Source organism: Arthrobacter sp. D1-29 (genome assembly GCF_054130585.1).
On record NZ_CP096383.1, the window covers coordinates 1,306,867 to 1,537,552 of the forward strand.

Below are 230,686 nucleotides of genomic sequence, written 5' to 3' on the forward strand. Positions count from 1 at the left end.
CCGCGATGGCCTTCACGGTGACTTCCGACGGCGTGCCAGAATTCGCGGTGAACACCCACGTGTCCTTGTCCGCGCGGCGGCTGTAAAACGGTGCCATGCTGACGGTCGGCTGGGGTGCGGGGGAGAACTCGGTGACCACCGTCTTTGACGGTGCCGGCCCGGCCGTGGGCTCCGGCTGGGAGCATCCGGTCTTATCGCACAGGCTCACCTGATCGACGGCCGCGACATTTCCCTCGATATTCACAGTGACGCTGCTGACGTAGCCGATGGCGGGGCACGCCAAAGGTGTGCAGCCCGTGGCCGGCACAACCCCGATCGCAGCGGCCGCCAGCACACCCAGGATCCCCCAACCTGATTTCATGATGCGAGTCTACGCCGCCGGAGGATAGGGGCTCGCAACTCCCGGGCCGCTCCGCTCTGGCAGAATGGCCACCATGCAAACAGCCGGTACCGTCCCCGCCTTTGACCTCCGGATCAGCATCGAGGATACCCGGCCCCTGGTGTGGCGCAGGCTGAAGGTGCCGGCCACGCTGACGGTGGAGGAGTTCCACTTGGCCGTGCAGGCCGCCTTCGGCTGGGAAAACCGCCACCTCTACGCTGTCCGCTTCGTGGACCGGACCGGGAAGCTGCGGGTCATTGTCGGTCCCGACGACGAATCGGAAGACCTGGACGCGGAGCCGCCCTCCGGCGTCGTCCTTTCCGATCTTCTGGCTGCCGGCAAGCCGGGAACCACGTTTGAATACGAATATGACTTCGGCGACGGCTGGACACATCACGTTCAGCTGCTGGGTTCCGCCGAGCTGCCGGCCGGGGAGATTGTTTGCGTAGACGGCGCCAACCGGGGACCGGTGGAGGATTCCGGCGGCCCCCACGGCTATGGACGGCTGCTGGAGATCCTGGCCGACCGGGCGCATCCGGAATACGAAGAGGCTTCTTACTGGACCTTCATGATGACTGGGCAGTACCGGCCGTCCTTTGACGCCACCACGTTCAGCCTGGCTACTGCCAACCGCAAGCTGCGGCTGCTGAGTCTCCAATGGTGGCCGCGAATCCGTACGGACGAGGAACGTGACGCCGTGATCCGGCCTGTCCGCTGGCTCCTCGAAATTGCTGCAGGCGATGGAGTGGAACTGACGAAGGACGGTTACCTGAAACCAGCCATGGTCCAGCGCGCACTGGATGAGCTCGGCTGGCGTGATTCCGTGATGGGCAAGGGGAACCGCGAGGCCAACGCGCTGCCCGTCCGGGAGCTCCGGGAGCACCTCCTCGCCTGGAAGCTGCTGCGTAAATTCAAGGGAGGGCTGGTTCTCACCCCTCGTGGAAAACGCGGGCTGGAGCGACCGGGGGATCTGTGGGACTACGTGGTTGATGCGGTGGCACTGCCGGAACACGATGCGGTTCGCCTTGTCACACGGCTGTACACGGAGTGGCATCTCAGCGGCGTTGCTCCGCCGAAGACCCGCCGTACCGAGGTCATCCACGCTGCGATGGAGAGCGTGGGGTTTGTGACCCGGTCCGGGCACCGCATCCCCGAGGACTGGGTCAGCGACATCAACCGGGTAGTCATGTGGAACTTCAAATGCCTGCATCTCATGGCGCCCAAGGAGCGCTACGGTGACAGGTCACTGCTTACCGACGGCGGCGTGAAGTTCCTGCTGAACGTCCGGGAGGTTGACGGGCTGTTTTCGGGTGGCCGGAAACAGTGAGCAGGGCCGGTCTTTGGCCGGCCCTGCTTTTTGTTAACCCACTGCTACTTGTCCGGGCTGGGATCGCGGACGTCCTTCTCGCCGATGTCGGCGGCGCCCAGGGCAGCGGCGGCCGGAGAGTGGACGGGTTCATGTTCGCGGACCCTGATCTCCGGATGGTGCAGGTCCAGGGCTGGGCGCTCCGAGCGGATGCGCGGCAATGACGTGAAGTTGTGGCGCGGCGGCGGGCAGGACGTGGCCCACTCCAGCGAAGCGCCGAAGCCCCACGGATCGTCCACGGTGACCTTCTCGCCGGCCCGCCACGTGACGTAGACGTTCCAGAGGAACGGGATCATGGACGCGCCCAGTAGGTAGGAACTGATGGTGGAGAACTGGTTCATCCACATGAAGTTGTCCTCCACCAGGTAGTCCGCGTACCGGCGGGGCATGCCCACGGCGCCGAGCCAGTGCTGGATCAGGAAGGTGCCGTGGAAGCCCAGGAACAGCATCCAGAAGTGGATCTTGCCCAGGCGCTCGTTGAGCATGGTGCCGGTGAACTTTGGCCACCAGAAGTAGAAGCCGGCGAACATCGCGAACACCACGGTCCCGAACACCACGTAGTGGAAGTGCGCCACCACAAAGTAGGAGTCGGACACGTGGAAGTCCAGCGGCGGCGACGCCAGGATGATGCCGGTCAGGCCGCCGAACAGGAAGGTCACCAGGAAGCCCAGGCTCCAAAGCATGGGCGTCTCAAAGGTCAGCGAGCCGCCCCACATGGTGCCGATCCAGTTGAAGAACTTCACCCCGGTGGGCACCGCGATCAGCATGGTCATGAAGGCGAAGAACGGCAGCAGCACGGAGCCGGTCACGTACATGTGGTGCGCCCACACGGTGACGGACAGGGCGGCGATGGCGATGGTGGCGTAGACCAGGCCCTTGTAACCGAAGACCGGCTTGCGGCTGAAGACCGGGAAAATCTCGGACACGATGCCGAAGAACGGCAGCGCGATGATGTACACCTCGGGGTGGCCGAAGAACCAGAACAGGTGCTGCCAGAGGACGGCACCGCCGTTGTTCGGGTCGTAGATGTGGGCGCCGAACCGCCGGTCAGCGCCGAGGCCGAACAGGGCTGCGGCCAGCGGCGGGAAGGCCATGATCACCAGGATGGACGTGACCAGGGCGTTCCAGGTGAAGATGGGCATCCGCCACATGGTCATGCCAGGAGCGCGCATGCAGACGATCGTGGTGATGAAGTTGACAGCACCCAGGATGGTGCCGAAGCCGGACAGCGCCAGGCCGAACACCCACAGGTCGCCGCCGACGCCGGGGCTGAACGTTGTATTGTTCAGCGGCGCGTAGGCGAACCAGCCAAAGGACGCCGCGCCCTGGGGCGTGATGAAACCGGAGACGGCGATGGTTGAGCCGAAGAGGAAGAACCAGAATGCCAGGGCGTTCAACCTGGGGAACGCGACGTCCGGGGCGCCGATCTGCAGCGGCATGATGACGTTCGTGAACCCGGCAAACAGCGGGGTGGCGAACATGAGCAGCATCATGGTGCCGTGCATCGTAAACAGCTGGTTGTACTGCTCCTTGGTCTGCAGGATCTGCATGCCGGGTTCATAGAGCTCGGCCCTGATGAGCAGGGCCATCACCCCGGCCATCATAAAGAACACAAAGGACGAGATCAGGTACATGTACCCGATGACTTTGTGGTCGGTGGAGGTAAGCCACGTGACGACGAGACTGCCTTTGCGCCGCGGTACAACCGCGGGCGATGCCGTGGCGGCTACCCCTTCAGATGATTGTCCTGTGATGGCCAATTTTTCACCTCGTCCGGACGGTGCCAACGGGCCCGTGTGCATGAGCCCCCTCATCAGGCCGGAATGACATTCCGAGGTCCTGATTTCCTTCAGGTTACCCATGAATGCCGCTCTGGGAAAGGGTTTCAGGGGCGCACACGGAAGGGTTCTTAGGGCAGCCCCATCGCGTTCCGCACTTCGTCCAGGATGTGGTGCATGGCGGTCTCGGCGGTGGTCGCATCACCGCGGGCGACGGCGGCGGCAACGTCCTCGTGCGCCTGAAGGGCTTCGTCCCTAGGCCTGAACGGCATCAGGCCCTGCTTGGTCCGGCTGGTCAGGACCTCGGCCACCATCCCTTCCAGGGCAGTGAACATCTCATTGCCGCAGCTCTGCAGCAGCAGGCAGTGGAATTCGATATCGGCGGCCAGGAACGCCTCCAGTTCCCCGGCTTCACCCAGCCGCCTCAGCTCGGCGGCGAGGGCAATCAGCTTGGCACGCTCGGCTGCGCTGGCACGGCGGGCGGCCCCGGCCGCGGCGATGGGTTCGACGGCGATCCGCAGCTCGGTGAGGCTGCTGTACTGTTCCGCGCGGCTGTCGGAGGCAAGGCGCCAGCGCACCAGCTTGGGGTCAAAAACATTCCACAGCGCCCGTTCCTGCACCACAATGCCAACCCGGCGCCGCGAGTAGACGAGGTTCATCGACTCCAAAACCTTCATCGTGTCCCGCGCGACGGTCCGCGAGACCCCGTACTCCTGCTGAAGCGTGTCCAGGGTGAGGCGGCTGCCCGGCGGGAGGATGCCGGAGGCGATGGCAACGCCCACCGCCTCAAGAACGCGTCCCTGCATCGCGGGGGAAGCCCCGCCGTCGTCCGCTTCATCTGCGGGCCCAACTGTCGCCGTCGACATTTTTGTTGCCTCCATCTGCGCGCAAGGCGCCCTCCCATCCTAGCGAAAACGACGAAAAGGTATGACTTGTGACACTGAAAGATAGTATCTGTGTCGATAAATGGTGATACCTTATCTCCAGTGCCTTCCCGTGCTTTTCCAGACGGCAGTGCACATGAGCTTCTTCACTAAGCCAAAGACGTCTTCTTCGGAGGTAAACATGCAGTATCCAGCCACGCACCTGGTGGTGATGGGGGTGGCCGGTTCCGGCAAGTCCACCATCGCGGCGGCCCTTTCCCAGCAACTGGGCTGGGCCTGCGCCGAGGCGGACGAATTCCACCCGCAGGCCAACATCAACAAGATGAGCCAGGGGATTCCCCTGCAGGATGAGGACCGCTGGCCGTGGCTGCAGGAGATCCGTGACTGGATGACAGCCCAGGCTCAAAGCGGCCAGTCCACCGTGCTTACCTGTTCGGCCCTCAGGCAGAGTTACCGGCAACTGCTCTCCGAGGCTGAAGGCCGGGTCCTGTTCCTGCACCTGCACGGTGAAGCCGACCTGATTGGCCAGCGGATGCAGGGCCGGGAAGGGCACTTCATGCCGCCCACGCTCCTGCCCAGCCAGCTGGCCACGCTGGAACCGCTCAGCCCGGAGGAGCTTGCCCAGGGAAGCCTCCGCCTGGACATTTCCAACTCGCCGGAAGAGCTCGTCCGGGCCATCCTCGCCGCGCTCAAGCTCCCGGCCGCCTGACCAGCCTCTTTCCCGCAGCCAGTTTTATCCCCATTTTTTGTTTCAAAGGAGAACCATGACCATCGAAGGTTGGACCCAAACGATGGGCGCAGGCCCCCTGCTGCTCATCGCGGCGGCCGCAATAGGCGTCCTGCTGTTCCTGATCATCAAGCTGCGCATGCATGCCCTGATCGCCCTGATCGTGGTCAGCCTCGCCACCGCTTTCGCCACCGGAATCCCCGCGAACCAGGTGGTGCCGGTGCTGATCAACGGCTTTGGCACCACCCTGGGAACCGTGGCGCTCCTGGTGGGCCTGGGCGCCATGCTGGGCCGCATCGTGGAGACCAGCGGCGGGGCCAAGGTTTTGGCCGATTACCTGATCGGCGTCTTCGGTGAAAAGCGGGCCCCGTTCGCCCTGGGCCTCGCCTCGCTGATCTTCGGCTTCCCCATCTTCTTCGACGCCGGCCTGGTGGTGATGCTGCCCGTGGTCTTCGCCGTGGCCCACCGCCTGGGCGGGGGAGTGCTGCGGTTCGGCCTTCCCGCAGCCGGCGCCTTCTCCGTGATGCACATCTTCCTGCCGCCGCACCCGGGACCCGTCTCCGCGGCCGCCTTCTTCGACGCGAACATCGGCCTGGTCATGATCGCCGGCCTGATCGTCGCCATCCCCACCTGGTATGTGACCGCCTACCTCTACGGCCTGTACACCGGCAAGAAGCTGGTCCTTCCCGTGCCGGAAATCCTGGGCCATGCCAGTGCCGAAGCCGAATCACACCCGCCGCGCTTCCGCACCATCATCGGCCTGCTACTCCTGCCGCTGGTCTTGATCTTCATCAACACGGGCCTGAACACCCTTGCCTCCTCCGGCGTGCTGAGCGAAGGCGTCAGGAACGAGCAGTGGTTCCAGGTCCTGCGCACCATCGGCGAAACCCCGGTGGCGCTGCTGATCGCGGTCCTGGTGGCCATGTACGTCCTCGGTGCGCGGCGCGGAACCGCGAACGGTGCACTGGAGAAGCTGCTTGAATCTTCACTGGGCCCGGTCTGTTCCGTCATCCTCATCACCGGCGCCGGCGGCATGTTCGGCGGCGTCCTCCGGGCCTCCGGCATCGGCGACGCACTGGCCGACGTGCTGGGCAACCTGGGCATCCCGCTGATCCTGGCCGGCTTCCTGATCTCGGCCATCCTGCGCATCGCCCAGGGTTCCGCCACCGTGGCCCTGACCACCACCGCCGGGCTCATCGCCCCGGCGGTGGCGGCGGCGGGACTCACCGGTATGCAGGTTGCAGCCCTTGTGATCGCCGTGGCAGCCGGTTCCGTGGTGGTCTCGCACGTCAACGATTCCGGCTTCTGGCTCGTGGGACGTTTCTTCGGCATGGACGTCAAGACCACGCTGAAGACTTGGACTGTGATGGAAACCCTGATCGGTGTGATGGGCTTCGGTATCGCCGCCGTGATCTTCCTGCTGGCCGGGGTGGCGGGTTAGCGACTTCCCTGCACTTTCGCAACTAATACGAAAGTGGAGGGTGGTCAGGCTGCGGTGACCGGGGTGACCGTGACGTCGTAGCCGAGGCTGTTGAGTTGTTTGATGGCGTTGTTCCTGGCTCGGGTCGGGTTGAGTCTGGTGTAGTGGTCGGCGCCGGGGTCGGTGTAGCACTCGCCGTTGGTGAGCATGTGCCAGGTTGCGGTGAGGATGGAATGCGCGACGGCGACGATGGCTTTGTTGCGGCCGCTTCGGACCGTGATGCGGTGGTATTTCGCGGCGAGGTAAGTGTTTTTGGATTGTGCCGCTGCCATGGCCGCGGTGCCCAAAGCCGCTTTGAGGTATTTGTTGCCGGGAAGGATGTGCGCTGATTTTATCCGACCGGCGGATTCGTGGGCGCTGGGGCAGACGCCGGTCCAGGATGCGAGCCGGCCAGGGGTTTCAAAGACTGTCATGTCCGCGCCGGTTTCGGCGATGATTACCTCGGCGACTCGGTGGGAGACTCCGGGGATGGTGGCCAGGGCTTCCCTGGCGTCACGAAAGGGCTCCATCGCCTCCTCGATCCGTGCCGTGAGTGCCTGGATGGTTCGGTTGTGGGCATCGATCTGGTCCAGGTGGAGCCGGGCCATGAACGCGTGGTGGGGTTTGAACCTGCCGGTGAGTGCATCAACGAGGGCGGGGATTTTCGAGCGCATCGTTCCACGGGCCATGCCGGCCAGGACCTCCGGGTTCCGTTCTCCGCTGATGAGGGCTTCGAGCATGTCCCGGGAAGAGACCCCGGTCAGGTCAGAGACCACCGAGGAGAGCTTGATCCCGGAGCTCTCCAGGAACTTCTCGAGCCGCTGGATTTCCCGGGCGCGGTCCCGGGTCGCGAGGGCACGGGCCCGGGTGAGGTCCCGCAGTTCACGGATCGGTTCTGGTGGCACGAAGGAGGCGCGCAGCAGCCCATGGGTTGCCAGTTGGGCCAGCCAGGCAGCGTCTGAGACGTCGGTTTTGCGGCCGGGGATGTTTCGGGCAGCTTTGGCATTGACGAGCATCACTGGCAATGTCTCTTCGAGCAGGTAAAAGAAGGGTTTCCAGTAATCACTGGTCGCTTCCATCGCCACAACGGTGACGTGCTCGTGTTCCAGGAACTCGCGCAGCTCAAGGATCGATTGCGTGGTCGCGCCCCAGGTCGTGACCTTTGACGTGTAGGTCCCGGCCCGAGTCCCGGGCACCCGCACGCAGACTTTTGCGTCGCGTTTTGAGATGTCCATCCCCGCGGCGCGTTCGTGAATAATGTCCATTCCGGCTTCCCTCCATCACTGCTTGGCGGTTATGACAGTGTCTGTCTCGGGGAGGACAGGGAAATCATTCAGGAATCTAATACCCGTGCTTGAAAGCAACAATCCACGGTTCCCGTGGAAGTCCTCCACACCACGCTAGGTAACGGGCTCAGGGCACCAAGTTGGGCCGGCGTTCACCGAGACGGACACCACTATGATCTGCCCGCCACCCCTGAGGTGACCAGAGCCCGGGGTGAGCCTGCCGCATACTTTCCTCACACCACGGTGCGTCAGCGACGCTCATCCGCTAGGTAGCGCCAAGTGTCGTTTTGAACCCTCAATACGACAGTTGGCGCTACTTACTTGGGGACGGGCGCCGCTGAGCCCCGCCCCGGTTTCTGGAGTCTGATTACTTGCGGGGCGCGTGGGCCTTGGGTTCCTCGGGCGGGAGGTCCGCCACGTACTCGAACGCCTTTTCAATCCAGGCACGTACCCGGGCGTCGTCGCCGTCGCCTTCGGCGTTCCACACCTCCGGCAGCCCGACGTAGCCGCCCATGGGACGTTCCACCGGCCCGAACGGCACGGTCCGCTCGGTGCTTTCAAGCTCCGTGCGGTCTTCGCTGGAGAGCCTGACGCCGATGGTGGGGCCGAACAGTCCTGCAAACATGTTGCCGTTCACGAAGGCGCCGAGGTTGCCGAACATCGGTTTGACCACCACGTCCGGCCTGTCCGGCACCACAGACCGGAAGCGCTCCTTGTCAGCCTCTGAAGGTTTGGGCATCTCCATGGTGGTCTCCTCCGGTTGCAGACGGCATGCGGATCTGAGTGCAGGATATGCCCGCGGCGCCCTGCGGTACAGGCCAGTCTTTCCGAATTGTTCTCCACGGTGAGCTGCAAATCTCAGGCGTCCTTGTCCGAGCGTTTCGCGGCTGTTCGGGTTGCGGCCAGGACGTCCTGAAGTGTCAGCAACGCTTCCTCGAACCGCTGTTCCCCTGCGTACGTGCCCCAGAGCTGCTCAATTTCCTTGACCTTGTTTGATGCCTCGCGCAGAAGCTGGAGTCCACGGGAGGTGGGGAAGATCAGTTTTGCCCTGGCATCGGCCGGATCAGGCCGGCGCTCCAGATACCCCATCTCCTGCATCTCATTGACCAGTTCGGACGTCGCGGCCAGGCTGAGCTGGGCGCGTGCGGCCAAGGCTGTCAGGCGTATTCCCTTGGTCCCAACGTTCCCTGTGATCTGCAGATGGGCGGGACGCAGGTCGCCGTAGCCATGGGATTCCGCCTCTGCCAGAAGCTCGCGACGGAACTCCGCCAGCAGGCGGACCAACAGCTGGCCCACGGGAAGCCTGGGCGGTTTTGAATCTCTTGACTGCTCCATCTCCACGGAGGAAACTTTATCCCATAAGCTTCGGATTCCGAAGTAAATCACAACAGATGCTTTGGAGGATGAGATGCATCTGAACATTTCCCCGACGATGATCCAAACCACGCTTGGTCCCCTCATGGTCCGCCGCAAAGGGGCCGGCCAGCCGGCGCTTTTATGGCACAGCCTGTTTGTTGATTCCAGCACTTTTGCCAACGTCGTGGACCGCTTGGGTCAGGAACGGGAACTCATTCTGGTGGACGGTCCCGGACACGGTGGCAGCCCCGGGCCCCGGCGCCCCTACTCCCTGGTGGAGTGTGCCGTTGCTGCAAACCAAATCCTGGATGCCTTGGGCGTCTCGGGCCCTGTTGACTGGGTGGGTAACGCCTGGGGAGGGCATGTGGGAATCGTCTTCGCTGATACATTCCCCGCCCGCTGCCGGACTCTCACCACAATCGGCTCACCCCCTTATCCGCTCACCCGATCCGAACGCCTGCAGACGCTCCCTCTGGTATCCGCGTACCGGCTCCTTGGCCCGGCTCTGTTCGCAGGTGCCATCGTGGATGCGCTGGCAGGCAAAGGCGCGGCGAAGTCAGAACCGCAGGCCGCAGCCGCAGTTGCAGAGGCCTTCCGGAGAGGAGGCAAGCGCGACAAATATTGGGCCATGCAATCGGTTATGCTGCGGCGGCCGGACCTTCGCCCTGTCCTGGCCCGGCTGCAGGTCCCCACGCTGGTGCTGGTAGGCCGGAACGATCCCATGAACGACGCTGTGGAGGCAGAGCGTGCGGCCCGAAGTGTGCGCGACGGACGTTTCGCAGTGGTCACCGGCTCCGGTCGCGTTGCCCCGCTCCTGATCGCACCGGACGAAGTCACGCAGCACATCCTGTCGTTCTGGTCAGACAGCCGGAATCAGCAGGCGGCAGCCTGAACCCCTGGCCAACACCGAGGTTGGAGCCCCGCCCGGCCCATCGTAGCCGGCCCCGTCATGGAAAGGTCCCCACTCCTAGTTTCTGGAGGGGGACCTTTTCGCGGCGTCAGTGCTCGTCGTAATGGCCTTCATGTTCGGCGTGGCGGTGACCGTCGTGGATGTAGTCGATGTGGTCGCCATGCTGGGCCGTTTCATGGCTGCAGTCCGGGCCGCCATGCTGGTGCTGGGCCGGCGTGTGCTCGGCCGGATCGTCGTGCTCGTCGTAATGGCCTTCGTGTTCCGCGTGGCGGTGGCCATCGTGGATGTAGTCAACGTGGTCGCCGTGCTGGACGGTGACATGGGTGCAGTCGTCTCCGCCGTGCTGGTGGTCCGTGAGGGTGTGTTCAGCGTGGATTTCCTGAGTCATCTTTGCTCTCCTTCAGTTGGTGAAAACTTCCTGCTGTGACTGCTTCTGCGGGACCTTGGATGACCATTCCCGCGTGTACGCCATCGTTCCACCGGCATCTGACTTTGGCTAGGGCCGATAGGCCAGGAATGAGTCCTCTGCCAAAAGCGGCCCGTGAGTCGTAGACTCCTGCCAACCGCTGTCCCCGCAGTCCTGATAGTGGAGGCCTCTGATGAACACTTCGGCTGGTTCACGGTTGCAGCGTCTGCTCGGCCACGGCCACGGACTCCTGTGGGCAATGGTGGCCGGAGGTCTTCTCTGGACGGTTCACGGATACTTCCGCTTTCTGACACCGCAGGGGCCGGACGCCGTCTGGCGGGAGGATCTGGGGTATTCGCAGATCCTGAGCACCACCCTTTTTCTGCTGTACAGCCTGCCGGGCGTACTGGCCCTCCTGCTGACTTCCTGGGCCGCCCTCTCATTCCTGCCAACCCTGGCCACCGGACGCGCAGGGCTGAGGCGCGCGGCCAGGATATTTGCGTTGCTGGCGTTTATTTTCGGACTGGTGGCCGCCGTTGGCCAGGTGATTCTGATCCTTTCCCCGACAATCGCCGGGATCAGTTTTGGGGTTCCTGCGCTGGGGCTGGCCCTGTTCCTTGGGGGGTTTGCTGCCGGCAGGAAGGGCGCGGACGGCAACGGACAACGGAGATTCGTTGGGCTTTGGATGATGCTGTTAGGCGGCGTCGGAATGCTCACCCTGCCAGTGCCACTGCTGGTGTACGCGCTGGCGCTGCTGCCTCTTGCCCTCGGGACCGCCGTGTTTGCTCTGTTCGGCGCGGGCTGGATTGCACTGGCTTTCACCCTCCGCACGGAAACGGCCACGGCCGCCCAAACCCTTTAGCATCACTGCTACTACGGCTGAGCTAATCCCGCAGAACGCACCCAGCGCGGGAACAGGCTCCGCCCCGCCGTCGTTGTGCCCAACGGCAGCCCATCCGAAACTTTCGGATCGATCCCCAACCAAAGGACACCCCTTGACTCCTCGCACCATCGTGATCACCGGCGCCAGCGACGGCATCGGCGCAGCAGCCGCACGATCGCTGGCGGAGGCAGGGGAGCGGGTTGTCGTCGTCGGCCGTTCCGCTGAAAAGACGCGTGCCGTCGCCAAGGAGCTCAACGCCGACTACTTCGTCACTGACTTCGCCGACCTGGCGCAGGTACGTACCCTCGCTGCCCAGCTGAGGGAAAACTACCCGCGGATCGACGTCCTGGCCAACAACGCCGGCGGCATCATGGGAAAGCGCACCCTCACCGTGGACGGCCACGAATCCACCTTCCAGATCAACCACCTGGCCCCCTTCCTCCTCACCAACGGGCTGATGGACGTGCTGACCGCCAGCAGCGCCAAGGTCATCAACACCTCCAGTGCCGCCAACGGCTTCGGCAAACTGGATCTCTTTGACCTCACCTCGGAGCACGGCTACTCCACCAACCGCGCCTACGGCACCGGAAAACTGGCCAACATCCTGTTCACCAGCGAACTGCACCGCCGTTTCGGCGAAAAGGGAATCACGACGGCGGCATTCCACCCTGGTGTGGTCCGCACCAACTTTGCCGCGGAGTCCAGCAGCCCCTGGCGGCACGCCTACAAGACGCTCCTGAACAGGTTCATGCTCTCGCCGGAGCAGGGTGCGGACACCCTGCTGTGGCTCATCAACGGCACCCCGGGGACCGACTGGATCTCCGGTGCCTACTACTATAAGCGCGCCCTGGCCAAGGCGAACGCACAGGCCTACGACGCCAATCTGGCCCGTGAATTCTGGGACCGGAGCGCAGAGTTGATTACGGCCTGAACACAATCTTCCAGCAACCTTGGACGGCCACCGAGTAGGTCCTACCCTAGAGATCGTAAGCATGCTTTCTATTGGTAGGGGTGGTTTTTATGCATAAGGCCTCAGCGATCGGCCTGGCGGCAGCAAGTGTCCTGGCGTTGGCATCATGTACGGGGGGAGATGCGGGGCAGGAGCCCTCACCCACTGCCACCACCGCCACTTCGGAGGCCAAGGCCTATACCGAAGACGAACTGCGCGACCTGATCTCCGGAATGCAGGATGCCGAGGGCAACGAACTGAAACTCTATTCCAAGGAGCAGGTGGACCAGGGCGGCAATATCGCCCAGAGGCTGATGAGCACGGCGACGGTGGAGCCCGAGGACTGCAAGGCGATCGCCACCGCAGGGCTCCTGGACGAGGTGGAGAACGGCGAGGTGGCCATTGCGATCTCCGAGAGTGCCCAGCCGCGCACCCTGTCCGCGCAATCCAGCAGCAGTGGGCCGGCCGGCGTCGAACTGCTCCGCGACGTGAGGGACAAACTGGGCCAGTGCTCCACGTTCACGATCGAGATTCTGGGGCAACGCTATGAGGTGTCCAGCGAAAGCCTGGAGGCTGAGACCGATGGCGAGGAGACCTTTGCCACCGTGAGCACGCGGGATGGGAACACCGGTCAAATGCTCATGCAGGTTTCCGCGGCGGAGGGGCGCTTGCTGGTGGTTGCCACCAAGGCGGGAGCTGACCTGAGGGATCCTGACCGGGAGGAACTCGAGGGCCTGGTGAACCAAGTGCTGGCCAAGACCGACGGAGACGGGACGGCCACGGCGTCGCCCACGAGGACCCCGACGGGGACGACTAGCCCAACCACAACCGCCACGACTACTGTCACGGTGTCGCCCACGGAGACGGAAGGGGACACCAGCCCTTCGCCAACAGGAACAGCAAGCCCCACGGCTACGCGCTAGGAACCTCCCCGGCAGGTTTAGTCCGCTACGGCCGGCAGGCTATTCGCCCAGCAGCCCGTAGGTGCTGATGACATTGCCTTTGCTGGTCCGGTACTGGTCCTGCAGGCTCAGCCTGGTGATGGGGTCGTCGGTCTCGAACAGACGGCGGCCCCTGCCGGCCACCACGGGGTGGGTCATCAGGGTCAGGGAGTCCAGCAGCCCGGCGAACAGGAGCTGGCGCACCACGGAAATGCTGCCGCAGATGGCGATCTCGCCGCCGTCGCGTTCCTTCAGCCCGGCCACAAACTCCTCCAGCGGGCCCTCGATGAGGTGCGAGTTCTCCCACTCCAGCGGTTCGCTCAGGCTGCGCGAGGCGACGAACTTCTCCACAGGGTTGATGAAGCCGGCGAAATCCTCGTCCACTGATGCCGTGGGCCAATAGCCTGCCCACTCCTGATAGCTGACGCGGCCCAGCACCACCGTGTCCACACTCTTGATCATGCGGTCCAGCCCCATGCCCAGTTCGTCGTCAAAGCTGTCGAACTGCCAAAGATAGGGGTCTGACACCACTCCATCCACGGAGTGGAATAGGCCGGCGGTAACTTTGCGCATAAGGACCTCCAAGATGATGCCAACAGTGCGGCCCGCGGGCCTCGGGACAGGTCCCACCGTATTCGGCTGACGGACGATGGGGAAGACTTGATTCTTCTTCAGCCGCCGTTCGGAAATGCGTAACTCTTGTGCGTCTGGGGCTGCGTCGCCTGCATAAATCCGGGCTCGAAGCTTTCCCTGAGACCCAAAAGTTACGCATTCCCGGAGCACTTGCAGGGTAAGTATTGGGCAAGCCCCGGCCAGCGAAAGTTGCCGCCATAGTTAGGTTCGTCACGCGCGCCTGCGTGTTGCACGATTCCTGCCATCCCCAGCCCCATACTGGTGTTGAGCGGCCACTCGCCGGCCCCGGACAGACAGGAGGAAGTGCATGGAAACCCTGAAGAAAATCGTGAGCAACCAGTATTTCCCCGCAGCCGCCGTCCTGACGGCTGTGGTGCTTTTCTGGGCTGTGGGCATGGTGGGCGGCTTGTCCATGCTCAACGATAAGAACGCGCCGATGGCCACGCTCACGTGGATGCTGTTCGTCTACATGGCAGCAGTCCTCACCCCGGTCGCCGGCGTCATGGCCGCCATGGACCTGGTTCGCCGCTACAGGCTGAACCGCCAGACGCGCGGGAGTCAGTTCGCCGAGCTGGAGCAGGCCGAGGTACAGCAGGCTGAGCTAGAGCAGCCTGAGGTACAGCAGGCGGAGATCCTGCAGCCCGAGATCCTACAGCCCGAGGTACAGCAGCCTGAGGTTCAACACGCACCGGCCCGAAAGCAAGAAACCCCGTCAGTGAGCAAAAGGCCCGGCTGGAAACAGGCTGCCTGACCGCCTCGCCTGAAAGTTACAGCGCCAGTTCCACCCGGTTCCGTCCGGCAGCCTTGGCAGCATAAAGCGCCAAGTCAGCCTCGCCCAGCAACTGCTGGGCGTCCACCCGGTGCTGCGCATTGAAGGCGGCAATCCCCGCGCTGAGCGTCAGCAGCCCTGCGGGATCACCCTCGTGCGGGATGGCCAGTTCCCGGATGCTGTGGAGCGCCCGTTCAATTACTGCCCGGGCACCCAGCTGCGTCTGGTTCGGCAGGACCATTAAGAACTCTTCGCCGCCGAACCGGTACACGCCGTCGCTTTTCCGGGCATGGCTGACCAGTGCCGCAGCCACCGCCCGCAGCGCGAGGTCACCAGCCTGATGGCCGTAGATGTCGTTATAGCTCTTGAAGTTGTCCACATCGCACATGGCCAGGGAATACTCTTCGGCGTACCGGTGGCTGCGTGCGTGCAGCTGCTCCAGGTCCTCGGACAGTTTCAGCCGGTTGTGCAGGCCGGTGAGCGGATCGGTGCGCGCTTCCTGCGAGAGGACCTTCCGGTAATGGGCCAGATCGGCATGGAGCGTGGTGACCCGCAGCGCCACCAGCAGGCGGGCGTGCAGCACAAAAGGATCCAACGGCTTGGTGACGTAGTCATCAGCACCCGCCTCAAGCCCGGCCAGCACGTCATCCCGGGATCCCTGGGAGGTCAGCATCACGATGTAGGTGTAGAGATCGGACTCCCGCGCCCGGATGGCCCGGCACAGCGCCAGGCCATCCATCCCGGGCATCATCCAGTCGGTGACCACAACATCTGGCTGGTGCCGCAGGTAAAGCTTCCACGCCTCGTCGCCGTCCGCCGCCGCAAGGCAGTCATGGCCGGAACGCTCGACGGCGGCCCTTGCCACCATGAGCGAGCCAGGATCGTCGTCGGCAACCAGGACTTTCACTGCGTAACGACCAGCGCTTCGTCGAGGGCGGTGCCCACCAGGACGAGTTCCCGTTCCAGCCGCCGGATCACTTGCGCACCGCCGTCGTGGTTTCCGCTTCGTCCCATTCCTTCCAGCTCCTGGCAGAGATCGGCGACGGCGGTGGCACCGATGTTGGCGGCAGCCCCCTTGAGCGTGTGGGCGGCCAGCTGCAAAGCGGGCCCGCCGCCGTCGTCCACCGCCTGCTGCAAGGCCGCGAGCCTTGCCGGGACATCCCGGCGGAACGCCTCCGCTGCCGCGGGCAGCAGACCAAACCCGTCTGCGGGGCCCAGCTCCCGCAGGATGGCCAGCCGTTCGGGATCCACCGACGGCGGCCGCTCAACGTCATTCCCAGGCTCCGGGATCCAGCGGGCCAACGTTGCCTCCAGCTCAGCGGCCACCACCGGCTTGGAGAGGTAATCGTCCATGCCCGCCGCCAGGCACCGTTCGCGGTCGCCGTCGAGTGCTCCGGCTGTCATGGCGATGATGGGGAGGCGGCTGTGCTTCCCGCTGCGGCCGCGGATGATCCGGGTGGCCTCGAAGCCGTCCATCACCGGCATATGGCAATCCATCAGGACAGCCGAGTAGTTGGTGGAGGCAGTGGCGGCCACGGCCTCGGCGCCGTCGGCCACCACGTCCACGTCATAGCCGAACCGGGTGACCGTCGCCCGGGCCACCAGCTGGTTTACCTCGTTATCCTCCACCACCAGGACGCGGCCCCGGGACGGCCCCGCGGGTGCCGCCTGAGGTTGGGCAGGAGGGGCGGCGGGTGCGGGTGTCATCTCCCGGGCGGACATCAGCCGGACCAGCCGGTTGTAGAACTCGGAGCTGCGTACCGGCTTCATCAGCCATTCACGGACTCCGGCGTCGGCTACTTCCGCCGCATCCACCTGCATGGTGGAGGTCAGCAGAATCATTTCAAGCCTGGCCAACAGGGGGTCGGCCGTGATCTCGCGTGCAAGTTCGAGGCCGTCCATGTCCGGCATGCAAAGGTCAAGCACGGCGATGTCGAATGGCTCCCCGGCGGAGGCCGCCTCCCGCGCCCGGGCCAGGGCGGACTGCGCATCCGGCACCGCCTCCGGTTCCAGGCGCCAGCCGCGCAGCTGGGATTCCAGCACCAGCCTGTTGGTGGCGTTGTCATCCACCACCAGCACCCTCAGCCCGTTGAGGAAGCCCGTGGCGGGGGCCGGAGCACTGGAGCCCGGTGCCACCGGCAGCGGAATGCGGAACCAGAACGTGCTGCCTTCCTCCAGCTGGCTCTTGAGCCCAATTTCCCCGCCCATTGCCTCCGTCAGCCGGCTGCAGATGGCCAGCCCCAGCCCCGTGCCACCGTAACGGCGGGTAGTGGAGGCATCGGCCTGCGAAAACGATTCGAAGAGCCGGGCATGGTCCGCCGGATCAATGCCGATGCCGGTATCCCGGACGTCGAAGCGCACCATTGCCGTGCTGTCCTCCTGGATCTCGGCGCGTACGCGGATGGACACCTCGCCGGACGCGGTGAACTTCACGGCGTTGGAGGCCAGGTTCAGGAGGATTTGGCGGATCCGGCCGGAATCGCCGGAGAGAAGGGCAGGAACGTCCGGATCGCAGTAGGCAATCAGTTCCAGCTGCTTCGCCTGTGCAGTCTCGGCCAACAGCCCTGCCACTTCCTCCACCAGGATCCGCGGATCGAAGGGCCGCACATCCAGGTCCACCTTGCCGGCTTCCAGCTTGGAGAAGTCCAGGATGTCGTTGATGAGCGCCAGGAGTGCCTCACCCGCGCCCTTGACGCCCTGGGCATACTGCCGCTGCGTTTCATCCAGTGGCGTTTCCAGAAGCAGGGCCGTCAGCCCCACCACGCCGTTCATCGGAGTGCGGATCTCGTGGCTCATGGTGGCAAGGAACTCGGACTTCAGCCGGCTGGATTCCAGGGCTGCCGCCTGTGCAGCCTGAAGCTCCCGTTCTGCCGCCCGGCGCTGGGTAATATCGCGGGCGATGGTGGCAACGCCGTGCAGCTCCCCGTTTTCGCGGATCGGGGAGACGGTCAGGGACACCGGAATGACGGTTCCGTCTTTCCTTAGGTGCTCGGTTTCGTAGCTCATGGCGTCCTTGCCGTCATAGAGCCGCGCGAACGCCTCCATGTCCCGTTCCTTGTTTTCGGGCGTCAGGAGGAAGATGGCGTCGCGGCCGATCACCTCTTCTGCCATATAGCCGTACTGCTTTTCAGCGCCTGGGTTCCAGCTGGTAACGATGCCTTCGCTGGTGGTTCCCAGGATGGCGTCTGTGGAGGAGTTGACGATTGCTCCCAGTCCCTCCAGCTCATGCGTACGTGCGGTGACCTCCTGCTCCAGGCCGGTGGTCAGCCTGATGTTCTCTATGATGATCAGCACCTGCCGTACCACCACGGCTACCAGGGTTATCCTCGCCACCACCAGCAGGAATGTATCCACCTCATGAATGTGCGGGGCAGCAAACATCACCAGCGCGATCAGGAGCGGGGCGTAGGGGAGAAGCTCCAAAGCCAGGGCGTACGTCTTGCGGTCCGGAGCCGGATTCTCACTAAAAGGAATTAAGGGTGCCAGGGCGATCAGGAGGAATGCTGAGATCCATCCGATGGCCAACGGCGAACCTGTGACCCCGCTGACCCCTTCAAACGTGAGCCGGACATAGATGCTGTCTGTCACGGTCAGGACCAGGAGACCGCCGCCAAAGCACAGCCAGGGGAGCCGCTCGCCGGGCTGCCGGCGCATGACAAGTACCAGCACCAGCGACGTGATGACCACGTCGACAACCGGATATCCCAGGCCTGTCAGCCGGGTCAGAAGGTCTGCATGCTCGGTGCTGAACGCTGGCCCCAGCGCCGTGTGCCAGCTGACCACCAGGACGGATCCCGCGATGACGGCGGCATCCAGGACAGTCCTGAACAGGGCAACCCTGCTGCCGCTCCGCCGCTTGAACGCAAAAAGTGCGGCGGCGGCCGGGATTGAGTAGGCCAGGAAGCCTGCGTCAGCAAGGGATGGGAAGGGGTAGACGTGGTTGTAGGCCAGCCCGTAATACGTCCACACCGCCATGCCTGCTGCCCAAATGAAGGCTGCCAGGGCCATGAAGCCCCAGGCGCGGGCGTTGGGTCCACCCCGCAGCGCCGCGCGTGCGCAGCTGGCACCAGCCAGCAACGCTGCCAGCAGGATGGCGAAATCGCCGGCCACCAGAGCCGTTGTTGTGCCGCTGTTGGCGGCGAAATACAGGCCAAGCGCGGCAACCACCACAAGAGCCAGCAGGATCAGCCGCCCCAGCGGGGCCTTGCTGCTGACTATGGTGGGCCGCTGCTCCACGAGACCAGTTTGAGACACGCGGATCCCTCCCCCTAAGTGCGCCGTCCGCCCGACCCTTAATGCCTGTTGAGCAGGGTCCGGCGTCACCTGAGACCTGGTGTAGACGCAAGGCTATGATATCCCTGACACCTCAAGTGGGCTGCGTGCTGCACTACCGGTTTCTAAGGGTTTCGAGCGCTTCTTTCGCGTGCCGCAACGCGATGTCCAGCCGTTCGCCCGGCTCGGGGTGGGAGAACAGGTAACCCTGCAGGGAGTCGCAATCCAGCGCGATCAGGTAGTCGGCCTGCTGGGGCGTCTCAATACCTTCTGCTGTGACCGTCAGGCCCAGGCTGTGAGCCATATTGATCATGGAGCTGAGGATAGGCAGGCGCTCGGCCCCGGACCGGATCATGGACACAAAAGTCTTGTCGATCTTTACCGTATCCACCGGCAGGTCCTGCAGCCGCCCCAGCGAGGAGTAACCGGTGCCAAAGTCATCCAGCGCCACCCGGGCGCCGGCGTCGCGCAGCCTTCCAAGCTGGCCGATCACATGCTGGTCGGCGTCGAAAAATACGCTTTCGGTAACCTCCATGACCAGCTGGAAAGCGGCTACGTCGCTGGCCTCGGCGAGATCAAGGACACGGTCTGCAAAGTCCAGTTCCTGCAACTGGACCCCCGAAACGTTCACCGCAAGCGAACGTGACGGATCTTCCCGCAGCCAGGGCGCCAGCCGGACCAGGCTCTGCGACAGCACCTCCAGCCCGATCTGGTTGATCAGGCCACTCCGCTCCGCCATCGGAATAAAGACGGTGGGCGGGATACGCTCGCCTCCACGGTCCCACCGGGCCAGCGCCTCGAACTTGACCACCTGGCCCCTGCGGGGAGACGAGATGGGCTGGAAATCAACGGAAATCTCGCCTTTTGTGAGCGCCGACTGCAGGGCAGCCTGCATGTCCGTCCGCTGCACCAGTGCCGTCATCATGTCCGGCTGGAACCGCAGGAACCGGTTTTTTCCCGCTGCCTTAGCCGCATACATGGCGATGTCTGCCTCGCGGAGCAGGCCGGAGGGACCGATTGCTTCCCTTCCGACGGACGCGACACCCAGGCTCAGGCAGGGACGCAGCATGGTGTCGTGAATCTGCATTGGCACGTTCAGGCACCGAACAATGCAGGCCGCTGTGGCTTCGACATCCTGACAGGCGGTCAGCAGCACCACGAACTCATCGCCGCCGAGCCGGGCCACAACATCGGCATTGGGGACGCAACCGGTGAGGCGGCGCGCCACCTCCACCAGCATGTCATCGCCCGCCTGATGGCCCAGAATGTCGTTGACTTCCTTGAAATCATCAAGGTCCAGCAGCAGGACATCCACTGACTTGAGCCGTGGCTCGCTGAGTGCTGCCTCCAAGGCGTTATTGAACACCGCCCGGTTAGCGAGGCCTGTCAACGGATCCTGGAAAGCCATCGCCTTCAGCTGTTCCGCCTGCGCTGCCATTTCCTGCATGGCCCGCTGTGCCTGCTCCTGCGCCTGCCTCCGCGGGGTCACATCCCGGAAGCTCCAGACGCGGCCTACGATGCGGTCTCCCACTTTCTGTGGACGTGAATACCTCTCAAAGGTCCGGCCATCCCGGAAGTCCAGCATGTCATTGCTTTCAGCGGCAGGGTCCTCCTGCAGCTCCGCCACCCTGGCCATAAAGGCTTCCGGGTGGGTGACCTGCGCCAGGATGAGCCGCATGATGGGCTCGGCCGAGTCACCGTCCAACAGCTCCGGGGGGATATCCCACATTTTGAGGAACTGCTCGTTGAGCCCGGCGAGCTTGCCTTCCGAGCTGACCACCAGGATGCCGTCTGCCGTGGACTCAAGGGTTGCTGTCAACAGGGACATGGCTTTGCGCAGGTCGGCGTCGGCCGCCCTCCGGTGGGCGGTGCTTCGGACGGAAACCAGGAGCTGGGTCCCCTCATCGGCCTCCACTATCGCCCCGGCCATCTCGGCGGAGAAGCTGTACCCGCTGCTGTGTACGCCGTGCACTTCCCGCGGTGCTATATCTTTTCCGGGCTGCTCCTGGAGCTGTTGGAAGAGCTTGACGAGTTCGCCCTGGGACCCCGCCAGGAGCAGTTTCCGGTGGTCAGTTCCAAGGAGCTCATCCCGGCTCAACCCAAAGAGCCGTGCGGCCGATTCGTTGGCGAGGCTGATGGTGCCGTCGGGCGCCAAGGCAATGAGTCCGTCAGGGTTGGCGTCCAGGAGGCTGCCGAAAGTTCCTCTTTCAGGCTTTCCCCTATGACGCACTGATTCCGGCATGACACACCACCCCCACGCACATCATAAAGTCCGTGGAGCCGATAACAAGGGTGACGGCAGGAAACAATTTCCATTCGCGGCCTGAAATTTCGGCCGGCAGCACGAAGGCGCCGTCGTCCGTTTCCGGACGACGGCGCCTTGGCTGGTGTTACGTGTGTGTGTCGTACTTTGGTGTCTTTGCGTTGGTTACACGCGGCTTCTGCCTCGGTTCGCCACTGCACCGTAGATCAGCAGGACAATGATGGAGCCCAGGATTGCCAGCAGCCAGGTCCGGAGGTCAAAGAATTCGGCAAGTCCGCCGCCGAAGATGAGGGAGCCGATCCAGCCGCCAAGAATAGCGCCCACGACGCCCAGGACGAGCGTGATCAGCCAGCCTCCTCCTTGCCTTCCGGGCAGGATGGCCTTGGCGATAGCTCCAGCGATCAAGCCCAAAATGAGAAACCCGAGAATTCCCATGGTCACACTTCCTTGTCGATAATTGTTGCCGACGCCTCACCCCGGTCATCCAATTCAATCAGCGTACTTACTATTCTGCAAGGATTCGGGATATCAAAAGGTGGCAATAGTTGTTTTTGTGACTGAAATATGTGGTTTTTGCGGTCCCAGCGCGGGCTCGACGGTTACCCCGTTCGTCCCCAGCCCCCGTACTGTCCAGCCCTCGGCCTGCCAGGCAGCAGCATCCAGCACGTTCCGTGCATCCAGAACTACCCGCCGTCGGACAATTCCGCCAGCAACCGCAGGGGCGAGCAGCCGGTATTCGTCCCACTCGGTCAGGAGCAGCACCAGTTCCGCTCCCTGCAGGGCCTTCTTGGTGGAGGTCTCAAAGCGAAGCCGCGGATAACGCATCCACGCGTGGTTCACGGCCTTGGGGTCCGTGACCGTGACATGCGCCCCTGCCTCCGCCAGGCGGGAGGCAACATCAAGGGCTGGGGAATCGCGGATGTCGTCCGTGTCCGGCTTGAAGGACGCGCCAAGCACAGTGACCGAGCGGCCCGCCAGTTCACCGCAGAGCTCCTTGGCCAGGGCAACCGTCCTGGTCCGCTGCCCCAGGTTGATGGCATCCACCAGGCCCATCCAGTCATCCACTGAGCGGACGCCTAAACCGGCGGCCTGTGCCCGGAAGCTGCGGATGTCCTTGGGCAGGCACCCGCCGCCGAAACCCAGCCCCGCATGCAGATAGCGGCTGCCGATCCGCGGGTCCATGCCCATGGCCTCACCCAGTTCGGCGACGTCCGCACCCGATGCGTCACACAGTTCCGAGATCGCGTTGATGAAGCTGACTTTCGTTGCCAGGTACGCGTTGGCGGCAGACTTGATCAGCTCGGCCGTGGCAAAGCTGCACACCACCCGTGGGATGCCTGCGTTCAGCAGCGGCTCGTAGACTGCATCCAGTACTGCGGTGACTGCGAGGGGCGCTCCTGTGGAAGGGTTGAACGCCATGGCCCGGCCGCCTTCCACGCCGTACACCAGCCGGTCCGGGACTAGGGAATCCTTGACGGCTGTGCCCTGCCTCAGGAACTCGGGGTTCCACCCCACCAGCACGTCAGGGCGCCTGGCCAGGATTCCGTGGAGCATGTCCACAGTGCCCACCGGCACCGTGGATTTCCCGACGACGGCGGCGCCCCTCGCCAGGTGCGGGAGCAGCGCTTCCGTGGCGGAGACCAGATAGGTGAGGTCGGCGCCGTCGGACGTCTTTGACTGCGGCGTTCCCACACAGAGGAAATGGACCTGCGCTCCGGCTGCGGCGGAGAAGTCGGTGGAGAAGGTCAGGCGCCCGGTGGTGCGCCCGTCCTGCAGGAGCTCATCCAGCCCGGGCTCATAAAACGGGGCCGCGCCGCGGCCGAGGTGCTCCACCTTGGCGGCGTCCACGTCAATGCCGGCGACCGTGTGCCCCATTGATGCCAGCGTGGCAGCGTGGACTGCCCCCAGGTAGCCACAGCCAATGACTGAGATCTTCACAGCGTTGCCCCCTTCCTGCCGGCCGGCGCCACCGGCGAGCCGGCGATTGCGGCCTGGTAATGTGCCACCAGCTCGGCGCTGAGGGCCGGCCAGGTGCGGTTCTGTACCGAGGCGTGGGCTGCTGCCGCAAACGCACGGCGCTTGGCGTCGTCGCCCATCAGGTCCGTGACGTGCGCCCGCAACCCGGCCAGATGACCGGGTTCGTAGAGCCAGCCCGTGCGGGAATTCTCCACCAGGTCCAAAGGCCCGCCCCTGCCCGTAGCCACCACTGGAACACCGGATGCCATTGCTTCCTGGATGGTCTGGCAGAACGTTTCGAATTCGCCGGGGTGGACAAAAAGATCGAACGAAGCAACTGCCCGGGCGAGTTCCTCCCCGCCCAGGAATCCGGCGAAGACCGCCTCCGGCAGGGCCTCCCGCAGGGCGGCCCGCTGTGGCCCGTCACCCACAATCACCAGCCTGGTGTTGGGGACATCTGCCAATATGGCGAGGTCCTCCACCTGCTTTTCGACAGCCAGGCGGCCAACATAGCCGATGATCCGTTCGCCGCCGGGTGCCACGGAAGCCCGCCAGCCGTCGTCGCGCTTTCCGGGTGAAAACCGGACGGTATCCACACCCCGCCGCCACATGGCCACCCGCGGAATGCCACGCCCGCGCAACTGATTCAGCGCGAACGTGGAGGGGGCCAAGGTCCGGGTGGCCAGCAGGTGGATGTTCTCCACGCGGTTCCACGCCCAGTTCTCCAGGAACGGAACACCATACCGTGCCGCGTAGCTGGGGACCTCGGTCTGGTAGATGGCGATCGTGGGGATGCCCAGCTGGTGTGCGGCCTGGACTGCGCGCCAGCCCAGGACAAACGGCGAGGCCAGGTGAACAATATCGGGTGCGAAATCGGCAAGGATTCGCTTGACCCGATACACACCCCCCATCGCTACGCGCACCTTGGTGTATCCGGCGAGGGGCATGGAAGGCAGCCGGTGCACCTGCGCGCCGTACACCTCTTCAGGTCCTGCAGCCCCCGTTGGCTCCTGGGTCGAGGGGGCAATCACCAGGACTTCATCGCCCCGGTCCCGCAGATGCTCCAGCACCCGCAGGATGGAGTGCGTTACCCCGTTCATCGACGGCAGGAATGATTCAGCGACAATTGCGATCCTCACCCCTCCACGGTGGGCGCCCGGGCTGACGACGGGGGGTCGCAGGGGTAGAGGGCAGGGAAAGGTTGGGTTAACAGATCAGCGCGTGGCTGGATGGGGCGGCCCCCAGCACCGCCCCATCCAACTCCCCGGCCTTAGCCGAGCTTGCGCACGGGGTCGGGCCAGTTGCCCACGGTCGACATGACGGTGGCGCGGTTGATCACGGCAGTGTTGATGGACATGAGGTTTCTCCTGACTGAACGTGGTGTCCGGGCGCCGGTGGCGCGCGGTGGTCATGTTCTGCCGAAAAAGGGCAGAGCTGACCCGTTCAGTCGGGTGAAGACCCGGGATCGAAGGAAGGGGCGGCCGGCAGCGTCTGGGTGCCGGACAGGTGTGGTCCATAAGCCAATGGCCGAAGGACGTGCCAGGATCCGCCCAGGTCTGCAGGGCTTGATGAGCCTCCGGCTGACCCGGAGCCGGCCGTAGCTGCGCCATTCGCGAGCGCCGGAGGGTCCAGCCTGCCGGTATTGCCGGTGCCGTCCCCTGGGCCGGAGGGGTTTGCCGTTGCCGCACGGCGCGTGGCTGACCCGGCGAAGTCCTGGGCTGCGGTGAAGCCGAACCGCAGCGTGTTCGACTGCGCCGTTACGTCCGTCTCTTCGGCGGGTGCAGTAGCAGTGCTGGCCGGAGTCAAACCAGCCCCGGCGGCCACTTGTGCAACGGCGTCGGACGACGGGAGGTTGGCGGCGGGTGTCGCCCCGGAGCCAGGTGCCGGCGTCGTCAGCGGGGGCAGGCCGGGCAGTTGCGGCGGGACGGGGACGGGCAGCAGGTCCGGCAGCGGTAAGGGCAGCGGTAAGGGCGCGGGCAGGGGTTCCGGCAGCAGCGGCGGCAACTGGTCAGGCAACGGCAGGATGTCGGGGAGGGGAAGCGGGAGGGGCGCCTGCACCAAGGGGAGGTCGGGCAGCCTGGGTACCAAGCCGGTGACTGTTGCGGTTGTGCCTGCGACCACAGGCACAACCGGGGCGGCCAATGTATTGACGGCACCTGTTGCCGAATCCGTCAGGGAACCCGCCCCGGCTACTGCGGTATCACCTGCGCTGACGACGACGGGAGGTGCCGGAAGCGGCTGGGTCAGGACAGACTCCGAAAGGTTGCCGAGTTCGCCGCCGTCCGGAACCAGACTGGAGGCAGTGGCGGTCCCGGCTCCCCACGCGAGCCAGGCCAGCGCTGTCAGGAGTGCCAGCAGGACGGAACGGATGGCCGAGCGCCAACGAGTCCGTGGTATCGCCCCCATCCGATCCACCCCCTCGCCGATGGGCACCAGCGTACGCCCAGTGCTGCCGTTCGTCGAGGTCTTTTTCGCGGCTCCTCATGTGCTCATAAAAAAGGGGAGCAGAAAATGCCAAGTACACTTCCCTTTAAGTACTAAGCATGCTTACCGTATAGGGGCAGCCATAGCGGAACCTCAAGAAGATGGGGTGGACGCCACGAGGCCCGGAGACTCTCCCAAGCTCCAGGCGGTACGGCAGATCCACCGCAAGCGCGCAATCCCAGCACATCCAAAAGGAGACGTCATGCTCACGAGGGAAAACATTGAAAACCTCCTGAATAGGGGAGGGAACGTAGTGGCATCGGACGGCGACAAGATCGGTTCGATCGGCCAGCTCTACGCTGATGACGACACGGGCGAGCCCACCTGGGTCACCGTGAAGACCGGGCTGTTTGGAACGTCCCAGTCGTTTGTTCCGGTTGAAGGCGCCCGGATCGACGGCGACGACCTGGTGGTTCCGTACACCAAGGACCACGTCAAGGACGCTCCGCGGGTGGACGCGGACGGACACCTGGAGCCAGACGAGGAAGACCGGCTGTACGACCACTACGAACGGGGCGGCCGGACCTACTCCGAAGCCCGCACCGACGCCGGCATGACGGACACGGATTACCGCGGCGACGCCGACCTCAACGCCGGCGATGCCGCCGGAACCGTGGGCCGCGACACCTCCGGCCCCACCACCGATGACGCCATGACCCGCTCGGAGGAACGCCTGAACGTGGGTACCGAAAAGCAGGCCACAGGGCGGGCAAGGCTACGCAAGTACGTCACCACCGAGAACGTCACCCACACCGTTCCCGTGCAGCGCGAGGAAGTCCGCATCGAGCGCGAACCCATCACCGATGAGAACCGCGGAGCAGCGATGTCGGGCCCTGACCTCAGCGATGAAGAGCACGAAGTGACCCTTCACGAAGAGCGCCCCGTGGTGGACAAGGAAACCGTGCCGGTGGAGCGCGTCCGCCTGGACAAAGACACCGTGAAGGACGACGTCACCGTCAACGAAGAGGTCCGCAAGGAACGCATCGAGGCCGACGGCATCGACGATACCCGCCGCTAGCGCGACGCGGAGCAGGCCGGCGCACCGTTCGCGGTTCGCCAAGAACGACGCCGGGTCCCACTTTCGGGGCCCGGCGTCGCTTGCGCGGTCCTACTTCTCCGGTCCCAGGATCTCCTTGGCGGCACGCTCGGCTTCGAGTTCGGTGTCGGACACGGTGGTTCCGCGCAGGAACCCGGCGGCGGCGATCACCCGCCTTAGCTCCCCTTCGGTCCTGGGAGTGCTCACTCCGTGGTGGGCCATGGCGTGGCAATTGGCGCACAGCGGAACAAGGTCCGTGACGGGATCAAGTTGGTAGCCATCGCCGAGTTCAGACACCGGCACCACATGGTGGACCTGGATGAAGTCCCGGCCAATCTCGCCGTAGGTCACTTCAAACGAGAACCCGCAGGTGGCACAGTTGGTGCCGCGATGGGCGATGCAGGCCCGCCGGGCTTCTGGGTCGCGTTCGTACCGGTTCACCTGCGCCCAGCTGACGGCGCCTCCCGGATACGTGCCGGGCACCGGATGCGTGGGGTCTGGCGCCGGCGCCGGCCCAAAGGCTCCCCAGAGGGCCCGGATGTTCGCTTCCTCAGAGGGGTGGACGGTGAGGCCCGAACGGTTGGCCACACTCCAGGGGACGGCAGGCGTGGCCTGCATGAGGACGTCGGACGCTATGTGGTCACCCAGCGGCAGAAGGGCGTCGAAGCCGACCTGCACATGCATGATGGGCGTTTCGCCGCCTGGCGCCGAGACAACCGCGCCGTGACCCATGAGCCCCGGCCCGCGTCTTCCCTGCAGAACCAGCCACACGTCTGTGCCGGCCGGGAGGTTTCTGCGCTTTCCAGGGTTCCAGGAGTGGATGTACAGCCCCGCGGCGGCCACCTCTTCGAGGACTGCCGGGTAGTTCCAGTCGTTCCAGCGGTCCGGGTTCCAGCCGAGGATGATGGCGGTCATGGGCCCATTGTTGCACCGGTTCCGTTCCCGCCGGCGCTCGCGGTGACGACTCGCTGTGAACCCCGGACCCCGAGTGGCCCGGGCACAAAGAAAGCCGGTGCAGCTGCTCGCGGGACCGCGCCAACTGCACCAGCCAGTAGGACGAATATTCAGAACTTTATGGATCATTCTTCATTCGCGGCTCCTATTTTCCCGGGTGTGTTGTCCGGGTTTATCTCCTCTCGCCGGCCATGTTCCGTGAAAACAGCCAGCCAGCAGCAATCATCAGTACACCCAGCACCAGATGGGTCCAGTTGTCCGTCATGTTCAGCGACAGGAAATTGGCCGCCGAATCAACACCGACACTTAGCCCGAAAATGGCGAGGACGATGTACAGCGCGCCGGCGCCATAGAGGAAGTTTCGTGCGCCATGTTCGGTGCGGGACATTGCCCAGCCGGTTGCGCCGATGGCCAGCTGCACAATGTTGAGCAGCATGGACACCTGGAACAGGCCAAGGAGCATGGCGTGTGAATCAGGCCCAAGGAACATCAATTCGCTGTACCGGGTGGTGACGCCGGGGATAAAGCCCAGGATACCCACCAACAACAAGAGAATACCTACACCCATGCCGGCGTTCTGGACGTCTGAACGTCCAAAATGGACACCGTGTGCATGTGGGGATGCGGTAGTCATTTTTCTGCCTCCAACCACTGATTGCGGACATTCCAATTTTACGGCTGACCTGTGGAAAAAGCGCCGAAAACCGGGGCCCTGGGGACTTCTGAAACGACGGCGGCTGCCCCGCCGCCGTCGTCGGCTGCTCAGCGGGAACACCGCTGAACAGGGACCCGCGCAGGATGGTTTGCGCGCACCTGGAACCGGGCACGGATGATGATCAGCGCCGGGGAATGCCTACTGGGGTGAGCCCCGTCTCCTGCATGGATTGAGCCTGTCGCACACGGGGGAGCAGCCCCGGCCGTGACACCATGGAACACGATGAAACTGCGCGCTGATCAGACCGGAGACCGTGGCATTCCCATGCCTTTATGGCTGCAGGGGGCGCTGGAAACGGCGCAGGCCGCCATCATTTCCGCGCTGGTGGTTGTGGCTCCCGTCGTGGCGGTATGGGCGACGGCGGGGTTCCAGAACTCGGCTTTCCACGTCCTGGCCCGCCTCGCCGGGCAGGCCTGGCTGCTGATCCACGGAGTGCCCCTGGAACTGGTGGCTTTGGATTCCGGCCCTGCTGCCGATGCCCGTTCAGGCACCTTGTCGCTGATTCCCCTGGGGCTCACCCTGATCCCGTTCCTGCTCGCGTGGCGTGCCGGGCGCAGGCTGGCGAGGGCCTCCTACACGGACCAGCTGTGGCAGGCGCTCCTGGGATCGTGGGTGGTCTATGCGGCATTTGGCGGCGCCACCGGCTTCATATGCCGCACCCCGGACGTTGTGATCAATCTCTGGTACGCCATGCTGATCCCGCTCATCCCTTTTGCGTTGGGCATGGTGATCGGGGCCAGGCGCGAAGCAGGCTCGTGGAGCAGGCTCATCGGCGTGGACGCCGTCGCCTGGATCTCGCGGACCAGCCAGCACTCCCGCTGGGCAGGGTCCTACTTTGCCTCGGTAGCCAAGGCGGGCTTTGTGGCTGCCATGGCTGCGCTGGCCCTGTCCTGCGTGCTTCTTGCCGCGGACCTATTCATCCACTGGAACCTGGTCATTGCCGTTTATGAAGCGCTCGACGCCGGTGCCATCGGCGGTGCGGTGCTCACCATTGCGCAGCTTGGCTTCCTCCCCAACCTTGCAGTCTTTGCGCTCGCCTGGGTCTCCGGGTCCGGTTTCGCCATGGGCGTGGGATCACAGGTGGGACCCCTTGCCACCGCTGCCGGGCCGCTGCCATCCATCCCGGTGTTTGCGGCCATCCCGTCGGGGGCCCTGGACTACGGCTTTGTCGCTTTGGTGGTCCCGGTGCTGGCCGGTGTGCTGGCAGGCTGGTGGTTCCTGCGGGAAGGTGAAAACCACTTCGACGAATGGCTCGCCATCAAGGTCCACGCCCGCTGGTTCACGGCAACGGTGTCCACCCTGGTACTCGGCGCACTCATCGGCCTGGCGTCCGGGCTGCTGGCCGCCGGGCTGGCCTGGCTGGCCCGCGGGTCCGGCGGAATCGGCCGCCTCACGGACATCGGACCCGACCCGTTCTTGATGGGAACCTGGCTGGCAGCCGAAGTGGGAATCGGCGTCGTCATCGGATACGCAGCGGGACCGTGGCTGGAACGCCGGCAGGTGGAAGAGGAAGAAGAAGCCGAACTGGTGCGGTAGCTGGGGCGCTGGGCCGCGGGCGCTAAATGCCGGGCCGGCTACATTCCGGGCAGGGAGTTCCGCAGCTCGACGACGCATCCGGAGAGTGCCTGGTCCGTGAGGGCACGCCGGGCGCACTCCTGGTAGTCACTGAACTGATTCGTGAAGGCTGCGATGCCAAGGACCATGAGTACCATCACCAGCGACAACACCAACCCGGCGACGGTGCCGAACAGTACCAGCTTGGATTCCTTGAGCTGCCCGGCGCGGATCAGCAGCACGATTCCCAGGACCAAGCTCGCCAACGTCAGGATGCCCGCGAGCCAGAAGTAGGTCAGGTCCAGCTGGATGACCAGGAGCGATCCCAGCACCGTGAAGATGAAGGTCCGGAAAAGGGTGTGGGTCTTGGCCAGCGAGGTCTTGGCGGCTTCGCTGAGCGGAGTCGCTGCCCGCTGTTGCCCAGCCGGGTCCGGAGTGTTGTTCATGTTTTCCAGCCTACGCGAGCGTGCCCATAAGCTAGTGCCATGCGCATCGTAGTCCTCGTCTCAGGTACCGGATCCAACCTCCAGGCCGTCATCGACGCCGTCAAGGCAGGGGACCTGGACGTGCAGATTGCCGCAGTGGGTGCGGACCGGGAGGGGACGTACGGCGTCGAGCGTTCCTCTGAAGCCGGGCTGGAGACGTTTGTGATCAACTTCAACTCCTTCCCAACCCGCGCTGAGTGGGATGCCGCATTGACGGCTAGGGTGGCTTCCTATGAACCCGACGTGGTGGTGTCCTCCGGCTTTATGCGGATCGTGAGCCCGGAGTTTATCGACGCCTTCAACGGCAAATACCTGAACACCCACCCCGCCCTGCTGCCCGCGTTCCCGGGCGCCCACGGGGTCCGCGACGCCATGGCCTACGGGGTGAAGGTGACCGGCTGCACCGTGCACTGGGCCGACGCCGGGGTGGACACCGGCCCCATCATCGCGCAGGAAGCCGTTGTCATCGAGGACGCCGACACCGAGGAGACCCTGCACGAACGCATCAAGGTGGTGGAGCGCCGCCTCCTGGTCTCCACGCTGGCCTCCCTCGCCGCCGCCCAACCCAACTAGCTCGCATTTAACGTCGTCATTCGCGCGTTTCACGACGTTATCTGCCAGCCACTTTCGTGGTAGTCCCGGATCTGTGGATAACTTCTGACATGCCTCTGGTTATTTGCAACCATGGGGCATGAGGAATCCGCGACCGCTGCCGCCTGAACTCGGAACCGGGCCGTTCACTGTCTATGAAGCGGCCGACGCCGGCGTTAGCCCAGGGCGTCTCCGATTTAGACTTCTTCGTGCTCCGAGCCGTGGTGTCCGTTTCCCCGCCGCGGCGGTAGCGACTGACGGGGCACCTATGTCCGTCCGTATACCGTGGTGACACCTTTTTCGGCCGCCTCTCACGCAACCGCCTTCAACTTGTGGGGCTTCCCTGGGTTTTTGCCTGGGAGCGATGACTCCACGATTCACATTTCACGTCCAGATACGATGGCCATTCCCCGGCGCAAGGGCGTCACGGGTCACGTGGGGCAATTCTTTGACGACGAGATCCTCGATCTGGGTGGTCTGCTGCTTACTTCTCCCACCAGGACCTGGCTGGACTGCGCGCGGAAGATGAGCATCGAAGATCTGACCGTTGTGGCTGATCACTTGTTGCGGATTCCGAGGCCTGACTTCGAGGACAGAACTGAGCCTTATGCCACACCTGAGGATCTTGCGGACATGCTTGACAGGCACAAAGGAACCCCGGGAATCCGCAAAGCACGTCTGGCGTTGGAACAGGCCCGTGTTGGATCGGACTCTGCACAAGAAACCAAACTGCGGCTGGCCCTGGAGTACGGCGGGTTGCCTGAGCCGAAGCTGAACGTGCCCACGGAGCTGGGTACGGGGATCGTGCGTCAACCTGACCTGGCCTATCCGGAGCAGAAGGTCGCTGTGGAGTATGACGGAGAAGGTCATTCCGATGCCGCGCAGATCGTCAGGGACATCGTGCGGGAGGAGGATTTCGCCCGAGGCGGCTGGGCGCTGGTGCGGATCTCTAAACGCCATATGCAGAATGACGCCCGCGCCGCCGTCGCCAAAGTCCGTATGGCAATGCTGAGCCGCGGCTGGAAGCCCAACTGACTCGCAGTAAACGTCGTGAAAACCGGTTTTGACGACTGTGGAGTCTCATGACTTATTAGACGCTTATGTCTCATGACTTCGGAGACACTCTGTCTCAGGACGTTGTAGACACTCGGGTTGGGGTTTTGCTTGTGTCGCATGAGCAAACCCCAACCCGATATCAGGATTCGCCATGCTGTGGCGACATGGCCCGAAGACGCTCCCCGTGGTGCCGTGACGGCGTTCTGCCGGAAGCACAACGTCTCGAGGGCGTGGTTCTATCGAGTCCGTGCGGCGGCCGGTGCGGTGGGGCCGGTGCAAGCGTTGGTGAAGAAATCCACGGTTCCGGGGACCTCGCCCACTGCCACCGAGCCTGGCATGATCGATCTCCTGCTTGCCACTCGGACTGATCTGGAGAAACAAGGTCTGGATCACGGCCCTTTGTCGGTCCTGTCTACGCTGTCCAGGCAGGGCTATCGTCCCCCGTCGCGGGCGACCGTGGCCAGGATCTTTGCCCGGTCCGGGGTAGTGGTGCCGGAGCCGCGGAAGAAGCCGCGCAGCGCCTACAAGCGATTCGTCTATCCGCAGCCGAACGCGTGCTGGCAGATCGACTCGACCGAGTGGGTCCTCGCCGACCGGACGAAAGTGGCAGTTTTCCAGCTCATAGACGATCATTCCCGGCTTGCTCTGGCATCTCTCGTGGCCCCGGGCGAAACCAGTGCCGCTGCGATCGCGGTCGTGACGCTGGCCATCCAAAGACATGGCGTGCCGCAGAAGTTCCTCTCCGACAATGGCGCAGCGCTGAACCCGACCCGCCGCGGACGCACCGGTGCGCTGGTCGAATTCCTCAAAGCCAAAGGCGTGGAGCCGATCACCGGTAAGCCCTACAAACCCACCACCCAGGGCAAGAACGAACGCTTCCACCAGACCCTGCACAAATACCTCCACCGTCAGCCGCCGGCCGCATCAATGACTCTCCTGCAAGCCCAAGTCGACGCTTTCGATCTGTACTACAACACCCAACGCGAACATCAGGGCCTGGCACCGGGAATGACCCCAAGCGAGGCCTGGCACGCCACTCCAAAAGCCCCGGCACCGGTTCCGCCAGATCAACCAACACCGGAATCAGAGCGACGCAGCCTTCGCCGAACGGTCCGGAAGGACGGCTGCATTACCGTCCTGGGCACCCATTTCATGATGGGCAAGGAACACATCGGACAAACCGTCCACGTCATCTACGACGCCGCCACCATCATGTTCTTCGGACCCCAAGGCACCGAAATCATCAGCCACGTCAGGCCACCCAAAGGCACGCCCTACGTCGGCAACGGCAAGCCCTCCGGCGTCGCCGCAGACCCTGTAGGAGCCCGCAAAAAGCGAACCCATTACCCACGCCGACGTCAGCAGCCAAACGCCACGCAACCATGAAGTGTCTTCGAAGTCCTGAGACATCAACTGTCTACGAGGTCATGAGACATGAACCGTCCACAAGGTCATGAGACATGGCAACCGGTTTTGACGACGTTAACTGCGAGTCAGTTGGGAGGGGAGGGAGGGGAGGGGGCTACTCGAGCCGGCGCTGCTTGGTCTCCGGGGAGAAGAACGCCATCCACAGCACCGCCACCAGGACCAGCCCGCCGGCCAGCGCGAAGGATGTGGCCAGCCCCAGTTCGGGCCAGAAAAAGGTGGCAAAGACCAGCGGCCCGAAGCCTGCCCCCAGCCGGGAGAACGTTGACGCCCAGCCGAAGCCGGTGCCGCGAAGTTCTGTGGGATAGAGCTCGGACACATAGGCGTAGAGCACGGGAATGGCCACCTGCACCACGAAACCGAAGACCAGCAGCCAGAACACCGCGGCCGTGGGGATGTCCACCACAAACGCAACGATCACCAGGGTCAGTGCGGACAGCGGACCGGTAATGGCCAGGATCCATTTGCGGCCCACCCGTTCCACTAGCAGGGCCGCCACAATCACGCCCAGGAGCCCGACGGCGGCCATTGAGGCTGTGGTCACAAACGCCTTGTACTCAGCGAAGCCGGCCCCAATGAGAATCCGCGGCATCCAGGTCAGCGACAGGTAGTAGACCAGCAGGATACTGAAAAACAGGGACCAGGCGGCCGCGGTGATCTTCCAGTTGAACTGCCACACAAGCCGCAGCTGCTGCCAAGCGCTGCCTGCCGACAGCCGCGGAACCTCCTGTGCATCGGGCAGGCTGTAAGCGCGCGGCTCCACTCCGGTCGCCGCAACGAGCGAATCAATAACCTTGGCTGCCTCTTCGCGCCGGCCCTTGCGGATGAGGAACAGCGGCGATTCGGGGACACTGCGGCGGACCCAGAACACCAACAGGGCGGGGAGCACCATCACCAGCATGGTCAGGCGCCAGTCGGCGAACGCAGCCACCAGTGCCGCTGAGACAAAGCCGCACAGCGCTGCCCCCACCGGCCACCAGCCGTCCATCGCGGTGAGGACCCTGCCGCGTTGCTTCCGGGGAGTGAATTCACCCACCAGGGCATAGTCCACGGGAATGCAGCCGCCCAGCCCGAAACCGGCCATAAACCGGAAGGCGCAGAACCAGATGAAGTCAGGCGAGAAGGCGCCCAGGACGGTGAAGAGCGAGAAGATGAGCAGCGTTGCCGTAAACGCCTTCTTGCGCCCGATGGTGTCCGCGATGGTTCCCCACACAAACGCACCAAGGGCCATGCCGATCAGGTTGGCCGTACCGATCCAGCCGGCCTCGCCCGGGGTCAGCGACCAGTGGCTGGAGAGCAGGGGGATCAGGATGCCGTTGAGGGTCACGTCCCAGGCGTCGAACATAAAGCCAAGGCCGCCAATCAGAAAGATCCTGCCCTGGACTTTCCATCGCCACGGCAGTTCCTGGACCACCTGTTCGCCGCTGGGCACAGTGGTGTATGTATTCATCTCGGCCTCCTGGGAAAACTCTAGCCGGGCCGGCGGACCTCCCACGCCCGCGCCGTCACAGTGCGGCAGGCAAACGGCGCAACCCCACTTCACGATAAACTGGCCGTATCCCCACCAACCGCGGCGTTGTTCCGCGAGATAAGACGGAGACTTTTGTGAGCTTCACGCAGCTTGACCGTGTTCCCATCCGCCGGGCCCTGATCTCGGTTTACGACAAGACCGGTCTGGAGGAGCTCGCCAAGGGCCTGCACGCAGCAGGCGTGAAGATCGTATCCACCGGCTCCACGGCCAAGAAGATCGCCGAGGCCGGAATCCCGGTCCAGGAAGTCGAGGAAGTCACCGGCTCCCCGGAAATGCTGGACGGCCGCGTCAAGACGCTGCACCCGCGCGTGCACGGCGGCATCCTCGCCGACCGCCGTGTCCCGGCACACATGGAAACCCTCGCCGGCATGGAGATCGAAACCTTCGACCTGGTGGTGGTGAACCTCTACCCGTTCGTGGAGACCGTCAAGTCAGGTGCCGCCCTGGACGACGTCGTCGAGCAGATCGACATCGGCGGCCCCGCCATGGTCCGTTCGGCCGCAAAGAACCACGCCGCCGTCACCATCGTTGTTGATCCGGGCTTCTACGGCGACGTCATCAATGCGGCCGCTGAAGGCGGCTTTGACCTTAAGACCCGACGCCGGCTGGCCGCCAAGGCGTTCGCCCACACCGCCACCTATGACAACGCCGTGGCCACATGGACTGCCAGCCAGTTCCTGGATGAAGACGGCGACGGCGTCATCGACTGGCCGGCCTACGCCGGCCTGGCACTGGAACGCTCCGAGGTCCTCCGGTACGGCGAAAACCCGCACCAGCAGGCGGCCCTCTACGTGGACAAGGCCGCCCCCGCCGGCATCGCGCAGGCAGACCAGCTCCACGGCAAAGCCATGAGCTACAACAACTTTGTTGACGCAGACGCCGCCCTCCGCGCAGCCTACGACTTCGCCGAGCCGACCGTCGCCGTTATCAAGCATGCCAACCCCTGCGGTGTGGCAGTGGGCTCAACCGGTGCCGAAGACCCGATCGCCGACGCGCACGCCAAAGCCCACGCCTGCGATCCCGTTTCGGCTTTTGGCGGCGTCATCGCAGCCAACCGGACGGTCACCGCCGGCATGGCAAACACCGTCAAAGACATCTTCACCGAAGTTGTCATCGCCCCCGGCTTCGAGCCGGAGGCCGTGGAGATCCTGTCCAAGAAGAAGAACATCCGCCTGCTCGCCCTGCCCGAGGGCTACGGCCGCTACCCGGCCGAAATCCGCCAGGTCTCCGGCGGAGTCCTCGTCCAGGTCACTGACAAGGTTGACGCCGACGGCGACAACCCCGCCAACTGGACCCTTGCTGCCGGCGAACCCGCCGACGAGAAGACCCTCGCCGATCTGGCTTTCGCCTGGACCGCCTGCCGCGCCGCCAAGTCAAACGCGATCCTGCTGGCCTCCGAAGGCGCAGCCGTCGGCATCGGCATGGGCCAGGTTAACCGCCTGGATTCCTGCAGGCTGGCCGTGGAACGGGCGAACACCCTGGGCGTGAACGTGAGCTCGGACGTTGAGGGGGCAGGCGGGGCCTCCAACACCCCGGCGGACGGTGCCCCTGAGCGCGCCCGCGGCGCGGTTGCCGCCTCCGACGCATTCTTCCCGTTCGCTGACGGCCTCCAGATCCTGATCGACGCCGGCGTGCGCGCCGTGGTGCAGCCGGGCGGTTCGGTCCGGGACGAGGAAGTAATAGCTGCGGCGAACGCGGCGGGCGTCACCATGTACTTCACCGGTGCCCGCCACTTCTTCCACTAGCCCCCCGGGTTCTAAGCTCCAGCCAGTTAAACGTCGACGGCGTCTGTCCCCCTGAGGGGAGAGACGCCGTCGGGCTTTAAGGGCTGCCTAGGAACCAGGTGTTTGAACGTCCGCGCCCCGCTGCTTGAGGCGCGGACCCTTCTCCGGAAGCCGGAGCTCCCGGGGCCTGGCACCAGCCATCTTCTGGTGCGTCCAGTACTCGAGGATCTCCCCCTGCGTCCTGGCCGATTGGCTGTGACTGACTGATTCCCCGCCGGGCGAGGTATCCCTAGGCTGTTTCTGCACTTGCATACGTCTGCTGGATAACGGAGCCCCAGTAGGGGCCGTACATAACGGGGGAGCGGCTGTAGCCGTAGCTGTTGATCGAGTTCTGAAGGCCTGTGGCGTCTGATCCGATGAACCAGGGGCCGCCAGATGAGCCGCCGGTCATGTCGCAGGAAATTCCCTGGGTGTTGAACTGGTTTTCGGTGTCGTCGAAGGCCGCGCCCGTGCAGCTTTTGAGGCTCGCGCCATTGAAAGGCTTTGCGGCAGGGTAGCCGTAGGCCTTGTAGGTAAGACCCCGTGCGGCGTTGAACTCGACTCCGGATTCCTGGACAACGTCTGCCAGGTACTGCCCGTTGAGCTGGTTCATCACTGCAAAGCCGGTGTCGTACTGGATGTCGCCGTTCGAGCTCCACTGGGTTGGCGTGTAAAGGTGGCGCGCGGTCCACTTCCCGTACGGTGACACGCCGTTCTCGTATTTCGGTGCAAACATGAAATTGGTGGCAAAGGCGCCAGGGCCCTCGTTGAGGCAGTGGCCTGCAGTGGCTACGGTGCTCCTGTTCGCGGAAACCACGGCGTTGCCGGAGCAGACATAGTTGGCTCCGCCAAGGGTGAAGAACACCTTGCCGATGTGGTCAACCGGGGCCTCGCTGACGGCTATGGTGGCTTTGCCTTGGGCCGGTTTCACCTTGGTGTTGGTGCCCTTCTCCACGGATGCTGCACTTGACGAATTGCCGCGTTCGAGTGCTTTCCCGGCCAGGACGTCACCGGGGATTGCGTTTTGCATGCGGTCACTGGTCCAGTACTCAGCCACTCCCGTGCTGTCCACCGTTGCGCTTGTCACGGAAGGGGCCTGCTTGTCCTCTGCGGCGGCAGGCACAGCCGTGGCTCCACTGGCGGCACCAAGTGCCAGCAGGGCGGCTGCAGAGAGGCTCAAAAGGCTGGTAGCCAGAGACCTGGTGCGTGTCATTCGTGTCCTGTCCAAACGGTGGGGGAGGGCTCCGGTGACGCCCGCCACGTGCACCATGAATTTATCCGGATATGACACTTTTGTAAATGGATTTTCCTCCTTTGTTGCACTGGTGGCAGGTCTCTGTTAAGCGATGTTCCTGGCCAAGGTTCGTTGAATCCGTTGGTGCACTGACGGCAGCATCAGGAGACAGTTGCGGCGGCGGGGCGGTGTCCCTTCTTGGCAAGCTGGATCTGTTCGTAGACGTGATGGCGCAATTCCGTAAACCTTGGCAATGCCCGCGTGTTGAGCTGGTCCCGCTCCTGGGGCAGGTTGATGACGATGTCCTCCTGGATCACGGTGGGAGAGCTGGAGAGGATAATAACGCGTTCGCCGAGATAGACGGATTCGTCGATGTCGTGGGTGACGAACAGGATAGTGACGCCGAGTTTCTTCCAGACGCTGCGGATGAGATCTTCGAGGTCAGCGCGGGTCTGGGCGTCCACCGCCGCGAACGGTTCGTCCATGAGGAGTACTTCGGGCTGGTAGGCGACGGCGCGGGCGATCGCCACACGCTGCTGCATGCCGCCGGAGAGTTGCCAGGGATAGGACTGGGGGACGTGAGCCAGCCCCACTGCTTCCAGGGCCTCGTCAACAATGCGGTCGCGCTCGGCCTTGGGAACACGCTGGTTTTTTAGCGGCAACTCCACGTTCTGCCGGACCCGCATCCAGGGGAAGAGGGAGCGGCCGTATTCCTGGAAGACCACCGCCATCTTCTTCGGCGGGCCGCTGACCCGCGTGCCGTTCAGGAGGACTTCACCCTCGGTGGGGACCATCAGCCCTGAGATGCATTTGAGCAGCGTGGTCTTGCCGGAGCCGGAGGGGCCCACCAGGCAGGCCAGCTCGCCCGGACGCAGGTCGAAGGTGAGGTTCCGGACCGCCTCGACGTCGCCGCCGTCGGTCTTGTAGACCTTCTTCAGACCCCGGACCGACAGTATGGGCTTGCCGTCTTGGCGGGGTGTGCCGGGTGCTTTGTTATCCAGCATTTTCTACCTCTTTCTGACCGTGGTACCAGCGCAATACGCGGCGCTCGCTCCACTGGAAGATGAATGACAGTGCCACGCCGATCAGGCCCAGGACGATGATGCCGGACCACATCTCGGGGATGGCGAAGGAGCGCTGGAACTGCACAATGGTGAAGCCCAGTCCGGAAGACGAGGCGAACATCTCCGAGATGACCATCAGGATCAGGCCAATGGACAGGCACTGACGGACCCCGGCCATGATCTGGGGGCTGGCCGAGGGGAGAACCAGGTACTGCAGGCGGGCCCAGCCCGTAATGCCGTACGTGTGGCTGGAATCGGAAAGCACCGAATCAACGGCACGGACGCCTTCGATGGTGTTCAGCAGCACCGGCCAGATGCAGCCGGAGATGATGACCACCACTTTCATCGAATCCGTGATTCCCATCAGCAACATGAGTACCGGCACCAGAACGGGCGGCGGGACGGCCCGGAAGAATTCCAGTGTCGGCTCCAGCAAGGACCGGAGCCATTTGACGGATCCGATCACCAGCCCGGCGGCGACGCCGATCAGGATTGCCGCAGTTACCCCGGTGATCAACCTGCCGAGGCTGGGGAGGACATCAGACAGGATCCGTTCGCCGAACCAGACCTCCACGAACGTATCAGCCAGGATCCCGGGCCTGGGAAAGAAAAAGTTGGGCCTCCCCAGTGTCAACGCCCACCAGAGGAAGATCAGCAGGAGCGGCAGCCCCACCATGTAGCCAAATGCCTTCAACCAGCTCATACGATCACCTCCGAACGGATTGACGAGTGCCAGGAAAGGGTCTTCTTTTCAATGAACCGCATCATCAGATTTATCAATACTCCGATCAGGCCCGTTGCCAGTACCAACGCGTACATGCCGGAGATGGCACCGCCGGATTGAGCCAAGGCGATTTCGCGGCCAAGTCCAGGGGAGCCGATGATCAATTCCGCGGTGATCGCCAGAATAAGCGCGACGGCGGCGGCCAGCCTGACCCCTGTCATCAGGTACGGCAAAGCGGTGGGGAACACCACATACCGGATCCGCGCCAAACGTCCCAGCCCGTAAGATTTGGCCGTGTTGTTGGCAACCATGTCGATGTCAGCCACCCCGTACAGGACCTGGATAAAGACCTGCCAGAAAGCCGCGTAGACGATCAGCATGAGTGAAGATTCGATTTTCACGCCGAACATCAGCACTGCCAGCGGGATCAGCGCCACCGATGGGATGGGCCGCAGGAATTCCACCGTGGAGTTCGTGGCCTTCCTCAGGAAGGCGGAAGATCCGATGAGAAAACCAAGTACGACGGCGGCAATGACGGCCATCAGCAGGCCTAGGAACCAGGCAAGCATGGTTTCACCCACGCTCACCCAGAAGGCCGTCAGCCCGAGGGCCCGCAAGAGTGCTGCAATCACCTCGCTTGCGGGCGGGAGGAAGCGCGGTTCAACGATCCCCAACCGCGGTATCAGCTCCCAGGTCAGCAGGAATCCGAGGATTCCCGCCAGACCCAGGAATTGCTGGACTGGCCACTTGGGCCGGGAGATCAGCGATCCCCGGCCCGCAGCGGCCACGCCGCTCTTGCCGTTCATTTTGCCTGACTTCGCTTACTTGGCGATCATGGCGTCGACGTCGGGCTCTTTAGTCACGTAGTTGTACTTGACCATGAGGGATCCAAGCTTGGAGAGTACCTCGGTGGGAACTTCGCCGTCGTACGATTCCATCTTCAGATTCTTGGCGACGGCGGGATCCATGTTCATAAACTTCGGGAGCACGGCACGGACATCGTCCGGATTCTGTTCAGCCTTCTCCAAGGTCTCCTCGATGGCTTCCCTGAACGCCTTGACCGTGTCCGCGTTCTGCTGGGCGAAGTTTCCGCTGGTGAAGCTCACCATGGTGGGCAGTCCCGGGATTGCTTCCTGGTTGGGGCTTCCGACCAGCACATTCTTGCTATCTGTAAGGGCTCTGGTCAGGAAAGGCTCCGGCAGCCAGATGGCGTCCACTGACCCTCGGTCAAGCTGGGCCTGCATGTCCGGGAACGGCATCTCAACAAACTTGATTTTGGCCGGATCCGCACCTGCTTTTGCAGCGCTCTCCATGATGGTCAGGTCACCCTGGGTTTTAAGTGTGTTGACCGCGACGGTCTTATCTTCCAGATCGCCGAAGGAACTGATTCCGGACGCCTTAGCGGCAACGACCCCATTGATGTCCTCACCCTCCGCCTTGGAGTTACTGAAGCCGGTGACAATCTTCATGTCCAGCCCCTTGTCGACGGCGAGCATCACGGAGAGTGGATTGCCAACAGAAAAGTTCATTGTTCCGGTGGATACCGCTGGAAGCATGGCTGCTCCACCTTGGCCGGTCTGGAGCTCAACTTTGAGACCGTGCTTTTCAAAGATCCCTTCATCAATGCCGTACTGAACAGCAACCGAGGGTGCGATCGAGAGCACGCCGACGGTGATGTTCTTGAGGTCGCCGCCCGCCGTTGCTCCGGGAGACGTGCCCTCCTGGCCGGTGACCGAACCGGAGCCACAGCCGGTGAGGGCAACGGCCATGAGGGCGCCGGCGGCGAGGATTTTAGCGAGGTGCCTTTTCATCATTTCAACTCTTCCTTGAGTTCCATCACTGGCGCGGCGGCGCTCTTGCGCCTGACGCTGGACATGTGACTCAGCACACGCCCGGATGTATCTATGTCAACTCTTATAATTGAGAAAGTCAATAGTTTTTTTTCTTCTTTATGTGCGGCATGATTGAGGGACGTCAACTTTAGGATTGATAAATGACCCAGCCTCGAATCATGGATCTTCTGCCGGCCGACGGCGTCGAACGGCTGTTGAATAGCCCGCTCGTCAGCGAGATTGAATTCCTGACTGCGCGGGCACGGGCGCGCGGAAGCGCGAAAGCGAATGCCCTCCTCGCACCGCTGGAGCTGAAGATCCGCTCGTACGCCGTGTTGTCGCTGGCGTGCAGTGGAGCAGCACCGTCACAGCGGGAACTCGCCGAATTCCTGCTGCTGGATCCGAGCCAAATTGTGGCGCTGGTGGACGGGCTGGAACAGCGGGGGCTGGTCAAGCGCGAAACGGATCCCCGGGACCGGCGCTCGAAAGTCATCAAGGGCACCGCGAAGGGGCAGCGTGTGCTGGACCAGGCGGCCGCGGCCACCCAGCAGGCAGAAGACCAGGCCATGGGGGACCTGACCACCGCTGAACGCGACCAACTGCGGGACCTGTTGCGCCGCATCGCCTTTTAGGCACAAAAATGATGCCGCCGGGCCGCGCCTGCCCGGGTATCGCATGGTAACGCAAGTGCTTTTGGCCACAGTGGTGGGCGCCATCCGCGCGTCCTCGGGTAAGTTTGGACGTGGTGAAATAAGACCGGATTCCTATCTAAGCCGACCTCCAGGGAGACGCCCGCGCATGTCCAAGATTATCTATACCCACACCGACGAAGCGCCGATGCTGGCTACCTACTCGTTCCTGCCCATCATCGAGGCGTTTGCTTCGACAGCAGGTGTGGAGGTGGAGACCCGCGACATCTCGCTCGCCGGCCGCATCATCGCCGTGTTCGGAGACTACCTCACCCCGGAGCAGCAGATCAGTGACGCCCTTGCTGAACTGGGCGAGCTGGCAAAGACGCCTGAAGCCAACATCATCAAGCTGCCCAACATCAGTGCTTCCATTCCCCAACTGAAGGCCGCCATTGCAGAGCTGCAGGGCCAGGGCTACGCGCTGCCGGACTACCCGGACAACCCCTCCTCGGACGAGGAAACCGCCGTCCGCTCGCGCTATGACAAGATCAAGGGTTCCGCTGTGAACCCCGTGCTGCGTGAAGGAAACTCGGACCGCCGCGCGCCCCTGTCCGTCAAGAACTATGCCCGCCAGAACCCGCACTCCATGGGCGCCTGGTCCCCGGATTCCAAGACCAACGTGGCCACCATGGGCAAAGACGACTTCCGCTCGAACGAGAAGTCCGTGGTCGTTGGCTCTGAAGACACCATCGCCATCCAGCTGGTCCGCGAAGACGGCTCGGTCAAGGTCCTGAAGAAGGCCTTCCCTGTGCTGGCCGGCGAAGTCATCGACGGCACCGTCATGCGCGCCGCCGCCCTGGACGAGTTCCTGGCCGCCCAGGTTGCCCGGGCCAAGGAGGAAGGCGTGCTGTTCTCGGCCCACCTCAAGGCGACCATGATGAAGGTTTCGGACCCCATCATCTTCGGCCATGTGGTGAAGGCGTACTTCTCCGAGCTGTTCGACACCTACGGCAAGCAGCTCGCAGCCGCCGGCGTTAGCCCGAACAACGGACTCGCTGCCATTCTCAGCGGCCTTGAGGACCTGCCCGAAGATGTCCGCGAAGGCGTTCAGGCCCTGATCAAGAAGGGCCTTGAAGATGGCCCGGCGCTGGCGATGGTGGATTCGGACAAGGGAATCACCAGCCTCAACGTCCCCAGCGACATCATCGTGGATGCCTCCATGCCCGCCATGATCCGCAGCTCCGGACACATGTGGGGACCTGACGGGAAGGAAGCCGATACCCTGGCCGTACTGCCGGACAGCTCCTACGCCGGCATCTACCAGGTGGTCATCGATGACTGCCGCGCCAACGGTGCTTATGACCCCACCACCATGGGCACGGTGCCGAACGTCGGCCTCATGGCACAGGCAGCAGAAGAATACGGCAGCCACGACAAGACCTTCGAGATCCAGGAAGCAGGGACCGTCCAGATCATTGACGGCTCCGGCAACGTCCTGATCGAACACCAGGTCACCGAAGGCGACATCTGGCGCGCCTGCCAGACCAAGGACCTTCCCATCCGTGACTGGGTCAAGCTGGCTGTCACCCGCGCCCGTGCCTCCCAGACGCCTGCCGTGTTCTGGCTGGACGAGGACCGCGCACACGATGCCAACCTCATCGCCAAGGTCAAGGAATACCTCAAGGATCACGACACCGAGGGCCTGCAGCTGGAGATCATGTCTCCGGAGAAGGCAATCGCCTTCACCCTGGACCGGCTCCGCAAGGGCGAGGACACCATCTCAGTCTCCGGCAACGTGCTGCGTGACTACCTCACGGACCTGTTCCCCATCCTGGAGCTGGGCACCAGCGCCAAGATGCTCTCAGTGGTTCCGCTGATGAACGGCGGCGGACTTTTCGAGACCGGTGCCGGCGGATCCGCGCCCAAGCACGTCCAGCAGCTGCTCAAGGAAAACCACTTGCGCTGGGACAGCCTGGGCGAATTCCTCGCCCTCGCAGTGAGCTTCGAGCACCTGGCTACCACCACCGGCAACGCCCGGGCACAGGTTCTTGCGGACACCCTGGACCGGGCCACCGGCACCTTCCTGCTGGAAAACAAGTCCCCGAGCCGCCGCGCCGGCGAGCTCGACAACCGGGGAAGTCACTACTACCTGGCCCGCTACTGGGCCGAGGAACTGGCCAAGCAGACCGAGGATGCCGAACTGGCAGCATCGTTCTCCGCAGTTGCAGAGGCGCTGACGTCCAACGAAGAGACCATCGTTGGTGAACTCGCGGCTGTCCAGGGTTCCCCGGTGGACATCGGAGGCTACTACCACCCGGACGACGCCAAGGCTTCGTCCGTCATGCGCCCCTCCGCCACGCTGAACAAGGTCATTGAAACCCTGAGCTAAGGCATCCCGGCCAGCCAAACAGCTGAGCCGGCATTGCGAGGCGGTGCCCATTCAGAATGAACGGGCGCCGCCTCTTGCATACGCTGGGAAGCTTTTACGGTACTGGCGAGGTTACGGCTTGAGGCACGGTGGGTTAAATCAGCGGCCGCAGGGCGCAACTGCGTCCGCAGGCGGAAGCGCCGCCGTCGTAGACCACAGCAGCTCCCATCTTCGCGTCAGTCGTCTTTGCCCTTGCCTTTTTCTTCGCCTTTGTCCTCGTTGCCCTTGCCGTTGTCCGCCGGGGCTGGTGCCGGGGACGCAGCTTCCTGGGCAGCTTTGGCAGCGGCTTCTGCTTCAGCCTTAGCCCGTTCTGCGGCTGCCGCCTCCTCAGCCGCTTTGGCTGCGGCCTCCTGGGCAGCGGCTTCAGCCGCAGCTGCCGCGGAAGCCAAATCGGCGCGGACTGCGGTAATGGCAGTCATAATGGTCCGTCTGCGGTCTTCTGAGACCTGCCCGCTTGTCACGGCGGCGGCTAGATCAGACTCCAACGTATCCAGCGTCTTCAGGGCAGTGGTATGGTCACTGGCTGCGGCAGCCTGCGTCAGACTCAGCACTCTCTCCTGGAGCGTCCGGGCTGCCTCGCGCTCGAGATCTGGATCCGCCGGACCACATCCGGCCAGGGCAGCGGTGAGCAGGAGGGCGGCGGCAATCGGAGCCGCGAGCCGGTGCCCCTGGCGCCACCGGCTCTTTTCAGAAAAGATCACGGTTCCACACTCTTCTGCAGTTCCTTGAGATGGTCACCCAAGGTGCCGCTGACTGTGGGGTAGGGGACGACGTCGGGCGTTGACTGCGTGGGCAGCAGGCTGGCGGTCACCGCGGCAACCGCTGCCACGGCAGCCAATACGAGCAGGACGGCCGCAATCCACAGACGTTTACCGCTGAGCCGCATCCCCGACCACAGCGGGTCCTTGCCTGCTGACCGGCGGCCCGAGGCTTGCTCGGCCGGTGCTGCGGACCTGGGCTGGCCGGCTGCTTCCGCCTCAGCGAAAGGTTCACCCGTGGATTCCGGGGAGATGGTGGGGTAACTGTGAGTTGGCGTGATGGATGGCGGCCTGAACGGCATGGCCGGCAGTACCAGGGTGGCTTCCGGCTCAAGTTCTCCGGGTGTGGACGCGGGCGACACGAGCGCCTGCCTGAGGACCCTCTCAATATCGGCGGCCGCGGGGCGTTCCATCGGTTCAATGGCCGTCATGGACCGCAGCAGGTCAGCCCATTCGCGTGGGAGGTCCTCCGGAATCTCCGGCGCGCGGTGCAGCCGGGCCACAGCCGATTCCACCGCATTGCCGGGAAACTCCACTGTGCCTTTGATGCATTCGAGGAGCACAAGGCCAAATGAGTAGATGTCGCTGGCAGGTGACAGCGGGGCGCCCATAGCCTGCTCGGGGCTGAGGTAGGCCGCCGTTCCCACCATGGTGCCGGTAGCCGTGAGGCGGGTCCCGTCCTCTATCCTGGCGATGCCGAAGTCCGTCAGTTTCGGACGCAGGGGTTCCCCGGGCCGGATCTGCACCAGCAGGATGTTGGCCGGTTTGATGTCGCGGTGGATGATGCCAAGGCCGTGAACGTAGGCCAGGGCGTCAGCAATCCCGGCACCAATGACGGCCAGTTCGTCCAGGGGGACCGTGCTGTGTCTGATGCGGCTTCTGAGGTCCTGGCCCTCAACCAGCTCCATGGTCAGGAACGGTCGGGGTTCATCTGGGATGCGGGTGTCGATTCCAGCGTCGAAAAGTGTCACCAGGCTGGGATGGTTGAGCGTTGCCAGCAGCTGGATTTCCGCTTCCTGGCGCTTGAGTTCTTCGGTGTCCGGAGCCTGCGGTGCAAAGAGCTTCAGGGCCACGTCACGGCCAAGGTTCTCATCCCGCGCACAGTACACGGAAGACATGCCGCCGCGGCCGATTACTTCGCCCAGTCGATAACGTCCGCCGACCACTTCATTCCTGATGGAGCTAGGCGAATCCGCCACCATGATCCGTCCCCCTCCTGGGTGCGCTGCGGCACTATCTTGCACTAAATTATACGGTCCGGCAGGCGCACTTGAGCCGGCGCTCCGAGGGTCTGAAACGCCGTGCTGATCATATGACTGAACAGCGCATTCCCGGCACACCGGCGGTCCGTCTGCAAGGCCAGGATAAAGCCTGGCAGACGGACCACCGGTCACAAGGACCTGTGCTGAATTATCGGCCTACGCGGGAGCCTCACCTCCTTTCCAAAATTCCGGTGCCGCTAAGGGCAGCGACGTTGAGAGCTCATTGCTGCCCATTCGGGCTCAGATGGAGCGCCTTGTTCAGGAGGTCTTGCGCCGCCAGAACATCAGCAGTCCTGCCACGAGGAGCAGCAGGGCCAAGGGGACCAGCGATGCATTAATACCCGTCTTGGCCAGTGTGTTGGAACCCTGAGCAGAAGTGGCTGTGGTTGCTCCTGCAGCTGCAACGGTTCCGGCCGAAACCGAACCTGCCGGGACAACCGTGATGCTGCCGGTACCGTTGCCGGTGCCCGTTCCGGTTGTGACGGTTCCGCCCGTTCCGGTTCCACTACCTGGTCCGTTTCCGCTACCAGGTCCGTTTCCGCTACCAGGTACGGTGGGATCGGTTCCGCCGGTGGATCCGGTCCCGGTGCCGGGAGTTCCGGTCCCCGGGGTACCCGTTCCCGGTGTGCCTGTACCCGGCGTACCCGTACCCGGTGTGCCTGTACCGTCGGTACCGCCGCCGATGATCACTGATCCACCAATACCGGTGGTGACATCATCCAACAGACCCACGGTGTCCAGTCCGAGGCCCAGGTCGATGGCTGCGCCCACGTCGGCGGTGGTGCCTGTGCCGTCTGTGACGTTTCCGAGGCCGATGGCGACGTCGGCGGCTGCTGCCACGTCGGCGGTGGCGTCGGTGACGTTCCCGAGGCCGAGGCCGAGGTCAACGGCTGCTGCCACGTCGGCGGTGGCGTCGGTGACGGTTCCGGTGGTGGTGTTTCCGAGGCCGAGGCCGAGGTCAACGGCTGCTGCCACGTCGGCGGTGGTGTCGGTGACGGTTCCGGTGGTGGCGTTTCCGAGGCCGATGGCGACGTCGGCGGCTGCTGCCACGTCGGCGGTGGCGTCGGTGACGGTTCCGGTGGTGGCGTTTCCGAGGCCGAGGCCGAGGTCAACGGCTGCTGCCACGTCGGCGGTGGTGTCGGTGACGGTTCCGGTGGTGGCGTTTCCGAGGCCGATGGCGACGTCGGCGGCTGCTGCCACGTCGGCGGTGGCGTCGGTGACGGTTCCGGTGGTGGCGTTTCCGAGGCCGAGGCCGAGGTCAACGGCTGCTGCCACGTCGGCGGTGGTGTCGGTGACGGTTCCGGTGGTGGCGTTTCCGAGGCCGAGGCCGAGGTCAACGGCTGCTGCCACGTCGGCGGTGGTGTCGGTGACGGTTCCGGTGGTGGCGTTTCCGAGGCCGATGGCGACGTCGGCGGCTGCTGCCACGTCGGCGGTGGTGTCGGTGACGGTTCCGGTGGTGGCGTTTCCGAGTCCGATGGCGACGTCGGCGGCTGCTGCCACGTCCGCTGTGGTGTCGGTGACGGTTCCGGTGGTGGCGTTTCCGAGGCCGATGGCGACGTCGGCGGCTGCTGCCACGTCCGCTGTGGTGTCGGTGACGGTTCCGGTGGTGGCGTTTCCGAGGCCGATGGCGACGTCGGCGGCCGCAGCGAGGGCGGTGTTGCCCTCGGTTCCGACGGCACCGCTGTTCACGGTCACGTCTACTGCAGCGGCGACATTCGCGCTTTCTGACGGCGTTGGACCACCCAGCAGGCCCAACGACGTCGGAGCAGCGGATGTCGCCGCTGAGACCTGGGCGGATGCGGTGAGGTCCGCTCCGCTTGTTGTGTCCGCAGCGCTGGCTGCGGTGGCGCCGAGGGCTAACAGCCCGCCGGCGAAGAGGGTGCTAAGCAGCCCTCTGCGAAGAATGCAATGCATGATGTTGTCTCCTGAGAAGTTGTTGTTGGGCGCTCGTGAGCCACCCAGATGGCCGTGTTCTGCTCGCGAAGGGGCAGAAAGGGCCGCAACTAGTCAGGAGAAGAGCCGGGGTCGAATGACACCGGCGAAGGGGCATGCTCAGAGAATCCGCTGATGGGGTACGCGCCACCGAGCGGAAGGTAAAGACCAAAGGCATCCACCCAGGCCGCCGAACCTGAGGCACCGGAGGCCGAGGAGCCACTCCCGACTCCCGACGACGGTCCTGCAGGCGCGAGGGCAGAGAGGGGCGATGGATCGCCGCTGCCTGGGACATCCGCCTGACTTGACTGGACGCCAGCGAGGGACGCCGATACGGCAGACATGCCAGCTAAGGGCTGTGACGATACTGGCCAGGCCAGAGCAGCGCCTCCGGCGTTGACGTCATCGGTACCCTCGACGGCGATAGATGCCGGGTTGGCCGCTGACGCGTCGCCAACTACGAGCTCGCCAGCGGGTACTTCCGCCCCAGCCAAGGAACCGATGGCTGGTACCTCCAGGGCGGGCAGCGAGACCGGCAGGGGATTCACGCCGCTCACAACATCCGCAACAGGCTGCAGCACCGGTTCAAGCACAGGCACTGCTTCACTGAGCGGCGGGGCGACAGCGTTCACCAGCCCGGCCGCGGCTTCATCCGCGACAGCGGCGACGGGAGCCGAGACTGTCGAAACAGTGCCTGTCGGCGCCAAACTGTTGACGACAGGCGCTGCCGCGACCAACTGATCGGCTGCACCCGCAACGCTTCCTAGCCCAGACTTCACAAGACCCGGGGAGACGGAAGCAGGAGCCGCGGCGTGCGCAGGCGCCGGCACTGCTGCCGCGGGTGCCGGGCTAACGGTTCCAGTGAGGGGTGCCGAAAGGGACGAAACAGAAGACGTCAGGCCGCCCAGCAAGGAACCTGGATCTGTTGCGGTGTCAGCCGTAGCGGCGGAAGTCGAAAAGGTCAGCCACGTGAGGGTAGCGGCGCCGGCCAGCAAAACCGGCCGGAGAACGCGCCATGGCGATAGAGCTTTAGCCATGCGTGACACCCCCCGTATCGTGGAAACCGACGATTTCTACAGCGTAAGACCGGGTTGTTGCGCAAGTCTAGAGAAAATGAAGTTAATCCCACCGAATTGACTAACATTGTCACGAGTTCATGGAGAACTTGAAGATCCTGTTATTTGCCTTGACAGCTTCTGCTCGGCATATTCACAGGGCTATTGGCGGGGTTCAAATGCATCATTGGGGTAACTGACGCCGAGTTGGGCACGTACTCCATCGAACAGGCGCATCGTATTCAGGGAGTCATCAAGGGGCATCACCGGACTTTCGGTCAGGCCCTGCTGGATACAGCGGGTCACCTCGCGGAGCTCGTAGGCATAGCCCAGCCCGACGACGTCGAACGCCTCGCTCCTGGGCGCTCCGCGTCCGATGCCGATCCGCAGTTCACGCGGATTGTTGATGGAACCAACGCTCTGAAGGTAGCCGAGGCTTCCGGCGACGGTGGCCGTGCGGGGGCCGTGAGCCAAAAGTGAGGACGTGAGCTGCACCTGGGCGCCGTGGTGGTACCCAAGGGTCAGCGCATTCTGTGCGTCCACGCCGTCGTCGTTGATAAAGCCCGTGGCACTGACCGTCTGCGGAAATCCCAAGGTTCCCAGGGCCCAGAGCAACGGGTACACCGAGATGTCCAGCAACGCGCCGCCACCGTCATGCCGGGACCAGAGCCTGGCGGTGGGCGAGTAGGGAGCGGGGAAGCCGAGATCGGCAGTGACCCAGTGGACGTCCCCCAGCTCGCCTGAAGCGGCTATCTCGAAGGCGCGCTGCATGCTCGGAAGGAAACGGCTCCAGACGGCCTCCATGAGGAAGAGTTTCTGCCTCCTGGCGACCTCGATCAGTTCGCTGGCCTCCCGGGCGTTGATGGTGAAGGCCTTTTCGCAGAGCACGTGTTTGCCGGCATGGAGCGCGGCCAGCACAATCCGGTGATGCTGGGCGTGCGGCGTGGCGACGTAGACCACGTCCACAGCGTCGTCGGCGAGGAGACGCTGGTAGCCGGGCACGCCGTCGTCGTCACCGTAAGCCCTGGCGAAACCGTAGGTTCCCGCAAAACCGTCCGCGGTGGCCTGGTCCCGGGAGCTCACGGCGTGCAGCTCAGCATCAGCCAGGAGCGAAAGATCCTGGGCAACGGCCCGGGCGATGGCCCCGGTGGCGATGACTCCCCACCGCAAAGGGGCTCCGGTGGCGGAACGCGGGTCCTGCTCGGGCTGGCTGGACAGCCACGGTGTGGCAATGGGCGCATTCATGACAGCCATCCTCTCATTCAGGTGAGTGAGGCTTTGGGAATTGCCTGCGAAAGCTGAGGGAGGGTTGGGAAAAGTATGCGAAAGCTGAGGGAGGGTTGGGGGTGACCTTCCAACCACCTGCCGCGGGCAAAACGCCCGCCTACGGGCTGTTTCGGGTCCATCTGCACCGGATCGCCGGAGCACGGCCGTGGCTAGGCTGGGACAAGCGGACGCTTTCCTGCGTCCGCCCCGAGGTCGTGAGGTGGTAAAGGTGCTGCTGGCGCTGATGCAGGCAAACTCTGCCGTACTGGACGTGGAGGCAAACTGTGCCGCCGTGGAAGCAGCGGCGCGGTCAGCGGCCGCGGCGGGGGCAGTGGTCCTGGTGACGCCTGAGCTGTTCCCTGTGGGCTACGCGCCGCGCAAACTCCGGGCCGGGCTGGACCCCGCCCGGCTGCCGGGTATCCGGGCCGGCCTTGCCGGCATTGCACGCCGGTGGGGGATCGGACTGGTCTACAGCCTCCCGGAAGTCACTGCCGGCGGTGCCTGGCACATCACATCCACGCTGCTGGATGCCGCGGGCAATGAGCTAATTCACTACGCCAAGGTGCATCTGTTTGGCGATGAGGAGCGCGCTGCGTTCAGTCCCGCAGGGGAGCGTCCCGCCGTCGTCGACTTCAACGGAATTCCGACCTCCATGGTGATTTGCTATGACGTGGAGTTCCCCGAAATCGTGCGGGCTGCAGCTGTCAGCGGCGCCGAGCTCCTCCTGGTTCCCACGGCCCTGGCCCACGGGTTTGAGGCGGTGCCCCAGGTGCTGCTGCGGGCCCGCGCGCTGGAAAGCCAGCTGACCATCGCCTACGCAAACCACTCCGGCATGGAGGACGGCTGCCTTTTCCTGGGCGGCAGCGTCATTGCCGGTCCGGACGGCGCGTTGCTGGCAGCTGCGGGCGAAGGAAGCCAGCTGCTCTTTGCGGAGGTTGGCCCGGACGCGGCCAGGCAGGCCCGGGCAGTGGTGCCCTACCTCGAGGAACGTCGGCCGGACCTCTACCGGTCCTGGGGGCTCTGAAGCCCTGCCTCCGGAGACCGGTCCGTTTCAGCGCCGTCGACGTATTGCAGGGCGATCCAGAGTTCGGCCCGTACCTGGGCCCGGCCCAGATCCATGTCCAGCACTTCGGCCAGGGCTGTGATCTGGCGGCGCACACTGTTCCGGTGCAGCCCCAGGACCTTAGCGGTGGCATCCCAGTTTCCGTTTTCACTCAGCCATGACTTCAGGAGCGCCAGCTGTGAACGCCGGCGCTCGGGCTCCTGATTGAGGACCGGTTCCAGGAGCCTGGCGGCAAGCATGCTGCCGGCCTCCCGGCCCAGGAGCCCGGTGACAGACCAGGTGACCTCGTCAACCCGGACGCTCTTGCCCGTGGACTGGACCCTGGAACGCAGTGCTGCCGCACGCTGGTAGGCCTCAGGGAGTCCGCTCAGCTCCGTCGGATCACCCACGACGAGCCGCCACCCCAGCCGCTCCACTTCCTGCAGCAGCGGTTCGTCCACCCTGAGCCTGGTGACTGCGGCAAACCCGTAATCGGTCAGCTCCACCATCTTGGTGTCGAACAGCCGGCGCCATTGAAGCAGCTCCCTGACGGGGCCGTCGGCGGGCGACTCCAGCTGCGCATCCGCCCGCACCCCTTGGACCACCCGGAGCTGGCCGGACCTGGTTCCGGATACGCTCTGTGCCAGCAGGTCCTTCAGCACGTTCAGCTGCCTGGTGCTGCCAGAGACCAGGCTTTCCGGATGAAGCAGCAGGGCCGTGGCCAGCTGGCTGGGAGCCAGCGACCCGCTGGTTCGCTGCCGGACCAGCAGTTCCAAGAGCCCCACCACGGACGACACAACACTGTGTTGCGCGGCGGTCAGCGGCTTGTCTGTGCCCAGGACAAGGCCACCCAGGGTGGCGTCCCTGGTGCTCCGCAGCGGGTGGCCGAAGACCTGTGCGGCGCCGGGGATGTCGAAGGATTCGGTTTCCACCCGCGGGCCCTTGCCTGCCAGCAATCGCTTGAGCATCGGCTGCAGGAGGGAGAGTTCGACGCCGGCACCCCCGGCTGTGCCGGTCGGAGTAGCGGGGGCCGTTTCCTTTGAGCCTGACGCTTCTTTGCCGCCGCCAGATTCCTTGCTTGCGGCATATTCCTTGCCTGCGGCCGTTCCGGCCGCCGCCGCCCTGGCTCGGACTCGCCCGTCGGCGCCGATCAGGAGCGCCCAGACCGGAACGCGCTGGGCCAGCGCGGACAGGAGTTCATGTTCGGGCCGAGCCGAAAGCACCGCCCGCATCAGCTGCCGGTTGGTGTCAGCGAGTTGCCGGAAGACCCTGGCGTTTCCGGACTCAAGCAGCTGGGAGAACTCCAGGCCAAGGGCAGCGAAAGGCAGGGAGCCGGGGATTTGAACAAGGGTGAGGCCATACTTCCGGCACGCTGCGGCGAGCGGCTCCGGAACGGCGTCGAAATACGGCTCAAGGCCAAATCCAAGGGCGGCAACACCGGCATCCACCAGCCGCCGGACATAGGCGTCTGCCAGCTCTTCCTTGGTTTCCCGGCTGTGCCCGTCGCCGCCGCTTTCGAGAAAGGGGAGTCCGGCTGTGAGGACGAACTCGCCGTCCAGCAGGTACGGCGTGGGGTCTTCCAGTTCACTCGGCTCCACCCACCGCAGCGGTGCCGAACTGTTTCCGGCGTCAACAATGACGGTGAGGTCCGCGGGAAGGGCGGCCAGGAACTGGCCCAGGGTGACGGCATCCAACCGTTCAGTGGGGGTGGACGGCAAAGGATCGGCACGGCCAGCGGAGCCCGGTCGAATCGGTTCAGAGGCCTTCGCCTGTGGTGCATTACGTCTCATGCCTGCCAACTATAGGTCACTTTGCACATCCCTGAGATACGGCTCACACCCCTACGCTGGACGAGGGAAACCGACAACTACTTCTGAATGGACGTCAACGATGACTGTGCCCACACTCTCCCGGCCGACGCCGGAACGTACAGCCGGCCGTCCCGGCCTGGGTGCGCAACTGCTGCGCCGCAAGCCGATCGGCCAGATGGTCACCGAAGCCGACGAAGGCCACAACGGCACCAAACTGGTGCGCAGCTTCGGTGTCTTCCAGCTGACCATGATCAGTGTCGGTGCCACGCTCGGGACCGGCATCCTGGTCATCCTGGGCGAATCGGTCCCGCTGGCCGGGCCGGCCATCTGGATTTCCTTTGCCATCGCCGGACTGGCCGCGCTGCTTTCCGCCGTGTCCTACGCCGAGATGGCCGGCCTGGTCCCGGTTGCCGGCTCCAGCTACTCCTACAGCTACGCCACCATGGGCGAGGGGATGGCCTGGATCTGTGGCTGGTGCCTGGTGCTGGAGTACGCGGTCTCGGTGGCAGCTGTTGCCGTTGGCGCCGGCCAGTACGTCAACGAGACGCTCGCGGTGTTTGGGCAGATACTTCCCGATGCCATTTCCCAGCCGCCCGGCGACGGCGGTGTGGTCAACATCCCGGCCATGGTCATTGTGGTGCTGGCCATGCTCCTGCTCGTGAAGGGCGCCAAGGAAAGCGCCTGGATCAACACCGCGATCGTGGTCATCAAGGTTGGCATCCTGGTCTTCTTCTGTGCCGTGGCGTTCACCGCCTTCAACGCCGGAAACTTCGAACCGCTCCTGCCCATGGGCGCTGCCGGCGTTTCCGCCGCGGCTTCCAGTGTCTTCTTCTCCTATATCGGCTTTGATGCCGCCTCCACCGCAGGCGAAGAAGCCCGCAACCCGAAAAGGGACCTGCCCCGCGCCATCATGCTCTCCATGGTGATCGTCACCACCATCTACGTCCTGGTGGCGGTAGCTGCCATCGGCGCGCGGCCCTGGGGCTGGTTCGACGGCACCGAAGCCGCGCTGGTTAAGATCCTCGAGGAAACCACGGGGCAGCCCTGGATCGCGCTGGTCTTTGCCGTGGGCGCCGTCCTGGCCATCGCCAGCATTGTGCTGACCGTTCTCTACGGCCAGACCCGCATCCTGCTCTCCATGTCCCGTGACGGCCTGATTCCTAAGATCTTCGGCCGCGTCTCCCGCCGCACCGGCACCCCCGTGGCCGGTACGCTGCTGGTGGGCATCGCCGTCGCGCTCACTGCCGGGCTTGTCCCGTTGGGTGCCCTGGCTGATGCCACCAGCATCGGCACGCTGTTCGCCTTCGCCCTGGTCAACGTGGCCGTGATCTACCTGCGCCGCACCCGCCCCGAACTTGAGCGCACGTTCCGCGTTCCGCTTTTCCCGCTGACCCCCATCCTGGGCGCCGCGATGTGCGGCTACCTCATGCTCAACCTTGGCGCGGACACCTGGCTGGTCTTCGGAGTCTGGATGCTGGTGGGCGTAGCCGCCTACTTCGGCTACGGACGCCGGAACTCCAGGGTGGCGGCAATGAGCCACGAGGAATACCGTGAGCTGAGCGCGCGGGAATCTTCACCACTGTCCACCACCGAACCGACGAAGGCAGAGATTTCATGACCATCGCCACCGAACTGCCGGCCTCCGACCCGTCAAGTACTTCTTCAGGACTGGCCACAGCCCCGGCGCCCGGCCCGGGCGAATATGGTGTCCCGGCAGCGCCCATCACCATGCTGAACCCGGACTTCCCTTTCAGCTACGACCACTACCTGGCGCATCCGGCCGGCCTCGGCACTGTTCCGCCCGGGCTCTACGGCACTGAGGTGGCAGTTGTCGGCGCCGGCCTGTCCGGCCTGGTGACCGCCTATGAGCTGATGAAACTGGGCCTGCGTCCCGTTGTGTATGAGGCAGACCAGATCGGCGGCCGGCTGCGTACCGCCAACTTCCCATCCGCCCCCGGGGTAGTGGCAGACCTCGGCGGGATGAGGTTTCCCGTGTCCGGAAAGGCCTTCTACCACTACGTGGACCTGCTGGGCCTGGACACCCAGGACTTCCCCAACCCGCTGGCGCCGGCAACATCCAGCACGGTGATTGAGCTGGCCGGCCGGAAACACTACGCCGAGACTGCCCGGGACCTGCCACCGTTTTTCCGCGAAGTGGCCGACGCGTGGAAGGCTGCCGTGAACGACGGCGCGAAGTTCAGCGAGATGCAGGAAGCCATCCGCGCACGCGACACTGCCCGGATCAAGGAGATCTGGAACGAACTCCTGCCCCTCATGGATGAACAGACCTTCTATGGATTCATCGCCGGCAGCGAGTCCTTCAAGGAAGCCGGCTTCGCGCACCGCGAGGCCTTTGGCCAGGTGGGCTTCGGTACCGGCGGCTGGGACACCGACTTCCCCAACTCCATCCTCGAAATCCTCCGGGTTGTCTATACCGACGCGGACGACCAGCACCGGCTCATCACCGGGGGAGCGCAAAGGCTTCCCGAGGCACTGTGGCACCACACGCCGTCGGGCATGGCGCACTGGCCGGACGGAACGTCCCTGGCGTCCCTCCATTCAGGCTCGCCCCGCGGCGCCGTCGGAAAAATCAGCCGCGACGCCGGCGGCGACCTTCGGATCCGTGAGCGCTGGGGCCGGGAAGCCACGTACCCGGCCGTGGTGACCACCTGCCAGTCCTGGCTGCTGTCCACGCGCATCCATACCGAGGAGGCGCTGTTCCCGGCGGAGCTCTGGACCGCCATGGAGCGCTCGCACTACATGCAGTCCTCCAAGACCTTTGTGATGGTGGACCGGCCCTTCTGGAAGGACATCGACCCGGAAACCGGGCGCGAGGTCCTGTCCATGACCCTCACCGACCGGCTCAACCGGGCCACGTACCTCCTGGACGACGGCCCTGACAAGCCTGCCGTGATCCTGCTCTCCTACACCTGGAACGATGACGCCCTCAAGTGGCTGGCGCTGGACGCCGACGAACGCGTGGAGCTGATGCTGCACTCGCTGGAGCAGATCTACCCGCGCGTGGACATTGCGAGCCATATCGTGGGCCAGCCCATTACCGTCTCGTGGGAGGCGGACCCCAACTTCATGGGCGCGTTCAAGGCAAACCTGCCCGGGCACTACCGCTACCAGCAGAGGCTGTTCAGCCACTTCAAGCAGGACAGGCTGCCGGAGAGCCAGCGCGGCATCTTCCTCGCCGGCGACGACGTGTCCTTCACGGCAGGCTGGGCGGAAGGCGCTGTCACCACCGGCCTGAATGCCGTGTGGGGAGTGGTGAACCACCTTGGCGGCTCATCCGCGCTGGGCAACCCCGGACCCGGCGAGCTCCTGGAAGCGATCGGCCCGATCAGCCTGGACTGACCTGTTTTACGGGGCGTGAAGCTCCCGGTGGGCGCGGGCCAGCTCCACGTAGCGGTCCGCGTTGGCCTTAACGCCCTCGAACTCCTCGTCGCTGAGTTCCCGCCGCACCTTGGCGGGGACTCCGGCCACGAGTGAGCGGGGCGGAACCACTGTCCCTTCCAGGACAACGGCGCCGGCCGCCACAAGCGAGCCGGCGCCAATGACGGCACCGTTCAGGACGGTGGCGCCCATGCCGATCAGGCAGTCGTCCTCCACGGTGCAGCCATGGACGACGGCGGCGTGGCCCACGCTGACCCGGGCGCCGACGCTGCAGGGGAAACCGGGGTCCGCATGGAGGACCACGTTGTCCTGCAGGTTGCTGCCCGCACCCACGCTGATTGCCGCGGTGTCAGCCCGGACCGACACGCCATAAAAGGCGCTGGAGTCCTGTGCGAGGCTGGCGTTGCCGATGATCGACGCCGTGGGGGCAACAAAGGCGGAGTCGTGGACGGCCGGAGTGTTCCCGGCAAAATCGTAAAGAGGAGCCATGCCCCCACCTTAGGACACCCCCTGGCCCAACTAAGTAGCGCTAACTGCCGTTTTGAGGGTCCATAAAGGCAGTTAGCGCTACTTAGTTGGGGAGGGAGGGGTGCGGAGGATGAGGAACTGGTAGTGCTGCGTCCACGCCCCTGCGCCGGGACCTGATTCCGGGCCTTCGCCCTCCGGCCAGGTGATAAATTCTTCGACCACGCCGTGCCGGCCAAAGACATCCCGTACCGTCCCGTCACTTCGCCGGCTGAAGAACCGGCGGGGTTCGGCGTCGTCGGCTGGGTTAAGCAGTTCCTCGTCACCTCCGGACCAGAGGCCGACGGCGATGGGCGAGCCGGGTGCCGAGACCCGCACCAGTTCCCGCAGGACGCCGTCAACATCGCTGGCGGGGATATGCACCAGTGTGCTCATGCACCACACCGCGGGGAAGGTGCTGTCCGGGAAGGGCAGCTGCCGCGCGCTCGCGACGGAGACGTCCAGGCCCTTCGCCCTGGCCAGCCGGACGTTTCCCTCGGCGAGGTCAACGCCCGTGTAGTGGATGCCGGCCTGGACAAACTTCAGGCCGTCAATGCCCGTGCCGCAACCGACGTCCAGGACATCGCGCCGGCCCTCGGCCTTGAGCATTGTGATAAACCGCTCGCGCTGTTCGGCCCTCCGCGGGTCCAGCGGATCGTCAGCGCCGGAAGCCGCGAGGCGGTTATAGAACTCGGCCAGGCGCTGCTCGCTGCCGGGTTCCTCCGTCCACGGATCCACAACGCTGTTCATGCTGTCAGTTGAAGACCACTGTGCGGTTGCCGTCCAGCAAGACCCTGTGCTCGGCATGCCATTGGACGGCCTGGGCCAGGGTGCGGCCCTCCACGTCACGGCCCATCTGCACGAACTGTTCGGGGGTGCGGGCGTGATCCACCCGGATCACTTCCTGCTCGATGATGGGTCCCTCGTCCAGGGCGGCGGTGACATAGTGCGCGGTGGCGCCGATCAGCTTCACGCCCCGGGCGTGGGCCTGGTGGTACGGCTTGGCGCCCTTGAAGGACGGCAGGAACGAGTGGTGGATGTTGATGGCTTTGCCGGTGAGTTCCGCGCAGAGTTCGTCGGAAATGATCTGCATGTAGCGGGCAAGGACCGTCAGCTGCACATCGTGTTCGGCCATGATGGCACGCAGCTTGTCTTCGGCCTGGGCCTTGGTGTCCGGCGTGACGGGGATGTAGTGAAAGGGAACACCATAGAACTCTGCCAGCCCGGCCAGGTCCTGGTGGTTGGAAACGATCGCCGGGATTTCGATAGGCAGCGTGCCTGAGCGCTGCTGGAACAGGATGTCGTTAAGGCAGTGCGCCGACGTGCTCGCCATCAGCAAGGTCCGCACCTTCTGGCCCACGGAGTTCAGGCTCCACTGCATCCCGAAGGACTGGGCCACCGGCTCAAGCGAGGCCTGAAGTTCAGGGCGGGAGGCCGACGTCGTGACTTCCACGCGCATGAAGAAGTTGCCTGTTGCGGGGCTTCCGTATTGCTGCGAATCCGTAATATTGCACCCCGCCACCAGCAGTGCGCCGGCCACTGCGTGGACAATTCCGGGGCGGTCCGGGCAGGAAAGGGTTACTACGTACGCTTGGTTCAGGTGCTCTTCACTCACGCGTACCAGCCTACCCGCGCCGGCCGGGCGTGTTTCGTGGCCGGCTTTGGTAGTCTGGTGGGGTCGCAACTGGCGTTGGGTGGCTAACCACCAGGGAGCGGCAATCACGAAGACCACGGATCGTACGCCTGGGCCGAGGGTCATGTTTTGCCGGACTTAGCTGCAGGCTCCTTGATGCAGCGCCTTCCTGCGCACTTGCACGCCCTGTCATCAAGGGGGTGCTGTGGTGCGCCAGCCGGTAGCCTGACCTTAGCAGTGCCCGTATCCCTAGCCAGGAGTTCTTCGTGACTACAACAGCCACCACAACAGCCGCAGTCAGCAACCAGTCGCTGGCCGAGCTCGATCCCGAAATCGCCGCAGTCCTCGACCAGGAACTGGGCCGTCAGCGCGGCACCCTGGAAATGATCGCGTCAGAAAACTTCGCCCCGCGGGCCGTGATGGAAGCCCAGGGCTCCGTCCTCACCAACAAGTACGCCGAGGGCTACCCGGGCCGCCGCTACTACGGTGGCTGCGAATATGTTGATGTTGCCGAGCAACTGGCCATTGATCGCGTCAAGGCCCTCTTCGGGGCCGAGTACGCCAACGTCCAGCCGCACTCCGGTGCCCAGGCCAACGCCGCGGCCCTCTCCGCCATGATCACCCCGGGCGACAAGATCCTTGGCCTGTCCCTGGCCCACGGCGGCCACCTGACCCACGGCATGAAGCTGAACTTCTCCGGCAAGCTCTACCAGGTGGCCGCCTATCAGGTTGAAGAAGACAACTTCCGGGTGGACATGGACAAGCTGCGCGAGCAGGCCATCGCCGAGAAGCCGCAGGTCATCATCGCCGGCTGGTCCGCCTACCCCCGCCACCTTGACTTCGCAGCCTTCCGCTCCATCGCCGATGAAGTGGGCGCGTTGCTCTGGACAGACATGGCGCACTTCGCCGGACTGGTGGCAGCAGGCCTGCACCCGAGCCCGGTGCCGCACTCCGACGTCGTCACCTCCACTGTGCACAAGACCCTCGCCGGCCCGCGTTCCGGTGTGATCCTGGCGAAGCAGGAGTGGGCCAAGAAGCTGAACTCCAACGTGTTCCCGGGCCAGCAGGGCGGCCCGCTGATGCACGTCATCGCCGCCAAGGCAGTGGCCTTCAAGATCGCCGGCACCACTGAATTCAAGGAACGCCAGGAGCGCGTCCTGGAAGGTGCCAAGATCATCGCCGACCGCCTCAACCAGGCCGACGTCGCCGAAGCCGGCGTCTCCGTCCTCACCGGCGGCACTGACGTGCACCTGGTCCTCGTTGACCTGCGCAACTCCCAGCTGGACGGCCAGCAGGCCGAGGACCTCCTGCACTCTGTGGGCATCACCGTCAACCGCAATGCCGTGCCGTTCGACCCCCGCCCGCCGATGGTCACCTCCGGCCTCCGCATCGGCACCCCCGCCCTGGCCACCCGCGGCTTCGGCGCCGAGGAGTTCACCGAAGTGGCGGACATTATCGCCACCGCACTGAAGACCGGTGCGGCGACGGACGTGGACGCACTCCAGGCCCGCGTGGACAAGCTCGCCGCAGACTTCCCGCTGTACCCGCAGCACGAGCAGTGGTAAACCCGTCCATGGCCCAGACCGCGAAGATCCTTGACGGCAAGGCAGCCGCTGCAGCCATCAAATCCGAGCTGGCTGACCGTGTGGCGGCTCTGAAGACCCGTGGCGTTACCCCTGGCATCGCCACGGTGCTCGTGGGCGCTGACCCTGCCTCGCAGCTGTATGTGTCCATGAAGCACAAGCAGTCTGTGGAAATCGGGATGAACTCGATCCAGCGGGAGCTTCCGGCAGATGCCACCCAGGCGCAGGTCGAGGCCCTCATTGATGATCTCAATGCGGACCCCGCCTGCCACGGTTACATCGTCCAGCTGCCGCTGCCCAAGCACCTGGACACCGACGCGATCCTTGAGCGCATTGACCCCGCCAAGGACGCCGACGGCCTGCATCCGACCAACCTTGGCCGGCTGGTGCTTAACGTCAACGGCGAGATCACCTCACCACTGCCGTGCACACCCCGCGGCGTCATCGAACTCCTGGAGCGCAACGGCTACAGCCTCGCGGGCAAGCATGTGGTGGTGGTGGGCCGTGGCGTCACGATCGGCCGGTCCATCGGTCTGCTGCTCACCCGGCGGGCCGTGAATGCCACCGTCACACTGACGCACACCGGCACCAAGAACCTCTCGGAACTGCTGCGGCAGGCGGACGTCATTGTGGGCGCGGCCGGTGCCAAGCACATCGTCAAGGCAGCGGACGTGAAGCCCGGCGCAGCGTTGCTTGACGTCGGTGTTACCCGCGAAACCGACCCCGAGACGGGCAAGAGCAAGGTCCAGGGCGACATCGATCCGGCTGCTGCTGAGGTGGCCGGGTGGATTTCGCCCAACCCCGGCGGCGTCGGGCCCATGACCGTGGCCCTGCTGATGACCAACGTGGTGGAAGCCGCGGAACGCCAATTGGCACAGGAAAGCGGCTCGGGCATCGCCTAGCAACGGCTGAGAACTGTAACGCCCGACGGCGGTACGCCACCTTCCACGGAAGGTGCGGTGCCGCCGTCGGGGCTTTAAACGCCCCTGCTCTGCTGGCCGGTTGCCTTAATCCGAAAAAATGCCGGTCGGTACGTGAACGTTCACTCAAACCCCTTCCGCATTCTAAGGTGCTCCACTAGTCTGCTGAGGTGCACAATGAAGCCATCCTCTCCTCCAATACGTCAGCCGGCCCCATGAAGCAGCAAGCGGTGATCGCAGCGGAAAACCTGAGGAAGACGTATGGGGACCTTGCCGCCGTCGACGACATTTCCTTCAGCGTCCAGGCGGGAGAATCCTTCGGGCTGCTGGGCCCCAATGGCGCGGGCAAATCCACCACCATGAAAATGATTGGCGGTGTCACGCAGCGCACCTCGGGGACGCTGAGCATCATGGGCCTGGATCCGGACAGCCACGGGCCGGAGGTGAGGGCACACCTCGGCGTGGTGCCGCAGCAGGACAACCTGGACGAGGAACTCAGGGTCCGGGATAACCTCCTGGTATACGGCCGCTACTTTGGCCTGCCCATGAGCTACCTGAAGCCCAAAGCCGACGAACTGCTGGAGTTTGCCCAGCTGACTGACAAGGCGAAGTCCAAGGTGGATGCGCTCTCCGGCGGTATGAAGCGGCGCCTTACCATCGCCCGCTCGCTGATCAATGAGCCGCGGATCCTGCTACTGGACGAACCCACCACGGGGCTGGATCCGCAGGCACGGCACATCCTGTGGGACCGGCTGTTCCGTCTCAAGGAGCAGGGCGTCACGCTGATCCTGACCACGCATTACATGGATGAGGCCGAGCAGCTCTGCGATCGGCTCATTGTGGTGGACAAGGGACGGATCATGGCTGAAGGCTCGCCTGCCCAGCTGATCCGGGAGCATTCCACCCGGGAGGTCCTGGAGCTGAGGTTCGGCTCCGAGCGCAACACCACCATTGGTCCGGAGCTGCAGGGGATCGGGGAACGCCTCGAGGCGCTGCCGGACAGGGTGCTGATCTACGCGCACGACGGCGAGGCAGCCCTTGAGCACGTGGCATCCCGTGGCCTGCGGCCACTGACATCGCTGGTGCGCAGGTCCTCGCTGGAGGACGTCTTCCTCCGGCTCACCGGGAGGAGCCTTGTTGAGTGAGGCGTCCGGCTCCACCGAAACTACCCGCCTGACCGCCCCCGCCCGGGCGCACAGCCCGGAGGTCTCCGCTGCCAAGGCCCGGAGGTGGGGTGCCTTCTACTTTGCCGAGCAGGTTATCCGGGTGTTGTGGGGGTATCGCTTCTCAGTCCTGATGTACAGCGTGGGCCAGCCGGTGGCCTACCTGTTCGCGATGGGCGTGGGCCTGGCAACCCTGGTGGAGGCCGAAAGCGAGGCTTTCGGCGGGGTCAGCTACCTGGCCTTCATTGCCCCGGCACTCCTGGTGTCCGCTGCCGTCGTGACGGCGGCCAACGAGTTCACCTTCCCGGTGATGGCCGGCTTCAAGTGGCGCCGGACCTATTACGGTCCGCACGCCTCGCCGCTGACACCGGAGCAGATCGCAGCCGGACACATCATTGCTGTGACGCTGCGTTTCTTGGTGCAGTCGGCCATCTATTTTGGTGCCGTGGCCCTGTTCGGAGCGTCCCCGAGCGGCTGGGGGTGGGTCAGCGTCGTGGTGGCAACTGTGGCCGGGCTGTCCTTCGGGCTGCCCCTCATGGCCTACTCGGCGTCCCTCAAAGAGGACAAAGGACAGTTCGCGCTGGTCATGCGGTTCATCGTGATGCCTTTGTTCCTGTTCTCGGGCACCTTCTTCCCGCTGGACACCCTGCCGCTGGCCGTCCGCTGGATCGGCTGGATCTCTCCCATCTGGCACGGCACCGAGCTGGGCCGGGTCTTCACGTACGGCTACCAGGAACCACCGCTGCTTACCGCCGTGCACGTGGTGGTACTGCTGGCGCTCGCCGTGCTGGGCTGGATCCTCACCAAGCAGCAGTTCATCAAAAGGATGGGCCAATGAGCGTCCTCACCGGTGGCCACAGCGTCACCGAAGACGCCCGCAACAGAAAGTTCGGGCCGCTGTACTCCCGCAACGCCAAGGCGGTGATCTCACGTGGCCTGATGGCCACCAAAAGCAGCAACTGGCTGGTGATGCTCTCCGGCTTCTTCGAGCCCGTTCTCTTCCTGATCTCCATGGGAGTCGGACTCGGACCCATCGTTGGGGCGGTGCAGGGGCCGGGCGGTGCAGAGATCAGCTACGCGGCTTACATCGCACCGGCACTGCTGGCTGTTTCCGCCATGAACGGAGCGGTCTACGACTCCACGTGGAACGTCTTCTTTAAGATGAACTTCGCCAAGCTGTACCAGGGGATGCTCTACACCTCCCTGGGGCCGCTGGACGTGGCCATGGGTGAGATCTTCCTGGCCCTCCTGCGCGGCGTCCTGTATGCCACGGGTTTCACCGCTGTACTGGGCATGATGGGCCTGATCACCACGCCCTGGGCCATCCTGATGATTCCGGCCTCGTTGCTGATCGCTTTTGGATTCGCCAGCATGGGCATGGGCATTACGAGCTTCCTGAAGACGTTCCAGCAGATGGACTGGATCAACTTCATCATGCTGCCCATGTTCCTGTTCAGCGCCACGTTCTATCCGCTCAGCGTCTACCCCCAGGCCATCCAGTGGCTCATCCAGGCCATGCCCCTCTGGCACGGCGTGGAGTTGCTGCGCCAGATCAGTGTGGGTATCTTCACGCCCGCCACGGCCATCCACATCGGCTACTACCTGGTGATGACGGCGCTGGGCATGCTGCTGACCACGGCCCGGCTGCGGAAACTGTTCCTCAAGTAACCACTCAGCCCAACTGGCTCGCACTTAACGCTCTCAAAACGCGTTGCCATGTCTCATGACCTTGTGGACGGTTCATGTCTCATGACCTCGTAGACAGTTGATGTCTCAGGACTTCGAAGACACTTCATGGTTGCGTGGCGTTTGGCTGCTGACGTCGGCGTGGGTAATGGGTTCGCTTTTTGCGGGCTCCTACAGGGTCTGCGGCGACGCCGGAGGGCTTGCCGTTGCCGACGTAGGGCGTGCCTTTGGGTGGCCTGACGTGGCTGATGATTTCGGTGCCTTGGGGTCCGAAGAACATGATGGTGGCGGCGTCGTAGATGACGTGGACGGTTTGTCCGATGTGTTCCTTGCCCATCATGAAATGGGTGCCCAGGACGGTAATGCAGCCGTCCTTCCGGACCGTTCGGCGAAGGCTGCGTCGCTCTGATTCCGGTGTTGGTTGATCTGGCGGAACCGGTGCCGGGGCTTTTGGAGTGGCGTGCCAGGCCTCGCTTGGGGTCATTCCCGGTGCCAGGCCCTGATGTTCGCGTTGGGTGTTGTAGTACAGATCGAAAGCGTCGACTTGGGCTTGCAGGAGAGTCATTGATGCGGCCGGCGGCTGACGGTGGAGGTATTTGTGCAGGGTCTGGTGGAAGCGTTCGTTCTTGCCCTGGGTGGTGGGTTTGTAGGGCTTACCGGTGATCGGCTCCACGCCTTTGGCTTTGAGGAATTCGACCAGCGCACCGGTGCGTCCGCGGCGGGTCGGGTTCAGCGCTGCGCCATTGTCGGAGAGGAACTTCTGCGGCACGCCATGTCTTTGGATGGCCAGCGTCACGACCGCGATCGCAGCGGCACTGGTTTCGCCCGGGGCCACGAGAGATGCCAGAGCAAGCCGGGAATGATCGTCTATGAGCTGGAAAACTGCCACTTTCGTCCGGTCGGCGAGGACCCACTCGGTCGAGTCGATCTGCCAGCACGCGTTCGGCTGCGGATAGACGAATCGCTTGTAGGCGCTGCGCGGCTTCTTCCGCGGCTCCGGCACCACTACCCCGGACCGGGCAAAGATCCTGGCCACGGTCGCCCGCGACGGGGGACGATAGCCCTGCCTGGACAGCGTAGACAGGACCGACAAAGGGCCGTGATCCAGACCTTGTTTCTCCAGATCAGTCCGAGTGGCAAGCAGGAGATCGATCATGCCAGGCTCGGTGGCAGTGGGCGAGGTCCCCGGAACCGTGGATTTCTTCACCAACGCTTGCACCGGCCCCACCGCACCGGCCGCCGCACGGACTCGATAGAACCACGCCCTCGAGACGTTGTGCTTCCGGCAGAACGCCGTCACGGCACCACGGGGAGCGTCTTCGGGCCATGTCGCCACAGCATGGCGAATCCTGATATCGGGTTGGGGTTTGCTCATGCGACACAAGCAAAACCCCAACCCGAGTGTCTACAACGTCCTGAGACAGAGTGTCTCCGAAGTCATGAGACATAAGCGTCTAATAAGTCATGAGACTCCACAGCTCTCAAAACGCGTTTTGGGAGCGTTAAGTGCCAGCCAGTTGGGAGGGGAGCGGGTTCGAGGGGCTGTTCGCCGGGGGTGGAAGGGTCCATGGCCCGCTGCGGCGTTTGAGACAATGGAGGCATGCGATCCCTGGGTACCCCTCACTCTGACTCCAACCCCGCCAAGGGCGGGTTCTCCCTGCTCCGAATCAGCGGCCCGGGAATGATGATCTTTGTCATCGCGTTCCTGGTGGCCGTGATCTTCGCGGCCAACCAGAACGACGTCGTGGGCTGGATCGTTGCCATCATCGCGCTGTTCTGGCTGCTTCTGGCCTGCTTTGTGGTCTTCAGCATCCAAAAGGCCGCCAAAAAGGCCGGTGCCAAGCTGGCTGAAGCCCAAAATGCGTTCAACAGCGCAACCGGGCGCGCGCCGTCGCCGTCCTCGGCTGACCATGGCGGCACCCGGGTGGTGGCGGAGCGGTCCGAAGCTGACGAAGTCCGCGACCTGAAGCTGGACCATTCGTTCAAGATCGTGCAGGTGCAGACCAGGGTGATTGAGCAGGAGCGGGCCAAGGGGGAGGCAGCCGACCAGGACACCATCCGCCGTGCCCTTGAAACCATTGAGATCACCGCCACGAACGCCCGCGACATGATCAGGTCCTCCGGCGGCACCGGGGACCCGGTCAGCGGAACCATCATCGACTAGAGTGGAGCGGGTGAGCTCGGCATTGAAGAAGGACCACCTTCGCATCGCATCTGTCAACGTTAACGGCCTTCGGGCTGCCTACAAGAACGGCATGGCGGCATGGCTTGAGCCGCGCGAGGTGGATATTCTGTGCCTCCAGGAAGTCCGGGCGCCGGACGCGATCGTGCGCCAGCTGCTCGGCGACGGCTGGCACATCCTGCACGCCGAAGCCGAAGCCAAGGGCCGCGCCGGTGTGGCCATTGCTTCCCGGGAGGAGCCGCTGGAGACCCGTAACGGCATCGGTGATGACTACTTCGCCACCGCGGGGCGCTGGGTGGAGGCTGATTTCCGGATTCCCGACGCCGGAGGGAACCCCGTGCAGCTGACTGTCGCCAGCGCCTATGTGCACTCGGGCGAAGTGGGAACGCCCAAGCAAGTGGACAAGTACCGCTTCCTGGATGCCATGAGCACGCGGCTGCCCGAACTGACCAAGCACAGCGACCACGCCCTGGTGGTGGGCGACCTCAACGTTGGCCACACCGAGCTGGACATCAGGAACTGGAAGGGCAACGTCAAGAAGGCCGGCTTCCTCCCTGACGAGCGGGCCTATTTTGACCGCTTCTTCGGCGACGAGATCGGCTGGAAGGACGTCCACAGGGGCCTCGCGGGGAGCGTAGACGGCCCGTACACCTGGTGGTCCCAGCGCGGGCAGGCGTTCGACAATGACACCGGTTGGCGCATCGACTACCACCTGGCCACACCCGAACTCGCGGCCGCCGCCTTCTCGGCAGTGGTGGACCGGGCCGCCTCGTGGGACACACGCTTCTCTGACCATGCACCGCTGGTAGTGGACTACCGGCTCTAGACCTAAGGCCTCCTAAGTATGACGACTTCCTCCACCGTGACCGGTCCTGCCTCGTCAGCGGATCCCGCTGCGGAATCGGGCGATACAGCCGCTGCCGCCTCAGTCCGCACGGATCAGGACTCAGCAGGCCCGCCGGCTGCAGGAGTCCGGCACCGTGTCCTTTCCGGCATGCAGCCTTCCGCTGACTCGCTGCACCTTGGCAACTACCTGGGCGCACTGGTGAACTGGGTGCGCATGCAGGACGAATACGATGCCATCTTCTTCATCCCGGACCTTCACGCCATTACAGTTCCGCAGGATCCGGCGGAACTGGCGCGGCGAACCCGCGTGACAGCCGCGCAGTACATTGCCGGCGGCGTGGATGTGGAGAAGTGCACTCTCTTTGTGCAGTCACAGGTGCCCGAACACGCGCAGCTGGCATGGGTCCTGAACTGCATCACCGGGTTCGGCGAGGCCTCCCGGATGACCCAGTTCAAGGACAAGGCGCAGAAGCAGGGCTCGGATTTCGCCAGCGTGGGGCTCTTCACCTACCCCGTCCTGCAGGCAGCCGACATCCTCCTGTACCAGCCGCAGGGCGTTCCCGTGGGTGAGGACCAGCGGCAGCACGTGGAGCTCAGCCGCGACCTGGCCACCCGATTCAACTCCCGCTTCGGCGAGACCTTCACCGTTCCGCAGCCGTTCATCCAGAAGGAATCGGCCAAGATCTACGACCTTCAGAACCCCACAGCCAAGATGTCCAAGTCAGCGGAGTCACCCGCGGGCCTCATCAATCTGCTGGACGAACCGAAGGTCACGGCCAAGAGAATCAAATCGGCTGTTACCGATGCCGAGACGGAAATCCGCTTTGACCGCGAGGCCAAGCCCGGCGTTTCCAACCTGTTGACCATCTTCTCCGGCGTCACGGGCCAGAGCGTGGAGCAACTTGTGTTGGCTTACCAGGGCAAAATGTACGGTCACCTCAAGACAGACCTGGCGGAAGCGGTAGTGGCGCACCTGTCACCTATCCGTGACCGCGCCAACCAGCTGCTTGCTGACCCCGCCGAGCTGGACCGGCTCCTGGCCCACGGCGCTGACAAGGCCCGGGAGATCGCATCGGCCACCCTGAGTGACGTCTATGCCAAGGTGGGTTTCCTGCCTTACGGCGGCGCACCAGGAGCCCGCTAACCCGATGCAGGCCTCCAGCAGTGTCAGTGAAGGAATGAGCGTAGGCGTCATTCTTGGATTCCCCCCTGCCATCGCCGAAGAACTCCAACGGTGGCGGGCCTCCTTCGGGGATCCCATGGCGGGGGTCATTCCTGCGCACATCACGCTGGTCACCACCACGCCCACCCTGGACTGGGAGGCAACGCATGCCCACGTCCGGGAGGTGGCGCGGCAGCAGGCTCCGTTTATGGTCACCATCGCCGGAACCGGATCCTTTCGGCCGGTGTCGCCCGTGGTCTTCCTCAACGTGGAAGAAGGTTTTGGCGCCTGCGTGGACCTGCACGAGAAACTCCAGACCGGTCCTCTTGAGCGGGACCTGCCCTTTTCATACCACCCGCATGTGACCATCGCCCACGATGTCGCTCCGGAAAGCCTCGATGAAGCCGAAACGGTGCTCAAGGACTACAGGGCAACCTTCCCCGTGGTTAGCATGGGACTTTACGAGCACGATGCCAACGGCATCTGGCAGCTACGGGAAGAGCTGGACTTTGGGACCGAAACCGACGACGACGCCCCCGCCTTCTCAGCCGACGCCATCGCTGACACCGACGGAGCCACCGCCCCCTACTGACCTTGCGCAGTTAAGGCTTGCGGCCATTCGGAAGAGAATGGAATGGGGAAAGGCCAGACGATCCAGCAAGGGTCCTGCCGCGAGCTTGCTGGCCATGATGCAGTGGTTGACGGCAAGGCTCAGCACCCTGCGGCCGGTCAGGGCATGGCAGCACTACAACCTCCAGCGCGGTCCGCTCCTGAGCGCAGGCATCGGTTTCAGGATGTTCTTCTCCATCACCGGCCTCCTGACCACGGGGTTCTCTGTTGCGGGGCTGGTGCTCCGGGGCCAGCCTGCGCTCCTGGACCAGGCCATCAGCACGGTTGCCCAGAGCGCGCCGGGGCTGCTCAAGGTGGGCGGCGGCGAGGGCCTGGTGGACCCGGCGGAGCTGCTGAATCCCGAGGGACTGGGCTGGGCGGCGGTGATCGCCGGTGTTGTCACGTTCGTCATCTCCCTCGGCTGGATCGACGGCATACGGGCAGGGCTCCGCGTGATCATGCAGCTCCCGCCCCCCAGGGCCAACCCCGTGCTGCTTAAGCTGCGCGACGCCGGAACGCTGCTGCTGCTGGGCGTCGCCGTGGTGATCAGCGCCGGAGCCTCCCTTGTGTTCGGCACTGCCGCAGGATGGGTGGCGGACTTCCTGCAGCTCGATCCGGTGCTGGCAGGACCCCTCACCACGTCAGTGAAGATCGGCGTACCGCTGGTCCTGAGCTGGGTCACCGCCTTCATTATGTTCCGCTTGGCTGCCAGCCTGAAGCTGTCCAGGCGGGCACTCCTGGAGGGGACAATCCTTGCCGCGGTGGGCACCACAGTGCTCCAGGTCTTCAGCACCGAACTGCTTGCCGGGGCTGGGCGGAATCCCATCCTGGCGCCGTTCGCCATCATCATTGGGCTGTTGATCTGGTTCAACCTGGTCAGCCAGGTTTACCTGGTTTCCGCAGGCTGGGCGGCGATCCGTGAAGAAGACCTCAGGAGAGTCCCCGCCGTGCATGAAAAGGTCCGCTGGGGGCCGCGTCAGGTCCAGCCTGGCAAGGTGCCCGTAGAGCATGCTGGAGCCGCAGCGGCTACTTCCCGGCGTCGAGGTATTGGTCGGCCCAGGCAGAAATGATCCTGGCGGCGCGGGCTGCCTGGCCCTTGCCCGTCAGCAGGTGGTCGCTGCCCTCGAGCGAAACGAAGTTCCGCGGATGACGGGCCGTCTGGAAGATGGTGCTGGCATTTTCGATTCCCACGGTGTTGTCGGTGGGGGAGTGCATCACCATCAGGGGCCTGTGGAGCTGACGGATGCAGTCCGTGAGGTCAGCGTTTTCCAGGTCCTCCACAAAGTGCTTGCGGATCTCCATCCGTTTGCCGCCCAGATCCACTTCGGCGCTGCCCTCGCTGAGGATCTTGTCCAGGGCGGCGTCAAAGACGTGCGCCACATGCTTGGGTGAGAAGGGTGCCGCGACTGTGGCAACGGCGTCGAGTTCGGGGATCAGGCGGGCGGCCGACAGCACGGCGGCCCCGCCGAAGGAGTGGCCCACCAGCAGGGAGATCTCCTTGCCCTGGTCACGCATGAATTCGGCGGCTTTGACCGTGTCGGCCACCTTGTGGCTAAAGGAGCCCTCGGACCAGAGGCCGGCGGAATCGCCCAATCCCAGGTTGTCGAAACGGAGCATGCCGATGCCGGTGTCAGCCAGCGCCTTGCACATCCGCGAGGCCGCGGGGCTGTCCTTGCCCAGCGTAAAACCGTGCGAGAAGACCCCCCAGCCCCTCACCGGGCCCTCTGGCACGTCCAGGATGCCGGACAGGAGCTCGCCCGTCGATCCTTCGAAACTGACTCGCTCGGAACGTGACATGACGCTCTCTTTCTGTCGTTGCGGATGCCCTATCAGTTGTGGTCCCTAAACGGGTGGTTTGGGGACCACAACTGATAGGGCATCTGGAGGTGCCTAACAGCTGATACGACGACGGCGCCATCACCTTGGGAGGTGACTGACGCCGTCGTATTTGTGCCTTAAGTAAACAGCAACTTAGATCTTGCGCGACAGGATTGCCTGCTTGACCTCGGCAATTGCCTGCGTGACCTGGATGCCACGGGGGCAGGCCTCGGAGCAGTTGAAGGTGGTGCGGCAGCGCCACACACCTTCCTTGTCGTTGAGGATCTCCAGGCGCATGTCGCCTGCGTCATCACGGGAATCGAAGATGAAGCGGTGGGCGTTGACGATCGCGGCAGGCCCAAAGTACTGGCCGTCGGTCCAGAACACGGGGCAGGAGGACGTGCACGCGGCGCAGAGGATGCACTTGGTGGTGTCGTCGAAGCGCTCCCGGTCCTCGGCCGACTGGAGGCGTTCCTTGGTGGGCTCGTGGCCCTTGTTGATCAGGAACGGCATCACTTCGCGGAAGGACTGGAAGAAGGGCTCCATGTCCACGATCAGGTCCTTCTCCACCGGGAGGCCCTTGATCGGCTCAACCGTGATGGGCTTGGACGTGTCCAGGTCCTTCAGGAGGGTCTTGCAGGCGAGGCGGTTGCGGCCGTTGATGCGCATGGCATCGGAGCCGCAGACGCCGTGGGCGCAGGAGCGGCGGAACGAGACACTGCCGTCGATCTCCCACTTGACCTTGTGCAGGGCGTCCAGGACCCGGTCCGTGCCGTACATCGTCAGCGTGAAGTCATCCCAGGTGGCGTCCTCGGAGACTTCGGGGTTGTAGCGGCGGACCCGCAGTGTGACGTCGAAAGTGGGGATTTCGCCGCCGCCTCCAACGTGGGCAGGCAGCTCAATCTTTGAGGCTGGCTCAGCAATTTCAGCTGACATCTTAGTACTTCCTCACCATCGGCTCGTAGCGGGTAAAGACAACCGGTTTGGTATCGAGCCGGATGCCCGCTGTTGTTTTTGCGGTTCCGTCCGTGCCCCCGGCCGGGGCAACGATGTCTTTGTACGCCATGGAGTGCTTCATGAATTTTTCGTCGTTGCGGTCCGGGAAGTCCTCGCGGAAATGGCCGCCGCGGGATTCTTCGCGGTGCAGGGCCGCCACGGTCATCACCTTGGCAAGCTCGAGCAGGAAGCCGAGCTCAACGGCTTCGAGCAGGTCCAGGTTAAAGCGCTTGCCCTTGTCCTGGACTGTGATGCGCCGGTACCGCTCCTCGAAGGAAGCGATGTCCTGCAGGACCTGGTTCAGCGTGTCTGCCGTGCGGAACACCTGCATGTTGGCGTCCATGGTGTCCTGGAGTTCCTTGCGGATCACCGCCACCTTCTCGTCGCCGTTGCCGTTGCGGGCGATGTTCAGCAGCTCGATCGTGTAGGCCTCCGGGTCTTCGGGAAGCTCCACGAAGTCTGCCGTCTTGGCGTATTCAGCCGCGGCAATGCCTGCACGTTTGCCGAACACGTTGATATCCAGGAGCGAGTTGGTGCCCAGGCGGTTTGAACCGTGGACAGAGACACAGGCAACCTCGCCCGCGGCGTACAGGCCCGGCACCACAGTGTCGTTGTCCTGGAGCACTTCGGTGGTGATGTTCGTGGGGATGCCGCCCATGGCATAGTGCGCGGTGGGGAACACCGGAACCGGCTCTGTGTAGGGCTCAACACCGAGGTAGGTGCGGGCGAACTCGGTGATGTCCGGAAGTTTGGCGTCGATGTGCGCCGGCTCCAGGTGGGTCAGGTCAAGAAGGACGTAGTCCTTGTTGGGGCCACAGCCGCGTCCTTCCCGGACTTCGTTGGCCATGGAACGGGCCACGATGTCACGGGGCGCGAGGTCCTTGATGGTGGGGGCGTAGCGCTCCATGAAGCGTTCACCCTCGGAGTTGCGCAGGATGGCGCCTTCGCCGCGGGCTGCCTCGGAAAGGAGGATGCCCAGGCCCGCGAGGCCTGTCGGGTGGAACTGGAAGAACTCCATGTCCTCCAGCGGGATGCCGCGGCGGAACGCGATGCCCATGCCGTCGCCGGTCAGGGTGTGGGCGTTCGAGGTGGTCTTGAAGACCTTGCCCGCGCCGCCGGAGGCGAACACCACGGACTTTGCCTGGAAGACGTGAAGCTCACCGGAAGCGAGGTCGTAGGACACGACGCCGGCAACGCGCTTCTGCTTGTACGGGGTTCCGTCCTCGCGGACTGCGTCTTCTTCGACGGTCAGGAGGTCAAGGACGTAGTACTCGTTGTAGAACTCCACGTTGTGCTTGACGCAGTTTTGATAGAGCGTCTGCAGGATCATGTGGCCTGTGCGGTCGGCGGCGTAGCATGCCCGGCGGACGGGGGCTTTACCGTGGTCGCGGGTGTGGCCGCCGAAACGGCGCTGGTCAATCCGTCCCTCAGGCGTGCGGTTGAACGGCAGGCCCATCTTCTCAAGGTCCAGGACGGCGTCGATGGCTTCCTTCGCCATGACTTCGGCGGCATCCTGGTCAACCAGGTAGTCGCCGCCCTTAATGGTGTCGAACGTGTGCCATTCCCAGTTGTCTTCCTCGACATTGGCAAGGGCTGCGCACATGCCACCCTGCGCCGCACCTGTGTGCGAGCGGGTGGGGTAGAGCTTGGTCAGTACTGCTGTGCGGGCGCGCTGACCGGATTCGATCGCGGCGCGCATGCCAGCGCCACCGGCACCGACGATGACGACGTCGTACTTATGGACCTGCATACCAGACGCTCTTTCTCTCAAAATTCGCTATAAAACTACGGGCGGGCGTTGCCTGCTCCGCAAAACTGGGCCCGCGGCGAGGCCGCGGGCTCCGGATAAAGCTGTTATGCAGCGGGGCAGAAGCCCCCGGGCAGCGGAACACCGTCCACCATGGGGCACGGGTTGAAGGTGAAGATCACCAGCGTGCCCAGGACGATGATGACGGTGGTGGCCGTGTAGAGGACGATCTTGAGCCAGAGACGGGTGGAGTCCTTCTCGGCGTAGTCGTTGATGATGGTGCGGACCCCGTTGGTGCCGTGCAGCATGGCGAGCCAGAGCATGGCCAAGTCCCAGACCTGCCAGAACGGGTCAGCCCACTTGCCGGCCACAAAGCCGAAGTCGATGGCGTGGATGCCTTCACCCACCATGAGGTTCACAAAGAGGTGGCCGAAAATCAGGACCACCAGCACCACACCGGACAAGCGCATGAACAGCCAGGCCAGCATCTCAAAGTTGCCCCTGGAGGCGCCTGTACGGCGGTACTGGGGGGCAATCTTTCCACCGCTGTCTTTTCCGCTTCGCGGGTTTTGAATCGTCGCAGTCATGTTAGTGGCCTCCGAAAGCGAGGGACAGGTGGCGGATGGAGAACGCCACCATGGTGACGGCCCAAAGCCCGAGAACGGCCCAGAGCATCTGGCGCTGGTATTTGGCGCCGTTCTTCCAGAAATCAACGGCAATGATGCGCAGGCCGTTAAAGGCGTGGAACACGATTGCTGCAACAAGACCCGTTTCGCCCAGGGCCATCAGGGGATTCTGGTACGTACCGATGACAGCGGTGTAGGCCTCAGGGGATACCCGGACCAGTGACGTGTCCAGCACATGGACCAACAAGAAGAAAAAGATCACAACACCGGTAATACGGTGTCCTACCCAGGACCACATGCCTTCACGGCCGCGGTACAAGGTGCCAGCTGGTTTTGTCGGCACTGAATAAACCTCCCTGCAACACAGCGGCGCTGGCATGAGATCCACGCGGGGGGAACGCCTGCTGCGAGAGCACTCGTAGCTCAGGCCTAAATCTAGGCTTCGCTCATAGCTTATTCAATTTAGGGGTTCCTTGGTGACCCGTCCTGACGCGGTTTTCCGCCCGTTTGAGACGAACGCCACATGAACCGGCGGTTCTGGGGTGCCCGGGCCGGGTTAAAAAGGGTTGTCCGGGCCGGTCCGCTAAAGTAGGCCGTGATGAATACAGACAAAGTGACAAGCCCGGCTTCACCCCTGAACCGTTTTATAGCGGTGATTCCGGCAGGCGGAGTGGGGACCCGCCTCTGGCCCCTGTCACGTGCAGCAGCCCCGAAGTTTCTCCACGACCTCACGGGTTCCGGCAGCACCCTGTTGCGCGCTACCTATGACCGGCTGGAGCCCCTTGCAGGGCGGCGTGTACTGGTTGTCACCGGCACCGCGCACCGGGCAGCGGTATGCCGTCAGCTGCCAGAGGTGCAGGACGCGGACCTTGTGCTCGAAAGCGAACCGAAGGACTCCGGCGCCGCCATCGGCCTGGCCGCGGCCATCCTCCACGAGCGGGATCCGGACACCATCATGGGTTCCTTCGCCGCCGACCATGTGATCAGCCCCGACCACCTCTTCCAAAGCGCGGTCCGCGAGGCGATCCACACAGCTGCCGCCGGCAAGATTGTCACCATCGGCATCAAGCCGACGCACCCGTCCACCGGCTTCGGCTATATCCGTGCCGGGCAGGAACTTCATATCGAAGGTGCCCCCAGCGCGCAGGCCGTGGTTGAGTTCGTGGAAAAACCGGACGAAGACGTTGCCCAGCAGTACGTGGACAGCGGCGAATACGTCTGGAACGCCGGCATGTTCGTGGCCCCCGTTGCCCTGATGCTCAAGCACCTTGAGGCCAACCAGCCGGAGCTCTTCAAGGGCCTCCAGGAGATCGCCCAGGCCTGGGACACCACCGAACGTGACGAAGTCACTGCACGGGTATGGCCTACCCTGCCCAAGATCGCTATCGACTATGCAGTTGCTGAACCTGCCGCCGCCGCTGGTGACGTTGCTGTTGTGCCGGGCACTTTTGGCTGGGACGACGTCGGGGATTTCGCCTCCGTGGGCCGGCTCAACAGTGCACGGGAAGTGGATGATGTTACGGTCATCGGTGAGGGCGCGCGCGTCTTCACCGAAAACGCCAGTGGCGTGGTGGTGTCGGATACCAAGCGCGTCATTGCGCTGATTGGTATTAAGGACGTGGTGATCGTGGATACCGGGGACGCCCTGCTGGTGACCACCAAGCAGCACGCCCAGCGCGTCAAGGGTGCCGTTGACGCGCTCAAGGCCAGCGGCGATACCGACGTTCTCTAGGTTCCCATGCCGCTAAACCGTAATGCGCAGGCCGTGATGACGCTATTCCGTGGACGCTCGCTAGAGTGAATCTGTGCGCAATTACACTACTGAAGCTGAACCCACCGCGTTGGTGGAGCCATGGCTGGAGCCGCTCCTCCCGGAACTGATCGATTTTCGCCGGGACCTGCACGCGCACCCCGAACTGTCTTTCAAGGAGTTCCGCACCACTGACAAGCTCGTGGAAAGGCTCGAAGCAGCGGGTCTGTTTCCCCGGCGGCTTGAAGGTACCGGACTCACGGTGGACGTGGGTGTGGGGCCCATCGCCACGGCCCTCCGCGGGGACATTGATGCCCTGCCCATCATCGAAGAGACCGGGCTTCCGTTCGCCTCGAAAAACCATGGTGTGACGCATGCCTGCGGCCACGACATCCACACCGCTGCGATGCTTGGTGTGGCGTTGGTCCTCCACGAGATGCACCAGGTGTCCCCCCTGGGCGGAACTGTGCGCATCATCTTCCAGCCCGCGGAAGAGACCATGCCCGGCGGAGCGCTGTCGTGCATTGAACAGGGCGTCCTGGATGGTGTGCCGCGTATCCTCGCGCTGCACTGTGATCCCAGGATCGACGTCGGACGCATCGGCACGCGCATCGGCGCCATTACATCTGCCTCAGACACCATCAAGATCGAACTTAGCGGCCGCGGCGGCCATACGTCCCGACCGCACCTCACGGAGGACCTGGTGTTCGCCCTCGCCCAGATCGCTGTTAATGTGCCGGCCGTGCTGTCACGCCGGGTTGACGTGCGCAGCGGCGTTTCCGTGGTGTGGGGACAGATCAACGCCGGCTCGGCCCCGAATGCAATCCCGGGTACGGGCTACATGTCCGGCACCATGCGCTGCCTGGACCGGGACGCCTGGCACGACGCCGGCGAGCTGCTGGATGAAGTAGTGCAGCAGGTGGCCGCGCCCTATGGCGTCGACGTCCACCTGGAACACACCAGGGGAGTGCCCCCCGTGGTGAACTCCGAGCATGAAACAGCGCTCATTGAAGCTGCGGCCAGGGCTGAAATCGGTGAGAGTGCAGTGACGCTGACACCGCAGTCCATGGGTGGCGAGGATTTTGCGTGGTTCCTGGCTGAACGTCCCGGCGCGATGATGCGCCTGGGCACCAAGACACCGGGCGGTGAAGAGTACGATCTGCACCGCGGCGATTACATCGTTGACGAACGCGCTTTGAGTTTCGGCATCCAGGTGCTCACCGCTGCGGCCCTCAGGACCATCCGCGACCTCTAACCCTCGCGCGAACGAACACTTAAGCCCCACAGCACCCAGCGCGAACGAACACTTAAGCCCCCTTCGAAGGGGCCCCAAGTGTTCGTTCGCGCTTCTCTTGGATCTATAAGTTGTGCACAACTGAATTGTGCACTATCGTTTTAGCCATGACTGAAGCTCCCCGCCTTGACCGCCAGGTGTGCTTTGCGCTGTACTCGGCGTCCCGCGCGGCCACCGCGGTATATCGGCCGGTGCTGGACGAACTGGGCCTCACCTACCCGCAGTACCTGGTGATGCTCGTTCTGTGGGAAAGCGAGCCGAGGGGCGTTAAGGAACTCGGCGAGGAGCTGGGCCTCGATTCCGGCACCCTCTCACCCCTGCTCAAGCGCCTCGAAGCACTTGGCTTGCTGGAGCGGCGGCGGTCGGGCGAGGACGAGCGCCGGGTTGCCATCCACCTGACTCCCGCCGGCCGGGCCCTCAGCACCAAGGCCACCGGGATTCCCCAGCACCTTGCCGACGCTGCAGGACTGTCCGCCAACGAGCTGGAGCAGCTTCGCGACACCCTGGACAGGCTCATCAAGGCACTCCACAACCCGCGCTGAATCACGTCCCGCAACAGCGGCGCCATCAGCCCATGAACTTTCACATTAATCCCAACAGGACGGACACCACCGTGAAGACCCTTTACACCGCCGAGGCACTTGCATCCGGCGAAGGCCGTGACGGCACTGCACGCACAAAGGATGGAAAGCTCGACGTCACCCTGGCCAGCCCCGTGGAACTCGGAGGAGATGGTGCGGGCACCAATCCTGAGCAGCTCTTCGCCGCGGGCTACGCAGCCTGCTTCCACTCCGCGCTCCGCCTCGTGGGGCGCAAGGAGCGTGCAGACCTCACTGATTCAGCCGTAGCTGCCCGCATCCACTTTGGTGCCCTTGAGGGTGGTGAAGGGTACGGCCTCGCGGCCGAGCTGGAGATCGCGGTCCCCGCGCTGGACCTTGCCACGGCCGAAGCGCTCGTTGCCAAGGCCCACCGCATCTGCCCCTACTCCAACGCGACGCGCGGCAACATGGCAGTGGACATCAAGATCCTGGAGTTCGCAGTATGAGCACCACTGAATGGATCGACGCCGTCGTGCCCACCTCAACCCGTGAGATCCATCTGGCGTCGCGGCCTTCCGGGCGGCCCACCCCGGAGAACTTCAGGCTGGCCGAATCAGCGCTGCCGGTGCTCCAGGACGGCCAGATCCTGGTCCGCAACCGCTACATCTCCGTTGACCCCTACATGCGCGGACGCATGAATGACGTTAAGTCCTACTCAGCGCCGTTTGCGCTGGATGCAGCGCTCGACGGCGGCGCGGTAGGCGAGGTGATCGCGTCCAGTTCTGACCTTCGCAAGGTGGGGGACGTCGTCGTCCATCAACTGGGTTGGCGCGAATATGCTGTCCTGGATGCCACCGCCACCACGGCGGCCCGGACGGACCTGGCTCCGGCATCGGCATTCCTGGGGGCGCTGGGCATGACCGGCCTGACGGCCTATGCCGGCCTGCTTAAGGTGGCCGAATTCAAGCCTGGCGATGTTGTGTTTGTGTCGGGCGCCGCCGGTGCCGTGGGCTCACTGGTTGGCCAGATCGCCAAGGCCATGGGCGCTTCCCGTGTCATCGGCAGCGCCGGCACTCCGGAGAAGGTGGCGCGGCTCCTGGACCTGGGCTTCGAAGTTGCCTTCAACTACCGGGACGCTCCGGTCCGGGAGCAGCTCATGGCGGCGGCAGGTGGTAACGGGATTGACGTCTACTTCGACAACGTCGGCGGTGAGCACCTGGAGGCTGCCCTGGCCGAGCTGAACGTTGGCGGACGGGTGGCCATGTGCGGTGCCATCTCGCAATACAACGCCACCGAGGCCACGCCTGCCCCAAGAAACCTCACGCTCGCGATCGGCAAGCAGTTGACCCTGCGGGGTTTCCTGGTGGGGGGCCAGCGTCAGCACGGTGCGGAGTTCGCCGAGAAGATGGCAGCCTGGCTGGCCGATGGTTCGGTCCGCTACGACGAGACAGTGGTGGATGGTTTGGAGAACGCGCCGCAGGCCTTTATTGACCTTCTTGACGGCGCCAATACGGGGAAGATGCTGGTCCGTCTCTAGTCCCCAAACCAGCGCGAACGGACACTTGCGGCCCCTGGAGAACTGGGGGCCTCAAGTGTTCGTTCGCGCTTAACGGGCGGCGTGCTACCTGGGATTAGTGGCAGACGAAGGCCGTAGCCTACTGGTTGGTAACAAAATCTCAACAATCTTCAGAATGGGCCCCAGATGTGTTATCTGACGTGTCGCAGGCCACTAAAGTAACTGATATCAGAGCGCTTCGGCGCAGTGCTGCGGATCGTCAGTGAAAACAGAATTTCAGGGTTGAAACAGACACTCATTGAATCCCCGTCGTAGCGCATCTCTCTTCATCCTGGAGGAATTTTGAAGACATCACTGCGTGCACACCTCAAGCGCGGTTCAGTGGCAGGCATGGCCACCATGAGTGCTACCGCACTCCTGCTGACCAGTTGCGGTGCGCCTCCCGAAGCCGGCAGCCCGACCGCAACGGCCATCGACTATACGGGCTGCATCGTCTCTGACTCAGGCGGATTCAACGACCAGTCATTCAACCAGTCCTCCTACGAGGGCCTGAAGAAGGCCGAAGCCGAGCTTGGCATCAAGGTCAACCAGGTTGAGTCCAAGACGAACAACGATTTTGAGCCCAACCTTCGTGCCATGGTTGCAGCCGGCTGCGACTTGACGGTGACCGTGGGGTTCCTTCTGGGCGACGCCACGAAGAAGCAGGCCGAGGCCAACCCCGACAGCAAATTCGCCATCATCGACTTTGGCTACGAGACTCCTATCGCCAACGTCAAGCCGATCATCTATGACACTGCCCAGGCGGCCTTCATGGCAGGTTATCTCGCTGCCGGCACCACCAAAACCGGAACCGTTGCCACCTTCGGCGGCATCGAGCTCCCCACGGTCACCATCTTTATGGACGGCTACGCGGACGGTGTGAAGTACTACAACGAAAAGAAGGGCAAGGACGTCAAGGTCCTTGGCTGGGACAAGGCCGCCCAGGATGGCAGCTTCACCGGCGACTTCGTCAGGCAGGACGTCGGAAAGCAGCTGACCCAGAACTTCCTGGACCAGGGTGCGGACATCGTGATGCCCGTCGCGGGCCCGGTGGCTGCGGGTGCCGGCGCAGCCCTCAAGGAAGCGAAGACGGCGGGCAAAGACGTCAAACTCATCTGGGTTGACTCCGACGGGTTCCTGACAGCACCGGAATACAAGGACATCATGTTGACCTCCGTCATGAAGCGGATGGGCGACGCCGTGGAGAACGTGGTGAAGGAAGACACCGACGGCAAGTTTTCCAACACCCCCTACGTCGGCACGCTGGCCAATGAAGGTGTGGGCCTGGCACCTTTCCATGACCTGGAATCGGCTGTCCCGGCTGAGCTGAAATCAGAGCTGGACCAGATCCAAAAGGACATCGTTGACGGCAAGCTGAAGGTCGAGTCGGCGGCAAGCCCCAAGGCCTAGACACCAAGTTATGCGCCACCACCGGCGGGTCAGTGACCTGCCGAGTGGTGGCGCTTTTCCTTGCGTTCGCTTTATTGGCGAGCCGCTCACCCCGGGACTGCAGGCACTAGGCTGGTGCTGCAGCCACTTATCCCGTCCGGTCTGTCAACGGACGCTTCGAGATTGGTCAGAGTTGTGAAACTTGAACTCAGAGGGATCACCAAACGCTTCGGCTCCCTGCTAGCGAACGATCACATCGATGTGGTGGTTGAACCCGGACAAATTCATTGTCTGCTGGGCGAGAACGGGGCCGGCAAATCCACCCTGATGAACGTGCTGTACGGACTGTACGAGCCCACCGAGGGCGAAATCCTCATTGATGACAAACCGGTGTCCTTCCGTGGCCCGGGTGATGCGATGGCCGCAGGAATCGGCATGGTGCACCAGCACTTTATGCTCGTCCCCGTGTTCACGGTGGCCGAGAACGTGGCCCTGGGAGCAGAATCCACGAAAGCCGGGGGCTTCCTGAACCTGGACGATACCCGGAGGAAGATCAAGGAAATTTCGGACCAGTACGGGTTCGACGTTGATCCAGACGCGCTGGTGGAGGATCTTCCGGTGGGTGTCCAGCAGCGTGTGGAGATCATCAAGGCACTGGTCCGGGATGCCAAAGTGCTGATCCTCGATGAACCCACTGCTGTGCTGACCCCTCAGGACACCGACGAACTTCTGGACATCATGCGGCAGCTCAAGGGCGGCGGCACGTCGATCGTTTTCATCTCCCACAAACTCCGCGAAGTGAAAGCGGTGGCGGACACCATCACGGTCATTCGGCGCGGCAAGGTGGTGGGTACTGCAAGCCCCACGGCGTCGACGGCGGAACTCGCCTCCATGATGGTGGGCCGTGCGGTCAGCCTCACGCTGGATAAGGCTCCTGCCAAAGCCCAGGAGAAGACCTTTCAGGTTAAGGACCTGACGGTTATCGCTCCCAGCGGGCACCATACGGTGGACGGGATCAGCTTTGACATTGCCAGGGGCGAGATCCTTGCCGTCGCCGGCGTTCAGGGCAACGGCCAGACCGAACTGACTGAGGCAATCCTCGGACTTCAGGACAGGGTCCATGGCTCCATCCTGCTCGACGGCGAAGAACTGGTTGGGCGCAGCGTCAAGGACATTTTGAACGCCGGCGTGGGTTTTGTGCCCGAGGACCGGTCTGTTGACGGGTTGATAGGCACCTTTTCAATCGCCGAAAACCTGATTCTGGACCGCTACGACCAGGCGCCGTTCGCGAAAGGCATAGGCATGAGTCCTGCGAAGGTCCTGGAGAACGCCAAAACCAGGATCGAAGAGTTCGATGTCCGGACGCCTTCCGGAACATTGGCCGCCGGCACCCTCTCCGGCGGCAACCAGCAGAAGGTGGTGATGGCACGCGAGCTGTCGCGGCCGCTGCGGCTTTTCATTGCCTCCCAGCCCACGCGCGGTGTCGACGTGGGCTCCATCGAGTTCCTGCACAAGCGGATTGTGGCTGAGCGTGACCACGGCACCCCCGTGATGATCGTCTCCACAGAACTGGACGAGGTCATGGAGCTCGCCGACCGCATCGCCGTCGTTTACAAGGGCAAGCTGGTGGGCATTGTCCCCGCAGGAACGGGGCGTGACGTCCTGGGCCTCATGATGGCGGGAATTTCACCCGAGGATGCGGCCCATGGTGACGCGGCCCATGGAGATGCTGCCCACGGAGACGCCGCCACCGGAGACACGGCCATCGGATATGCCACCCGTCCAGAGGCTGAACCATCCTCCGCCAAGCCGGCCGGGTCCTCCCGGACCACCACCTCCAGCGCCGAAGGAGGCGATCATGCCTGAAAAGCATCCCCACAAACACGTGGCCGACCACCATGGAAAGTCCTCCGAGCCCAATCCGGCGGCGGAGGAAACTGCCGCGGTGGTGTCACTGGACACTGCCGGCGGCGCCATGGAGCCCTCGGCTGTCCCGGCCACTGCGCAAAGCGGCCGGCTGCCGGGCGGCCCGGACACGCTGGTCCGGAAGATCTTTACCGGCAGCGGCATGGTTTCGGTGCTGGCGGTGCTGCTGGCCCTCATCATCGGCGGCCTGCTGATCGCCAGCACGGACAAGCAGGTGGGAGCAACCTCCACGTACCTGTTTGCCCGGCCCACTGACTTCCTGTCGGCGCTGTGGAGCGCGGCCACCCGCTCGTATGTGGCCCTGTTCCAAGGGTCCGTCTTCAATCCGGCTGCTTCCAGCTTCACCCTGCAGTTTGCGCCGCTCATGGAAACCCTGACCATAGCCACGCCTCTGATCACGGCAGGTCTTGGAGTGGCTTTGGCGTTTCGTGCAGGCCTTTTCAACATTGGTGCCCAGGGCCAGATCATCATGTCGGGCATCCTGGCCGCCTGGGTCGGTTTCGCCTTGCACCTCCCGGTGGGACTGCACCTGCTCCTCGTCCTGGTGGCGGGCATTGTCGGCGGTGCCCTCTGGGGCGGGCTGGTGGGCCTCCTCAAGGCCAGGACCGGAGCCCACGAGGTCATCCTCACCATTATGTTCAACTACATCGCGTTGTACTTCCTGGGGTACCTCCTGAACACTCCCGCGTTTCGACGGCCCGGAGAGTCAAACCCGATCTCGCCCATCCTTGACCCCAGCGCCGTGTATCCACAGATCCTGGGCACCCAATACCGCCTGCATCTCGGCTTTGTAGTGGCCATCGCGGCCACGTTCCTGGTCTGGTGGCTGCTGAACCGATCCACCGTCGGCTTCGAGTTCCGCGCCGTGGGCGCCAACCCGAAAGCTGCCATGACCGCGGGGATCAACGTCTCCCGGGCCACCATCCTGGTGATGGCCATGGCAGGTGCCCTTGCGGGCCTGTCCGGTGTTGCCCAGGTGGCGGGCACGGAGAAGGTCCTCACCGATGGCGTGGCCGCAACCTACGGTTTTGACGCCATCACTGTGGCGCTGCTGGGGCGCTCGACGCCGTGGGGAACCTTTGCGGCCGGCCTCCTCTTCGGAGCCTTCCGCGCCGGAGCCGTGCAGATGCAGATCCAGACCGGTACCCCCATCGACATTGTCCTGGTGGTCCAATCGCTCATTGTCCTCTTCATCGCGGCGCCGCCGCTGGTACGGGCGGTCTTCGGGCTGAACCCCCGCAGTAGGAAGCCCGCCGCGGGCCAGAAGGCCCGGCAGGCAGCAACAACCGGAGGTGCAGCATGAGCACAACAGCAACGTCGCCCCTCCCCGGAAAAGGGGAGCCGGGAGCACCGGAGCAGGAGACAGGACGCGTCGCAGCAACATCTGCCAAGCCGGTGACCTGGAGGACTCCCATCCTGCTGGCAGTGCTGGGGCTTGTCGCCCTGGTCTTCTTTGGCATCCTGGGGCCCAACCAGACGGCAAGCTTCGGCATCTCCACCAGCGGCGACTTCTTCCAGCTGCCGGCCCTGGCGGTCCCGGCGTTCCTGGGCGGCATTGTCCTGTCCGTCATCCTGCTGGGGATCGCGGCCTACGCGGTTTACCTCAAGACAAAGGACCAGCCAGCCCCCAGATGGGTGCCCATCGCCTTCATCGTGTTGTTTGTAGCAGCCTTCCTCATTTGGGTGGTAGGCGGTGCCCGCACGCCCAGCATTTCGCTGGCGGGGCTCATCGCAGGCTCAGTGACCCTCGCAGTTCCCCTGGTCTTTGGATCCCTGTCAGGCGTGTTGTGCGAGCGCGTGGGCGTGATCAACATCGCCATTGAGGGCCAACTCCTGGGCGGTGCCTTCACCGCGGCGATGGTTGCCACCATGACGGGCAGCCCGTTGGTCGGCCTGCTGGCGGCAGCGATCGCCGGCGCCCTCGTCTCCATGGTGCTGGCGCTGTTCAGCATCAAGTACCTGGTGAACCAGATCATCGTTGGCGTAGTGCTGAACGTGCTGGTCTCGGGAGTCACCGGCTTCCTCTACAGCACCGTGATGCTGGCAAACAAGGCACAATTCAATTCGCCGGGCCGGCTGCCGATCATTGACATCCCTGTGCTGTCCAGCATCCCCATCATCGGCCCTATTCTTTTCCGGCAGTCAGTGGTGGGCTACCTGATGTACATCGCTGTCATTGTGGTGTGGGTGGGCCTGTTCAAAACCAAGTGGGGACTTCGGGTGCGGGCTGTGGGCGAGCACCCCCAGGCCGCGGACACCATGGGCATCAAAGTAAATGCCTTGCGCTTCTGGAACGTCACGCTGGGCGGGGCCGTCGCCGGAATCGGCGGATCCTTCTTCACCCTGGTGGCCATCGACAGCTTTACCAAGGAAATTTCAGGTGGACGTGGCTTTATCGCCCTGGCCGCCCTGATCTTTGGACGCTGGAACCCCATCGGTGCATTCTTCGCGGCCCTGCTGTTTGGCTTCGCGGATAACCTGCAGAGCATCGTGACCATCATCGGGACGCCGGTACCCAGCCAGTTCATGGCCATGCTGCCGTACCTGGTGACGGTCCTTGCAGTGGCAGGGCTGGTGGGCCGGTCCCGGCCCCCGGCCGCCAGCGGCATCCCGTACGTCAAGGGCTGAACCACGTGGAGAACTACGGCCAGGGAGAAAAACTAAGCGCCGAAGACTGGCAGGCGCTGAAGGCAGCCGCCGTCGCCGCCATGCAGAACGCCTACGCGCCGTATTCAAGGTTTTCGGTGGGGGCGGCAGCCCTCACCGCGGACGGGCGGATCGTCAGCGGCTGCAACGTGGAGAACGCCAGCTATGGCCTGGGCCTGTGCGCTGAATGTGCACTGGTGGGCAATCTTCATATGACCGGCGGCGGTACGCTGCGGGCGTTCTACTGCGTCGACGCGGGCGGCAATGTGCTGATGCCGTGCGGCAGGTGCCGCCAGCTCCTCTATGAGTTCCGGGCGCCTGATATGGAGCTCATGACCACAGCCGGCATCAAGACCATGGACCAGGTGCTGCCCGATGCATTTGGCCCCCAACACCTGGAGGAGACCCGGTGAAAGCCGCCCCGAGACAGACTGAAGTTTTCGACGCCGTCGACATCATCCGCACCAAACGGGACAAGGGCGTTCTCAGTCCTGAACAGATCGACTGGACCATCGACGCCTACACCCGCGGTGTTATCGCGGACGAGCAAATGGCTGCGTTGAACATGGCCATCCTGCTCAACGGCATGGACCGGAGCGAGATATCGCGCTGGACCGCCGCCATGATCGCCTCGGGGGAGCGGATGGACTTCTCAAGCCTCCGAAAGCCCGACGGCGGCATCAAGGCAACCAGCGACAAGCACTCCACCGGGGGAGTGGGGGACAAGATCACACTTCCACTCGCTCCGCTCGTGGCCGTCTTCGGCGTCGCTGTTCCGCAGCTTTCCGGACGCGGGCTGGGCCACACCGGCGGCACCCTGGACAAGCTGGAATCCATTCCCGGCTGGCGCGCCGATCTTAGCAACGATGAAATACTGGCGCAGCTCCAGGATGTTGGAGCTGTCATCTGTGCTGCCGGCGCCGGGCTGGCGCCCGCAGACAAAAAGCTCTACGCACTCCGCGATGTCACCGGCACCGTGGAAGCCATCCCTCTCATCGCCTCGTCGATCATGAGTAAGAAAATCGCTGAAGGCACCGGTTCGCTGGTCCTTGATGTCAAGGTGGGCAGCGGCGCGTTCATGAAGGATGAAGCCCAGGCCCGGGAACTGGCTGAGACCATGGTTGCCCTGGGCCAGGACGCCGGTGTCAACACGGTAGCCCTGCTGACCAATATGAATACGCCCTTGGGGCTCACTGCAGGCAACGCCATTGAAGTCGAGGAATCCGTGGAAGTCCTGGCCGGCGGGGGCCCTGAAGACGTGGTGGAGCTGACGGTGCGGCTGGCCGAGGAGATGCTGGCGTGCGCCGGTGTCCATGATGCTGACGCACGGGCGGCCCTGAAGGACGGCCGGGCCATGGATGTGTGGAACCGGATGATCGGGGCACAGGGCGGTGACCCACGGGCCAAGCTGCCGGTGGCCAGGGAATCAGAAGTCATTTATGCGCCCGCTGACGGCGTGCTGGTGGAACTGGACGCGCTGGCGGTAGGCGTCGCGGCCTGGCGCCTCGGTGCCGGCCGTGCCCGCAAGGAAGACGCCGTCCAGGCGGGTGCCGGTGTCCGGATGCATGCAAAGCCAGGGGCGGTGGTCCGCGCGGGTGAACCGCTGATGACGCTGCTTACGGACACCCCGGAGAAGTTTGCACGAGCCAAGGAATCGCTGGAGCATGCTGTGGTGATCGCGCCTCCCGGGTCCCGGCCGGCCCAGCAGCTCATCATCGATCGAATAGCATAGCGACAATGCAGGCCATCAATGAATTCATCCTCGCTGCGGCCGGGCAGCCCTGGGTGCTCTTCCTTGTCCTCGCCTGTTGCCTGATTGACGGCTTCTTCCCTCCCATCCCCAGCGAGTCGGTGGTGGTGGGGCTTGCCGCTGTGGCCGCGACAGCTGACGTTCCCAACCCCTGGATGCTGATGCTTGTGGCTGCAGTGGGTGCCTTCTCCGGAGACAACATTGCGTACCTGATTGGGCGCACGGTGGGAACGCGCCGCTGGCGCTGGATGCGCGGTCCGCGGATGCAGAGTGCCTTCCGGTGGGCGGGCGTGGAACTGCGGAAGCGGCCGGCGTCGCTCATCCTGGTGGCCCGGTTCATCCCCATCGGCAGGGTTGCCGTCAATCTCACCGCCGGAGTAACCCACTACCCGCGGCCGCGCTTTATCGGGCTGACGGTCCTCTCCGCCACGTTGTGGGCCGCGTACTCAGTCGGGATAGGCCTGTTCTTTGGACAGTGGTTCGAGGACAACCATCTGCTTGGGGCGGTCATCGCCATCATTTGTGCAGTAGGGCTCGGAATCGTAGTGGACCTGGTCATCAACCGGCTGCGCGGGAAGGTCCCCGTAGTGGAGCGCATGAAAGAACCGGAGCCCTAGAATCCACCCGTGGGTGGATCCCGGTGGGCGGGGGAAATCAGCCCCCAGGACGACGACCCGCACCATTCCGCCGGGATAGCGTTGACTCAGTGTTCCACCGGCCGGGGCGTAGCGAACGACGCCCTGGCCGTGGGACACTGAATAGCGATTTACGTCACTTTTGGCAGCGTCATTTTTTTGGCAGCGTCATTTTCCTCTAGGAGCAAGACCCGCGTGGAGTTTTTGAATCAAATGCTCGAGCATGCGGCCGGGCAGCCCTGGATATATCCTCTGCTCCTGGTCTTCTTCTTCGTTGACGGGTTTGCCACCATATTGCCCAGCGAAACGGCCATTGTTGGCTTGTCGGCGCTGTTCCTTCATAGCGGGCAACCTAACCTATGGATCCTGGGTACCACCGCCCTCGTTGGCGCCATGGCGGGCGACAACATGGCGTATATGCTGGGCCGCAAGATCGGGTTGACGCGCTGGAAATGGATGCGTCGCCCCAAGGTTCAGAAGATGTTCGCCTGGGCCCAGTACGAGCTCGACAAGCGCGGCGCTGTGCTCATTTTTACCGCGCGATACATTCCCTGGGGCCGGGTTGCCGTGAACTATGTTGCAGGGCAGACCGGGTTCCGCCATCGCACGTTCTTCTGGCTGGATGCCTTCGCCTGCCTCACCTGGGTGGGTTATTCCATTGGCATAGGCCTGCTTGCTGGTCAATGGGTCCACCACAACCCCCTCCTTGGCGTGGGGATTGCCGTGGCGTTCGCGGTCCTCCTGGGCATCCTTATCGACCACCTCCTGCGCTGGTGGCACAAGCACCTCGCCCGCAACGATGCCAAGGTAGTGGACGAGTGGCTGGATGGCGGCCCGGCAGGTGCCTCCGCCGGCGTGACCGGAGCCTCCCCAATGCTCGCGGCCAGCGCTCTGGACGCCGAACCCGGGGGGAAGTAGCGGCTGGCTTTAGGCGCCTGCCGACCCTAAGGTTGGAACGTGACTGAGCCTATTGTTGACACTGCCCCTGCCCTTGATTTCGACCTGAAGAGCCTCCCGAAGGTTTCCCTCCATGACCACCTGGACGGGGGACTCCGTCCGGCCACCATCATTGAGCTGGCTGAGTCCGTTGGCCACACCCTTCCCTCCACCGATCCCGTGGCCCTGGGGGAGTGGTTCCGTGAGTCCGCCGACTCCGGTTCACTGGTCCGCTACCTGGAAACATTTGACCACACCGTCGCCGTGATGCAGACGAAGGAAGGCCTGTTCCGGGTAGCGAAGGAATTTGTGGAGGACCTCGCTGATGACGGCGTGGTCTACGGGGAAGTGCGCTGGGCACCCGAGCAGCACCTTCAGAACGGCCTCTCGTTGGATGAAGCGGTGGAGGCCGTCCAGGAAGGCCTGGAAGCCGGCGTGGATGCCGTGGCCGAAAGTGGACGGGAGATTCAGGTTGGCCAGCTGATCACGGCCATGCGGCACGCGGACCGCGGGCAGGAGATCGCTGAACTTGCCGTCCGGCACCGCAACAGGGGTGCTGTCGGCTTCGACATTGCCGGCGCGGAGGACGGCTTCCTGCCGGCCCGTTTCAAGGATGCGTTCACCTTCCTGGCACAGAACAACTTCCCAGCCACCGTCCATGCAGGCGAGGCCGCGGGCCTGGAGAGCATCCAGTCCGCCCTGGTGGACGGACGAGCCCTCCGCCTTGGCCACGGCGTCCGAATCGCCGAAGACATCATGGTGGAATTCGAGCATGACGATGACGCGTCCGGTACCGAGGATGCGGAGGACAGCATCGGTCTGGTCACCCTGGGCGACCTCTCAAGCTGGATCCGGGACCGCGGGATCGCCCTGGAGATCTGCCCCTCCTCAAACCTTCAGACCGGTGCCATCGCCGGCTTCGGTGAAGGCATCGAAAGCCACCCGCTGGACATGCTCTACCAGCTGGGCTTTAACGTCACCATCAACACGGACAACCGGCTGATGAGCGGCGTGACCCTGACCGATGAGTTTGAACTGCTCGTGGAGACCTTCGACTACGATCTCGATGACCTGCTCGAGCTGACGCTCAATGCCGCTGAAGCATCCTTCCTGCCCCTTGAAGAGAAGGAAGCCCTGGTGGAGTACATTAACGACGCCTACGCCAACCTTGGCTAGCGGATCCACCACCCCCGCCGGGCATTCACCAACGGCGGAACTCATCGCTATCATCGCTGCGCTCCGCGAGCACTGCCCGTGGATGGGAGCGCTTACCCACGCCTCATTGGTGGAATACCTCCTTGAGGAGGCCTACGAGGTAGCGGAAACCATCGAGACCGGAGCGGATGAAGCGGAACTCCAGGGCGAGCTGGGGGATGTACTCCTCCAGGTGGTGTTGCACTCCCGGCTCGCCGAGGAACGAGGAACCTTCACTTTCGACGACGTCGCCCGCGGTCTGAGCGCCAAGATGGTCAGGCGAAATCCCCACGTGTTCCGTCCGGACGGGTCACTGCAGGACAGCTTCCCCGCCACGGTGGAGGAGATCGTTCAGAAATGGGATGCGGTCAAGATATCAGAGCGCCCGGAACGAAAGCATCCTTTTGAAGGCATCCCGCAGGCGCTGCCCGCGCTGGCCCGGGCGCAAAAGTCCATGGACCGGGCCGAACGTGCCGGATTCGGCCTCCATCTTCCCCAGGCTGCCGCGCCGGACCCCGGCACTGAAGAGGAACTGGGCGACCTGCTGTTTGCGATCGTCCGCTCCGCCCGCGCCCAGGGATTTGATGCCGAGCGCGCCCTGCGCGGTGCCCTCCGCCGTTATCAGGAGGGTTTCCGTGAGCAGTAAAAGGGCAGCAAATGTGCAGCATGCCCTTTGGTCCGGCACCATGATGACGTCCGGGTGATGGATAGGTTTCCGTAACCCGCACCACTCTCGACTACGCTAGTCCTGACGAGGACGTCGAGTTTTCCGCTAGTTTTCCCGCTATCAGACTCCCAGTTAACGCCCATAAGGAGCATATTCATGGCGCTTATCGATGCCATCCACGCCCGCGAGATCCTCGATTCCCGTGGCAACCCGACCGTAGAAGTTGAAGTCCTGCTGTCCGATGGCCAGATCGGCCGCGCGGCAGTCCCCTCGGGCGCCTCCACCGGTGAGCACGAGGCCGTTGAGCTCCGCGACGGAGACAAGGGCCGCTACCTCGGCAAGGGTGTCCAGAAGGCCGTTGACGCGGTCATCGACCAGATCGCTCCGGCCCTGACAGGTTTCGACGCCACAGACCAGCGCAGCATCGACCAGGCAATGATCGACCTGGACGGAACGGCCAACAAGAGCAAGCTCGGAGCCAACGCCATCCTGGGTGTTTCCCTCGCCGTAGCCAACGCAGCCGCCGCTTCCGCTGACCTGCCGCTGTACAAGTACCTGGGCGGCCCGAACGCCCACGTGCTGCCCGTACCGCTGATGAACATCCTCAACGGCGGCTCGCACGCCGATTCCGACGTCGACATCCAGGAATTCATGGTTGTTCCGCTCGGCGCAGAAACCTTCTCCGAGGGACTTCGCTGGGGCGTTGAGGTTTACCACGCACTCAAGGCCGTGCTGCAGGAAAAGGGCCTCTCCACCGGCCTCGGCGACGAAGGCGGCTTCGCGCCGAACCTGCCGTCCAACCGTGCAGCCCTGGACCTGATCCAGGAAGCCATCAAGAACGCAGGCTACACCCCGGGCCAGGACATTGCCCTGGCACTGGACGTTGCCTCCTCGGAGTTCTTCACGGACGGCGCCTACCAGTTCGAAGGCAAGGCCCTCAGCTCCACCGAGATGAGCGCCTACTACGCCGAACTCGTTGCCGACTACCCGCTGGTATCCATCGAGGACCCGCTGGACGAGAACGACTGGGACGGCTGGAAGACCCTCACCGACAGCATCGGCGACAAGGTCCAGCTGGTGGGCGATGACCTGTTCGTCACCAACCCCTCCATCCTTCAGCGCGGCATCGAGACCAAGACCGCCAACTCGCTGCTGGTGAAGGTCAACCAGATCGGTTCCCTGACCGAAACGCTGGACGCCGTGAGCCTGGCCCAGCGCTCCGGTTACACCACCATCACCTCGCACCGTTCAGGTGAAACCGAAGACACCACCATCGCCGACATCTCCGTGGCAACCAACGCGGGGCAGATCAAGACAGGTGCCCCGGCCCGCTCCGAGCGTGTAGCCAAGTACAACCAGCTGCTTCGCATCGAAGAGGAACTCGACGACGCCGCACGCTACGCCGGACGCAGCGCCTTCCCGCGTTTCAAGGGCTAGTAGCCGCAATATCCTCTGACCGGTGGTTATGGTTGAAAGACCATAGCCACCGGTTTTTGTTTCAGCCTGGTTTTTGTTTCAGCCCAGACAGTTGCAGCCACAGGCAGGCCGCACGTTTCAGGAGTGTCATGGCTACGCGCCGTCCAAAAGTTCCCAAGGCCTCCGGGCCAGCGAAGGAAACAGCCGACACCGCTGACATCATCCGGGCCCAGTTCGGCGGTTCCACGGAGAATGCCGGCAATGCCCGGGCCTCACAGGACAGAACCGCACAGGACCGAGCTGCAAGGGACAGGACCGCAAAGGAGAGAGCGGCAGGTCCGGGGGCACCCTCGCTGAAGGGCGCCACACACGGCCGGCCCGGCAACTCCTCCCCAGGCAGCCAATCGAAGGACCAGGGCAAAGGGCGCGGTGCAGGCGGCGCATCCGCGTCAGGCGGCCATGCCAAGGGCAACCAGCCTGAGGACGAGGCTCAGCCGGTTCCTGCAAAGGCGTTTTCGGGGCGCATGCTTGCACTCGCCGTGGTCATGATCGCCATCACCATCATGCTGGCCCCCACCGTGAAGATTTTCTTTGATAAGCGGGCTGAAATCGCTGCGCTCAACGCCGATATCGCCGCAAGCCAGGCCGAACAGGCAGGCCTGCGCCAGCAGGTATCGCGCTGGCAGGACCCCAACTATGTGAAACAGCAGGCCCGCGACCGCATTAACATGGTAATGCCGGGTGAAACGAGCTACTGGGTGTTCGGCAGCGATCTGCCGGACGGACCAGGCAACAGCCAGACCGGTGCAGCAGCACAAGACCCCGCCGATCTGCCGTGGGTGGATTCCCTGTGGGAGTCCATCAGGCGTGCGGCCACAGACTGAACAGCTAGAGGAAGGATGGCCCGCGCCAGTGGGAGAACACACAACAGCGCCGGAGGACTCACGTCAGCCATCGGCACATGATCTTGAAGTACTGAGCCGGCAGCTGGGGCGGCCTGTCCGCGATGTGGTGGAAATCCCGGCCCGCTGCGTTTGCGGCAACCCGCTGGTGGCTGCCACGGCGCCCCGCCTCAGCAACGGCACCCCTTTTCCCACCACCTTCTACCTGACGCATCCGGTGATCACGTCGGCAGTTTCGCGCCTCGAGGCCGCCGGTCTCATGAACACCATGAATGAACGCCTCGCTGCCGACGAGCCCCTTGCCGCAGCCTACCGCTCAGCGCACGACGCCTACCTGGCCGCGCGTGCGGCGATTGGCGAGCGTTCGGGCATCGGCGCGGTCCCCGAAATCGACGGAATCTCCGCCGGTGGCATGCCCACCCGGGTCAAGTGCCTTCACGTCCTGGTGGGGCACTCCCTCGCCGCCGGAGCGGGAGTCAATCCCTTGGGGGATGAAGCCATCGCAGGCATCAGCGAATGGTGGACGACTGACCGCTGCTACTGCGACGGCGCCTGGGACACAGCGGGGGAGGCACCCTCGAGGGACCTAAGCCGCCATGGGCCCCAGGGCCTGCCGGAGATAGTTGGCCGGCCGGCTCCCCTCCGCAGGACCGCCGCCGGGGGCGACGTGGACGGCCAGGGGCACGCCGGGGCCGGCGAATGAGCCGCGTCGCCGCCATTGACTGCGGTACCAATTCCATCCGTCTGCTGATTGCGGACATTGACCGCAGCAATGGGACGGCCAAACTCACCGACGTGGTCCGTGAAATGCGGGTTGTGCGGCTCGGCCAGGGCGTGGATGCCACCGGCGAGCTCGCGCCGGAGGCGCTGGAGCGTACCTTCGCAGCCACGGCCGACTACGCCAAGATGATCCATGAACACGGTGCCGGAAAGGTGCGCTTTGTGGCGACGTCGGCCAGCAGGGACGCACGGAACCGCCAGGTCTTTGTGGACGGGATCCGCGGCCTGATTGGGGTTGAGCCCGAAGTGATCTCCGGTGGGGAGGAAGCGGCGCTGTCCTTCGCCGGGGCAGCCAGCGTCCTGCCGGTCCTTGACGGCCAGCACGTGCTGGTGGTTGACCTTGGCGGCGGGAGCACGGAATTTGTCCTCGGAACGGCGGACGGAGTCACGGCAGCCAAGTCCGTGGATATCGGCTGCGTGCGTTTGACTGAGCGGCACCTCCGCGATGACCCGCCGACGCCGGAACAGATTGCCGCTGCCGAGGCTGATGTGGACGCTGCCATTTCATTGGCGGGACTGGACGTTCCCCTCGAACGCGCCACCGCCGTCGTGGGGGTGGCCGGATCGATCACCACCATCACAGCCCACGCGCTGCGGCTTCCGGAGTATTCCCCTGAAGCGATCCACGGCACTGAACTGCCCCTGCAAATGATCCGGGGCGCAGCAAAAGACCTGCTGGAAATGTCCAGGACCGAACGCGCCCAGCTGCCGTACATGCATCCCGGCAGGGTGGATGTGATTGGGGCCGGCGGGCTGGTGTGGGCGCGTATCCTGGAACGCCTTAACGAGCTCACTGCAGGCCGGATCGTCACGGCCACCGCCAGCGAACACGACATTCTCGACGGCATTGCCCTGAGCATCAGCTAACCGACCATGGGACCCGACATGACCAGAGCAACAGCCCGGCTCCGCCGGACCGCCACCGCTCTTCTCGCAATGATGCTGGCCGGCGGCAGCGTGGCTGCCGGTCTTGCCGGAGCGCCCGCAGCGCACGCCGACTCATGGCGCGATAAACAGTACTGGCTGGCCGAGTCCGGGATCACGAAGGCCTGGGAGGTCTCCAAAGGCGCCGGCGTCAAGGTCGCTGTTATCGACAGCGGGGTGGACGCCCAGCATCCGGACCTCAAGGGCGCTGTGACGGGCGGCCGCGACGTTTCAGGTGCCGGAAGCCCGGACGGACAGAAGAGCATCGGCGGCAAGCCCGAACACGGCACCCTCGTGGCCACCATGCTGGCCGGCCGCGGACACCAGCCGGCAGCGTCCACAGCCTCACCCAGCCCGGGCACTTCCAGTACGGGCCCGGATGGGATCGTGGGCGTGGCACCGGAGGCGCAGATCCTGTCTGTCTCCACCTGGCTGGGTTCGCCCAACCCGGCAGGAAAAAGCGACCAGGACCAGATTCCTGAGGCTGTCCGCTGGGCAGTGGACAACGGCGCCAAAGTCATCAATATCTCACTGGGCAGCACCACGCCCCAGTGGCCGCAAAGCTGGGATGCAGCCTTCCTGTACGCCGAGCAGAAGGACGTGGTGATCGTTGCCGCCGCCGGAAACCGGGTGGGCGGCAACGTCCAGGTGGGCGCGCCCGCCACCATCCCTGGTGTGCTCACGGTGGCGGGACTGGACCGGAAGGGAGTGGCGAGCATTGACTCGTCGTCCCAGGGGATCAGTATCGGAGTGGCCGCTCCGGCGGAAAACCTGCTCGGAGGGCTGCCGGGCGGCGGGTACGCCGAGTGGGCCGGAACGTCCGGAGCCGCTCCCATCGTTGCCGGCGTTGCGGCCCTCATCCGCTCCAAATGGCCCGAGATGAGCGCCCGGCAGGTCATCAACAGGATCGTCAGTACCGCGAAGGACGCCGGTGCGCCGGGAAAGGATCCGCTCTACGGCTTTGGTGTGCTGAATGCCGAAGCGGCCTTGAAGGACGCGGTGCCCGAGGCTGCGGCCAATCCGCTGGGCTCCATCTCGGACTGGATCCGTGTGCACCGCCGGGGTGGAAACCTTGCCTCGCCCGCGCCGGCACCCACCTCCGGTGTTGCCAGCGCTGTCCCCACCCTTCCCGAACCGACTGTGCCCGCGGTGGAGGCTCCATCCCAGCGTGATTCCGCCCTTGGCGCCGCCGTCGTCATCGGCTTTGCCATCCTCTTCATAGCGATCATCGCGGCGGCAGTGTTCCAGCTGCGCCGCGCTGCCCGAAACCCTCGCCTGGCCCGGGAAGAACCGGATACAGGGGTCCTGGATTCCGTGGATTCCGGCGGAAAAGCTAGTTAGTGAAGATTTTCACAAAGTGCTGTACTCTTAAATCATGGCAACCACCCCAGAGCTCCAGGACCGTCCCCGGGTACTCGTCGTCGGCGGCGGATACGTCGGCCTGTACGTAGCACTCAAACTGCAGAAGAAGATCGCGAATGCCGGTGGCATCGTCACCCTCGTGGATCCACTGCCCTACATGACTTACCAGCCGTTCCTGCCCGAGGTTGCCGGTGGCAACATCGAGGCCCGCCATGCAGTGGTCTCCCACCGCCAGCACCTCAAGCAGACCGAACTGATCCAGGGCCGCGTGACGTCGATCGACCACGCCAACCGCACCGCCGTTGTGGCTCCCGCGGACGGCGGAGACAATTTCGAGGTTCCCTACTTCGACGTCGTCCTGGCCGCAGGCGCCATCACCCGCACGTTCCCCATCAAGGGCCTCGCGGACAAGGGCATCGGCCTGAAGACCATCGAGGAAGCCGTTGCGCTGCGCAACAAGGTCCTGGAGCGCATTGAGGTTGCCTCCACCATGACCGATCCCGCGGCCCGCGCCAAGGCACTCACCTTCGTGGTAGTCGGCGGCGGCTTCGCCGGCATTGAATGCATCACCGAGATGGAGGACCTGGCCCGCGCCGCGGTCCGCAACAACCCGCGGATCAAGCAGGAGGAAGTCCGCTTCGTCCTGGTTGAGGCAATGGGGCGGATCATGCCCGAGGTTACGGCCAAGCAGGCCGAATGGGTGGTGGAGCACCTCCGCAGCCGTGGCATCGAGGTCCTGCTGAACACCTCCCTGGACAACGCCGAAGGCTCCATCAAGCTCATCAACCTCCCGGACAAGACGCCGGCGCAGGACTTTGAAGCGGATACCCTGGTGTGGACTGCCGGCGTGCAGGCCAACCCCATGGTCCGCTCCACCGACTTCCCGGTCGAGCCGCGCGGCCGCGTCCGCACCCTTCCTGACATGCGCATTGGAGGGGACGAAGGAATCGTCGACAACGCCTGGGCTGCAGGCGATATCGCTGCCGTGCCGGACCTCACGGGCAGTGGCCTGCCGGACGGTACCTGCGTTCCGAACGCCCAGCACGCCCTTCGGCAGGCCAAGCGCCTCGCGAAGAATCTGTGGGCTTCCCGCTGGGACAAGCCGCTGAAGGACTACAAGCACAAGAACCTGGGTGCCGTGGCCGGCTTCGGCGAGTGGAAGGGTGTCGCGAATATCAACCTCGTCGGCAGCATCGGCCTCAAGGGCCCGCTGGCCTGGCTGGCACACCGCGGCTACCACGGCATGGCGATGCCCACGTTCGAGCGCAAGTTCCGCGTGATCTTTAACTGGATCATCAGCTTCTTCGCAGGTCGCGACACCACCCCGCTCATGGATCTGGACAACCCCCGCGGGGCCTTCATTGCAGCGGCCACCCCGGCTCCCAAGCCGGCGGCGGCACCGCCGGCCGGAAGCCCGGGTGCCGCTCCCGAGGCCGGCAAGCCCGGATCAACGGCCGCGGCGAGCTTTGATCCCAAACAGTCAGTAAGCGCGAACGCCAAGTAGCCTGCTTCCCTGGATCACGTCCTGGGAGACAGATGCAGCAACGCCCGACGGCGGCCGTCCCTTTCAGGGGGACCGCCGCCGTTGGTGTTTAAGCACCGTCGTTGTTTAAGCACCGTCGTTGCTTGAGCGCGGGAGCGCCGCCCGCCTTGTGGAAGCCCACTCCTTCTAGACTGGCACCATGACTGGCGAAAAGAACCTCCAGGCCCTGCTGGCAGCGATCCACCCCGTACTGCGCGAAGGTGAGTATGTCTACGTCCTCTGGCCCCATGGGAGGCCGCTGGCGGCGGGTATCCAGGCGGCAGTTCGTGAGGCTGAGGGCCTGACTGTGGTTCTTCCCCGTTCGGAAGCGGATGGCTTGGGCCTGCCTTACGACTTCGTGGCCGCCTGGATCACGTTGCAGATCCACGCTGAGCTGGAGGCCGTGGGCCTGACGGCGGCGGTGAGCAGGGCCCTGACGGATGCCAAGATCAACTGCAATGTGCTGGCGGGGTTCCACCATGACCATCTGCTGGTGCCTGCCGGGGAGGCTGCCCGTGCACTGGAGGTCTTGGCTGAGCTGTCGGCGGAAAACAGCCACCAGCCCAGACCCGAACTGGTGCTGCGCAATGAAACGGCCGACGACCGGGAAAAGATCCTGGCCCTGACGGCGGAGGCTTTTGCCATATCACCGGCAACAGGCCTGCCGGCCAAGGGAGAGCCGGTTGAAGTGGAGGTGCTCCGCCAGCTGTTCGTGTGCGAGGAGTACCTGCCGGAGTTCAGCATTGTGGCTCTCCTTGACGGCGAGGTGGTGGGCCACGTTATCAGTACCCGCGGCTGGGTGGGCGAGCATGAATTGCTGGGACTTGGGCCGATCGGCGTGACGCCGAGGCTCCAACGCCACGGCGTCGGAAGCGCGCTGATGAATGAAACCATTGCGCGCGCCAACGCCGCGGGGGAGAGCGGCATCGCACTGCTGGGGAGTACCGAGTACTACCCCCGCTTCGGCTTTGTGCCTGCCACGTCCCTTGGCGTGCTGCCTCCCGAAGAGGTTTGGGCCGACAGCTTCCAGCTCCTGCCGCTGGCGTTGTGGCCTGGAGGAGTTCACGGCACCTTCCGGTATGCCGCCCCTTTTGCGGGGTTGTGACGGGATATCATTGACCGGGCGCCCCAGTAGCCCAATTGGCAGAGGCAGCGGACTTAAAATCCGCGTGTTGCGAGTTCGAGTCTCGCCTGGGGCACAACGTTTCCTTTTTCCCGCCGGAGTACGCCGGCTTTGGCAGCCACCGCCGGTGCGTGAAGGGCATCTTGTCACTTAATTTCGCATATGCAACGACTGTTATAAGGATGTGACCTCAGTCACTTATGTTCCCGCCGGATATGGATTAGCTTGAAGTTAAGTCAGGAACACCTGACCATCCGCATCAAAGGCCGTTCGCACCTTTCGATCCAGGAGTTTGTCAATGATTTCACTCCCCCCTGCGTCGTCCCGTATCGCCAAGCTCACAGCGCTTAGCGTCGGCGTCGCTTTTCTGGCTACCGCTTGTGGTGGCACCACCACCCCAAGCGCGACGGAGACTACTACCGCGCCTTCAGGAGAAATCTCCTGCCCGGCAGGTGCCGGCGCCGGTGCCAGCACCTCAGCTGCGGCAGCTCCCACAGGAGCCGTTCCGCCGTCCAGCACCACCACGGACACGCCGTTGAAGCTCGGATCGCTGCTGCCCACAACTGGCAACCTGGCGTACCTGGGCCCACCCGAAATTGCTGGCGTTAACCTTGGCGTCAAAGAGGTCAACGATGCTGGCGGTGTTCTGGGCAAGCCGGTGGAAGTCACCCACCGCGACTCGGGCGACACGAAGACCGACATCGCCACGCAGTCCACCAGCGCCCTGCTGGGCCAGGGAGTCAGCGCGGTTATTGGCGCAGCTTCCTCTTCCGTTTCCAAGACCGTGATCAACCAGATTACCGGTGCAGGCGTCCTCCACTTCTCCCCGGCCAACACGTCGCCGGACTTCACCACTTGGGATGACAAGGGCCTCTACTGGCGTACTGCCCCCTCCGACGTGCTTCAGGGCAAGGTCTTGGGCAACTACATCGTTGCCTGTGGCGCCCAGACACTCGGCATGATGGTCCTGAATGACGCTTACGGAACAGGCCTGCAGAAGAACGTCAAGGAAGCTTTCGAAGCTGCCGGCGGGAAGGTCGTTGCCGAGCAGCTCTACAACACCGGTGACTCACAGTTCAGCAGCCAGGTTGACGCGATCGTAGCTGCCAAGCCTGATGCCATCGCCCTGATTACCTTTGACGAGGCAAAGAGCATCATTCCGCTCTTCACCGGCAAGGGCATCAAGCCCACCCAGATGTTCATGGTTGACGGCAACCTCTTTGACTACAGCAAGGATCTTTCGCCGGGAACACTGAAGGGAGCGCAGGGCACGAACCCAGGAACGTTCGCCAAGGAAGACTTCAAGCAAAAGCTCCTGGCGCTGGATCCCGCATTGGTGACCTATAACTACGCGGGTGAGTCCTACGACGCCGTGAACCTGATTGCACTCGCCTCGGAAGCAGCAAAGAGCACCAAGGGAACGGACATCGCGGCCAAGCTGAAGGAAGTTTCAGAGGGTGGCGAGAAATGCAACAACTTCGCTTCGTGCGTGACGTTGCTCCGGGACGGCAAGGATATCGACTACGACGGTCAGTCGGGTCCGATCACCTTCTCGGATGCCGGTGACCCCACGGAAGCGTATATCGGTATCTACGAATACGACGATTCGAACAAGCCGCAGCCTGTCAAGGAAGAATTCGGCAAGCTGTAAGGCATAACCAGCAAAGGCTCCCGTCCATGGACGGGAGCCTTTGTTGTGTCAGGACCTAAACCAGATGACAGACGAGGCGCCTGAGCCGCGTTAGCCTGCGCTGCATAAGACCGCCCTGCATTAGTTGCCCGTGGGGGCGTCCGATGGGGAAAGGAGGACGCTAAAAGGCCGCCACCGGCAGGTGACGGCCCTTCAACGACTTCCTACCTGAGCCCTATCCCGGGCCCTCCTCCACAGTGTCGGCCAAAGTCCCGAGGTAGAGTTGGATGACCTTAGGATCCTTCATGAGTTCCCGACCGGTGCCGGTGTACGCATCCTTGCCTTGGTCCAGGACGTAGCCACGGTCACAGATCTGAAGGCAGCGGCGCGCGTTCTGTTCCACCATGATGACCGAGACGCCGGCCCGGTTGATCTCATGCACGCGCAGGAAGGTTTCGTCCTGTTTGACGGGTGACAGGCCTGCGGATGGCTCATCGAGCAACAGGACAGCAGGCTCCATCATCAGAGCCCGCCCCATGGCCACCATCTGGCGTTCACCGCCGGACAGTGAGCCCGCACGCTGGGCCCGCCGCTTCCCAAGCTCCGGGAACAAGCTGGTGACAAAGTCAAACCTCTCGGCAAAGTCCTTGGGCCGCTGGAACATCCCCATCTGCATGTTTTCTTCGATGGTGAGGGTGGCAAACACGTTGTTGTTTTGGGGCACAAAGCCAACACCCTGGGTCACCAGCTTGTTGGCTTTGAGCCCGGTGATGTCCTTTCCGCGCACAACAACTGAGCCGGAATGTACTTTTACCAGGCCGAACATGGCTTTCAGCAAGGTGGACTTACCGGCGCCGTTGGGGCCGATGATACCGATCAGCTCGCCTTTCCTGGCTTCGATGCTGCAGCCATTGAGGATATTCACACCCGGCAGGTAGCCCGCCACCAGATCGGTGACCTTGACGACAACGCCATCCTCTGATCCTTGCTGGGCTACGGGGGCTGCGCTGGTGGCACTCATTCTTTGTCCTTGTCTTTGTAGCCAGGCTCCGCCAAACCGGACTCAGGGGAGTTGGGTTCATCGGCATCCGGCACCTGGAGGGTTTCCGGGCTGAGGTCGGGCTGCTCCAAGTCCGCGCCCCGGAGGCTCGGCGCCACTGCGTCAACAGCAATGATGCCCGCGTTCTCCGTACCCACGATCGATTCCTCGTCCGCTTCCAGGACTGCTTCCAGTTCCTTGATCCCTTCGGTGTCGCCAAGGTCGACATCGTGGTGAGCGCCCAGGTAGGCGTCAATGACGGCGGGGTTCTTCATCACCTCACCCGGGGGACCCTCTGCCACGATTTTTCCTTCGGCCATCACAACAACCCAGTCGGCAATATGCCTGACCATGTTCATGTCGTGCTCCACGAACAGGACGGTCATGCCTTCTGCCTTGAGGTTCTTAATGTGGTCCAGCAGGGACTGGGTCAGGGCCGGGTTGACACCGGCCATTGGCTCATCCAGCATCACGAGCTTCGGCCGGACCATCAGGGCCCGTGCCATTTCCAGGAGCTTGCGCTGGCCGCCAGACAGGGAAGCCGCGTAATCGTCCCTTTTGGCGTCGAGCTTGAATTTCTCCAGCAGGACCTCGGCCTGGGCCGTGATGTCCTTCTCGCGGCTGCCCCACATCCCTTTGAAAAGGGCCTTGGAGAGGCGTTCACCGGGCTGGTCGGAGCCGCCAAGGCGCATATTCTCCATAACGGTGAGCTTGCCCATGACCTTGGTGAGTTGGAAAGTGCGCACCATTCCCATCCGGGCAAGCTTGTACGAGGGCACACCCTGGATGTTATTTCCCTCAAATTTCCATTTTCCCGAGTTGGGCGTATCGAAGCCGGTCAGGAGGTTGAAGAGTGTGGTCTTTCCGGCTCCATTCGGGCCGATGAGGGCGGTGATCTTATGGCGCGGGATTTCGAGGTATTCGACGTCAACCGCGTTGATGCCACCGAAGCTCCGGGTGATGTTTTCGGCCACCACGATGGGGTCCGTCTTCTGGCATCCGGGAGCGGCCTCGCCAACGGCTATCGGACTGGTGTCCGTCATGTAGTCGACGCTGCTTTGTTTGCCTGTGTTGTCTATTGAATGCGCGCTTTGGTTCATGCGAACGCCAGCTCCTTCTTATTGCCGAAGACGCCTTGCGGCCTGAAGATCATCAGCAGCATCAGCGCCACCCCTACCAGTATGTAGCGCAGCTGGCCTGCCTGGACTGTCGTCAGCCAGGTCACTGCGCCGGACTCGATCAGGCCGTAGAGGATGCCCTGCGTAAGCGAAAGCACCACCCAGAAAATCATCGCACCGGCTACGGGTCCCAGCACAGTGGCCATGCCACCGAGGAGGAGGCACGTCCAGAGGAAAAAGGTCAGTTCGGTGCCATAGTTGGCCGGCTGCACGGCGCCGCGGGGAAGTGTGAACACCATGCCGGCCAGGGCACCGAGCACACCGCCGATCACCAGTGCCTGCATTTTGTAGGCGTAGACGTTCTTCCCCAGGGCGCGGACAGCATTCTCGTCTTCACGGATGCCCTTAAGCACCCGCCCCCAGGGGCTGCGCATCAGCAGCCAGATGACAACGCAACAAAGGATCACCAAGGCCCATGCCACGATCCGAATGAAGAAGTCCCGGTTATTCATGCCCAGATATGAGCCCTCAGGGAAAGGGTTCATGTCATAGAATCCGCCTTCGAAGGCGCCCAGGCCATCCGCTGACCCCGTGACTGCATCCAGCTGGTTGGTGGTGACGACGTACCGCACAATTTCGGCGGCGGCGATGGTGACGATGGCCAGGTAGTCGGCCCTGAGGCGAAGGGTGGGGATACCCAGCAGCAGGGCAAACAGGCAGGAACAGAGCACGGCAATTAGCAGTCCCACAAAGAACGGCACGCCGAAGGTCAGCGTGGAGATGGCAAAGCCATACGCACCCACTGCCATGAACCCGGCCTGACCGAAGTTCAGCAGGCCGGAGTAGCCGAAGTGAACGGCGAGACCCAAAGCGGCCAAAGCGTATGCCGCCGTCGTCGGAGTGAAAAGCTCACTGAGGGCGCTGGAAAGAATGAATCCGAAGTCCAAGGCTGTCTCCTAACCCACACGCTCGCGCCGGCCGAGGATACCCTGCGGACGGAACAAGAGGACGATGATCATGATGAAGAGGGCGCCCACGTATTTCAGGTCGGCAGCCAGTCCGAAGACCGTGGTTAGTTCGACGAAGATTCCGACGATGATGGATCCCACCAAGGCACCGAAGACGGTTCCCAGACCGCCCAGGGTGACTCCGGCGAAAATGAGAAGCAGGATCTGCGAGCCCATGTCGAAAGTGACGCCGGGACGGTAGTAGGCCCAGAGGATACCGCCCAGCGCAGCCAGCATTCCACCGGCGACCCAGACGATGCGGATGACGGAATCGACGTCAATGCCTGAAGCGGCCGCCAATGCCGGGTTGTCCGCCACCGCACGGGTGGCCTTTCCCAAACGCGTTTTGAGCAGGACGATGCCTATCAGGATTATGACAACGGCGCTGATGATGAGGGACCACAGGTTATTGGGCGAGATGGACACCGCGCCCAGCTGGATCTCGGGGGACTGGGCAAAGGGCAGCTGTTGGGTGGCGCCGCCAAAGTTGAACTGGATGACATAACGGACGGCCAAGGCAAGGCCGATGCTCACGATCATCATGGGGACAAGGCCTGTTCCGCGGCTGCGGAGCGGCCTCCAGAGGCCGGCGTCCTGAACGTAGCCGAACAGCCCGCCGAGCAGCAGTGCCAGGATTCCCGCGAGCCAGAAGGGCAGGTTCATGGCGCTGAGGCCAAACATCACGACGGCGCCCAGGGTCACCATTTCACCGTGGGCAAAGTTAGTGAGGCCAGTAGTGCCAAAAATCAGTGAGAGTCCTACCGAGGCCAGGGCCAACAGGAGCCCGAAGCTCAGGCCGGCAACCAAACGGTTGAGCAGGTTCTGGGCGAAGTTTTGCTCCTGGACCACGATTCCTTCACCAAAGGCGAAGATGACCGAAAGATTGGAGGTCTGGCTGAACGTTACGTTGCGGGGATTTTCCTGGCCTTCAGCCAGCTTGATGCCCTCCGGAAGCGTGGACTCGTCCAGCTCCACTTCGTAGGTTCCCTGAGTAGGTACGCCAATAGTCCAGGCGCCGTTGGCGGCGGACTTTGCTGTTCCAGTGAAATCGCCGCTTTTGGCGGTAATCGTGACATCTGCGATGGGTTTGCGCTCGTCATCCCGGAGGAAGCCGCTGATGCTGTTTTGGAACACCGTAGGTGACGGGGATGGTGTCGGTGACGGGGAAGTGGCCAGCGATGCCGGAGCAACGACGAGCAGGATTGCCAACACTGAGGCTGAGACAGCCCCCAGCATCTTCAGCATTCCGCCGCGCCGCTTCGGCGGCCGGCCTTTGGATGTACTTCTCAAATTGAAAAACCTCCACTTGGGGGGTGGGCTAGCTGCGCCTTTGCAACCGCTGCGAACGGCACGGGACTGACCGCCGTACTGCATCTCGAAAAACTGTTCCCTGCAAACGTTTGACTTGACAGAAAAGCAGTAGTTTCTGTGAGGTTGGTCACCGTGTGTGGCCTATGTTACAGCGCGTCAATGCCATTATTTGCCGCCGGGACGCGCCTTCTGGTCGCGATCGGGTAACAACTGTGTAGCGATAGCGAAGGCAAAAGTTAGACCTGCTAAAGAAACATTTGTTGATCCACGGTATTTCTTAACGATCGCGGCGATGTGCATGAGAAAGCGAAGAGCCCTGCACGTCACAGTTATGTTGCGGCACTTGGCCACGCGGAACTATCAGAGGCGTAAGCACGTGGAAATTGGTAACGTGAACCTTAAGTTCACTACCCATCACTTATTTGGAGGACACCCGCAATGGCACTTGGCGGAAACCCGATCTTCAACGGAAAGAATTTCCGTGGAGCCACCCAGGCACCGCCTGTCCCGCAGGCGCCTTTCGGCCAGGCTCCTTACGGCCAGCACCCTTATGGCCAGCAGCCCTATGGCCAGTACGGCCAGCAGGCTCCCGGCATGACCGCCGGTCCGCAGGGTGGCTGGGGGTCCCAGCCACAGAACATGACCAATGAGCAGCTGCAGCAGATGTACAACCAGCCGGCCGCCGGTCCGGCTGACATCGGCCGGATGACCTATGACGACGTCATCGTCAAGACGGCAGCGTGCCTGGCCGTTGTGGTGGCCGGTGCCGCCGTCACGCTTTTCGTTGGCTTGAGCCTGGCCTACATGCTGATGATTGTTGGCGCCCTGGGCGGCTTTGTACTTGCCCTGGTCAACACCTTCAAAAAGCAGCCGTCTCCCGCGCTGATCCTGGCGTACGCAGGCCTGGAGGGTCTGTTCCTTGGTGGCCTGACCCGCATCCTGGACGGCATGTTCCCGGGCGTCGGCCTGCAGGCCGTCATTGGCACGCTGTCCGTCTTTGCCGTCACCCTGGTGCTGTTCAAGAGCGGCAAGGTCCGGGCAACACCCAAGGCCATGCGCTTCTTCATGATCGCGCTCATCGGCTACGCCGTGTTCGCGCTGATCAATATGGCGCTGGTGTGGACGGGCACAGTTCAGGAGCCATTCGGCCTGCGGACCAGCTTCGAAATCTTTGGCATCCCGCTGGGAGTCTTCATTGGTGTGCTGGCGATCGGCCTGGCCGCTTTCGCCCTCATCATGGACTTCACCAGCATTGAGGCCGGAGTACGCAGCGGCGCCCCGCAGCGCTTCTCGTGGACTGCGGCATTTGGCCTGACGGTAACCCTGGTCTGGCTCTACGTAGAGATCATCCGCCTGCTGGCCATCCTGCGCGGCGACGAATAAACCAGGCGGACACACTGCTGCTGTAGTTCAACAGGAGCTGTAGTTCAACAGGAGTCTTAATTCAACAGGAGAGGCCCCATCATTTGATGGGGCCTCTCCTGCGTGTCCGGGGTTCCTAAGGAGCTGTGCCCTGGCTAGGGTTCCTGTCCTCTAAGAAATGCGCATGGCCCCCGCGGCCGGCGTCACGGTGAAGATATCCGGGGCTGTGAAACCGGCATCGGAGAAAGCCCGTTCGACGGCGTTGCGCACCTGCTGCTCAGAGCCCACCGGCGTGAGGGCGATGGCCGCCCCGCCGAAGCCGCCGCCGGTCATCCGGGCGCCGATGGCGCCATGCGTACGGGAGGTGTCAACGGCGAGGTCCAGTTCCGGGCAGGAGATCTCGAAGTCGTCCCGCATGGATACGTGGCTGGCATCCAGCAGCGCACCGATGGAGGCTGGGCCTTCACTGGCCAGCAGGTCCACAGTCTGGAGTACCCGGTCGTTTTCGGTGACCACGTGGCGGACGCGGCGGAAGGTCAGCTCGTCCAGGAGGCCGCTGGCTTCTTCGAGGTCGGCCACCTGTACATCGCGGAGGGCCTTGACGCCGAGGACCTCCGCGCCAAGTTCACAGGAAGCACGGCGGGATGCGTAGCCGCCGTCGGCGTGGGAATGGGACACCTTCGTGTCGATCACCAGCATCACAAGTCCTGCGGGCTCCGTCTCAAACGGCACCAGGCGCACGCTCTGGTCCCGGCAGTCGAGGAAAACTGCGTGGTCCTTTGATCCGCGCAGCGAGGCTGACTGGTCCATGATGCCGGTGGGGGCGCCCACAAAGTCGTTTTCCGCCTGCTGGGTGGCCAGAACCATCTCTTCCGCGGCCAGGCCGGATCCTGTCAGTTCATTCAGGGCGGACACGACGGCGCACTCGATCGCATGCGAAGAGGACAATCCGGCGCCCAGCGGAACATTCGAATCAAGGAGCAGGTCCAAGCCGGGTACCGCTATTCCACGCTGTTGCAGCGCCCACATCACCCCGAGCGGATACTTGGTCCAGCCCTTGGCCGCCGAGGAGTCCAGGGCTTGCACGTCAGTGGTGAACATGCCCTGGTCACCGTAGGTGGAGAGCAGCCGAACAGTGGAATCGGCACGGATACCAACGGCAACACGGGCCGTCTTGTCGATGGCGAACGGGAGCACAAAGCCCTCGTTGTAGTCGGTGTGCTCGCCGATCAGGTTCACCCGCCCCGGTGCCTGCCAGACGCCGTCGGGAAGCCTGCCGAATTCACGTTCAAACCGGCGGGTGAGTTCGGCCGTGCTGGGCGGAGCCGCTGGGGTGGTCAGCGGGTCTGGGGCGGTGCTCACGCGGAGGCTCCTTTGGTTGCGGCTGCCAGGCTGGGGGCAGGGGAGGGGATTGTAGGGGAGGGGTTGCTAGGGGTGGCTTCGGCAGGGAAGGGTGTGGAAGCGGGCACCTTAACGGCGCGGAGCCGCTCCGCCACACTTTCCGGGGTGGTGTCGTTGATGAAGGCGCCCATGGCCGCCTCGGAGCCGGCAAGGAACTTGAGTTTGTCCGCAGCCCGGCGCGGCGAGGTCAGTTGCAGGTGCAGATAGCTTGCCGGCCGCAGGACATCGTCAAGAGGGGCCTGGTGCCACGCCGAAATGTATGGCGTGGGTGTGGGATAGAGAGCGTCGAGTCGCTTGAGCAAGTCCAGGTAGACGTGGGCCAGTTCGTCCTTTTCCTCGCCGCTGAGGGCGGCGAGGTCCGGGACCTGGCGGTGGGGGACGAGGTGGATTTCCAGTGGCCAGCGCGCGGCGAACGGCACGTAGGCGCTGAAGTTCTCGCTTTCCATCACCATCCGTCTTCCGTCCTCCCGTTCGGCGCCCAACAGAGAGCCGGTGAGCGTCTTTTGCCCATCCGCCTGATCATAGAATTTACGTGCGGCCGCGCCCAGGACCCCCGCGCGCGGGGTGACGTAGGGGTACGCGTAGATCTGTCCATGGGGGTGGTGGAGGGTCACCCCAATGTCAGCTCCACGGTTCTCGAACGGAAAAACCTGCTTAATGCCGGACAGTGCGCTCAAGGCTTCCGTGCGGTGGGCCCAGGCCTCCACTACCGTCCGGGCCCGGGCCTCCGTCAGGCCGCTGAAGGATCCTGTGTGCTCGGGGGTGAAGGACACAACCTCACACCGCCCATAGGCGGGCCCTGTGGTTCCCCATGCCGGGTCGGCCGGCACCGGGCCCAGCGCGGGCCCGAGGGATGGGAATCTGTTCTCAAACACCACAACGTCGTAGTCCGGCGCAGGAATCTCCGAGGGGTTGTTCTGAGTGGTGGGGCAGATGGGGCACTGGTCTGCCGGAGGCAGGTGGGTCCGCGTCTGCCGGTGGGCAGCCACCGCAACCCATTCTCCTGTCAGCGCATCAAATCGGACCTCGCCGGGCTCGCCGCGTGCGGGCAGGTCACGGTGATCGGTGGTGGTTTCAGCCGTGCGGTATTGGGGGGTAGCCGCGTCGTCGAAATAGATCAGCTCCCGGCCGTCGGCAAGCGTGGTGCTGGTAATACCTGTCATGGCTTTTGTCCTTTGGATGCGGTTGGGGAAAGGTGTTCGGCCCCAAGGGGTGGAATGAGTGCGTCGTCTCCTTGCCTGTCCGGGCCTGGCTCGAGCCCAGCGATCCGGATGTCCGCCACTGCTTGGTGGAGGGCGGCGAGGGCGTCCCCGGCCGCCTCACTGATGCGGACGTCGGTAATGAGGGTGTGGATGGCGGACAAAGGGGAAACGCCGGCAAGGCCAACCAGCCCATATTTGGTGGCATCGGCCAACACGATGAGCTTCCTCGAAGCTGAGATCATGGCTGCGTTGAGCTCTGCCTCGAGCAGATTGGGGGACGTAATGCCGGCCTGGGGGTCCATGCCGTGTACTCCCATAAAACACAGGTCTGCTTCCAGCGTCCGGACAGCCTGGGCAGCCAGGGGGCCAACCAGGGCTTCCGAGGGGGTGCGTTCACCGCCCAGGATCAGGGTCCGGATATCGCTTCCGTCCTCTTCCGCGCCTGAAGCCAGCGAGCTGGCCACCATCAGGGAATTGGTGGCGACAGTCAGTCCCATGTTCCCCGGCAGGATCCTGGCCAGTTCGAAAGTAGTGGTGCCGCCAGAAATCAACAACGTCATACCGGGTTCGATGAGGCGAACTGCCTCCGCTGCAATGGCTGCCTTGGCGGCCAGTTCCCGGGTCGACTTGCTGGCAAAGGCTGGTTCCAGGGCACTGAAACTATCCGTGCGTGCGGCACCTCCATGGACCCGAAGCAGGAGTCCGCCGGCATCCAGGGCATCAATGTCCCGGCGGACGGTCATTTCGGAAACGTCCAGGAGTTCCGCCAGGGCGCCCACCCGAACGGTGCCGGCCGCCTCAAGCTCCTGGAGAATGAGGTGCTGCCGTTGTGCTGCCAGCATGGACCCTCCTGAGATATTTTTGCTGTTCCTCAATTGTGGCACATATAGCTCAGAAAAGAATAGATTCTAACAAAACATAACAAACCACCTCTCGTTGGCTGGACCGTCACAGCGCCTGTACCGTGGTGCCCATGATTCCCAGTTCAATCGAGGACGCCGGTTCTTCTGACGGATACCGGTCCTATGCCACGGGGCGGCAGTACGAGCTCCGGCGGGGAAGCGCCGTTGCCACTGTCACCGAGCTCGCCGCCGGCCTGCGCCTCTATAGCCGCGCAGGGGTGCTGCTCACCGAGACGTACGGAAATGCCGATATCCCGCCAGGGGCTGCGGGTATCACCCTTGCCCCGTGGGCTAACAGGGTGGAGGGCGGGGTTTGGTATCTCGACGGGGAAAAACAGCAGCTGGACATTACCGAGGTAAAGCGGAACAACGCCAGCCACGGGCTGCTGCGCAACGCCTCCTATGCGCTGGTTGATGAGTCGCAGTTCTCGGTGACGCTGGAGGCGACGATTTTCCCCCAGCATGGATATCCCTTCCTGCTGCGCCACCAGGTTCAGTACGCTCTTGCGGAGGACCTGGGCCTGGTGGTCAGGCAAACGCTCATCAACAGCTCCAAAGCGCCCGCTCCCTTTGTCCTTGGGGCGCATCCCTATCTGCGACTGGGAGACACCGACCCCGGTAACCTGCTGTTGACGGTTGGGGCCAGTACCCAGCTGGTAGCGGACGAGCGGCTGATCCCGCGCTCCTCGGAGCCAGTCAGCGGAGACACGGACCTGCGCCAGGGCCGTTCCGTGGGGGCGTTGGATATCGACGTCGCCCTGACGGACCTGGCGTTCGACGGCGGCGTGTCCCGCCACACGCTCAGCTCGCCGGACGGACGCAGCGTCTCGCTGTGGCAGGACGAAGCGTGCACATATGTCCATGTTTTTGTCACGGACCAATATCCGGGCCGGACGCGAGCGGTGGCCATTGAGCCCATGACCGGACCGGCCAACGCCTTCAACTCCGGTGACGGACTCAGGTGGCTGCCGCCGGGGGACAGCTTCACCATCTCCTGGGGCATCGATGCCACGCTGGGCGATGCGGGGTAGCGGTTTCCCATAAGGCCCAGGCTGGGGAAGTATTAGGTCTATGACGCCAGCCGAGGACGCCACTCCAACCAGCACGTCCGCCGTCGCTCCGCAGGGCAGGAGTGCGCTCAGGACAGAACAGGCCCCGCCAGTGCGGGTCCTGGCAGACCGGGAACTTGACCGGGACATCCCCTACGGGGTCCGTATTGCGGCAGCCTGGGCGTGGAGGCTTGGACTGATTCTTTTGGTGGGCGGAGCCCTGATCTGGCTGCTCAGCCGGATCAGTTTCCTGATCATCCCGGTCATGGTGGCTGCGCTGCTGGCGGGGCTGCTGAGCCCGGTGGTGGGGTGGCTGCGGAGGCGCCAACTGCCCAACGGCGCTGCCGTGGCAGTCACGGTCCTGGCGTTCCTTGGCCTTATCGTTGGATCCCTTGGCCTGGTGGGCAGGCAGCTCATCTCGGGATTCGGCGAGCTCTGGTCCGAAGCGCTGGCGGGCGTCAGGCAAATACAGGACTGGCTGGCCGAGGGCCCGCTGCACCTGACGGCGGACCAGATCGACCAATACCTCAGGGAAGCCACTGACGCACTCCAGGACAACAGCAGGAGCATCATCAGCGGCGCGTTGTCCTTTGGAAGCACCGCCGGGCATTTCGCCGCGGGCCTTGTTCTGGCGCTTTTCATCCTGATCTTCTTCCTGCTCGAAGGTGACAGGATCTGGGCCTTCCTGGTCCGGCTGCTCCCGAAGAAAGCGCGAGCCGCGACGTTCGGTGCCGGGCGCCGCGGATGGACTTCCATGGTCAACTACGCGCGGATCCAGATGTTCGTTGCCTTCGTGGACGCTGTGGGCATCGGCGTGGGCGCTGCCATCATCGGGGTGCCCCTTGCGCTGCCCCTGAGTGTGCTGGTGTTTATCGGATCATTCATCCCCGTAGTGGGTGCCCTGGTAACGGGTGCCATCGCCGTGCTGCTGGCCTTGGTGGCCAACGGGCCGGTCAACGCCCTCATCATGCTTGCGATCGTCCTGCTGGTACAGCAACTGGAGAGCCACATCCTTCAGCCCCTGGTGATGGGGAAGGCCGTGGCCCTGCATCCGGTGGCTGTCATCCTGTCCGTGGCAGCAGGGTCCTACCTGGCCGGAATCCCTGGTGCCCTTTTCTCGGTGCCCATTCTTGCTGTCGCAAACTCGGCGATTCGCTACATAGCCGGCAGAACGTGGGAACATGAACAAGTGCTGGCAACACCCGGAGGGGTGATGACAGTTGGCGCGGGGCATGACGACACCTTCAAGGACATCACCCTGCCACGCGTCAGGTCCAGGCGCGGCAAGGACGCCGCTGCCAGCACAGAAACACCCAATCCGCCTGCCCCGGCCGTACCAACAGGCCCTGGCACCGGAGCCGAAGCAGCCAAAGGAGAATAGTCCGTGAACATCCTTGATACCCTTCCCGTCACGCTGGACGATGTCCTGGAGGCGCAGAAGCTGCTCGAGGGGATTATTACGCGGACACCGGTGGAATCGTCCCGGGCCCTGGGCGGCATGGTGGGCGGAGACGTCTATTTCAAATGCGAAAACCTGCAACGGGCGGGCTCGTTCAAGGTCCGTGGAGCCTACGTGCGCATGGCCCGGCTCTCAGCGGAGGAAAAGAAGCGCGGAGTGGTTGCTGCGTCCGCAGGAAACCATGCCCAGGGCGTGGCCGTTGCTGCCAAAAGCCTTGGCATCAAGGCGCGTATCTACATGCCGATGGGTGTGGCGCTCCCCAAGCTGGCGGCCACCCGCAGCCATGGCGCCGAGGTGATCCTGCACGGGCACAACGTTGATGAGGCGCTCGCCGAGGCACAGCGCTACGCCAACGAGTCCGGAACAGTCTTTGTCCACCCCTTCGACAACGTGGACGTGGTATCAGGCCAAGGCACAGTCGGACTGGAGATCCTGGAACAGATCCCGGACGTGGACACCATTCTGATGGGCGTCGGCGGCGGCGGGCTCCTCGCCGGAGTCGCTGTCGCCGTCAAGGCGCGGGCCAAAGAACTGGGCCGGGAAATCCGTATCATCGGTGTCCAGGCAGAGAATGCCGCCGCGTATCCGCCGTCTCTTGCTGCAGATGCCCTGGTTCCGCTGAAGCGGGTGTCAACCATGGCGGACGGTATCGCCGTCGGACGTCCCGGGCAGTTGCCATTCAGCATCATCCGGGAACTGGTGGACGATGTGGTGACAGTCAGCGAGGATTCCCTCGCGCGGGCGCTGATTTTCCTGCTGGAACGGGCCAAACTGGTGGTTGAACCGGCTGGTGCCGTGGGAGTTGCTGCCCTGTTGGACGGCAAAATCGAAAATCCCGGCACAACGGCTGTCATTCTTTCCGGCGGGAACATTGATCCCATGCTGATGCTCAAAGTCATCCAGCGGGGCCTCTCAGCTGCGGGACGTTACATGACAGTGCGGATGATGCTCGATGACCGGCCGGGCTCGCTGGCCACGATCGCACGCATCATCGCGGAGAACGATGCCAACGTTACTGGCCTGGACCACACCCGGGTGGGGGGCTCCATCAGCATGGGAGACGTTTCCATCACCGTGAACCTCGAAACCAAGGGCCACGAGCACTGCGAACAGGTGCTCAGTGCCCTCCGCGCAGAGGGCTTTCAGCCCATAGTGGTGCACTAGGAGGGGCAATGTTCGGCGCTGCTGGAGACGGAGTTCCCAGGAACCGTGAGACCACTGCCTCCCGGGCCAAAGGCGGTCTGCTGGTGGTGGGCAGCTTCGCCCTGATCCTGATGGTGATTGAAGTGATCAACATGCTCACTTTACATGCGCTGAACAGGACCTTCGGGCTTCGGCCGCGGAGCCTGGACGGCCTGCTGGATATTTTCACTTTTCCATTGCTCCATGCCAGCTTGAACCACCTGCTTTCCAATACGCTGCCGCTGATCATTTTCGGCTTCCTGGTGTTCCTGTCCGGACTGCGTGTGTTCCTGACAGCGCTGGCATTCAGCTGGCTGGGGTCCGGCATAACGGTGTGGCTGATCGGTGACGGTGGCATTACGGTGGGATCCTCCGGCCTTGTGTTCGGGCTGTTCGCCTTTCTTCTGGTGCGCGGTTTCTTCAACCGCAGCTGGGGGCAGATCCTGCTTTCGATCGTGCTGTTTATGGCCTACGGCAGCATCCTGCTGGGCGCGCTTCCCATCGTGGCCGGGTACATTTCCTGGCAGGCACACCTGGGTGGCGCGGCCGGCGGCGTTATCGCCGCCATGCTGCTGCGTCCCCGCGGTTCCGGGACGCTTCAGCGATAGCCGCACCTCGGTGCTGCAGGACTTCGGTAGGCGCGCGGCAACGAAAACACCGGCCACCCTTGAGGGTGGCCGGTGTTTTCGTTGCGGCGGAAGAGCTAGGCGGCGTAGGGCTTGGCAGAGAGGATCTCCACCGTGATGTCCTTACCGTTCGGTGCCGTGTAGCTCAGTTTCTCGCCCTCTTTGTGGCCCACAATGGCGGCACCGAGTGGCGATTTTTCGCTGAACACGTCGAGGTCTGAATCACCGGCGATTTCACGGGATCCGAGCAGGAACGTCTCTTCGTCCCCGGCGATTTTTGCCACAACAATCATTCCCGGTTCCACGATCCCGTCGTCGGCGGGGGCTGCCCCCACATGGGCATCGCGCAGGAGTGCTGTCAGCTGGCGGATACGGGCTTCAATCTTGCCCTGCTCCTCCTTGGCAGCGTGGTATCCGCCGTTTTCCTTGAGGTCGCCCTCTTGGCGGGCTGCTTCAATCTTCTGGACAATCTCCGCCCGGCCTGCGCCGGAAAGGTGGTCCAGCTCTGCCTTCAGGCGGTCAAAAGCTTCCTGGGTAAGCCAGGCTGCAGGCGCGCTGTTGGTGGTAGACACGGACTTCTCCTCTTGGGTCATACAGCAAAAGACCCCGCCACGGTGGCCACTTGTGGAACTCAGTAACCAGCTCAGCGGGGTAAAGGTATTGCTCCATTGTAATCAATCCTGTGGAATAAACCCAACACCGAAGCGGCGCAGATCACATTTCCGGACTGCCGGACTCCGGAACCCAGCAGCTGTCCACCACGCCGGAGACAGAAAGGGATTCCGTTTTCAGGACCACCCGCTGGGAAATAGTCCGCCCGTTGTCCGCTGTCCCGTCCGGCTGGCCAGGCGGGATGTCAACCACTTTCCAGCCGACCACCGCGAACTTGGAGTCCAGGGCCTTGACCGCACATTTGACGGCTGTGCCAGGTTCCCGGGTCACCTGGAAATCCACTTCTGCCTGGGTGGCATCGGCAACGCTGAAGCCAATGTCCTTGAAGGTCACTCCCGACGTGGCGGAGGACGTCGAAACCCACGCCATAAAACCTATTCCCGCGGCCAGTGCTGTGATTCCGATGGCACGCTTGGCCCCGGTGGACAGAGGCGGCTTTTGGCTGCCATAACGATTGGTTAGGCTAGTGTCTGCCGGCGGGGGGAGGGCTGGCTGATCCTGGGAAGTCACCAGTTCAGTTTAGTGCGGATCCGGGTGTTGGTTCTCCGGCCGTGGTTTCCCGCCGCCTCTTACACACCCAGTCCACATATCTCCGGCCCGAGCGGCCGGAGCAGCAGCTTTAGAAGGAAAAGGAGCCGTCCCCGATGACAGCGTCCAGCACCACCTCGGCCCCGCTCCGGCTGCTCGCAGTCCATGCCCACCCCGACGACGAGTCAAGCAAGGGCGCGGCCACCATGGCCATGTACGCCGCCGCCGGCGTGGAAGTCATGGTGGCAACCTGTACCGACGGCTCGAGGGGGGATATCCAAAACCCGGCAGTGGACGGGGAGCCGCATCCCAAGCGGGACATGGCAGGCGCCAGGCGGCTTGAGATGGACAAAGCCGCCAAGGTCCTGGGTATTCGGCAGCAATGGCTTGGTTTTGTGGACTCCGGACTTCCCGAGGGCGATCCCCTCCCGCCCCTGCCGGCGGGATCTTTCGCCACCCAGCCCCTTCAACGCGCCGCCGCACCCCTGATACGGCTTGTCAGGCGGTTCAGGCCGCACGTCATGATCAGCTATGACGAAAATGGCGGCTATCCCCACCCTGACCACATCATGGCGCACAAGGTGGCTGTGGAAGCGTTCGAAGCGGCCGGCGACCCCAACCGCTACCAGGGAATCGGCGAGCCGTGGGAACCCAGCAAGCTTTACTACGACCGCGCCTTCAGCCCTGAGCGGTTCCGGGCCCTGCATTTTGCCCTGGAAGAGGCAGGGCTGCAGTCTCCGTATGCGGAGCGGCTGGCGGCCTGGCTGGAAACTGATGCGGAAGGCCACACGCCGCCGCCCGCCCCGCACCCCACCACAACCCAGATTGACTGCGGTGGCTACTTCGAAGCCCGCGACGACGCCCTCCGCGCACACCGCACGCAGGTGGATCCGCTGGGCTTCTTCTTCGCTGTCTCGGCTGAGATGCAGCGCCGCGCCTGGCCATGGGAGGACTACTCCCTGATCCAGTCACGGGTTCCGGCCCATTTGCCGGAAAAGGACCTCTTTGCGGGGCTAAGATAGAGACAGCAGGCAATTTCTATGCAATGTAGAAAATACTTAAGGGTAGAAAATACGCAAGAGTAGAAAACACGTGGAAGATTGGACCGGTGCCGCCAACGAACCCGGAATCCACGCCCCTGCTGCCATCGTTTCCACAGAAGGTTTGAACCGTGCAACACTTGCTCGTCGCCCTGGCCACCACTCCGACGCCCCTGCCCACGCCCACACTGCGTGAGGGCATCTCCGAGGACCAGATCACTCCGGGGCTGTGGGGCTTCATCATGACCGCCTTTTTTGTGCTGGCTACGACGTTGCTGATCGTTGATATGGTGCGGCGTATCCGCCGTGTCCGGTACCGGGCACAGGTGGAGGAGGAGCGCCTGGCGGCGGCTGCCGCGGCCGACGTCGAGGCAGAGGACACCGGCTCCTACGGCCGCACGCCTGACACCTACATTCCTGACACTTCCGAACCTGACACTTCCGAACCTGCCCACTCGGAGACAGTCCTTCCGGAGCCGAACGGCGATGCGGGACGCTCACAACGCTGACGCCGGACGCGGGTCCGGCGAATCCCCAGGCGGTCGCGTCAGGCTGAACCTGCTGGAGCGGGAGCCGTCCGCCTATCTGCGCCAGCATGCTGGGAACCCCGTGCACTGGCGTCCGTTTGGCGATGAGGCCTTCGCCGAGGCTGCTGCCCGTGATGTCCCCGTCTTCCTTTCGATTGGCTACGCAGCGTGCCACTGGTGCCACGTTATGGCCCACGAATCCTTCGAGGACCCGGAGACTGCTGACTACCTGAATGAGCACTTCGTGGCGGTCAAGGTGGACCGGGAAGAGCGTCCGGACGTGGACTCGGTCTACATGGCCGCCACCCAGGCCATCAGTGGGCAAGGCGGCTGGCCCATGTCCGTCTTCCTCACCCCGGATGGCCGGGCCTTCCACGCAGGTACATACTTCCCGCCCCGTCCCATGCCTGGCCACCCCTCCTTCCGCCAGGTCCTGGAAGCTGTTTGGGAGGCATGGCAGGAACGGCGCGACGCCGTCGAGCAGAACGCGCAAATACTGGCTCAAAGCATGGGTGAGGCGCAGCTGACTGCAGCGGTGAGATTGGAAGGCTCCCCGCCGCTTCTTGATTCCCTGCTCCTGCCAGGCGCCGTGGAGTCGCTGGCACGGACTGAAGACCCGCAAGACGGCGGATTCGGCGCAGCGCCCAAATTCCCGCCGTCGGCCGTGCTGGAGTTCCTCATCCGGCATGCGGCCGTCCCACTTGATCCGGCCCCATCCGATACCGCCCACTCCGATCCCGCCCCATCCGATACCGCTGACACCGCCCGGAGCATGGCCGGCAGGACACTGGCCGCCATGGCGCGTTCGGCGCTGTTCGATCAGCTGGACGGAGGGTTTGCCAGGTACTCGGTGACCAGGGACTGGTCCGTCCCGCACTTTGAGAAGATGCTTTACGACAATGCCCAGCTGCTGCGCGTCTACGTGCACTGGATCCGGCTCGGCGGAAACGAGGATTTTCCTGCCGGCGAGGCAGCAGAAGTGGCCGCCCGCACCGCAGAGTGGATGCTGGACTCCCTGGGCCTGCCGGACGCCGGCTCGGCGGAAGGAGCAGGAGCGCCGGAAACGCGTGTCGCGGCGCTGGCGTCTTCGCTTGACGCCGATTCAGTGGTGGACGGCGAACACCATGAGGGGGCAACCTATCTCTGGACCATCACAGCGCTCCAGGACGTGCTCGGACAGGATGCGGGGGCGGCTGTGGCGCGGCTGATGAACGTGGGACCGGAAGGAACTGTCTCGGAGTTCGGCTCGCCCCTCCACCCTGCCCGGGCGTTGCACGCGGATGAGGCGAAGCTGTGGGACCAGGCCCGGCCTGCGCTGCTGGCCGCCCGCCGGCTCCGCCCCCAGCCGGCGCGCGATGAAAAAGTTGTGGCCGGCTGGAACGGGTTGGCTGTTGCCGCCTTGGCGGAAGCAGGAGCGGTGCTTGACCGAACGGACTTTGTGGCCGCGGCCGAATCCATTGCCGCGTACCTGGAGCGTGTCCACTGGCAGCCCAGCCCGCCCGCACCAACAAGCGGCCAGCAAGATCCTGCGCACGTTCCACCGCTGCTGATGCGGGTTTCGCATGCCGGGACAGCCCGCGGGATCGGCGGACTCCTTGAGGACTATGCCTTCTGTGCCGAGGGTATGTTCGCGCTGTACGCCGTCAGCGGCCAGCCCCACTGGTACCGGTTCGCCGAACAATTGGTTCAGGCTGCCTGCAGCCGTTTTGTGGTCTCCGGCCGGCTGGTGGATACCTCCGAGGGGGCGGCGCAAGTCCATTCGGCACAGGGAGGCCAGTCGGGTCTCGAGCCCTATGACGGGGCTACCCCGAGCGGCGCATCAGCCTTCGCCGGAGTCCTGCTCAGCTACGCTGCCCTCTCGGGATCTGCCGAACACCGGGCCATGGCCGGTCACATTCTGTCCCTTCTGCCGCCCCTTGCGGTCCGGGCGCCGGCCGCCGTCGGCTGGCTGCTGGCCACCGCCCAGGCGGCGCTGGCGGGACCGGTGGAGGCCGCCGTCGTCGGGCCTGACAGTCCCGAAAGGACTGCCCTGCACCGGGAACTGCTGAACTCTCCAAGTCCCGGGCTGGTGATCGCGGTGGGGGACGACGGCGGTGGGCCTGCGATGCCGTCCGGTACGCCTTCAGGTGACGTGCCAGTGCCCCTGCTCAGTGGCAGGGCCGGTGGGCCAGATGGCACACCTCTGGTCTACCTGTGCCGGAACATGGTGTGTGAGCTGCCTGTTCGCAGTGTGGCAGAGCTTCGGCGACGCCTGGCGGTGATGACGGTTCCAGGCCCGGGCGGGGCGCTGTAACACCGGGGCGCTGTAAAAGCCAGCGAGTCAGCTAAGCACCGCGATGGCGATAGCGGTGAAGTGCGCTCCGAAGGCAAGGACCGTGAGGGCGTGGAAGAGTTCGTGGAAACCGAAGTGCCGGTAGCTGAAGTTGGGCTTCTTGAGGGCGTAGAAGATGGCGCCGGCGATGTAAAGGACCCCGCCCGCGCAGATCAGGACGGCAGCCGGGACACTGGCAGCAAAGAACTCCGGAAGGTAGAAGAGGGACCCGCAGCCCAGGGCGATGTAGATCGGTACGTACAGCCACCGGGGCGCGTTCGTCCACAGGAGCCGGAACAGGACTCCCAGGATGGCTCCTGACCAAATGACCCAGAGCAACAGGATGGCTTTGGGCCGTTCCAGCAAGGACCAGGCCAGTGGTGTGTAGCTTCCGGCGATGACCAGCATGATGTTGGTGTGGTCCAGCCGCTTCAGCACCATCTTCACACCGGGAGTCCAGTTGCCCCGGTGATACACCGCGCTGATCCCGAAGAGCAGGACGCCCGTGGCAGCGTAGATCGCTGACGTGATTTTCCGGTCTGCTGTAGGGGCCAGCGCCACCAGGACAACTCCTGCGATTAACGCCAGCGGCGCGGTAACAGTGTGGATCCAGCCGCGCCATCTGGGCTTGATCATCAGGAGTTCGGCAAGGTGGACCGCGGCATCATCCACAGCGCTCTGTCCTGGCTCCAGTTCCGGGTTGCGGGGGCCTGGTGGAGTCTCGCTGGTCATGCTTCCAGAATAACCTACGCGCCAGTAAGTTACCGGTCGGTAACAAACTGGCGATCCCGGTCGGTGTTCACGGAGGCGGTCCGGCCTGCTGTGGACGGTAGCCTAGGATGTGCAATGCCGTCGTACAGCAAGGAAGTCAGGTGAGTCTCCGGGTGGAATTGCCAGGGTTCCTTTACGGCGTCTACGAGCGCAGGCTGCTCCGGGACCTCTCCGGAGGCCGCATCCCTGAACACATCGGCGTGATGGTGGACGGGAACAGGCGCTGGGCCAGGCAGTTCAATGCACCCACCAGCCAGGGCCACCAGGCGGGAGCGGACAAGATCCATGAGTTCCTGGGCTGGTGCCAGGAGCTGGGCGTCAAGGTGGTGACGCTTTACATGCTGTCCACGGACAACATGAACAGGTCCAGCGAAGAACTTGACCTCCTGATGGGGATCATCGCCAACACCCTGGACCGGCTCGACGAGGACGTGAACATCTCCGTCCATGCCATGGGCGCCCCCGAGTTGCTCCCCGACTACCTGGCCGAGCGGCTCAACAAACTCACAGCCCGCACGCCGGTGCGGGAAAAAATCCACGTCAACGTGGCAGTGGGGTACGGCGGCCGCCGCGAAATCGTCGATGCGGTCCGGGAACTGCTGCATGACGCCGTGGCCAAAGGGACCGACATCACCACCCTGGCGGACAATCTGTGCGTCGATGACATCTCCCGCTTTCTCTACACCAGGGGCCAGCCGGATCCGGACCTCGTCATCAGGACCTCGGGGGAGCAGCGGCTCTCCGGCTTCCTGATGTGGCAAAGCGCGTACAGCGAGTTCTATTTCTGCGAGGCCCTCTGGCCCGCGTTCCGCAAGGTGGATTTCCTTCGCGCGCTCCGCGACTATGCAGGCAGGCAGCGCCGCTTCGGAGCCTGAGGCTTTCGCATTACGCAGTCCTGGCGAATCTGGCCGCTGGAGATCTGGAGCCTCCCATATGAGGCGACTGCCGCCGTCGTTCATCCGCAATTCACATGCCGGCAACAGGAATCGCCGACGGATGAATTCGGAAATTCCTCGAGCTGGTCTTACGTTGTAACCATCAGCAGGCAAAACCGCCGGCTGATCGGGGAGGCCAATACATGGAGCGACTTTTCGCACCGGTTGTATGGGAGGCCGAGCCCGGCCTTCAGGCCGAGCCGCCTCACCAATAACAAAGCCGGGTGCGCCCGGGGCTGGAGTCGATGTGGCTACTTCTGAGCAACTTCCCGAGGTCGTATCCGACCAGGGAGAGAAAGCTACCTCTCGCGCCATGCGAGCTACCTCAAAGACCGGTGCGGCAACTGCTGCGGCCGGTTTTGCTGTCTCCGGAAGGGAAGCCACCATAAACAGCTTCGTCATTGACACCTCTGTCCTGCTCTCGGACCCCCGGGCCCTGCTGCGTTTCGCCGAGCATGACGTTATTGTTCCGATCGTGGTGATCAGCGAGTTGGAGGCGAAACGGCATGATCCCGAGCTCGGGTACTTTGCCCGCAAGGCGCTCCGGCTGCTAGATGACCTCAGGGTCAAACACGGCGGCCTGAACCAGCCCATTCCCATTGGCGACGACGGCGGCACGCTGGTGGTGGAGATGAACCACATTTCCGCCGAGGTGCTTCCGCTGGGCTTCCGCAGCGGGGACAACGACAGCAGGATTCTCGCCGTGGCCAAGAACATGGCCAACGAAGGACGCAACGTCACCGTGGTCTCCAAGGACCTGCCGATGCGGGTCAAGGCTTCCGCCATGGGGCTCACGGCTGACGAGTACCGCAACGAACTGGTGAAGGACTCCGGCTGGACGGGGGTGGCGGAGGTGGAAGCCAGCGAGGAAGAGGTTTCCACCCTGTACGGACACGAGCCCGTGTTCATTCCCGCGGCAGCCGAGCTGCCGGTAAACACGGGCCTGGTACTGCTCTCCAACCGGGGATCGGCTTTGGGCCGCGTTGGTGCTGACAAGCAGGTCCGGTTGGTCAAGGGCGACCGGGACGTCTTCGGGCTCCATGGCCGGTCCGCCGAGCAGCGGCTTGCGATCGACATGCTGATGGACCCCGCGGTGGGCATCGTCTCCGTGGGCGGCCGCGCCGGAACAGGCAAATCAGCCCTGGCCCTCTGTGCCGGTCTTGAAGCCGTACTGGAACGCCGGGAACACCGGAAGGTAATTGTCTTCCGTCCCCTCTACGCCGTAGGCGGCCAGGAGCTTGGCTACCTGCCGGGCTCCGAATCGGAAAAAATGAACCCCTGGGCGCAGGCCGTCTTTGACACGCTGGGCGCGCTGGTCAGCCAGGAAGTCGTGGAGGAGGTCATGGACCGCGGCATGCTGGAAGTCATGCCGCTGACCCACATCCGCGGACGTTCCCTGCACGACGCCTTTGTGATCGTGGACGAGGCCCAGTCACTGGAGAAGAACGTCCTCCTCACCGTGATGAGCCGCATCGGCCAGAACTCAAAGATCGTCCTCACCCACGACGTCGCCCAGCGTGACAACCTGCGGGTCGGACGGCACGACGGCATCGCCGCCGTCGTCGAAACCCTCAAAGGCCACCCGCTCTTTGGCCACATCACCCTGACCCGCTCCGAACGCTCACCCATCGCCGCCCTGGTGACGGAACTCCTCGAAGGCGCCGAAGTCTAGGCCTACGCTCCGGTTCGCGAAGGGCCGTGGTTCCGTTCCGGCGGGCCACGGCCCTTCTCCGTCGCTTAGCGCGGAGGTCCCCTTCCCAAGGCTCAAGCTCGCCTGGGGTCCCTCTGGACGTCGCTTCCTCCCGCCGCCTTAGTACGGTCGCAGGCGACCTTCGCTCCGTTTTGGTCGGCGATGCGCACGTATGGGCCGGTATCGACGCCGGCAAAGCCCATCATCACTGCGTAGTGATCGACACCGCGGGAAACCGTCTGCTCTCGCAGAAAATACCCAACCACGAACCAGCCCTGCTGGACCTCATCGCCAACGTTCTCAAACTCGGCGGGAGACGAAATTGCCTGGGCGACAGCCTCAGTGAACGCTGCGCGGCGCAGTCAGTCGGCCCATGCCCCAGCACTCAGATACTTGGTCAAAGGCACCCTGAAGGATCTGCGGGTGAGGCTTGTAGTCGCCACCGAGCTTATATGTCCTACTGTAGAACACTTTCATTGACTTTCTAGCGACAGAAGAAGTATCGTCGAGTATCGCCAGCCGCTTCGTCGACAATCGACGAGTCTGAGTACAGGAGGATGATCATGGCTTTCGAATTCGAAACCAAGCCGAAGTTCGCTACATTCGACATGAACGGAACGCTGATTAAGTTCGCTATCAACGATGCGATCCGTGAGGTACTGGGCGACCGGCTGCCGGCCGAGATCGCCGATGATTATCTGCGGGCCTGCAAGGCGTACCGCATCGACGAGTGCACGGGCGAGTACAAGCCGTTCCACCAGATTGTCGCCGACTCCATGGGACGCGCCTCGCGTCGGCTCGGTCTGGAGTTCCGTGCTGACGACGCACGGGCGGTTTACGAGATTGTCCCCTCTTTTGGCCCGTACCCGGGTGTCACCGAGGCGCTGAACCGCCTGGCTGAGGAAGTCCCGCTGGTCATCATCACGAACAGCGACACCGCCCATGCTGTGCGCCTCGCAGCGAACCTCCAGGCCCCATTCGAGGTCATCATCAGCGCCGAGCAGATGGGCATGTACAAGCCGCGGCTCGGTGCATTTGAGTACATGTTCGACAAGCTTGGCGTGACACCGGATGAGATCGTGCACGTTTCCGCGAGCCCGATGTACGACCACCGACCCGCGGCCATCATGGACATCAAGAACAAGGTGTATGTCGACCGCGGCTTCGAGCACGACGAGCACTGGCTCGGCTATGAGCGGATCACCGATATCGCCGACCTCCCCGTCCTCTTCGGCCTGCCACGTCCCGCTGCCTCTTAAGGACGACCTGGGTACCGATGAGTCTGCCACTACCTCAAACCGTAAGGGGCGCCTCGGCTTCAGACCGCCGAGGCCCTCGGCCTGGAGCTACCCGCCCTCGCGGATAACCCGTACTACGGTGGAGCACCGGGCAGTGGATTCCAGCATCCATATCTCGGGCCAGCTCCCGTTCAAGGACGGTGAGCTGCTGGGCCAGGGCGTTGTTGGCCGGGACCTGGCCTGGAGACGGCCCGGGAACTCGCTCGCCCTTGCGTGCTGAACTGCCTGGCTGCCGCTGTGCAGGCGGTGGGCGATCTGGACCGGGTCCGGATTGTGCAGCTGCTGGTCTTCGTGGCCAGCGCGCCGGACTTCGGTCTGCAGTCACGGGTGGCCAACGCGGCCAGTGAGTTGCTGATCGAGGTGTTGGGTGAGAACGGACGGCACGCCCGTACCGCTACATCGATGTTGTTCGGGACCCGCTTACGCGGGTCCCGAACATTCAATTCGAGGAAGTGCATCCCATCCTTGATCATTCATATACAGAATCATGAGGAGTACAGCGTGAACCGCATCCAACCGAGCACTCGAGGCTCTCCTCGAGCGCATCGATACCCCCTCACCGATCGTGCTGGCCAACGTGATGCAGGAGAACATCGACCGCATGCAAGGCTTCGCTATCGATAACCTCGCGGCGATCAATGCCCTCGCCGGCGCGATGGTGGCGAACCTGGGCTGCCGCAGGTCGTGATCTCGGTCAACTTCGGAGCCCGTCGTTCCGGAGCCCCTGCCGAGGCCGCAGGCGATGTCGCCCTCGCCGCCCGCAACCGCGGCCTGGTGCCGGCTGGCGTCTTCACCTACCCGGGTCATGGCAGCGCGGGTCCGGACGCCCGCAAGCTAGGGCCCATGCGCTGTGTCTAAGCGACGGCGAAGGGCCGCTGCCTGACGAACCAAGCCACCGCTTACTGAACCCCGAGAAATTTTGCGACGGGATCGTGGCCTTCTACTTTGAGGGTCCAGTCGGGGCGGTTGAAGGTTTCAGGGGTAACGCGGATCTTTTGGACGTCCTCCACCCTCTCACCCCAGGCGGTCCTGGTAACGCCATTGAGCTCATAGCCCAGCGAGCGGGAAACACCGAGTGAGGCCGCGTTCCAAACCGCAGCTTCTGATTCGGCGACCTCCGCCTTCAGCCAGTCAAAGGCATAAAGAACGACGGCGGCGCGCATCTCTTTGCCGAGCCCCCGGCCCTGGACGGACCTTTTGAGCCAGGAGCCCGTCGAGACGGTTTTCAAGGTGCCGAAATCCTTGGCGCCGACGTCCTGACAGCCGACCAGACCGCCGTCGTGCCAGATGCCCAGGATCAGGCTCCAGGATTCCGGCGTTGCCTCGGCGCGGCTGCGCCAGTGCCACCTGGCCAAGTTGGGTCCCAGCTCCTCGGCAGGGGCCTCCGCCCATGGTGTGCTGAACGGGCTTTTCCCTGGCTCGTGGATTCCACTCTTTGCCGCCGCCACCGCCGCGGGAAAGTCCTGATCCGCCAAGGGCCTGAGGACCAGCCGGGGCGTCGTCAGGGTGAGGTTGAAAAGGGGCCAGATGGAAGTCAACTCGGTCATCAGGGAAGCCTAGCCCACTGTCTGGGCTTGGGCCTGTCACGTCTCCCGTCAGGCCGGAACGTCCCAGCTGATGTGCCGGCGGACGTCGGTGAGGTTCATCGACTCAGCCAGGAACAGATCATCCAGCATGTACTCGTCCACGGCGATGATCCGCAGCCAGTGGCCGTAGCCCTGCGTGGCCGGTTCAAGGGACCGGCTGGACACACAGACACCTGTCCCAAGATCTACCCGCACGGTGTTGGTTCCCGGCATGCACAGCGGAGCGGCAGGATCTGCAGGGTGGTAGGCCGCGGTCGGTGTGACAATTGCTTCAAGGGCGGGCCTGCCGTCCTGCTCAATCCGGCGGACATCCACAACGTCCACGGCGTTGTTGCCGGGGAACTCCAGGGGGACCGGAGCGTTACCGGCCAGCTCCACAGGATCGAGGGCAGCCGAAAAGCGGCCATTGCCAAAGCCAGGTTCGCCGTAGGCGGCCTCGGGCCGCCGCCTGACCAAACCTGCGTCGTCGTAAACGGGCGCCACCAGATGGGGAGGCAGAAGCCAAGACTTCCGCGTGGCACTGACATAGAAGTCATCCTTGGAATCATTGATTCCGGTGGTGCTGTGAAGGACACGTCCGTCCACCGTTTCGAGGCGGAGCGCGCCCGGCCGGCGCAGCCACGCCCTGACGAGCGGTGCCGAGGCTTCAGGGGCGTCAGTGAACGGTTCGTCCCAATACTCAAAACGCAGGGACTGCCACTTCCAGGGGGATGACCGGCAAAGGTTACGGAACGTCGTTATCAGGTCTGCGCTCGCTGCGCTGTTGTCCGGATCGGGCCGATGCCTCGTGTCCCACGTCGCCATATCCACAGTTTACGCGTGGGCCCTGCGGCCCGGAGCCGAAATCCAGTAGCATCCGAGGAGTGATCCGACGACTGGACGAACTGTGGGCTGTGACTCCGCTGGCCTTTTGGCTGGTGCTGGCTGCCTGCGCCTACTTCGCCGTGATGGCAGCCCGGCTCACTGTTATCGATGTGAGGCACCATCTGCTTCCCAATAGGATAGTTTTCCCGTCCTATGCAGTTGCCGGTGTCCTCCTGCTGGCTGCCGCCATAGTGCATGTTGCAGGGGGCCCTGCCGCGTTCCAAGCCATCCCGGAAGGTGCAGCAGGCTTCTTGGGCGTTCCTGCCCTTCGTGTACTGGCCGGCGGAGCGGTCCTCTGGGTTTTCTACTTTCTCCTGCGCCTGGCCTATCCTCCGGGGATGGGCTTCGGCGATGTCAAACTCGCCGGGGTCCTGGGCATGTACCTGGGCTATCTGGGCTGGGCGCACGTCTTTGCCGGAACCTTCGCGGCTTTCCTCCTGGGCGGACTCTGGAGCCTCGCCCTCCTCGTCGCCCGCCGCGGCACGCTGAAGTCTTCCATTCCCTTCGGCCCGTTTATGCTCGCCGGAACCGCGGCTGCCATGCTGTTGCCGGGGTAAATGTCGCGCCCTTAAGCCCCATCGCGAAATTTGAGGCCGTACAGCAACACGCCTTGCCTTCCGTAGGTGCAGTCCCCGGAGGAGACTGATCGGGACAGCCTGTTTGGACGATCAAGAGCCTGGACGGGCAGTTTTTGGGGGAAACCATGAGGCTGACGAGACTATTGCCTGGCGTCACAGGGGCCACCCTGATGACCATGGCGTTAGGAAGCTGCGCCGGAGTGTCGGGCGCAGAACAGGGCTCTCCCCTCCCAGCAGCACCGGATTCCAGTTTCGGGAGGGAAACTGCAGGCCCGGATACGCATGCCCCCATTCCCGGTCCAAGCTGCGAAGGCGGTCCCTTCGGATGCCGCACGTTCACGTCCACGGAAGGCAGCGACGCCTCTGGAGAGCTGGAATGGCTCCAGTCCCAACCCCTCGTCGTCTCGTCCGCCTTTGTTAATGAAACCTGGACGGTGCGAGTGAAAACTCCCTGCAATCACATGAGCGTTGAAGTCTTTGTGGAAGGAAACCAACTGATCCCCGGCCAGACGATTTCCACCGCCATGGCTTGCGCGGAACCGGCGAGTGGCTTTGAGTCCTGGACGCGTGAACTTTTCGAACAGACAGTGACATGGGAACTGACGGGAGAATCATTGCTGCTGGAGAACGGGCACGGCACCGTGGTCCTGAAAGACTCCGGGTCAAGTACCAAGCTTTAGGGTGTACGGCCCAGCGGAGTATCCCTCCGGCGCGGGGCGCTTCCGCTAGGCTGGCAGGATGCCAGCTCCTGACTACATCCTCAGACTTCGCGAGAAAATCGGCAATGACCCTTTGTGGGTTCCCGGCGTCCGGGGAGTGGTGGTGGATGGCCAAGGTCGCATCCTGCTGGCCCAGCGGGTTGATAACGGCCAGTGGGCCCTCATCTCCGGAATGCTGGAACCCGGCGAGCACCCGGCCCGGGGACTGGTGCGGGAGATCTTCGAAGAAACGGCTGTGGTGGTGGAGCCCGAGCGGGTAGTTTCCGTAGGCGCCGTGGGACCCTTCACCTACCCAAACGGGGATGTCTGTGAATTCCTGGACGTGGTGTTCCGCTGCCGCTATGTGTCCGGGACTGCCCGGATCAATGACGACGAGTCTCTGGCCGTGGGGTGGTTCGGAATCGATGAGCTGCCGGAATTGATGCCAGGCCACCTGACCAGCACCACCGCGCCATCGCTCCGGTTGAAGCCGCGCACTTCGAACCCTGATGTAACGCTGAAGGGCTCGGCCCTCAGCGTCCCTTCCGCACTTCGAATTTTTGTCCAGATACGGCGACTTCGAGTGCTCCGAAGTCGCCGTATCTGGACAAAAACTCTCAAGGGTGGGAACGACGACGGCCGCCCGCCTTCACAGGGAAGGTGGGCGGCCGCCGTCGTACGCTGTGTTGTTAGGCCTTGTGCGGCGGGCGTGTCATGGACATAACGTCCAGCGCGGTGTCCAGCTGCTCCTCGGTGACCTCGCCGCGCTCCAAAAAGCCCATTGCGACGACGGTCTCACGGATGGTGAGGCCCTCGGCCACAGCCTTCTTGGCGATCTTCGCCGCGTTCTCGTAGCCGATGTACTTGTTCAGCGGGGTGACGATGGACGGCGACGCTTCGGCCAGGAAGCGGGCGCGCTCAACGTTGGCGGTGATGCCGTCGATCATCTTGTCGGCCATCACACGGCTGGTATTGGCCAGCAGGCGCACGGACTCAAGCAGGTTGGCGGCCATGACGGGGATGCCGACGTTCAGTTCGAAGGCGCCGTTGGTGCCGGACCAGGCGATGGCGGTGTCGTTGCCGATCACCTGTGCGGCCACCATGATGGAGGCCTCGCAAATGACCGGGTTGACCTTGCCCGGCATGATGGACGAGCCCGGCTGGAGGTCCGGGATGGCGATCTCGCCGAGGCCCGTGTTGGGGCCCGAGCCCATCCAGCGCAGGTCGTTGTTGATCTTCATAAAGGAGATCGCGATGTTGCGCAGCTGGCTGGATGCCTCGATCAGGCCATCGCGGTTGGCCTGGGCCTCGAAGTGGTCGCGGGCCTCGGTCAGCGGCAGGCCGGTGTCCGTGGCGAGGAGTTCGATGACCCGCTCGGGGAAGCCGGCGGGGGTGTTGATGCCGGTGCCTACGGCGGTGCCGCCGAGGGGAACTTCAGCGACGCGGGGGAGGGAGGCGTTGATCCGCTCGATGCCGTAGCGGACCTGGGCTGCGTAGCCACCGAACTCCTGGCCCAGGGTCACCGGGGTGGCGTCCATGAGGTGCGTACGGCCGGACTTGACGACGTCCTTGAACTCAACGGCCTTGCGTTCCAGCGACTCGGCCAGGTAGCCAAGGGCGGGGATGAGGTCGTTGATCAGGGCCGAGGTTGCTGCCACGTGGACGGACGTCGGGAAGACGTCGTTGGAGGACTGCGAAGCGTTGACGTGATCGTTCGGGTGGACAACTTTGTCACTGCCGGCGGCCTTGAGCGCGCGGGTGGCCAGTTCGGCGATGACCTCGTTGGTGTTCATGTTCGAGGAGGTGCCTGAGCCGGTCTGGAAAACGTCGATGGGGAAGTCGCCGTCGTATTTGCCGGTGGCTACCTCATCGGCGGCCTCCGCAATCGCCTTGGCCAGCTCGCCGTCGAGCACTCCAAGTTCTGCGTTCGCCTGGGCGGCTGCCTTCTTGACCCGGGCAAGGGCTTCGATGTGGGCGCGTTCCAGGGTTTTGCCGGAGATGGGGAAGTTTTCAACTGCACGCTGCGTCTGTGCACGGTACAGGGCGTTCACGGGGACGCGGACTTCGCCCATCGTGTCGTGTTCAATGCGGAATTCTTCAGTGGAAGTCATGGGGCTAGCTTAGGACGGCCGGGCACCCCACTGAAAACCGTGAACGGCATGCTACGGGTTCAGTTCCGGGGCGGCCGGCAGAGACCTTAGAGCTCGCCGATCCCGGAAACAACGTTGGCGCGGCCCTCGGCAAGACTGTAGGAGAGGCCAATGACGGCGGTACGCCCGCTGTCGATTGCGGCGGAAATCACACGTGAGCTGTCCGCCAGCCGCTGCGAAGTCTGTTTGACGTGCTCAACCACCATGTCGTTGACCTCGTGCTTGTCATCGCGCATCGACGTCAGAACCGAGGGTGTGATGCGCTCCACCAGGTCACGGATGAAGCCCGCCGGCATTTGGCCGGTGTCCACGGCGGTTTTCGTTGCGCTGACGGCGCCGCAGCTGTCATGCCCAAGAATGGCGATCAGCGGCACTCCCAGCACGCTGACGCTGTATTCGAGGGAGCCAAGTACCGCGTCATCGATCACCTGGCCCGCGGTGCGGACCACAAAGGCGTCTCCGAGACCAAGATCGAAGATGATTTCAGCCGCAAGCCGGGAATCAGAGCAGCCAAAAATCACCGCAAACGGGTGCTGGTTTTCCACCAGCGAGGACCGGCGCGAGGCGTCCTGGTTGGGGTGGGAGGATTCGCCGTTGACGAAGCGTTCGTTGCCTTCGCGGAGTCGCCGCCAGGCCAGGGCTGGAGTCAGGTAGGTTGCCACGCGCCTACTTTACGGGGCGGCAGTGGCGGAGGGTGAAACTGTGACGGCCGGATTGCTTTCCAGGGATTTGACGACGGCGTCAGCCAGGATGGCAAACTCGTCCAGCTGCGCTGTTCCCGTCAGGACAACGGTGGTGCCGCGGTAGTCCAACACCATGCTCTTCTCGCCCTTGCCCGTATCGCGAAGCTCCCACTCCTGGCCGCCGGCACTGCGTGTTCCGGTGACGGGTGCGCTTTTGGTCTCCTGTTGAAGCCAGGTGGGATTTGCCTGGCGCGTCTGGACCAGCCCGATGAAAGACTCCTTTGGCGTCAGGTAGCCAACCTCCCACGTGGGGACGCCGCTGCCGCTTCCCGACTCCCAGCGTGCGTAGTTCGACGTAAAGGCACCTCCCGTCTCCGGCGCAACAGGTGTGAATCCCGCCACATCCGCGGCATTACGGGCCACTTCGCTGACGTCGACGTTCGGCCGATAGCCATCACTTTTGGGGGAAGGGTTCATCAGGACGACGGGCAGGAACGCCGCGATGCTCACCACGAGGGCGATGATCATGCCGATCACCGAAGCATTGGCGCGTTTGGCTGCCGCCGCCGGGATAACGGGCCTGATGGGCGCGTCGTTGCCGGTTCCGGCGGCCTCTTCGTGGCGCCCGACGTCGGCCTGATCTGGCCCGCTGCTGGTCTTTTCGTGCATTTCACTCACCCCTCTATAGTCGCCCATGCGGGGGTACAACTCACACTTGGGTCCTGCATCGAGGGGACTGGAGGTTGTTGCGCGGCGACGTCATCCCAGCGCCGGAGGGCGGCACCCGACTATGATCAGTAGCAGAGGAATCACCGTGTCTGCTGAATCCGGCGGAACGGGCTCAATGATCGCCACTCGAAGAAGAGGTTCACGTGTCACCAGCGTCCATGACCCAGAAATACTCCACGCTCTCCCCGTCCCTGGCTGTGGGACTCGATGAGCCGGACCGCAACCTTGCACTGGAACTCGTCCGCGTCACCGAAGCCGCGGCAATCGCCGGCGGCCACTGGGTCGGCTTCGGCGACAAAAACAAGGCCGATGGTGCAGCCGTCGACGCCATGCGCTCCTTCCTTCACACTGTCCACTTCAACGGCGTTGTGGTCATCGGCGAAGGCGAAAAAGACGAAGCCCCCATGCTGTTCAATGGCGAACACGTTGGCGACGGCACCGGTCCTGAGTGTGACGTCGCAGTGGACCCCATCGACGGCACCCGCCTGACAGCCCTGGGCATCAACAACGCCTTGGCCGTCCTGGCAGTTGCCGAGCGCGGCTCCATGTTCGACCCCTCCGCCGTGTTCTACATGGAGAAGCTCGTCACCGGCCCGGAAGCAGCCGACATGGTTGACCTGCGCCTGCCGGTCAAGCAGAACCTGCACCTCATCGCCAAGGCGAAGGGCGTGAAGGTCAACCAGCTCAACGTCATGATCCTTGACCGTGACCGCCACCGCCCGCTGGTGGAAGAAATCCGCGAAGCAGGTGCGCGCACCAAATTCATCATGGACGGCGACGTCGCCGGCGCTATTGCCGCGGTCCGTACCGGTACCGGCGTTGACGCCCTGATGGGTATTGGCGGCACCCCGGAAGGCATCGTGGCTGCGTGCGCCATCAAGTCCCTGGGCGGTGTGATCCAGGGGCGCCTGTGGCCCACCAGCGACGAAGAGAAGCAGAAGGCCATCGACGCCGGCCATGACCTTGACCGCGTGCTGTCCACCAACGACCTCGTCTCCAGTGACAACTGCTACTTCGCTGCCACCGGCATCACCGACGGCGACCTCCTCAAGGGCGTCCGGTACTCCAAGGACAAGGTCCTCACCCAGTCCATCGTGATGCGCTCCAAGTCCGGCACCATCCGCTTTGTGGACGGCGAGCACCAGGCCAGCAAGTGGGAAGGCTACGCCCGCAAGCAGTAACACTCTCCACCGCGCGGGTCAGTTCGCGCGAACGAACACTTGAGGCCCTGGATCTTCGCAGATTCGGGGCCTCAAGTGTTCGTTCGCGCTTGCCTTTACGCGAGGAAGCCGGCCTGAGTGCTCTCTTTGGACCGGTTCCATGCCTGCAGGGCCGCCCGCACCAGTTCGACGACGAAGGGCCGGTCTCCCTCCAGATCCTCCTTGAAGACCCTGATCTCGGTCCAGCCGAGTCGCTCGGTGATGGCCCGGCGCTTGTTGTCCAGCCGGACCTGGCGTGGGTCAGAATGATGTGTCCCGTCGTACTGCAGCGCGAGCCGATGCGCGGGATAGGCTGCATCGGGCCACACATTGGGCTGGCCCCAACTGTTGCGGATTACATGGTTCAGCAGTGGTTCGCCGAGGTATGTGCGCGCCAGTGCCAGTCGCATTCTCGTTTCCTGAGGCGAGTCGGACCCTACGCGGATTTCGGGAAGGGCCAGCCTGGCGGTCTTCATACCCCGCATCCCAGGGTGTGCGGCAATCATTCGCTGCAGGTCCTCGATCGCGGCGAGGGGTGCCTTTGGCCTTGGAAAGTCCGGTCCATGGGCATTTACCAGCGAATCTCCAGCCGCGATGAGTTCATCCACGGACAGCAGGCTTGCCAGATCCAGCCACGTCCGCGCTGGCGAGGTGACCTGGACGCCGTCGTGCATGATGACTTCTCCTGGTTTGAAGGTCATGCGGTGGCCAATCACATTTCGGCGCCGGGGTTTGCTGGCGTTCCGGTCCCGCGCCACGTGGATACGCCAGTCTTCCTCCAGCCACGAAGGAAGTCCCAGCGCCCAGACACGTCCTCCCGAGTGGTGCGTTAGCACTGACAATCCGTCGAGCGCCGTATAGGCCCGAAGATTGGCGGAGATGCCGGCTTCGCTCTCCAGCGGGACGCGTATGCCGCGTGAGGGAATAACGACGTCGGGCTGCCGCTGCCGTTTACGGGATACACCGGAGGAGGCGGCGTCGGCGGATGTGAAGGATCCGGTGCGTAGCTCTTTGGGGAGCGGTGAGAGGCCCATGCTTCAGTGTGCATAACCGGAGCCAGGCCGCGGCAGTTATCCACAGGTTCAATTCCCACCCGGCGCGCGAACGAACACTTGTGGCCCCTGATTTTGGGGCTTAAGTGTTCGTTCGCGCGTGTGGGGTGGGGCCTAAGTGTTCGTTCGCGCCTTGTGGGGGCGGGGCTTAAGTGTTCGTTCGCGCTTGTGAGGATGGGGCTTAAGTGTTCGTTCGCGCCTGTGGGGGTGGGGCTTAAGTGTTCGTTCGCGCTCTGCCAGTTCGCGCGCGGGCGGAGCGGACGCCGGCTACTGCCAGGTTCCGCAGCTGGCGGGCCGCCTGGTAGGCGCGGTACCGCAGCTTCTTGACCGGAAGGTCCCAGGTGCCCGGATAGGAGACTTCACGGCCGCCGAAGGACTTCTTGAACGCCGTGAAGCCCGCCCATTTGTGGTCCGGCTGGTCCGCCGGGGCAACACCCCAGAGGTCCACATACTTCAGGCCCCGGTCCTTTGCGTCCGCGATCAGGGTCACCAGGAGCGGGATGCCAGCACTGAGCTTCCGGTGTGTGTCGTCCAGGGCTGCGTGGGCGTACGTGCGCGTGTCCGCCGAATCGTAGACGAGGGCCGCCGCTATGGGGCTCCCCTCCAGCTCCGCAACAAAAAGGGTGGCAGCGCCGGCAGGCATCAAGGAAGCGGCCACCTGGGTCAGGTACTCGTCGCTTTGCGGCTTGAACCCGTTGCGCCTGGCGGTCATGTGAAGGAAGTCCAGCAGGATCCGGATGTCGTCGGGGTCCTGCGAGCTCCGGAACGTGACGCCTTTTTTGTGGATATTCCGGTAGAGGTTCCGGTTGACGGGCTTCATGCCTGCCAGGACGTCCTTGAAATCGCCCTCCAGGTCAATTACCCGGCTCAGTTCGGGCTGTTGGTTCACGGGTGCCGGCTGCAGGCCACGGCGGCGGAGTTCCGCCTCAGCGGCGGAAGGCTCAAGCCCGGCCGAAACAGGCTCGATCCGGACAAAGACAGCACCGCACGACCGGGCGACGTCCACCAGGGCGGCCAGGGCGGCGTCGAACGCTGAAGGGGAGGAGGCCACCGGGCCGTAGGGTGCGTACAGCACCTTGCCTGCCGGATTCTTTTCCTCCACGGCCAGGAAGCGCCACCCGGGCCCCGACTGCTGGTGGACGCGGCGGCCCAGGGACGCCTGGACATCAGCCCACGATTGACTCTGCAGGAAGTGGTCCAACTCCTCAGCCCCTCATCGAGGTGGTGACGGCAAAGGCGAGGGCTGCTTCCGAGGTGCCCGCCACGGTGTGGACGTTAACGGGGGCCTCTGACGCTGGGAGGAACGCGCTGCCGCCGCGGGACAGTTGCAGGTCACCCTTGGGCGAGTCCAGGTACATGGCCCCTTCCACGACGATGACTACCGCCGCTCCTGACTGTGCCAGCGGAACCGGAGCGCTCTCCGGCTCCATCATGATCCTTTGAAGCTGAAACTCACGGAAGGGCGGCTGGTAGAGCTCCTGGCCAAGGCCGGAGATCTGCGGAGCCAGCATGGGCACGGCTACCGGCTTGAATTCGATGGTGCGCAGGAGCTCCGGAACGTCGATAAACTTGGGCGTCAGCCCGCCGCGCAGCACGTTGTCTGATGACGCCATGACCTCAACGCCCAGGCCATGCAGGTAGGCATGAACGTTGCCCGCCGGAAGGTACACGGCCTCGCCGGCGGCCAATGAAATTCTGTTGAGCAGCAGCGAGATGAGGACTCCGGGATCGCCGGGATACTTCTCGTTGAGGCTGGCCACGGTGGCGAGCTCAGCCTCGTAGGGTGCGCGGGGAGCTCCCGACGCCAAGGCAGCCGCCACCAGGGCCGTAGCCTCTGCAACGTCCTCGCCTCCCGAGATCAGCCGTTTGAAGGCGTTTCTGAGCGCGACACCCTCATCGGGGTCAGCGAGGTCCTCCAGCAGCGACTCCAGGAGTGCCGGGACCGGGGCTTCCACCAGGTCGAAAGACTTCATGAGCTGACGCAGGATCTCCTGTGTCTCGCCGGGGCGCCGGAATCCGCAGAGCGCCTCGAAGGGGGTAAGGGCAAAGATCATCTCCGGCTTATGGTTGTCATCCCGGTAGCTGCGGTTGGCCGCGTCAGGTGACAGACCCTGGGCATTTTCCCGCGCGAACCCTGCTTTTGCCTGCTCAATGCTGGGGTGGACCTGCAGGGAGAGGGGTTCCGCCGCAGCCAGGATCTTCGTCAGGAACGGAAGCCGCGGCCCAAACTCACTCACGGAGGGCCCGCCGAGGAAATGTTCCGGGTCTTCGGCGATCAGGGCATCCAACGGAACCGAGGATCCATCGGGGCGGTGGGCCACTGACGGAGAGTCGGGATGGGCACTGATCCAAAGTTCGGCTTCCGGCCGCCCTGACGCAGGGCGCCCCAGGAGCCCAGCGATCGCCGTCGTCGAACCCCACGCGTAATCGCGGAGGACGTTCTCAATTTCGTACACAGCAGTGTCCATTTCGTTGGTCTGCGGGCTAAGGCAACTTGTCGGCTTCGTTTCTTCAGGGCTACAGGGGAGCGCACTGGCCATTGGTGGCCACGAGTTCCCGGATTGCCTCTTCATTGCCTTCACTCTTGAGCTGGTTGAGCATGGCCTCGGTGATCGGTTCACCATCCGGCGTGGTGGTCACGGGGGTGAAGTCCGACGGCGACGGAGACTGTTGGGCCGGCCGTCCACCCGTTGCCTGAAGGGATGCAGGCAGCAGGCCCGACGCCTGAAGGTGACCGCGTGAACGGGCCGGTTCGATAATACTGTCGGCCGGGGCTTCTCCTGCCTGTGGCGACGCAGATGCGGACGCAGAGGCCAGCAGCTGGTCCACGCGGTCGTGGATCTGGTCGAAGTCAGGGACTGTGGAGAACGACGCGTCAAAGTCCGGAGGGCCGATGGTGAGCCGCTTGATGTCCTGGCCTTTCGCCTTGACGGCGAGGTCCAGGAAACTGCCAAGCTGCGAGGAGGAGATGTTGGACTCCACAACCTGGGTACCGGCGTTGGCAATGTCCTCGAACTTGGCCAGGAGCGTGGCCGGGTCAAGTTGCTTCAGCATGGCCTGCTGGACGCACTGCTGGCGCTGGATGCGGGCGTAGTCGTCCACATACTCGCGTGACCGGCCATACCAAAGGGCCTGGTTGCCGTCGAGCGTCTGCTCTCCAGCAGGAATCCAGCCGAGGGGCATGCCGTGGGTTTGGCTGTAATCATCGAAGTAGCCGCTCATGGGGACCCAGCCGCCGGCCTTGATTTTGATGCCGCCCATGGCGTCGATGAGCGTGGCAAAGCCCTCCATGTCCACCAGGACGTAGGCCTGGATCGTCATTCCCAGCGTCCCGGAGACCGCTTCCATGGTGGCCTGGGCTCCGGGATCGGCCACGCCGGGGTAGAGGTCGGCGTGCTCGTTGGTCACCTCGGTGTTGATGGCATTGATCAGGCATTCGTCGCCGCAGTCGTAGCCGTCCGGGTAGATCTGGCGCATGGGGGAGTCCTCGCTGAACCTGGCGTTCTGCAGGTTCCGCGGGACGGAGATGATGGCGGTCTGCCCGGTCTGGGCATCCACACTGAGCACCGAGAGGCTGTCAGGCCGGCGGCCGGTGCGGTCCGCGCCGGCGTCGCCGCCCATCATCAGGAAGTTGTACCTGCCATCAACCGGTTCGATGGCGGGACCGGTGGCATTGAAGATACTGCCGATCGCATTCCGGCCCACGTTGAGCAGGTAGGCGGCGTACCCCAGCGAGCCACTGCCGATGACCAGCGCCAGGACCAGCGCAATCACGACGGCGGGACGGACCGGCGGTGCAAGCAGTACAGGACGGATGATCCGCAGGGTATTGATGAAAAGAATGGCCCAGCCGACGGCGAGGGCCGCCAGGAGGACAACAATCAGCAACGACGCGAAAGGATTGGTAATGACGTTGATCAGCATCGTCCGGTTAACGACCAGCAGCAGCACTGTCAGTGCCAGCAGCGCCCAGACGCCCAGGGTGACCCGTAAAGCGGCCCGGCCCAGCTTACGGTCACCCGCCACGATCTGGGCACTGCCCGGCACAAGGAGGGTCATGAGCACCAGGAGGAAGGCGCGCTTGGTCCGGACGTGGGGCGAGGCGCCCAGGGGGAACCGGACGGGGTCGGTGGCCCTGGCAGGTGCCGGTTGCAGCTGATCGCTTGATCTCATACGGCTGGACCTAGCGGCCGTTCCGGAGGACGCCGTTGCCGTCAGCGAAGACTTCGCTGACCTTCTGCCGAAGATTTGCGCCCTTGCGGGTGGCAACGTCGTTGAGGTCCTGGGCGAACTCCAGCAGGTCGGCGCGGAGGGAGGCCGCCAGTTCATCCGTTCCGGCGGCGAGGATCCGCACGGCAAGGAGGCCGGCGTTGCGTGCTCCGGCGATCGAAACAGTTGCCACGGGTACGCCGGCGGGCATCTGGACAATGGACAGGAGCGAATCCATCCCGTCAAGGGTCTTCAGGGGCACAGGCACCCCGATGACGGGCAACGGGGTGACGCTGGCCAGCATGCCCGGCAGGTGGGCAGCGCCGCCTGCTCCGGCGATGATGACCCGGAGTCCGCGCTGGTGGGCTGTCTGGCCGTACCGGATCATTTCCGTGGGCATTCTGTGGGCGGAAACCACGTCCGCTTCGAAAGGAATGCCGAATTCCGCCAGTGCATCGGCCGCGGCCTCCATCACCGGCCAATCCGAATCAGAGCCCATGACCAGGCCCACGATGGGGGCGGACGAACTGTCCGCAGCGGGCGTTGCTTCGGCGGTCATACGTTCTCCTCAGAAATCCGTGGTGATTCTTCGGACGGCACCCGGCCGTCCCGGATGATGCCTGCCACCCTCGACGCCCGCTGGCGGAGGGAGTCCACGTCCGCGGTGGAATCACCCAGCAGGTTGACATGGCCGATCTTCCGGCCGGGGCGCACCGACTTCCCATAACAATGCACTTTCGCGGCCGGTTCACTTGCCAGGGCCACGGGATACGCGGAAAACAGGTCCTGGTTCTCGCCGCCAAGGAAATTTTTCATCACCACCACCGGGCCCAGGACGTCCGTGGAGCCCAGGGGAAGGTTGAGGACTGCGCGGAGGTGCTGTTCAAACTGGCTGGTTACCGACCCGTCCTGGGTCCAGTGGCCTGTGTTGTGCGGGCGCATGGCGAGTTCGTTGATGAGGAAACCGGCGCCTACGCCCGGTGTCTCGAAAAGCTCAACCGCCATAACTCCCGTGACGCCCAGTTCGCTGGCGATCCGCAAGGCTGCGTCCTCGGCCGCCGCGGCCACCTCGAGCGGGATATCCAGTGCGGGAGCAATGACCTCGTCACAGACCCCGTCAACCTGGATGCTGTGTGCCACGGGCCAGGCCCGGGCTTCGCCGTCGGGGGTGCGGGCCACCAGCGCTGACAGCTCCCGGCTGAACTCGACCTTGGCCTCGGCCAGGAGCGGACTCATGGCGTCGAACCATTCTGCCGTGAGGGCAGCATCATCGGCGGATGCGACTATCCGCACACCCTTGCCGTCGTAGCCGCCGCGGGGCATCTTCAGGACAACGGGCCAGCCAATCTGTTCACCAAAGGCAACGAGGGAGGCAACATCGTCGACGGCGGCCCACTCCGGGTTGGGAAGTTCGAGCCTGTCGATCGCGGCACGCATCACCAGCTTGTCCTGCGCGTTGACCAGGGCATCCGGTCCGGGCTGGACGTTCACTCCTGCTTCCTGGAGTGCACGGAGGTGCCCGGTGGGCACGTGCTCGTGATCGAAGGTCATCACATCGAGGCCGTCCGAGAACTCGAGAAGAGTCTGGAGATCCTTGTAATCCCCTACCGGAGAGGTGGAAACTGCAGAGACGGCTGAAACGTCCTCCGCCTCAACAAGGACGCGGAGTTCAAAGCCGAGAGCGGTGGCGGCTGGGGCCATCATTCGCGCGAGCTGGCCGCCGCCAACCACGCCGATTACTGGAAAAGTCACAAGGGCCAGCCTACAGAAAAGCTTGGAGGTTCCCGGCTTCCGGGTGCCTTTGCGGCCGATTTTCCCTGTAACTTGGCCCTCCGTCACCCCGGCGCGTGGGCTGCCACGCTAATCCCGGGCTAAAATAGGCCTCTGGCCGTGTGGCCCATAGTTCGAACGGCCATGGAGGGTCATGTTTAACACACTTGCAGATCGTATCCGGGGGCTCGCCTCGCTATTCTGGCGCGAGGTGGCCAAATTCGGAGCCGTGGGCGGTGTGGCGTTTGTCATTGACAACGGTCTGACGTACTTCCTGATGCACGGTCCCATGACCGACAGCGAAGCGAAGGCCCGTTTTGTCGGCGCCAGCGTGGCGACACTTTTCTCCTGGATCGCGAACCGGCTGTGGACCTTCCGGCATCGCAGGCAGGCGAACGTCCTGCGTGAATTCCTAATGTTCATCCTCATTAATGGCATTGGCATCGGGATTTCCACTGGCTTTACTGCCATCGCCAAGTATTCGCTGAACGTCACGGACAAGAACATGCTGTTTGCTGCCGGCGTGGTGGGAATCCTGGTTGCCACGGTTGTCCGGTTCTTTGCCTATCGGTTCCTTGTCTTCAACGAGGAACTGGATCAGGAACCCGAGTTCTCCCACGACCACGAACTCATTGAGCTCCATCCAAAGGAGCACCATCCCAAGGCAGAAGCGGCTGCAGGAGAGAGCGAGCGGTCACCGGAGGGCAACCGCCGGCCATAGGGCCGCTTTAACTTCCGTGGATCCGTTCCGCGGCGAGGAGCTTCTCCGTCAACTCCACGTCGGGATGCGCCAGCACCACGGAGCCGCCTTTAGTCCACGCGCCCAGGGAGTTCGCCAGAGCTGCCTCCAGCCCGTCCGCGGCGGAAACCAGGAGCCGGACGCCCTCCTCGTGCGGGGTGGCAAAGGCGCTCAGCAGGTCCCCGTGGAGGTGCCGCTGCCCGTCCCGGCCACTCAGGGCGCAGCCGGATGCATCGGGATCCACATGCGCCATGAAGACATCGCCGTGGGACCGCACTTCCGAGGCGTAGTCGATGACGCCGTCAGGCAGCTCCCCGGGCCACCGCATGGCGAGGGCCGGAAGCGCCACGGCAACAACGGCGTCGTACTGACCCTGGAACGCTTCGGGCTTGTCGGTGACAAGGAAATCCGCCCCGCCGCCGTCAAGAAGGGTTTCCATGCCGAGTTGCCAGGCTGCCAGCGCCCAAATCAGTGACTTCCAGTGGGCAGGCAGGTCAAGGCGGACCCGCATTCCCGGCTCGGCGTCGAGTTCGTCCTGCAGCAGGTTGCTGGTCTTCGCAACCCAGTTGTCCAGGACTCTGCCCGAGAGTTCCACCCGCTCAGAATCTGGCCCGTACCAAGTCAGCCGTGGGGAGGTGGAGTGCCCGGAGCGCAGGGTTGTCATGAGGTCGATAGCCGGGATGTTCATGGCTACATCTTGCCACGGCGAATTCATCGCGTCAGGGGAGAATCAGCCACCGGGGATTTGGCATGAGATGGCCTCGCTGGGATTTTCGGTTCCTTCGAAACCCGGCAAACTCCTGTGATTTTACTCACAGGAGTTTCTCATTTCGCTTGCGAAATCCGGCTGCACGTTGTAGTTTTCTCCCGAAACTCGGGGGATTTAGCCCTGATTGCCAAACCCAGGAACCAGATCCGGTGGCCGTCCCTGTCCTGTGGTGGAAAATTCCCGGGCGTGGCGTGACCGAGCTTGGCAGTGAATGTTGATTATTATCCCGGCCACAGCTTGACTCTCCAGTAGTTACACGCGTGTAATTAGATATCGAGAGCCACTGCGCAAATACCGGCACACAACCGAGTGTCCAAGTATCCAGGCAACGGCTGCAACATCAGGAGGGTCGCATTGGGGCAAGTAGAGCGTATCCATGAAGATGCCGTCGTCGCCGGACAGGCTACGGCAAAATACCGGGCACGGGGCGTGCCAAGTGACTGGTACGTGGATCCTGCAGATCCCGATGCCGCCGAACGGTACAACAAAAACACCAAAGACTCATTGCAGGACCAGGCCACGGCTTTCCTGGCAGCGCATGAAGCTCTGCTGGATGGCGAGCATGACCAGGACGAAGACGACCTGGACCCGCCGATGGAACTGCAGACGCGTATCGCCGGGGCATCGTCCCAGCCGATATGGATCGGACTGCCTTTCGAGCAGGACTTCGCTGACGAAGGCGAGCTGGGGTGGCAGACTGACGCCCTGTGTGCCCAAACTGATCCCGAAGCCTTCTTCCCGGAAAAGGGCGGATCAACGCGTGACGCCAAGAAGGTCTGCGGCGCATGCAACGTACGGTCGCAATGCCTTGAGTACGCCCTCGCGAACGACGAACGGTTTGGCATTTGGGGTGGCCTTTCCGAGCGTGAGCGCCGGCGCCTGAGGAAGCGGGCAATCTAATTCTCCAGGAAGTACACGTCACTGCCGTTGTGGTGTCCCACAATGGCAGTGCCTATCTCCCCAGAACCCTGGCGGCCTTGGCTGATCAGACCCGTCCCGCGGACGCGGTCATCGGCGTTGACGCAGGTTCACGCGACGATTCCGTTGCGTTGCTTGAGGCTGCCCTCGGCGGAGCCAACGTCGTCCAGCGCCCGCACGGCAAGGGCGGCATGGGTGGCGCTGTCAAGGCAGGCCTGGACGCGCTGGCGCCCTGGAGCGGTCAGTCCGAGAGGGCTGCCACGGAATGGATCTGGCTCATCCATGACGACGCCGCGCCGGCTCCTGAAGCATTGGCCGAGCTCCTTGGGGCCGTGGAGCGGGCCCCCTCAGTCACAGTGGCCGGCTGCAAGCAGCTGGACTGGCACGCAGGGCGCCGCCTCATTGACGTGGGCCTCTCCACCAGCGGCTGGGCCGAACGCCTGACCCTCATTGACGCCGACGAACTGGACCAGGGCCAATACAACGGACGCAGCGATACCTTCGCCGTGAATTCCGCCGGCATGCTGGTCCGCCGTGACGTCTGGGAGCACCTTCAGGGCTTTGACCCTGCCCTGCCCGGCAGCGGCGATGATGTTGACTTCTGCTGGCGTAACCGCCTGGCCGGCCACCGTGTGGTGGTGGTTCCCACGGCGCGTATGTTCCACGTAGCCCACAGGCCCCATGCGTTGGGGAACCCGGCTGCTGCCCGGAAGGCCCAGGTCCATCTGCGGCTCAAGCACGCTCCGTTGTGGAAGGTTCCTTTCCATGCGGTAGGCGCGCTGGTGGGGAGCATCTTCAAGCTGGTTCTCAGCATTGCTGTCAAGGATCCGGGGCACGGGTTCTCGCAGCTCGCCGCAACCTTCGCTGCCCTGGCCCGGCCCGCCGCCGTGGCCAGGGGCAGAAGGGTGGCCGCCAGCACCAGGCGGATCCGGCGGTCCGTGATCCGGAAGCTGCAGACACCCCGGCGCGAGGTCTGGAACCACCGCAGATCGCTGATGGAGGCGATTGGGGCTGATGATGCTTCCGGTCAAGGCCTGGGGCCGGATCCCCTGGCCGACCAACCCAGCGGTGACTCGGCCGACGACTTTGCAGCCTTGACCACAACCGAACGGGGCTGGGTAGGCAACGGCGCCCTTGCTGCTGTCCTGATTGCCTCGGTTGCATCCCTCCTGGGGCTGGCCGGCCTGTTCCGCGCCGAGGCTGTTTCCGGCGGCGGCCTCATCCCGCTCTCCTCGTCCATCGGCGAGATCTGGCACCACGCCTCCAGCTGGTGGATCGGCCTGGGTGCAGGACTTCCCGGCAGGGGAGACCCCTTCGGCTACGTGCTGTGGATCCTGGGCCTTCTCGGCGGAGGCGACGCCAACGCCGCCATGGCCTGGCTCCTCCTGCTGGCGGCACCCCTTTCCGCGCTGACAGCATGGTTCGCGTCCGGGGCCCTTACGGCACGGCGCAGGTTCCGCCTGATCGCCGGGCTCTTCTGGGCGGCGGCTCCTGCGCTGCAGGTTGCCCTGAACCAAGGCCGGGTGGGGGCGTTAGTGACGCACGTCATGATTCCCCTGATGGTCCTGGGGCTGCTGCGCGCAACCGGCAGCGCGGTGGGTCATGGCCGCTTCCTGCTGCCGTCCCCCGCCGAGCGGCGTTTCACCGAGAAGCCACCGGTGCGGCCGGGAATCAACGGGATGCCATCCTGGACAGCTGCCGCCGCCGCGGGCCTGGCAATGGCTGTCGTTTGTGCTTCGGCGCCATCACTGCTGATACCCTCGGCCCTCATCATCGTCCTGTGCGGCCTTCTTCTCGGCCGCCGCGGGCGCACGGTGTGGTGGGCATTGCTGCCTGCCGCCGCCCTGTTCATTCCGTTCGGTCTGTCAACGCTTGACAGGCCGCGGGCCATCCTGGCGGACCCCGGCGTTCCCGTCGGGTTTGATGCTGCCCCGTTGTGGCAGCAGTTGCTGGGGCGGCCGCTGCCCTTCAGCCCGGAGGCAGGGCTGACCGGTCTGCCGTACTTCACCGGCCAGGCCGTTCCGTGGGCACTCCTGCTCGCTTTGCTGGTGGGCGTTCCGGTGCTGCTCCTGTCCGCCGCTGCGCTTTTCGTCCCGGGCAGAAGGGCAGGAACAGCACGGGCGCTCTGGGTGTCCGCGCTGATCGTACTCGCCGGGGGCTGGCTGGCAGGCCATGTTGCCACGGGTGCCAACGCCGACACCTTGGTGACGCCCTTCACCGGCCCGGCCGTTTCCGCCGCGGGATTCGCGCTGCTTGGAGCAGCGCTCATCGGAGCGGAACGCTTGCTGGGCTTCGCAGAGATTGCTTCCACTGCCAGCACCCGCCGGAATGTCCTTGTCCGGTCGACGGTGGCCCTGTCCATGGTCCTCCTCCTGGCCGGCCCGTTGGCCGGCATGGCCGCATGGTCGGCCCAGAACCTGCTGCGGTCCACTGCCGCGGCCCCCCAGGCGGAAGAAGCCGCCCCGGAAGCGCTGGGCACCCCCCGGCTCGTGGAATCAGTCAGTCCGCGGACGCTCCCTGCCACTGCGATTGACCGGGGCACCGGGCCCGAGCAGACGCGCACGCTGCTGATCAGTACCAAGGAAAACGGCACGTTTGACGCCACCCTGATGCGCGGCGCCGGAACAACACTGGACAGCCTCTCCACCATCGCCGCGGCGCGGGATATTTTGGGCGCTCCGGGAGCTGAAACTGTCCGGGAGGACGACGGCGTCACGTCGGTCATCCGCAGCGTGGTTGCCACCATCGTGGCAGGGCAGGGCGTGGACCCCAGGCCGGAGCTGGAACAGCTGGGCATCGGATTTGTGGTCTTGCGCTCGGCAGATACCGCTGCGCAACTGACCGCCAGCAGGATGGATGCAGTGCCGGGCCTCATCGCCGTCGGGCAGACTGACGTGGGCTGGCTATGGCGGATCACGCCACTAAACCAGCCGGTGCTGCAGCCCGCGGACGTTGCCCACCGGGTGCGGATCGTGGATGGGAAGGGCGCTGCGGTTACGCTGCTCCCGTCCGGATATGACGACGTCGGCACGGCCGTCCCGGAAGGGGCGGAGGGGCGGCTGGTGGTCTTGGCCGAGCGCGCTGATCCGGGGTGGAGCGCCTGGCTTGACGGGCGGAAACTTACGTCGACTACGTCCGGCTGGGCACAGGCCTTCACCTTGCCGCCGGCGGCCGGCCAACTGACCATCCGCTACGACAACCCATGGGCTCTGTGGTCCGCTATTGGGCAGATCACGGTGATTGGACTTACCGTGATGCTCGCGATCCCCATGCCTGCCCGTCGGCCCAACGCCGGCCTGTCAAGGGACGAAGGCTCCTTGCGTAAGGAACACCAAAATGCATAAGTCCACACCGGATGAAACGGGGACTGACGCTGTCCAGGCAGCGCCACCGCCGGCCCCCGCCCCCCAGGCAGAAGACCAGCCGCAAGCCGAGCCGCAGCATGGGTCAGCACCCCGCAGCAAGCCCTCCGCCAGTGTCCTGGTCAGGCTCCTGTCCGCTGTGGCAATTCTTGCGGCCGCGGGCGGACTGGTGACCGCGGCCTCCCTGGCCCCGCAGCCGGCGGGTGACCGGACGATCCCTGCGGCCCTGGCGGCTGTTCCTGCCGGCTCAAGCGTTGGCGTATGCCCCGGTCCCGCCAGGCTTCTTGAAGGCACCGAGGCGGGAACGGATCCGCAGTTCAGCCCCGAATCGGCCACGGCCGCCAGCGCCGTCACGGGGGCGGTGCTGAGTGCCGCCGGGGGCGATCTGCCGGACAGCCGGCTTTCGGCGTTGAACGGGACCTCCGCCGTCAAGATCGGGAAAGAGGCTCCGGCGGGAGCAACGGCCGGCCCGCAGGACCTCCTGGCGGCTGTTGTCCCGCGCCATGCCGTGGACGACGTCAGCGTGCTGAGCGCTCAGGCGGTGGACAACCAAAAAGCGTCGGCGGGTGCGCTGATGAAATACACGGCCACCGATGGGGACCTGCAGGGAGCTGCGGCCGCCAATTGCCAGCAGCCCGCCAACGACTTGTGGCTGGCCGGAGCCAGCACCAAGGTGGGCCGCACTTCGCTGCTGGTGCTCAGCAATGCCTCTACAACGCCGGCCACCGTCAGCCTGGAACTTTATGGGGCCAAAGGCCAGATCCATGCACCGGGAAGCCGCGGCCTGCTGGTGGCCCCCGGCACTACCCGGTCGGTGGTCCTGGCCGGACTGGCGCCTGGCGAAGCCCAGCTGAGTGTGCACGTCCGCAGTGTGGGAGGCCCCGTCGCCGCCGTCATCCAACAAAGTGTCCTGCGTGGACTCACCCCCGGCGGGGTGGACTACATTGCGCCAGGGGCTGCCCCCGCCGCACGACAGGTGATGACAGGGCTGGATATCCAGGAGCCCGCCGGAATAGCAGCGATGACAGGGCAAAGAGGCTTCGAGGATGCCGGTCCTGCCTTGCAGCTGACAGTACCCGGGCCGTCGGACGCCGTGGTGGAAGTCAAGATGTTCGGGCGCGACGGCCAGCAGGCTCTTGCGGGTGGTGGCGTGGTCACGGCAAAAGCAGGGGCGGTAACCGAGATTTCCCTCGCGGGAGTCCCGGCGGGACATTACACAGTCTCCGCCAGCTCCGACGTATCGTTTGTGGCTGCTGCACGCGTAACCCGCGGCGTCAACAGTGAGCAGGCGTCCGACGTCGCGTGGTCAGCGTCAGCCAGCAGGCTGGGCAGCCAGCATGTCGTGCCGGTGCCCCCAGGAGGCGGAAGGACCCTGGTCTTCGGGGCCCTGGAGGATCGCGCCACCATTTCCTACTCGGCCATCACCGCCGATGGCACCATCCACGGGGCAGCATCAGCAGACATTGCCGGGGGGACAACAACCTCCATCCAGGTTCCGGAGAAGGTGGAAGAGGCCGTCGTGGTGGGGTACGTGGTGTCAGCGTCCGGCGGTGCTGCATACGGGGCGCTGCTGCTTCAGCAGGACGGTCGCGACGACATCTCCACTTTGTCCCTCACGCCCGCAGCGTCAGGCCAGGAGAAAGTCCCGGTCACGCTCGGTTACTGAGCCGCTTAAATTGTTTACTCAGGGGCGCGTTCCTAAAGCTGTCCGGAGCAGCCCAAGGGCTAACGTGGCCCGGCGGGCCAGCATCGTCGGCGGGCGAGCATCGGCGCCGGGCAGTATCGTCGCCGGTAAATCAGTAACGTCGCCGGTAAACAGGGTCCAGGGTCTCCGGTGCCACGCCAAGCATCTCGGCGGTGTGTTCCACCACAACATCGTGGACCAGGTCCTGAAGCTCCTCCCGGCTGGCGCACCCCTGCTCCACCACCCTCCGGTACAGCGTGATGACAGGGCCTTCCTCGGAGGTTGCCGGGGTGTAGGAACCCATCGGTGGCGGGGCTGAGTCCGCTACCAGCCGCTCAAGCTCTGGGGGTATCTCGTCCACGGCAAACCGCACGCCGTCGAGGGTCTTGCCCCAGATGTCGTGGAGCCGCTGCGCGGAGTCCAGCACCATGTCGTCAAAGCGGTCCGACCGCGTCCGGTAACCGGGATGGGTGGGCAGCATCAGTTCCCCGCGCAGGCCGCGGCCGTGCCGGTTCCGGCGGCGCATCGCAAAGCTCCTGCCCAAGGGGCCCGAACCGGTACCTTCACTGCTGGCACCCGGGTCAGCCAACCGGACCGTAAAAGCTGAATCATGGTTCGATGACTGCATACATTGACTCTAAACCCGGCGGAAGATTTACGCGACACAATCGGTGCGCAGGCAGCGGGCGCGGCGTGCTGAAGGCAATACGGCAATCCAGCGTGCAGACGGAGTAGTCTGGGATGTCGTGGGAGCTATCCGTGAGTGTTCAAGGTCAGCGTGCCGCCAATCGGCGGTGGCTACTCTGACGTACGTCTATGCAGATTCCACCGCTGTACTGGGTCCGCTGGCCACCTACGCTGAGCCGCATTGTTACGATTTGTGCGAGCAGCATGCGGGCTCACTGACCGTGCCGCGGGGGTGGGAAGTCCTGCGCCTGGCGATGCCCAACACGCCGCAACAGCCCGGACCCGACGACCTGCTGGCTCTTGCCAACGCTGTGCGGGAGGCCGCAGCCCTTCCACCGCAGGCGCAGCCGGCCCAGGCCCACCGCTCAATCCATTCAACCCTGGAAGCCCCAGCCCGGACGGATGGCGCCCGCCGCGGCCATCTCCGTGTGCTGCGTGAACCGTCCTGACACCGTTCTGGCGGTAGGCTGGAAGCTGCACATCAGCCAGCCACCGGCGCAATCGCGCCCGTCAGGGAGCTTCAACCCATGCCAAAGATCCGTCCTGAACTGTTGTCCGTCCTGCGGTGTCCTGTTACGGGATCTCCGTTGGTCCAGGACGGCGAAGAACTCGTCTCGACGGCGGCGGGGGAGTCCGGCGTGAAGCTGCGCTACACGATCGAGGACGGGATACCCCTGCTCCTGCCGCCGGAGCTGCTGCAGGCAGCAAAAGCAGCGGGTTCAGATGAGCACGACGCAGTGGAGCACTATCCGGTTGAGTATTACCAGGCCGGGCATGACCCTGCCGCCGGCGCAGCCCCCACTGCCTGATCACCCCACCACACGAATGACGCCGGACGCTTCAAGGCTGTCGCGTCCATCGGACAGAGCTAAGGATTCCCATGACTTTTGATTACAAGGTTGCCGACATTTCGCTGGCCGAGGCCGGCCGCCATCAGATCCGCCTGGCCGAACATGAGATGCCTGGCCTGATGTCGCTCCGTGAGGAGTTCGGCCCTAGCCAGCCGCTCAAAGGTGCCCGCATCGCCGGTTCGCTGCACATGACGGTGCAGACTGCCGTCCTGATCGAAACACTCACGGCGCTGGGCGCCGAGGTCCGCTGGGCTTCCTGCAACATCTTCTCCACGCAGGACGAGGCTGCCGCTGCGGTTGTGGTGGGCGCCGGAACCGTTGAGGACCCCCATGGTGTGCCTGTTTTCGCCTGGAAAGGCGAGACCCTCGAAGAATACTGGTGGACGGCGGAGCAGATCCTTACCTGGCCGGGCGCGGACACCAACCCTGAACTGGGCCCCAACATGATCCTGGACGACGGCGGAGATGCCACCATGCTGGTCCACAAGGGTGTTGAATTTGAAGCGGCCGGTGCCGTTCCGGCAACGGATGAAGCGGATTCCGAAGAGTATGCGATCTTCCTGGAGGTCCTGCGGGCATCCATCCGGCAGGATCCCCGGAAGTGGACCCGCACGGCGCAGTCCATCAAGGGCGTGAGCGAAGAAACAACAACGGGCGTCCACCGTCTCTACCAGCTGGCGGAGCAGGGCAAACTCCTTTTCCCCGCCATCAACGTCAACGACTCCGTGACCAAGAGCAAGTTCGACAACAAATACGGGATCCGCCATTCCCTGCCTGATGGCCTTAACCGTGCCACTGACGTCCTGATGGGCGGAAAAGTGGCTGTGGTCTGCGGCTACGGGGATGTTGGCAAGGGCGCGGCTGAGGCACTTCGCGGTCAGGGATCCCGCGTTATTGTCACAGAGATCGACCCCATCTGTGCCCTTCAGGCCGCGATGGACGGATACCAGGTGGCCAAGCTGGAGTCCGTACTTGCCCTGGGCGACATCTTCATCACCACCACAGGCAACAAGGACGTCATCATGGCCGAGCACATGGCGGGCATGAAGAACAAGGCCATCGTGGGCAACATCGGCCACTTCGACAACGAGATCGACATGGCCGGCCTGGCCAGGATTCCCGGCATCAAGAAGGTGGAAATCAAGCCCCAGGTCCATGAATGGGTCTTCGAAGGCGACGCCACCGATGGTTCGGCAGCGCGGTCCATCATTGTTCTCTCCGAGGGCCGGCTCTTGAACCTCGGAAACGCAACAGGGCACCCGTCGTTCGTGATGAGCAACTCCTTCGCCAACCAGACCATTGCGCAGATCGAACTGTGGACCAAAAAGGACCAGTCCGATGGCCAGCGCGAGTATGAGAACCAGGTCTACGTCCTGCCGAAGATCCTGGACGAAAAGGTGGCCCGGCTGCACCTTGCTGCGCTGGGTGTCGAACTGACGGAGCTGTCCAAGGAACAGGCCGAATACCTGGACCTGGACGTGGCCGGACCGTACAAGCCCGAGCACTATCGTTACTGAGGTGTGACTCCCCGGGTGCCCAGCGCGCCCGGGGCTGTTACCTCCAAGCATTAAGATCGGTCTATGGAGCCTGAAGTTAAGCCGCGCGCCCGGGGAACGGCCAAGAAGATTCTCCTGGTGGCTGCCGTCTGCGTCCTTGCGGCCACCGGCGGCGTTTTCGCCGCCGTCGCGCCTGGTTTCGCCCCAGGGACCTTGGAGTCGGAGGCGGCTTCAGCCATGCGGTCAGCCCCCGGCCTGGCGTCGCCGGTGGTTCCGCCGCTAAAGCTGGACAGTTCGCCCGCCGATGGTGCGAGGCAAGTTAACCCAGCCACTCCCGTTTCACTCAAGGTCAGCAACGGCAAGATTGAGCGGGTGTCCCTGACCAGCACTGCCGGCGAGGCTATCGAAGGTACGTTCGGCGCGGACGAAACCAGCTGGACGGCACCTGGGCCGCTGAAATTCAACACTGACTACAGCTACACCTATGTGGTTACTGACGGTGCCGGGCGCGAAACCAGCACCACGCACTCTTTCAGTACTGTTGCCAGCACCCACGAAGCGGACGCCGCCATCTATCCGCTCGACGGCATGAAAGTAGGAGTGGGCCAGCCCCTCCAGATCATCTTCAGTGAGCCGGTACTCAACAAGGACGCCGTGGAAAAGGCCATCAAGGTCACCTCCACGGCGGGCCAGACCGGGGCCTTCCATTGGTTCAGCGACACCATGGTCCGCTACCGTCCCGAGGCGTTTTGGACCGCCAATTCCACCATCACCATGGACATGCAACTCTTCGGTGTTGACCTCGGCAACGGTCAAATCGCCAACTTCAATAAAAAGGTCAACGTTGCCATCGGCGATAAGCGGGTGGCCATAGCCGACGCCGCCGCCCACACCTTCACGTTGAGCATTAACGACCAGGTGGTTAAGACGCTGCCTGTCAGCATGGGCGACGAACGCTTCCCGTCGGCCCGGGGCTACGCGGTGCTGATGGAAAAGAACCGCCATGACCACTTCAGGGCGGCCAGCATCGGCCTCAAGCCCGGCGACCCCGCCTACTACGGCGAAGTGGACGTGGAGTACGCCATCCGGCTCACCCTTAGCGGTGCGTACATCCACCAGGCCCTGGAATCGGCCTTCCCCTACATCGGCAACAAAAATGTCTCGCACGGCTGCATCGGATTCGCTCCCGACGGCGCTGCCTGGGTCTTCGGTGCCATGACCACCGGAGACGTGGTGCAGATCGTTAACACCGAGGGTGACTACGCTGCCCACGATGACGGCTACGGCGACTGGAACATCCCGTGGGCGGAGTACGACAACTAATAACCGAGCTGCCCTGCAGGCTGAGGACTGCAAACCAGGAACTACGGACTGAGAACTACGGAAGCTAGGAACTGAAAGGCAGGCGGTCCAGCCGTTCGCCAACTTTCGAGTTGCGGCGGCGGGCGTGCTGAAGTTTCGTCAAGTCGCGGTTACGGCGCTCGGCGATGACAGCAGCAAGGTAATCGCCGGCACTGGTTCCGGGCGGCGGAGCAGGGGCAACGTGGGCTGCCAGCTCGGTCGCGATCGTGGCGGCCATGCCGTTCCTGGACAGCGGAGACATCAGGGCTGCCTGCCGGATGAATTGCGTGGCCTGCCGGGCTGTGGCATCAGGGATCCGTCCGATGTCAGCCACTGCCGCCCATGCCTTCAAATGAGGGGGGACGAAAACCCGGACTGCCCCTTCAACGGGTACCCGGGTTCGCAGGGCGTAGGTTCCCGCCATGATGTCCCCCAGGCGCCTGGACTTGTCGTTGAACAGGGCCACGGCGATGGCCAGTCCGCCGAGCGTGAGGTAAATTTCCAGGAAGCCGGCCAGGCCCCGAATCAGGGCATGACGGAACCGGATGGCTCCGCCGTCATCACGGACAATTCTCAGCCCCGCGGCCAGTTTCCCCAGCGATAGCCCCCGGCTCAGGGTTTCCAAACCAACCGGGACAATGACGAAGCAAAAGACCACGCTGACAAGGATCAGCATGCGCATCGCGGCCTCATCAAGTTCGGGTCCGGCAGCTGCGACGCCAATCAGGATCACAATGAGCAGCACCACGTTGAACATGAAATCCAGCATTAGGCCCAGGCCCCGGGCCGCGAAGGATGCGGGGCGCAACTCCAGGACAACGGCCTCGCCCGTAACGATCGAACTCAATGCCGGATCCCCGTTCCTCGCGCCTTATCCTGTGGACGGTCACAGTCTAGTTGTTGTATTGTCCACGGACGCTAGGCTGGTGCCGTGGATATGGATGCCTTCTCCGCTGTTAATGGGGACAAATGGTCGAGACTGCATGAACTCGCCTTTAAGCGGCGGCTTACCGGGGAGGAAGCCGACGAACTGCTCCGCCTCTACCAGGCAACGTCCGCGCATCTTTCCCTGATCAGGTCACTGGCTCCCGAAAGCGGCCTGTCGGCGTCCCTGTCTGCCACTCTGGCCCAGGCGAGAACAAGATTCACCGGGGCGCGGTCAAATTTCATGGCTGACCTCGCCCGGTTTTTTGTGATTGCGTTGCCCGCGGCGCTGTACCGCATCACCTGGCTGACCCTGGCCTGCGGTGCCGCGTTCATCCTCATTGGCGGTGCCTACGCGCTGTGGATCGGAAGCTCACCGGAGGCTCTGCGGTCACTGGCCTCCGATTCCGCCCTCAAGCAGTACGTGGAGGAGGACTTCATTGACTACTACTCCGAAAATCCGGCGGCATCCTTCGCCGGTTTGGTGTGGACCAACAACGCGTGGATCAGTGCACAGGCGGTAGCCCTTGGCATCACCGGAATCTGGGTGCCGATGATTCTGTTCAGCAATGCCCAAGGCGTGGGAATCGCTGCCGGAATCTTCGCCGCGGCAGGGAAGTCCGATGTCTTCTACAGCTACATCCTGCCGCACGGACTGATGGAACTGACGGCGGTGTTCATCGCCTGTGCGGCGGGCCTGCGCATCTTCTGGGCCATGGTTTCTCCGGGCCCGCGTACCCGGGGGCGCGCCGTGGCAGAGGAAGGCAGGTCCTTGGTGACAGTAGCCCTTGGGCTGGTCCTGGTCCTCTTCGTTTCCGGCCTGGTGGAAGGGTTCGTCACGCCCAGCCCGCTGCCCGTATGGGCCAAGCTGGGGATCGGCTCAGCCGTGCTTGGAGCATACTGGCTGTACGTTCTGGTGTGGGGCCGTCGGGCGTATCTGTCCGGCGCCCGCGGAGACCTCAGCGCCGACGAGGGCGGATACACCGAAATAGCTGCGTGAATCCGGAGCCGCCCGGGGTGGCACCTCGCCCTCCCGGAGGAGCGGACGGTAGGCTCGTGAGCAGATACATGGTGCTGCCCGGACCTGAGCGGGCGGCGCGAACCCCAACGGAAGTGACGCTGCAGTGAACGACAAGACCCCTGCCAAACGCACGGAGCCGCAGCCGGATCCCGTCCTGGACACCACCGGGGACTCGGACGAGCCCGCATTTGAGTGGATGAAGGCTCCAGAACCCAGCACGCCGGCTGCCAGCACGCCGGCGGCCGGCAGGTCAGGCAGCACGGCTGCGCAAAGCGCGGCTGCACAAGGTGCGGGAGCGCAGGGTGCGGGACCCCGGGGCGCGGGCGGCGGAACGGGAGCAACGCAGGGCGGCAGTTCCGAAGCCGCCGCAGCACCACAGGCCGAAAGCCGGGCTGACCGCAAAGCAGCGGAAGCCGCCGTCGAACCTTCCGCGGGAGAGGCTGCCGGCGCCCAACCTGCCAAGACAGTCAATCCGGCCGGAAAAGGCCAGGAGCCGCTGTTCAGTGAACCGCTGCCCACGTCCGCTCTCCAAGTGCGGCCTCCGCAGGAGGAAGTAGAGCGGCGGAACGCCGAACGCGAAAGCGCGGCGAACGCCAAGCCGGTGGTGCCGCGCGTCATGCAGGTCCTGCTGGCAGTCTTCTATCCCATCATCCTGTTGGTACTGGCGGTCCGGGCAGTGACCAGCCCGCTGTTTCTTTGGGTGGAGTACAACCGCCCGGGGTTCCCCGGTGACGGCTACGGCTTCAGCACTGACGACAGGATGACCTACGGGTCCTACGCGGTGGACTACTTGAGTAACTGGGCTGCGCCGCGGTACCTGGGCGAGCTGGTCAACAGGAGTGGCGACAGGCTGTTCAAAGAGGGCGAAGTCAGCCACATGGCTGATGTGAAGCTCGTGATCCTTTCCACTTTTGGTGCCGGCGCTCTGCTGGCCATTCTGAGTATCATCGCCATTGCCTACCTTCGCCGCCGCAGCATCGGGGGAGTGCGCAGGGGCCTGTTTGCGGGCTCCATCGTAGCCTTGGTGATCATTCTGGGCCTGGGTGCCCTGGCGGTGCTGGGCTGGCAGCAGTTCTTCACGGAGTTCCACCGGATCTTCTTCGCCAGCGGGTCATGGACGTTTGCCCTGGAAGACACCCTGATCAGGCTGTTCCCGGGCCAGTTCTGGATCGACGCCGGTATTACCATCGCTGCGCTGGTCCTTCTTGTCGCGCTGGTGACACTGATCCTGACGTGGCCCACCCGCCGCCGGCGCGGTCTGGTCAAAGCCGGGCGCAAAGATTCGGAGCCGTCGGTGGTAGCGGCAGATCAGCCGTAAAGCCTGGCGATCTCGCCTTCAAAATCGCGGACGACGGCGGCCCTCTTCAGTTTGAGCGAGGGCGTCAGGTGGCCGGATTCAAGGGTAAACTGCGCTGTCAGCACCGAGAAGCTGCGCACTGATTCCGCCTTGGACACGAGCGCGTTTGCGCTATTGACGGCGTCCTGGATGGCTGCGCGGACCCGGGGATCGGCGGTGGCGTCGGCAAGCGTCAAGGCGGGCAGTTTGTGCTCCCTGCACCAGCTTTCCAGCCCGTCCGGATCAAGGGTGACAAGGGCGGCAACAAACGGTTTTCCGTCTCCCACCACAACAGCATGGCTGACCAGCGTATGCTCGCGGATTTTTTCCTCCAGCGGACCGGGTGCCACGTTCTTGCCACCTGCAGTCACCAGGAGGTCCTTCTTGCGCCCCGTGATGGTCAGGAAGCCTTCGGCGTCAAGTTTGCCGAGGTCACCGGTGCGGAAGAAGCCGTTCACGAACGCCGCAGCATTGGCGGCTTCGTTGGCGTGATATCCCCTGAAGACGCCGATGCCCTTCACCAGGATTTCGCCGTCCTCGGCGACGCGGATGGTGGTGCCCGGAACGGGGATGCCCACGCTGCCCACCTTGGTGCGGGTGGGCGTATTCACAGTGCAGGGCGCCGTTGTCTCCGTCAGCCCGTAGCCCTCCAGGACGGGGATGCCGGCACCGCGGAAGAAATGTGCGTCGTCCTGATGCAGCGGACTGGCGCCCGAAACGGTGTAGCGAACCTGGCCGCCGAGGGCTTGGCGGAGCTTGGGATACACCAGTCTGTCGAACAATCCATGCCGTACGCGGGAAAGCATGCCCGGCCCGGCGCCCTCACCGCGGGCGGCCAGGTCCTGTTCCCTTGAGTACCGGACCGCTGCGGACGACGCGGCGCTGAAGGCCCCGGCCCTCCCTGCCGCGGCAGCCTGGCGGGCCGAGCCGGCGCGCAACTTTTCGAAGACACGCGGAACCACCAGGAGGAAGGTGGGCCTGAACGTTCCCATATCCGCAAGCAACTGTGCGGCGTTGGCAGTGTGACCCAGCGTGGCTCCCGCGCTGAGGCACACCACCTGGACCGCGCGCGCCAAGACGTGCGCCAGCGGAAGGAACATCAGCGTCCTGGCGTGCTCCTGCCTCAGCAGCTCAGGAAGGAAGGCGACGATGTTGACGGCAACCAGGGCGAAGTTGCCGTGGGTGATTTCGCATCCCTTGGGTTTGCCTGTGGTTCCGGAGGTGTACACCAGGGACGCAACATCATCCAGCCCTGCTGCCGAGCGGTGCCGTTCAAGTTCGGCTTCCGTGACTCCGGCGCCGGCGGCAGCCAGGCTGGCGAGATTGGGGGCGTCGCCGTCGTAGTCCATCCTGACGACGTTCACCAGCCGGTCTTTCAGCAAAGCGGACGTATCCAGGATGTGCCGGACCAGCTCCACCTTTCCGCTGTCCTCGGCAAACACCCGGTGCGCTCCGGAGTCGTGGAGTATCCACTCCACCTGGGCGGCCGACGACGTTTCATACACGGGGACGGTGACGCCTCCTGCGAACCAGATGGCGAAGTCCACCAGGGTCCATTCATACCGGGTTGCTGACATGACGGCTACGGTGTCACCCCGCTCCAGGCCACCTGCGATGAGGCCCTTCGCGAGCGCGCTGACATCATGGAGGAACTTCTGCGCCGGTATGTCGGTCCACCCGTTGGGCCCCCGCCGGGCATAAAGCGCGTGCATCGGGTTGGTGGTGCGCTGCTCCAGCAGGAGATCTGTCACGTTGCTGTCCGGGGTGAGTTCCACCAGCAGTTCCGTACTTGCTTCTCTCACCGGGTCTCCGTTCCGCAGCATCACCGCGGAGCGGCTCAATCGTCAGGGTCTGATGCAATCCTGCCCTAGATCCAGGACGGCATCCACATTCTGAACCGCCAGTCCTGGTAGGGGATGATTTCGGCGGCCCACACCGGATAGAAGAAGGCCGAAAGCAGGATTACGCAGGCCAGGAAAAGCGTCACCAGGTAGAACCCGGCGCGCCTGCGCCAGGGCGGATCACCGGCCCGGCCCAGGACGAGGCCCAGACAGTAGACAAGGGCCAGCACCAGGAAAGGTTCAAAAGAGACTGCATAGAAGTAGAACATGGTGCGCTCCGGATACAGGAACCACGGCAGGTAGCCCGCGCCGACGGCAGCCAGCACCGCTCCCGCCCGCCAGTCCCTTCGTCCGGCCCACCAGAACAGGAGCACCACCAGGGAGACGGTGGCAGCCCACCAGACCAGGGGATTTCCCACTGAGAGGATCGCCGACGTGCAGTTGGCTACGTTGCACCCGGGGGTGCCCTGCTGGGGCGACTCATAAAAGAATGAGGTTGGCCGGCCCATCACCAGCCAGCTCCAGGCACTTGCCTCGTAGGGGTGCTCGGAGCCCAGTCCCTGGTGGAAGTTGTACGCCTCAAGGTGATAGTGGGCCAGGGACCGGACCCAGTCGGGCAGCCATCCCCACTCCGCCGACGGATTTTCTTCCGCCCAGTGGCGAAAGTAGGCGTCGTCGGAACGGATCCAGCCTGTCCAGCCGGCGACGTATACCAGGGCGGCCACGGGGACGATGGTGAGGAATGCCGGCACCCCATCCTTGATGATGCCGCCGCTGAACCAGCCCCGCACTCCGGCGACACGCCGGGCGCTAAGGTCCCACACGACGGAGAGCAGCCCGAAGCCGGCAAGGAAGAACAGGCCTGACCATTTTGTCCCTACCGCCAGGCCCAGGCATACTCCGGCAACAACCCGCCACCACCGGATACCGAGCCATGGGCCCGCCAGCAGCTGTTTGGCCGAGGGCCGGCCGTCCCTGGCCGTGCCGGCCAGGTTGGCCAATCTCCGGGCAAGGCGGCGCCGGCCGTCGTCCCGGTCCATCAGCAACGCTCCGAAGGCAGCCAGGACCCAGAACATCAAAAAGATATCGAGCAGCGAGGTCCGTGACATCACGAGGTGATGGCCATCCACCGCAAGAAGCAGCCCCGCAGCAGCTGACAGGGGAAGGGAATGGAACAACTTCTGCGCAATGAGCGTGACCAACAGAATGGACACGGTGCCGGTTAACGCAGCTGCGAAACGCCAGCCGAACGGATTGTCCGAACCGAAAAGCCACATGCCGAAGGCGACCATCCATTTCCCCACCGGAGGATGCACCACGTATTCCGGAGTCTCCAGGAGTATGTTCGGATTCCCGGCGTTAAAGGAGTCGTTGGCTTTGTCCGGCCAGTTCCGTTCATAGCCGCTGATCAGGTACGAATAGGCGTCCTTGACGTAGTACGTCTCGTCAAAGACCAGGCTGTGTGGTCTGTCCAGCCGGACAAAGCGAAGGATTCCGCCTATGACCGAGGTGAGCACCGGGACCAGCCAGAACCACAGCCGCAGCGAGGGCGGGTAGTCGCGCCAGCCCGGAACACTCCCCACGAGCCGTTCCTCCAAGGACGCCGCAGAGAAAGACCCGGCCGGGCGCCTTATCCAAGGGCGGCCGGCAACACGGCCGCCTTGGGCGGCGCGTTCGGGGGAACCTGGTATGGATGCCTCCGGGGCGGCTCGGCCGGCCTCGGCAGGCAGCGTGGAGGTCTGCGTCACGTGCCCCATGCTACCTTTTGCAGGTGCTGCAGCCTGCCAGCAGTAGGCTGGTGGCGTGGACCCTAACCCCAGCACAGTTGCCGATACCAGCACCGAATCTCCCGGCCAATCAGAAACCCCCAGCCAGTCAGAACCCGCCCTTTCGGAATCCAGCTCCCCGGGGAGGGTGGCCGCAGGCCCGGGCAGGGTGGTACTGGCAGCTACCCCCATTGGAAACACAGGGGATGCCTCGGCCCGCCTGATTGAGTTGTTGGCGTCGGCCGATATTGTTGCCGCGGAGGACACCCGCCGCCTGCACCGGCTGGTCCAGAGCCTCGGTGTCACCGTGGGCGGCCGCATCATCAGCTACCACGAGCACAACGAGGCAACAAAAACAGCCGAACTCCTGGATCAGGTGAAGGCGGGAAAAACCTTGGTAATGGTCACCGACGCCGGCATGCCGTCCGTTTCGGATCCCGGTTTCCGTTTGGTGGAAGGCGCCGTGGCTGCCGGTCTCACGGTGACCGCCATCCCCGGACCATCAGCCGTCCTGACGGCGCTTGCCCTGTCAGGACTGCCAACAGACAGGTTTTGTTTTGAAGGATTCCTTCCGCGGAAAGCAGGTGAACGGTCCACCCGCCTTGCCGACCTCGCTGCCGAACGCCGGACCATGGTGTTTTTTGAGGCTCCGCACCGCCTCGAAGCAATGCTGCGGGCATTGCGCGAGCGTTTCGGTTCCGACCGGCGGATCGCTGTTTGCCGCGAACTGACGAAGACCTACGAGGAAGTGATCCGTGGGTCCGTTGGCGAACTGCTTTTGTGGGCAGAGGGCAACGAAGTGCGGGGTGAGATTGCCGTTGTGCTCGCCGGGGCACCTGACCAGGCACCGGGCACTCCCGAGGATTACGTGGAGGCCGTCAACGAACTTGTGGCACGGGGCATCCGGCTTAAGGAGGCGGTGGCTGCTGTGGCGGAAGACGTCCGGGTGAGTAAGAGGGAGCTTTACTCGGCGGTCCTAGCGGCACGCTGAAACGCTTCCGGGACGTTGTGGAAAAAGGAAAAAAGCACTGTGCAGGTGCACAGCAGACGGTGGATTCCGTAGTGCGTCCAGGCGTAGACCCCTCAGCAGGCGCAGCAGTAGTCTGACAGTTAATCAGCCACGCGGACGGGCCTTGCCGGCCTCCTGCGCGCAGGCTGCAAACAACCTTACTGACGAGGGAGTCATCGTGACTGTCACTGCACCGCCAGCTGTTACCTCAAAGCGCGAGAGCGAGTTGCTGGCCTCTGTTCCCACTGGCCTGCTCATCAATGGTGAATGGCGGCCTGCCGCTTCCGGAAAGACCTTTGACGTTGAGGATCCTGCCACCGGCAAGGTCCTGTTGAGCATTGCCGACGCCGGTCCTGAGGACGGCAGGGCGGCGCTGGATGCTGCCGCCGCCGCGCAGGAATCCTGGGCGAAGGTTCCGCCACGCGAACGCGGCGAGATCCTGCGCCGCGCCTTTGACCTGGTCACCGAACGCGCCGAGGATTTCGCGCTGCTGATGACCATGGAGATGGGCAAGCCGCTGGCCGAGGCCCGCGGCGAGGTCACCTATGGTTCCGAGTTCCTGCGCTGGTTCTCCGAGGAAGCCGTCCGTGCCTTTGGCCGCTACTCGGTCTCCCCGGACGGAAAGTCCCGGCTGCTCGTCACCAAGAAGCCCGTGGGCCCCTGCCTGCTGATCACGCCGTGGAACTTCCCGCTGGCCATGGCCACCCGCAAGATCGCCCCGGCCGTCGCCGCCGGCTGCACCATGGTCCTGAAGTCCGCGAACCTCACCCCGCTGACCTCCCAACTGTTCGCCGCGGTCATGCAGGAGGCTGGGCTGCCCGCCGGCGTCCTGAACGTCATCCCCACCTCCACGGCCGGTGCCACCACCGGTCCGCTGATCAAGGACCAGCGCCTCCGGAAGCTGTCCTTTACCGGCTCCACCGAGGTGGGCCGCCGCCTGCTGGCCGACGCCTCGGAAACCGTGCTGCGTACCTCCATGGAACTGGGTGGCAACGCCCCGTTCGTGGTCTTCGAGGACGCCGACCTGGATGCCGCCGTCGCCGGGGCCATGCTGGCCAAGCTGCGGAACATGGGCGAGGCCTGCACCGCGGCCAACCGGTTCATCGTGCACGAATCCGTGGCTGAGGAATTCGCCGAGAAGTTCGCCGCGAAAATGGCGGAGATGACCACCGCCCGCGGCACCGAAGCCCAGTCCAAGGTGGGCCCGCTGATCGACGCCAAGAGCCGGGACAAGGTCCACGAACTGGTCTCTGACGCCGTGGCGTCGGGCGCCCGGGCGGTCCTGGGCGGCGCACCTGTGGAGGGGCCGGGCTATTTCTACCAGCCCACCATCCTCACCGGTGTCACCGAGGGCACCCGGATCCTGTCGGAGGAGATCTTCGGCCCCGTGGCCCCGATCACCACGTTCGGCTCCGAGGCCGAAGCCGTCCGGCTGGCCAACAACACCGAATACGGCCTGGTGGCCTACGTCTTCACCAGGGACCTGAACCGCGGCATCCGGATGGGCGAGAAGCTTGAAACCGGCATGCTGGGCCTTAACGCCGGAGTGATCTCCAACGCAGCTGCACCCTTTGGCGGCGTCAAGCAGTCCGGCCTGGGCCGCGAAGGCGGGCTCGAAGGCATCGAGGAATACCTTTACACCCAGTACATCGGCATCGCCGACCCTTACGCCGGCTGACCAGACGCTGGCCGACAAAGGCTGGCTGAACCCGCTAGCTGACCAATGCCGGCTGACCCCGCTGGCTGACCGCGAGAGGACAACGGCCAGTCCCCGCCCGGCGCAGCCCGGCGGGGGAGGGCACTAGCCCTCGCGCAAACGCCGCAAGCCGTCGCGTGCTCTCATCCACGAGTGCGCGGCGGCTTTCGCCGTCCATTGGACCAGGCTGCCCACTGCCCTGAAGGGGGAAGCCAGCATGCGTCCGAGGCGTCCGAGGATCGACGGCGGCAGCCAATCGGCCCGCAGCCGCCGGGACCGCCGGGCGTTTGCGCGCAGGGAGCGCTGAATGGCCGCAATGCGAAGAGCGGTCGATTCCGTCCTGCCGGCGTGGCCCGGGGAGGACTGGCGGGCCGCGGTGGCTGCCGGTGCACTGTCCGTCTCAGGTGAAGCCTCCGGCTGCGGGCGCCCGTACCTCCGTCGTTCGAAATCGGCGGTCAGCGTCATAACGGCCTGGTGACCGGCCTCGTCCATTCCGCCGGCCTGGCCCATCAGGGAGGAGCTGCGCAGCCGGGCGGAGTATGCCCGGGGCGTCTCGCTCGGGTACGGGGACAACCCGTAATCCGTGCCCAGGTCAAGGAGCTCAGACCAGGCCGGAGGAACGGCGTCGTCCGCGGTGGTGCCCGTACTTCTCAAACGTCCCGCCCGCACGCCCATGCGGATCAGCCGGGGGGATGCTGCAACGAGCAAGAGGCCAAGGCCCGCGGCACTCCACAGCAGCCAGGGCAGGAGGTCCGTTCCGCCGGCGTTGCCGCCGCCTGCGCCCGGCACAGGCAGCGGGGTAGCGGTTGGGGTGGGAGCCGGAACGGGGGCGTTGGATGCAAGGAGATCGTCATTGTTGTCCAGGCTTCCGGCACCCGGGGTGAAGGTTTCCGTTGCATATTCCGGGACCACACCGCGTGAGGGGGTGGGTTCGAACGGGACCCAGCCGAGGCCCTGGAAATACAGTTCGGGCCAAGCATGGGCGTCCCGGGCGTCCACTTCAAACTCCGGCAACGTGCCGACACCGACAAGTGGAACGGTGGCCCCCGTCAGCCTGCCCGGGGCGTAGCCCACTGCAATGCGGCTGGGGATGCCTTCCAGCCGGGCCATCACGGCCATGGCTGAGGCGTAGTGGACGCAGTACCCGCTTTTCTGGGACAGGAAATCCGCCAGGACCGAGAGCCCGTTTCCGTCGTAGCCGCCTTGGACGGGGGATTGCAGCGAATAAGTGAACTCAGCCGAGCGGAGGTACTTCTGGATAGCCATCGCCTTGGCGTAGGCAGTGTCGCTGGAAGCTGTCACGGAATCCGCCGTTGTCCTCACAATGTCAGGAACGTTGCCGGGAACCCTCGTGAAGTCATCGGATATTCCCTGGACCTGACCTGATGACTGATCCAGCGCTTGGGCCGTCAGCTTTGGTGCCGAGGAGACCACAATGTACTGCTGGCTCCGGGAATTTGTATCGTTGCCTTTGATGCTGAGGGTGGAAGGATCCCAGGTCCAGCGGCCGCTGAGCCCGCGAATCGATTCGGGTGCATAGGGCACCGGAAGGTAGGGGCTCGTAAAGCTGCCCGTATCCACTGCCGTGACCTGCCGGAGCTGTTCGTCGGCAAGGATCTCGTACCCGGTTTCAAGCTCGTCCGCCACAGGCCGCCGGGACCCGTCCCTGTCGTCCGGGCCCCAGGAGTCGCCGTCGAAATTGTCCACAGTCACTGAGCGGAGGTACAGCGGTGCCGTGGCATTGGTCGCGTAGGTGATCCGCCCGCTGCCGCTGGGAGTGCGCAGGCTATTGCCAAGGGTAATCATGGGATTCAGGCCCGTGGACGTACCCCAGGGGTTCACCCGGGAGCCCTGCGGAAAAGTCCCCTGGTCAAAACCCGGTATGGCGAAGGGAATCAGGATGGTGGCAACAAGGGCAGCCGTCCCCGTCAGCGCGGCCCTTTTGAACTGCCCTGGGTTCCGTGCAGTGTCAGCCGGTATCCGGGCATCAGGGGCGAACCATTGACTGCAGGCCAGAATCAGCAGGTAGCCGGCCACAGTGGCGAGGAAGCCCAAAATGCCCACGCTCTGCGGTTTCACCATCGCCGGAACAACCAGGATGGCCAGGAGTCCCAGCCCCGTGGTGGCCGGCATGCCCAATGGGATCGCAAGGGCGTCGATGAGGATGACCGTCAGCCCCAGGACGGCGCACGTGACCATCACAATCCCGGCGTTGGGCGCCACCGGGGCACTTTCGGCCAGCACCGTCTCGCTGGCACGGCGGATGAAACGGTTTAGCTCCGTTATGGTGTTCCCCGACGGGATGAATCCGGCAATGCTGGAACCCCTGAAGAACGTAAACGTCAGGATGCCGCCCAGTGCCGCGAACCCGCCTGCAGTAACCACCAGTGGCTGGGCTTTGAGGGCACGCAGGGCAGCCAGGGTAATGCACACCACAAAAACCGTGGTCAGCACGGGCGGAAACCAGGCCCAGCCCCTCAGGACGCCGTTGAGCGACAGCGCAGCGCCCGCCACCGAAAAGGCCACCGCCCCCGCCATCGCCCAGGGGTACGCTCCCACCCGGCCACGGCCAGCTGACCCTCCTGCCGCGGGGGGAGGGGATGTTGGTTCGTGCCGTGCTGTGGTCCGTTCCGGTGCAAGCGTCACCGCGCCACCCCCGCACCCCGCCGGACATCTGCAGCAGCAGCGTCCAGCTCTGCTCCGCCAAGGTCAAAGTAACTCCATGCCGTGGCCGCCGATACCGAAGGAGCCACCGCGGCGGCACGCCAGCCGCCCTGCCGCAGCGCCTCCAGGACATCGTCGAATTCTGCAGGCCGCTCGGCAACAATGAGGGCGAAAGAGTTGGCTCCGTATCCTGCAGCGGGCGCCAGTGCTCTGGCTTCTGCCAGGGAGATCCGGCCCAGGACCGCGATGAGCGGGCCACGCATGCGGTGGGCCGACAGCTTGTCCATGAGGTGGTCGTCAAAGGCTGCGGGGCCGGATTCCTGTGGGCCACCGTTGTTGCGCCCTGAAACAGCCTCCGCCTTGCGGCCGGAGTCCCGGCGGACGTGGTGGGGTCCGGAGAGTTGGATGGCAGCGAGGCTTTCGGCAATTGACTGCAGGCCGCTTATGCCGCTGAACTCTTCGGTTTCCGGTTCCGGCGCCGACGGCGACCGGAGAAAGCCGGGATCACCCTTGACGTCAAGCACACGAAGGGCGTAATTGCGTTCAGCCAGATGCGCGCTGACCGACATGGCCATCACCACGGCCCACTCGAACGTGTCGCTGCTGGCCATGTCGCGGCCCTCCGCCGAGGCGTTCCCGCCGAAGCCGGCACCGGTGCCGGAGAAGGTCACATGCCGCTGGTCCAGGATGATGGTGGCCTCCGGAGTGGTCACCGACTCCTCCTGCCGCACCATGAGGGCGCCGTGTCTGGCCGTAGCCGGCCAGTGCACCCGGCGCATAGGGTCGCCGTGGCGGTATTCCCTTGTCATTACGTCATCGTCGCTGGGATTTGCGCGGGTCCGTGTGGCTGTGACGCCGTCGTTGCCCCGTGCGCCGGCCAGCCCGGTGACGGGAAGTTCGACGGCGGCCGGCGTGACGGTGAGGACGTCGCCGTCGTCAATGGCCTGCCGGTGCAGGGAGAGGCCAAACGGGTCGGTGAACTCCGCGGTAACGGGTCCGATCCGGAACTGGCCCCGGTGGGCCGATCGCAGATGGTATTCATACCTGCTGGTTCCGCCGGTGGCCGAGCGTGCCGGGAAGTGGAACGCCGGAGATTCTCCGAACCTGTGGGGAAGCCGCTCCTCCATAATGGCGCGGCCGGTGCCCACCCCGGTCCGCCCCACCGCCAGCCGGACAGTGGTGGGGGCGGAGGTTTCCACCGGCGAAGGATTGAACTCGCGGTAAACCTGGAAACGAGGTTTGACAAGCCTGATTCCGGCGAGGGACACCAGCGGCAGGATAATCAGCAGGACACTCAGGCTCAGAAGATCGCGCCGGCCCATGATTTGGGCTGATACCAGGGAAACAGCGCCGGCAGCCAAAAGCCCCCAGCCGCGCTGGCTGAAGAGATGCCGGGGCAGCCGGTCCAGAATCGCCATGATGTTCCTGCCTAATGATTCCTGCGTGACCCGGAAGCCGAAGGAGTGCCGGCTGCAGTGCGGCCCGGGGCATCGGCCAGGTCCTGGCCCACCGGAAGCCTGGCCAGAATCCCCCGGATGACGCTGTGCGGGGTCTCACCGGCACTGGCAGCCTTACGGTCCAGGATGATCCGATGGGCCAGCACGGATTCAGCGACGTTGATGACGTCGTCAGGGAGCACAAAGTCCCGTCCGTCCAGCGCGGCTGTGGCCTTCGCAGCCCGAAGGAGCTGCAGCATGGACCGCGGGCTGGCGCCCAGCCGGAGCAGCGGGCTCTCACGCGTGGTTCGGCCTACGGACACCGTGTATTCCTTGACGGCCTGGGAAACGTAGACCTGCTGGACAGATGCAATCATCGCCGCCACGTCCGCTGCGGTGACCACGGCTGAGACCTTGGCCAGCGGCGATGTTGCCTGGTGGGTCTCGAGCATTTCGATTTCCGAATCCTTGTCCGGATAGCCCATGGAAATGCGGGCCATAAAACGGTCACGCTGGGCCTCGGGGAGCGGGTAGGTGCCTTCCATCTCGATGGGATTCTGGGTGGCCACCACCATAAAGGGCTCATCCAGCTTGTAGGAGTGGCCATCCACCGTGACCTGGTGTTCCTCCATGCACTCGAGCAGGGCCGACTGGGTCTTCGCTGAGGCGCGGTTAATCTCGTCCCCAATGACGATGTTGGCAAAGACTGCGCCGGGACGGAACTCGAACAGCCGGGAAGACTGGTTGTAGATGGAAACACCAGTCACATCAGAAGGCAGGAGATCCGGAGTGAACTGGATGCGGCTGACCGTGCAGTCGATGGTCCGCGCCAGGGTTTTTGCCAGGAGCGTCTTGCCCACGCCAGGTACGTCTTCCAGGAGCAGGTGCCCCTGCGCGAGCAGGACTGTCAGGGCCAGCTTGGCTGCCTCCGACTTCCCGTCAATCACTGTATTGATTGCGTTCAGGATCCGTTGGCTGGCCACATGGAAGGATGCTGCGTCCATGGGTGCCGTCTTGTGCCCGTTCATGTGGGTGACAGGTTCAGTGACCCCGGCGAAGTTCCGGCCGGCAGGGGAAATTTCATTGACGGCGGTGCGTCGGTGGGATTCCATCGGCAACCTTTCAGCCCGGGTATCACCTGGGACGGGTCAGCAAGCCTGCCTTCGCCCATCGGTGGGCGTTGCATGTTGTTCGTACCAGACTACTAACACAACTGCCGTGCCTGACAGAGAGTTCCGCCGAATTGTGGGGGCTTCCGCCGCAGTTAGGGTAGGGGGATGTGCAATTCGCTGATTCCCGCCGCCTACCGCGGTTCCGGGAGCAACGGTTCAACGGCGGGGGGAGGTTCCGGGAGGCAGGATTTTCCGCCCGCTCCGGAACCATTGCCGGTGCCGGTGATGGACAACCACACGCATTTGGACTTCCCGGACGGTGAGGCGCCGGTGGGGGTTGCCGCTGCGCTGGACGCGGCGGAGGCAGTGGGGGTGCAGGGCGCCGTGCAGGTGGGTTGTGACCTGGCGTCGTCGCGTTTCACGGTGCAGGCCGTTGACCTGGATCCCAGGCTCCTGGGAGCGGTTGCACTCCATCCCAATGACGCCCCCGGCTATGCCCTTCGTGGCGAGCTGGAAGAGGCACTGGCGGAGATTGAACAGCTCGCCAACCATCCGCGCATCCGGGCGATTGGAGAGACCGGCCTTGATTTCTTCCGGACCAAGGGGGAGGGGCTGGCTCACCAGCGCTATTCCTTCCGCCGCCACATTGACATCGCGAAGCGCCTGGACCTGACGCTCCAAATCCATGACCGGGATGCCCACGACGACGTTGTGCAGGTCCTGCGGGAAGAGGGGGCTCCGGAGCGGGTGGTGTTCCATTGCTTCTCCGGAGACGAGGAACTCGCCAGGATCTGCAATGAGGCCGGATGGAGCATGTCCTTCGCAGGTACGCTCACCTTCAGAAACGCAGTCAACCTTCGCGCTGCGTTGGCAGTGGCCGATCCGGACTTGGTGCTGGTTGAAACGGATGCGCCTTTCCTGACGCCCCATCCGCACCGCGGCCGGCCCAACGCCAGTTACATGGTGCCGTACACCGTCCGGGCGATGGCGGAATTGACAGGAACGGACCTCGCCAACCTGTGCGGCCGAATCAGCGAAAATACCCTGCGGGCATACGGATCCTGGGCGTGAGCCACCGCCTTCCCTTCCTGCGTCCGCGCATACCTGGTATGTAGAATTCTTGGCCGCTTTATAACGCTACGGTTACAGTGGGAAACATTAGCCGGGGTCGGGGAAGGCCTTCGGATAATTTCACTTCTTTCGCAGCAGGACCGTGCAGGGCTCTGATCCCGCACGCCTGTCGCCGGAAGTGTGGCGGCGCAAAGGTGCCCGGAGCTGCCCCCAGGGCATTTGCGCCGGGCATTTCATTGTGTTTTTCCCCGTGCCCGGACGGTCCTAAAGTTACGGGCAATCGTGGTCAAGATCTTCACATCCTCGGACGGTAAGCTCAGCTTCCTCAAGGTTGGCACCCAATTGGTGGTGCTTTGCGCTCTGGTTCTCGGCCTCGTTGCCTTCGTTGGCAATAACAAAACCATCACGCTGAACGTCGACGGAAAAGCAACTTCGGTTCAGACCTTCGGCGGCACCGTGGGCCAGGTGGTCAAAAGTGCAAAACTGGATCTGAAGCCCGCCGACCGGGTCTCGCCGTCCCTTGATGCGACCGTGGACAACGGCACCGTCATCAACGTCAATATGGCCAAGGCCGTCAAGGTCAGCCTTGACGGTGCTGAGAAGACAGTCAACACCACGGCGCAGGATGTCGGCGGTCTCGTGACGGAACTCGGCGTGGCCAGCGCTTCATCCGTCTCCGTTCCCAAGGACGCCCAGCTGAGCGTTGACGGCTCATTCGTCTCCATCACGACGCCGAAAACGGTCAGTATCGTCGCGGACGGCAACGTGTCCACGGCAACCACGACTGCCGCTACCGTTGCCCAGGTCCTTGAGGATGCAGGCCTGACACTCGGCGTCAACGATCGCACGTCCCAGCCTGGTAATGCCCATGTGGTCAACAACATGGTGGTCAAGGTATCCCGCGTGGACACCGGCAAGACTGACGCCACCACCGAACCCGTTCCGTTCGAGACCCTGACCAGCGAAAGCGCTGAGCTGTTCAAGGGCGACAAAGAAGTCACCCAGGCGGGCGCGGCAGGAAAAGTCGACAAGACCTTCAAGCTGGTGCTGGTGGATGGACGAGAAGCATCCCGCACCCTTGTCTCTGAAACTGTTTCACTCCAGCCGGTCACCGAAAAAGTTACGGTAGGGACCAAGCCAAAGCCCGTCGCGGCGGCTCCTGCCGCTACAAACACCGGAGCTGCAGCGCCGGCCATGATGAACGAGGCCATGTGGGACAAGATCGCCCAGTGTGAGTCCGGCGGACGCTGGTCTATCAACACGGGCAACGGATACTACGGCGGCCTGCAGTTTTCCATCCCCACTTGGCTTGCCAACGGTGGAGGAACCTATGGCCCCAATGCCAGCGTTGCCACCAAGGCGCAGCAGATAGACATCGCCAACAGGCTTTTCGCAAAGAACGGCCTCCGGGACTGGGGCTGTGCCTGGGCAGCGAGCAGCTAGGCACCCACCAGCCTCGTCGGCAGCTGACCACAGCCGATAGGCAATGACCCGTACAGTGGCCGGACCCGGATATCCGGGTCCGGCCGCTGCCGTTAACTCCGAAACATTCCGAAACCTGGCACCGGGAACACGAATAGCCGGGCAAAGCCGGCGGGATAGGATACCTAGGTGACTGAACCAACCTCCGCCGCGCCCGCACCTCTCTTCGGTGCCTCCGATATACGCCGGCTGGCGGAAGAGATCGGCATCCGGCCCACCAAGACACTGGGCCAGAACTTCGTTATTGATGGCAACACGATCCGCAGGATCGTCAGTGTGGCCAACATCGGCGCGGATGAGACCGTGCTGGAAGTGGGCCCCGGCCTCGGATCACTCACTCTTGGACTGCTGGACGCGGCGAAGGCAGTTGTCGCCGTCGAAATTGACCCTGTCCTGGCGGCCAAGCTGCCGGAAACTGTGAACGAATGGCGGCCGGAGGCCGCGGGGGACTTTTACCTCGTCCAGGCCGACGCCATGAAAGTGACAGCCCTGCCCGTTGAGCCGACGGCGATTGTGGCGAACCTTCCCTATAACGTTGCCGTACCCGTGGTGCTGCACCTGCTCCAGCACTTCCCCAGCCTCCAGCACGGCCTGGTCATGGTCCAGGATGAAGTGGCTGACAGGCTCGCGGCGGGCCCTGGTTCCAAGACCTACGGTGTGCCGTCGGTGAAGGCCGCGTGGTACAGCAGCATGCGCAAAGCCGGAGTCATCGGGATGAATGTCTTCTGGCCGGCACCCAAGATCCACTCCGGACTGGTCGCCTTCACCAGGCGGCAGCCACCTGTCACCACGGCCACCCGTGAACAGGTTTTCGCCGTGATTGACGCGGCGTTCGCACAGCGCCGCAAAACCCTGCGTGCCGCCCTCGCCGGATGGGCCGGGGGTGCCGCTGAAGCCGAACGCTGCCTGCTCGCCGCGGGAGTGGATCCAACCGCCCGCGGGGAAGTCATTGACGTAACAGCCTTCGCCAGGATTGCCGAAGCCCGCGAGGCCGCAGCATGAACGCTCCCCTGGGGCGGTTCGCGGCGCGGACGGTCCGGGTAAAGGCGCCCGGCAAGGTCAACGTTTCCCTCGATGTGGGCCCCCTCCGGCCCGACGGCTACCATTCCGTGGCCAGCGTGTACCTGGCTGTCTCGCTCTACGAGGAAGTGGCAGCCACCAGCACGGAGACGCCCGGCATTACGGTCAGCATCAGCCCGGCCAGCACCTTGGATCTTGACGGCATTGACATTCCGCTGGATGAACGAAATCTTGCCTATAAAGCAGCGACCATTATGGCCGATGTCAGCGAGCACTCCACCGGCGTGCATCTTGAGATCACGAAACGGGTTCCCGTGGCCGGCGGCATGGGCGGCGGCTCCGCTGACGCGGCGGCCACCCTCCTTGCCTGTGATGCGCTGTGGAACAGCGGCCTGTCCCGGGATGAGCTGGCGCAGCTCGCCGCCGAACTCGGAGCCGATGTCCCTTTTTCCCTGCTTGGCGGAACCGCCGTTGGGCTGGGTATAGGAGATGAGCTCTCACCCGCACTGGCCAAAGCCCAGACGGACTGGGTGCTCGTTACGGCTGACTATGGGCTGCCAACGCCCAAGGTCTATGACACCCTGGACAGGCTCCGGGACGCGGAGGGCATTGACGCCGAGGAACCCACAGCGGTGGATCCCAAGATCCTCACAGCGCTGCGCAGCGGCGACGCTGATGCCCTGAGCCGTGTCCTGCTGAACGATCTGCAGCGGGCTTCCATTGAACTTGCCCCTGCACTCCGGGATACGCTGGGAATCGGCGAGTCACATGGAGCCATTGCCGGCATCGTCTCCGGATCGGGTCCTACGGTGGCCCTGTTAACGCATAGTCCCGCGGCGGCCGAAAGCCTTGCTGAGGACCTCCAGCATTACGGCCTGAGGGCCATCGCCGTCCATGGGCCGGTACATGGTGCACGGATCATCTCCGATACCCTCCTTTAAGACCCCCGTTCCCATCAGCAGCAGAAAGCAGTTCCCTTGGCACACCTTCTTGGCGGCGAAAACCTGACGGTTTCGTACGCAACGCGCACCGTCCTGGACGGCGTCACCCTTGGACTTGAGGAAGGTGACCGCATCGGAATGGTGGGCCGGAACGGTGACGGCAAATCAACCCTCATGCGGCTGCTGTCCCTGCGCGCCACTCCGGATACAGGCCGGGTGACCAAACGCGGTGACGTCAATGTGGGCTACCTCGACCAGAGCGATGTCCTCGACGGCGACCTGACCGTTGGTGCCGCCATCGTCGGTGACCAGGCAGACTATGAATGGGCACGCAACCCGCAGATCCGCGAGGTGATGGGCGGACTCGTTTCCGACGTCGACTGGCACGCCAATGTGCACGCATTGTCCGGCGGCCAGAAGAGGCGTGTGGCACTCGCGAAGCTCCTGATAGAGGACCACGACGTCATCATGCTCGATGAGCCCACCAACCACCTCGACGTCGAAGGCGTGGCCTGGCTGTCACGCCACCTCAAAACCCGCTGGCGGGCAAACCAGGGAGCCTTCCTGGTGGTCACCCACGACCGCTGGTTCCTGGACGAAGTGTGCACCAAGACCTGGGAGGTCCACGACGGGATCGTGGACCCGTTCGACGGCGGATATGCAGCGTACGTCCTGGCCCGCGCCGAGCGCGACCGCTCCGCTTCGGTAATGGAAAGCAAGCGCCAGCAGCTGGTCAAGAAGGAACTCGCATGGCTGCGCCGCGGCGCCCCGGCCCGCACCGCCAAGCCCAAGTTCCGGATCGAGGCGGCCAACGCCCTGATCGCCGACGTCCCGGAGCCCCGCGACTCAACGGCACTGAGCAAAATGGCCACCGCCCGCCTGGGCAAGGACGTCCTGGACCTTGAGAACGTAACGCTGGACTTCCTCGGCGGCGAAGAAGGGCAGAAACTCTTCGACAACATCACCCTGCGTCTTGCGCCGGGCGAACGCCTGGGCCTGGTAGGCGTCAACGGCGCCGGCAAAACCACCCTGCTGAAGCTGCTCAACGGACAGATCGAGCCGACGTCGGGCAAGCTGAAGCGCGGTAAGACAGTGGTCACCGCCGTGCTCACCCAGGAAGTCAAGGAGCTCGACGACGTCTCGGACCTGCGGGTCATTGAAGTGATCGAGCGGGAGAAGCGTTCCTTCAACGTGGGCGGCAAGGAGTTCACCGCCGGCCAGCTGGTGGAACAGCTCGGCTTCACGAACGAGAAGCAGTGGACCCCCGTTAGGGACCTTTCCGGCGGTGAACGCCGCCGCCTCCAGCTCCTGCGGCTGTTGGTAGGGGAGCCGAACGTGCTGATGCTCGATGAGCCCACCAACGACCTCGACACCGACACCCTGGCCGCCGTCGAGGATGTCCTGGACGGATGGCCGGGCACCCTTGTGGTGGTCAGCCACGACCGTTACCTGCTGGAGCGCGTGACAGACCACCAGATGGCGCTGCTGGGCGACGGTAAGATCCGCGCCCTTCCGCGCGGCGTGGACCAGTACCTGGAACTCCGCGAATCCGCGCTGGCCGGCTCCACCATCACCGGCGGCGGCAACCCCGTCACCGGACCGAGCGGCGCCTCGGCTCCCGCTGCATCCGGATCCTCCGAAGCCGAAAAACGCGACGCCCGCAAAGCCAAGAACCGGATCGAGCGCCAGATGGGCAAGCTCGAGCAGCAGGAAAAGAAGCTTCACGACCAGATGGTCAAAAGCACCAACGAGAACGACTTCGACGCCCTGGCCGAACAAAACAAGAAACTCAAGGACCTGGCCGGCGAACGCGAAGCCCTCGAACTCGAATGGCTCGAAGCCCTGGAAGTCCTCGGCGAGTAGCCCTTCCGTCTGCTGGCTCCCGGCTGGCTGGGTGCCGCAGCCGGCCCTTCGGCGTCCGTGCGGGTTGGGTGCCGGAGCCTGCCCTTCCGCGTCGCTTAGACACGGAGCATAGGGGCCACTCCGGTCGCTGGGCGACCTCCGCGTCCCGACGCCCCGCGATGCGCTCCTTTCGGAAGGACTGCCTCCGGCGACGGTGCGTCACCTCCGAAGGGCCGACTGCTAACAAAGCAACTGACCTCCCGGCGTGGAACACAAGGCACGCGCCCGGAACCTTCGACAGGGGGTACTCGTGGAGGGCGCCCGCGTGTAGGTGCAGGCTATGGCGGCGCGCTCTAGAACTGCCAGCGGAACCTTCGGCACTAGCGGAGCGGGGGGCCTTCGCGTAGGAGCGCATCGCGGGCCATCGGGCGAATAAGGTCGCTCAGCGACCGTTTTGCCCCCATGGCTCGTGTCTAAGCGACGGCGAAGGGCCACCGCGCCGCGAACCCCGCCACTGCCGACGGCGAAGGGCCACCGCGCCGCGAACCCGGCAACGGCAACGATCAGCCTTCGGACTTGAGCTCTGGGTCCTTTTTCAGGCCGGTCAGGCCGTTCCAGGCCAGGTTCACGAGATGGGCGGCCACCGTGTGTTTGTCCGGCTCGCGGCTGTCCTGCCACCATTGGCCGGTCATTGCGACCATGCCAACCAGCATCTGGGCGTACATGGCACCGTCTTCGGCGCTGAAGCCGCGCCGATGGAACTCGTCGGAGAGGATGTGCTCCACGCGGGTTGTGACATGTGACAAGAGTGTTGAAAAGGCACCCTCGGGCTGGGACGGGGGAGCGTCGCGCATGAGGATCCGGAAACCGTCGGTGCGGTCCTCGATGTAGGTGAGCAGGGCAAGGGCAGCGCGCTCCACCAGGACACGTGGCTTGCCCTCCTCCGTTAAGGCGCTGTTGATGGAGTCCAGGAGGATGTGGAACTCAAAGTCCACCACCTCGGTGTACAGGCCCTCCTTTGAGCCGAAGTGTTCATAAATCACCGGCTTGGAGACGCCCGCACAGGCCGCGATTTCCTCGATGGTGGTTCCGTCGAGCCCGCGGGTCGCGAAGAGGCCACGTCCCACCTCGATCAGCTGGCTGCGCCGCTGCAGGCCTGTCATGCGTATCCGGGTAGGGCTGTTGCTCACATTTCCATCATGCCCTACTCCCTGTGGAGCCCAAGAAGGGCGGGCTGAAACTGCCTGCCGGCCGGCCTGTGTCGCTTCCAACCCTGAACCCATGGCAAAATAAATACTTGTGCCCGGGCCTCGCGCCGGTGGCATGGTCCGCTCTGGTGTAATGGCAGCACCCCGGCCTTTGGAGCCGTGGAGTATAGGTTCGAATCCTATGGGCGGAACTGCTGTGCGATGAGCGTCCAGTAGGATGAATGCGGTGCCGCGCCGGGCTGTTGGTCCGAACGGCACCCAGCCCAGCGCAATGCGCAACCGAGCAAGGAGAGCCCGTACGTGATCCCCGAGACCACCGGCCCAGCTGCCGTCATTGTTCTTGCAGCAGGCGCCGGTACCCGGATGAAATCCCGTACCCCTAAGATCCTCCACGAGATCGGCGGCCGCTCCATGGTGGGGCATGCCTTGCTGGCAGCCCGCAGCATCAATCCGCAGCAACTGGCGCTCGTGGTGCGGCATGAACGCGACCTGGTGGCCAAGCACCTGGGCGAACTGGACGCCGACGCCATCATCGTGGACCAGGATGAGGTGCCCGGTACTGGCCGCGCCGTGGAGGTTGCCCTTCACGCCCTGGACGCCCAAAAGCCCCTCACCGGAACGGTTGTGGTGACCTACGGCGATGTTCCGCTGCTCACGGGAAGCCTGCTGGCCGAACTTGTGGCCACGCATCAACGGGAAGCCAACGCAGTTACAGTCCTCACTGCGCTGCTCGACGACGCCAGCGGCTACGGGCGGATCCTTCGCGGCGACGACGGGACCGTGACCGGCATCCGGGAGCATAAGGACGCATCGGAGGCTGAACACCTCATCCGCGAGGTCAATTCCGGAATCTACGCTTTCGACGCCGGTTTCCTCCGCGACGCGCTGGTTCACGTCACCACCAACAACTCCCAGGGCGAGAAGTACCTCACGGACGTGCTGGGTCTGGCACGGGAGGCAGGCGGGCGGGTAGCCGCCGTCCTCACCGAAGACCGCTGGCAGGTTGAAGGAGCCAATGACCGGGTGCAGCTCTCCGCCCTTGGAGCCGAGCTGAACCGCAGGACCGTTGAGGCCTGGATGCGCGCCGGGGTCACCGTTGTTGACCCCGCCACCACCTGGATTGACTCCACGGTGACGCTGGACCAGGACGTCCGTATTCTGCCCAACACCCAGCTGCACGGCAGCACCAGCGTGTCCCGGGACGCCGTCGTCGGCCCCGATACCACCCTGACCGATGTTCACATCGGTGCCGGAGCCACTGTGACACGCACCCACGGTTCCGGTGCCGTCATCGGAGCGAATGCCGCCGTCGGGCCTTTCACGTACCTGCGCCCCGGCACTGTCCTGGGCGAGACAGGGAAGATCGGCGCCTTCTACGAGACCAAGAACGTCACGATCGGCCGCGGCTCCAAACTGTCGCACCTTGGCTACGCCGGCGACGCCGAAATCGGTGAAGACACGAATATCGGCTGCGGCAACATCACGGCCAATTACGACGGCGAGAACAAACACCGCACGGTGATCGGCTCCGGCGTCCGGACGGGTTCCAATACTGTCTTTGTTGCGCCGGTCACTGTGGGGGACGGCGCCTACAGCGGCGCCGGCGCCGTCATCCGAAAAGACGTCCCGGCCGGAGCCCTGGCCGTCTCCGTCGCCCCGCAGCGCAATGCCGAGGGCTGGGTTATCGCCAACCGCCCGGGCAGCCGCTCCGCTGAACTGGCCCAGGCAGCCTCCCCAGATTCCTCCAGTACCCAGGCACCTACAGAAGAGGGCAAGCAACAATGAGCGAAATTACGGCGCGCGGCGAGAAGAAGCTGGTGCTTGCCGCCGGGCGGGCCCACCCCGAGCTTGCGCGGGAGATCGCCAAGGAGCTCGGAACCGAGCTGCTGCCTATTGACGCCTATGACTTTGCTAATGGCGAGATCTACGTCCGTGCCGGCGAAAGCGTCCGCGGCACCGACGCCTTTGTGATCCAGGCCCACCCCGCACCGCTGAACAACCACCTCATGGAACAGCTGATCATGATTGATTCGCTGAAGCGTGCCTCTGCCAAGCGCATCACCGTGGTTTCACCGTTTTACCCTTATGCCCGCCAGGACAAGAAAGGGCGCGGCCGCGAACCGATTTCAGCCCGCCTGGTAGCTGACCTTTACAAGACCGCGGGTGCCGACCGCATCATGAGCGTGGACCTGCACACGTCCCAGATCCAGGGTTTCTTCGACGGCCCGGTGGACCACCTTATGGCCATACCGCTTCTCGCCGATTACATCCGCACGCGCGTGGACGCCGAAAACATCACTGTAGTATCTCCGGATACCGGCCGGGTCCGTGTGGCGGAGCAGTGGGCAGAGCGCCTGGGCGGGGCGCCGCTTGCGTTTGTGCACAAGAGCCGTGACCTGACAGTGCCCAACCAGGCCATTTCGAAGACCGTGGTGGGCCAGATCGAAGGACGCACCTGTGTCCTCATTGATGACATGATCGACACCGGCGGAACCATTTCAGGCGCGGTCCAGGTACTCAAGAACGCCGGCGCCAAGGATGTCATCATCGCCGCCACCCACGCCGTATTCTCAGACCCTGCCGCGCAGCGGCTCGCTGAATCAGGCGCCCGCGAAGTTGTGGTCACCAACACGCTGCCCATCACTTCCTCCCAGCAGTTCCGGCAGCTGACGGTGCTTTCGATCGCACCGTTGATCGCCCGCGCCATCCGCGAAGTGTTCGACGACGGCTCCGTCACCAGCCTGTTTGACGGCAACGCCTAACGGCGTTGCCTGCGATGGGCCCACGCACCCAGCTAGTTCCCGGGCGGGCTTGTAGGGCCTAGGGAGTTGGGGTGCCAGCTCCGTGGGTGCATCCAGGGAGCTGGTGAGGCGCGTTTTCACCATTCGGGCCGGTCGCTGATAAGCTTCTTGACGATACCTTGGCGAGGGAGAGCAGCTGGTTGCCGTGCATACGGAAGCCTGACTGCAGGTCTCCGTTATCGACTGGGTCTGAATCTCCCTTCGGAAAGGGCGGCCACACGGCCGCCCGGCGTTGAAGGTCGCAACAGACCTCCGCCCTTGCTGAACACCGTTTTAGTTTCGAGGAGATACACATGTCTGAGCAGAAGCTCGCAGCAGAAGTACGCAATGAATTCGGCAAGGGTTTCGCCCGCCGTGCCCGCATGGCCGGCCAGATCCCCGCAGTCATCTACGGCCACGGCGCAGACCCCATCCACATCACCCTTCCGGCGAAGGCCACCACGCTGGCCGTCCGCGTTGCCAACGCCCTGCTGTCCCTGGACATCAACGGCGAAGACCACCTAGCCCTGGTCAAGGACATCCAGCGCGACCCCATCAAGCAGATCATCGAGCACATCGACCTGCTGACCGTCCGCAAGGGCGAAAAGGTCACCGTTGACATCCCCGTCCACGTTGTTGGCGAACTTGCTCCGGGCAACGTCTACAACCAGGAACTCACCGTTATCTCCCTTGAGGCTGAGGCAACCCACCTGCCCACCGCCATCGAGGTTGACATCGAAGGCCGCACAGCTGGCCAGCACATCCACGCATCGGACCTGGTTCTCCCCAAGGGCTCCATCCTGCTGGCTGACGCCGAGGCCCTGGTCGTCAACATCTCCGAGGCCACCGAGGTCACGGATGAAGAGGCAGCCGGTACCGAGGGCTCTTCCGAGGCCGCAGCCGAGTAATTACCTCTCATTTACGTACGTGGCCGGATCCCTGTGGGTCCGGCCACAGCCGTTTCCGCACCACCTTAGGATTAACCCATGACTGACACCTGGCTGATCGTGGGCCTCGGAAATCCCGGGGCCGAGTACAAGGGCAACCGGCACAATGTGGGCCAGATGGTTCTTGACGAACTCGCCGGCAGGATGGGCTCCGGTTTTAAGGCCCACAAGGCCCGCGCACAGGTGATCGAAGGCCGCCTGGGGATCGGCGGCCCCCGGGTGGTGCTGGCCAAACCGATGAGCTACATGAACGTCTCGGGTGGCCCAGTGGCTGCCCTCGCCAACTTCTATGGCATCACCCCCGATTATGTCGTGGCCGTGCATGACGAAATCGACATTCCTTTTAACACAGTGAAACTGAAGATCGGCGGGGGAGAAGGCGGCCACAACGGCCTCCGGGACATCTCCAAGGCGCTGGGAACGAAGGATTACCTCCGTGTCCGGGTGGGTGTGGGCAGGCCCCCGGGCAGGATGGACACCGCGGATTACGTCCTGCGCGACTTTGCCACTGCCGAACGGAAGGACCTTCCGTTCCTGCTGGATGAGGCCGCAGATGCAGTAGACATGCTGGTCAGGGATGGGCTGACGGCCGCGCAGCAGAAGTTTCATCCCGCGAAGTCGGAGCTCTAGAAATAAGTTAAAGCGCCACTGACCTGTTTACCTGTCTCTGACAGGGGGTAGTCTTCTTCCTAAGCGGGGGAGCGATGGGGCTTTATCCCGCGGCAGCGGGATCTAGGGGAAAAGTTCATGTCAATCGAGCCACTCAGCTGGGGACGTGGGTCAACGCTCAACGCCGTTGAGTCGCGCACCAACGTCGCAGACACGTCAGATCTTCATAGGTGGTCGGTGCCAGCCCGAAGCGCCAACCTCGAAGCTGTCCGCACAGCCCTGACCAGCAAGGACTCGCTGGGAGTGGTCATCACCGGTGCTCGAGGAGTGGGCAAGTCATCCCTCGCCCGCACTGCTGTCTCTGAACTTGGCCCTGATGTCTGGGCATTGCAGCTGCGCAGCGGTCCCACCGCCGCGAAAACCCCGTACGGATGCCTGGCGTTCCTGCTGGCCCGGCTTCCGCAGGCCTACATGGGCTCGCCGACTGCCATCCTTCGCGGCATCACGTCCCTCATCAAGAGCGATGCTGCCGGGCGTCAATGCGTTATTACGCTGGACAACGCGGAAAGCCTGGACGAAATGAGCGCCGGTGTCCTACTGAATGTCCTCCTGACCGGGACGGCCCGGATCGTCGCGGTGGCGCCAAAGAGCAGCGATCTTCCGGCAGACTTCCACTGGCTTCTCACAGACCGGCGGCTGACCGAGGTCAGGCTGGACAACCTCAACGAGCTTCAGACGCGGCAGGTGCTGTTATCCCTCCTGGGGCATCGGGTGTCAGCCTCCCTCGTCAGCACCTACCACAGCATGGTGGGCGGAAACCCCCTGTTGCTGAAGGCACTGGTCACTGAACAGCAGCAATCCGGGAACCTGGTGCTTGCTGATTCTGTCTGGACACTCCGCGACAAGGTTGTGCTCGACGGCGCGGCGAGCCTGGATGACATCGTCAGGTCCCGGTGGGCCAGGAAATCTCCGGAAACCAGGGAAGTTATCGAAATGCTTTCCTGCGCCAGGAGCGTGGAGCTTTCACGGCTTACAGCTCTCTACGGCGCAGCGATCGTGGCTGACATGGAGGACGTCGGACTCCTGGACATCGACGATTCAGACAACCGCTGGGTGTCACTGCGTGAGAAATACCTTGGCGACGTCGTCCGGTCATGGCTGAGCATCAGCAGGCGCCGGGAACTTCGGAACCAGCTCCTGGACGGTGCGGACCCGGACCCGGCATCCATGACCATGGACGAACTGATGTCTTTTGCGGCCTGGACCTACGAGTGCGAGGCCGAACTTAGCCCGGCCATGGCACTGGCCGCAGCCGAGGCTGCCGTCCAGCTCTTTGATCCGCACTTTGCCCTCACATGCACCGAGGTCCTCAAGAGGAATGATCCACAGTGGGTCCATGGTCAAAGGCAGAAGGCCGCCGCGTATCTTTTGCTCGACCTGCCTGTCCAGGCCATGGCAGCCCTGGACGATATCTCCCAGCCGCAGTTGGACAACCTCGGCGAAGCGGAATACGCCAACGTTATCGCCGCCAAATCCCGGGTCATGGTGTGGCTGCCGGAACTTACGGAGAAAGTACCCGCCTTGCTGGAGGCGGCACGGAAAAGGCTTGACGTCCCGGCAGGGATCCCCAAGGGCTGGCCCGACCCCCTGGCCGCCGCCGCCAACCGGATCAGCCTCAGCGAATTCGAGTACAAGGCTTTTGTGGGCGACTACGCCTCGATGATCCCTGCACTTGAAGCGGCATACGATCCTGCCCTCAACCCGGACCTGGGGTTCAGGATGAATTCCGCGGTCATCCTCATGACCGCATTGGCCATGACCGGGCGCGAGATGGACGCGCTGAGCCTCATGAGGCAGGTAGGAGGCAAAATCTCCGACGCCGCCCAGATCGTTGGCCTGCGTGAACAGTTCACCGTCGAGGCGTACTCGGTGCTGCTGACCGCCGGCCAATGGCGCCGGTGCATTGACCTGCTGGACCCGCCCGCCACGCGGGAAGCCCATCGGCTCCCGTACCGGAGCGCCGCTGCCGAGCTGTCCGCCGGAGTCGCCTACGTCTACTCGGGAAGGGGTGCGGCTGCACTGGATTCGCTGTTGTCCGCAGCCGCGCAATTGGAGCTTCGGCCGCAGCAGGGCGCCCTTCGGACGGCTTACGCGGCCACCGCGCTGGCCTATGCTCAGATCGGCAATGCCGGGCAGTCCCGCAAGTATCTCGAGAAGCTCAGGAGGCCGGCGGGTCCCTGCAGCTTTGTCACGCAGAGCATCATCGAATTCTGCATTGATATGGCTGGCCGCTGGTTGGGGGATGCGGACGCCATCGCACGCCTGAAGGAGTCAGCCCGCCAGGACATCAAGGAGCAAAGATACACCCTTGCAGGAATCAGCCTCCTTGGCGCCACCATCAACGGCACGGAGGCCGACTTCCGGCTCCTGGAGGAGGTGGCCGGTCACCGGCAGGGCCCGCTGGCCGAGATTTCCCGTCTGATCGCCATAGGCAGCCGGACCAAGGACGCCAAAACCCTGCTTGCCGGCGGCGAGCTCGCAGCCACGCTAGAGCTGGATACGGTGGAGGCGAGGTGTATGGCACTTGCAGTGGATTACGCCCGCCAGGCCGGGGATTCAGTATCCGCAAGGACGGCCCAGGCCCGGCTGGACATCCTGGCTGCCACCGTTCCAAGTTTGCCCATCGTTCCGAGCACTGGGAGTCCTCTGCTGACCAGCCGGGAGCGGCAGATTGCGCGGCTGGCAGGCAGGGGCGCCTCAAACCGTGACATCGCATTGGAGATGGGCGTCTCAGTCCGCACCGTGGAAGGCCACCTGTACCAGGTCTTTACGAAGCTGGGCGTAACTTCCAGGGGTGATCTGACTGGACTCGTTTAATGGCACCACACCCAAGGCAGGATCAGCTTCCCGCCCGCTGACGGGCCGGCGCGAACCGCTGGACCGGATCTGCAACATCATCCGGAACCGCACCAGCCAGGCGGTATTCCTGATGGCGGGACCGGGCATCGGGAAGTCAGCCCTGAGTGAAGCCATCACGGAGCGCCTTGCCGCCGAAATGATTGTTGTGCAGATCCATGGCAGTTCTTCTCTGGCCGGGGTTCCCTTTGGTGTCCTTGCCCCGTACACGGCGGAACTGACAGCAGAGGACTCTGTTTCACCGGTAGCTGTCCTCAGGTCAGTCTGGACCTACTTCGAAAAACTCAAGGCGGGCAAGGACACCCCGCTTTTGCTGGTGGTGGACGACGCCCACCACCTCGATGATTCAACCGCCAGCATTGTTGCAGACATGATTTCGGCCAGCTGGGCAAGTGTGGTTGCTTCCGGCAGGCCACGGCCCGGACTGCCACAGCCGCTGGCCCAGCTTTGGTATGACGGCCTGGCGGAACGGGTGGATCTTCGCCCGCTGAACAGGGAACAGATCGAGGAAGTCCTCACCCACGTATTCGACGGAACCATCCCCGCCGGCACCGTAGATGCCATCTGGAGCGCCTCGGGGGGAAACCCCCGAATCCTGGACGCGCTGCTCCACGACACTGCGGAGCGGGAAGTGCTGGCAAAGCGCAACGGCATCTGGATGCTCCTGGGACCGCTGCCGGCCGACGGGCCAAGGCTCACAGCGGTGGTGACCAAAGACCTCCTTCGACGAAGCCCCGAGGAACAGGAAGCCCTCAAGCTGATCGCCCTGGCCGAACCCGTGGCGCGGAAAGCCATAGAAGACATCAGCGGCGCCGAAGTGGTCCGTGCGCTGCTGGACCAGCAAATGATCGTGGAGGGTACCGGCCACCCCGCTGAGCTGCGGATGTGGAACACGCTGTTCGGCCAGGCTGTCCGGAAGAATGTCTCCGTCTCCCGGAGCCTGCAGTTGCTGGAAAAGATTCGTGCCCAGCACGATGCGGAGCCGGCCGGCGCGGAAGGCCGGCTCAGGGCGGTGGAATGGGCATTGGAGTGCGGGCAGAAAGTTGCCGACGCGGACCTCCTGGAAGCAGCAGGCACCGCAGTGACCAGGTTCCGCAACGTGAGCGCCGTGATGATGGCGGCAAAAGTGCATCGGTCCGACCTGGTGCCGCACGCCCAGGCCATCCGGGCACGGGCGCTTTTCAACCAGGCAGATTACGCCGCGGCGGCGGATATCCTGGACGAGTGCTGGATCCCGCTGTCGGAGAGCCCCGAAGCCGCCCAGGTACTGATGCTCAGGGCACAGTCACACCAGGCCCTGGGAAAGTCAGCGGAAACTTTCGCGGCAGAATCCCGGGAGCTTCTCAGCCAGGCCGGACTCATCCTGCCGACGGCTGGTTACGTTGACAGCCTCTCTGATGGCAACGGCTCTGATGAAGGCAGCGCTGATGGCAACGGCGCTGATGAAGGCAGTGAACAGGCCAATGGCCGCCCTGCGGACACGGCAGGGGAGAGGACCTGGCAGGAGCACGTCCTTCAGCTGCTGGAACTGGGGGCAGCGGGCAACCATGAGGCGCTCCACGCTGAAATCCAAGGCATCAAAAACCGCACTCCGGCAGGGCCCTACGATGATGCGCTCCGGACCTTCGGGCTGGCCCTGCTGGCTCACACACTGTCGGCCGCGGGACGATCCGCCGAGGGGCTGGACGACGCACTGTTGGCCGCATCTGAACTTCCTGCGCTCCAGGACGGCCTGTTCTGCTTCAATGAATTCGTCCTGGGCCGGCTGGTGATCAACTACCTTGCCATGGGCGAATGGGAATCCGCCGAACGGGAACTTGCCAGCTATGCTGCCAGCCAGGTGCAGGGTGCCGCCACCTTCAGCGGCAGCGTCCAGGTGCTGCGCGGCTATTCGCTCCTGCGCCAGGGCAGGATTGAGCGTGCCTACCAAATGCTCCTGCCGGCGGTGGAAGCATTGAGGCTGAACGATCCACAGCAGCTGTTTCGCTTCGGTTCCGCCCTGGGCTTCTATGTGGCAGCCAGGCTGGGTGACGTCGCCCAGGCCATCCGGCTGGAGCAGGACTACAAGGACGCCACCATCGCCCGGCCGCACGAGCACCTGGCAGCAGCCTATGCCGCCGCGGCGGCTGAGTACCTGGCCCGGGACGGCAAAGGCCTGGCCTCGATCCATACGCTGGCTACCACTCATGATGTCTCTGCCCGGCCCGGGACCATGCTGGAATTCCTGGCCATCTGCTGGGACCTGGGTGACAACTCGGTGATTCCCCTGGTCCATTCGCTTGCCAAGGATGTCGAAGGCAGGTGGGCCGAAGCGATGCTGATGTTATCCCGTAACTGGGAGTCCGCGGATGCCGATGCCCTGATGGATACGGCAACAGCGCTTGAAAATTCAGGGTTCGTCAACCTTGCCCGGGAGGCCTACGCCAGGGCAAGCACACTCCTGGAGCAATCCGGTGAACGGCGCCGGGCCAGGCAGGCCGTTGCCCTGCGCGAGAAATGCGATCACGAACTCGGTGAGCGGTTCAGGGAGGGCCATTTCATCGCCGCAGCGCCGGCAGTGCATCTGACCCGCCGGGAGCAGGACATTGTGGAGCTCGCCCTCCAGGGCCTAACAGACCGGGAGATTGCCCAGCGGCTGATGGTGTCGGTGCGGACCGTGGAGGGCCACCTCTACCGCACTTATGTGAAGCTGGGTGTGCGAAGCCGTGACGAGCTGGCTTCGGCGCTTCCAAAATAGGCCACCCCCTTTCCACAGCAACCGCCCAAAATTCAGGCTGCCGCCGTGATGGTGCCCGGCCGGGCGTGCCCAAGTGGTTCGGCCGCGACTACGCGTATCAGCGGTATGTAACCGGTAGTATTCGCAGGCAAAAGACGAGTACCTGCTACTCGTGTACCGGAGTCCCAAACAGGGTTTACTAAAAGAGGCAAAAGGAACCGGCAGAACAAGCCGCAGACCAAGCCAACAGGCATTCCAGGCCTCTTTGTACTTGAACTTCCGGTCCGTCAGGACCGGGTACAGACGGGGCCGGCGACGTCAGAGTCTTCTGAGACCGAGGCTCTCCCCCCAGCCGTCGCCGGCCCTCATATTCCGACGGCTGAAGCCCGGAGCGACTGTGGCGGCGACCCCTTGGGGAAGCCGCTACAGCCGTGCTGTGGGACAATTGAGTGTCAATCCATTGGCACCTCAAGGAGTTAGCTTTGGCCGTAGTATCAACGCCTGCCACGCTGGAACGCGCATTGCCGGCCATGGACAACTCGGAGGTCCTGCGGATCCGCAATGACTTCCCCGTCCTCGGACAGTTGGTGAACGGGCGGCAGCTGGTCTATCTGGATTCGGGTGCGACGTCCCAGAACCCACTCAGTGTGATCGAGGCAGAGCAGGAGTTCTACGAACAGCGAAATGCCGCGGTACACCGCGGCGCACACCACCTCGCTGTGGAAGCAACCGAAGTTTTCGAAGACGCCCGCCAGACCATGGCCGACTACATCGGGGCCGATTACACGGAAACTGTGTGGACCTCCAACGCCACCGAAGGCCTCAACCTCATCAGCTACTCCTTGTCCAACGCCTCGCTGTGGTCTGCGCAGGGACGGGGAGATGAGAGGCTCAGAAGCCTCGCCGTGGGACCGGGGGACCAGATCGTTGTCACAGAAATGGAGCACCACGCCAACCTGATCCCCTGGCAGGAACTAGCCTTCCGCACCGGCGCCACCCTCCGCTACATCCCGGTGGATGACACCGGGGCACTGAGCATGGACCAGGCCGCCGCCATCATAGGGGAGCGGACCAAGGTACTGGCTTTCACGCACGCTTCTAACGTGCTCGGAATCATCAACCCAGTACAGGAACTGGTGGCCCTGGGCAGGAGAGCCGGAGCCCTGGTGGTCCTGGACGCCTGCCAGTCCGCACCGCACCTGCCGCTGAATGTGAAGGACCTTGACGTCGATTTCGCGGTCTTTTCCGGGCACAAGATGCTTGCACCTACCGGGATCGGCGTACTGTACGGCAGGCAGGACATCCTGGACGCCCTGCCGCCGTTCCTGACCGGCGGTTCCATGATCACCACGGTGACCATGGAGAGGGCCGAATACCTGCCGGCCCCGCAGCGTTTCGAAGCCGGAACCCAGCGGATCTCGCAGGCAGTTGCGCTGGCCGCCGCCGCGAACTATCTCACCGAGACAGGCCTGGAGCGGATCCATCACTGGGAGTCGGAGCTTGGCCAGCGCATGGTATCCGGGCTGCAGGACATCCCGGGAGTGCGTGTCCTGGGGCCAGTGGCCGGGCAGGATCGGATCGGGCTAGCGGCATTCGACGTGGACGGCGTTCACGCGCACGACGTCGGCCAGTTCCTCGACTCGCGGGGCATCGCCGTCCGCGTGGGGCACCACTGCGCCCAGCCGCTGCACCGGCGCCTCGGACTCACGGCGACCACCAGGGCCAGCGCCTATTTGTACAACACCACCGACGACGTTGATGTGTTCCTGGACGCCGTTGCCGGCGTCCGAAGCTACTTCCGCGTATAGCACCCGGACCATCGAAAGTAACAACATGAGCCTTGACCAGCTTTATCAGCAGATCATCCTTGACCATGCCAAAGCCCGTCACGGCAGCGGGCTGTCCGAAACAGCAGCCCCGGAAGGCGCCTCGACGGGCCAGTCGCACCAGCTCAATCCCGTATGCGGTGACGAGGTCACTATCCGCGTGGCGGTGGAAGGTGACAAGGTGGCGCAGGTCTCGTGGGACGGGGCGGGCTGCTCGATTTCCATGGCCTCGGCTTCTGTCCTGAGCGAGATGGCCGAGGGGATGTCAGTGACTGAACTGCACTCTGTGATCCAGAACTTCCGGGAGGTCCTGCGGTCCCGCGGGAAGATCCAGGCGGATCCGGAAATTCTGGGCGATGCCGCGGCCTTTGAGGGAGTATCCCGTTACGCTGCCCGGGTTAAGTGCGCCATGATCTCCTGGGTGGCGGCGGAAGATGCACTGAACCAGGCATCCTGAGCAGGACGCACACACCCGAACTGAACCCACTGGAGAAGCTCCCAGAGTAAGTTCTTGCCGCCAATTCGGCCAGGGTCAGCTCACCGGCGGCGGTCTTCTTCGTAAACGTCGGGGATGCCATCCTGGTCAGTGTCGACGGCCTCCTCCGCCTCCACGGCACGGTATTGACGGTTCCTGGTTCCCAGCACTGCCGCCGCCAGAAGTGCGGCCAGTAGCGACGCGGCGAGGATACCCACCTTGGCGTGGTCATCGTGGGCGCTGCCGTGTCCGAAGCTCAGCTCGGCCACGAGGAGCGAAACTGTGAAGCCGATCCCGGCCAAAAGGGACATCCCGAATACATCAATCCACTTCAAGGACCTGTCCAGTGACGCTCTGGTGGCCTTTGTGAGGACCCATGTGGTGCCCAGGATCCCGATCGGTTTGCCCAACACCAACGCCACGATGATGCCGATGGCTACAGGGTCAGTCAGAGCCGAGATCAGACCGTCCGGGCCACCTACGGCGACACCGGCGGAGAAGAAAGCAAAGACCGGGACCGCGATGCCGGCGGAAATCGGCCGGAACCGGTGTTCGAAGATCTCAGAGAGGCCAGGTCCTGCAGCGGGGCCGCCGCTGGCCTGCGACCGGATGACAGGGATGGCGAACCCCAGCAGTACACCGGCGACGGTGGCGTGGATGCCGGAGGCGTGCACCAAGGCCCAGGTGATCACGCCCAAAGGAAGGAGGATCACCCACGCCGCAGCAGGTCTGGTGCCGAAGAACCGGCGGTGCTTCTGGGCCAGGAAGGTGTACACCGCCAGCGGGATTAAGGCCAGCAGCAGCGGCCCGGCCTGGATGTTGCTGGAATAGAACACCGCGATGATGCTGATGGCGATCAGGTCATCGACCACGGCCAAAGTCAGGAGGAAGATCCGTAGCGCACTGGGCAGGTGTGAACCGATGATCGCCAACACGGCAACGGCGAAGGCGATGTCCGTTGCCGTGGGGATAGCCCAGCCCCGCAGGGTGCCAGGACTGGTCAGATTGATCAGAGCATAGATGACTGCAGGGACTGCCACGCCTCCGACAGCCGCTGTGATGGGCACCACGGATTTACTGAATTGGCGAAGGTCTCCGGCCACGAATTCACGTTTGAGTTCCAGCCCGACGAGGAAGAAGAAGATCGCCAACAATCCGTCGGCGGCCCAGGCCCCGAGGCTGAGTTCCAGGTGCCAGGGCTCGTAGCCAATCCGGAAGTCGCGCAAGGCGAAGTAGCTGTCGGAAGCCGGGGAGTTTGCCCAGATCAGGGCAATGACCGCTGCTGCGACCAACAAGATGCCGCCAACGGTTTCCTTCCGCAGGATCTCGCCGATGCGCAGCACTTCGCCGTAGCTTCCCCGTCCCAAGACGGAGGAACGCGGAGGAGCAGACGGATTTTCACTCATGAAGGGTGTCCTAAACATTGGGTCGACAAAGAACATGCCGACCAGACTTCCCGGCTCACCTGTTTTTCAGTCTAACCGAGCAGCGCCATAAACCCGATTACGGCGGTGGCGGCACCGAGCGCCATCGAGACGCCAACCAATACCAGGTGGACCGACAGGAACTTCGTTGCCTTGCCCTGAGCATCCCGCGCCCGCGGGTCTTTCATCACGCGGCGGAGGAACTGCGGCCAGACCACCAGCGACCAGACACCGGCGATGATCAGGATCCAGGCCGCGAACGCGGGGAGCTCCATGTCCTCAGTGGCTTTCGAGCCAGGCCTGGGCCTGCTGCGACTGGATGTTGAGGGCCTTGGCCACCATGGGCTCTGCCGCCTCGGCGATCTTGCCGCCCAGGAACGGCACCGACGAGGTCACGTTACCCTCCAGCTCAATGCGGGTGCTGCCGTCTTCCGCCACCAGGCGTTGGACGGCCGTGACGTCGAGGGGGGCACCGGCGATCTTGAGGGTGATGTTGCTCTGGCGTGATCCGTCGGCAGAAGGGGCATCCCAGTTCTCCACCTGAGTCACGGTGAGCTTTTCGCCCACAAACTTGCGTGCAATCTCCGGAAGGCGGGTGGTGGGAAGGGTCCGGACGGACGTGGTGCTGAAAGCCCCGGCAGTGTCTCCGGCCACGGCGAAGGATTCCAGCGTTCCACCAACGTATTCACTGGTGTGGCGCTGGAAATCCTCGTTTGCGAAGACAGCTGCCACGCTGCCGACGGCGTGGGGAAGGGTAGTGGTTGCACTCAGTGCCATGGGTCCTCCAGTGATTCGGGGTCAGAACGCTTTTTTGCTCCCCACATCCTACGGGGCACCCTCTGTCTTAGTGGAAACCGCCGTCGTATTGGGCGGCCGTTTTTTGGGAACTGTCCTGCTGCCCTGCTATCTTCCGGGCGGCGGCGATGATGTTCCTGGACATAGCAGGAAAGATGAGGCTGTGGAAGGGAAGTACGCCCATCCAGTAGAGCCTGCCGCTAAGGCCCTTGGGGAAAAAGATGGCCCGTTGCCTGTAGCGGCTGCCCGCGCTGTCCGGCTCCACAGACAGCTCCAGCCACGCGCGGCCGGGTGCCCGCATCTCTGCCCGCAGCCGCAGGAGCTTCCCGCGCTCGATCCGTTCCACCCGCCACCAGTCCACCACTTCGCCCGCCGCCAGGTTCCCAGGATGCCGGCGGCCGCGCAGCAGCCCGGCGCCGCCGGTGAGCTTGTCCAGCCACCCGCGGACCTGCCAAGCCAGGGGAAGCGAATACCAGCCGTTACGGCCGCCAATGCCCTCGATCACCGTCCACACGTGAGACGGGCCAACATCACCGTGGAAGGTGCGCTCATCCACGAACACCCTGTGCCCGGCCCAGTCCGGGTCGCTGGGCAGGGGATCGGCGTCGGCGCCGGCATTGGCCCAGGTTGTCTCCACCTGTCCGTCGCGTTCCTTCCCCAGCGCAAGGGCGACGGCGGTCCGGTAAGCGGTGAGGCCGCCATCTGGCGGGGGGATGTGTTGGTCGATATCGTGTTCCGCGGAGACGGCGTCATGCTGCAGGGATTGGACCAGCGGCAATGCCATGGAGAGCGGGATGGGCGTGACCAATGCCACCCAGAGCCCGGCCAGCCGTGGGGCGGGCACCGGTAGGGCCAGGATAAGCCGGTGCGGGAGTCCCGCTTCGGCGGCGTACTCATTCATCATTCCCGCGTAGGTCAGGACGTCCCGGGATCCGATGTCGAAGCTGCGGTTCAGTGGCTCCGTAAGGACGGCAGCAAACACAAGGTAGTGCAGCACGTCACGGACCGCAATGGCTTCTATTTTGTTCCGGACCCAGCTGGGCGCCGGCATGACAGGCAGCGTCTCAGACAGGTTCCGGATCATCTCGAAGGAGGCCGAGCCCGAGCCGATCACCACTCCCGCTTGGAAGACCACTGCGTCCACAGGACCGGCCAGGAACGTCCGGCCCACCGCCTCGCGGGAACGCATGTGGATGGACAGCCCGGTGTTCCCGGGATGCAGGCCGCCGAGGTAGACGATCCGCCGGACTCCCGCTTCCGCGGCTGCCTGGGCGGCCAGTTCGGCCATGGACTTTTCCTTGGCCTCAAATCCTGAGCCTGCCGCCATTGAGTGGACCAGGTAATAGAGGAGATCAACACCCCGCAGCGCGTCTTTGAGGGCCTGGGCATCATCCAGGCTCCCACGGACCACGTCCACGCTGTCCCGCCACGGCACCCCCTCGATCTTGTCCGGCGAACGGACCAGGACCCGCACGGTATGGCCTTGCGCCAGCAGCCTGGGAACCAGCCTGCCCCCGATGTACCCGGTGGCTCCGGTCACGAGGACGGTTTTCGCGGCTGGGTTGGGTTCCGATGCGTTGGATGACTCCGTCATATTGGCTCCTTGGTGTCACTGTGCTGCTGTCGCTTTTCCGCCGTCACTATGCCATTCGGAGCGGCGGGGCCTCCGGACTGCCGTGATCCTGAAAGCGTGGTCCTGAAAGCCCGCCCCACAGCGCGGTAGGCTTGGATTACCCGGGATTCCCACACGAATTTCGGGTTTTCGTGTTGCCTGCGATCCCCATGAATACCACAGGAGCTTCTGCCATGAGCCTCACCGGCCCGTCCCATCACGGTCCGTCCCTTGATGGACTGCGCCGCGTCCTTGCCGGGGACCAGACGTTCGCCCGCGTCCAGGCCGAGGCAGCCAGGGGTTTTGCCTTCCGCGGGCAGGACTACCAGATCAGCGCGCCCGCAGGGCTCCGCGCCGTCCTCCTCGCGGAGATGGCCGGGGGCCTGTCGGGAAACTCATCAGGTCCTGCGCACGCGGATGATGGAACGCGCGACGGCGGGAAACCGGCAGTGGTGCTGGCGGTCACTGCCACGGGACGCGAGGCGGAAGATTTGGCCGCAGCCCTCCGGGCCTACCTGCCCGGCGATTCGGTGGCCGAATTCCCCAGTTGGGAAACCCTGCCGCATGAGCGCCTCTCACCGCGCTCGGACACCGTGGGACGCCGGCTATCGGTGCTGCGCAGGCTCGCGCACCCGGAAAGCTCGACGGCGGGCCCGCTGCGGGTGGTGGTGGCTCCCGTCCGCGCCGTGGTCCAGCCCATCGTCGCCGGCCTGGGTGACCTGGTTCCCGTCACCCTTAAGGTGGGCCAGGAGGTTCCGTTTTCGGATGTTGTCAGGAACCTTGCCGACGCAGCCTACGCCCGCGTGGACATGGTGACGCACCGGGGGGAATTCGCTGTCCGTGGCGGCATCCTGGATGTTTTTCCGCCAACAGAGGACCACCCCATCCGCGTGGAGTTCTTCGGCGACGAGGTGGACCAGATGCGCTGGTTCGCCGTTGCCGACCAGCGCTCGCTGTCGGCGCCCGGCGTCCACCACCCCAGTGAGCTGCATGCCCCGCCATGCCGCGAAATCCTCATCACGCCGTCGGTCATGTCACGGGCGGCAACACTGAAGGCACAGCTGCCTGCCGCCGCCGACATGCTGGAGAAGATTGCCGGCGGAATCACCGTGGAAGGCATGGAGTCCCTGGCGCCGGTGCTGGTTGACTCGATGGTGCCGTTTGTGGAGCAGCTTCCGGCCGGCTCCATTGCGGTGGTCATCGAACCCGAGAAGGTCCGCACCCGCGCACACGACCTTGCCGCCACCAACGAGGAGTTCCTGGAAGCTGCGTGGTCTACGGCCTCTGACGGCGGGACGGCACCGCTGGACCTCAGTTCGCAGGCCTCGGCTGCACTGCACTCGGCCAGCTTCCGGTCCCTGGCCGAGACCCGCAGCTCTGCCCTGGACCATGACGTGTCCTGGTGGTCCATCACGTCGCTTGCCACGGACGAGGAACTCCTCCCGGAGATTGACGTCCTGAATCTTCATGCGCGGGAGCCCCGGGGCTACCAGGGCGACGTCGCCGAAATGATGGATTTCATCGGCTCCCACGTCCGGGACCAGTGGCGGATCGTGGTGGCGACCGAAGGCCCCGGGCCGGCACAGCGGCTGGCCGAATTGTTCCACGATGCTGACATCCCCTGCGCCCGGGTGGACACCCTGGAGAAGGAGCCGCAGGCGGGCATCATCGAGGTGACCACTGCCGCCGTCGGACGCGGTTTTGTCCTGGACAGCCTCAAACTCGCGCTGCTGACCGAAGCGGACCTCCTGGGCAGGACCTCTGCAGGGTCCACGAAGGACATGCGCCGCATGCCCTCAAAACGGCGGAATGCCGTGGACCCGCTGCAGCTCATCGCGGGCGACCATGTGGTCCACGAACAGCACGGCATCGGCAGGTTCGTGGAGCTCATCCAGCGCAAGGTTGCCGGCGGTGGAGACGGCGTCCGCGAATACCTGGTCCTGGAGTACGCGCCGTCCAAGCGCGGGGCGCCGGGCGACAGGCTTTTTGTGCCCACCGATCAGCTGGACCAGGTGACACGCTATGTGGGCGGTGACACTCCCGTGCTCAGCAAGATGGGAGGCTCTGACTGGGCCAGCACCAAATCCAAGGCGCGCAAGGCAGTCAAGGAGATCGCGGGCGAATTGATCAGACTGTACTCGGCCCGGATGGCGTCCAGGGGACACGCGTTCGGACCGGACACCCCATGGCAGCGGGAACTCGAAGAGGCCTTCCCCTACGTCGAAACGCCTGACCAGCTCACCACCATCAATGAGGTCAAAGCGGACATGGAGCGCGAGATCCCCATGGACCGGCTGGTCTCCGGCGATGTGGGCTACGGCAAGACCGAGATCGCCGTCCGTGCGGCGTTCAAGGCGGTGCAGGACGGGAAGCAGGTGGCAGTACTGGTTCCCACCACCCTGCTGGCCCAACAGCACTACGAGACGTTCACCGAGCGCTTCTCCGGCTTCCCGCTCAGGGTTAAAGCGCTGTCCCGTTTCCAGGGGAGCAAGGAAACAAAGGAGACCGTGGAGGGCGTGAAGAGCGGCTCCGTGGACGTGGTGATCGGCACGCACCGGCTGCTGTCCAAGGACTTTGCGTTCAAGGACCTTGGCCTGGTGATCGTGGACGAAGAGCAGCGGTTCGGGGTGGAGCACAAGGAAGCGCTCAAGAAGATGCGCACCGACGTGGACGTGCTGGCCATGAGTGCCACGCCCATTCCACGAACCCTGGAAATGTCCCTCACCGGCATTCGGGAAACCTCCACACTGGCGACGCCCCCGGAGGAACGGCACCCTGTACTCACCTACGTGGGGCCGTTCACGGACAAGCAGAGTTCGGCGGCAATCCGCCGTGAACTGATGCGTGAGGGCCAGGTGTTCTTCGTGCACAACAGGGTTTCCACCATCGAACGCACCGCGGCGAAGATCCGCGAGCTGGTGCCGGAGGCCCGCGTGGAAGTGGCCCACGGGCAGATGTCCGAAAGCCGGCTGGAACAGATCATCGTGGACTTCTGGGAAAAGCGCTTTGACGTGCTGGTGTGTACCACCATCATCGAAACCGGCCTGGACATTTCCAATGCCAACACCCTCATTGTGGACGGCGCGGACAAATACGGGCTCTCCCAGCTCCATCAGCTCCGCGGACGCGTGGGCCGCGGCCGCGAGCGGGCTTACGCCTACTTCCTCTACCCCTCAGAGAAGCCGCTGGGCGAGGTGGCCCTGGAGCGGCTCAAGGCAGTGGCCACCCACAACGAACTCGGGGCGGGCATGCAGCTGGCCATGAAGGACCTTGAGATCCGTGGTGCGGGCAACCTGCTGGGCGGGGAGCAGTCCGGCCACATCCAGGGCGTTGGCTTTGATCTGTACATCCGGCTCGTTGGCGAGGCGGTGGCAGACTACCGCGGTGAGGCCGAGGAAAAGGCCGCCGAAATGAAGATCGAGCTGCCCGTGAACGCCCACCTGCCCCACGACTACGTGCCGGGTGAGCGCCTGCGCCTGGAGGCCTACCGCAAGCTGGCTTCCGCTCTCACGCACGAGGCCATCGACGAGGTCCTGGCCGAGCTGGTGGACCGTTACGGCGAGCCTCCGCTGCCCGCCAACAACCTGATCTCGGTGGCCCGCTTCCGGGTGGGCGCACGGGAAGCAGGCCTCTCCGACGTCGCACTGCAGGGCAACTTCATCAAGTTCTCGCCGGCCCAGCTCCCAGAGTCCAAGCTGATGCGGCTGACCCGGATGTATCCCGGCGCCCAGTCCAAGCCCGCCTTGGACGCGGTGCTGATCCCGAAGCCGAAGACCGCCAGGATCGGCGGCCGCGACCTGCAGGACGCCGAAATCCTGGAGTGGGCCAACGGAGTGATCAGCAACATCTTCACCGAGGCACCTGTCTCCGTGTCGCCGACGGCGAACTGACCGTGATGGGAGGACACCACGCCGCGTCGGGAGCCGCGGCGTGGGTAGCTGTTGCGTCCACGGGGCCGTACGCGTTCGGTTGGTATCCGCTGGACGCCACGGGCATCCTGATTGGCGGTATGGCCACAGCCGGGACAGCCCTGGTGTGCGACTGGGACCACCGCTCAAGCACTGTGGCGCACTCCCTGCCGCCGTTGTCCAACGTCATAGCGGTGGGGATCGAAAATGCCAGCGGTGGGCACAGGCAGGGGACGCACTCCATCCTGGGGGCTGCATTTTTTGTGCTGCTGGCCACCATGGCGGGGCAGATCCAGCTGCAGACACAGTGGGGATTACTGTCCGTGGGGGCAGGCCTGCTGTGTATGTTCATGATCAACATCGCGGCCAAGGCGCTGAAGCTTTTTCCCAAGTCGGGCTTCATCAGCAACTGGATCTTCGCCCTGACCATGGCTGGGCTGGTTACCTGGTTTGCGCCCGACCAGTGGACCTGGCTTCCGGTGTCGATGCTGACCGGGGTGGTGGTGCATATCGTCGGAGACATGATCACCACGGGGGGAGTGCCGCTGCTCTGGCCCATCGTGATCAAGCCGCCGCGGTTCCTGCGGAAACTCCCGGTGCTCAATGACGTTTGGAAAGCCAACGGAGCATTCTCCCTGCCGTTGCTGGGCAGGGCCGGCTCCCGGCGCGAATGGCTGGTGCTTATTCCTGTCAGTGCCTACGCCATGGTTGGCATGTGCATCGCCGGCTGGTCGCTCGCCCACAGTCAGTGGTCGCGCGTGGCTGAGGCCTGGGCCCAGATAGGGCTCTAAGACCCGGTCTGGGCCTTAAGCCGGAAGAGTCCCCCAGTGCGCGGCACTGGGGGACTCCTGGCGAAATATCCGGCTTCTAGTGCTCGCCGGCGGAGTCGGAGCGGCCCAGGATGGTCTGCGGGATCCAGAATGCCAGGGCGAAGAGGCCAAGGCAGACGGCCATCGGCCAAGGGTTGTCCAGGGTGAGGAAGGACAGGGAGTAGATGGCGCCCAGGAAAAGCGCAATCATGACCGCAAACAGGGCGATGCTGGTCACCAGGCTGTTCTCGTTCTGGGGCGTCTGGATCGTGTCTTGGCTGGAAGCCGTGGTCTTGCTGGACATTTATTCCTCCTTCGCCCCGGAGGGCTCAAACTGTGGCGGTGCCGGTTGCGGTCAGTACTCGGATGAACCTTGTTCACCTTTGACAATGGCAATTCCGGAGCTGGCACCAATACGTGTTGCACCAGCAGCAATCATAGCCTGAGCGTCGGCCAGCGACCGTACGCCGCCGGAGGCCTTAACGCCAAGGGAAGGGCCCACGGTGCGGCGCATCAGGGCAACGTCTTCGGCTGTGGCACCGCCGCCGTTGAACCCGGTGGACGTTTTGACGAAGTCCGCCCCGGCTTCCACCGCCGCCTCACAGGCCAGGACTTTCTGGGCATCGTCCAGCAGCGCAGTTTCAATGATGACCTTCAGGATGGCGCCACTCGCATGGACGGCTTCCGCCACCGCGGCGATGTCCTCCACCAGGGCTCCCTTGTCACCTGCCCGGGCGGCCGCGATGTTGATGACCATGTCCACTTCGTCGGCGCCGTCCAGTACGGCGCCCCGGGCCTCGAAGGTTTTGACGTCGCTGGGAGTTGCGCCCAGGGGGAATCCGACCACCGAGCAGGTCAGGACGCCCGATCCCCTGAGGGCCGTTTTGACTGTCTTGACCCAGATGGGGTTCACACAAACCGACTTGAAATGGTATTCCGCGGCTTCAGCGCACACTTTCAGGATGTCAGCCTCGCTGGCTTCTGGCTTGAGGAGTGTGTGGTCGATGAAGGAAGCGATGCTGTCCGGCGCGGGAGTGGTGCCGGCGGACTGCTGCATGGCGGGGGTTGCTTCGTTGCTCAAGATGTTCCTTCCAAGGGGCCCTAGCGGGCGGCCTTGTGGGCCGCGGACGCCAGCTTTGTCGATGGCTCGTCAGATGACCATCTTGCCACGCCCGCGGGATGGCGCGGCCGAGCACTGCAGGTCAGGCGGCAACCTGCGCCCGCGGCTGCGCCGGCGCGGCCGTCATGAGCCGGGTGGCGCAGGCCCCTGCGGCGGAGGCCGCCGCCACCAGCAGCCCCAGGCGCACGCCGTCGAACGCTGCCGCGTCGCCGATGGCCCAGATGCCCGGGACGGACGTCCGGAAGTCCTGGTTAATGGCGATGCCGCCGTTAGGCGCCGTCCGGAGGCCGGCGGCAGCGGCCAGCCCGTCACGGGAGACCCTTTCCTCCGCCATGACAACCAGATCGCCATTCATGCTGCTGCCGTCCTCAAAAACGATGCCGGTGGCAATGAGCCCTGATGCTGAGAGGGTGGACTCCGAATCGTAAGGCACCACGGCTGCCGGGCGGAGGGTGGTCCGGATGGGGCGGACACCGCGCGCCCGGAGCACGGCTTCCGCCTGTCCTGCTGCCGCACCCGTGCCCACCAGGATGCCGAGCGGGCGGCGGCCCAATTCGCGGGTGACTTCCCGGACCGCTTCGCCGATCCGCGCGGCGTCATCGATGGTGGAGTAGCTGAGGCATCTGCTGGCTCCTTCAACGGGGGACGCCACAGGGGCGGAGCCGGTGGCTATGACCAGCTGGTCATAGCTGAACTCCATGCCGTCCGCCGTGGTGACGGTGCGGTTGTCAGCGTCGATGAAGCTGGCCGGCTGGCCGAACCGGACCGAAACCTGGGGCAGGGCAGCGAGTTCCAGCAATTCTTCCGGGGCGTCGTCCCGGTTGCTCAGCACGGTGATGCTGCCGCTGAAACGGGCCTGCCCCAGCTGGCTGACAAGGGCCTGGGCTGCCGGTCCGGCGCCGGCAATGACGATATGGGGTGCGCTGGAGACGGAGTTAAACGATGCCGGAGCAGACATGTCCTGGCCCTTTCGCTGGCGGCCATGGTGATGTTCACGGCCTGGACGTTCTTGATGAACCCCAGCGTAGGCGGCGGGTTTTTCCGGCGTGTTTCCCGAGGGTTGCCGAAAAGATGGGCCCCGTTCGCCAACGTTTACTGGCCGGTAACAGAAGCCGTGACCTGCATCTCATTCAGCGCCGGAATGACATGCAAGGCCGGAATGACCTGCAAGGCCGGAATGACATGCAAGGCGGGTGGCGCCGTCGAAACAGCGGAGCTAGACGCGGATCCGGTAACCCCGCTTGACCACGGTTTCCACGAGGCGGCCGTCCGGCAGTGAGGACCGCAGGCGGCTGACTGTCATGTCCAACGCATGGACCGAGCCCCTCAGCTCCAGCAGGTCCGAGAGTGACTCGCGGGAGAGCACGGCGCCGCCGGCTCCCAAAAGGGCGCGCAGCAACAGCAGCGGGGCAGGCGCAAGCTCCACCGGCTGTCCGTCGATCCGCAGGCTGCGTCCTCGGAGTTCGATGTTGCCGGACCTGGTGTCCAGGCGCCGGACATGGTTGAGGGCCAGGTGCTCACCCACCAGACGGATCAGGGCACCCATCCTGAACCGCTCGGGAATCAACGGGGTGACGCCGGCGTCGAGCAGCGGCTGGGCCGTGACCGGGCCCACCACGGCCGTAGTGACGTTTGTCTTCAGGCTGTCGATCAGCTGTTTGTAGACACCCATCTCATGGGCTGTGCTCCACATGGCGTCCACGGCGGGGGCGGAGGTAAACGTCAGGACGTCAAGGTTCCCGCTGCATGCCGCTTCGATGAGCCGGGGGAGCCGGTCCTCACCCTCAGGCTTGACCCAGCGGTAGGGTGTCACCGTCAGTACGGTGGCGCCGGACATCCGGAGGCGCTCCAGCTGCCGGACATCGGTATAGCCGTGCAGCTGCACGGCCACTGTCTTGCCGCGCACGCCTTCCGCGAGCAGCATATCCACCAGCGTCGCAGTGGTTTCGTCACTGCTGATTCCGACGTCGGCAAGGCCGGCCGCGCGGACGGCACCGCGGGCTTTTGGCCCGCGCACAAACATCCGGCAGGCGTCCAGGGTTTCCAGCAGCTCCTCGCCGATGCCAAAGGAATCAGCGGCCTCGCACCAGCGGCGCATCCCATAGGCGGTGGTGGCGATGCACAGGTCGGGGCGTGCCGCGATGATGGCACGGGTGTCCTCGATGAGGCGGACGTCTTCCTGTACGGGGGCGATCTTCAACGCCGGGGCATGCAGGACCTCGGCACCGCGGCGTTCCAGGGCCTCAATGAGGTCCCGTGATCGGCGGTGCGAGGTGACTCCGATGCGGAACCCTTCCAGCGGGGAGTCCGTAGGCTCCTGCCCGGGCGCCTCGGCAAGCTGCGGGGCTTCGGCCGGTGCAAGTGCATTCATGGGGTTCAATCCTTTCACGAACCCAGCAGCGAGGCCGCCAGCCTGTCCAGGTCGGCGGCGGCCTCAGCATGCCCACGGTTGGCTTCTGCCACGCGAACCACCTCGCCAATGACCAGGACGGCCGGGTTGGTGCAGCCGGAGGCAGCTCCCACGATGGTGCCCAAGTCCGCGATGGTGGTGCGCTGTCCGGGCCGGTAGCCACGTTCCACCACTGCCATGGGCATGTCGGCACGCATGCCGGCGCGGCGGAGACCGGCCGCCAGATGGTGCAGGGTGCCGATGCCCATCAGGACCACAATCGTGCCGCCCAGGCCTGACAGGTGGGTGAGCTCCTTTTCGGAAAGGGGGGCGTGGCCGGAGACCACGGTAAACATGTGGCTGACTTCGCGGTGGGTTACCGGAATCCCTGCCGCTGCCGGAACGGAGATGGCGCTGGTAACGCCGGAGATCACCCGGACGGGTACTCCCGCCGCGACACAGGAAGCCACTTCCTCGCCGCCGCGGCCAAAGACGTAGGGGTCCCCGCCCTTGAGCCGGACCACGTTGTTTCCGGCCAGTGCGCTCTCCACCATCAGCTTCTCGATGTCGCCCTGGCTGACCTTGTGGTGACCGGGCTTCTTGCCCACATCCACCAGTTCAGCCGATGTCAGGGAGGGCAGCTCCTGGTAGGGTGCCAGCCGGTCGTAGAACACGACGTCGGCATCCCGCAGCGCCTTGACGGCGGCGACGGTCAGTAACTCGGTGGTGCCCGGCCCGCCACCCACCAGGGTGACGTGGCCGGTCTGACCGGCAGCAGGCTCGGTGGAAACGGGAATGCCGGTTTCGCGGCACCGCTCCAGGAGGGCTTCCCAGCCAGGCTGGCCATCATTGACTGCTGCCACCAGGAACGGCCGTTCGGGCAGCGGGCCGTCATGCTCAGCACCGTGCGGGGTGCTGAGGCGGTACACGACGGCGCCGGCGGCTTCATAGCGGCGGACCGCCTGGCGCGCCGCGTGGTCCGAGCCTGTGACCAGGACTTCGCGGCCGGTGAGATCAATGCTGAGCTGCATGCCTATACCTCGTTTTCGTCCAAGTCGGGTGTGGAGCGACGCACGGGGATGGAGGCCCCGATCAGTACCTTCCCTTTCTCTTCCGCAGTGGCCGGACGCATCTGGCCACGCTCATCGGGGACGAAGGTGATGGAGTCGTCCTTCTGGTCCGGCGCGTTGACGAAGGAACGGAACCGGCGCAGGCGCTCGGGATCCTTCAGCGTGTCAGCCCATTCGTCCACGTAGGTGTCGACGTGCTTGGCCATGGCCGCCTCGAGCTCTTCGGCGATACCCAGGGTGTCCTTCACCACCACGTCCTCGACGTGCTTGATGCCGCCGTCGAGCTCCTCCTGCCAGCGTGCGGTGCGCTGCAGGCGGTCAGCGGTGCGGATGTAGTACATGAAATAGCGGTCGATGTACTTGAGCAAGGTTTCGTCGTCGAGGTCCTTGGCGAGCAGCTGGGCGTGCGCCGGGGTGGCGCCGCCGTTACCGCCGACATAAAGGTTCCAGCCGTCGGCGGTGGCGATCACGCCGACATCCTTGCCGCGGGCCTCGGCACATTCGCGTGCACAGCCTGACACGCCCATCTTGAGCTTGTGCGGGCTGCGAAGGCCGCGGTAGCGCAGTTCCAGCTGGATGGCCATCGCCACGGAGTCCTGCACACCGAAGCGGCACCAGGTGGAACCAACACAGGACTTCACGGTGCGAAGGCTCTTGCCGTAGGCCTGGCCGGATTCGAAGCCGGCGTCCACCAGCTCCTTCCAGATTTCCGGAAGCTGCTCCAGCCGGGCGCCGAACATGTCGATGCGCTGGCCGCCGGTGATCTTGGTATACAGGTTGTACTTTTCCGCCACGGCGGCGATGACGCCGAGCTTCTTCGGGGTGATCTCGCCGCCGGCGATGCGGGGGACCACCGAGTAGGTGCCGTCCTTCTGCATGTTCGCCAGGGCGCGGTCGTTGGTGTCCTGCAGGGCGCCGCGGCCGGCGTCCAGGACGTAGGCGTTGTGCTGGCTGGCCAGGATGGAGGCAATGGTGGGCTTGCAGATGTCACAGCCGGCGCCGGTGCCGTACTTGGCCATGATCTCTTCGAAGGACGTGAGCTCCAGGACGCGGATGGCGTCGAAGAGTTCCTGGCGGGACAGCTCGATGTGCTCGCAGAGGGCCTTGGAGACCTCGACGCCGGACTTCGTCAGTTCGCCTTCAAGCAGCTTCTTCAGCATGGGGACACAGGAACCGCAGCTGGTTCCGGCGCGCGTGCAGCCCTTCAGTTCGCCCAGTTCCTGGACAGGGGCGTTGCCCTCACAGGCGCCGCAGCCGTTGATGGTGTCACGGATGGTGCCCGCAGCAACGTTGTTGCAGGAACACAGGATGGCATCGTCCGGCAGTTCGGTGTCGGGTGCATCGCCGCCACCGGCCGCGGTGAGGTAGGCGCCGGGCTCGGCGGTGAGTTCCCGGCCGAGGAGCGGGCGAAGGCTTGTGTAGGGGGTCGCGTCGCCCACGAAGATGCCGCCCAGCAGGGTCTTGGCATCGTCGGTGGTGACGATCTTCTGGTAGACGCCGCGGGCGGGGTCAGCGTAGACGATCTCGAGTGAGTGTTCAGTCTTGGCGAAGCCGTCGCCGAAGCTGGCAACATCCACACCTGACAGCTTGAGCTTGGTGGCGGTGTCAAAGCCGGGGAAGGTAGCCTCGCCGCCATGCAGGCGGTCGGCGACGATCTCCGCCATGGTGTTCGCGGGAGCAACCAGCCCCAGGCACATGCCGCCGAAGTTCGCCACCTCGCCGATGGCGAAGATGTCAGGTACTTCCGTGGCGCAGTAGTCGTTGATGACCACGCCGCCGCGCTGGCCCAGGCTGAACACCTGCTCTTCGCCTTCGGCCGCGCGGAAGAGCTCGTCCCGCGGGCGGACGCCGATGGCGACGATCACCATATCGGCGTCGATAACGCGGCCGTCAGCCATGAGGACACCGGTAACCTGGCCCTCGTCGTCGGACAATACTTCCGAAGGGAAGACGCCGCCGTGGACTTCGAAGCCCTTGGCCTTGATGAGCCGGCCCATTGCCTGGCCCGCGCCTTCGTCAAGCTGTGTGGCCATCAGCCACTGTGAACCGTCGATGACGATCGGGTTGGCGCCCAGCTGCTCCGTGCCGGCGGCCGACTCGAGCCCGAGAAGGCCTCCGCCGATGGTGACGGCGTTGACCTGGCGGCCAAGCTTTTCGGTGAGTTCGGCAATGGCCTTGTTGATGGCCCACACGTCTTCGAGCGTGCGGTACACGTGGGTGTGCTCGGCGCCGGGGATCGGCAGCCGGGCCGCATTTGAACCCGTGGCGACCACAAGGGAGTCGTAGGCGTACGTGTTGCCCGCGGCGGTCTCGACCGTCTTGGCTTCGTGGTTGACCTTAACCACGCGCTCGCCGGTGCGCAGGTCCATGGCCTCGTGGTCCCACATGGACGCATCGCCCAGGGTGAGGTCGTAGTCGGTCTGGGTCAAGGCCTTGCTCAGGGCCACCCGGTCATAGGGGAGGTGTGCTTCCTCAGTGAGAACCGTGACATGCCAGCCATCGAGGCCACGGGCGTGCATCGCGTCTGCAAAGCGGTGGGCTGCAGGGCCGCCGCCGGCGACGACAATGCGGCGCGGGTTCTCTGTGCTGTAAGTCTGTTCGGTCACTGTGGGCCTTTCGCATGGGCCGCAGACGGTTCTCTGCGACCTTTCTCTGACGAGGTGTCCATTCAGACTAGGCAGGCGCAGTTTCGCTTCAGTTTCCCAATTGTTTCGTGAACTTAACTTCTGCATCACGAACGCATTTCCGGGCGGGTGAGGTCTCTTTTACGCGCCGGACACATTCACTGCACGCCTTTGAAACACCCGCGGCCTAGCTTGGTATTACGGCCGCATCAGGTGGCCAGTGAAGCACAGGCCCTTGATTCAAGGGCCAAAAAGCACAGGCGTTGAGGCACTAAGCGCCGAAGCAACAGGGAGAGGAGCCGACATGACGGCAACACTGGAAATTGGGGCGGTCGTAACCGATGCAGCCGGAACCATCACCGGCTGGCACCGCGTCTGCCCGGTGGATGAGCTGGAGCTCGCCTGGGGCGAGGCTGCGCTCATCTCCGGCCGCCAGGTGGCCATCTTCCGCACCGGCCCCGCCGAGGTATTCGCGGTGGCCCACGAGGATCCTGCCACCGGCGCCCACGTGATGGCCCGGGGAATCATCGGATCCCGCGGCGCCCGTCCCACCATTGCCTCCCCGCTGCACAAAGAGGTCTACGACCTCGAAACCGGAGAATGCTTCGGAACGGCGGAACTTCGGCTTGAAACATTCAGCACCCGCATCTCCGACGGCTTCGTCGAGGTTGAGCTCTAGCCCAAAACACTTGCGCCAGGCCCCGATTGGGCGAAGCCCTGGGCCCTAGAGGCCCAGGGCTTCGCGCACATCCCCCAGCACCTGGTCCAGGGCGGTGCGGGCTGCCTGCCTTACGTGCGGCAGTTCCGCGGCCGATTCCACCGGGTGAATCACTTCCAGGTAGCACTTGAGCTTGGGTTCCGTGCCGCTGGGCCGAATGATCACCCGGGTGCCGTCACGAGTCAGATAAAGCAGTCCGTCAGTGGGCGGCAGGCTCCCGCTGCCCTCGGCCAGATCAACGAACGACTCCACAACGGACGAGCCGAAGGATTCAGGCGGGCTGACCCGGAGCCGGTTCATCATGGCATCCAGCAGCCCCAGATTGGCTACCCGGATGCTTAATTGGTCGCTGGCGTGCAGGCCATGCCGCAGATACAGCTCGTCCAGGGTGTCGAAGACGGTTTTCCCGTCCGCCTTGGCCGTGGCCGCGAGTTCGGCAATCAGGACGGCGGCGGAGATGCCGTCCTTATCCCGGACCAGATCGGGTGCAACGCAGTAGCCAAGGGCTTCTTCATAGCCGTAGAGAAGTCCGGGCACGCGGGAAATCCATTTGAAGCCCGTGAGTGTTTCCTCGTGTCGGTAGCCTGCCGCGGCGGCGATGCGCGAGAGCAGCCGTGAGGAAACAATGGAATTCGCGAATACACGGTGGGCCCGTTCGGCCTCTTCGCCGTCCGCGGCGGCCAGCCTGGCAACGATGTGTGCCCCCAGCAGCGCGCCCACCTCGTCGCCCCGGAGCATCCGCCACAGGCCGGTGTCGGGGTCCTTGGCCGCTGCTGCCGCCCTGTCCGCATCCGGATCGTTGGCGAGGACAATATCAGCCCCCACCGTGGCGGCCGTTTTCAGGGCGAGGTCAAGCGCGCCCGGCTCCTCCGGGTTGGGAAAGCTCACCGTGGGAAAATCGGGATCCGGTTCAGCCTGTTCAGCCACCAGGGTGACATCGGCAAAGCCGGCAGCATTCAGTACCGACACCGCAGTCTCCCCGCCAACCCCGTGCATGGGCGTGAGAACGATCCGGACGTCACGTGCCGGGAAATGGGCGGGAGCGGCGAGTGCCGCCGTCGCACGCGTGTAGTCCGCCACGATGGACGGATCCAAAACAGTCCAGCCCCGCTCCGCCAGGCCGATGGTGTCCAACGGACCCACAGCTTCGATGGTGGCGGCGATCCGGGCATCATACGGTGCCACGATCTGGGCCCCGCGGCCGCTTTCCTCCACTGCATGGCGGCCCAGATAGACCTTGTAGCCATTGTCCTGCGGAGGGTTATGGCTGGCTGTGACCATGACACCGCCGTCGCAATCCAGTGCCCGGACGGCAAAAGCCAGCAGGGGAGTGGGCAACGCGGCAGGCATCAGGAAGGTTTCGATTCCGGCGGCGGTAAAAATCGCTGCGGTTTCCTCAGCGAAGATGTCCGAGTTGTAACGGGCGTCATAGCCGACGACGGCGCGCGGCGCAGTCCCGGGCGCTGCCTCACCCACTGCTTCCAGCAGGAAAGCGGCCAGCCCGGCAGCGGCGCGGCGCACCACCACCCTGTTCATCCGGTTGGGGCCGGGACCCAGGGCGGCGCGGAGGCCCGCGGTGCCGAACTGCAGGGTGCCATTAAAGCTGTCGGCCAGTTCCTGGCGGGCAACCGGGACGCCGTCCTCGTAGAGACGGATCAGCTCGGTGAGCTCGGCGGACGTTGCGGAATCCGGATCTTGTGCTGCCCATTCACGGGCCTGACTGAGGAGGCGGGAATCGGCATCGGAGGGGGTCATGGGTCAACGCTACCGTCATTGTGCCGTGCGAACCTCCCCACCACCCGCCACCTGCCCTGGAAAGCACGCGAAACCTTGACAGGATTTTTTCTGGACAAGTAATGTCGCGAATATGAAAATGGGGCAGGGGGTGGAATGGGCGTTGCACAGCTGTGTGAACATGTCCTGGACCCCCTTGGGCGAGGCCGTCAGCAGCGCCCGCCTTGCCGAGTTCTACAAACTTCCGGCCGCTTACCTTAACAAGCAGCTCCAGGCTTTGGTGCGGGCTGAAATCCTGACATCCGTTTCGGGGCCGCGCGGCGGCTTCCAGCTTGCCCGCCGCCCGGAGCAGATTTCCGTCCTGGACGTGGTCCTGGCGATCGAGGGAAATGACCATGCCTTTCGGTGCGAGGGCATCCTCAAAGATGCGCCCGGCGGCGCCCCCGAGGCCGATTACGCGCGCACCTGCCTTATATCCCAGACCATGCGGCACGCCGAAGTCACCTGGCGGACCGAGCTCTCCAGGCAGTCCATTGCCGGGATCGCAGAGTCCATCGAGCGCCGTTTTCCCGACGCCAGGGAGGATACTGTCCGCCGGCTGATGGGCACCCGGGGCGCGCCCGAACGCACGGCCTGACAGCTGCCGGCAGCCTGCCGGCAGCCAGCTCCGGCCGGGCTTTAGAGCTTGGCGATGATCTCGGCCAGAAGCTTGGAGATGCGCGGTCCGGCGGCGTGTCCGGACTCGATGACCTCCTGGTGGCTGAGTGGTGCAGGGCTGATGCCGGCGGCCAGGTTGGTCACGAGCGAAATACCGAACACTTCCATGCCTGCGTGGCGGCCGGCGATCGCTTCCAGGGCGGTGGACATGCCCACAAGGTCAGCGCCGATGCGCTTGGCGTACTGGACCTCCGCCGGCGTTTCGTAGTGCGGCCCGGTGAACTGCGCGTACACGCCCTCGTCAAGGGAGGAATCCACTTCGCGGGCGAGTGTACGGAGGCGCGCGGAGTAGAGATCTGTCAGGTCAACGAACGTGGCGCCTTCCAGTGGTGACGCCGCGGTGAGGTTGATGTGATCTTTGATGAGTACGGGAGTGCCAGGGGGCCAGCTTTCGTTCAGGCCTCCGCACCCGTTGGTGAGGACCAGCGTTGTGCAGCCTGCTGCAGCTGCGGTCCTGACGCCATGGACCACGGAACGTACGCCCTTCCCCTCGTAGTAATGGGTCCGTGCACCCAGAACCAGCGCCCGCTTACCTTCCTTCGTCAGGATGGAGCGGATGGTGCCCACATGGCCCTCTACCGCGGGCGCGTGGAAGCCGGGAACCTCGTCCGCCGAGAGCGTTGCCGTGGTAGTGCCGATTACTTCGGCCGCTTCACCCCAGCCTGAACCCAGCACCAGGGCGACGTCGTGGCTGTCCACACCCGTTTCCTCGGCGATGTAGGCGGCGGCTGCGTTGGCGGCGGCAAAAGGGTCAGTGTTCAGGAAGTCTGTATTACTCACTGGTACAAGTTATCGTGCCACCGCAGCTGTGCCCAGCACCGGGATGGCCGCTGGCACCGGCCGGGCCCTTCTTATTGCTGGTGCAGTGCATATTGGGAGCGCAGTGCATATTGGTGGTGCAGCGCCGCATAAGCGAGAATGGTTGATTGTGACTACCCATCCTGATTTCAGCTCACCCCGGCTCGCAATCCTCGGAGGTGGACCGGGCGGCTACGAGGCAGCCATGGTCGCTGCCTCACTTGGAGCGCAGGTCACCATCATCGAACGCGCCGGGCTGGGCGGCTCGGCGGTGCTTACCGACGTCGTTCCTTCCAAGACACTGATTGCCACCGCGGACCTGATGACCCGCGTCGGTGAGGCAGGCGAGCTGGGAGTGAAGTTCGACGTCGACGGCGGAGACTTTGTGCCGGTGATGCGGGCTGACCTCAAGCACATCAATGACAGGCTCCTCAACCTGGCACGCCAGCAGTCGCGGGACATCACGGCCGGCCTGGAACACCAGAACGTCCGCATCCTGATCGGGTCCGGCAGGCTGGTGGACAGCCACACCATCGAGGTCATCACCGCGGACGGCACAGAAACGGTCGAGGCGGACACCATCCTGCTGACCATGGGGGCGCACCCGCGGGAACTGCCCACCGCCCGGCCCGATGGCGAACGCATCCTGAACTGGGCCCAGATCTACAACCTCGATGAGCTTCCGGAGGAACTCATCGTGGTGGGGTCCGGCGTTACCGGTGCCGAATTCGCATCTGCCTACAACGGCCTGGGTTCCAGGGTCACCCTGATCTCCAGCCGTGACAGGGTGCTGCCGGGTTCGGACACCGACGCTGCAGAGGTTTTGGAGGAGGTCTTCGAGCGCCGCGGCGTCAGGGTCCTTTCCCGCTCACGCGCGGAGACGGTGGAGCGCACCGCCGACGGCGTGGTGGTCACCCTCAGCGACGGCGCCAAGGTCACCGGCAGCCACTGCCTGGTCTGCGTCGGATCCATTCCCAACACGGCCGGCATTGGCCTTGAAGAAGCCGGTGTTGGCCTCACCGAGAGCGGCCACATCAAGGTCGACGGCGTGTCCCGCACCACCGCGCCCAACATCTACGCCGCCGGCGACTGCACGGGCGTCCTTCCGTTGGCATCCGTGGCGGCGATGCAGGGCCGGATCGCCATCGCGCACTACCTCGGCGACACCGTGACGCCCATCAAGCTGCACCAGGTAGCGTCCAACATCTTCACCTCGCCGGAGATCGCCTCGGTTGGTGTCTCTGAGGACGAGATCCAGTCCGGCAAGTACCAGGGCGACATCATCAAGCTCTCGCTCAAGAGCAATGCCCGCGCCAAGATGCGCAACGCCAAGGATGGCTTCGTCAAGATCTTCGCCCGGAAGGGTTCGGGCACGGTGATTGGCGGCGTTGTGGTGGGCCCTAACGCCTCGGAACTGATCTTCGCCATTTCCATGGCGGTGAAGCAGAAACTGCACGTTGACGATCTCGCCAGCACCTTCACCGTCTACCCGTCCCTCAGCGGATCCATCTCGGAGGCGGCGCGCCGCCTCCACGTCCGGATGTAACCTCCTTGCAAGGCCGCCGGAAAAGAGCTCGCCGGCGGCTTGACCGCTGGTGGCAGGCGGCTGATCGGGGTAGCGTGGCGGCATGACTACAGCTCTTGTGCGTCCGCGCAGTGGAAAAATCATCGGTGGCGTGTGTGCAGCGCTGGCAGCGCGCTTCGGGCTGCCAAAGTTCCTCGTCAGGCTGGGCTTTGTGATCTTTGGCCTGGTGGGCATAGGTGAGCTGGTGTACATCGCCCTGTGGATCATGATCCCCAAAGCCCCGGCCTAGGCGGGCCTCAAACTGGGTAGCAGTAAGTGTCGTTATGAGGGCTCATAACGACACTTACTGCTACCTGGTTGGGCAGGGAACAAGCACCTGAGGCCTACGCATGGTCACCGGCACTTTCAGGCGGCAGGAGCCGCCTGGAAGTGTTTTTCGATGATGCCCTTGATGTCCTCGTGACAGCCGCCGCAGCCTGTGCCGGCCCGCGTTGCCTTCGAGACCTCAGCCACCGTGGAACAGCCCTCTTCCACGGCATCCTGGATCTTGGCCCCGCTGACACCGGCGCAGCGGCACACCGTTCCCTGCGGGTCCGTAGGCCCGGAGGTGGCCAGCTGGTCCGGGCCATCGAGGCGGAGCAGCAGCGAACGGTCCGCGGGCAGCTCGGCACCACGCTCGAAGAGCCCCACCAGCTCGGCGGCTGTGCGTGGCATGCCCACCGCCACCAGGCCTTCCAGCACACCTCCGCGGGTGGTCATCTTGACGTAGCGGCCATGCTCGGGATCCGACCACTGGGCAACCTGCAGCCGCGGGCGTCCGTTGACGGCTCCTGACGTCAGGGCTTCCTCGTCCCATGGCTCGGCTGCGTTCTCACCGGCCACGGCCATGTTCATTCCCCGGGCCTTGAGGACAACAACGCCTGCCATCTCCTGCGGGAGCGCGGGCAGGGCGTCGGCGTCCTCCTGGGTTCCGGCGGCCAGCAGCGTCAGGTACTCGGCCAGCCATTCCGCTTGACGCCAGCCCGGTCCCACCAGGCCGGACGGGCCTTTGGCGCTGCGGCACTCGGCGCAGGCCGGATCAGGGCAGCGGACCTCGGCACAGTCGCCGATGGCGAAAATATGCGGTTCGTGGTGCGCGCGGAGCCGGTGGTCCACCAGGATGCCGGTTGCGGTGGACAGGCCACAGCCCTCAGCGAGTTCGATCCGGGGACGAACGCCGCACGAGATGACCAGCAGATCGCCGTCGATTGCCGAACCGTCACTGAGAAGCAGCGCCGAAAAACCGCCGTCGGGGGCGTTGTGTTCCACACCGGTGGACCGGGCGTTTCCCGCCATCCGCACGCCGCACTGCCGCAGGCTTGCCGCGAGGACGGCGCCGCCGCCCCGGTCGATGTTGCGTCCCAGCGGGTGCGGGCCGTTGTGGACCACCGTCACGGTGGCTCCCTCTTCCGAGGCTGCCAGCGCCGTTTCCAGGCCGAGTACGCCGCCGCCGAGCACCACGACGCGCTTGCCGCCGTCCACCGCGGCGCGGAGCACCCCTGCGTCCCGCAGGTCCCGGAGCGCGGTGACGCCGGCCGGGAGCACGGGGGAGGTGGGGTCGGGGTTGATGCCGGTGAGGTTGGGGATGACGGGGCGGGAACCCGTGGCGAAAACGAGGCGCTCGTAGTGCGCCGAGGATCCGTCGGTGAGGACCACCTGCTGCCGGGCGCGGTCCACCCGGCGCACCCGCACTCCGAGGCGGACGTCCACGCCGTCAGCCATGAGCGCAGCAGCATCTGACAACGCCAGGTCCTCAGCCGTGGTGCGGCCGACGCCCAGATCGGCCACCAGGACGCGGTTGTAGGCTGCCTCCGGCTCCTCGCCAACCACAGTCAGCTGGATGTGGCCGGTGCGCACTGCCGGCAGCAGCTCATCGATCAGCCGGGCCGCTACCGGGCCGAATCCGACAATGACAATCTGCTCGCTCATGAGGCCTCCGTCGTCTGAAGAACACTGGGGTTGGACTGGTGCTGCGGCTGCTGTGCGGCGAGCCGGACCCAGACCTTGTTGAACTTGAATTCCGGCATCCCGGAGATGGGATCGGTGGCGGCTTCCGTGAGGCGGTTGGCGCTTTCGAGTTCGGGGAAGTGGAAGGGCAGGAACACTGTTTCAGGGCGGATCGCCGTGCTGAGCTCCGCCCTGCAGACGACGTCGCCGCGCTCGTTGCTGACAGAGACAAAGGAGCCGTCGGTGATGCCCATCGAAGCCGCGGCCGCCGGGTGGATCTGCACTTTCGCCTCAGGCTGGCTGGCCAGCAGCTCAGACACCCGCCGGGTCTGTGCCCCGGACTGGTAGTGCTCCAGCAGCCGGCCGGTGATGAGGGTCATGGTTTTGGCTGCGCCTGTTCCGTCCCCAACGGGATTGGCGGCTGGAGTGCGACGACGGCGGGGCGTCACCGCGGTCATCACCGCCTTGCCGTCGGCGTGGGCAAAGGCATCAAGGAAGAGCCGCGGCGTTCCGCCGCTGCCCGCGGGGTACGGCCAGTAGGCGGCTTCGCCGCGGTCCAGCATGGCGTAATCGATCCCGGAGTAGTCGGCCAGCCCGCCGGCGGAGGCGAGGCGCAATTCCTCAAAGACCGTTTCAGGATCCTCGCTGTAGGTGGACGGGGCACCGAGGGCTTCCGCGAGCCGTGCCATGATCCACAGCTCGCTGCGGGCGCCGGCCGGCGGCTGAAGCGCCCGGCGGCGGCGCAGGACGCGCCCCTCAAGGTTGGTCAGCGTGCCTTCCTCTTCCGCCCACTGCAGCACAGGCAGGATCAGGTCCGCCTCGGCTGCGGTTTCGGACATAAAGAAGTCGCAGACCATCAGGAAGTCCAGGCTGCGCAGGCCCTTGATGACGGCGTTGGCGTCGGGGGAGGCCACGACGATATTGGACGCGTGCACCAAAAGGCAACGGACGCCGTCGGGCTGCCCAAGGGACTTCAGGAGCTGAACGGCGGGAAGGCCCGGCCCGGGGATCAGTTCCTCGGGAACGCCCCACACGCCTGCCACATGGGCGCGGGCAGCGGGGTCGGTGATTTTGCGGTACCCGGGAAGCTGGTCCGCCTTCTGGCCGTGTTCACGCCCGCCCTGGCCGTTGCCCTGGCCGGTGAGGGTGCCATAGCCGCTGCGCCGGGAGCCCGGAAGGCCCAGCAGGAGGCTGAGGTTGATGGCCGCGGTGGCGGTGTCGGTGCCGTCCACGTGCTGCTCCACCCCGCGGCCGGTGAGGATGTAGCTTCCGCCCTTGGCGGCGCCGTCGGCGAGCCTCCTGGCCGCTTCCCGGATGAGATCCGCGGGAACGCCGGTGAGCGACTGGACGCGTTCGGGCCAGAAGGAGTTCACGCTGCGGAGCACAGCCTGGTACCCGGAGGTGCGGTCTTCGATGAAGCTGTGGTCCGCCAGGCCTTCATGGATCACCACGTGGGACAGGCCCAGGAGGAGGGTGAGGTCCGTGCCCGGCAGGGGCTGCAGGTGCAGGCCACCGCCGTCGGAGGTGAAAGCGGCCGTGGCAGAGCGGCGCGGATCGACGATGATCAGTCCGCCGGCGTCACGGGCGCCTTTGAGGTGCTGCACAAACGGGGGCATGGTTTCGGCCACGTTGGAGCCCAGCATCATGATGGTGCTGGCACTGTCCAGGTCCTCAAGCGGGAAAGGGAGCCCCCGGTCCACGCCGAAGGCGCGCATCCCGGCGGCCGCGGCGGAGGACATGCAGAAGCGGCCGTTGTAGTCGATGCGGGAAGTGCCAAGGGCAAGCCGGGCGAACTTGCCCAGCATGTACGCCTTTTCGTTGGTCAGGCCGCCGCCGCCGAGGACTCCGACGGCGTCTGCGCCGTAGCGCTCGCGGGTTTCCTGGACGGCCGTGGTGACCAGGGAAAGGGCCTGGTCCCAGCCGATGGGACGGTGGATACCGTCAGCGCCCTTCAGCAGGGGTTCAGTGATGCGGCCGGCATGGTTCAGGAGGTTGGCCGAGGTCCAGCCCTTCCGGCAGAGGCCACCGCGGTTGGTGGGAAATTCGCGCCCGGTCACTGTGAGAGGCGCCGCCAGGAGAGGCACATCCACAGCAGATTTCGCAGTTTTCGCGGGCACGGGGACTGACCCCGGCTCGGAAGCCGGGGTCAGTTCCGCTGGAGACTTCAGCGTCATGGCGCACTGCAGGGCGCAGTAAGGGCAGTGCGTGTCGGCGCTTGTGGTCATGTTAGACGTGTCCCATCGCATTTCGGTTGGCGTTGCGGATGTAGAAGGCCCAGCAGACAACCAGCATCACGGCGTAGGCGGCTACGAAGCCGTAGAAGGCCGGTGTGTAGGAACCGCTGGCGGTGTTGGAGGCGTTCAGTACCTGCGGGATAACAAACCCGCCGTAGGCGCCGATGGCCGAGATCAGGCCGAGGGCCGAGGATGCCAGGCGCTGCGTCTCCACCGTGCTGGCGCCTGCCTTTGCGGCCCGGCTGGAGGTGGCGAAGATGATGGGGATCATCCGGTAGGTTGCACCGTTTCCGAATCCGCTGGCCGTGAAGAGCATCAGGAACAGGACCAGGAAGAGCCAGAAGTTCTTCAGCGGAAGCGTCCAGATCATGGTGAGGGTGATCAGTGCCATGGATGCGAAGGCTGCAACCGTCATCCGGGCGCCGCCCATGCGGTCAGCCATGCGTCCGCCGTAGGGGCGGGCGAGTGAGCCCACCAGCGGGCCGAGGAAGGCGAGCGAGAGGGCAACCGTTCCGACTCCGATGGAGGAGAACGCGGGGAAGTAGTCCTTGATGAGCTTGGGGAACACACCGGCGAAGCCGATGAAGGAGCCGAAGGTGCCGATGTAGAGCAGCGCCATGATCCACAGATGCGGTTCCTTCAGGGCGGCCACCGAGCCGGCCACGTCCCCCTTGGCGCTGGTCAGGTTGTCCATGTACTTGTAGGCGCCGAAGGCTGCGATCAGGATAAAGGGAACCCACATCCAGCCGGCCATCGGCAGGTTGACGCTGCCCATCGCCAGCAGGGTGATCGCGATCGGGACGGCGAGCTGCGCAACGGCCGCACCCATGTTGCCGCCGGCGGCGTTCAGGCCCAGTGCCCAGCCCTTTTCACGGGCAGGGTAGAAGAAGGTGATGTTGGCCATGGAGCTGGCGAAGTTTCCGCCACCGAAACCGGCCAGTGCTGCCACGAACAGCATGACGCCGAACGGGGTTTCGGGGTTGGCGACGCACAGTCCCAGTCCGATGGAAGGAATCAGGAGCAGGAGTGCGGACACGATGGTCCAGTTCCGCCCGCCGAAGCGGGGAACCATAAAGGTGTAAGGGATGCGGAGCGTGGCACCTACCAGGCTGGGCATCGAGATCAACCAGAAGATTTCCGACGTCGTGAACGTGAAGCCGGCGGCGGGAAGCTGGACCACCACGATGGACCAAAGCTGCCAGACGACAAAACCGAGGAATTCGGCGAAGATGGACCAGTTCAGGTTGCGGCGGGCGATGGTCCGCCCTGCGGTTTCCCACTGCTCCTTGTTCTCGGCATTCCAGTTCGCGATCCAGCGGCCCGGACGGTATTCAAGGGCGGGGGCGCTGGTTGTAGTGGTGGAGCCGGGCTGCGTGCCGGCGGATGCAGGCACGCTTCCGTGCGGGGGTTCGGCCTCAAGATCTACGGAATTGCCGGTGCCGGCGTCTGCGGTGCGGTCAACAGTCACGGTGTACCTCCTCTGGGGGGATGTTGTAGTTCCACGGTAGAGAAGGCGCGTTTCACGGACGGACGCCGTTTGTTAACGCGCTGTGACATTTGCCTATCGGGCCCTTCGGATGGGCGTGAGGCGCCTGAAAATGAGACAAATCCGACTGGTCCGGATAGTGGACCTTTTGTCCATTGACTGGACAAGGGGAACTAATATTGGACTCTAACTACTGCATGCCGGGCTTTTATACGTCCGGCCGGTTCTCACGAAAGTGCTAATTTATGTCATCTCTTGAAACCACCACGGAACCAGGGTCCGCGAAGCCGGTGAACTCCAAGGGCAAAGTCATCTTTGCCAGCCTCATCGGCACCACCATTGAGTTCTATGACTTCTACATCTACGCCACGGCGTCTGTCCTGGTCTTCCCCAAGCTCTTTTTCCCGCAGGCAACAGACATCAACGCACTGCTCAGCTCGTTTGCCATCTTCGGCGTCGCTTTCATCGCCCGCCCGGTAGGTTCGGTCCTGTTCGGCCACTTCGGCGACAAGTTCGGCCGCAAGGGCACACTGGTTGCCTCGTTGCTGACCATGGGCATCGCGACCTTCCTGATCGGCGTGCTCCCCACCGCCTCACTTCCCGGCTGGGCCATCCTGGCGCCCCTGATGCTTGTGGTCCTGCGCTTTGCCCAGGGACTGGCCCTCGGCGGCGAATGGTCAGGTGCCGCCCTGCTGGCAACTGAGAACGCCCCGCAAGGCAAGAGGGCGGTCTACGGAACGTTCCCGCAACTTGGTGCTCCGATCGGTTTCATCCTCGCCAACCTGCTGTTCATCTGGCTCAACGCTGCCCTGTCCGCGGAAGAGTTCCTCGCCTGGGGCTGGCGCGTCCCCTTCCTCCTGAGTGCCCTGTTGGTGATTGTTGGCCTGTACGTCCGGCTGAAGCTTGTTGAAAGCCTCTCCTTCCAGAAGGTCCTGACCGAAGAAAAGGTGGCCAAAGTTCCTTTTGCTGCCACCTTCAAGAACCACTGGCGCCCGGTGGTGGCCGGAACGTTCATCATGCTTGCCACCTACGTCCTGTTCTACGTGATGACCTCCTTCACCCTGACTTATGGCACCAAACCCGCCTCTGTGGAGGCAGCGCAGGCAGCAGCAGAAAAGGCCGGCAAACCGATGTCCGCGGTGGAGATCGCAAACTTCGTCCCGGGGCTCGGCATTTCCCGCGGCGACTTCCTCTGGATGCTGATCCTCGGCGTTGTCTTCTTTGGCATCTTCACCCTGGTCTCCGGCCCGCTGGCCGAAAAATGGGGCCGCCGCAAGTTCCTGCTCTCCGTCACGGCGGGCATCTTCGTCTTCGGGATCCTCTGGTTCACCATGTTCGGCCCTGGCCCGGTTGCCGCTGTCATCGGACTCATCGTGGGCTTCACGCTGATGGGACTGACCTTCGGACCGATGGCCGCCATCCTTCCCGAGCTGTTCCCCGCCAACGTGCGGTACACCGGCTCCGCTGTGGCCTACAACCTGTCCAGCGTCATCGGTGCCGCCCCGGCGTCGTTCATTGCCATTGCCCTGTGGCAGGCTGCCGGCGGCAGCACCTGGCTGGTGGGCGTCTACATGGCAGCCGCGGCCGTGCTGACCTTCATCGCCCTGTGGATCACCCGTGAAACCAAGGACACAGACTACGAGAACAACGTGGCCTGACGCTGCCGCGTTGGTTCAGCCCGGTTTGTAGTTGAGGTGCCCGGCGTGTTCCCCGTCCTCAGGGAAGGCGCCGGGCATTGTTGTGTCCGCAAGTGGAGCAACCGGGCACGAGCACACTGGCTCCAGCCGGCGGCCGTCAGGCGCCGTACCGGGCCACAAAGTTCTTGAGGATATTGGTGGGTTCGGTGACAGTGAACTGACGGGCGCTCTCCATGAGTTCCTCCGCGGATTCCGGCGGAAAGTAGCCGGCATGGCGGTAGATGTCGATCCTGGTGACCAGCCCGTCCACGTCAAGTTCCGGATGGAACTGGGTGGCGTACAGGTTCTGCCTGATCCGGAACATCTGCACCGGGCATGCGGCGGAGGTGGCCAGCAGCACGGCATGGGCCGGCAGCAACGTGCAGGCTTCCTTGTGGCCGGTAAAGGCGGTGAAGCGCCGGGGCATGCCCTGCAGCACAGGATCGGCCAGCCCGGCCTCCGTCAGCTCAATCTCCGCGGCGCCCAGCGGCTCGCCGAAGGTCCTGTCGATCAGCGCGCCCTGGTGCATTCCCAGCGTGCCCACCCCGTAGCATGCGCCCAGAAAAGGAAAATCTGCGGGCACGATCCGGTCCAGCAGTCCGGCCAGCTCCCGCTCGACGCGGTGCTGGGTGGGGCTCTTGCCGTCGTCCGGATCACTGGACGTGAACGGACTGCCGCCCACAATCACGCCCGAATAGTCCGCCAGGTCCAGATCCGGAAGCGGGCCCGCCTCCAGCCTGATGCGCCGCAGCTGTTCCGGTTCCAGTCCGCCATACCGCAGATAGGCGGCATACTCGTCCTCGGCAGCGGCGTCTTCAGCCCGGGAGGCCAGCAGCAGGAAAGGCTTCACATGCTAAGTGTGCCTGTGGCGGGCCCTTGATGCCACCAGTCGGATGCCCCCGGGCCGTAGGCCAGACCTCACGCCAGTCAGGAGGCCAGCCCTGACTCCAGGCGCGTCAGGCCTGCCCGGAGTCAGGAGACGGAACCCTCCGCCAATGACGGCTGGGCCAGGGACCGGCGCGATTGCGGCTGGGCAGCCGGGTCCGCGTGCCGGTGGACGAGCTTCCAGTAGCCCTCCTCGCGGCGGAAGATGCTGGTCACGCGGAGCGCGAATTCCTCCACCATGGCAGCACCGGCCATGCGTGCGCGGAAGTGCTCAGTCTCCACGAGGTAGGCGGTGTCCCTGGCCGTGTACGACGTGATGGTGTCAAAACCGAGCATCTCGCCCTCGTGGTAGTTGCGGGACGCCTGGTCAAGGCGGGCCTCCACCTGCGCCCATCCCCGGGCGATCCCGCCAAAGGGGTTGGCCAGGGTGACATCGTCAAGCCGGGAATAGAGCTCCTTGACGGGTCCGGGATTGCCCCGGGTGATCTCCGGAACAGCGAGGTGGTATCGGTCTACTTCTTCTTCAAAACTGGGTGCGAGCATGGGATTCCTCCGGCAGTACTAGTCTTCGATCGTGGCGATGACGGCGCCGGCCGACACCGTCTCGCCGGCCTTGGCGCTGAGCCCTGTGATGGTGCCGGCGCGGTGGGCGGTCAGGGGCTGCTCCATTTTCATGGCCTCGAGCACCACAATCAGGTCACCTTCAGCCACAACGTCGCCGTCGGAAATTGCCACCTTGACGATGGTGCCCTGCATCGGCGAGGTGAGGGCGTTCCCGGTGGCGGCAGCTGCCGAGCCGCCCGAGCGGGCGCGCTTCTTCGACTTGGCCGTCTTGGTTCCGGACGCGGCTGAACCGGCCCCAAAGGAGCCGAGGGAGGCGGGCATGACCACTTCCAGGCGCTTGCCGCCAACTTCAACCACCACGCGCTGCCGGGCGCCGGCGTCGTCGTCTGTATCGGCTGCCCCGTCCGGAATCCAGGCGGGAAGGTTGTTGGTGAATTCTGTTTCGATCCAGCGGGTGTGGACGCTGAATGGACCCTCTTCGGGCGCGAATGCCGGATCTGAAACGACTGCCAGGTCGAAGGGGATGACGGTGGGGATGCCTTCCACCACCATCTCCGACAGTGCCCGGCGGGCCCGCTGCAGGGCCTGCGGGCGGCTGGCGCCCGTGACAATCAGCTTGGAGAGCATGGAGTCGAAGTTGCCGCTGATGACGTCGCCCTGCTCGATCCCCGAATCAATCCTGATTCCGGGGCCGGTGGGGTTCTTCAGGACGCGAACGGTGCCCGGCGCGGGCATGAAGTTGCGGCCCGGGTCTTCACCGGTGATGCGGAATTCGAAGGAGTGGCCGCGGACCTCAGGATCTCCGTAGCCCAGCTTTTCGCCGCGGGCCAGCCGGAACTGTTCACGGACCAGGTCGATTCCCGTGACTTCCTCGGAGACGCAGTGCTCCACCTGGAGCCGGGTGTTGACCTCCAGGAAGGAGATGGTGCCATCCTGGCCCACAAGGAACTCGCAGGTGCCTGCGCCGAGGTAGCCGGCTTCCTTCAGGATTGCTTTGGAGGATTCGTACAGGCGCCGGTTCTGGTCTTCGGTGAGGAAAGGAGCGGGGGCTTCTTCGACAAGTTTCTGGTTGCGGCGCTGCAGCGAGCAGTCGCGGGTGGAGACCACAACGACATTTCCGTAAGCGTCCGCGAGGCACTGGGTTTCCACATGCCGGGGGGCGTCCAGGAAGCGTTCGATAAAGCACTCGCCACGGCCGAAGGCAGCGGTGGCTTCACGCACGGCGGATTCGAACAGTTCAGGAATCTCGTCCCTGGTGCGGGCTACCTTGATGCCCCGGCCGCCACCGCCGAAGGCCGCCTTGATAGCCACCGGCAGGCCGAACTTGTCCACGAAGTCGAGGATTTCTTCTGCCGATTCGACGGGGTCGGCGGTTCCGGGCACCAGTGGTGCCCCCACCTTCTCGGCGATGTGCCTGGCCTGGACTTTGTCGCCCAGGGCAGAGATTGCTTCGGGGGAGGGGCCAATCCAGGTGATGCCCGCTTCGATGACCCTGGCGGCGAACTGGGCGTTCTCGGCCAGGAAGCCGTAACCGGGGTGGATGGCGTTCGCGCCGGACTGGCGGGCGGCGTCGATGATCTTATCCATCACCAGGTAGGACTCCGCAGCGGTGTTACCGCCCAGCGAGTAAGCCTCGTCGGCCAGGCGCACGTGGAGTGCGTCGCGGTCAGGATCGGCGTAGACAGCCACGGAGGCAATGCCTTCATCACGTGCCGCGCGGATGATCCGCACTGCGATTTCGCCTCGGTTGGCGATCAGCACCTTTGTGAGGTTCGACTGCACGGGACTTGCGGACTGCTCCAAATTTGCTGACAAGGCGTCTCCTTCTTTCCTTCAGGGAGCCTAGCGCGACTTTGAGGGTTCAACCGATATTACTTGCGGATTCCGCGTGTAAACGGGCAATGCTTTGTAGGGAAGCTACAAGTTCGGCGGATTTCGGGTCTGTTTACTACGCCGGTTACGACGCAGGTCCTTGTGCCGGCCAGAGCTCGTTGATGCGCACATTGGCCTGCGCCAGGAGCGTGCGGAGCGTGGAAATGGAGAGTCCGACGACGGCGTGCGGGTCCCCGTTGACTTTCCGGATGAATGCCCCGCCCAGTCCGTCGATGGTGAAGGATCCCGCGCAGTGCAGCGGCTCGCCGGTGGCAATGTAGGCGTCGATTTCCTCTGGTTCCATTTCCATGAAGTGGACTTCGGCGGAGGCGACGGTGCCCAGCGTGGCGCCGGATCCCGGCGGGGTTGTGCCGTCGTCGGACGTTGTGTCCCGGCAGTCCACCAGCCAGTGGCCCGTATGCAGCACTCCGGTGTTTCCGCTCATCCGGAGCATCCGCTCGCGGGCGACGGCGGCCGTGTACGGCTTTCCGTGCGCCTCGCCGTCGAACTCAAAGACGGAGTCGCAGCCCAGCACCAGCGCGCCCTCCGCGTCGGGAAGCGCGGCAACTGCCTCGGCTTTCGCCCGGGCCAGCAGGAGCGCGGTGTCGTGGGGATCGGTGATGCCGTAGCGGGCCTGGACGGCGTCCTCATCCACGTCCGACACCAGCACGGAGTGGCGGATGCCGGCGTCGGCCAGGAGCTTGGTGCGGGCAGGGGATTGGGAGGCAAGGATCAGGCGGGTCACAGCTCCAGCCTAATCGCTTGACTGGCACAGGGATTCCGGGTCAAAAACTCTGGCGGTTCTGCATTCACAGGAAGATGAAAGGTTCCGAACAGCTGATCCAGAACCTGCCGCCGGATGCTGGGTTATGCCTCGAAAGGGGCGAAACACCATGAGCAGCCGTCACCGTACGGCAGATCCAGGAGACGAAGAAGATGTCACGCACAAAGAGAATCACCCTTGGCCTGACCGCCACGGCACTGGCCCTTAGTGCCGGAATCGGAGTCGCCGGCATGGCCTCCGCCACCACCCCGGCTCCCACCCCCAGCGCCAGCTCCAGCGCCTCGGCTGACGGCAGCGCCAGCACCCCGGCTGACGGCAAGGGCCGGCACGGCGGCCGGGGCGGTGAGCGTGGAATGGCGCAGGCGTCAGCGCTGGCCGCGAAGCTCGGCGTCGAGGAGAGCAAGGTCACGGAGGCGCTGCAGGCTTTCAGGGAGGCGAACAGGCCCACCACCCCGCCGGCTGAGGGCACCAAGCCGGATGCCGCGGCCAGGGACGCTGCCCTGGCCAAGTCCCTGGCGGACACGCTGGGGATTGACGAGGCCAAGGTGGCTACGGCGCTGCAGGAACTCCGCAGCGAGGCCCAGGCCCAGAGGGCGGCTGCGCTCAAGACAAAGCTGGACCAGGCAGTTACCGACGGCAAACTGACGCAGGCTGAAGCGGACGCCGTCACCAAGGCCGTCGAAAGCGGTGTGATCGGGGGCGGAGGCCGCTAACGGACCGCCGCATTACAAGGACGTCCCCGGGGAGTTCCCCGGGGACGTCCTTGCTGCTGCGAGCTTGTACTGCTGTGGTGAGCGGCGCGCTTAGACCTTTGCGTCCTCACGTATGCGGCTGCCCGCCGGATCCGTGGATGCCCCGGTGCTGGACGGGTCAGTGGTGGCGGAGTCGGCGTCGTCATCCACAAAGGGGGTGCCGTTCCGTGGCGCGTTGTACAGCGCCTCGTTCAGGATGCCCTGGCGCTTGGCCACGATGGTGGGGACCAGCGCCTGCCCGGCGACGTTGACTGCCGTACGTCCCATATCCAGGATCGGATCGATGGCCAGCAGCAGTCCGACGCCGGCCAGCGGGAGTCCCAGCGTGGAGAGCGTCAGGGTGAGCATCACCACGGCGCCGGTGGTTCCGGCTGTCGCTGCCGACCCGAGCACCGAGACCAGGGCGATCAGCAGGTACTGGGTGAAGTCCAGCTGGACGCCAAAGAACTGGGCCACGAAGATTGCCGAGATGGCCGGGTAGATTGCGGCGCAGCCATCCATCTTGGTGGTGGCGCCCAGGGGCACGGCGAAGGATGCGTACGCACGGGGTACGCCCAGGCTGCGTTCGGTGACCCGCTGCGTCAGGGGCAGCGTCCCCACTGAGGACCTGGAAACGAACGCCAGCTGGACGGCGGGCCACACACCGGAGAAGTACTGCTTCACGGAGAGGCCATGGGTGCGGACCAGCACCGGGTAAACGACGAACAGCACAAGGGCCAGGCCCACATAGATGGCAAGAGTGAACTTGCCCAGCGAGCCGATGGTGTCCCAGCCGTAGATGGCAACGGCGTTGCCGATCAGGCCAACAGTGCCCAGTGGGGCAATGCGGATGATCCACCAGAGGACCTTCTGGATGACGGCCAGGGCTGAGGCGTTGAGGTTCAGGAACGGCTCAGCGGCCTTGCCGACCTTCAGTGCCGCCACACCGACGGCGATGGCGATCACCAGGATCTGGAGCACGTTGAAGCTGACGGCGGTGGTGACCGCGCCCGATTCCGCCACGGTGGAGCTGGCGCCAAGACCCAGGAAGTTCTTGGGGAAGAGTCCGGTGAGGAAGGCCCACCAGCTGCCCACCTTGCCGGGGGCTTCACCTTCTCCGGTGATGCCGGTGTTGCTGCCCGGCTGCAGGAGGACGCCCAGGCCGATGCCGATCAGGACGGCGATCAGGGACGTGATGGCGAACCAGAGCAGGGTGTTCCAGGCCAGCTTGGCGGCGTTGGACACCTGCCGCAGGTTGGAGATGGAGCTGACCACTGCCGTGAAGATCAGCGGGACCACGGCGGTTTGCAGCAGCGACACGTAGCTGGAGCCAATGGTCTGCAGCGTGGCACCGAGGCCGTTGGGGCTGTCCTGGGTGCTGCCGGTGTACTTGGCCAGGAGGCCCAGGCCCAGGCCAACGATCAGGGCTGCGATGATTTGGAAGCCGAACGAGCCTGCCCACGTGGGCAGCTGGAAGCCGGTCTTTCCTGCGGATTCGGGGGTGCGGGTTTGAGTGCTCACCCGAACACGCTAGAGGCATCGCGTATACCACCGCGAACGAACGTTGAGAAATGTTACGCGGCATCCGGTGGGCTGATGCTTCAAAAAGCCCGGAATCTCGCCGCTATTCCAAGGAAGTGTGAAGTTATTCCCGGCCCGGGTGTGGCGATTGTCTCCCCTTCACCCTTTGAGTTTTTGTCCAGATCGGGCGACCAGAAGGCAGGCAAAGTCGCCCGATCTGGACAAAAACTCCTGGGGGCGGGGGTTACAGCAGCGCCCGGCGCAGCGTGTCCAGGCCTACTGAGCCGATGTTCAGCGCCTTGGTATGGAAGGCTTTGAGGTCAAAGCGGGGGCGGGATTCGAGTTCGGCGCGGATCTGCTCCCACAGGCGCTGGCCCACCTTGTAGGAGGGGGCCTGGCCCGGCCAGCCGAGGTAGCGGGTGAATTCGAAATTGAGCTGTCCTTCGCTGATGGGCAGGTTCTCCTTCAGGAATTCGTAGCCCTTGTCCGGCGTCCAGGTTCCGGACCCCCAGCGTTCGGGTACGTCGAGTTCCAGGTGCACACCGATGTCGAACACCACGCGGGCCGCACGCATGCGTTGCCCGTCCAGCATGCCCATGTAGTCGCCGGGATCCGACAGATACCCGAGTTCCTGCATGAGCTTCTCCGCATACAGGGCCCAGCCTTCGCCGTGGCCGGAGGTCCAGCAGACATTGCGCCGCCAGTTGTTGAGCAGTTCCCTGCGGTACGTTGCGGTGGCCACCTGGAGGTGGTGGCCGGGGACCCCTTCATGGAACACCGTGGTGGTTTCGGCCCAGGTGGTGAAGGTGTCCTCGCCCGCGGGGACGGACCACCACATGCGGCCGGGACGGCTGAAATCGTCGGACGGGCCGGTGTAGTAGATGCCGCCCTCGTCGGTGGGGGCGATCAGGCATTCCAGCCTTTTCATCACGTCCGGGATCTCGAAGTGCACGCCGGCAAGATCGCCTACGGCTTTGTCCGAGAGCTCCTGCATCCATGCTTTCAGGGCATCGGTGCCTTTCAGCTGGCGGGCAGGATCGCTGTTGAGGATTTCCTTGGCTTCGGCAACGGTGGCTCCGGCCTTGATGGTGGCCGCCACCTGTTCCTGCTCGGCAATCAGGCGGTCAAGCTCCTGGACGCCCCAGGCGTACGTTTCTTCGAGGTCGACGGCGGCACCCAGGAAGGAACGCGAGGCGAGGGCGTAGCGTTCCCTGCCGACGGCGTCCTTCTGCGGGGCAGCGGGCAGCAGTTCACGGCGGAGGAATTCCGCGAGTTCCGCGTACGCACTCCGGGCAGCCGTTGCGCCGGCGTCGAGCTTTTCCTGCACTGCGTGGTCCAGCGGGCCCTCGGGCGTCTTGGCCCCGGCGGCCAGCTTGGCAAAGAATCCGTCCTCGGCCGCGTACTTGCCGGCCTGCTCGATCACAGTGGTTACCTGCCGAGCTGCCGCTACCCGCCCGGCGTCCCGCGACTGCCGCAAGGAGCTGATGTAGCCGTGGATGGCGCCCGGTACATTGAGGGCGCGGCCCGCTATGTGTTCCCAGTGCTGTCCGGTCTCCGTGGGCATCAGGTCAAAGATGGCGCGGATGTCCTGAGCCGGTGATGCCAGGTTGTTCAGTTCCGCTTCGTCCCAGCCTGACGCATGGATTTCCAGCTGGAGGCCCAGCCGTTCCCGCATGGCGTCGAGGGTGACAGCGTCAATGTCATCCTGGGGCTCGAGTCCGTCAAGGGCGGTAAGGGCCTTGCGGGCTTCCGCGGCGAACTCCGCGATCCCCTGCGGCGAATAGTCCGGATATTCGGTCTCGTGTCCTGGCAGCCCAAGGGTAGTGGCGAACGACGGGTTAAGCCGGATGAGGGTGTCTGTGTAGTCATCGGCCACGGCATCGATGGAGGATTTCGGACGGACGGGCGGTGAGGTTTCAGTAGTCACTCCACGAGACTAACCGCGCTGCTCCGGTGAGGACAGGCTCCCATGGCATACGGCATGGCGCCGCGCCATATGCAAGAGTCTGCCGCCGGTTATCAGCGAGGCGGGAAGCCAGCCCCTTAGCCGCGGCTCCGCTTCCAGGCACCGGGCCCCGGGGTGGGCGCCAGCCGCAGCTGCTGACGGCGCACCCAATGGCGGACGGTGGGCTTCCTGCTGTCCGCCGTTTCGGCGCCTCCCAGGGAAAGTACGACGGCGGTCAGGGCGGCGAGCTCCTCGGCCGTCGGCTGTCCTTTGACCACAGAGATCAGGGGCGCGGCCGGCGGATTCACGTGGTCCAGTGGCTCGCTCACAGCGGAATGTTCCCGTGCTTTTTGGTGGGCAGGCTGGCCCGTTTGTCGCGCAGGGCCCGGAGGCCCTTAATGATCTGCACACGGGTCTCAGACGGAGCGATGACTGCGTCAACATACCCCAGCTGGGCCGCCTGGTAGGGGTTCAGCAGCTCTTCCTCATACTGCCGGATGACCTCGGCGCGCCGGGCTTCCACATCGCCGCCCGTCTCGGCTACGGCGGCCAGGTCACGGCGGTAGAGGATGTTCACGGCGCCCTGGGCTCCCATGACACCGATCTGGGCCGTGGGCCACGCCAAGTTCAGGTCCGCACCCAGCTTCTTGGAACCCATCACGATGTACGCCCCGCCGTAAGCCTTGCGGGTGATGACGGTGACTTTGGGAACTGTCGCCTCGGCATAGGCGTACAGGAGCTTGGCGCCGCGGCGGATGATGCCCTGGAATTCCTGGTCCTTTCCGGGCAGGAACCCGGGCACGTCGACCAGCGTGATGATGGGGATGTTGAACGCATCGCAGTTCCGGACAAAGCGGGCAGCCTTTTCCGAAGCGGCGATGTCCAGCGTGCCGGCAAACTGGATGGGCTGGTTGGCCACGATTCCCACGGTGTGTCCTTCGACCCTGCCGTAGCCGATGATCACGTTGGGGGCATAGAGCGCCTGCATCTCCAGGAAATGGGCGTCGTCAACGATCTGCTCAATGACACGGCGCATGTCGTAGGGCTGGTTCGCGGAGTCCGGAATGAGTGTGTCCAGCGCCAGGTCGTCGTCGTCAATATCCAATTCCTGCTGGTGCTCCTGCACGGGTGCTTCCGAGAGATTGTTGGAAGGCAGGAAGTCCAGCAGCTCGCGAACAAACTCAATGGCGTCGGTCTCGTCGGACGCCAGGTAGGTGGAGGTTCCGGTGGTGGCGTTGTGCTGGCGCGCGCCGCCCAGGGTTTCCATGTCCACGTCTTCACCCGTGACTGTCTTGATGACGTCGGGGCCGGTGATGAACATGTGGGACGTTTTGTCCACCATGACCACGTAGTCCGTGAGTGCAGGGGAGTAGGCTGCGCCGCCGGCGGACGGGCCCATGATCAGGGAGATCTGGGGGACCACACCGGAGGCGTGGACATTGTTCCGGAAGATGTCAGCGAACATGGCCAGCGAGGCGACGCCTTCCTGGATGCGGGCGCCCCCGCCGTCGAGGATTCCCACCACGGGGCAGCCGTTGCGCAGGGCGAATTCCTGGACCTTGACGATCTTCTCGCCGTTAACCTGGCTGAGGGAACCGCCGTAAACAGAGAAGTCCTGGCTGTAGACGGCTACCGGGCGGCCGTCCACGGTGCCGTAGCCGGAGACCAGGCCATCACCGAGCGGCTTCTTTTTCTCCATGCCAAAAGCGGTGGAACGGTGTACCGCCAGCGCGTCGAACTCCACAAAGGAGCCTTCGTCGAGCAGGAGGTCGATGCGCTCGCGGGCGGTGTTCTTGCCGCGGGCGTGCTGCTTTTCGATGGCCTCGGGGCCGGAGGGCTGTTCTGCACGCGCCTGGCGGTCGCGGAAATCGGCGATCTTTCCCGCTGTCGTTGTCAGATCGTGGCTCATTAAGTGTCTCCGGCTCTGTAGCTGATGTGGCGCCGTCCCAAGGTGGCGCCGTAACGATGTGGTGCAGTGCGTAGGCGGCCCGCTCATCTGGCGCGGATTAAGTGGCTTCCACACAAAGAACGAACCCCGTTGGCTAGTCTAGTGACGCTCACGGCGGGGATGGCTGTAGAAAACCTACAACTTTCCAACATGCGGCAACATCACCGCTTAAGTTACTCGCCAGTAACATAATTCCGCTACAGTAGTGGCATGACTTCGAGCAACGATGCTTTGGGTGCCGCCGCAGCGCCGTACCAGGCCGCCGGTTCCCTTCAGGGCCGCACTATCCTGATCTCCGGCGGGAGCCGCGGAATCGGGCTGGCCATAGCCACCCGGGCGGCACAGGACGGGGCCAATATCGTGTTGATGGCCAAGACCGGCCAGGCGCACCCGAAGCTGGCCGGCACTGTCTTTACCGCCGCCGAGCAACTGGAGGCCGTCGGCGGGCAGGCGTTGCCGCTGGTTGGGGATGTCCGCAATGACGACGACGTCGCCGGCACTGTCGCCGCTGCAATGGACCGCTTTGGCGGAATCGACGTGGTTATCAACAATGCTTCGGCCATCGATCTCTCAAAGACCGACGACGTGGACATGAAGCGCTACGACCTGATGCAGGACATCAACGTCCGTGGTACGTTCCTGCTGTCCAAGCTGGCGCTGCCCGCGCTCCGGAAATCGACGCAAGGCCATATCCTCACACTGTCACCGCCGCTGAATCTCGATCCCCACTGGGCAGGCAGGCACCTTGCCTACACCATGGCGAAGTACGGGATGAGCCTGACTACCCTGGGGCTTGCTGAAGAACTCAAGACTGACGGGATCCGCGTCAATTCCCTGTGGCCGTGCACGCTCATCGACACCGCCGCCATCCGGAACATGCCGGGGGGCCAGGCCATGGTGAAGGCCGCTCGCGGGCCACAGATTATGGCGGATGCCGCGCACGCGGTGCTGACCGGCAGTAATCTGACAGCAGAGGGGCAGCAAGGGGCGGAGGCCTCGCCAACCGGAAACTTCTACACCGACGAACAGGTGCTGACTGCAGCGGGGGTCACGGATTTCCGGGCATACAGCCTTGGAGCAGCCGAGGACCAGCTGGTTCCCGACATTTTCCTCTGAGCAACCCCGGGATGGATGTTGGAATGCCTTCGGCTGAGGGGACACGGCAAGTCGATAGGATTCAACCATGGATGATGCATACGCCCCAGGGTCGCCTTTAAACCGGACCCCCCTGAATCGCGGAGCCCTGGCGGACCAGGACTTCCTCTCTGCCACCGGCATCTCCAGGCTTGACGTGGTGGACACCACCGGTTCCACCAATGCCGACCTGCTGCGCAATGTCAGCGTTGAGCCCGCGCTGTGGCCGGATCTGTCCGTGCTGACGGCGGAATACCAGACAGCTGCCCGGGGCCGCCTTGACCGGCGGTGGGAGTCGCCTCCCCTCAGCTCGCTTTCAGTCTCCGTAGTCCTGCGTCCCGCCAACGCCGAGGGCCGGCCGCTTCCCACCCAGACCTACTCCTGGCTGTCGCTGCTGGCCGCCCTGGCGCTGCGCGAGACGCTCCTGGAGACGGCCGGGATTCCGGCGGAACTCAAATGGCCGAATGACGTTCTGGTCCGCGGCCGCAAGATCGCCGGCATCCTTGCGCAGCTGGGCCCCATGACCGGGGGTTCGGTGCCTCCGGTGATCCTTGGCACAGGACTGAACGTGAGCCTTAGCGCGAACGAGCTGCCAGTCCCCACCGCCACCTCTGTGACGTTGGAGCAGCCGCGAACCGCGGACCGAACACTGCTGCTGAAGAGTTACCTCGCCCGTTTCGCCGTTCTGTACCGCAGTTTTTGCCATGCCGACGGCGACCCCGCCGCAGGCCTGGCCGGCGGGGCCTCCCTCCACAAGAGAGTGGAGTCGGCCATGGTGACCATAGGCAAACACGTGCGCGCCCAGCTGCCCGGGGACCACGAGATTATCGGCCGCGCCTCCCGGCTTGATGACTATGGTTCCCTCCTTGTGGTGGACCGCGATGCCCGCGAACACGTGGTGACCGCCGGCGACGTCGTCCACCTCCGCCCCTGGACGCCGCCGGGCCAGGCTGCTCCGCCTGGCAGTGAAGGCGGCTATGCGTAAAGACCTCGTGCCGGGCGAGCAGGTTATAGTCACCACCCGCCCACAGCCGAGGCAGTTGGCCGGACCAGCGGCAGCCTTCATCGCGGCTCCCGCCGCGGCTGCTTTTGCCAGTGCGTGGATCAGTCGCGGCGAGGCCACCCGCCTGCTGCCGGACATTTCCCCGGAATGGTCGCCGTGGCTCGTCACGGGATGCGTCCTGGCCGCCGCATGGATATGGTTGGGATACTGCCTGCCGCGCTTTCTGCGGTGGCAGGCCACGCGTTATACGCTGACCAGCCGCAGGATAGTTGCCAGATACGGCATGTTGAGACGGAGGGACCAGCAGGTGAATCTGGCGGCCGTGCGCGACCTGACGTTGAGGCAGTCGGTCCTGCAGCGCATATTGCGGTCAGGGAATATATTCTTGGAGACCGGATACCACGGCAGCATGGCCATTCAGGATGTGCCTGAAGCGGCGCGGTTCCGGGACTTTGTGCTGGATGCCATCGACGGGCTGCCCCGGGACGGGGAACCGTGGATGGACGGAACACTTGACGATACGGGCCACGTGCTGCCATGGGAACTGAGAGAAGGTGGACAGGATGAACGATGAGGATCAGCAGGAACAGCAGGACACCGCTGCTCCCACCGCTCCCGAATCCGCCCGGCCTGACACCGCTCCTCCCGTTCCTGGATTCTCCGTGGCCGCGAACCCTCCCACGGGTACGCTGTCGGCCGAGCGGCTGGCAGCGAAGGCCCTTGAAACCCGGCTGCTGGGCGGTGAACGGAAGCTCCGCCGCCGTGAGGTGGCCGCCGGCGCGGGGCTCTCGCTGCTGTCGGCGCGGAAACTCTGGCGTGCCCTTGGCTTCCCCAATTTTGGCGACGACGATGTAGCCTTCACCGAGCGCGACCAGGCCGCCCTCTCCACAGTGGTGGATCTGGTCAGGTCCGGAATGCTGACGGAAGAGGCGGCGATCTCGGTCACCAGGTCGATCGGCCAGATGACGGACCGGATGGTGGTCTGGCAGATCGAGGCCCTGGTCGAGGACATGGTCCACGAGCAAGGCGTCACCGATGCCGTTGCCCGCAAACAGTTGGTCAACGATCTTCCTGCCCTGGTGGATGCGCTCGAGGAGATGCTGGTGTACTCGTGGCGGCGGCAACTGAACGCAGGCGTCCAGCGGCTTGCGGTCCGGGCCGAAGCCGGCCTGCAGGCCAGCGAGGAGGGCCGCGAAGGCGACGAGGACGACGCGCCCCTGCCGCTGGCTCGTGCCGTGGGCTTTGCCGACCTGGTGTCCTATACCAGCCTGTCCCGCAGGATGAATGAAAAGACGCTGGCACGGCTGGTCCAGCGCTTCGAAAACAAGTGCGCCGAGATCATCTCAGTGGGCGGCGGCCGCTTGGTAAAGACCGTCGGCGACGAAGTGCTCTACATCGCCGAGACCCCGGCCGCCGGAGCCGAGATCTCCCTTGCATTGGCGCAGGCCTTTACAGAGGATGAGATCCTTCCGGAGGCACGTGTGGCCATGGTCTGGGGCCGGATACTGTCCCGGCTCGGAGACATTTACGGCCCTACCGTGAATCTGGCGGCCCGGCTCACCACCTTGGCCGATCCTGGAACTGTCCTGGTGGATTCCATGACGGCCTCGGCATTGGACCGGGATGAACGCTTTGTCCTGGTACCGCAGCCGGCCGAAAATGTCCGCGGCTTCGGAGAAATCCATCCTGTCCTGCTCAGCAGGGGACTCGGCAAGGGCCTGATCCTGGACTGACCGGATACACAGCCGAACCACAGGGCTGAACGACTTTATCCATTTGATAGCGAATGCCGATATAGTCATAACTGCCTGGTGTTAGCTGGCCGGAGACCGGCCCTGCCGGAGTCTTACTTGGGGGAACAAAACCGTGAATCTTCGCCGAGCCGCGCGCCAAAAGGCAGCAGGGGAATCCGGGCCCCGCTTCCACCTGCCACGCTGGTTTCCTGCCATTGCTTTTTCCGTTGCTGGAGTGGTGTTGGTCACGGGTGCTGTGTTGTATCCGGGGTTTAAGACCACTGAGGTGGAGTTGAACGATGGTGGTGTGTGGGTTGTTTCGAAGTCCAAGAATGCTGTGGGGCGGCTGAATTATCCGTCGCGTGTTCTTGATGGGGCGGTGACGCCGGCGAGTACTACGTTTGATGTTTTGCAGCATGCGGGGGATGTGTTTGTTGATGATGAGACGGGTTCGACGCTGAACCAGGTTTCTCCGGCGAATATGCGCCTGGGCGGGGACAAGCAGCTGCCCGGTGCCGCCGAAGTGAGCTTTGGCGCGCAGGTCATCTCCGTCACGGACGCAGCGAAGGGCAAGGTCTGGGCGCTGTCACCGTCCACAGTGAACGGCTTCGAAGCGGACTCGACGGAACCGGCGCTCACCGCTTCACAGGGCCTGGTGTCCGCCGTGGGGTCTGATGACCGTATTTACAGTGCGGATCCGAAGTCCGGGGTGGTCACTGTTACCGGCGTGGATGCCAATGGTGAGGTGTCGTCGTCGGAGTCCAGTACGTGGGGCGAGCTGAAGGGCTCGGGGGATTTGCAGATCACGGTGGTGGGGGACCGGCCGGTGGTTCTTGATGCCGGGGCCGGGAAGCTGTTTTTGCCGGGCGGGAAGCGTTTGCAGCTGGATAATGCGCGGGATGCGAAGCTGCAGCAGACTGGTCCGGCGAGTGATGTTGTGGCGATTTCGACGCAGAAGGCGTTGTTGAAGCAGCCGTTGGATGGTTCCACCGCGAAGACTGTGACCTTTGATGGTGAGGGGGTGCCGGCGGCCCCTGTGCAGTTGGCGGGGTGTGTGCACGCGGCGTGGTCTGGTGCGAACAAGTATGTGCGGGACTGCGTGAACGATGTTGATGACAAGAACGTGGACGTGCCGAAGGCGAGTGCGTCGCCGTCGTATGTGTTCCGGGTGAACCGGGACGTGGTGGTCCTGAACGATGTGAACTCCGGGAATGTGTGGCTGGTGAACCAGAACATGCAGCTGGTGAACAACTGGGACGACGTCATCCCGCCGCAGCAGACCTCCGACGACGCAGACAAGGACTCCGCGGACGAAGTCCAGCAGACTGTCCTGCCGGACCGGACCAAACCCAACAGCGCACCGGTGGCCAAACCGGACACGTTCGGCATACGCGCGGGAAGGACGGCCATCCTCCCCGTTCTGGACAACGACACCGACCCCGACGGCGATATCCTCACTGTCCGCGCCCCCGATCCCATCGGGTCAGGGCCCGTCGCCCCGATCTACGGCTCCACCGGATTCCAGGTCAGTGTCCCCGCAGACAAGACGGGGTCCGAGACCTTTAAGTACAGCGTGGACGACGGCCGCGGCCTCACGGCATCTTCCGACATCACGCTCAATATCATCCCGCCGGGGGAGAACTCCGCTCCCCGGCAGAAGCCCAACCGGAACACCACGCTGATAGTGCAGGCCGGCAAGATCGTCAGCCAGAACATCCTCAGCGACTGGATCGACCCCGACGGCGATGACCTCTACGTGGTGAATGCCACGGCCAGTGATCCCCGGGACCAGGTCAAGGTCCGGCCCGACGGACTGCTGACGTTCCAGGACGCGGGTACGGAGCCT

At 64.2% G+C, this 230,686-nt stretch carries 200 protein-coding genes, 2 tRNA genes, 1 pseudogene and 1 riboswitch (2 of these 204 running past the window's edge); of the genes and pseudogenes, 111 read left to right on the plus strand and 92 right to left on the minus strand.

The genetic code is table 11. From position 1 onward, the window contains the following. Positions 1 to 361: the 5' portion of a hypothetical protein gene (locus M1E17_RS06155; RefSeq protein ID WP_457966152.1), read on the minus strand. It extends 116 nt beyond the left edge of the window; 361 of the gene's 477 nt are visible here — the first part of the coding sequence; its start codon is at positions 359 to 361; the stop codon falls past the left edge of the window. A gap of 73 nt (positions 362 to 434) precedes the next feature. Here M1E17_RS06155 and M1E17_RS06160 point away from each other — a divergent pair, with 73 nt between their 5' ends. After that, positions 435 to 1,706 (plus strand): plasmid pRiA4b ORF-3 family protein, encoded by a 1,272-nt coding sequence (locus tag M1E17_RS06160; protein ID WP_457966154.1) that lies wholly within the window; start codon positions 435 to 437, stop codon positions 1,704 to 1,706. Between the two features lie 44 nt (positions 1,707 to 1,750). On the opposite strand, the gene ctaD is transcribed toward M1E17_RS06160, so the two are convergent. Together ctaD and M1E17_RS06170 are read right to left on the minus strand one after the other, a co-directional pair. Further along, on the minus strand, positions 1,751 to 3,505 hold the full coding sequence (ctaD, locus tag M1E17_RS06165; protein ID WP_457966156.1) for an aa3-type cytochrome oxidase subunit I: 1,755 nt from the start codon (positions 3,503 to 3,505) through the stop codon (positions 1,751 to 1,753). 149 nt (positions 3,506 to 3,654) lie between these two features. Then, a complete protein-coding gene (locus M1E17_RS06170) occupies positions 3,655 to 4,389 on the minus strand; it encodes a FadR/GntR family transcriptional regulator (protein WP_457966157.1) in 735 nt (244 codons plus the stop codon). Positions 4,390 to 4,588: 199 nt separating this feature from the next. Between M1E17_RS06170 and M1E17_RS06175 the strand changes: the two genes are divergently transcribed. Both M1E17_RS06175 and M1E17_RS06180 read left to right on the plus strand, forming a co-directional pair. Then, positions 4,589 to 5,116 (plus strand): gluconokinase, encoded by a 528-nt coding sequence (locus M1E17_RS06175; protein WP_457966159.1) that lies wholly within the window; start codon positions 4,589 to 4,591, stop codon positions 5,114 to 5,116. Positions 5,117 to 5,171: 55 nt separating this feature from the next. After that, entirely contained in the window at positions 5,172 to 6,575 is a 1,404-nt protein-coding gene (locus M1E17_RS06180) for a GntP family permease (protein WP_457966161.1), read from the plus strand. A 44-nt stretch (positions 6,576 to 6,619) separates the two neighbouring features. On the opposite strand, the gene M1E17_RS06185 is transcribed toward M1E17_RS06180, so the two are convergent. The 3 genes from M1E17_RS06185 to M1E17_RS06195 form a co-directional block, all read right to left on the minus strand. After that, the gene (locus tag M1E17_RS06185) at positions 6,620 to 7,858 is read right to left on the minus strand and encodes an IS110 family RNA-guided transposase (protein ID WP_457966163.1); all 1,239 of its coding nucleotides are present in this window, start codon (positions 7,856 to 7,858) and stop codon (positions 6,620 to 6,622) included. Positions 7,859 to 8,246: 388 nt separating this feature from the next. Further along, positions 8,247 to 8,624 (minus strand): TfoX/Sxy family protein, encoded by a 378-nt coding sequence (locus M1E17_RS06190; protein WP_457966165.1) that lies wholly within the window; start codon positions 8,622 to 8,624, stop codon positions 8,247 to 8,249. 113 nt (positions 8,625 to 8,737) lie between these two features. Next, positions 8,738 to 9,214 carry a MarR family winged helix-turn-helix transcriptional regulator gene (locus tag M1E17_RS06195; RefSeq protein ID WP_457966167.1) on the minus strand — a complete coding sequence of 159 codons (477 nt, stop codon included), beginning with the start codon at positions 9,212 to 9,214 and terminating at the stop codon, positions 8,738 to 8,740. 73 nt (positions 9,215 to 9,287) lie between these two features. Here M1E17_RS06195 and M1E17_RS06200 point away from each other — a divergent pair, with 73 nt between their 5' ends. After that, the gene (locus M1E17_RS06200) at positions 9,288 to 10,127 is read left to right on the plus strand and encodes an alpha/beta fold hydrolase (RefSeq protein ID WP_457966169.1); all 840 of its coding nucleotides are present in this window, start codon (positions 9,288 to 9,290) and stop codon (positions 10,125 to 10,127) included. Between the two features lie 106 nt (positions 10,128 to 10,233). Here M1E17_RS06200 and M1E17_RS06205 read toward each other — a convergent pair whose 3' ends face one another. Further along, on the minus strand, positions 10,234 to 10,533 hold the full coding sequence (locus M1E17_RS06205) for a hypothetical protein (protein WP_457966170.1): 300 nt from the start codon (positions 10,531 to 10,533) through the stop codon (positions 10,234 to 10,236). 211 nt (positions 10,534 to 10,744) lie between these two features. Here M1E17_RS06205 and M1E17_RS06210 point away from each other — a divergent pair, with 211 nt between their 5' ends. The 3 genes from M1E17_RS06210 (at position 10,745) to M1E17_RS06220 (ending at position 13,306) form a co-directional block, all read left to right on the plus strand. Beyond that, positions 10,745 to 11,413: a hypothetical protein gene (locus tag M1E17_RS06210; RefSeq protein ID WP_457966171.1), complete on the plus strand. Its 669-nt coding sequence runs from the start codon at positions 10,745 to 10,747 to the stop codon at positions 11,411 to 11,413. Between the two features lie 133 nt (positions 11,414 to 11,546). Continuing rightward, on the plus strand, positions 11,547 to 12,365 hold the full coding sequence (locus M1E17_RS06215) for an SDR family NAD(P)-dependent oxidoreductase (protein WP_457966172.1): 819 nt from the start codon (positions 11,547 to 11,549) through the stop codon (positions 12,363 to 12,365). Between the two features lie 89 nt (positions 12,366 to 12,454). Continuing rightward, entirely contained in the window at positions 12,455 to 13,306 is an 852-nt protein-coding gene (locus tag M1E17_RS06220) for a hypothetical protein (protein ID WP_457966174.1), read from the plus strand. 39 nt (positions 13,307 to 13,345) lie between these two features. Here M1E17_RS06220 and M1E17_RS06225 read toward each other — a convergent pair whose 3' ends face one another. Then, entirely contained in the window at positions 13,346 to 13,897 is a 552-nt protein-coding gene (locus M1E17_RS06225; RefSeq protein ID WP_457966175.1) for a dihydrofolate reductase family protein, read from the minus strand. A 367-nt stretch (positions 13,898 to 14,264) separates the two neighbouring features. Between M1E17_RS06225 and M1E17_RS06230 the strand changes: the two genes are divergently transcribed. Then, positions 14,265 to 14,708 (plus strand): hypothetical protein, encoded by a 444-nt coding sequence (locus tag M1E17_RS06230; protein ID WP_457966176.1) that lies wholly within the window; start codon positions 14,265 to 14,267, stop codon positions 14,706 to 14,708. 16 nt (positions 14,709 to 14,724) lie between these two features. Here the strand turns inward: M1E17_RS06230 and M1E17_RS06235 are convergent, their stop codons facing one another. From M1E17_RS06235 to M1E17_RS06265, 7 genes are all read right to left on the minus strand, one after another. After that, positions 14,725 to 15,633, minus strand: coding sequence for a GGDEF domain-containing protein (locus M1E17_RS06235; RefSeq protein ID WP_457966178.1), 909 nt, complete (start codon positions 15,631 to 15,633; stop codon positions 14,725 to 14,727). After that, positions 15,630 to 18,980 carry a response regulator gene (locus tag M1E17_RS06240; RefSeq protein ID WP_457966180.1) on the minus strand — a complete coding sequence of 1,117 codons (3,351 nt, stop codon included), beginning with the start codon at positions 18,978 to 18,980 and terminating at the stop codon, positions 15,630 to 15,632. The genes M1E17_RS06235 and M1E17_RS06240 overlap by 4 nt, the downstream gene beginning before the upstream one ends. A gap of 133 nt (positions 18,981 to 19,113) precedes the next feature. Beyond that, complete coding sequence (locus tag M1E17_RS06245; protein ID WP_457966182.1) at positions 19,114 to 21,240, minus strand: putative bifunctional diguanylate cyclase/phosphodiesterase; 2,127 nt, start codon at positions 21,238 to 21,240, stop codon at positions 19,114 to 19,116. Between the two features lie 186 nt (positions 21,241 to 21,426). After that, complete coding sequence (locus tag M1E17_RS06250; RefSeq protein ID WP_267278163.1) at positions 21,427 to 21,696, minus strand: GlsB/YeaQ/YmgE family stress response membrane protein; 270 nt, start codon at positions 21,694 to 21,696, stop codon at positions 21,427 to 21,429. A gap of 93 nt (positions 21,697 to 21,789) precedes the next feature. Then, positions 21,790 to 23,199 (minus strand): UDP-glucose dehydrogenase family protein, encoded by a 1,410-nt coding sequence (locus M1E17_RS06255; RefSeq protein WP_457966184.1) that lies wholly within the window; start codon positions 23,197 to 23,199, stop codon positions 21,790 to 21,792. Further along, positions 23,196 to 24,356 carry a glycosyltransferase family 4 protein gene (locus tag M1E17_RS06260; protein ID WP_457966186.1) on the minus strand — a complete coding sequence of 387 codons (1,161 nt, stop codon included), beginning with the start codon at positions 24,354 to 24,356 and terminating at the stop codon, positions 23,196 to 23,198. The genes M1E17_RS06255 and M1E17_RS06260 overlap by 4 nt, the downstream gene beginning before the upstream one ends. A 304-nt stretch (positions 24,357 to 24,660) precedes the next feature. Beyond that, a complete protein-coding gene (locus M1E17_RS06265; RefSeq protein WP_457966188.1) occupies positions 24,661 to 25,623 on the minus strand; it encodes a hypothetical protein in 963 nt (320 codons plus the stop codon). A gap of 280 nt (positions 25,624 to 25,903) precedes the next feature. Between M1E17_RS06265 and M1E17_RS06270 the strand changes: the two genes are divergently transcribed. Next, positions 25,904 to 26,719 (plus strand): DUF2382 domain-containing protein, encoded by an 816-nt coding sequence (locus M1E17_RS06270; RefSeq protein ID WP_457966189.1) that lies wholly within the window; start codon positions 25,904 to 25,906, stop codon positions 26,717 to 26,719. A gap of 90 nt (positions 26,720 to 26,809) precedes the next feature. Here M1E17_RS06270 and M1E17_RS06275 read toward each other — a convergent pair whose 3' ends face one another. Together M1E17_RS06275 and M1E17_RS06280 are read right to left on the minus strand one after the other, a co-directional pair. Beyond that, the gene (locus M1E17_RS06275) at positions 26,810 to 27,652 is read right to left on the minus strand and encodes an HNH endonuclease (protein WP_457966190.1); all 843 of its coding nucleotides are present in this window, start codon (positions 27,650 to 27,652) and stop codon (positions 26,810 to 26,812) included. A gap of 211 nt (positions 27,653 to 27,863) precedes the next feature. Next, positions 27,864 to 28,325 carry a DUF4383 domain-containing protein gene (locus M1E17_RS06280; protein WP_267278169.1) on the minus strand — a complete coding sequence of 154 codons (462 nt, stop codon included), beginning with the start codon at positions 28,323 to 28,325 and terminating at the stop codon, positions 27,864 to 27,866. 303 nt (positions 28,326 to 28,628) lie between these two features. On the opposite strand from M1E17_RS06280, the gene M1E17_RS06285 reads away from it, so the two are divergent. After that, positions 28,629 to 29,942, plus strand: a complete 1,314-nt coding sequence (locus M1E17_RS06285) for a cell division protein PerM (RefSeq protein ID WP_457966192.1) — start codon at positions 28,629 to 28,631, stop codon at positions 29,940 to 29,942. A 38-nt stretch (positions 29,943 to 29,980) separates the two neighbouring features. On the opposite strand, the gene M1E17_RS06290 is transcribed toward M1E17_RS06285, so the two are convergent. Continuing rightward, positions 29,981 to 30,406 (minus strand): hypothetical protein, encoded by a 426-nt coding sequence (locus M1E17_RS06290; RefSeq protein ID WP_457966193.1) that lies wholly within the window; start codon positions 30,404 to 30,406, stop codon positions 29,981 to 29,983. A gap of 39 nt (positions 30,407 to 30,445) precedes the next feature. Here M1E17_RS06290 and purN point away from each other — a divergent pair, with 39 nt between their 5' ends. From purN to M1E17_RS06305, 3 genes are all read left to right on the plus strand, one after another. Beyond that, complete coding sequence (gene purN / locus M1E17_RS06295; RefSeq protein ID WP_457966195.1) at positions 30,446 to 31,018, plus strand: phosphoribosylglycinamide formyltransferase; 573 nt, start codon at positions 30,446 to 30,448, stop codon at positions 31,016 to 31,018. A 417-nt stretch (positions 31,019 to 31,435) separates the two neighbouring features. Next, on the plus strand, positions 31,436 to 32,071 hold the full coding sequence (locus M1E17_RS06300; RefSeq protein WP_457966196.1) for an endonuclease domain-containing protein: 636 nt from the start codon (positions 31,436 to 31,438) through the stop codon (positions 32,069 to 32,071). Positions 32,072 to 32,209: 138 nt separating this feature from the next. Continuing rightward, complete coding sequence (locus tag M1E17_RS06305; RefSeq protein ID WP_457963134.1) at positions 32,210 to 33,478, plus strand: DDE-type integrase/transposase/recombinase; 1,269 nt, start codon at positions 32,210 to 32,212, stop codon at positions 33,476 to 33,478. Between the two features lie 136 nt (positions 33,479 to 33,614). Here the strand turns inward: M1E17_RS06305 and M1E17_RS06310 are convergent, their stop codons facing one another. Further along, positions 33,615 to 34,967, minus strand: a complete 1,353-nt coding sequence (locus M1E17_RS06310; RefSeq protein WP_457966198.1) for an MFS transporter — start codon at positions 34,965 to 34,967, stop codon at positions 33,615 to 33,617. Between the two features lie 155 nt (positions 34,968 to 35,122). On the opposite strand from M1E17_RS06310, the gene purH reads away from it, so the two are divergent. After that, the gene (gene purH, locus M1E17_RS06315; protein ID WP_457966200.1) at positions 35,123 to 36,793 is read left to right on the plus strand and encodes a bifunctional phosphoribosylaminoimidazolecarboxamide formyltransferase/IMP cyclohydrolase; all 1,671 of its coding nucleotides are present in this window, start codon (positions 35,123 to 35,125) and stop codon (positions 36,791 to 36,793) included. A gap of 268 nt (positions 36,794 to 37,061) precedes the next feature. Here the strand turns inward: purH and M1E17_RS06320 are convergent, their stop codons facing one another. The 5 genes from M1E17_RS06320 to M1E17_RS06340 form a co-directional block, all read right to left on the minus strand. Beyond that, entirely contained in the window at positions 37,062 to 38,024 is a 963-nt protein-coding gene (locus M1E17_RS06320; RefSeq protein WP_457966202.1) for a trypsin-like serine peptidase, read from the minus strand. Positions 38,025 to 38,206: 182 nt separating this feature from the next. Next, positions 38,207 to 39,049: an ABC transporter ATP-binding protein gene (locus tag M1E17_RS06325; RefSeq protein WP_457966204.1), complete on the minus strand. Its 843-nt coding sequence runs from the start codon at positions 39,047 to 39,049 to the stop codon at positions 38,207 to 38,209. Further along, positions 39,039 to 39,812: an ABC transporter permease gene (locus M1E17_RS06330; protein WP_457966206.1), complete on the minus strand. Its 774-nt coding sequence runs from the start codon at positions 39,810 to 39,812 to the stop codon at positions 39,039 to 39,041. The genes M1E17_RS06325 and M1E17_RS06330 overlap by 11 nt, the downstream gene beginning before the upstream one ends. Beyond that, the gene (locus tag M1E17_RS06335) at positions 39,809 to 40,639 is read right to left on the minus strand and encodes an ABC transporter permease (RefSeq protein WP_457966207.1); all 831 of its coding nucleotides are present in this window, start codon (positions 40,637 to 40,639) and stop codon (positions 39,809 to 39,811) included. Before M1E17_RS06335 ends, M1E17_RS06330 begins: the two co-directional genes overlap by 4 nt. Positions 40,640 to 40,654: 15 nt before the next feature. Then, a complete protein-coding gene (locus M1E17_RS06340; RefSeq protein WP_457966209.1) occupies positions 40,655 to 41,647 on the minus strand; it encodes an ABC transporter substrate-binding protein in 993 nt (330 codons plus the stop codon). A 179-nt stretch (positions 41,648 to 41,826) separates the two neighbouring features. Between M1E17_RS06340 and M1E17_RS06345 the strand changes: the two genes are divergently transcribed. Together M1E17_RS06345 and M1E17_RS06350 are read left to right on the plus strand one after the other, a co-directional pair. Then, positions 41,827 to 42,297: a MarR family winged helix-turn-helix transcriptional regulator gene (locus M1E17_RS06345; protein WP_457966211.1), complete on the plus strand. Its 471-nt coding sequence runs from the start codon at positions 41,827 to 41,829 to the stop codon at positions 42,295 to 42,297. A 166-nt stretch (positions 42,298 to 42,463) separates the two neighbouring features. Continuing rightward, positions 42,464 to 44,683 carry an NADP-dependent isocitrate dehydrogenase gene (locus M1E17_RS06350; protein ID WP_457966213.1) on the plus strand — a complete coding sequence of 740 codons (2,220 nt, stop codon included), beginning with the start codon at positions 42,464 to 42,466 and terminating at the stop codon, positions 44,681 to 44,683. Positions 44,684 to 44,898: 215 nt separating this feature from the next. On the opposite strand, the gene M1E17_RS06355 is transcribed toward M1E17_RS06350, so the two are convergent. The 5 genes from M1E17_RS06355 to M1E17_RS06375 form a co-directional block, all read right to left on the minus strand. Next, complete coding sequence (locus M1E17_RS06355; RefSeq protein WP_457966215.1) at positions 44,899 to 45,423, minus strand: hypothetical protein; 525 nt, start codon at positions 45,421 to 45,423, stop codon at positions 44,899 to 44,901. Beyond that, positions 45,420 to 46,682: a protein kinase domain-containing protein gene (locus tag M1E17_RS06360; protein ID WP_457966217.1), complete on the minus strand. Its 1,263-nt coding sequence runs from the start codon at positions 46,680 to 46,682 to the stop codon at positions 45,420 to 45,422. The genes M1E17_RS06355 and M1E17_RS06360 overlap by 4 nt, the downstream gene beginning before the upstream one ends. A gap of 318 nt (positions 46,683 to 47,000) precedes the next feature. Next, positions 47,001 to 48,656 (minus strand): hypothetical protein, encoded by a 1,656-nt coding sequence (locus M1E17_RS06365; protein ID WP_457966218.1) that lies wholly within the window; start codon positions 48,654 to 48,656, stop codon positions 47,001 to 47,003. 89 nt (positions 48,657 to 48,745) lie between these two features. Beyond that, the gene (locus tag M1E17_RS06370) at positions 48,746 to 49,711 is read right to left on the minus strand and encodes a hypothetical protein (RefSeq protein WP_457966220.1); all 966 of its coding nucleotides are present in this window, start codon (positions 49,709 to 49,711) and stop codon (positions 48,746 to 48,748) included. 180 nt (positions 49,712 to 49,891) lie between these two features. Next, positions 49,892 to 50,974, minus strand: coding sequence for a Gfo/Idh/MocA family protein (locus M1E17_RS06375; RefSeq protein WP_457966222.1), 1,083 nt, complete (start codon positions 50,972 to 50,974; stop codon positions 49,892 to 49,894). Positions 50,975 to 51,239: 265 nt separating this feature from the next. Between M1E17_RS06375 and M1E17_RS06380 the strand changes: the two genes are divergently transcribed. Then, a complete protein-coding gene (locus M1E17_RS06380; protein ID WP_457966224.1) occupies positions 51,240 to 52,019 on the plus strand; it encodes a nitrilase-related carbon-nitrogen hydrolase in 780 nt (259 codons plus the stop codon). Here the strand turns inward: M1E17_RS06380 and M1E17_RS06385 are convergent. Continuing rightward, the gene (locus tag M1E17_RS06385) at positions 51,998 to 53,827 is read right to left on the minus strand and encodes a PucR family transcriptional regulator ligand-binding domain-containing protein (protein WP_457966226.1); all 1,830 of its coding nucleotides are present in this window, start codon (positions 53,825 to 53,827) and stop codon (positions 51,998 to 52,000) included. The two genes, M1E17_RS06380 and M1E17_RS06385, sit on opposite strands and share 22 nt — an antisense overlap. 100 nt (positions 53,828 to 53,927) lie before the next feature. On the opposite strand from M1E17_RS06385, the gene M1E17_RS06390 reads away from it, so the two are divergent. Next, on the plus strand, positions 53,928 to 55,466 hold the full coding sequence (locus M1E17_RS06390; RefSeq protein ID WP_457966228.1) for an amino acid permease: 1,539 nt from the start codon (positions 53,928 to 53,930) through the stop codon (positions 55,464 to 55,466). Then, positions 55,463 to 57,208: a flavin monoamine oxidase family protein gene (locus tag M1E17_RS06395; RefSeq protein WP_457966230.1), complete on the plus strand. Its 1,746-nt coding sequence runs from the start codon at positions 55,463 to 55,465 to the stop codon at positions 57,206 to 57,208. The genes M1E17_RS06390 and M1E17_RS06395 overlap by 4 nt, the downstream gene beginning before the upstream one ends. Before the next feature lie 6 nt (positions 57,209 to 57,214). On the opposite strand, the gene M1E17_RS06400 is transcribed toward M1E17_RS06395, so the two are convergent. The 3 genes from M1E17_RS06400 to purU form a co-directional block, all read right to left on the minus strand. After that, positions 57,215 to 57,736: a gamma carbonic anhydrase family protein gene (locus tag M1E17_RS06400; RefSeq protein WP_457966232.1), complete on the minus strand. Its 522-nt coding sequence runs from the start codon at positions 57,734 to 57,736 to the stop codon at positions 57,215 to 57,217. Positions 57,737 to 57,814: 78 nt separating this feature from the next. Continuing rightward, the gene (locus M1E17_RS06405) at positions 57,815 to 58,501 is read right to left on the minus strand and encodes a class I SAM-dependent methyltransferase (protein WP_457966233.1); all 687 of its coding nucleotides are present in this window, start codon (positions 58,499 to 58,501) and stop codon (positions 57,815 to 57,817) included. 4 nt (positions 58,502 to 58,505) lie between these two features. Further along, entirely contained in the window at positions 58,506 to 59,366 is an 861-nt protein-coding gene (gene purU / locus M1E17_RS06410) for a formyltetrahydrofolate deformylase (RefSeq protein ID WP_457966235.1), read from the minus strand. 55 nt (positions 59,367 to 59,421) lie between these two features. Beyond that, positions 59,422 to 59,507, plus strand: a riboswitch (ZMP/ZTP riboswitch). Positions 59,508 to 59,650: 143 nt separating this feature from the next. Between purU and glyA the strand changes: the two genes are divergently transcribed. From glyA to M1E17_RS06435, 5 genes are all read left to right on the plus strand, one after another. Next, positions 59,651 to 60,949, plus strand: a complete 1,299-nt coding sequence (gene glyA, locus M1E17_RS06415; protein WP_457966237.1) for a serine hydroxymethyltransferase — start codon at positions 59,651 to 59,653, stop codon at positions 60,947 to 60,949. Positions 60,950 to 60,957: 8 nt separating this feature from the next. Then, positions 60,958 to 61,869, plus strand: a complete 912-nt coding sequence (locus tag M1E17_RS06420; RefSeq protein ID WP_457966238.1) for a bifunctional methylenetetrahydrofolate dehydrogenase/methenyltetrahydrofolate cyclohydrolase — start codon at positions 60,958 to 60,960, stop codon at positions 61,867 to 61,869. 233 nt (positions 61,870 to 62,102) lie between these two features. Continuing rightward, the gene (locus tag M1E17_RS06425) at positions 62,103 to 63,032 is read left to right on the plus strand and encodes an ABC transporter ATP-binding protein (RefSeq protein ID WP_457967596.1); all 930 of its coding nucleotides are present in this window, start codon (positions 62,103 to 62,105) and stop codon (positions 63,030 to 63,032) included. Next, positions 63,025 to 63,888, plus strand: a complete 864-nt coding sequence (locus tag M1E17_RS06430) for an ABC transporter permease (protein ID WP_457966239.1) — start codon at positions 63,025 to 63,027, stop codon at positions 63,886 to 63,888. Before M1E17_RS06425 ends, M1E17_RS06430 begins: the two co-directional genes overlap by 8 nt. Continuing rightward, a complete protein-coding gene (locus tag M1E17_RS06435) occupies positions 63,885 to 64,718 on the plus strand; it encodes an ABC transporter permease (protein WP_457966240.1) in 834 nt (277 codons plus the stop codon). Before M1E17_RS06430 ends, M1E17_RS06435 begins: the two co-directional genes overlap by 4 nt. A 124-nt stretch (positions 64,719 to 64,842) precedes the next feature. Here the strand turns inward: M1E17_RS06435 and M1E17_RS06440 are convergent, their stop codons facing one another. Continuing rightward, positions 64,843 to 66,111 carry a DDE-type integrase/transposase/recombinase gene (locus M1E17_RS06440; protein ID WP_457963134.1) on the minus strand — a complete coding sequence of 423 codons (1,269 nt, stop codon included), beginning with the start codon at positions 66,109 to 66,111 and terminating at the stop codon, positions 64,843 to 64,845. 225 nt (positions 66,112 to 66,336) lie between these two features. On the opposite strand from M1E17_RS06440, the gene M1E17_RS06445 reads away from it, so the two are divergent. The 5 genes from M1E17_RS06445 (at position 66,337) to M1E17_RS06465 (ending at position 70,605) form a co-directional block, all read left to right on the plus strand. After that, positions 66,337 to 66,900: a hypothetical protein gene (locus tag M1E17_RS06445; protein ID WP_457966242.1), complete on the plus strand. Its 564-nt coding sequence runs from the start codon at positions 66,337 to 66,339 to the stop codon at positions 66,898 to 66,900. Between the two features lie 10 nt (positions 66,901 to 66,910). Then, entirely contained in the window at positions 66,911 to 67,744 is an 834-nt protein-coding gene (locus M1E17_RS06450; protein WP_457966244.1) for an exodeoxyribonuclease III, read from the plus strand. A gap of 18 nt (positions 67,745 to 67,762) precedes the next feature. Then, entirely contained in the window at positions 67,763 to 68,908 is a 1,146-nt protein-coding gene (trpS, locus tag M1E17_RS06455; RefSeq protein ID WP_457966245.1) for a tryptophan--tRNA ligase, read from the plus strand. A gap of 4 nt (positions 68,909 to 68,912) precedes the next feature. Beyond that, a complete protein-coding gene (locus M1E17_RS06460; RefSeq protein WP_457966247.1) occupies positions 68,913 to 69,518 on the plus strand; it encodes a 2'-5' RNA ligase family protein in 606 nt (201 codons plus the stop codon). Positions 69,519 to 69,612: 94 nt separating this feature from the next. Next, positions 69,613 to 70,605 carry a YihY/virulence factor BrkB family protein gene (locus M1E17_RS06465; protein ID WP_457966248.1) on the plus strand — a complete coding sequence of 331 codons (993 nt, stop codon included), beginning with the start codon at positions 69,613 to 69,615 and terminating at the stop codon, positions 70,603 to 70,605. Here M1E17_RS06465 and M1E17_RS06470 read toward each other — a convergent pair. From M1E17_RS06470 to sdhC, 5 genes are all read right to left on the minus strand, one after another. Then, positions 70,562 to 71,332: an alpha/beta hydrolase family protein gene (locus tag M1E17_RS06470; RefSeq protein ID WP_457966250.1), complete on the minus strand. Its 771-nt coding sequence runs from the start codon at positions 71,330 to 71,332 to the stop codon at positions 70,562 to 70,564. The two genes, M1E17_RS06465 and M1E17_RS06470, sit on opposite strands and share 44 nt — an antisense overlap. A gap of 174 nt (positions 71,333 to 71,506) precedes the next feature. Next, positions 71,507 to 72,289, minus strand: a complete 783-nt coding sequence (locus M1E17_RS06475; RefSeq protein WP_267278204.1) for a succinate dehydrogenase iron-sulfur subunit — start codon at positions 72,287 to 72,289, stop codon at positions 71,507 to 71,509. Position 72,290: 1 nt separating this feature from the next. Beyond that, the gene (gene sdhA / locus M1E17_RS06480) at positions 72,291 to 74,099 is read right to left on the minus strand and encodes a succinate dehydrogenase flavoprotein subunit (protein ID WP_457966252.1); all 1,809 of its coding nucleotides are present in this window, start codon (positions 74,097 to 74,099) and stop codon (positions 72,291 to 72,293) included. Between the two features lie 104 nt (positions 74,100 to 74,203). Then, on the minus strand, positions 74,204 to 74,683 hold the full coding sequence (locus M1E17_RS06485) for a succinate dehydrogenase hydrophobic membrane anchor subunit (RefSeq protein ID WP_457966253.1): 480 nt from the start codon (positions 74,681 to 74,683) through the stop codon (positions 74,204 to 74,206). 1 nt (position 74,684) lies between these two features. Continuing rightward, on the minus strand, positions 74,685 to 75,020 hold the full coding sequence (sdhC, locus tag M1E17_RS06490) for a succinate dehydrogenase, cytochrome b556 subunit (protein ID WP_323809237.1): 336 nt from the start codon (positions 75,018 to 75,020) through the stop codon (positions 74,685 to 74,687). 300 nt (positions 75,021 to 75,320) lie between these two features. Between sdhC and M1E17_RS06495 the strand changes: the two genes are divergently transcribed. The 24 genes from M1E17_RS06495 (at position 75,321) to M1E17_RS06610 (ending at position 100,683) form a co-directional block, all read left to right on the plus strand. After that, positions 75,321 to 76,454 (plus strand): mannose-1-phosphate guanylyltransferase, encoded by a 1,134-nt coding sequence (locus M1E17_RS06495; RefSeq protein ID WP_457966255.1) that lies wholly within the window; start codon positions 75,321 to 75,323, stop codon positions 76,452 to 76,454. Between the two features lie 73 nt (positions 76,455 to 76,527). After that, a complete protein-coding gene (locus M1E17_RS06500; RefSeq protein ID WP_457966257.1) occupies positions 76,528 to 77,727 on the plus strand; it encodes an amidohydrolase in 1,200 nt (399 codons plus the stop codon). Between the two features lie 146 nt (positions 77,728 to 77,873). Next, positions 77,874 to 78,308, plus strand: a complete 435-nt coding sequence (locus tag M1E17_RS06505) for a MarR family winged helix-turn-helix transcriptional regulator (RefSeq protein WP_457966258.1) — start codon at positions 77,874 to 77,876, stop codon at positions 78,306 to 78,308. A gap of 71 nt (positions 78,309 to 78,379) precedes the next feature. Further along, positions 78,380 to 78,811 (plus strand): organic hydroperoxide resistance protein, encoded by a 432-nt coding sequence (locus M1E17_RS06510; RefSeq protein WP_457967598.1) that lies wholly within the window; start codon positions 78,380 to 78,382, stop codon positions 78,809 to 78,811. Beyond that, positions 78,808 to 79,842, plus strand: coding sequence for an NADP-dependent oxidoreductase (locus tag M1E17_RS06515; protein WP_457966260.1), 1,035 nt, complete (start codon positions 78,808 to 78,810; stop codon positions 79,840 to 79,842). The genes M1E17_RS06510 and M1E17_RS06515 overlap by 4 nt, the downstream gene beginning before the upstream one ends. 321 nt (positions 79,843 to 80,163) lie before the next feature. After that, positions 80,164 to 81,270: a BMP family lipoprotein gene (locus tag M1E17_RS06520; protein ID WP_457966261.1), complete on the plus strand. Its 1,107-nt coding sequence runs from the start codon at positions 80,164 to 80,166 to the stop codon at positions 81,268 to 81,270. A 174-nt stretch (positions 81,271 to 81,444) separates the two neighbouring features. Next, positions 81,445 to 83,115, plus strand: coding sequence for an ABC transporter ATP-binding protein (locus M1E17_RS06525; protein WP_457966263.1), 1,671 nt, complete (start codon positions 81,445 to 81,447; stop codon positions 83,113 to 83,115). Further along, entirely contained in the window at positions 83,108 to 84,478 is a 1,371-nt protein-coding gene (locus M1E17_RS06530; RefSeq protein WP_457966265.1) for an ABC transporter permease, read from the plus strand. The genes M1E17_RS06525 and M1E17_RS06530 overlap by 8 nt, the downstream gene beginning before the upstream one ends. Further along, on the plus strand, positions 84,475 to 85,803 hold the full coding sequence (locus tag M1E17_RS06535) for an ABC transporter permease (RefSeq protein ID WP_457966267.1): 1,329 nt from the start codon (positions 84,475 to 84,477) through the stop codon (positions 85,801 to 85,803). Before M1E17_RS06530 ends, M1E17_RS06535 begins: the two co-directional genes overlap by 4 nt. A gap of 80 nt (positions 85,804 to 85,883) precedes the next feature. Further along, a complete protein-coding gene (locus M1E17_RS06540) occupies positions 85,884 to 86,234 on the plus strand; it encodes a cytidine deaminase (RefSeq protein WP_457967600.1) in 351 nt (116 codons plus the stop codon). Further along, entirely contained in the window at positions 86,231 to 87,553 is a 1,323-nt protein-coding gene (locus tag M1E17_RS06545) for a thymidine phosphorylase (RefSeq protein ID WP_457966269.1), read from the plus strand. Before M1E17_RS06540 ends, M1E17_RS06545 begins: the two co-directional genes overlap by 4 nt. Before the next feature lie 5 nt (positions 87,554 to 87,558). Then, the gene (locus tag M1E17_RS06550) at positions 87,559 to 88,188 is read left to right on the plus strand and encodes a DedA family protein (protein ID WP_267278218.1); all 630 of its coding nucleotides are present in this window, start codon (positions 87,559 to 87,561) and stop codon (positions 88,186 to 88,188) included. A 231-nt stretch (positions 88,189 to 88,419) separates the two neighbouring features. Next, the gene (locus M1E17_RS06555) at positions 88,420 to 89,124 is read left to right on the plus strand and encodes a DedA family protein (protein WP_457967602.1); all 705 of its coding nucleotides are present in this window, start codon (positions 88,420 to 88,422) and stop codon (positions 89,122 to 89,124) included. 39 nt (positions 89,125 to 89,163) lie between these two features. Further along, positions 89,164 to 90,318, plus strand: a complete 1,155-nt coding sequence (locus M1E17_RS06560) for an adenosine deaminase (protein WP_457966271.1) — start codon at positions 89,164 to 89,166, stop codon at positions 90,316 to 90,318. A gap of 82 nt (positions 90,319 to 90,400) precedes the next feature. Continuing rightward, positions 90,401 to 90,982 carry a MazG nucleotide pyrophosphohydrolase domain-containing protein gene (locus tag M1E17_RS06565; RefSeq protein ID WP_457967604.1) on the plus strand — a complete coding sequence of 194 codons (582 nt, stop codon included), beginning with the start codon at positions 90,401 to 90,403 and terminating at the stop codon, positions 90,980 to 90,982. A gap of 177 nt (positions 90,983 to 91,159) precedes the next feature. Continuing rightward, complete coding sequence (eno, locus tag M1E17_RS06570) at positions 91,160 to 92,440, plus strand: phosphopyruvate hydratase (RefSeq protein ID WP_457966273.1); 1,281 nt, start codon at positions 91,160 to 91,162, stop codon at positions 92,438 to 92,440. Between the two features lie 128 nt (positions 92,441 to 92,568). Further along, positions 92,569 to 93,303: an FtsB family cell division protein gene (locus M1E17_RS06575; protein WP_457966275.1), complete on the plus strand. Its 735-nt coding sequence runs from the start codon at positions 92,569 to 92,571 to the stop codon at positions 93,301 to 93,303. A 28-nt stretch (positions 93,304 to 93,331) separates the two neighbouring features. Beyond that, positions 93,332 to 94,024 carry a DUF501 domain-containing protein gene (locus M1E17_RS06580; protein ID WP_457966277.1) on the plus strand — a complete coding sequence of 231 codons (693 nt, stop codon included), beginning with the start codon at positions 93,332 to 93,334 and terminating at the stop codon, positions 94,022 to 94,024. Further along, positions 94,021 to 94,968 carry a Ppx/GppA phosphatase family protein gene (locus tag M1E17_RS06585; protein WP_457966279.1) on the plus strand — a complete coding sequence of 316 codons (948 nt, stop codon included), beginning with the start codon at positions 94,021 to 94,023 and terminating at the stop codon, positions 94,966 to 94,968. Before M1E17_RS06580 ends, M1E17_RS06585 begins: the two co-directional genes overlap by 4 nt. 18 nt (positions 94,969 to 94,986) lie before the next feature. Beyond that, on the plus strand, positions 94,987 to 96,366 hold the full coding sequence (locus M1E17_RS06590) for a S8 family serine peptidase (protein WP_457966281.1): 1,380 nt from the start codon (positions 94,987 to 94,989) through the stop codon (positions 96,364 to 96,366). 34 nt (positions 96,367 to 96,400) lie between these two features. Next, entirely contained in the window at positions 96,401 to 97,891 is a 1,491-nt protein-coding gene (locus M1E17_RS06595) for an NAD(P)/FAD-dependent oxidoreductase (RefSeq protein ID WP_457966282.1), read from the plus strand. A gap of 178 nt (positions 97,892 to 98,069) precedes the next feature. Then, complete coding sequence (locus M1E17_RS06600; protein ID WP_457966284.1) at positions 98,070 to 99,014, plus strand: N-acetyltransferase; 945 nt, start codon at positions 98,070 to 98,072, stop codon at positions 99,012 to 99,014. Between the two features lie 20 nt (positions 99,015 to 99,034). Continuing rightward, positions 99,035 to 99,108 (plus strand) — tRNA-Leu (locus M1E17_RS06605). Between the two features lie 222 nt (positions 99,109 to 99,330). Beyond that, positions 99,331 to 100,683, plus strand: coding sequence for an ABC transporter substrate-binding protein (locus tag M1E17_RS06610; protein ID WP_457966286.1), 1,353 nt, complete (start codon positions 99,331 to 99,333; stop codon positions 100,681 to 100,683). Between the two features lie 214 nt (positions 100,684 to 100,897). On the opposite strand, the gene M1E17_RS06615 is transcribed toward M1E17_RS06610, so the two are convergent. The 4 genes from M1E17_RS06615 to M1E17_RS06630 are packed head-to-tail and all read right to left on the minus strand — an operon-like array spanning position 100,898 to position 105,071. Then, complete coding sequence (locus tag M1E17_RS06615; protein ID WP_457966288.1) at positions 100,898 to 101,683, minus strand: ABC transporter ATP-binding protein; 786 nt, start codon at positions 101,681 to 101,683, stop codon at positions 100,898 to 100,900. Further along, positions 101,680 to 102,801: an ABC transporter ATP-binding protein gene (locus tag M1E17_RS06620; RefSeq protein ID WP_457966290.1), complete on the minus strand. Its 1,122-nt coding sequence runs from the start codon at positions 102,799 to 102,801 to the stop codon at positions 101,680 to 101,682. The genes M1E17_RS06615 and M1E17_RS06620 overlap by 4 nt, the downstream gene beginning before the upstream one ends. Then, on the minus strand, positions 102,798 to 103,766 hold the full coding sequence (locus M1E17_RS06625; RefSeq protein ID WP_457966292.1) for a branched-chain amino acid ABC transporter permease: 969 nt from the start codon (positions 103,764 to 103,766) through the stop codon (positions 102,798 to 102,800). Before M1E17_RS06625 ends, M1E17_RS06620 begins: the two co-directional genes overlap by 4 nt. 9 nt (positions 103,767 to 103,775) lie before the next feature. Then, a complete protein-coding gene (locus M1E17_RS06630) occupies positions 103,776 to 105,071 on the minus strand; it encodes a branched-chain amino acid ABC transporter permease (RefSeq protein ID WP_457967606.1) in 1,296 nt (431 codons plus the stop codon). A 504-nt stretch (positions 105,072 to 105,575) separates the two neighbouring features. On the opposite strand from M1E17_RS06630, the gene M1E17_RS06635 reads away from it, so the two are divergent. After that, positions 105,576 to 106,520 carry a Bax inhibitor-1/YccA family protein gene (locus M1E17_RS06635; RefSeq protein WP_457966294.1) on the plus strand — a complete coding sequence of 315 codons (945 nt, stop codon included), beginning with the start codon at positions 105,576 to 105,578 and terminating at the stop codon, positions 106,518 to 106,520. A 150-nt stretch (positions 106,521 to 106,670) separates the two neighbouring features. Here the strand turns inward: M1E17_RS06635 and galK are convergent, their stop codons facing one another. Genes galK through M1E17_RS06650 form a run of 3 tightly spaced genes read right to left on the minus strand, consistent with a single transcriptional unit; the run spans position 106,671 to position 109,944 of the window. Next, positions 106,671 to 107,861 carry a galactokinase gene (gene galK / locus M1E17_RS06640; protein WP_457966296.1) on the minus strand — a complete coding sequence of 397 codons (1,191 nt, stop codon included), beginning with the start codon at positions 107,859 to 107,861 and terminating at the stop codon, positions 106,671 to 106,673. Then, positions 107,858 to 109,063, minus strand: a complete 1,206-nt coding sequence (gene galT, locus M1E17_RS06645) for a galactose-1-phosphate uridylyltransferase (protein ID WP_457966298.1) — start codon at positions 109,061 to 109,063, stop codon at positions 107,858 to 107,860. The genes galK and galT overlap by 4 nt, the downstream gene beginning before the upstream one ends. Further along, the gene (locus tag M1E17_RS06650) at positions 109,060 to 109,944 is read right to left on the minus strand and encodes a DeoR/GlpR family DNA-binding transcription regulator (protein WP_457966299.1); all 885 of its coding nucleotides are present in this window, start codon (positions 109,942 to 109,944) and stop codon (positions 109,060 to 109,062) included. The genes galT and M1E17_RS06650 overlap by 4 nt, the downstream gene beginning before the upstream one ends. 131 nt (positions 109,945 to 110,075) lie before the next feature. Between M1E17_RS06650 and M1E17_RS06655 the strand changes: the two genes are divergently transcribed. Genes M1E17_RS06655 through M1E17_RS06670 form a run of 4 tightly spaced genes read left to right on the plus strand, consistent with a single transcriptional unit; the run spans position 110,076 to position 114,302 of the window. After that, positions 110,076 to 111,035, plus strand: coding sequence for an aldose 1-epimerase family protein (locus M1E17_RS06655; RefSeq protein ID WP_457966300.1), 960 nt, complete (start codon positions 110,076 to 110,078; stop codon positions 111,033 to 111,035). 40 nt (positions 111,036 to 111,075) lie between these two features. After that, on the plus strand, positions 111,076 to 112,434 hold the full coding sequence (locus tag M1E17_RS06660; protein WP_457966301.1) for an AI-2E family transporter: 1,359 nt from the start codon (positions 111,076 to 111,078) through the stop codon (positions 112,432 to 112,434). Positions 112,435 to 112,437: 3 nt separating this feature from the next. Next, a complete protein-coding gene (gene ilvA, locus M1E17_RS06665; RefSeq protein WP_457966302.1) occupies positions 112,438 to 113,676 on the plus strand; it encodes a threonine ammonia-lyase in 1,239 nt (412 codons plus the stop codon). Positions 113,677 to 113,684: 8 nt separating this feature from the next. After that, positions 113,685 to 114,302, plus strand: a complete 618-nt coding sequence (locus tag M1E17_RS06670; protein ID WP_457966303.1) for a rhomboid family intramembrane serine protease — start codon at positions 113,685 to 113,687, stop codon at positions 114,300 to 114,302. A 95-nt stretch (positions 114,303 to 114,397) separates the two neighbouring features. Here M1E17_RS06670 and greA read toward each other — a convergent pair whose 3' ends face one another. Both greA and M1E17_RS06680 read right to left on the minus strand, forming a co-directional pair. After that, complete coding sequence (greA, locus tag M1E17_RS06675) at positions 114,398 to 114,892, minus strand: transcription elongation factor GreA (protein ID WP_267278241.1); 495 nt, start codon at positions 114,890 to 114,892, stop codon at positions 114,398 to 114,400. 142 nt (positions 114,893 to 115,034) lie between these two features. Beyond that, positions 115,035 to 115,502, minus strand: coding sequence for a DUF4307 domain-containing protein (locus M1E17_RS06680; protein WP_457966305.1), 468 nt, complete (start codon positions 115,500 to 115,502; stop codon positions 115,035 to 115,037). Positions 115,503 to 115,636: 134 nt separating this feature from the next. On the opposite strand from M1E17_RS06680, the gene mca reads away from it, so the two are divergent. The 3 genes from mca (at position 115,637) to M1E17_RS06695 (ending at position 119,380) form a co-directional block, all read left to right on the plus strand. Beyond that, a complete protein-coding gene (gene mca / locus M1E17_RS06685) occupies positions 115,637 to 116,542 on the plus strand; it encodes a mycothiol conjugate amidase Mca (RefSeq protein ID WP_457966306.1) in 906 nt (301 codons plus the stop codon). A gap of 149 nt (positions 116,543 to 116,691) precedes the next feature. After that, positions 116,692 to 117,069, plus strand: coding sequence for a hypothetical protein (locus M1E17_RS06690; RefSeq protein ID WP_457966307.1), 378 nt, complete (start codon positions 116,692 to 116,694; stop codon positions 117,067 to 117,069). Next, positions 117,047 to 119,380, plus strand: coding sequence for a thioredoxin domain-containing protein (locus M1E17_RS06695; protein ID WP_457966309.1), 2,334 nt, complete (start codon positions 117,047 to 117,049; stop codon positions 119,378 to 119,380). The genes M1E17_RS06690 and M1E17_RS06695 overlap by 23 nt, the downstream gene beginning before the upstream one ends. A 27-nt stretch (positions 119,381 to 119,407) precedes the next feature. Here M1E17_RS06695 and trhA read toward each other — a convergent pair whose 3' ends face one another. Next, a complete protein-coding gene (gene trhA, locus M1E17_RS06700; protein ID WP_457966311.1) occupies positions 119,408 to 120,130 on the minus strand; it encodes a PAQR family membrane homeostasis protein TrhA in 723 nt (240 codons plus the stop codon). A 152-nt stretch (positions 120,131 to 120,282) separates the two neighbouring features. Here trhA and M1E17_RS06705 point away from each other — a divergent pair, with 152 nt between their 5' ends. The 7 genes from M1E17_RS06705 to M1E17_RS06735 all read left to right on the plus strand — a co-directional run bounded on the left by M1E17_RS06705 (position 120,283) and on the right by M1E17_RS06735 (position 124,950). Further along, positions 120,283 to 121,044, plus strand: coding sequence for an isoprenyl transferase (locus M1E17_RS06705; RefSeq protein ID WP_267279142.1), 762 nt, complete (start codon positions 120,283 to 120,285; stop codon positions 121,042 to 121,044). 307 nt (positions 121,045 to 121,351) lie between these two features. After that, positions 121,352 to 122,776 (plus strand): PhoH family protein, encoded by a 1,425-nt coding sequence (locus tag M1E17_RS06710; protein ID WP_457966313.1) that lies wholly within the window; start codon positions 121,352 to 121,354, stop codon positions 122,774 to 122,776. 233 nt (positions 122,777 to 123,009) lie between these two features. Further along, on the plus strand, positions 123,010 to 123,282 hold the full coding sequence (locus tag M1E17_RS06715) for a hypothetical protein (RefSeq protein ID WP_457967609.1): 273 nt from the start codon (positions 123,010 to 123,012) through the stop codon (positions 123,280 to 123,282). A 75-nt stretch (positions 123,283 to 123,357) separates the two neighbouring features. Further along, a complete protein-coding gene (locus M1E17_RS06720) occupies positions 123,358 to 124,053 on the plus strand; it encodes an HAD-IA family hydrolase (RefSeq protein WP_457966315.1) in 696 nt (231 codons plus the stop codon). Between the two features lie 133 nt (positions 124,054 to 124,186). Beyond that, the gene (locus tag M1E17_RS06725; RefSeq protein WP_457966316.1) at positions 124,187 to 124,312 is read left to right on the plus strand and encodes a hypothetical protein; all 126 of its coding nucleotides are present in this window, start codon (positions 124,187 to 124,189) and stop codon (positions 124,310 to 124,312) included. Positions 124,313 to 124,657: 345 nt separating this feature from the next. Then, the gene (locus M1E17_RS06730; RefSeq protein ID WP_457966318.1) at positions 124,658 to 124,780 is read left to right on the plus strand and encodes a hypothetical protein; all 123 of its coding nucleotides are present in this window, start codon (positions 124,658 to 124,660) and stop codon (positions 124,778 to 124,780) included. Then, on the plus strand, positions 124,777 to 124,950 hold the full coding sequence (locus tag M1E17_RS06735) for a hypothetical protein (RefSeq protein ID WP_457966320.1): 174 nt from the start codon (positions 124,777 to 124,779) through the stop codon (positions 124,948 to 124,950). Before M1E17_RS06730 ends, M1E17_RS06735 begins: the two co-directional genes overlap by 4 nt. A gap of 41 nt (positions 124,951 to 124,991) precedes the next feature. Here the strand turns inward: M1E17_RS06735 and M1E17_RS06740 are convergent, their stop codons facing one another. Together M1E17_RS06740 and M1E17_RS06745 are read right to left on the minus strand one after the other, a co-directional pair. Continuing rightward, on the minus strand, positions 124,992 to 125,639 hold the full coding sequence (locus tag M1E17_RS06740; protein WP_457966322.1) for a GNAT family N-acetyltransferase: 648 nt from the start codon (positions 125,637 to 125,639) through the stop codon (positions 124,992 to 124,994). Positions 125,640 to 125,687: 48 nt separating this feature from the next. After that, positions 125,688 to 126,482, minus strand: a complete 795-nt coding sequence (locus M1E17_RS06745; protein ID WP_457966324.1) for a hypothetical protein — start codon at positions 126,480 to 126,482, stop codon at positions 125,688 to 125,690. A 59-nt stretch (positions 126,483 to 126,541) separates the two neighbouring features. Here M1E17_RS06745 and M1E17_RS06750 point away from each other — a divergent pair, with 59 nt between their 5' ends. The 3 genes and pseudogenes from M1E17_RS06750 to M1E17_RS06760 all read left to right on the plus strand — a co-directional run bounded on the left by M1E17_RS06750 (position 126,542) and on the right by M1E17_RS06760 (position 128,328). Then, positions 126,542 to 127,099 carry a prepilin peptidase gene (locus tag M1E17_RS06750; RefSeq protein ID WP_457966326.1) on the plus strand — a complete coding sequence of 186 codons (558 nt, stop codon included), beginning with the start codon at positions 126,542 to 126,544 and terminating at the stop codon, positions 127,097 to 127,099. A 197-nt stretch (positions 127,100 to 127,296) separates the two neighbouring features. Then, complete coding sequence (locus M1E17_RS06755; protein ID WP_457966328.1) at positions 127,297 to 127,800, plus strand: META domain-containing protein; 504 nt, start codon at positions 127,297 to 127,299, stop codon at positions 127,798 to 127,800. A 58-nt stretch (positions 127,801 to 127,858) separates the two neighbouring features. After that, positions 127,859 to 128,328, plus strand: a pseudogene (locus M1E17_RS06760) (NUDIX hydrolase). 179 nt (positions 128,329 to 128,507) lie between these two features. On the opposite strand, the gene M1E17_RS06765 reads toward M1E17_RS06760, so the two are convergent. From M1E17_RS06765 to M1E17_RS06775, 3 genes are all read right to left on the minus strand, one after another. Then, complete coding sequence (locus M1E17_RS06765) at positions 128,508 to 129,929, minus strand: class II fumarate hydratase (protein WP_267278252.1); 1,422 nt, start codon at positions 129,927 to 129,929, stop codon at positions 128,508 to 128,510. 86 nt (positions 129,930 to 130,015) lie between these two features. Then, entirely contained in the window at positions 130,016 to 130,630 is a 615-nt protein-coding gene (locus M1E17_RS06770; protein WP_267278253.1) for a carbonic anhydrase, read from the minus strand. Positions 130,631 to 130,639: 9 nt separating this feature from the next. Continuing rightward, complete coding sequence (locus M1E17_RS06775) at positions 130,640 to 131,320, minus strand: DUF4245 domain-containing protein (protein WP_457967611.1); 681 nt, start codon at positions 131,318 to 131,320, stop codon at positions 130,640 to 130,642. Between the two features lie 218 nt (positions 131,321 to 131,538). Between M1E17_RS06775 and glpX the strand changes: the two genes are divergently transcribed. After that, entirely contained in the window at positions 131,539 to 132,561 is a 1,023-nt protein-coding gene (glpX, locus tag M1E17_RS06780) for a class II fructose-bisphosphatase (protein WP_267279144.1), read from the plus strand. A gap of 95 nt (positions 132,562 to 132,656) precedes the next feature. Here the strand turns inward: glpX and M1E17_RS06785 are convergent, their stop codons facing one another. The 6 genes from M1E17_RS06785 to M1E17_RS06810 form a co-directional block, all read right to left on the minus strand. Continuing rightward, positions 132,657 to 133,613, minus strand: coding sequence for an endonuclease domain-containing protein (locus tag M1E17_RS06785; RefSeq protein WP_457966331.1), 957 nt, complete (start codon positions 133,611 to 133,613; stop codon positions 132,657 to 132,659). A 232-nt stretch (positions 133,614 to 133,845) separates the two neighbouring features. After that, the gene (locus tag M1E17_RS06790; protein WP_457966332.1) at positions 133,846 to 134,832 is read right to left on the minus strand and encodes a lipid II:glycine glycyltransferase FemX; all 987 of its coding nucleotides are present in this window, start codon (positions 134,830 to 134,832) and stop codon (positions 133,846 to 133,848) included. A 4-nt stretch (positions 134,833 to 134,836) separates the two neighbouring features. After that, positions 134,837 to 136,087 carry a mannose-6-phosphate isomerase, class I gene (manA, locus tag M1E17_RS06795; protein ID WP_457967613.1) on the minus strand — a complete coding sequence of 417 codons (1,251 nt, stop codon included), beginning with the start codon at positions 136,085 to 136,087 and terminating at the stop codon, positions 134,837 to 134,839. A 61-nt stretch (positions 136,088 to 136,148) separates the two neighbouring features. Next, entirely contained in the window at positions 136,149 to 137,804 is a 1,656-nt protein-coding gene (locus M1E17_RS06800; RefSeq protein ID WP_457966333.1) for an LCP family protein, read from the minus strand. 10 nt (positions 137,805 to 137,814) lie between these two features. Continuing rightward, positions 137,815 to 138,399: a 5-(carboxyamino)imidazole ribonucleotide mutase gene (gene purE / locus M1E17_RS06805; protein ID WP_457966334.1), complete on the minus strand. Its 585-nt coding sequence runs from the start codon at positions 138,397 to 138,399 to the stop codon at positions 137,815 to 137,817. Then, the gene (locus tag M1E17_RS06810) at positions 138,396 to 139,544 is read right to left on the minus strand and encodes a 5-(carboxyamino)imidazole ribonucleotide synthase (protein WP_457967615.1); all 1,149 of its coding nucleotides are present in this window, start codon (positions 139,542 to 139,544) and stop codon (positions 138,396 to 138,398) included. The genes purE and M1E17_RS06810 overlap by 4 nt, the downstream gene beginning before the upstream one ends. A 220-nt stretch (positions 139,545 to 139,764) precedes the next feature. Here M1E17_RS06810 and M1E17_RS06815 point away from each other — a divergent pair, with 220 nt between their 5' ends. Then, positions 139,765 to 140,331 (plus strand): GtrA family protein, encoded by a 567-nt coding sequence (locus tag M1E17_RS06815; RefSeq protein WP_457966335.1) that lies wholly within the window; start codon positions 139,765 to 139,767, stop codon positions 140,329 to 140,331. A 7-nt stretch (positions 140,332 to 140,338) separates the two neighbouring features. Here the strand turns inward: M1E17_RS06815 and M1E17_RS06820 are convergent, their stop codons facing one another. Beyond that, on the minus strand, positions 140,339 to 141,037 hold the full coding sequence (locus M1E17_RS06820; RefSeq protein ID WP_457966337.1) for a TIGR03089 family protein: 699 nt from the start codon (positions 141,035 to 141,037) through the stop codon (positions 140,339 to 140,341). A 435-nt stretch (positions 141,038 to 141,472) separates the two neighbouring features. On the opposite strand from M1E17_RS06820, the gene M1E17_RS06825 reads away from it, so the two are divergent. Genes M1E17_RS06825 through M1E17_RS06835 form a run of 3 tightly spaced genes read left to right on the plus strand, consistent with a single transcriptional unit; the run spans position 141,473 to position 147,064 of the window. Further along, positions 141,473 to 142,018 carry a WhiB family transcriptional regulator gene (locus tag M1E17_RS06825; RefSeq protein WP_457966338.1) on the plus strand — a complete coding sequence of 182 codons (546 nt, stop codon included), beginning with the start codon at positions 141,473 to 141,475 and terminating at the stop codon, positions 142,016 to 142,018. Between the two features lie 29 nt (positions 142,019 to 142,047). Next, entirely contained in the window at positions 142,048 to 145,380 is a 3,333-nt protein-coding gene (locus M1E17_RS06830) for a glycosyltransferase family 2 protein (protein ID WP_457966339.1), read from the plus strand. Beyond that, entirely contained in the window at positions 145,373 to 147,064 is a 1,692-nt protein-coding gene (locus tag M1E17_RS06835) for a DUF5719 family protein (protein ID WP_457966341.1), read from the plus strand. The genes M1E17_RS06830 and M1E17_RS06835 overlap by 8 nt, the downstream gene beginning before the upstream one ends. Before the next feature lie 130 nt (positions 147,065 to 147,194). Here the strand turns inward: M1E17_RS06835 and M1E17_RS06840 are convergent, their stop codons facing one another. Next, positions 147,195 to 147,710 carry a metallopeptidase family protein gene (locus M1E17_RS06840; protein WP_457966342.1) on the minus strand — a complete coding sequence of 172 codons (516 nt, stop codon included), beginning with the start codon at positions 147,708 to 147,710 and terminating at the stop codon, positions 147,195 to 147,197. A gap of 118 nt (positions 147,711 to 147,828) precedes the next feature. On the opposite strand from M1E17_RS06840, the gene M1E17_RS06845 reads away from it, so the two are divergent. The 4 genes from M1E17_RS06845 to M1E17_RS06860 all read left to right on the plus strand — a co-directional run bounded on the left by M1E17_RS06845 (position 147,829) and on the right by M1E17_RS06860 (position 151,439). Then, positions 147,829 to 148,218 carry a DUF3499 domain-containing protein gene (locus M1E17_RS06845; RefSeq protein ID WP_267278264.1) on the plus strand — a complete coding sequence of 130 codons (390 nt, stop codon included), beginning with the start codon at positions 147,829 to 147,831 and terminating at the stop codon, positions 148,216 to 148,218. A 78-nt stretch (positions 148,219 to 148,296) separates the two neighbouring features. Then, on the plus strand, positions 148,297 to 148,578 hold the full coding sequence (locus tag M1E17_RS06850) for a Trm112 family protein (RefSeq protein ID WP_457966344.1): 282 nt from the start codon (positions 148,297 to 148,299) through the stop codon (positions 148,576 to 148,578). Between the two features lie 71 nt (positions 148,579 to 148,649). After that, entirely contained in the window at positions 148,650 to 150,137 is a 1,488-nt protein-coding gene (gene ahcY, locus M1E17_RS06855; protein WP_457966346.1) for an adenosylhomocysteinase, read from the plus strand. Between the two features lie 63 nt (positions 150,138 to 150,200). Then, the gene (locus tag M1E17_RS06860; RefSeq protein WP_457966348.1) at positions 150,201 to 151,439 is read left to right on the plus strand and encodes an Ig-like domain-containing protein; all 1,239 of its coding nucleotides are present in this window, start codon (positions 150,201 to 150,203) and stop codon (positions 151,437 to 151,439) included. Positions 151,440 to 151,503: 64 nt separating this feature from the next. On the opposite strand, the gene M1E17_RS06865 is transcribed toward M1E17_RS06860, so the two are convergent. Beyond that, positions 151,504 to 152,304 (minus strand): RDD family protein, encoded by an 801-nt coding sequence (locus tag M1E17_RS06865; RefSeq protein WP_457966349.1) that lies wholly within the window; start codon positions 152,302 to 152,304, stop codon positions 151,504 to 151,506. Positions 152,305 to 152,388: 84 nt separating this feature from the next. On the opposite strand from M1E17_RS06865, the gene M1E17_RS06870 reads away from it, so the two are divergent. Continuing rightward, positions 152,389 to 153,381 (plus strand): stage II sporulation protein M, encoded by a 993-nt coding sequence (locus tag M1E17_RS06870; RefSeq protein ID WP_457966351.1) that lies wholly within the window; start codon positions 152,389 to 152,391, stop codon positions 153,379 to 153,381. Between the two features lie 124 nt (positions 153,382 to 153,505). Next, on the plus strand, positions 153,506 to 154,720 hold the full coding sequence (locus M1E17_RS06875; RefSeq protein ID WP_457966353.1) for a TIGR01906 family membrane protein: 1,215 nt from the start codon (positions 153,506 to 153,508) through the stop codon (positions 154,718 to 154,720). Here the strand turns inward: M1E17_RS06875 and M1E17_RS06880 are convergent. Continuing rightward, the gene (locus M1E17_RS06880; protein WP_457966354.1) at positions 154,711 to 156,540 is read right to left on the minus strand and encodes an AMP-dependent synthetase/ligase; all 1,830 of its coding nucleotides are present in this window, start codon (positions 156,538 to 156,540) and stop codon (positions 154,711 to 154,713) included. The two genes, M1E17_RS06875 and M1E17_RS06880, sit on opposite strands and share 10 nt — an antisense overlap. Before the next feature lie 65 nt (positions 156,541 to 156,605). Next, complete coding sequence (locus tag M1E17_RS06885) at positions 156,606 to 158,336, minus strand: dolichyl-phosphate-mannose--protein mannosyltransferase (RefSeq protein WP_457966355.1); 1,731 nt, start codon at positions 158,334 to 158,336, stop codon at positions 156,606 to 156,608. A gap of 46 nt (positions 158,337 to 158,382) precedes the next feature. Here M1E17_RS06885 and rsmI point away from each other — a divergent pair, with 46 nt between their 5' ends. Together rsmI and M1E17_RS06895 are read left to right on the plus strand one after the other, a co-directional pair. Further along, positions 158,383 to 159,336: a 16S rRNA (cytidine(1402)-2'-O)-methyltransferase gene (gene rsmI / locus M1E17_RS06890; RefSeq protein ID WP_457966356.1), complete on the plus strand. Its 954-nt coding sequence runs from the start codon at positions 158,383 to 158,385 to the stop codon at positions 159,334 to 159,336. A 196-nt stretch (positions 159,337 to 159,532) separates the two neighbouring features. Then, a complete protein-coding gene (locus M1E17_RS06895; protein WP_457966358.1) occupies positions 159,533 to 161,032 on the plus strand; it encodes an NAD-dependent succinate-semialdehyde dehydrogenase in 1,500 nt (499 codons plus the stop codon). Positions 161,033 to 161,155: 123 nt separating this feature from the next. On the opposite strand, the gene M1E17_RS06900 is transcribed toward M1E17_RS06895, so the two are convergent. Genes M1E17_RS06900 through M1E17_RS06910 form a run of 3 tightly spaced genes read right to left on the minus strand, consistent with a single transcriptional unit; the run spans position 161,156 to position 166,262 of the window. Beyond that, positions 161,156 to 163,696 carry a transglutaminase TgpA family protein gene (locus M1E17_RS06900; RefSeq protein ID WP_457966359.1) on the minus strand — a complete coding sequence of 847 codons (2,541 nt, stop codon included), beginning with the start codon at positions 163,694 to 163,696 and terminating at the stop codon, positions 161,156 to 161,158. Continuing rightward, complete coding sequence (locus M1E17_RS06905; protein WP_457966361.1) at positions 163,693 to 165,132, minus strand: DUF58 domain-containing protein; 1,440 nt, start codon at positions 165,130 to 165,132, stop codon at positions 163,693 to 163,695. The genes M1E17_RS06900 and M1E17_RS06905 overlap by 4 nt, the downstream gene beginning before the upstream one ends. Positions 165,133 to 165,143: 11 nt before the next feature. After that, complete coding sequence (locus M1E17_RS06910; RefSeq protein WP_457966362.1) at positions 165,144 to 166,262, minus strand: AAA family ATPase; 1,119 nt, start codon at positions 166,260 to 166,262, stop codon at positions 165,144 to 165,146. Positions 166,263 to 166,427: 165 nt separating this feature from the next. On the opposite strand from M1E17_RS06910, the gene M1E17_RS06915 reads away from it, so the two are divergent. The 5 genes from M1E17_RS06915 (at position 166,428) to M1E17_RS06935 (ending at position 172,639) form a co-directional block, all read left to right on the plus strand. Then, positions 166,428 to 167,333, plus strand: coding sequence for a TatD family hydrolase (locus M1E17_RS06915; RefSeq protein WP_457966363.1), 906 nt, complete (start codon positions 166,428 to 166,430; stop codon positions 167,331 to 167,333). 282 nt (positions 167,334 to 167,615) lie between these two features. Continuing rightward, the gene (locus M1E17_RS06920) at positions 167,616 to 168,776 is read left to right on the plus strand and encodes a ubiquitin-like domain-containing protein (RefSeq protein ID WP_457966365.1); all 1,161 of its coding nucleotides are present in this window, start codon (positions 167,616 to 167,618) and stop codon (positions 168,774 to 168,776) included. 168 nt (positions 168,777 to 168,944) lie between these two features. Beyond that, a complete protein-coding gene (gene rsmA, locus M1E17_RS06925; RefSeq protein WP_457966366.1) occupies positions 168,945 to 169,817 on the plus strand; it encodes a 16S rRNA (adenine(1518)-N(6)/adenine(1519)-N(6))-dimethyltransferase RsmA in 873 nt (290 codons plus the stop codon). Then, a complete protein-coding gene (locus M1E17_RS06930; RefSeq protein WP_457966367.1) occupies positions 169,814 to 170,776 on the plus strand; it encodes a 4-(cytidine 5'-diphospho)-2-C-methyl-D-erythritol kinase in 963 nt (320 codons plus the stop codon). Before rsmA ends, M1E17_RS06930 begins: the two co-directional genes overlap by 4 nt. A 36-nt stretch (positions 170,777 to 170,812) precedes the next feature. After that, positions 170,813 to 172,639 (plus strand): ABC-F family ATP-binding cassette domain-containing protein, encoded by a 1,827-nt coding sequence (locus M1E17_RS06935; protein ID WP_457966368.1) that lies wholly within the window; start codon positions 170,813 to 170,815, stop codon positions 172,637 to 172,639. Between the two features lie 542 nt (positions 172,640 to 173,181). On the opposite strand, the gene M1E17_RS06940 is transcribed toward M1E17_RS06935, so the two are convergent. Further along, positions 173,182 to 173,808, minus strand: coding sequence for a TetR/AcrR family transcriptional regulator (locus M1E17_RS06940; protein ID WP_457966370.1), 627 nt, complete (start codon positions 173,806 to 173,808; stop codon positions 173,182 to 173,184). Between the two features lie 137 nt (positions 173,809 to 173,945). Between M1E17_RS06940 and M1E17_RS06945 the strand changes: the two genes are divergently transcribed. The 9 genes from M1E17_RS06945 to sufU all read left to right on the plus strand — a co-directional run bounded on the left by M1E17_RS06945 (position 173,946) and on the right by sufU (position 186,077). After that, a tRNA-Gln gene (locus M1E17_RS06945) sits at positions 173,946 to 174,017 on the plus strand. A gap of 109 nt (positions 174,018 to 174,126) precedes the next feature. Continuing rightward, a complete protein-coding gene (gene glmU, locus M1E17_RS06950; RefSeq protein WP_457966372.1) occupies positions 174,127 to 175,611 on the plus strand; it encodes a bifunctional UDP-N-acetylglucosamine diphosphorylase/glucosamine-1-phosphate N-acetyltransferase GlmU in 1,485 nt (494 codons plus the stop codon). Then, on the plus strand, positions 175,608 to 176,588 hold the full coding sequence (locus M1E17_RS06955; protein WP_457966373.1) for a ribose-phosphate diphosphokinase: 981 nt from the start codon (positions 175,608 to 175,610) through the stop codon (positions 176,586 to 176,588). Before glmU ends, M1E17_RS06955 begins: the two co-directional genes overlap by 4 nt. 332 nt (positions 176,589 to 176,920) lie before the next feature. Beyond that, a complete protein-coding gene (locus M1E17_RS06960; RefSeq protein ID WP_457966374.1) occupies positions 176,921 to 177,514 on the plus strand; it encodes a 50S ribosomal protein L25/general stress protein Ctc in 594 nt (197 codons plus the stop codon). Positions 177,515 to 177,592: 78 nt separating this feature from the next. Continuing rightward, on the plus strand, positions 177,593 to 178,183 hold the full coding sequence (gene pth, locus M1E17_RS06965) for an aminoacyl-tRNA hydrolase (protein ID WP_457966376.1): 591 nt from the start codon (positions 177,593 to 177,595) through the stop codon (positions 178,181 to 178,183). 117 nt (positions 178,184 to 178,300) lie between these two features. Beyond that, entirely contained in the window at positions 178,301 to 181,039 is a 2,739-nt protein-coding gene (locus M1E17_RS06970) for a LuxR C-terminal-related transcriptional regulator (protein ID WP_457966378.1), read from the plus strand. Positions 181,040 to 181,097: 58 nt separating this feature from the next. After that, positions 181,098 to 183,815, plus strand: a complete 2,718-nt coding sequence (locus tag M1E17_RS06975; RefSeq protein WP_457967617.1) for a LuxR C-terminal-related transcriptional regulator — start codon at positions 181,098 to 181,100, stop codon at positions 183,813 to 183,815. A 461-nt stretch (positions 183,816 to 184,276) separates the two neighbouring features. Further along, a complete protein-coding gene (locus tag M1E17_RS06980) occupies positions 184,277 to 185,602 on the plus strand; it encodes a SufS family cysteine desulfurase (RefSeq protein WP_457966380.1) in 1,326 nt (441 codons plus the stop codon). A gap of 25 nt (positions 185,603 to 185,627) precedes the next feature. After that, the gene (sufU, locus tag M1E17_RS06985; protein WP_457966381.1) at positions 185,628 to 186,077 is read left to right on the plus strand and encodes a Fe-S cluster assembly sulfur transfer protein SufU; all 450 of its coding nucleotides are present in this window, start codon (positions 185,628 to 185,630) and stop codon (positions 186,075 to 186,077) included. Positions 186,078 to 186,157: 80 nt separating this feature from the next. Here the strand turns inward: sufU and nhaA are convergent, their stop codons facing one another. From nhaA to M1E17_RS07005, 4 genes are all read right to left on the minus strand, one after another. Continuing rightward, positions 186,158 to 187,501, minus strand: coding sequence for a Na+/H+ antiporter NhaA (nhaA, locus tag M1E17_RS06990; RefSeq protein ID WP_457966383.1), 1,344 nt, complete (start codon positions 187,499 to 187,501; stop codon positions 186,158 to 186,160). Between the two features lie 71 nt (positions 187,502 to 187,572). Further along, entirely contained in the window at positions 187,573 to 187,794 is a 222-nt protein-coding gene (locus tag M1E17_RS06995) for an SCO4848 family membrane protein (RefSeq protein WP_457966384.1), read from the minus strand. A gap of 4 nt (positions 187,795 to 187,798) precedes the next feature. Continuing rightward, positions 187,799 to 188,296, minus strand: a complete 498-nt coding sequence (locus M1E17_RS07000; protein WP_457966385.1) for a DUF2505 domain-containing protein — start codon at positions 188,294 to 188,296, stop codon at positions 187,799 to 187,801. A 67-nt stretch (positions 188,297 to 188,363) separates the two neighbouring features. Then, on the minus strand, positions 188,364 to 189,908 hold the full coding sequence (locus M1E17_RS07005) for an SDR family oxidoreductase (protein WP_457966387.1): 1,545 nt from the start codon (positions 189,906 to 189,908) through the stop codon (positions 188,364 to 188,366). A 212-nt stretch (positions 189,909 to 190,120) separates the two neighbouring features. Between M1E17_RS07005 and mfd the strand changes: the two genes are divergently transcribed. Then, complete coding sequence (mfd, locus tag M1E17_RS07010) at positions 190,121 to 193,816, plus strand: transcription-repair coupling factor (protein WP_457966388.1); 3,696 nt, start codon at positions 190,121 to 190,123, stop codon at positions 193,814 to 193,816. Positions 193,817 to 193,821: 5 nt separating this feature from the next. Further along, positions 193,822 to 194,625 (plus strand): metal-dependent hydrolase, encoded by an 804-nt coding sequence (locus M1E17_RS07015; protein WP_457966390.1) that lies wholly within the window; start codon positions 193,822 to 193,824, stop codon positions 194,623 to 194,625. A gap of 76 nt (positions 194,626 to 194,701) precedes the next feature. Here the strand turns inward: M1E17_RS07015 and M1E17_RS07020 are convergent, their stop codons facing one another. The 6 genes from M1E17_RS07020 to nirB form a co-directional block, all read right to left on the minus strand. Further along, positions 194,702 to 194,947, minus strand: coding sequence for a hypothetical protein (locus M1E17_RS07020; protein ID WP_267278298.1), 246 nt, complete (start codon positions 194,945 to 194,947; stop codon positions 194,702 to 194,704). 51 nt (positions 194,948 to 194,998) lie between these two features. Then, complete coding sequence (gene deoC / locus M1E17_RS07025) at positions 194,999 to 195,724, minus strand: deoxyribose-phosphate aldolase (RefSeq protein ID WP_457966392.1); 726 nt, start codon at positions 195,722 to 195,724, stop codon at positions 194,999 to 195,001. Positions 195,725 to 195,845: 121 nt separating this feature from the next. Then, a complete protein-coding gene (locus M1E17_RS07030; RefSeq protein WP_457966394.1) occupies positions 195,846 to 196,721 on the minus strand; it encodes an FAD-dependent oxidoreductase in 876 nt (291 codons plus the stop codon). 258 nt (positions 196,722 to 196,979) lie between these two features. Beyond that, positions 196,980 to 198,134 carry a uroporphyrinogen-III synthase gene (locus tag M1E17_RS07035; RefSeq protein WP_457966396.1) on the minus strand — a complete coding sequence of 385 codons (1,155 nt, stop codon included), beginning with the start codon at positions 198,132 to 198,134 and terminating at the stop codon, positions 196,980 to 196,982. A 14-nt stretch (positions 198,135 to 198,148) separates the two neighbouring features. Beyond that, positions 198,149 to 199,183 carry a uroporphyrinogen-III C-methyltransferase gene (gene cobA, locus M1E17_RS07040; RefSeq protein ID WP_457966397.1) on the minus strand — a complete coding sequence of 345 codons (1,035 nt, stop codon included), beginning with the start codon at positions 199,181 to 199,183 and terminating at the stop codon, positions 198,149 to 198,151. A 2-nt stretch (positions 199,184 to 199,185) separates the two neighbouring features. Then, positions 199,186 to 201,828, minus strand: a complete 2,643-nt coding sequence (gene nirB / locus M1E17_RS07045) for a nitrite reductase large subunit NirB (protein WP_457966399.1) — start codon at positions 201,826 to 201,828, stop codon at positions 199,186 to 199,188. Positions 201,829 to 202,150: 322 nt separating this feature from the next. Here nirB and nirD point away from each other — a divergent pair, with 322 nt between their 5' ends. Then, positions 202,151 to 202,525, plus strand: coding sequence for a nitrite reductase small subunit NirD (gene nirD, locus M1E17_RS07050; protein ID WP_457966401.1), 375 nt, complete (start codon positions 202,151 to 202,153; stop codon positions 202,523 to 202,525). Between the two features lie 45 nt (positions 202,526 to 202,570). Here the strand turns inward: nirD and M1E17_RS07055 are convergent, their stop codons facing one another. Then, the gene (locus M1E17_RS07055; RefSeq protein WP_457966403.1) at positions 202,571 to 204,319 is read right to left on the minus strand and encodes a phospho-sugar mutase; all 1,749 of its coding nucleotides are present in this window, start codon (positions 204,317 to 204,319) and stop codon (positions 202,571 to 202,573) included. 112 nt (positions 204,320 to 204,431) lie between these two features. Here M1E17_RS07055 and M1E17_RS07060 point away from each other — a divergent pair, with 112 nt between their 5' ends. Next, complete coding sequence (locus M1E17_RS07060; RefSeq protein ID WP_457966405.1) at positions 204,432 to 204,935, plus strand: RrF2 family transcriptional regulator; 504 nt, start codon at positions 204,432 to 204,434, stop codon at positions 204,933 to 204,935. Positions 204,936 to 204,976: 41 nt separating this feature from the next. Here the strand turns inward: M1E17_RS07060 and M1E17_RS07065 are convergent, their stop codons facing one another. Next, positions 204,977 to 205,795, minus strand: a complete 819-nt coding sequence (locus tag M1E17_RS07065; RefSeq protein WP_457966406.1) for a purine-nucleoside phosphorylase — start codon at positions 205,793 to 205,795, stop codon at positions 204,977 to 204,979. Between the two features lie 148 nt (positions 205,796 to 205,943). On the opposite strand from M1E17_RS07065, the gene M1E17_RS07070 reads away from it, so the two are divergent. Beyond that, positions 205,944 to 207,359, plus strand: coding sequence for an NAD(P)H-quinone dehydrogenase (locus M1E17_RS07070; protein WP_457966408.1), 1,416 nt, complete (start codon positions 205,944 to 205,946; stop codon positions 207,357 to 207,359). Positions 207,360 to 207,441: 82 nt separating this feature from the next. Continuing rightward, on the plus strand, positions 207,442 to 207,627 hold the full coding sequence (locus M1E17_RS07075; RefSeq protein ID WP_267278308.1) for a PspC domain-containing protein: 186 nt from the start codon (positions 207,442 to 207,444) through the stop codon (positions 207,625 to 207,627). Between the two features lie 116 nt (positions 207,628 to 207,743). On the opposite strand, the gene M1E17_RS07080 is transcribed toward M1E17_RS07075, so the two are convergent. The 3 genes from M1E17_RS07080 to M1E17_RS07090 are packed head-to-tail and all read right to left on the minus strand — an operon-like array spanning position 207,744 to position 213,026. Next, positions 207,744 to 209,306, minus strand: a complete 1,563-nt coding sequence (locus M1E17_RS07080; RefSeq protein ID WP_457966410.1) for an FAD-dependent oxidoreductase — start codon at positions 209,304 to 209,306, stop codon at positions 207,744 to 207,746. After that, complete coding sequence (locus M1E17_RS07085; RefSeq protein WP_457966412.1) at positions 209,303 to 211,549, minus strand: molybdopterin oxidoreductase family protein; 2,247 nt, start codon at positions 211,547 to 211,549, stop codon at positions 209,303 to 209,305. Before M1E17_RS07085 ends, M1E17_RS07080 begins: the two co-directional genes overlap by 4 nt. Before the next feature lies 1 nt (position 211,550). Further along, a complete protein-coding gene (locus M1E17_RS07090; RefSeq protein WP_457966413.1) occupies positions 211,551 to 213,026 on the minus strand; it encodes an MFS transporter in 1,476 nt (491 codons plus the stop codon). 263 nt (positions 213,027 to 213,289) lie between these two features. Between M1E17_RS07090 and M1E17_RS07095 the strand changes: the two genes are divergently transcribed. Continuing rightward, positions 213,290 to 214,702, plus strand: a complete 1,413-nt coding sequence (locus tag M1E17_RS07095; protein ID WP_267278312.1) for an MFS transporter — start codon at positions 213,290 to 213,292, stop codon at positions 214,700 to 214,702. Positions 214,703 to 214,838: 136 nt separating this feature from the next. Here M1E17_RS07095 and M1E17_RS07100 read toward each other — a convergent pair whose 3' ends face one another. From M1E17_RS07100 to M1E17_RS07115, 4 genes are all read right to left on the minus strand, one after another. Further along, complete coding sequence (locus tag M1E17_RS07100; protein WP_457966414.1) at positions 214,839 to 215,570, minus strand: glutamine amidotransferase; 732 nt, start codon at positions 215,568 to 215,570, stop codon at positions 214,839 to 214,841. Between the two features lie 122 nt (positions 215,571 to 215,692). After that, positions 215,693 to 216,148: a YybH family protein gene (locus M1E17_RS07105; protein ID WP_457966415.1), complete on the minus strand. Its 456-nt coding sequence runs from the start codon at positions 216,146 to 216,148 to the stop codon at positions 215,693 to 215,695. 18 nt (positions 216,149 to 216,166) lie between these two features. Then, positions 216,167 to 217,984, minus strand: a complete 1,818-nt coding sequence (locus M1E17_RS07110) for an acetyl/propionyl/methylcrotonyl-CoA carboxylase subunit alpha (RefSeq protein WP_457966416.1) — start codon at positions 217,982 to 217,984, stop codon at positions 216,167 to 216,169. Positions 217,985 to 218,126: 142 nt separating this feature from the next. Beyond that, complete coding sequence (locus M1E17_RS07115) at positions 218,127 to 218,786, minus strand: Maf family protein (RefSeq protein ID WP_457966417.1); 660 nt, start codon at positions 218,784 to 218,786, stop codon at positions 218,127 to 218,129. Positions 218,787 to 218,977: 191 nt separating this feature from the next. Here M1E17_RS07115 and M1E17_RS07120 point away from each other — a divergent pair, with 191 nt between their 5' ends. Next, entirely contained in the window at positions 218,978 to 219,538 is a 561-nt protein-coding gene (locus tag M1E17_RS07120; RefSeq protein ID WP_457966419.1) for a hypothetical protein, read from the plus strand. 90 nt (positions 219,539 to 219,628) lie between these two features. Here M1E17_RS07120 and M1E17_RS07125 read toward each other — a convergent pair whose 3' ends face one another. The 4 genes from M1E17_RS07125 to M1E17_RS07140 all read right to left on the minus strand — a co-directional run bounded on the left by M1E17_RS07125 (position 219,629) and on the right by M1E17_RS07140 (position 224,931). Next, positions 219,629 to 221,077: a dicarboxylate/amino acid:cation symporter gene (locus M1E17_RS07125; RefSeq protein WP_457966421.1), complete on the minus strand. Its 1,449-nt coding sequence runs from the start codon at positions 221,075 to 221,077 to the stop codon at positions 219,629 to 219,631. A gap of 244 nt (positions 221,078 to 221,321) precedes the next feature. Continuing rightward, a complete protein-coding gene (locus M1E17_RS07130) occupies positions 221,322 to 223,004 on the minus strand; it encodes a DUF885 domain-containing protein (RefSeq protein ID WP_457966422.1) in 1,683 nt (560 codons plus the stop codon). A 116-nt stretch (positions 223,005 to 223,120) separates the two neighbouring features. Further along, on the minus strand, positions 223,121 to 223,351 hold the full coding sequence (locus M1E17_RS07135; RefSeq protein WP_457966424.1) for an acyl-CoA carboxylase subunit epsilon: 231 nt from the start codon (positions 223,349 to 223,351) through the stop codon (positions 223,121 to 223,123). Next, positions 223,348 to 224,931, minus strand: coding sequence for an acyl-CoA carboxylase subunit beta (locus M1E17_RS07140; RefSeq protein WP_457966426.1), 1,584 nt, complete (start codon positions 224,929 to 224,931; stop codon positions 223,348 to 223,350). Before M1E17_RS07140 ends, M1E17_RS07135 begins: the two co-directional genes overlap by 4 nt. Before the next feature lie 249 nt (positions 224,932 to 225,180). Here M1E17_RS07140 and M1E17_RS07145 point away from each other — a divergent pair, with 249 nt between their 5' ends. The 5 genes from M1E17_RS07145 to M1E17_RS07165 all read left to right on the plus strand — a co-directional run. Then, complete coding sequence (locus M1E17_RS07145; protein ID WP_457966428.1) at positions 225,181 to 226,086, plus strand: SDR family oxidoreductase; 906 nt, start codon at positions 225,181 to 225,183, stop codon at positions 226,084 to 226,086. 67 nt (positions 226,087 to 226,153) lie between these two features. Continuing rightward, entirely contained in the window at positions 226,154 to 227,089 is a 936-nt protein-coding gene (locus M1E17_RS07150; protein WP_457966430.1) for a biotin--[acetyl-CoA-carboxylase] ligase, read from the plus strand. Next, the gene (locus M1E17_RS07155) at positions 227,082 to 227,681 is read left to right on the plus strand and encodes a PH domain-containing protein (RefSeq protein ID WP_457966432.1); all 600 of its coding nucleotides are present in this window, start codon (positions 227,082 to 227,084) and stop codon (positions 227,679 to 227,681) included. The genes M1E17_RS07150 and M1E17_RS07155 overlap by 8 nt, the downstream gene beginning before the upstream one ends. Then, a complete protein-coding gene (locus M1E17_RS07160) occupies positions 227,671 to 228,840 on the plus strand; it encodes an adenylate/guanylate cyclase domain-containing protein (RefSeq protein WP_457966434.1) in 1,170 nt (389 codons plus the stop codon). The genes M1E17_RS07155 and M1E17_RS07160 overlap by 11 nt, the downstream gene beginning before the upstream one ends. A gap of 133 nt (positions 228,841 to 228,973) precedes the next feature. After that, positions 228,974 to 230,686: the beginning of an Ig-like domain-containing protein gene (locus M1E17_RS07165; protein WP_457966436.1), read on the plus strand. It continues 4,452 nt past the right edge of the window; 1,713 of the gene's 6,165 nt are visible here — the first part of the coding sequence; it begins with the start codon at positions 228,974 to 228,976; the stop codon falls past the right edge of the window.

Excerpts from the sequence above, each read along its gene's own strand:
- M1E17_RS06600 (WP_457966284.1), top strand. The coding sequence starts at position 98,070 with ATGACTGGCGAAAAGAACCTCCAGGCCCTGCTGGCAGCGATCCACCCC.
- M1E17_RS06285 (WP_457966192.1), top strand. The coding sequence starts at position 28,629 with ATGAAACTGCGCGCTGATCAGACCGGAGACCGTGGCATTCCCATGCCT.
- M1E17_RS06210 (WP_457966171.1), top strand. The coding sequence starts at position 10,745 with ATGAACACTTCGGCTGGTTCACGGTTGCAGCGTCTGCTCGGCCACGGC.
- M1E17_RS06160 (WP_457966154.1), top strand. The coding sequence starts at position 435 with ATGCAAACAGCCGGTACCGTCCCCGCCTTTGACCTCCGGATCAGCATC.
- mca (WP_457966306.1), top strand. The coding sequence starts at position 115,637 with ATGACAGCGTCCAGCACCACCTCGGCCCCGCTCCGGCTGCTCGCAGTC.
- M1E17_RS06335 (WP_457966207.1), bottom strand. The coding sequence starts at position 40,639 with ATGAACGGCAAGAGCGGCGTGGCCGCTGCGGGCCGGGGATCGCTGATC.
- M1E17_RS06565 (WP_457967604.1), top strand. The coding sequence starts at position 90,401 with ATGGGAGCGCTTACCCACGCCTCATTGGTGGAATACCTCCTTGAGGAG.
- M1E17_RS06270 (WP_457966189.1), top strand. The coding sequence starts at position 25,904 with ATGCTCACGAGGGAAAACATTGAAAACCTCCTGAATAGGGGAGGGAAC.
- M1E17_RS06590 (WP_457966281.1), top strand. The coding sequence starts at position 94,987 with ATGACCAGAGCAACAGCCCGGCTCCGCCGGACCGCCACCGCTCTTCTC.
- M1E17_RS06185 (WP_457966163.1), bottom strand. The coding sequence starts at position 7,858 with ATGGACATTATTCACGAACGCGCCGCGGGGATGGACATCTCAAAACGC.
- M1E17_RS06360 (WP_457966217.1), bottom strand. The coding sequence starts at position 46,682 with ATGGTGGCGGATTCGCCTAGCTCCATCAGGAATGAAGTGGTCGGCGGA.
- M1E17_RS06550 (WP_267278218.1), top strand. The coding sequence starts at position 87,559 with ATGCAGGCCATCAATGAATTCATCCTCGCTGCGGCCGGGCAGCCCTGG.
- M1E17_RS07155 (WP_457966432.1), top strand. The coding sequence starts at position 227,082 with ATGCGTAAAGACCTCGTGCCGGGCGAGCAGGTTATAGTCACCACCCGC.
- M1E17_RS06905 (WP_457966361.1), bottom strand. The coding sequence starts at position 165,132 with ATGGCGATTCTGGACCGGCTGCCCCGGCATCTCTTCAGCCAGCGCGGC.
- M1E17_RS06245 (WP_457966182.1), bottom strand. The coding sequence starts at position 21,240 with ATGCCGGAATCAGTGCGTCATAGGGGAAAGCCTGAAAGAGGAACTTTC.
- M1E17_RS06670 (WP_457966303.1), top strand. The coding sequence starts at position 113,685 with ATGTTCGGCGCTGCTGGAGACGGAGTTCCCAGGAACCGTGAGACCACT.
- M1E17_RS06405 (WP_457966233.1), bottom strand. The coding sequence starts at position 58,501 with ATGAACAGCGTTGTGGATCCGTGGACGGAGGAACCCGGCAGCGAGCAG.
- M1E17_RS06325 (WP_457966204.1), bottom strand. The coding sequence starts at position 39,049 with ATGCTGGATAACAAAGCACCCGGCACACCCCGCCAAGACGGCAAGCCC.
- M1E17_RS06620 (WP_457966290.1), bottom strand. The coding sequence starts at position 102,801 with ATGAACCAAAGCGCGCATTCAATAGACAACACAGGCAAACAAAGCAGC.
- M1E17_RS06635 (WP_457966294.1), top strand. The coding sequence starts at position 105,576 with ATGGCACTTGGCGGAAACCCGATCTTCAACGGAAAGAATTTCCGTGGA.
- M1E17_RS07000 (WP_457966385.1), bottom strand. The coding sequence starts at position 188,296 with ATGGCACTGAGTGCAACCACTACCCTTCCCCACGCCGTCGGCAGCGTG.
- M1E17_RS06460 (WP_457966247.1), top strand. The coding sequence starts at position 68,913 with ATGCAGGCCTCCAGCAGTGTCAGTGAAGGAATGAGCGTAGGCGTCATT.
- M1E17_RS06380 (WP_457966224.1), top strand. The coding sequence starts at position 51,240 with ATGCAGGCAAACTCTGCCGTACTGGACGTGGAGGCAAACTGTGCCGCC.
- M1E17_RS07105 (WP_457966415.1), bottom strand. The coding sequence starts at position 216,148 with ATGCTCGCACCCAGTTTTGAAGAAGAAGTAGACCGATACCACCTCGCT.
- M1E17_RS06250 (WP_267278163.1), bottom strand. The coding sequence starts at position 21,696 with ATGGGAATTCTCGGGTTTCTCATTTTGGGCTTGATCGCTGGAGCTATC.
- M1E17_RS06420 (WP_457966238.1), top strand. The coding sequence starts at position 60,958 with ATGGCCCAGACCGCGAAGATCCTTGACGGCAAGGCAGCCGCTGCAGCC.
- M1E17_RS07085 (WP_457966412.1), bottom strand. The coding sequence starts at position 211,549 with ATGACCACAAGCGCCGACACGCACTGCCCTTACTGCGCCCTGCAGTGC.
- M1E17_RS06175 (WP_457966159.1), top strand. The coding sequence starts at position 4,589 with ATGCAGTATCCAGCCACGCACCTGGTGGTGATGGGGGTGGCCGGTTCC.
- M1E17_RS06585 (WP_457966279.1), top strand. The coding sequence starts at position 94,021 with ATGAGCCGCGTCGCCGCCATTGACTGCGGTACCAATTCCATCCGTCTG.
- M1E17_RS06655 (WP_457966300.1), top strand. The coding sequence starts at position 110,076 with ATGATTCCCAGTTCAATCGAGGACGCCGGTTCTTCTGACGGATACCGG.
- sdhC (WP_323809237.1), bottom strand. The coding sequence starts at position 75,020 with ATGTGGTCCTGGGTAGGACACCGTATTACCGGTGTTGTGATCTTTTTC.
- M1E17_RS06615 (WP_457966288.1), bottom strand. The coding sequence starts at position 101,683 with ATGAGTGCCACCAGCGCAGCCCCCGTAGCCCAGCAAGGATCAGAGGAT.
- M1E17_RS06930 (WP_457966367.1), top strand. The coding sequence starts at position 169,814 with ATGAACGCTCCCCTGGGGCGGTTCGCGGCGCGGACGGTCCGGGTAAAG.
- trpS (WP_457966245.1), top strand. The coding sequence starts at position 67,763 with ATGACGACTTCCTCCACCGTGACCGGTCCTGCCTCGTCAGCGGATCCC.
- purE (WP_457966334.1), bottom strand. The coding sequence starts at position 138,399 with ATGACCGCCGAAGCAACGCCCGCTGCGGACAGTTCGTCCGCCCCCATC.
- M1E17_RS06220 (WP_457966174.1), top strand. The coding sequence starts at position 12,455 with ATGCATAAGGCCTCAGCGATCGGCCTGGCGGCAGCAAGTGTCCTGGCG.
- M1E17_RS06445 (WP_457966242.1), top strand. The coding sequence starts at position 66,337 with ATGCGATCCCTGGGTACCCCTCACTCTGACTCCAACCCCGCCAAGGGC.
- trhA (WP_457966311.1), bottom strand. The coding sequence starts at position 120,130 with ATGACCAGCGAGACTCCACCAGGCCCCCGCAACCCGGAACTGGAGCCA.
- M1E17_RS06365 (WP_457966218.1), bottom strand. The coding sequence starts at position 48,656 with ATGCATTGCATTCTTCGCAGAGGGCTGCTTAGCACCCTCTTCGCCGGC.
- sufU (WP_457966381.1), top strand. The coding sequence starts at position 185,628 with ATGAGCCTTGACCAGCTTTATCAGCAGATCATCCTTGACCATGCCAAA.
- M1E17_RS06695 (WP_457966309.1), top strand. The coding sequence starts at position 117,047 with ATGCGGGACGCTCACAACGCTGACGCCGGACGCGGGTCCGGCGAATCC.
- glpX (WP_267279144.1), top strand. The coding sequence starts at position 131,539 with ATGACCCAGAAATACTCCACGCTCTCCCCGTCCCTGGCTGTGGGACTC.
- M1E17_RS06660 (WP_457966301.1), top strand. The coding sequence starts at position 111,076 with ATGACGCCAGCCGAGGACGCCACTCCAACCAGCACGTCCGCCGTCGCT.
- purN (WP_457966195.1), top strand. The coding sequence starts at position 30,446 with ATGCGCATCGTAGTCCTCGTCTCAGGTACCGGATCCAACCTCCAGGCC.
- M1E17_RS06775 (WP_457967611.1), bottom strand. The coding sequence starts at position 131,320 with ATGCACGAAAAGACCAGCAGCGGGCCAGATCAGGCCGACGTCGGGCGC.
- M1E17_RS06230 (WP_457966176.1), top strand. The coding sequence starts at position 14,265 with ATGGAAACCCTGAAGAAAATCGTGAGCAACCAGTATTTCCCCGCAGCC.
- M1E17_RS06755 (WP_457966328.1), top strand. The coding sequence starts at position 127,297 with ATGGCGTTAGGAAGCTGCGCCGGAGTGTCGGGCGCAGAACAGGGCTCT.
- M1E17_RS06350 (WP_457966213.1), top strand. The coding sequence starts at position 42,464 with ATGTCCAAGATTATCTATACCCACACCGACGAAGCGCCGATGCTGGCT.
- M1E17_RS06720 (WP_457966315.1), top strand. The coding sequence starts at position 123,358 with ATGGCTTTCGAATTCGAAACCAAGCCGAAGTTCGCTACATTCGACATG.
- M1E17_RS06320 (WP_457966202.1), bottom strand. The coding sequence starts at position 38,024 with ATGACACGCACCAGGTCTCTGGCTACCAGCCTTTTGAGCCTCTCTGCA.
- M1E17_RS07150 (WP_457966430.1), top strand. The coding sequence starts at position 226,154 with ATGGATGATGCATACGCCCCAGGGTCGCCTTTAAACCGGACCCCCCTG.
- M1E17_RS06860 (WP_457966348.1), top strand. The coding sequence starts at position 150,201 with ATGGAGCCTGAAGTTAAGCCGCGCGCCCGGGGAACGGCCAAGAAGATT.
- M1E17_RS07080 (WP_457966410.1), bottom strand. The coding sequence starts at position 209,306 with ATGAGCGAGCAGATTGTCATTGTCGGATTCGGCCCGGTAGCGGCCCGG.
- M1E17_RS06630 (WP_457967606.1), bottom strand. The coding sequence starts at position 105,071 with ATGCTGAAGATGCTGGGGGCTGTCTCAGCCTCAGTGTTGGCAATCCTG.
- M1E17_RS06840 (WP_457966342.1), bottom strand. The coding sequence starts at position 147,710 with ATGCAGTCATCGAACCATGATTCAGCTTTTACGGTCCGGTTGGCTGAC.
- M1E17_RS07060 (WP_457966405.1), top strand. The coding sequence starts at position 204,432 with ATGAAAATGGGGCAGGGGGTGGAATGGGCGTTGCACAGCTGTGTGAAC.
- M1E17_RS06170 (WP_457966157.1), bottom strand. The coding sequence starts at position 4,389 with ATGTCGACGGCGACAGTTGGGCCCGCAGATGAAGCGGACGACGGCGGG.
- M1E17_RS06535 (WP_457966267.1), top strand. The coding sequence starts at position 84,475 with ATGAGCACAACAGCAACGTCGCCCCTCCCCGGAAAAGGGGAGCCGGGA.
- M1E17_RS06885 (WP_457966355.1), bottom strand. The coding sequence starts at position 158,336 with ATGGGGCACGTGACGCAGACCTCCACGCTGCCTGCCGAGGCCGGCCGA.
- M1E17_RS06910 (WP_457966362.1), bottom strand. The coding sequence starts at position 166,262 with ATGGAATCCCACCGACGCACCGCCGTCAATGAAATTTCCCCTGCCGGC.
- M1E17_RS06650 (WP_457966299.1), bottom strand. The coding sequence starts at position 109,944 with ATGCTGGCAGCACAACGGCAGCACCTCATTCTCCAGGAGCTTGAGGCG.
- M1E17_RS06810 (WP_457967615.1), bottom strand. The coding sequence starts at position 139,544 with ATGATGGCCCCAGCCGCCACCGCTCTCGGCTTTGAACTCCGCGTCCTT.
- nirD (WP_457966401.1), top strand. The coding sequence starts at position 202,151 with ATGACGGCAACACTGGAAATTGGGGCGGTCGTAACCGATGCAGCCGGA.
- M1E17_RS06575 (WP_457966275.1), top strand. The coding sequence starts at position 92,569 with ATGGCTACGCGCCGTCCAAAAGTTCCCAAGGCCTCCGGGCCAGCGAAG.
- M1E17_RS06970 (WP_457966378.1), top strand. The coding sequence starts at position 178,301 with ATGTCAATCGAGCCACTCAGCTGGGGACGTGGGTCAACGCTCAACGCC.
- pth (WP_457966376.1), top strand. The coding sequence starts at position 177,593 with ATGACTGACACCTGGCTGATCGTGGGCCTCGGAAATCCCGGGGCCGAG.
- M1E17_RS06205 (WP_457966170.1), bottom strand. The coding sequence starts at position 10,533 with ATGACTCAGGAAATCCACGCTGAACACACCCTCACGGACCACCAGCAC.
- sdhA (WP_457966252.1), bottom strand. The coding sequence starts at position 74,099 with ATGCAGGTCCATAAGTACGACGTCGTCATCGTCGGTGCCGGTGGCGCT.
- M1E17_RS06485 (WP_457966253.1), bottom strand. The coding sequence starts at position 74,683 with ATGACTGCGACGATTCAAAACCCGCGAAGCGGAAAAGACAGCGGTGGA.
- M1E17_RS07145 (WP_457966428.1), top strand. The coding sequence starts at position 225,181 with ATGACTTCGAGCAACGATGCTTTGGGTGCCGCCGCAGCGCCGTACCAG.
- M1E17_RS06465 (WP_457966248.1), top strand. The coding sequence starts at position 69,613 with ATGATGCAGTGGTTGACGGCAAGGCTCAGCACCCTGCGGCCGGTCAGG.
- M1E17_RS06390 (WP_457966228.1), top strand. The coding sequence starts at position 53,928 with ATGACTGTGCCCACACTCTCCCGGCCGACGCCGGAACGTACAGCCGGC.
- M1E17_RS06195 (WP_457966167.1), bottom strand. The coding sequence starts at position 9,214 with ATGGAGCAGTCAAGAGATTCAAAACCGCCCAGGCTTCCCGTGGGCCAG.
- M1E17_RS07055 (WP_457966403.1), bottom strand. The coding sequence starts at position 204,319 with ATGACCCCCTCCGATGCCGATTCCCGCCTCCTCAGTCAGGCCCGTGAA.
- M1E17_RS06190 (WP_457966165.1), bottom strand. The coding sequence starts at position 8,624 with ATGGAGATGCCCAAACCTTCAGAGGCTGACAAGGAGCGCTTCCGGTCT.
- M1E17_RS07160 (WP_457966434.1), top strand. The coding sequence starts at position 227,671 with ATGAACGATGAGGATCAGCAGGAACAGCAGGACACCGCTGCTCCCACC.
- M1E17_RS06180 (WP_457966161.1), top strand. The coding sequence starts at position 5,172 with ATGACCATCGAAGGTTGGACCCAAACGATGGGCGCAGGCCCCCTGCTG.
- M1E17_RS06385 (WP_457966226.1), bottom strand. The coding sequence starts at position 53,827 with ATGAGACGTAATGCACCACAGGCGAAGGCCTCTGAACCGATTCGACCG.
- M1E17_RS06300 (WP_457966196.1), top strand. The coding sequence starts at position 31,436 with ATGGCCATTCCCCGGCGCAAGGGCGTCACGGGTCACGTGGGGCAATTC.
- M1E17_RS07005 (WP_457966387.1), bottom strand. The coding sequence starts at position 189,908 with ATGACGGAGTCATCCAACGCATCGGAACCCAACCCAGCCGCGAAAACC.
- M1E17_RS06275 (WP_457966190.1), bottom strand. The coding sequence starts at position 27,652 with ATGACCGCCATCATCCTCGGCTGGAACCCGGACCGCTGGAACGACTGG.
- M1E17_RS06375 (WP_457966222.1), bottom strand. The coding sequence starts at position 50,974 with ATGAATGCGCCCATTGCCACACCGTGGCTGTCCAGCCAGCCCGAGCAG.
- M1E17_RS07020 (WP_267278298.1), bottom strand. The coding sequence starts at position 194,947 with ATGTCCAGCAAGACCACGGCTTCCAGCCAAGACACGATCCAGACGCCC.
- M1E17_RS07035 (WP_457966396.1), bottom strand. The coding sequence starts at position 198,134 with ATGAATGCACTTGCACCGGCCGAAGCCCCGCAGCTTGCCGAGGCGCCC.
- M1E17_RS06995 (WP_457966384.1), bottom strand. The coding sequence starts at position 187,794 with ATGGAGCTCCCCGCGTTCGCGGCCTGGATCCTGATCATCGCCGGTGTC.
- M1E17_RS07095 (WP_267278312.1), top strand. The coding sequence starts at position 213,290 with ATGTCATCTCTTGAAACCACCACGGAACCAGGGTCCGCGAAGCCGGTG.
- eno (WP_457966273.1), top strand. The coding sequence starts at position 91,160 with ATGGCGCTTATCGATGCCATCCACGCCCGCGAGATCCTCGATTCCCGT.
- M1E17_RS07015 (WP_457966390.1), top strand. The coding sequence starts at position 193,822 with ATGGGAGGACACCACGCCGCGTCGGGAGCCGCGGCGTGGGTAGCTGTT.
- M1E17_RS06540 (WP_457967600.1), top strand. The coding sequence starts at position 85,884 with ATGCAGAACGCCTACGCGCCGTATTCAAGGTTTTCGGTGGGGGCGGCA.
- ahcY (WP_457966346.1), top strand. The coding sequence starts at position 148,650 with ATGACTTTTGATTACAAGGTTGCCGACATTTCGCTGGCCGAGGCCGGC.
- M1E17_RS06850 (WP_457966344.1), top strand. The coding sequence starts at position 148,297 with ATGCCAAAGATCCGTCCTGAACTGTTGTCCGTCCTGCGGTGTCCTGTT.
- M1E17_RS06915 (WP_457966363.1), top strand. The coding sequence starts at position 166,428 with ATGTGCAATTCGCTGATTCCCGCCGCCTACCGCGGTTCCGGGAGCAAC.
- M1E17_RS06785 (WP_457966331.1), bottom strand. The coding sequence starts at position 133,613 with ATGGGCCTCTCACCGCTCCCCAAAGAGCTACGCACCGGATCCTTCACA.
- M1E17_RS06765 (WP_267278252.1), bottom strand. The coding sequence starts at position 129,929 with ATGACTTCCACTGAAGAATTCCGCATTGAACACGACACGATGGGCGAA.
- nhaA (WP_457966383.1), bottom strand. The coding sequence starts at position 187,501 with ATGAGTGAAAATCCGTCTGCTCCTCCGCGTTCCTCCGTCTTGGGACGG.
- M1E17_RS06280 (WP_267278169.1), bottom strand. The coding sequence starts at position 28,325 with ATGACTACCGCATCCCCACATGCACACGGTGTCCATTTTGGACGTTCA.
- M1E17_RS06265 (WP_457966188.1), bottom strand. The coding sequence starts at position 25,623 with ATGGGGGCGATACCACGGACTCGTTGGCGCTCGGCCATCCGTTCCGTC.
- M1E17_RS06425 (WP_457967596.1), top strand. The coding sequence starts at position 62,103 with ATGAAGCAGCAAGCGGTGATCGCAGCGGAAAACCTGAGGAAGACGTAT.
- M1E17_RS06955 (WP_457966373.1), top strand. The coding sequence starts at position 175,608 with ATGAGCGAAATTACGGCGCGCGGCGAGAAGAAGCTGGTGCTTGCCGCC.
- M1E17_RS06370 (WP_457966220.1), bottom strand. The coding sequence starts at position 49,711 with ATGGCTAAAGCTCTATCGCCATGGCGCGTTCTCCGGCCGGTTTTGCTG.
- M1E17_RS06745 (WP_457966324.1), bottom strand. The coding sequence starts at position 126,482 with ATGGCGACGTGGGACACGAGGCATCGGCCCGATCCGGACAACAGCGCA.
- M1E17_RS06290 (WP_457966193.1), bottom strand. The coding sequence starts at position 30,406 with ATGAACAACACTCCGGACCCGGCTGGGCAACAGCGGGCAGCGACTCCG.
- M1E17_RS06530 (WP_457966265.1), top strand. The coding sequence starts at position 83,108 with ATGCCTGAAAAGCATCCCCACAAACACGTGGCCGACCACCATGGAAAG.
- M1E17_RS06495 (WP_457966255.1), top strand. The coding sequence starts at position 75,321 with ATGAATACAGACAAAGTGACAAGCCCGGCTTCACCCCTGAACCGTTTT.
- M1E17_RS06475 (WP_267278204.1), bottom strand. The coding sequence starts at position 72,289 with ATGTCAGCTGAAATTGCTGAGCCAGCCTCAAAGATTGAGCTGCCTGCC.
- M1E17_RS06310 (WP_457966198.1), bottom strand. The coding sequence starts at position 34,967 with ATGAATACATACACCACTGTGCCCAGCGGCGAACAGGTGGTCCAGGAA.
- M1E17_RS06395 (WP_457966230.1), top strand. The coding sequence starts at position 55,463 with ATGACCATCGCCACCGAACTGCCGGCCTCCGACCCGTCAAGTACTTCT.
- M1E17_RS06400 (WP_457966232.1), bottom strand. The coding sequence starts at position 57,736 with ATGGCTCCTCTTTACGATTTTGCCGGGAACACTCCGGCCGTCCACGAC.
- M1E17_RS06435 (WP_457966240.1), top strand. The coding sequence starts at position 63,885 with ATGAGCGTCCTCACCGGTGGCCACAGCGTCACCGAAGACGCCCGCAAC.
- M1E17_RS06305 (WP_457963134.1), top strand. The coding sequence starts at position 32,210 with ATGAGCAAACCCCAACCCGATATCAGGATTCGCCATGCTGTGGCGACA.
- M1E17_RS06470 (WP_457966250.1), bottom strand. The coding sequence starts at position 71,332 with ATGTCACGTTCCGAGCGAGTCAGTTTCGAAGGATCGACGGGCGAGCTC.
- M1E17_RS07140 (WP_457966426.1), bottom strand. The coding sequence starts at position 224,931 with ATGAGCCACGATCTGACAACGACAGCGGGAAAGATCGCCGATTTCCGC.
- M1E17_RS07120 (WP_457966419.1), top strand. The coding sequence starts at position 218,978 with ATGTCACGCACAAAGAGAATCACCCTTGGCCTGACCGCCACGGCACTG.
- M1E17_RS06330 (WP_457966206.1), bottom strand. The coding sequence starts at position 39,812 with ATGAGCTGGTTGAAGGCATTTGGCTACATGGTGGGGCTGCCGCTCCTG.
- galT (WP_457966298.1), bottom strand. The coding sequence starts at position 109,063 with ATGACAGGTATTACCAGCACCACGCTTGCCGACGGCCGGGAGCTGATC.
- mfd (WP_457966388.1), top strand. The coding sequence starts at position 190,121 with ATGAGCCTCACCGGCCCGTCCCATCACGGTCCGTCCCTTGATGGACTG.
- M1E17_RS06815 (WP_457966335.1), top strand. The coding sequence starts at position 139,765 with ATGTTTAACACACTTGCAGATCGTATCCGGGGGCTCGCCTCGCTATTC.
- M1E17_RS06610 (WP_457966286.1), top strand. The coding sequence starts at position 99,331 with ATGATTTCACTCCCCCCTGCGTCGTCCCGTATCGCCAAGCTCACAGCG.
- M1E17_RS06740 (WP_457966322.1), bottom strand. The coding sequence starts at position 125,639 with ATGACCGAGTTGACTTCCATCTGGCCCCTTTTCAACCTCACCCTGACG.
- M1E17_RS06225 (WP_457966175.1), bottom strand. The coding sequence starts at position 13,897 with ATGCGCAAAGTTACCGCCGGCCTATTCCACTCCGTGGATGGAGTGGTG.
- M1E17_RS06960 (WP_457966374.1), top strand. The coding sequence starts at position 176,921 with ATGTCTGAGCAGAAGCTCGCAGCAGAAGTACGCAATGAATTCGGCAAG.
- M1E17_RS06835 (WP_457966341.1), top strand. The coding sequence starts at position 145,373 with ATGCATAAGTCCACACCGGATGAAACGGGGACTGACGCTGTCCAGGCA.
- M1E17_RS06515 (WP_457966260.1), top strand. The coding sequence starts at position 78,808 with ATGAGCACCACTGAATGGATCGACGCCGTCGTGCCCACCTCAACCCGT.
- M1E17_RS06505 (WP_457966258.1), top strand. The coding sequence starts at position 77,874 with ATGACTGAAGCTCCCCGCCTTGACCGCCAGGTGTGCTTTGCGCTGTAC.
- M1E17_RS06800 (WP_457966333.1), bottom strand. The coding sequence starts at position 137,804 with ATGAGATCAAGCGATCAGCTGCAACCGGCACCTGCCAGGGCCACCGAC.
- M1E17_RS06340 (WP_457966209.1), bottom strand. The coding sequence starts at position 41,647 with ATGATGAAAAGGCACCTCGCTAAAATCCTCGCCGCCGGCGCCCTCATG.
- M1E17_RS07030 (WP_457966394.1), bottom strand. The coding sequence starts at position 196,721 with ATGTCTGCTCCGGCATCGTTTAACTCCGTCTCCAGCGCACCCCATATC.
- M1E17_RS06200 (WP_457966169.1), top strand. The coding sequence starts at position 9,288 with ATGCATCTGAACATTTCCCCGACGATGATCCAAACCACGCTTGGTCCC.
- M1E17_RS07075 (WP_267278308.1), top strand. The coding sequence starts at position 207,442 with ATGACTACAGCTCTTGTGCGTCCGCGCAGTGGAAAAATCATCGGTGGC.
- M1E17_RS06820 (WP_457966337.1), bottom strand. The coding sequence starts at position 141,037 with ATGAACATCCCGGCTATCGACCTCATGACAACCCTGCGCTCCGGGCAC.
- cobA (WP_457966397.1), bottom strand. The coding sequence starts at position 199,183 with ATGCAGCTCAGCATTGATCTCACCGGCCGCGAAGTCCTGGTCACAGGC.
- M1E17_RS06555 (WP_457967602.1), top strand. The coding sequence starts at position 88,420 with ATGCTCGAGCATGCGGCCGGGCAGCCCTGGATATATCCTCTGCTCCTG.
- M1E17_RS06595 (WP_457966282.1), top strand. The coding sequence starts at position 96,401 with ATGGCAACCACCCCAGAGCTCCAGGACCGTCCCCGGGTACTCGTCGTC.
- M1E17_RS06345 (WP_457966211.1), top strand. The coding sequence starts at position 41,827 with ATGACCCAGCCTCGAATCATGGATCTTCTGCCGGCCGACGGCGTCGAA.
- M1E17_RS06440 (WP_457963134.1), bottom strand. The coding sequence starts at position 66,111 with ATGAGCAAACCCCAACCCGATATCAGGATTCGCCATGCTGTGGCGACA.